This is a genomic window from Hydrogenophaga sp. RAC07, assembly GCF_001713375.1.
Classification (GTDB): domain Bacteria; phylum Pseudomonadota; class Gammaproteobacteria; order Burkholderiales; family Burkholderiaceae_C; genus Hydrogenophaga.
This window is the reverse complement of sequence record NZ_CP016449.1, coordinates 337,732-559,694: the sequence shown is the minus strand read 5'-3', so window position 1 is coordinate 559,694 and position 221,963 is coordinate 337,732. Positions and strand designations below refer to the sequence as shown.

Here is a 221,963-nt window from a genome sequence, read left to right as displayed (position 1 = left end):
GCACTCGGCCACCGCCACAACGACGCGCAGGGTGATCAGGTCAAACGGTTCGGACACGGGGTGGACGGTTGGCAGGTGTTGGGCGAGGAAGCCTTGCATGATGGCACGGGGTCTCAAGAAATTTCAATCCGCCCGATGCAGCTTTCACAAGCGCTCGGCGAAACACACCGCTAACATGCGTGCCACGGCCGCCGTGTGCACCGCCCGGCCACCCATTCGAACAACAACCCCTGGAGACTTCATGACCGTCATCACCACCGTCGAAGACCTGCGCGTGCTCGCCCAGAAGCGCGTGCCGCGGATGTTCTACGACTACGCCGACAGCGGCTCCTGGACCGAAGGCACCTACCGCGCCAACAGCGAGGACTTCCAGAAGATCAAGCTGCGCCAGCGCGTGGCGGTCAACATGGAAAACCGCAGCACCCGCAGCACCATGGTGGGCCAGGAGGTGGCGATGCCGGTGGCGATTGCGCCCACGGGCCTGACCGGCATGCAGCACGCCGACGGTGAAATCCTGGCCGCGCGCGCGGCGAAAAAGATGGGTATTCCGTTCACGCTCTCCACCATGAGCATCTGCTCCATCGAGGACGTGGCACAGCACGCCGGTGAAGGTTTCTGGTTCCAGCTGTATGTGATGAAAGACCGCGCGTTCATCGAGCGCCTGATCGACCGCGCCAAGGCCGCCAACTGCGCGGCACTGGTGCTCACGCTCGATCTGCAGATCCTGGGCCAGCGCCACAAGGATCTGAAAAACGGCCTGTCGGCCCCGCCCAAGCTGACCATCGCCAACATGATCAACATCGCCACCAAACCGCGCTGGGCGATGGGCATGCTGGGCACCAAACGCAAGCAGTTCGGCAACATCGTCGGCCATGTGAGCGGCGTGGAAAACATGGGCAGCCTCAGCGAATGGACCGCCAAGCAGTTCGACCCGGCGCTGAACTGGGGCGACGTGGAGTGGATCAAGAAGCGCTGGGGTGGCAAGCTGATCCTCAAAGGCATCCAGGACGTGGAAGACGCACGCTTGTCGGTGGCCTCGGGCGCGGACGCGCTGATCGTGAGCAACCACGGCGGGCGCCAGCTCGACGGGGCGCAGAGCAGCATCGAGGCGCTGCCGGCCATCGTGGATACCGTGGGCAGCCAGATCGAGGTGCACATGGACGGCGGCATCCGCAGCGGGCAGGACGTCTTGAAGGCGCGTGCCCTGGGCGCGCGCGGTGTTTACATCGGCCGCCCCATGCTCTACGGCCTGGGCGCCATGGGCGAAGCAGGCGTGTCCAAGTGCCTGCAGATCATCCACCGCGAACTCGACCTCACCATGGCCTTCTGCGGCCACACCAACATCGAGACGGTGGACAAGAGCATCCTGCTGCCCGGCACCTTTCCCACACCATGACCCCGCTTGAGCCGCCGGCACGGCCGCGCACCTCGAAGTTGTGGCTGGGCATCAGCGTGGTGCTGGCGCTGGTGCTGCTGCTGGGCGCAGCCACCACGGCCAGCATGGTTGAACAGCTCAAGGCGCAGATCGTGCACCTGCAGGAACGCCTGCTGGTCACCCCGCAGGTGCGTTACGTGTCGGTGCTGCTGGACGCCCAGGAACTGCCCGCCCTGCTGGTGACCATGGACCCGCAGGCCGGCGTGTTGCAGCTGCAGCGGCTCAACGAAGTGAAAGAGGGGCGCGAGGACAGCATGCAGCTGTGGGCGCTCTCCGCCAACCAACCGCCGCGCTCGCTGGGTGTGATCCAGAGCAAGTTCAAGACGCTGCAACTGCCCGCAAAAGAAGCCCACCTGACCGGTGCGACCAAGCTGGCGATCAGCGTGGAGAACAAGGGCGGCGTGCCCGAGGCCGTGGGGCCTCGCCTGCCCTATCTGTTCCAGGGCTGGTTGATCCAGAAGGCGATCTGACGCCAGCTCACTTCAGCTCGTATTCGAAGGTGCTCACCACCCGCAGCCGCTTCATGCGCGAGCTGCCGTCGTCGAAGTCGTTGCCGTCGTCACCAGTGATGCGGATCACCCCCTGGTTGGCGTTCTTCAACGGACCGAGTTCGGCGCCGGCTTCGGCGGCAAACTTGTCGGCTTGCTCGCGGGCGTTGCGCGTGGCTTCGGCCAGCAAGGGCGCCTTGATGTCGTTGAAGCCGCGCAGCTGAAAACGCGGGCCGCTGCGACCCCCTTCGTTTTCACCGCCCAACTGCACGCCCGCCTGGATCAGCGGGTCCACCGCACGGGCGGCGCCCTCCACCTCGGCCACGCGGGCCGACTTCACCAGCACCTGACCGGTGCCGTTGAAGCGGAACGGCTGGTTGCCCTGCGCGTACTCGCGGGTGAAGAGGTCCTGCACCTGCAGCGGCTTGGCCTCCACCTCGGCATCGGTGAAACCGCGCTGCCTCAGGAAGGCCGCCACCTTGTCGCGGTCGCCGGCCAGGGCCTGCTGCACACCACCGAAGTCGTTGCCGGCGCGGCGGAACGACAGCGTCCACACGGCGAAGTCACTCTCCACATCCTTCTCGGCCAGTCCCTTGACCGTGACCGAGCGGTCCGACATGCGAAAACGCTCCAGACCCTGGCTCACGGCGAAGCCGGCCACGGCGATGCCGACGGCGATCAACAGCGCGGTGACGAGACGGGCGATCGTGTTCATGAACAGTCCTCCAGAAGCGGTTTGCCGACCGGTGGCCAGCGTCTCGCGCCATGGTAATCCCGCTATGCTCAGGCGCGTGCAAGCACCATCCGATCCGACCCTGCCGCGGCGCATTGCGCACTTGGACATGGACGCGTTTTTTGCGTCGGTGGAGTTGCTGCGTTACCCGCAACTCAAGGGCCTGCCGGTGGTGATTGGTGGTGGCCGGCGGCGCGAAGACGACCTGCTGCAGCGCCTGCGGGAGACCTACCCCGACCGCGAATGGGCCACCGACAGCCTGGACCACATCCCGGTCGATTTCTTTCCACGCCTGGCCGGCTACACCGGGCGCGGCGTGGCCACCACCGCCACCTACGCGGCGCGCCAGTTCGGCGTGGGCTCGGCCATGGGCCTGATGAAGGCGGCCAAGCTGTGTCCGCAGGCGATCCTGCTGCCGGTGGACTTTGACGAGGTGCGCCGCATCTCGCGCCTGTTCAAAAGCACCATCCGCGAGATTGCACCGGTGGTGGAAGACCGCGGTGTGGATGAGGTGTACATCGACTTCACCCACGTGCCCGGTGGTCAGCGCGAAGGCGGGCGCGTGCTGGCGCGCCTGATCCAGAAGAGCATCTTCCAGGCCACCGGGCTCACCTGTTCCATCGGCGTGGCGCCCAACAAGCTGATTGCCAAGATGGCGAGCGAGTTCAAGAAGCCCAACGGCATCAGCGTCGTGCAGACCGATGACCTGCAAACACTGATCTGGCCGCTGCCCTGCCGCAAGATCAACGGCGTGGGCCCCAAGGCCGACGAAAAGCTGCAGGGCCACGGCATCCACACCATCGGCGACCTGGCGCAACGGGAGCGCGGGTGGTTGATCAACACCTTCGGCAAGAGCTACGGCGCGTGGCTGCACGAAGTGTCGTGGGGCCGGGACGAGCGCCCGGTGCAGACCGAGAGCGAGCCGGTGAGCATGAGCCGCGAGACCACCTTCGAGCGCGACCTGCACGCCGTGCGCGACCGTGTCGAACTCGGCGCCATCTTCACGCGGTTGTGCGAGCAGGTGGCCACCGACTTGAGCAACAAGGGCTACCTGGGCAAGACCATCGGCATCAAGCTGCGCTACGACAACTTCCAGAGCGTCACGCGCGACGTGACCCTGGACCACTTCACCGCCGACCCCGCCACCATCCGCCGCCAGGCCGGCCTGTGCCTCAAGCGGGTGGACCTCTCGCGGCGCATCCGGCTGCTGGGCGTGCGCGTGGGCAAACTCGTCAAGCCCGGGACAGACGGCAGCGTGCCGCAGGTCTACAGTGAATCCGCTTCACCCCCACCACGAGACAAGACCCGCCATGACCGCAACGACCTGCTTTTCCCTGAGCTCGACGGCTAACGTCGCCCACCTGGTGATGAGCCGCCCGGCCGAGCTCAACACCATGAACCCCACCTTCTGGCGCGAGCTCGACGAGGTGTTGACCCAGGTCCACGCCGAAGGCACGGCGCGCGCGCTCGTCATCAGCAGCACCGGCAAACACTTCAGCGCCGGCATGTCGCTGGAGACCTTCGCCGGCGCCATCAGCATGGACGACAACAGCCCCGAAGGCCGCGCCGCCATCTTCGACCTGCTCACCGACATGCAGGCCACCTTCACCAAGCTGGAGAACCTGCGCATGCCGGTGATCTGCGCCATCCAGGGCGGCTGCATCGGCGGCGCGGTCGACATGGTCACGGCCGCCTGCATGCGCTACGCAAGTGCCGACGCCTTCTTCTGCATCCAGGAAATCAACATCGGCATGGTGGCCGACGTGGGCACGCTGCAGCGCCTGCCCAAGCTGATCCCGCTGGCGGTGGTGAAAGAGCTGGCCTACACCGGCCGCCGCTTGCCAGCCAGCAAGGCCATGGGCTACGGCCTGGTCAACGAGGTGTTCGACACGCACGAGGCCACGGTGGCTGCCGCGCTGCAATGCGCCCGCGAGATTGCATCCAAACCGCCGGTGGCCATCTGGGGCACCAAACAGGCGGTGAACTACGCACGCGACCACTCGGTGGAAGACAGCCTGCGCCAGATGGGCTGGTTGCAGGGCGCGGTGTGGAGCAACGCGCATGTGCGCGAAGCGATCACCGCGATCAAGGAGAAGCGCGCGGGCGATTTCACGCCGCTGTCGGCGCTGCAGACGTTCAAGTCGCTGGGCTGAGCGCTCGCTTCAAACGCCAATCTGCAGGTCGGCGCTGGCCACCGCCAGCACGCGCGGCCCGAAGCTGGAGATGTTGGTCAGGGTGGCGTTGTGGTGCTCGATCACCAGGCGTGGCGTGAGCACCGCGTTGCCCGCCGAGGTGTGCGCATCCGCCACCAGCGTCACCGGGTACCCCTTGGCCAGTGCACGGCGGATCGTGGTGTCCACACAAAACTCCGTGTGCATGCCGCAAACAATCAGTTCACGGACGCCGCGCGCCTTGAGCAGGGCGTCGAGGTCGGTGCCCTGAAAGGCGTCCGGCGTGGTCTTGCGCACCCGCAGATCTTCCGCCGCCGCTTGCAAGCCATCGGCCAGCTGCCATTCGCGGCTGCCGTGCGCCAGGTACCCGGCTCTGGACTCGTGCTGGATGAACACCACTGGCCAGCCGGCGCCGCGAACCTGGGCGGACACGCCGTTGATGCGCGCGATCACCTCGTCGGACTCGAAGGCCCGGCCCTCGCCTTCACACAAGCCTTGTTGAACGTCGATGATGAGCAATGCGGTGGTCATGGGATGGGCGTGCAACGGTTGCGTTTCGGCGATCTGCACAGCGTATCAGGCGCGCATGTCGGCGGCGGTGAGCGCATGCACAGCCTCGTAGCCAGCGCTGACCACCTCGGTGGCGCCCTGCCGCTCCAGCGCCTCGGCGCTCAGCTCTGCTTGCGTCAACCCGGCAACGGCAGCGCGCTCATAGCCCGTCACCAGCATGGCCCAATCCACCCCGGTGTCGGCACCGCGGATGCGTTGCTCGGCCGTCATCTCGGGCGTGAGACCGCTGCGCAGCAGGTGAACGCTGCTCAGCCCCCGCTGCTCGGGCAACCCGGGCAACAGGTCCTGGCTCAGCCACGATTCCAGCGACGCCTCTTGGCCCGGCGCCGGCTTGAAGCGAAGCAACCCCGCAAAGTGCCCCATGCCATGCCCGTGGCTGCTGACCACCGAGCACAGACCCCGCGTCATGCCCCGGTAGTGCGGCATCATTTTTTGCGTCCACGGCGACGGGTTGTTGAGCCGCTCCAGATAGCCGGGCGAAGCCAGCGTTTCCAGACGTTCCACCTCGTAGAGCACCAGGTACCTCGGCGCCCCCGAGGTGGCGACCCAGCGTGTGCCCCGGAGAAAACCCGGGATCGACAGGCGCTCGGGCAGGTGCTCGTGGGTGTGCCAGTCGTCGTGTTCGGCGATGGCTTCTTCGACGATGTCGAAGGTGAGCAGCATGGCGGCCTGGCCTGGCAAGGTCATGGGTGTTCTTTCTGTTGAAACGGCGCCATGGGTTTTACGGTGCGTCGAAGGTGAAGAGTTGTTCGTTGACTTCCTTGCCCCACTGCGCTCCCCGTTGCGTGCGGGCCAGCACAAAGCCATGCTTCTCGTACAGGTGGCGTGCTGCGTGAAGCTCGTCGAACGTCCACAGGTACACCTTGCGGTAGCCGCGCGCACGGCAAAACGCCATGGCGGCCTCCAGCAATTGGGCGCCCACTCCCTGGCCGCGCGACGCATCCGAGGCGATGAACCACCGCAGATGGGCGCCAGCCTCCTCATGGTGCGAGCCATCGATCACCACCGAGCCTTGAATCCCGGTTGCGCCCTGCGCCAGCCACAGGCCGTCGCGTTCGGGTTCGAAGCGCAGGCAAAACGCGGACAACTCGGTCGCCACCTTGGCCTCGAACGCCGCACCGAACCCGACCGTGCGGGCATAGAAGCTTGCATGCATCTCCACCACACGACCAATGCAACCGGGGATGTAACCCGCGTGGATGTTCATGACAGTCACGGCGCGGACCGGACCACCAGCTCGCCGAAGCCGGTTGCTGCATCGTGCTCGCGCGTGAGCGTGCCCTTCGGCAGCAGCGCCAGCAAGACCTCGGCCGTGGTCCTGACTGTGCTGCCCTGACCCAGATGCCCACCGGACACACGGCCCGCCGCGTCGGACACCGACGCGTGCAGGTGGGCACCCGCCGTACTCAGACTCCCGGACAAACTCAACATCTCCAGCGGCCCGGCCAGCAGGGTGGTTTCGGTTGCGTCCGCGTACCGAAGGCTGACCTGCACCAGGCTGCCGATGCCGGCCACCACGAAGGCGGAGTCCGTGCCATGGCTGAGCGGGAGTGCTTCCAGGGCGCGCCGAAGGTCGGTGCCGGGGAGCAGGCGAATGGGAAGAAGGGTCATGTGTGCAATGAGGCAGGCAGATACTCAACCAGTGAGTCGGGTGGGGACACACTCCTGCATGGCGGACCCCGGATCATTCTGCATGCTGGTTTCCTTCTCGCCAACAACCACCGTTGGAGGGAGCTTTCTGTTCGACGGTACAAACGTGCACTCAGCTCATCCGAAGTTCCATCTCCTCCCATGAAAACCTTCCACAACCCCCACCACGCTGCCCACGCAGGCCAGCAAGAGATGTTCCGCGGCCGCATGGTGCCCTGCCACGAGGTGCCCGCGCGGCTGGACTTTGTGCTGGCCGAGTTGCAGCGCCGCCCGCTGGGGACGCTGCAGACGCCCGAGGTGGATGACACCCTGCTGGACGCCGCCATTGGCCGCGTGCACAGCGCCCGGTACCTGGACTTCCTGTGCGGCGCCTGGGCCGAGTGGGTGGCCATGGACCCGGGCAATGCCGAACGCGACGCCTTGCCGTCGGTGTGGCCGCTGCCCAACCGGCACGGTTTTCGCAACGATGTGCTGCCCACCAACTTTGCGGCGCGGCTGGGCCTGTTCAGCTTTGATTCGGGTTCACCGCTCACGGCGGGCACCTGGGCGGCAGCGCGCGGCGGTGCGGCTTGTGCGCTGGCGGCGGCGCTGGACGTGGCGGCGGGTGAGCGCAGCGCGTTTGCGCTCTCGCGCCCGCCGGGGCACCACGCAGGACCCGATTTTCTGGGGGGCTACTGTTTTTTGAACAACGCGGCCATTGCGGCCCAGGCGCTGCGCGATGCCGGTCACACGAAGGTGGCGGTGCTCGACGTGGACTACCACCACGGCAACGGCACGCAGACCATCTTTTACGAGCGGGCGGATGTGTTGACCGTCTCCATCCACGGCGATCCGGCCACCGAGTACCCGTTTTTCCTGGGCCATGCGGACGAGCGCGGCGCGGGCGCGGGTGAAGGCTTCAACCTGAACCTGCCGCTGCCGCGTGGCACCGGCTTCGGCACCTGGCGCGCGGCACTGGCCACCGCTGTGGAAGCGGTGCAGCGTTTTGGCGCGACGGCCTTGGTGGTGCCCATGGGGCTGGACACCTTCGAAGGCGACCCGATCTCGGGCTTCACCTTGAAGAGTGCCGACTACTTCACCGTGGGCGAGGCTCTGGCCAGCGCCAGGCTGCCCACGGTGTTCACGTTTGAAGGCGGCTACGCGGTGGACGCCGTGGGCACCAACGCAGTGAACCTGCTGGAAGGTTTCCAGCAGGCCGCTTGATCAGGCGCCGAACGACAAGGCACCAGGAGGCAGGGGACGACCCAGGGCGCTGGTGAGCACGGTGTAGTGCATGGTCTCGTCGGCCGCCAGGCGCGCGGCCACCTTGGCCAGCTCGCGGTCGCCCAGGGCCGGGATCACGCTCAGGTAGGCGTTGGTCGCACCCAGTTCCAGGCGGGCGGCGAGGTCCAGCACGTCGGCCTGGCTCTTGAGCGATGCGGCGTTGAGCGACTTGGCGTAGTCCTCCAGCTTCATCTCGGCAACCGGCTTGCCGCCGAGCTTCTGGATGGTGGCGATCAGCGCGTCGCGGTGGGTCTTGTGGTGGCCCTGGAACTGCACGGCGACATCAAGCACGGGCTTTTGCAGCAAACCGCTGCCGGCACCGAGCTGGTAGGCGTTGATGGCTTCGTGTTCCAGGCCGAGTGCCACGTTGAGGATGCCCACGTCCTTGGACATGTCCATCTTCTGCGCGTGGGCGGCGGCCATCACGTCGTTGCCGGCGAGCAGGGCCACGGCGGCGGCGGAGAGCACACCACCGCTGCGCATGAAGCCACGGCGGGAGGCGGGGGAGATCAGGGAATCGGGGGTCTGGATCTTGTTCATGAGGTGTCCTTGGTTGGGTGGGGCGATCGGTTGTCCACCGGCACGGGGCGTAGTGACAACCGTCACGTTGGATACGCAGCCCCCACCGCCGGTGGATTCAAAAAGCCCCTTCATCGCTGCGGGCCACTGCGGTTTGAGGTCGCTTGAATCCACTCCGCCGGCCATTGCGTATCCAGATGGTCCGACAACAACCCACGACCCGCTCACCATGTCCCTTCACAACGCCCTCCCCGTCCGATTCCTGCCCCTGGCTGCAGCCGCTGCGCTGCTGACCGCAGCGCCTGCCCACGCAGACACGGGCAAACTGCTGCTCACCGGTGGCGTCAGCAGCGTCGAAGGCGCAGCCGGCGGCGGCATTTCGCCCTGGGCCGTGATCGGCAGCCAGGCCACCGAAGGCGAAGTGGGCGTGTCGGCCTACGTCAGTCGAGCCAGGACGCGCGACTACGGTCTCAATGCGTATGGCGTGGCTGTGGGCATCCACGACCGCCTTGAGCTCTCGGTGGGCCGGCAAGATTTCAGCACCGGCGTCACCGGCACAGGCCTGGGGCTGCCGGGCCTGCACCTGAAGCAGGACATCGTGGGCGCCAAGCTGCGCGTGGCCGGCGACGCCGTGCTCGACAGCGACAGCCTGATGCCGCAGATCGCCGTGGGTGTCCAGTTCAAGCACCTGCAGTCCAGCGGCCTGGACGGCACGCTCGGCGCCCTGGGCGCCAAGCGCAACGGCGCCGACCTGTACGTGAGCGCCACCAAGCTGTTTCTCGCCCAGGGCATCCTGGTCAACGGCACGCTGCGCGCCACGAAAGCCAACCAGGGCGGCCTGCTCGGCTTCGGCGCCACGCTGGGCGGCGCGGACAACGGCTACGAACTGCAGCCGGAAATTTCGGTGGCGTACCTGATCAACAGCAAGCTCGCTGTGGGTGTTGAATACCGCGCCATGCCCAACAAGTTGCAGCGCGCCGGCCAGGCCGCCGGTCTGGGCGACGGCCTGCGCGCCGACGACTGGAAGGACATCTTCATCGCGTATGCGCCGAGCAAGAACGTGTCCATCACCGCCGCCTACGTGGACCTGGGCCGCATCGTGCCGGCCACCACCAGCGGGCGCAAACAGACCGGCGTGTACGTCTCGGCCCAGATCGCGTTCTGAACCCTTCACTTTCGAGTCTCACCATGAAACACCTCATCACCGCCACCGCCCTCACCCTGTTCGCCCTGGCCAGCGGCGCCACGCTCGCCCAGTCCATGAAACCCGCGCCGTCTGCCGCCAGTGCCTATCCGGTGGCACCCGCCGCTGGTCTGTACCAGGCCTTTGGCGAAGAAGCCGGCATCCGCAGCCTCATGGACGACTTCGTGGTTCGCCTCAAGGCCGATCCGCGCATTGGTGACCAGTTCACGGACACCAACCTGAACAACCTTGCCAAGTCGCTGAGCGACCAGCTCTGCCAGCTCTCCGGTGGCCCCTGCGTCTACAAGGGCCCCGACATGAAGACCGCACACGCCGACCGGGACACCACCCGCGCCCAGTTCAACGCGCTGGTGGAGGTGCTGCAGCAATCCATGGACGCGCGCGGCATTCCGTTCACCCGCCAGAACCAGATGCTGGCCCTGCTGGCCCCGATGCACCGCGACGTGATCACCGTTCGCTGAACCACCGACCGGTCCCGACCATGAAACACCCGAACACCACCGCCTGGCTGATCGCCGCCGCCACGCTGTTTCCGCTCGCCGCACAGGCCGCCACGGTGCAGGTGACCGTGCTCGGTCGCGACGGCAAGCCCCTGGCCGACGCGGTGGTGGTGATCGAACCCACCACGGGTCCCAAGCCTGCCGCGCCCACCCCGGTCTCTGCCACCATCCACCAGCAGAAGATGCAGTTCGTGCCCGGCACGAGCGTGTTGCCCGTGGGCTCCAAAGTCACGTTCACCAACCTCGACAGCTGGGAGCACCACGTGCGCGCCACCCCCGCCGGGCTGGCGTCGTTGAATGCCGGACCGGCGTCGGGCTTTGAACTGCGGCTCGACGGCAAGGGCGAAGGCAGGGAGCCGTCCCGTTCGGAAGTGACCTTGACCAAAGCGGGCGCCATGCAGCTCGGCTGCCACCTGCACGGCTCCATGCGGGGCTTCATCTTTGTGGCGGACTCCCCCTGGACGGTGCAGACCGACGCCAACGGCGTGGCCACCCTGCAAGGTGTTCCCGAAGGTGCGGCCCAGGTGCGTGTGGTGCACGCCGACCAGATTCTCGAGGCGCCGCCCGTGGCGGCCAACATCACGCCGGTGACGGCGCTGAGCCTGCCCACGCAGGTCCAACCCCGTCGGCGCCGGCCGTGAGCACCTTGCCCGCCTACTTCCAAGTCCCGCCACGGGCATGGGGCCAGCCGGTACCGCACAATGAATGCATGAGCGCACAACCCGATGACCTGCTGATGGACCTGATCGACCGCGTCGCCCGGCGCGACGAGGTCGCCCTCAAAGCCCTGTACGACCTGACCTCGTCCAAGCTGTATGGCCTGTCCATGCGTGTGGTGGGCAAGGCCGAATGGGCCGAAGACGTCTTGCAGGAAACCTTTTTGCAGATCTGGCGCAGCGCGGGCGACTACCGCGCCTCGCTCAGCCCGCCCATGGCCTGGCTGGGTTTGATCGTGCGCAGCCGCTCGCTCGACTACCTGCGCCGGCGCAGTGCCGAGCGCACCCACCTCACCGACGAGATCGACGACGCGATGTCCGACACCCTGGAAGGCGATTCGCCCAACCCGATGGACACCACCCTGGCCAGCCAGCAGGCCTGGGCGCTGCACCAGTGCCTGGCCAAGCTGGAGAACCGCCAACGCGAGGTGGTGAGCCTGGCGTACCTGCGCGACCTCAGCCACAGCGAACTGGCCGAGCAGCTCAGCCTCCCCCTGGGCACCGTCAAGACCTGGATCCGGCGCGGGCTGGACCAGTTGCGTACCTGCATGGCGCGCTTTGCGTGAAGAGACTGTCATGAACCTGATCCAACACCCCGAACTGCTCGACAGACTGGCCGCCGCCCACGCGCTGGGCACCCTGCGTGGTGGCGCCCGTCGCCGCTTTGAAGCCATGGCGCGCGAACAAGCGCCGGTGCGCGCCGCCGCCCTGGTGTGGCAAAGCCGCGTGGCCAGCATGAACGAACTGCAGACCGCACAACAACCCGCACCCGCCGTGTGGACCCGCATTGAAAACCTGGTGCAGGGCGAGAGCCAGCAGCAGGCCATGGCCGCAGCGCGCGCACAGGCCACGAAGCCACAAGCCAGCGGCTGGCTGCGCAGCCTGGCGCTGTGGCGCGGCGCCACCGCCGCCGGTGCACTCGCCACCGTGTTCGCGCTCGTCACCGCCGTGGGCTTGCGCGACAACCTGGGCGCGCAGATCAACGAACTGCAGGCCAAGCTCTCGGCCACACCGCAGATCGAATACGTGGCCGTGCTCAACGACGACCAGGCCAGCGCCTCCATGCTGGTGACCTTCGATCCGAAAAACGGCAAGCTCACGCTGCAACGCGTGGGCGGCTTTCAGGAAGCCAGCGACAAGTCGCTGCAGCTCTGGGCCCTGCCGCCTTCAGGCGGTCCGCGCTCCCTGGGTGTCTTGACGCAGGAGCGGCTGCTCCAACTCGCCGCGGGCGAAGCCGATGTGCGCGAAGTGCCCGCCCTGGCCGTCAGCCTGGAGCCCAAAGGCGGTGTGCCGAGCGAACGCGGCCCGACCGGACCGGTGCTGTTCAAGGGTGCGCTGATCCAGAAGATGATCTGAACGGCGCCGGCAGGCTCTACTGCCGCGCCGTGCGCACGTTCGCCGGTGGCGACTGCGGATGGCTGGTGCGCCAGGGGTTGATGTCCAGACCGCCGCGGCGCGTGTAGCGCGCGTACACCGCCAGCTTGGTGGGCTTGCAGCGCGCCAGCACGTCCATGTAGATGCGCTCCACGCACTGCTCGTGGAATTCGTTGTGGTTGCGAAAACTCACGATGTACTGCAACAGCCCCGCCTGGTCGATCTGCGGGCCGCTGTAGCTGATCTGCACGCTGCCCCAGTCGGGCTGGCCGGTCACCAGGCAGTTGCTCTTGAGAAGATGGCTCACCAGGATTTCGTCCACCGGCTTTTCATCGAACGCGGCGGTGAGCAGCTCCGGCGCGGGCTGGTAGCGCGTGCATTCCACGTCGAGCCGGTCGATCGACAGGCCGGCGAGCTCCTGCACCTTCTCGCGCTCCAGCTGCTCGGGCAGCAAGAGCTTCACGCCGGCGCTGGACTGCATCGGGCCGCCGTGCCAGATGGCGGTGCTCACATCGGCGCGGATGCGGTCGCGCACCGCGTCCGCGCTGGCAAACGCCGTGTTGTTGAAGCTGTTGAGGTAGAGCTTGAACGACTTGCTCTCGACGATGTGCGTGCTCTCGCAAGGCACGGTGATGTGGGCCAGGGCCACCTGCGGTTTGCCGCGCGGGTTGAGCCAGCTGAGCTCGAACGCGGTCCACAGGTCGGCACCCAGAAACGGCACGCTGCCGGTGATGCCGATCTCGCGCCGTTTGGTCTCGCGCGGCAGGGGAAACAGCAGGCCGGCATCGTACTGGTCCACGTAGGCCGAGGCCTGGCCGAGTTGCGATTGTTCGGGGGTGTTCTGGGTCATGTCGGGGCGGTGTTTGAGGCGCTGTTGGCGAAACTCTGTGCGGCCTGAATGTGGGGAACGATGTGGCTGGCCAGAAGCGCGGCCACGCCGGGTGGCCAGTCGTGGCCCATGCCCTCGATGGCTTCGAACCGCGAGCCGGCGATGCGCGCGGCGGTGTCCTGCCCACAGGCCAGCGGCACCAGCGGGTCGGCGGTGCCGTGCACCACGAGCGTGGGGCAGGCGATGCCTTTCAGCACGGCATGGCGTCCTGTGTCGGACGCCACAGCGAGCAACTGGCGCGCCACGCCATCGGGGTTGCGGCTGCGCACCGCGTCGGCCAGCACGCGCTGCTCGAAGGCAGGCATGTCTTGCGGGAAGGCGGGGCTGCCGATGAGGCGGAACATGTGGAGGGCGTGGGCGGCCACGTGTTCGGGGCGCTGGGTGCGCGGGCGCTTGAGCAGGGCGCGGCTCACCTGCGGACGTGGGCCGGGCAGGCCGGGCGCACCGCTGGAACTCATGACGCTGGTCAGGCTGAGCACGCGCTGCGGCACGGTGGCGGCCACGCGCTGCGAGATCATGCCGCCCATGGACACACCCACCAGATGGGCCCGCTGCACGCCCAGCGCGTCGAGCAGGCCGATGGTGTCCTGGGCCATGTCTTGCAGGCTGTAGGGCGAGCGGACGGCCAAGCCCAGGCGGGATCGCACGAGCTGCCAGCCGACGTTGGGCACGCCGAGGTGGTCCAGCTGGCTGGAGAGGCCGACGTCGCGGTTGTCGAAGCGGATCACGCGGTGGCCGGCCTGCACGAGGGCCTGCACCAGCGATGTGGGCCAGGCGGTGAGCTGCATGCCCAGGCCCATGGTGAGCACCACGGCGGGAGCATGTTCGTCGCCGTCGCTCTCGAACTCGATGCGCAGGCCGTTGTGGGTGATGTTCATGCCGGGTACGTCAGACGAACTCGCGTTCGCGCAGCCACTTGGTGGCAACCCATTTCTCGCCCTCGATCACCGGTGCACCGCCGTGCAGCGTGCGGGTGGACGGGTGGGGACGGTCGTAGTTGAAGAACACCGCGTTGCCGCGCACGGGCGCCACCTCCAGCCCCGCGTCGGGGAAGGTGGTGCCGCCGCCGCGCGCGGGCTCGCTCAGGTACATGACCAGCGTGGCCAGCCGTTGCCCGCCGCGCTTGAGGATGTTGGGCGTGCCGGGCTCGTCGGGGTCGAAGTAGTCGTAGTGCGGCTTGTACTCGGCGCCCGGGCGGTAGTGCAGCACCTGCAGGCCTTCGCCGTTTTCAATGGGCCAGTTCAGCAGGCGGGCAATGCGCGCCTCGATGCGCGTGACCTCGGGCGTCTGCCCGCGCGCGAAGAAGGTGCCACTGCTGGTGCGGTCGGGGTTGAGTTCCTCACCACCGGTTTTGGTGGCCACGGTGAGCGAACGCGCGAGTTGCGGGCGGGCCGATTCGATCAGTGCGTCGCACTCTTCGGCACTCAGCAGGTTGCCAAGCACCACCACGCGCGGCTGGTTGAGCGAGGCGATCACGTCGACCATGCGATCGCCCACGTCGATCTGGCGCGGTGACTGGCTCAGGTCCAGGTCGGGCAGGTGCTTCGCGCCTTCGCGGCGCACCACCGGTGTGGGCTGCGGCGCCACCGCCGCGGGCTCTTTCCAGGTGGCCTTCAGCGCCTTGAGCGCCACCGCTTCCTGCCATCCCGAGGCCACCATGGACGCCATCACCGCCTCGCGCGAAAACCCGGCCGCGGCCTGCTCCACGATCCACTGGCGCAACTCGATGGTGACGGACTGGTTCATGGCAGTGTCCTCAGAACTTGGCCTCGCGGCGGAACACGAGTCGGTCGGGTCCGGAGGCGGCGCTGTTGAAGCGGTAGCCCTCCAGGTCAAAGTGTTTGAGCTGCTCGGGCGTGCTGGCACGGTGCTGCACAGCGTAGCGCACCATGAGCCCGCGCGCGCGCTTGGCCATGAAACTGATCACCTTGTAGCCATCGGCCTTGCGCTCCTCAAACACGCAGGTGACCACGCGCGGCAGCAACACCTTGCGGTCGACCACCTTGAAATACTCTTCGCTGGCGAGGTTGATCACCACCGGGCTCACGTCGGCCTGGGCGCGTTCGTTCAGGTGGTCTGCGATCTGGCGGCCCCAGAACGCGTAGAGGTTCTTGCCCCGGCCGGTCGCCAGGCGCGTGCCCATCTCCAGCCGGTAAGGCTGCATCCGGTCGAGCGGGCGCAGCACGCCGTAGAGGCCGCTCAGGATGCACAGGTGCTGCTGCAGCCAGTCCAGATCGGGCTCGGCAAGCGTTTTCGCGTCCAGCCCGCCGTACACGTCGCCGTCAAAGGCCAGCACGGCCTGCTTGGAGTTTTTCGCGGTGAAGCGGGGTGCCCAGGCCTGGTAACGCGCCACGTTCAAACCCGAGAGCGTGTCCGACAGCTTCATGAGCTCTGCAATCTGCTGCGGCGACTGGTCGCGCAGCACACCAATGAGCTCGGCGGCCTGCTTCACAAAAAGCGGCTGGGTGTGGGTGGCCACATGGGGTGGGGTCTCGTAGTCGAGCGCCTTGGCGGGGGAGATGAGGAACAGCATGTGGCAAGCGGTGCGAGGCGGCGTCGCGGGTGGGCGGGCTGGGCAAGAAAAAGGCTTCCCGAGGGAAGCCTTGATTATCGCCACCGCACCGGGTTACTTCAGGTCGCCCGCGAGAGACGCCAGTGCTTCCGGGGACACCTGCACATGCGAGGGGTAGTGGGTGTGGTCGCAGCCGATCTTGACAGCAGCTCCCGCCTGGATCGCCGCGCGCATCGGCGGCGTGAATTCGAAACGCACGAAGTGCACGGCCGAGGTCTTGACCTCGTTCTCGCGGTCCAGGTCCTCATCGGCGATGGAGTACACGCGGGCATGACCTTCAACCTCGACGAAGAGGCGGTCCTCCACGCCGATCAGGCGCGCCAGTTCACGCTTGCGCTCGTTGACGTCGGGGTACTCGATCATCATCGTGGCCTTCCAGTTGTGGCCGTCGGGCACCAGCGGCGCATAGGCCTCGATCTCCTGCTGGATGCCCTCTTCCTCGAACACCTTCTCGATGCGCAGCATTTCCTGGATCTGGTAACGGATGGTGGTCTCGCTCTCGAACTGCAGGTTGATGTGCTCCCCCAGTCGCACGCTGCGCAACTTGCGGTGCGCAATGATCTCGGGCTTGTGCAGCTTGCGCCACTTGGTGTAGGCCTCAAGGCTCATGAGCGAATCGGCGGTGATGTGTCCGGTGAGTTGCATGTTGCCTCTTCATTTCAATCCGTACGCGCGAGCCACCAGGCTCAGCGGGTGCTGGAGTTCGGGTGCGCCGAGGCCATTCACTTCAAACCCCTGCGCGATGTGGTGACCGCCCAGCGGGCAGTCCGAGCTGATGACGTCGGGTGGGCTGCCGTCCTTCATGGTGGCCATGGCCTTGAACACCGGCTTGCCGATCTTCATGGCGGTCTGGTGGGTGGCCTTCTTCACGCCGAAGGTGCCGGCGTGGCCGGAGCAGCGTTCGATGGTGTTGAGCGTGGTGCCTGGAACCATCTTGAGCATCTCTTCGGTCTTGCGCCCGATGTTCTGCACCCGACCATGGCAGGGGATCTGGTAGCTCACCTTGCCCAGCGCCTGCGGGAATTCGGTCTTGAGCAGGCCGTCTCGCTTGCGCGCCATGAAGTATTCAAACGGGTCCCACAGGTGTTCCTTCACCAGCTGCGTGTCGGCGTCGCCGGGGAACATCAGCGGGATCTCCTGCTTGAACATCAACGAGCAGCTGGGCACCGCCGAGAGGATGGCGAAACCGTCTTTCGCGTACTTCGCCAGCACCGGGATGTTGGCCTCCTTGCTGGCTTGCACCGAATCGAGGTCACCCAGTTCCAGCTTGGGCATGCCGCAGCATTGCTCCTTCTCCACGATCACATAGGGAATCTCGTTGTGGTCCAGGATCCTGAGCAGGTCCAGGCCGATGCCGGGCTCGTTGTAGTTGATGTAGCAGGTGGAGAAGATGGCCACCTTGCCCGGCGTCTTCTCGCCATCTTTCACGGCCGTGTTTGTCGCTTCGGGCGCGGCGGAGCGAAATCGCTTCGTTGCGAGCTCGGGCAGCCACGCGTCCTTGTCGACACCGGCCACGCTTTCCATCACGCTGCGCGCCGCCTTCGTCTTGTTGATCGCGTTGACCGCCTGCACCACGATCGGAATGCCGGCGAACTGGCCGTGCACGTCGGTCGAGGCGAGGAATCTTTCGGCCAGGCCCACTTGGCCCTGCTTGAACTTGATGGCCTTGGCGCGCAGCATGGTGTGCGGGAAATCCAGGTTCCATTCGTGCGGCGGCGTGTACGGACACTTGGTCATGTAGCAGAGGTCGCACATGTAGCACTGGTCGACCACCTTCCAGTAGTCCTGCTTCGCAACCCCATCCACCTCCATCGTCTTGCTCTCGTCGACCAGATCGAACAGCGTGGGAAACGAGCCGCACAGGCTCACGCAGCGGCGGCAACCGTGGCAGATGTCGAAGATGCGCTCCAGCTCGTGGAAGCACTTCTCTTCGTCGTAAAAGTCGGGGTTCTTCCAGTCCAGCGGGTGCCGCGTGGGCGCCTGCAAATTGCCTTCGGTGGCCATGGGATCCTCGTCGAAAGAAATGACTTCACAAGGTTTCCGTCAGGGCTCGTTGAGCCCTGACGGAAACGCTGCGCTCAAGTGAGCGCAGCTTCCAGGACACGCGGAACTGGCTCCGCCAGGCCGCAGGTGTCGCCCCCTTGAGGGGGTCGCGCGAAGCGCGGCGGGGGTGGGTCAGTTCAGTCCACCAGTTCGTTCAGGGCCTTCTGGTAGCGGTTGGCGTGCGAACGCTCGGCCTTGGCCAGGGTCTCGAACCAGTCGGCCACTTCGTCAAAGCCTTCTTCGCGCGCGGTCTTGGCCATGCCGGGGTACATGTCGGTGTACTCGTGGGTTTCACCGGCCACGGCGGAAGCGAGGTTGTCGCGGGTGGAGCCGATGGGCATGCCGGTGGCGGGGTCACCGGACTGCTCCAGGAATTCGAGGTGGCCGTGCGCATGGCCGGTCTCGCCTTCGGCGGTGGAGCGGAACAGCGCCGCCACGTCGTTCTGGCCTTCCACATCGGCCTTGTTCGCGAAGTACAGGTAGCGGCGGTTGGCCTGGGATTCGCCGGCGAAGGCGTCCTTGAGGCATTGCTCGGTCTTCGAGCCTTTCAATGCGGGCATGTTCATCTCCTTGCGTGGGTTGAAGAAGCGCTCAGCCGTCGCAGAAAGTGGCCTGCAACCGCAGAGACCGCCAAACCATACCCCCGGCAGCAACACTCGGTCTAATAGTTCCGGCCTATGTGTCGAATCGATCCGGACTATCGGCCCAGACCCGGTGACAAGCCACGGGGAAAGCCACAAACTGAACTCATTTGCAGGGCATTTCATTACGATAAGGGAAATGCGTTGCATAATGTTGAATCTTAGCCGACTCAGAGGAGACATCCATGAACCCATCGAAGTTGCCCGCCCCGGCACCCATCCAGCAGTTGCACCACTACGCCTACCGCGCGAAAGATGCCGAAGAAACACGCCGTTTCTACGAGGACATCCTGGGCCTGCCGCTCTACCACATCATCCAGAGCGACCATGTGCCCAGCACGGGCGAATACTGCCCGTACACCCATTTCTTCTTCCGCCTGCAAGACGGCTCGTTCATTGCATTCTTTGATCTTGGCGACGACGAGGCGGCGTTGCCGAGCCCGAACACGCCGAAGTGGGTGAACCACATCAGCTTTCGTGTGAACACCGAGCAGGAGCTTGAGAACACCAAGGCGCGGCTGGAGGCCAGCGGCATCGAGGTGCTGGGCGTGACGGACCACCACATCTTCAAGAGCATCTACTTTTTCGATCCCAACGGCATTCGCCTGGAGCTCACGGCGCAGTTGGCCGACGAGTTCGAAATGCTGGAAGAAAGCAAGACGGCTCACGCGCGTCTGGCCGAGTGGAACGCACGCAAGGAACAGTGGCGCCGTGAACGCGCCGAGGGCAAATCGGCGGCGCCGCTGAAGCCGCAGCAGAACGATCGGCCTGAGGTGGTGGGGAAGGCTCAGGCCTGAGGTCCTTGGCACTGGCGTGGCGCCACTGGCGCAAGGGTGCATGGCGTTCTGCGCAGCGAACTGCAGGAGGCGGCGGCACCAGCCGCCGGGGACATTCGCGGAGCTGAGCGCCGCGCACCCATGCGCCCCGCGAGGTCTGCGCACACAACACGACGAAGACAAACCATAGGAGCGATGCATGTCGATCACCACGTACCGCGAAGCGGCACTCACCAACAACTATGAGTTCACCGGCGGCGGGGGCTACGAACTGCCCGAGTACCCGTTTGTCGAACCGCCCGAACTGCACGCCACCACCCCGGTGCGCCACTCCGTGGTCATCGTGGGAGGTGGCATCACCGGTCTCACCCTGGCCTGCTCGCTGGCCCGCCTGGGCGTGCGGGCGGTGTTGATCGACGAGGACAACACCGTCGGCGTGAAGGGTGCCTCATCGCGCGGCATCTGCTACACGCAGAAATCGCTGGAGATCTTCGAGCGGTTGGGCATTTTTGAACGCATCGCGGCCAAGGGCGTGCAGTGGAGCGTGGGCCGCACCTTCGCGGGCGACGACGAGGTGTACAGCTTTGATTTGCGCCAGCAGGGCAACTTCCATCTCTCCAGCCAGCCACCTTTCATCAACATCCAGCAGTTCTACATTGAAGGTTTCCTGGTCGAGCGCACGCAGGAACTCGGCGTGGTCGAACTGCGCTGGCAGAACCGCCTGACCGGGTTCGAGCAAAACGCCGACTTCGCCACCCTCACCGTCGAAACGCCCGCGGGCACCTACCGGCTGGAAGCCGAGCACGTGATCGACGCCACCGGCTCACACAGCCCGCTGCGCAAATGGCTCAACGTGCCGTTCGACAGCAAACGCGGCGACGACCGCTGGTGCATCGCCGACGTGCGCTTCACCACCCACCCGCCACAAGAGCGCCACACCTGGATCGAAGCGCCCTTCAACGAAAACCGCGCGGTCTGGCAGCACCTCATGGCCGACGACGTCTGGCGCATCGACTACCAGATGGCGCCCAACGCCGACCCCGAATACGTGAGCCGCGAAGACGTGGTGCGCGAACGCCTGGCGCGTCAGTTCGGGCCCGACGTTGAAGTGGAGATCGTCTGGGTCGGACCGTACGCGTACCGCAGCGAGTGTGTGCATGCCATGCGCCACGGCCGGGTGTACCTCATGGGTGACTCGGCCAAGGTGGTCAGCCCGTTTGGCGCGCGCGGTGGCAACACCGGCGTGGCCGATGCCGACAACCTGGCCTGGAAGTTGGCCGCCGTGCTCAGCGGCAAAGCCGACAGCGCGCTGCTGGACAGCTACAACGACGAACGCCTCGACGCCGCACAGCAAAACGTCTGCGTGACCAACCGCACCGCGCGTTTCCTGCGCCCGACCGACGGCACCGAACGCCTGTTCCGCCAGGCCGCCATCGGCTTGGCCAAACAACACCCGTTCGCGCGGGCCCTCATCAACACCGGCCGCATGGCCGTGGCCAACCCCTACGCCCGCTCGCGCGCCTGCACCTACGCGCCCGCCAGCGCTGCGGGCCAGTCGGTGCAGAACGTCGGATTTGAATGGGCCGACGGGACCCGAGGGGACGTGAACGACCTGCTCAACTGGGCTCATGGCGACCTGCTGGTGCTGGTGTTCGGCGACCTGCCTGCCGCAGCCCTGCAACGGCTGCGTCGCCTGTGCCTGGACTCGCCAGTGCGCAGCGTGCAGGTGCTCGGCGCGAGCGGCGCTGCGCAGGCGTTGGAACATGTGCGCGACCCCCAGGGCCATTTGAAGGGCGCTTGCCATGTGTTTGGCCACGCCTGGGCCCTGGTGCGCCCCGACGGCTACCTGGCCGCCACCGGAGAGACCATCAACACCCAGCTGGTGCGCGCCATCGAGCGCTCGCTGGGCCTGCGCGGAGAACCAGCATGAACACCAACCCCCACTTGCAGGACGCAGATGCGTTCTACGAACAACTGCTCGACGCCCACGCGGACCTCAGCCGCGATGAATCGGAACTGCTCAACGCGCGCCTGATCCTGCTGCTGGCCAACCAGATCGGGGACAGCGCCGTGCTCCAGGCGTGCGTGGCCGCCGCACGGGAACTACCGACCACCCCGGTCTGAGGGAGCTGTCGAATAAAATCGGCGGGCAATCCCATTTCCCCTGACGGCATCCTGCGGGATGCCGTTTCCATTTTTGGCTCGCCCCATGACCGATACCCTGAACCAACCCGGCCTGCAATCCCTGGCCAAATCGTTCGAACCCGCTCCCCTCGAAGCCCGCTGGGGCCCCGAATGGGAACAGCGCGGCTACGGCGTGGCGGGCTTTCGCGGCACGGGCGAGCCCCAGGCGGATGCGCCGTCGTTCGCGATCCAGCTGCCACCGCCCAACGTGACCGGCACCCTGCACATGGGCCACGCGTTCAACCAGACCATCATGGACTCGCTCACGCGCTACCACCGCATGTCCGGCTCCAACACGGTCTGGGTGCCGGGCACCGACCACGCCGGTATCGCCACGCAGATCGTGGTGGAGCGCCAACTGCAAGCCCAGGGCATCAGCCGCCACGACATGGGCCCCACGCCCGCCGAAGCGCGCAAGAACTTCGTGGCCAAGGTCTGGGAGTGGAAGGAAGAAAGCGGCAACACCATCACCACGCAGATGCGCCGCATGGGCGACAGCGTGGACTGGAGCCGCGAGTACTTCACCATGGACCCGAAGCTCTCGACCGTGGTCACCGAAACCTTTGTACAGCTCTACGAACAGGGTCTGATCTACCGTGGCAAGCGCCTGGTGAACTGGGACCCGGTGCTGATGTCGGCCGTGTCCGACCTGGAGGTGGAGAGCGAAGAGGAAGACGGCTTCCTCTGGCACATCGCCTACCCGCTGAGCGACGGCTCGGGCTCGCTCACCGTGGCCACCACCCGGCCCGAGACCCTGCTGGGCGACGTGGCGGTGATGGTGCACCCCGAAGACGAGCGCTACACGCACCTGATCGGCAAGACCGTGAAGCTGCCGCTGTGCGACCGCGACATCCCGGTGATCGCCGACGACTACGTGGACCGCGCGTTCGGTACCGGCGTGGTCAAGGTCACGCCCGCGCACGACACCAACGACTACGCCGTGGGCCAGCGCCACAGCCTGCCCATCATCGGCGTGCTCACACTGCAAGCCACCATCAACGAGAACGCGCCTGCCAGGTACCAGGGCCTGGACCGCTTCGTGGCGCGCAAGGCCGTGGTGGCCGATCTGGAAGCCGCCGGCCTGCTGGTGGAGACCAAGAAGCACAAGCTCATGGTGCCGCGCTGCGCGCGCACCGGCCAGGTGATCGAACCCATGCTCACCGACCAGTGGTTCGTGGCCATGCAGTCCAAAGGCAACGAGAAGAACACCAGCGGCACGTCGATCGCCGACAAGGCCATTGGGGCGGTGCAGTCGGGCGAAGTGAAGTTCGTGCCCGAGAACTGGGTCAACACCTACAACCAGTGGATGAACAACATCCAGGACTGGTGCATCAGCCGCCAGCTCTGGTGGGGCCACCAGATCCCCGCCTGGTACGACGAAGCGGGCAACGTGATCGTGGCGCGCAACGAAGCCGAAGCACAGGCGAAAGCCCCGGGCCAGACGCTCGTGCGCGACCCCGACGTGCTCGACACCTGGTACTCGTCGGCCCTGGTGCCGTTCAGCACCATGGGCTGGCCGAACCAGAAGGAAGGCGCGACCGAGGACTACAACCTCTACCTGCCCAGCACCGTGCTTGTCACCGGTTACGACATCATCTTCTTCTGGGTGGCCAGGATGATCATGATGACGACGCACTTCACCGGCCGTGTGCCGTTCAAACACGTCTACATCCACGGACTGGTGCGCGACGCCCAGGGCCACAAGATGAGCAAGAGCGAAGGCAACGTGCTCGACCCGGTGGACCTGATCGACGGCATCTCGCTGGCGCCCTTGCTGGAGAAACGCACCACCGGCCTGCGCAAGCCCGAGACCGCGCCCAAGGTGCGCAAGCAGACCGAAAAGGAATTCCCCGACGGCATTCCAGCCTACGGCGCGGACGCGCTGCGCTTCACCTTCGCCGCGCTGGCCTCGCTGGGCCGCAGCATCAACTTCGACAGCAAACGCTGCGAGGGCTACCGCAACTTCTGCAACAAACTCTGGAACGCCACGCGCTTCACGCTCATGAACTGCGAAGGCCAGGATTGCGGCCTGGAAGACCACACCAAGGCCGAGTGCGCGGTGGGCCAGCCCTTCCACGGTTACCTCAGCTTCAGCCAGGCCGACCGCTGGATCAGCTCGCTGCTGCAGAAGACCGAGGCCGAGGTGGCCAAGGGCTTCGCCGAGTACCGGCTGGACAACGTGGCGAACACCATCTACGACTTCGTCTGGAACGAGTTCTGCGACTGGTACCTGGAGATCGCCAAGGTGCAGATCCAGACCGGCGATGCATCACAGCAGCGCGCCACGCGCCGCACGCTGATCCGCACACTGGAGGCCATCCTGCGCCTGGCGCACCCGGTGATCCCCTTCATCACCGAAGAGCTGTGGCAGAAGGTCGCACCCGTGGCCGGCCTGCCGGGTGAGTCGGTCAGCATCGCGCGTTACCCGCAAGCCCAGTTGAACAAGATCGACGAAGCGTCGATTGCCCACGTCACCAAGCTCAAGGCGCTGGTGGACGCCTGCCGCAACCTGCGCGGCGAGATGAACGTGTCGCCCGCCACGCGCCTGCCGCTGTATGTGCTGGGCGACACCGCGTACATGCAGGCCATGGGCCCGGTGCTGCAGGGCCTGGCCAAGTTGAACGAAGTGAAGGTGTTCACCGACGAAGCCGCGTGGGCCGCAGCCGCGCAAGCCGCTCCCGTGGCCGTGGTTGGTGAAGCCCGCCTGTGCCTGTTCATGGAAATCGACCTGGCCGCCGAGAAGCTGCGTCTGGGCAAGGAAGCCACGCGCCTCGAAGGCGAGATCACCAAGGCCACCGCCAAGCTGTCCAACGAAGCCTTCGTGGCCAAGGCGCCGCCTGCGGTGATCGATCAGGAAAGAAAACGCGTGGCCGACTTCACGGCGACGCTGGAGAAGATGCGCGAGCAGCTGGCGCGCCTCGGCGCCTGAGAACGTAAGAGGGGGGGGAGAAATCCCGCCAACCCTCTACCCGGGGAGAGATGCCTTCACCAAGAATGCCGCGGGACTGGCTTTGCCAGACCGCAGGCATTGCCCCCCTTTCAAGGGGGGTCGCGCGCAGCGCGGCGGGGGGGGTGTTCCTGTCCTGCGCGGCGGGGGGTTACCCGCGATGCAAAGCGATCGAGCCCCACTGCGACGGCGTGACCGCCTGCGGGTCTTCGGGCTCGTGGTATTCGAGGCTGTCGAGCACGGTGAAGTCGCTCGCGCTGCCATCGTGCCCCACCGCGTGGGGCGACAGGGTTTCATGGATTCGGTGCGCCACGTACCAGCTTGCGCGCAGCTTGGCTTCGCGCGTGTGTGAACCCAGCCGCGGCGTGAGGTGCAGGTTGGGAATGCCGTGCAGGGGCGTGCCCTCGGCGGCAAACTGCGGGTTGGCACCGTCCATCAAACAGGCGTCGATGCGCCCGTCGCACAGCGCCAACGCCAGCGCGTCGGGATCGAACAAGGTGCTGCGGCTCACCCCCACCCACAACTGGCCGGGTTTGCAGTGGTTGAGCAGGCGCTCGTTGATCCAACCGCGAAAACGCGAGGCGTAAACCATTTGCAGCGAGATCGCGTCCGAGCGCGAGAGCATGTCCTGCAGCGTCACGGGCTCCACGCCCAGCTTGTTCCAGATGGCTGCGGCGTGGTGCACCGCCGGGTCGTAACCCAGCAGCCGCACACCCAGGCTCTTGAGCATGGGCGCAAGCGTGTGCGCCACCGGCGCCAGGCCCAGCAGACCCACGGTGCTGCCCGAGAGCTCACGGCCCATGCGCACCTGCGCGATCTTGCGGCCCAGCAGCGCGCTGATCATCCCGCGGCGGTAGAGCATCAGCAGGCCGTACAGGAGGTACTCGGCGTTCGAGCGCACCGTGGCACTGCGCGCCTGCAATACGCGCACATGGCGCCGGGCGCAGGCGTCCAGATCGGTGTTGTCGCTGGAGATCTGCATGCGCGCCACGATCTCGAGCTTGGGCGAAAAATTGAGAAACTCCTCCGAGACCACCACGTGGGGCGGCAGCACGATGGCGCGTGTCTTGTAGGTGGCCTTGCGCAACTCGACCGGGTCGTCCCCGAGCTCCGGGCGGTAGGTGACCTCATGCCGCTCCTGCAACCAGGACAGGGCCTCGGGCACGAGCGGATCAACGAGAAGGACTTCCATGATCGAACGCCCTGGAGCCGGCTTCAGCGGCGTTTGAGCAGCGTGATGTGGTCGTCGCCCACCGTCTGCTGTTCGACCAGCAGGTTCCCGGTTTGTTTGGCGAAGGCCTGGAAGTCGCGCACCGAACCCGCGTCGGTGGAAATCACTTTGAGGGTCTGGCCGCTGTGCATGTCGGCCAGCGCTTTTTTGGCTTTCAGGATGGGCAGCGGGCAGTTCAAACCGCGGGCATCGAGTTCTTTGTCGGCGTGCATGGGACTTTCCTTGGAATCAGCGCATTCTAAGCCGCACACCCTGGCCCCCGTACCGTGACGCAATGCGCGGTTGCTTCAGGAAACGGGGTCTGCAGGCCGCTGAACGTCTTCCATGAACACGGGCTCCAAGCCTTGGCTGCGCAACCAGTCGGCCAGCGCAAAGCCAGTGCCGGCGCGCCAGCAGCGGATGTGGGCAGGATCCATGAGCTTGTATTCGACCAGCTCGGGCGAGAGCTTCACCTCGCCGTGCGCGACCGCGTGGTAGGTCACGATCACCTGATTCATGCGCTGGAAATCATGGACCCCCACCAACGTGAGTTCCGTCACGTCCAGCGAGGTTTCTTCGGCTATTTCGCGACGGATGCCCTCTTCGGGCGACTCCCCCGCTTCCATGAAGCCGGTGATGAGGCCGAACATGCGGCCCGACCAGGCCGCGTTGCGCGCCAGCAGGACGCGACCGTCCACCTCCACGATGGCGGCCAGCACCGGCGTGGGGTTGTTCCAGTGGGTGAAGCCGCAGGCCGCGCAGCGCAGGCGCTGTTTGTCGCCGCCGTCCTCGGCCTGCGTGATGAGCGCCAGCGCCGTGGCGCACTGGGGGCAGTAGCGGAACGCGCTGGGGGCCATGGCGTGCGTCACGCGGGGAACACGCCGGTGGAGAGGTAACGGTCACCCCGATCGCAAACGATGAACACGACGGTGGCGTTTTCCACCCGGGCCGCGATCTGCTGCGCCACCCAGCAGGCGCCGGCCGCCGAGATGCCCGCAAAAATGCCTTCTTCACGCGCCAACTGCCGGCACATGGCCTCGGCATCGGACTGGCTCACGTAGACCAGTTCGTCGACCGTGCTCGGGTCGTAAATCTTGGGCAGGTATTCGGTGGGCCACTTGCGGATGCCGGGAATGCGCGAGCCTTCGCTGGGCTGGGCGCCGATGATGCGGATGGCCGGGTCTTTTTCCTTCAGAAAGCGCGAAACGCCGGTGATGGTGCCGGTGGTGCCCATGGCGCTCACAAAGTGCGTGATGCGACCCGCCGTCTGCTGCCAGATTTCGGGCCCGGTGGTCTCGTAATGCACGCGCGGGTTGTCGGCGTTGGCAAACTGGTCGAGCACGCGGCCCTTGCCTTCGGCCTGCATCTTGTCGGCCAGATCGCGGGCCGACTCCATGCCGCCGCTCTTGGAGGTGAGGATGAGCTCGGCACCAAACGCCTTCATGGTCTGCGCGCGTTCAATCGAGAGGTCCTCCGGCATGATCAGCACCATGCGGTAGCCCTTGATGGCCGCGGCCATGGCCAGTGCGATGCCGGTGTTCCCCGACGTGGCTTCGATGAGGGTGTCGCCGGGCTTGATCTCCCCACGCTCTTCCGCGCGCCGGATCATCGAAACGGCGGGCCGGTCTTTCACGGAACCGGCCGGGTTGTTGCCTTCAAGCTTGCCGAGCACCACATTGCCTCGTTGCGCGTTGCCCGCGGCACCGATGCGCTGCAGTGCCACCAGCGGGGTGTTGCCAATCGCGTCTTCAATGGTGGGGTAGTTCATCGATTGCACTGTGCCATAATTTGCAACCCCTTTCAGGACGCCCGGGTGGTGAAATTGGTAGACGCAGGGGACTCAAAATCCCCCGCCGCAAGGCGTGCCGGTTCGATTCCGGCCCCGGGCACCACATGTAAAGCCGCACAGCATTCGCTGTGCGGCTTTTTTGTGGCCGCTCGCTCCCTGGCGGATCGGCTGCACATGGACAATGCGGGCACGCTTGTTTGACCCCCCTCGGAGTGACACCCGCCATGCTGATGCCCATCCTCGCTGTTCTCGCCGGCCTGATCCTGCTGGTCTGGAGTGCCGACCGTTTTGTGGCAGGCGCGTCCACCACCGCAGGCCACTTCAGCGTGCCGCCGCTGCTGGTGGGCATGGTGATCGTGGGCTTCGGCACCTCGGCCCCCGAGATGGTGGTCTCCACGCTGGCGGCTTCACAAGGCAACCCGGGCCTGGCGCTGGGCAACGCCTGGGGCTCGAACATCGTCAACATCGCGCTCATCCTGGGCGTGACGGCGCTGGTCGCTCCCATCCTGGTGCAGTCGATGATCCTGCGCAAGGAACTGCCCATCCTGACCGCCGTGACGCTGCTGGCCGGTTACCTGGTGTGGGACGGCGGGCTCAGCCGGGCCGACGCCTGGGTGCTGCTGGGTGTGTTCGCGGTGCTGGTGGGGTGGTCGATCTTTGAGGGCATGCGCGGGGGCAGCGACGCGCTGGCCACCGAAACCGCCGCCGAACTGCAAGCCCACGCCATGCCGCTGTCGCGTTCGCTGATGTGGGTGGGCGTGGGCCTGGTGGTGCTGGTGGGCAGTTCCCAGTTGCTGGTGTGGGGCGCGGTGCAGATTGCGCAGTCGCTGGGTGTGAGCGACCTGGTCATCGGCCTGACCGTGGTGGCGGTGGGCACCTCGCTGCCGGAACTGGCTTCGTGTGTGGCTGCCGCTCGCAAGGGTGAGCACGACATCGCCCTGGGCAACGTGTTGGGCTCCAACCTGTTCAACTCGTTGGCGGTGGTGGGCATTGCGGGCGTCATTGCGCCCATGAAGGTGGATGCCGAGGTGTTGACACGCGACTACCCCGTGATGCTGGGCTTGACGGTCGTGCTCTTCTTGATGGGGTGGGGTTTTCGCAAGCGGCAGGGCCGCATCAACCGGCTGGAGGCCCTGGCGCTGCTGGCGGCGTACGCCGGCTACACAGGTTACCTGCTCACCACCATGGCGCCCGCAGCCTGACGCAACTGCTCAGCCCTTCAGGCCCTCGGCCACGGTGGGATAGCGCAGTCGCAGACCCAGCTCATGCTGCATGCGGCGGTTGTGCAAGCGGCGCGATTCGCTCATGAAACTCAGCAGCATCAAGGGCAGTTGATCACCAGCCGCGTCGCGCGCCACGCGCGGTGGGCGCGGCAAGCCGTACAGGTCGGCCGCGAGGTCGAAATAATCGCCCATCTTCAGCTCGCTGTCGTCCACCACGTTCACGTTGCGCTGCGGCCGTCCGCGCCACAAGGCCAGCACGCAAGCGCGCGCGAGATCGTCGGCGTGGATGTGGTTGGTGTACACGTCGTCCTGGGTACGCAAGACCGGCGTGCCACGCAACAGGCGTTCGCGCGGCGTGCCACCGTCGCGGTCGGGCGCGTAGATGCCGGGGATGCGCAGCACGGTGGTGCGCACACCGGTGGCGCGACCCAGCCAGTGCACGGCGGCTTCGGCGTCCACCCGCCGCCAGGCGCGCGGCGTGAGCGGCCGTGCCGGCGTGGCCTCGTCCACCCAGCGGCCCTGGCAGTCGCCGTACACGCCCGAGGTGGAGCCGTAGACCAGCGCAGAGGGCAACGAGCGCTGGACCAGCGCGCGGGTGAGCGCGCGCGTGCGTGGGTCGAGACGCCAGTCGGCCAGTTCACCTGATGGCGGTGGTGCGAGGTGCAGCACACGCGTGGCCAGGCCGGCCAGGCGGCGCAGGCTGTGGGGGTCGTCGAGGTTGCCCAACAAGGGCGTGATGCCCTGTGCACGCAGGGCGGGCTGGCGCGAGGGGCTGGACGTGAGCGCCATCAGGCGCACGCGCGACGATCCCCCCAGCACACCCGCAGCGCGCTGGCCCACATCCCCACAACCAATGATCAACACCCGTTCACGCCGGAAGCGTGCGGGCAAAGCGCCAAGCAGGCTCATGCAAGTTCCGAATTTGAGACAATGACCGGTTGCCGCACAGGCGCCATCGGTGCTGTCGGGCCTCTCCACTCATCCAGTGCCAGTATGACATTCACCATCACCGTCGAGCCCAGTGGGCGCCTCTTCACCGCCGAGCCCGACGAGGCCATGCTGGCCGCCGGCATCCGGCAAGGCATTGGTCTGCCGTACGGCTGCAAGGACGGGGCTTGCGGCTCCTGCAAATGCAAGCTGATCTCCGGCACGGTGGTGCACGGCCCGCACCAGCCCAAGGCCCTGAGCGCCGACGAGGAGGCGGCTGGTTATGTGTTGACGTGCTGCGGCGTGGCGCACAGCGACGTGGTGATCGAATCGCGCCAGGTCACCGAGGCGGGGGCTTTCCCGATCAAGAAGATGCCGGTGCGCGTGAGCGCCCTGGAGCGCGCCTCGCACGATGTGATGGTGCTGCGCCTGCAGCTGCCCGCGAGCGACACCTTCCAGTACCACGCGGGCCAGTACGTGGAATTTCTGCTGCGCGACGGCGACCGTCGCAGCTATTCGATGGCCAACGCGCCCCACACACAAACCGCTGCGCCTTCGCTCGAACTGCATGTGCGCCACATGCCGGGTGGCAAGTTCACCGACCACGTGTTCGGCCCCATGAAAGAGAAAGACATCCTGCGCATCGAAGGGCCGTACGGCAGCTTTTTCCTGCGCGAAGACAGCGACAAGCCCATGGTGCTGCTGGCCTCGGGCACGGGCTTCGCACCCATCAAGGCGGTCATCGAGCACATGCAGTTCAAGGGCATCACGCGCGAAGCCACGCTGTACTGGGGTGGCCGGCGTCCGGCCGACCTGTACCAGAGCGCCTGGATCGAAGCGCGGTTGGCCGAAATGCCGAACCTGCGTTATGTGCCGGTGGTGTCCAATGCCCTGCCCGACGACGAATGGACCGGCCGCACCGGCTTGGTGCACGAAGCGGTTTTGCAGGACCTGCCCGACCTCTCGGGTCATGAGGTCTATGCCTGCGGCGCGCCCATCGTGATCGAGTCGGCCAAGCGCGACTACGTGGGCAAAGCCGGTTTGCCGGAAGAAGCTTTCTTCGCCGATTCCTTCACCAGCGCTGCGGACAAAGTGGCCTGAGCTTTCTCAACAACGACAGGAGACCTCTCATGCTGAACCGCCGCCATCTGATCACCCACGCAGCGCTGGCCTCGGCCACCCTGGCCCTGCCTGGCTTTGCGCTGGCGCAGACGCCCACCACGCGCATCATCGTGCCCTTCGCAGCGGGTGGCCCGATCGATGTGACAGCGCGCGTGCTGGCCGAAGCGGTCAAGGGATCGCTGGGCACGGTGATCGTGGACAACCGGGCCGGCGCGGGCGGCAATATCGGTGTGAGCGCAGCGGCCAAGGCGGCGCCCGATGGCCTCACGCTGGGCATTGCCACCACGGCGTCGCACGGCATCAACCCCTGGCTGTTCAGCAAACTGCCCTACGACCCGGCGAAGGACTTCGCGCCCATCACCCAGATGCTGCGTGTGCCCAACGTGCTGGTGATGAACGCCGAAGCCGCCACGCGCCTGAACATCAACAGCCTGGCCGACCTCATCGCCTACGGCAAGGCCAACCCGGGCAAGCTCAACTACGGCTCGGGCGGCAACGGCAGCGCGGGCCACTTGGCGGGTGAGCTGTTCAAGAACCAGGCCGGCATCTTTGCGGTGCACATTCCCTACAACGGCGGCAACCCGGCCCAGATCGGCCTGCTCTCGGGGCAGGTCGACTTCAACTTTGACAACCTCGCCACCGCCGCACCCAACATCCGTTCGGGCCGCCTCAAGGCCCTGGCCGTGACCACCCTGCAGCGCAGCAACGTGCTGCCCGACGTGCCCACCGTGGCGGCCACCCTGCCCGGCTTCGAGATCGACACCTGGTGGGGCCTGGTGGCGCCGGCCGGCACGCCAGCCGAGACGGTGCGCAAGCTCAACACCGCCTTCACCGACGCCCTCAAGTCGCCCGAGGTGAAGACCCGCTTTGGTCTGCTGCTGGCCGAGCCCGCTCCCAACTCACCCGAGCAGTTCGGCGAGTTCATGAACCGCGAACGCGTCAAGTACGAACGCCTGGTCAAGCTCAGCGGCGCCAAGGTCGACTGAGCGCAACGGGCTCCAACAAAAACAGCGCCCTTGGGCGCTGTTTTTGTTGGAGCGAACGGACTGTCAACCGGCCAAGAGCTTCTTCAGATCGGCAGCCAGGGCAGGCGCGCCGCTGCCGTAACGGTGGTACAGCCGGATGCGGCCTTGCGGGTCGTACACGTAGCTGCCGGCCGAGTGGTCCATCGTGTAGCTGGTGGGGGTGGGGCCATCGACTTTCTTGTAGTACATCTTGTAGCTCTTGGCGAGCGCAGCCAGCTGATCGGGCGCGGCGTACAGCGCAAGAAAGCTGGGGTCAAAACTGGCCATGTACTGCTTCATGATCTCCGGCGTGTCGCGCTCGGGGTCGATGCTCACGAACAGGCCCTGCACCCGCTCACCATCGGCACCCAACAAGCGCCTGGCCTCGGCCAGTTCGGTCATGGTGGTCGGGCACACGTCGGGGCACTGCGTGAAGCCGAAGAACAGCACCACGGCCTTGCCCTTGAAGTCGGCCAGCGTGCGCGCCTGGCCGTTGTGGTCGGTCAACGAAAAGCCGGTGGCGTAGTCAGCGCCGGTGATGTCGATGCCGGAGAAACTGGCGGCCTGTTCGCTGCAACCGGCGATGAACAGGCCGGTGGCGCCGAGCGTGGCGCCCAAGAGATGACGGCGGGTGAGTGCGGTGCGGGAAGACATAGTGGTCACAGGTAGTGGTCGATCAACAGCGCGGCGAACAGCAGTGACAGGTGGATCAACGAGAAGCGGAAGGTCTTGCGCGCGAGCGCGTCGGAGTAGTTGCGCCACAGGGCCCACGCATAGCCGCAGAAGCCGATGCTCAGGGCGATGGCGCTGGCCAGGTAGAACCATCCGCTCATGCGCATCATGAAAGGCATGAGGCAGGCTGCGAACAGCACGAAGGTGTAGAGCAGGATCTGCAGGCGCGTGAACTCGGACCCGTGCGTGACCGGCAGCATGGGCAGGCCCGACTTGCGGTAGTCCTCCACACGGTAGAGCGCCAGCGCCCAGAAGTGCGGCGGGGTCCAGAGGAAGATGATGAGGAACAGGATCAGCGCTTCGGGCGAGACCACGCCGGTCATGGCGGCCCAGCCCAGCACCGGGGGCATGGCGCCCGACGCACCGCCGATCACGATGTTCTGCGGGGTGAGTGGCTTGAGGATCACGGTGTAGACCACCGCGTAGCCCACGAAGGTGGCGAAGGTCAGCCACATGGTCAGCGGGTTGACCGCGAAGTACAGCACCGCCGAACCGGCACCACAGAGCACGGCCGAAAACGACAGCGTCTTGCCGTTGGTGAGCTGCCCTTTGGCGGTGGGGCGCCAGGCGGTGCGTTTCATCTTGGCGTCGATGTGTTGCTCGACCACGCAGTTGAAGGCGGCGGCGGCACCGGCCACGAGCCAGATGCCGAAACACGCGATGGCCGCGAGCTGCACCTGCGCCCAGGTGGGCACTCCGGGCACCGCCAGCACCATGCCGATCAGCGCACAGAACACGATGAGCTGGATCACACGCGGCTTGGTCAGCGCGTGGTACTGGCGCCAGACCGAGGGCAAGGCCACGGCCACAGAAGGAGAGGATGCGGCGCTCATGGGATCGATCGGAACATGTTCAGGGCGCCAGCGCCAGGGACTTCGGCGCGGCGGGTTGCGGCACTGCGCGTGCCGCTGAGTGCGCCAGTGAAGACGATCACCAGCGCGGCGGCACCGGCCGTGTGGCCCACGGCGGCCAACAACGGCCAGTCGAGGACCACATTGGTCAGGCCGCTGACAAACTGCCAGAGGGCCAGCAGCAGCAAGGCACGCGCGGTGCGGCCCATGCCGGGCACACGCCACAGGCGCCAGCCCAGCCACACCATGGCGCCCAGCACCACAAAGGCCATGAGGCGGTGCACATAGTGGATGGCGGTGAGGGCCGGGAACGCAATGGCTTCGCCTGCACTGTTCAAGCCGAGGTGGCGCCACAAGGTGAAGCCCTCGCGAAAGTCCATGCTCGGCCACCAGCTGCCCTGGCAGGTGGGAAATTCGCTGCAGGCCAGCACGGCGTAGTTGGTGCTGACCCAGCCACCCAGCGCGATTTGCAGCCACAGCAACACAGTGACCGCCACCAGCGCGGTGCGCAGGCGCGCCGGCAACGGCAACGGCCCACGGTCACCGGGCCTGGCCAGCTGGTAGGCCACCGACTGGGCGCGCAGCAGCGCCAGGAGCCCCAGTCCACCCAGCAGGTGCAGGGTGACGATGGCCGGGAACAATTTCATGGTGACGGTGAGCGCGCCGAACGCGCCCTGCACGCAGACCCACACCAGCGTGACCAGCGGCCACACACACGACACCGACAGGCGCTTGCGCTCCAGCCAGCTCACCAGCGCGAGCACGAGGATCAACACGCCCACCGCGGTGGCGAGGTACCGGTGGATCATTTCGATCCAGGCCTTGGAGAAGGTCACCGGGCCGGTGGGCATGGCTTCCTGCGCAGCGGCAATGGCGGCACTCGCACCCACAGGGCTCACGCTGCCGTAACAGCCCGGCCAGTCGGGGCAACCCAGACCCGAATCGGTCAGGCGCGTGAAGGCGCCAAAGAGCACCAGATCGAAGGTGAGGAACAAGGTGACCAGCGTGAGCACCCGCAGGCGCTGCGCGGGCGGTGCATGGCGGTTGCGCACCCAAACCCAGGCCAGCGGGCCGAGCGCGATCACCACACCCAGCAACATGATGCGGGCAATGGGGGCGAGGTCGTAGAGGGGTTGGGTGTCCATGTCAGGTCCTCCGCCGAGCCGCCTCAAGGCGGGCCTGCGCCCCCTCGGGGGGCAGCGACGACACGAAGTGCGGAGCGTGGGGGTTCATCATGGCATCCGGCCGGCTTTGTCCCAGAAGGCGGAGGCTCGCAGCAGGCGATCCAGGTCTCCCTTGGCCTTTTTGGGATCGATGTTGGCGGGGAAACGCATCATCCAGTTGCCCAGCGGATCGACCACGTAGAGGTGGTCTTCGATCTTCTGGCCGGCCGCAGGTCGCAGCCACGCGGCCAGCGCCTGCGTTTCGATCTGCAACACCTGGGCGGCAGACGTTGCCTGCTTCAAGGGTTCGGTCAGGGGCGTGTCGCCGGTGCGCAGCCAGACCCAGTCCAGCCGATCCTTTTCACGACCCAGTGTTTCCCGCAACTGGCGCTGCAGCAGCAAGTGTTCCTGGCAAGCCTCGACGCAGGCGCTGTCGGCCACGCTGATCAGCAGCCACTGGTCCTTGAGCGTCGCCAGTGGCACCGTCTGGCCCTGGGCATTGACGGCGGTGATGGCAGGCAGCGGACGCTGCGGGTCGATCAACTCGCCGTAGTTGCGCCGGCCCTCGGGGCGGATCACGTAGTAAGTGAGGTAAGAGGCCACCACCGGCGCCACACACACCAGCGCAAGGCCCAACAGCTTCCAACGTCCGGAACGGGCATTCACCACGGCGCCGGCGCCCGCCTGGTCGAGCGGAGGCAGGCTGTGCACGGTGAGGGTCAGGGGTTCATCGGGCGTCTGTGCCATGGGAAATGCGCTTTCGGCGGGGGGAGATGATTTGAAACCAGAGATAGAGCAGGCCTGCCAGCGCGCACAAGCCAAACCACTGGAAGGCATAACCGTGGTGCTTGTCGACCCCGACCGCCGCGCGCGGCCACTCACGCAAAAGTCCTTCGGGGGAGGCGCCGGTCTGTTGCACGGACACGGCCAGCAAGATCAGACCCGTCTCCTGGGCAAAAGAGCCAAGGTCGATATTTTGCCGGATCGCACCCGTCCCCGCCTCGCCCAGCTCGTATAGCTTGCCCGGTGGCGGGGCCAAGCGCCCCTCCACCAGCACCTCGCCCGAGGGCGTGTCGATGGTGGGCACGCGGCTGCGGTCGGTGAAATCGCGCGGCACCCATCCGCGCTGCACCAGCACCGTTTGTGGACTGCCCGTGAGTCTGAGCGGCGTGACCAGAATGAAACCGTTGCGGGCGCTCATCTGCCGGTTGTCCAGAAACACGGAGGCGTCGCTCACCCACTGACCCCGCAGCTGCACCGGCCGGTGCACGCCTTGCATCGGGTCGGCGGCCCCCAGGAGATCCGCTATTTGCCACGCAGGGAGCTTCGCGCGCTGGTCGATCTGCGCTTGCAAGGCGATCTTCTGGCCGGCGCGGTCGAGTTGCCAGAAACCCAGCGATGCGGTGACCGCCATGGTGAACACGGTGGCCACAGTGACCACAGCGAAGCGGGCCCGGGCCGACATCATGACCCTGCTCCCGGCTTTGGAGCGAAACCCATCGCGACACCGGGCAGACCGGCTCCCCCGATAATTCGAGCCATGAAATACCTGGTCATCGCGGCATTCATTGCCATCCTCGGAAGCCTGGGAGCGGCATTGGTGTTCATGATGCGCGGCGGCCAGTCCGACGACAGCGGCGCCGAAGGCAGCCCGCCCCGCAGGAACCACATGGCCAGGGCGCTGGCGTTTCGTGTCGGCTTTTCCATTCTGCTGTTCGTGGTCGTGCTCATCAGCTACCTGATGGGCTGGATCCAGCCCACCGGCCTGCCACTGCAACGCTGATCAACCCACCACCCGTTTCTGCTGCAGCAACAAAAAAGCGCCCGATGGCGCTTTTTTGTTGAGCCACCCGGGGTTGCCGAGCAACCCGGAGAACGCTCACAGCCAATAGACCAGGATGTAGAGACCCAGCCACACCACGTCCACGAAGTGCCAGTACCAGGCCGCGCCTTCGAAGCCGAAGTGGCGGTCTTTGGTGAAGTGCCCCTTCTGCAGGCGCAGGGTGATGAACAGCAGCATCAGCATGCCCACGAACACGTGGAAGCCGTGGAAACCGGTCAGCATGAAGAAGGTGGAGCCGAAGATGCCGGAGCTGAGCTTGAGGTTCAGATCGGTGTAGGCGTGGTAGTACTCATAGCCCTGCACGATCAAGAACACGATGCCCAGCAGCACCGTCATCCACATGAAGGCGATGGTCTTGCCGCGGTTGCCCACCTGCAGCGCGTGGTGCGCGATGGTGAGCGTGACACCCGAAGTCAGCAGCAGCGCAGTGTTGATCGTGGGCAGCCAGAACGGGCCCATGGTCTGGAAGGGCTCGACAATGCCACCGGGCGACGCCGTGGCGCCAGCCTGAACGCTGGGCCACACGGCCGAGAAGTCGGGCCAGATCAGTGAGTTCTCGAAGCCACCCAAAGCCGGCACCGAGTGCACACGCGCCCACCAGAGAGCGGTGAAGAACGCACCGAAGAACATGACTTCCGAGAAGATGAACCAGCTCATGCTCCAGCGGAACGACAGGTCGATCTTGCGACCGTACATGCCGCTCTCACTCTCGCGCACCGATTCGCTGAACCACTGGAACAGCACGAACAGCCAGAAGGCCATGCCGAACGCGAGCGAGTACGCGCCCCAACCCGCACCGTTGATCCACTGGCCTGCGCCGAGGATGACGAAGAACAGACCGATCGACGCCATCACCGGGTGCCGCGAGGGGCCGGGAACGTAGTAGTAAGGCGTTGTGCCGTGGGATGCTGCTGACATGCTCACTCCAGTGTTGTCGCTTGTTTGAATGATGAAAAACGTTCGAGGTGAACGGCGGCTTCAGCCCGCCACCCAGTTCACCAACAGGATCAGGGCCAGCACGAACAGAAACGCCATGCCGATGCCCACCGCCACCAGGTGCAGCGGGTTGAGTTTGGCAATGTCGTTCTGGTAGTCGGCGTTGCGGCGCACACCCAGAAAACCCCAGAGCACGGCCTTGACCGTGCCGACAAAAGAACCTTTGCGCTTGTGCAGCGGTTCGTTCATACGGCACCCGCAGGCTTCACCGCAGTCGCGGGTTCAAAGGCCACATCGGCCGGAGCCGCAGGCACCTTGCCACCCACTTCAAAGAAGGTGTAGGACAAGGTGATCGTGGTCACGTCCCTGGGCAGGCGCGGGTCGATCACAAAGGCCACCGGCCATTCCTTTTTCTCACCCGCCTGCAGGGTGTACTGCGTGAAGCAGAAACACTCGAGCTTGTTGAAGTGGGCCATGGCCTGCTTGGGCGCATAGCTGGGAATGGCCTGGGCGGCCATCGTGCGGTTCTGGATGTTCTGGAACTCGTACATCACCGTGGTCAGCTCGCCCGGGTGCACCTGCAGCGACCGCACGGCCGGCTTGAAGTGCCAGGGCCCGCGGCTGTTCACGTCGAACTCCACCGTGATGGTGCGGCTGGTGTCGACCTGGGTGTTGGCCGCCGCCTTGGACGTGGCGCCCGGGATCTGCCGGTCGGACAGCGACAGGATGTTGATGCCGGTCGCTTCGCAGATCGCGTTGTAGATGGGCACCAGCGCATAGCCGAAGGCAAACATGCCCAGCGTGATCACGCCGAGCTTGCCCACCATCTTGAAGTTTTCGCGGCGCTTTCCCACGGTCTGGTTCCAGTGTTCGGTGGTGTCGGGCGTCAGCCGCCCAGAAACACCATCTTGCCGACAAAACCCATGAAGAACACCAGCGCGATCGAGCCCAGGATCAGGCCCAGGCGCTGGTTGTGCTTCTTCTGTTCGGGCGTCAAGTTGCGGGCCATGGTCGGATCAGCCGATCACCTTGGTGGCGGTGGCGTCGAGCTTGGGTGGGTTCTCGAAGGTGTGGAACGGTGCGGGCGATGGCACTTCCCACTCCAGACCTTCGGCGCCTTCCCAAGGCTTCTGCGAGGCTTTTTCACCCTTGCCGGCCATGGCGGGCAGGATCACGGCCACGAAGAAATACACCTGTGCGATGCCGAAACCGAAGGCGCCCACCGAAGCGATGGCGTTGAAGTCGGCGAACTGCATCGGATAGTCGGCATAGCGGCGGGGCATGCCGGCCAGACCCAGGAAGTGCATCGGGAAGAAGGTGATGTTGAAGGAGATCATCGACCACCAGAAATGGATCTTGCCGCGCGTCTCGCTGTACATCACGCCGGTCCACTTGGGCAGCCAGTAGTAGATGCCGGCGAACATGGCGAACAACGAACCGGCCACCAGCACGTAGTGGAAGTGGGCCACCACGTAGTAGGTGTCCTGCATCTGGATGTCGATCGGCGCGACCGACAGGATCAGACCGGTGAAGCCACCGATGGTGAACACGAAGATGAAGCCCACGGCCCACAGCATCGGGGTCTCGAAGGTCATCGAGCCCTTCCACATGGTCGCGATCCAGTTGAAGATCTTCACGCCCGTGGGCACGGCGATCAACATCGTGGAGTACATGAAGAACAGCTGACCCGTGACCGGCATGCCGGTGGTGAACATGTGGTGCGCCCACACGACGAAGGACAGGATGGCAATGGAGCCGGTGGCGTACACCATGGAAGCGTAGCCAAACAGCTTCTTGCGCGAGAACGCCGGCACGACCTGGCTCACGATGCCGAAAGCAGGCAGGATCATGATGTAGACCTCGGGGTGGCCGAAGAACCAGAAGATGTGCTGGTACATCACCGGGTCACCGCCGCCGGCGGGGTTGAAGAAGCTGGTGCCGAAGTGGCGGTCGGTCAGCGTCATGGTGATGGCACCGGCGAGCACGGGCATCACGGCGATCAGCAGGTAGGCGGTGATGAGCCAGGTCCAGCAGAACATGGGCATCTTCATCAGCGTCATGCCGGGCGCGCGCATGTTCAGGATGGTGACGATGATGTTGATCGAACCCATGATCGACGACGCACCCAGGATGTGCATGGCAAAGATACCGGCGTCCATCGAGGGGCCCATCTGCAGGGTCAACGGCGCGTACAGCGTCCAGCCGGCCGCCGGAGCACCACCGGGCATGAAGAACGAACCCACCAGCATCAGCGCGGCGGGAATCATCAGCCAGAAGCTGAAGTTGTTCATGCGGGCGAAGGCCATGTCGGACGCGCCGATCTGCAGCGGGATCATCCAGTTCGCGAAGCCCACGAAGGCCGGCATGATGGCGCCGAACACCATGATCAGACCGTGCATGGTGGTGAGTTGGTTGAACAGCCCGGGGTTCACCAGCTGCAGGCCGGGCTGGAACAGCTCGGCGCGGATCAGCAGGGCCAGCACGCCGCCCACCATGAGCATGGTGAAGGCGAACAGCAGGTACAACGTGCCGATGTCTTTGTGGTTGGTCGCGTAGACCCAGCGGCGCCAGCCCGTGGGGGCGTGGTGATCGTGGTCGTGGCCGTGGGCGTCGTGGTGGTCGAGAACAGCACTCATGGTCGGTTTCCTTGGAAGCTCAATGTTTGTTCGTCAACGCGATCACTGGCGGGCGGCTTGCACGTCGGCCGGCTGCACGATCTGCTGGGTCTGGTTCGACCAGGTGTTCTTGGCGTAGGTCATGACCGCGGCCAGCTCGGTGTCGCTGAGCTGTTTCCAAGCAGGCATGGCGCCGTTGTTCTGGCCATTGAGCAGCACGTTGATGATCTTGCCCTTGTCGGCATCGACCACCAAGGCCGAGCCATCCAGTGGCTTGATCGGACCGGCGCCTTTGCCGCTGGCCTGGTGGCAGGCGGCGCAGTTGGCGGCGTACACGGACTCGCCGCGCTTGACCAGATCGGCCAGCACCCAGACCTTGGAGGGATCGTCTGCGGCAGCGGCCATGGCCTTCTGCTTTTCACCGACCCACGCGCTGTATTCCTCGGCCGTCACCACCTTCACGTGGATGGGCATGTAAGCGTGCTCCTTGCCGCACAGCTCGGCGCACTGGCCATAGAAGTCGCCGGTCTTCTCGGCGCGGAACCACGTGTCGCGCACGAAGCCGGGGATCGCGTCCTGCTTGACGCCGAAGGCCGGCACCATCCACGCGTGGATCACGTCGTTGGCGGTGGTGATGATGCGCACCTTCTTGCCCACGGGCACCACCAGCGGGTTGTCGACCTTGAGCAGGTAGTTGTCGGTGGCTTCGGGCTTGCCGCTGTTGGACATCACACGGTGGTTGTTGTCCAGGGTGGAAAGGAATCCGATGCCCTCGCCTTCGCCCTTGATGTAGTCGTAACCCCACTTCCACTGCATGCCCGTGGCCTTGATGGTCAGGTCGCTGTTGGTGGTGTCTTTCTGGGCGACCAGCACCTTGGTGGCGGGCAGCGCCATGCCGATGACGATCAGCAGGGGAACAATGGTCCAGCCCAGTTCAACCCAGATGGGCTCGGCCAGCACTTGCGACTTGTGGCCAACCGACTTGCGGTGCTTCAGGATGGAATAGAACATCACGCCGAAGACAATCAGGAAGATGACGGCGCACAGGGCCATCATGAACCAGTGCAGCCAGTGCTGCTCTTCGGCGATGCGGGTGACCGGGGGCGCAAAGTTGAGCTGGTTGACGGCAGGGCCACCCGGCAGATCGTTCACCTTTTGGGCCGCGACCGTGGTCCAGGCGCCGAGACCGAGCGTCAGCGTGGTGGCGGCAGCGCAGAGCCTGGCCCAGGGGTTCCGTGGGGAATGCACCGTTTTCTTCGTCGTACTCACTTTTTGCGCCTCAAATATAAGTATTGATTTATATCAATGCAGATTAGAACAAATTTCCAGGGCGCCACCCAGCCACCCCACAACGATCCATCCCGTCCCGAACATCCGTCAGGCCCCACGCAGGGCCAGGCGAATTTCCCGGGCCAGCAGCGGCCGCTGGTCGGAGCGCAGAAACCGCCCCACCCGAACCGATCGACCACCGCCTCGAACCTCGATCAACTGACCGGCATCGGGCCGGGGTTCCACACGAACCCACTCGCGGGCGAACTCACAACGCGACGAGCGCCCTGCTGTTTCCCACTCCACCACCAACCGACCTTCCAGCAACCTGATGCGTTCGTTGTCGGTGGCGTGCCGCGCGTACACCAGGAACGCCACGCCCACCGCCACCAACTCCAACACCGCAAAGGGCAACACCAAAGTCGCACCTTGCGACCAGAAAAACCCCGCCACACCCATCGAAAGGATGCACATCGAAGCGTAGAGGTAGCCCAATTGAGCCGGGGTGACCGAACAGTTGCGTTTCAACGACCACTCCATGCCCTGTTCGGACACGGTCGCAAATCGGAAAGCGCTGTTTGCCTGGTTCACCACCCACCACCGGTACTGGTCGCGACCGTCTTGAAAGACGGTGCGTTGGCAAAGGGAAGATGCCCTTGAAAATTTGGCCAGCGCAGATTGTAGCGGCGCGAAACCAGGACTCCCCTGACAAAGGCGCCACTCCCGAGTGGGACATGGTGGCTTGCCGCCGGGCGCAGGCCTCTCAGCGACGGCCGGCGCGCAGCATCGCGCGCATGTCGTCCACCGCGAGCGTCGTGCTGGAGGCCAGTGGAACCCGGGGAACCGGCTTGAAAGCGTGGCCGTAAATGATCTCGAAAGTCAGCACCAGCCGGCCGTCGTCCGAGCGGGGAAATGCCGACTCGATGGCGGCGCACAGCCTGTCGTGCCAGGCGCGCGACCGGCAGGCGCTGAAGCGCTGATCGCTGAGGTTGCGGCCCAGGCCGCGCAGCTCGGCCAGCAGGGACGCCGCACTGCTGTACGACAAGGTGATGCGCTCCATGTCCATCACCGGTTCGGCGAAGCCAGCGTGCACCAGCATGTCGCCCCAGTCGTGCATGTCGGTGAAGGCGTGGGCCGGCAGCGGCCAGCCTTGCGCGGCGTGGAGAGCGCGCAACTCCTTCAGGCTGTCGGGCCCCAGGCAGGAAAACATGAGGAAACCGTCGGTTTCGATCTGCTGGTGCCAGCGGGCCAGCAAGGTCTGCGGCCGGGGCTCCATGTGCAGTGCCATGTTGGCCCACAGCATGCGTACGCGGGTCTCGGCCGTGGCGGCTGCCGGGCCCGTCGTGCGGCCCCATTGCAACGGGTTCCATGAGCGGGCGGTGGTTTCACGTGTGGCTTCAAGCGCCTCGGGCAGGCGCCGGGCCGTCACGTGGCACGCCGCATCGGGCAACATGCCGCGCAGCTTGCGGTGTACCTCCAGCCCGCCTTGCACCGGCTCCCAGTGCAGCCAGCTGGTCGGTTGTTCGCGGAACCACGGCAGGCGATCGGCCATGCGCGAGCCCACCTCCTCGTGCAGCCAGGGGCTGGTCGAGGTCGCGTGCTGCAGCCAGCGCTGCGCGGCCACGGGGTCCAGTCCGGGCACGGGATTCTCGGGAGCGGTGGGCGTGTTCAAGCTGCAAGGCGGACCAAGGGCCCATGGGGTATCGGCGGGAGCGGGCCAGTATATTGGCCCGATGCCCGCCGCCCGATACGCCTTGCTGGAGTCCCTGCCGGCCACCTGCCAGGTCTGCGCTGCGTGGCCCGCGCAACCGGTGTGCGAGGCCTGCGTCCAGCGTTTCGCGGCGCCGCGGTTCCGCTGCCGGGCCTGTGCCGCCGTGCTGCCGGGCGACCTGGACCTGTGCGGTACTTGCCAGACCTTGCCCGAGGCGCCGCCGCTGGCGCAGTGCCTCGCGGCGGTGGACTACGACTACCCCTGGGACCACCTGATCGCGCGCTTCAAGTTTCGTTCGGAGCCGGGTTGGGCCAAGCCGTTTGCGCAGCGGATGTTGCAGGTGCCGGGCGCCCTGCCCTTGCTGCAAAGCTGCGAACTGGTGGTGCCCGTGCCGCTGACCGCGCAGCGGTTGGGCGAGCGCGGCTACAACCAGGCATGGGAACTCATCAAGGGCCTGCGCCGCCTGGCCCCGTGCGCGACAGGCTGCGGGATGGCCACCGCCCTGGTGCGCCTGGGCGAAACGCCCGACCAGCACAGCCTGGGCCGCGAGGCGCGGCTGCGCAACCTGCGCGGCGTGTTCGCCGCCCACCCGCTGCACGCCCATGGGCTCGTGGGCCGGCACGTGCTGCTGGTGGACGACGTGACCACCACCGGCGCCACGCTGCACACCGCTGCGCAGGCCTTGCGGCAGGCGGGGGCCGCTCGGGTCAGCGCACTGGTGTTCGCGCGCACCGCGCCGAGCCGCTAAGCTCGGCGCCCATGTTCAACATCGTTCTCGTCAGTCCCGAAATTCCGCCCAACACCGGCAACGTGATCCGCCTGAGCGCCAACACGGGCTGCGCGCTGCACCTGATCGAGCCGCTGGGGTTTTCCATGGACGACAAACACATGAAGCGCGCCGGGCTCGACTACCACGAGTACTCCCCGCTGCGCCGGCACGCCGACTGGGCCACCTTCCTGCAGGCCGAACAGCCCGATCCCGCCCGCCTGTTCGCCTTCACCAAGCGCGGCAGCCACAGCGCGTTCTCCACCGCCTTTCTGCCCGGCGACTGGCTGGTGTTCGGGTCCGAAACCAGCGGCCTGCCGGAAGCGCTGCGCGAGTCCATCCCCACCGCTCAGCGCCTGCGCCTGCCCATGCTGGCGGGCCAGCGCAGCTTGAATCTGTCCAATTCGGTGGCGGTGACGGTGTTCGAAGCCTGGCGTCAGCAGGCCTTCGCCGGGGCGGTTTCGTGACGCAGATCACGCGCCGCGCCCCCCAGCTGTGTCAACTTGTTCGACACAAGCCCGATAATTTCCCATGCACACCCGCATCCCGACCCTCGCCGTGACGGCCCAGACCAGCACCCTGGCAGCGCCGTTCGCCTGGAGCACCGAATGATCACTTCCATTGCACGCTGGTTCGGCGTGGGCACCGCGCCCCGCAAGCGCAGTTCGCACAAGGCTTCCCTCAAAGACCTGGCGGGCATCCGCAACCACCTGCTGCAAGCGATTGAAGACTGTCTGGACCAGCAGGCCTTGCGCCTGCGCCAGAAGATCGAGTCGGCACGCACCCCGCAAGAACTGTGGATGCTGCGCAACGACGCCTTTCAGCTCATCTCGCAGCAGCACAACCAGTCGGTGGCGGCCGAGCGCATCAACGCGCTGATCCAGATCTTTGAAGGCTGGCTCGAGCCCAAGCAGCTCGTGCGCATCAAGTAGGACCCTGTTTCAGGGATAGCGCCGGACCAGCGATTCGGCGAAACACACCGGTTTGTCCGCGCCTTCGCGCTCCACCACCACGCCCCAGGTCATTTGTTGACCGCCGTGCTCGATGGACTCGCAAGCCTGCAGCGTCAGACGCGCGCGCACACGGCTGCCCACCGGCACGGGCGACGTGAAGCGCACGCGGTTCAGGCCGTAGTTCACCCCCATGCTGGAGCCCTTGATGTCCAGCGCCGATTCAAAAAACACCGGCAGCAGGGACAGTGTCAGAAAGCCGTGCGCGATCGGCGCACCGAACGGTCCCGCCTTGGCACGTTCCACGTCCACATGAATCCACTGGTGGTCGCCGGTGGCTTCGGCAAAGCGGTTGACCTGCTCCTGGGTGATCGTGATCCAATCGCTCACGGCCACTTCCTGGCCCACGCAGGCCGCTACCTCGGCCAAAGTTTGGAATGTTTTCATGCCGGCCACTGTACGACCGACCGGCACCGGGTGATGTCGGCACCGGGACAGCGAAGGCGCCTCAGGCGTCCAACCACCGGCAGATGGCCTGCCACTGCTGCAAGTCCTTTTCAACCCGGCCGGGCGCCACGTCGAACAGCGTGAGCCCGCGCGCCGCGAGGTGGATGTAGTTTTGCGTGTCGCGCAGCGTACCCAGCACCGGCAGGCCCAGGCTGGCCACAAATTCGTTGAGCTTGTCGGCCGAGATGGTGCGCGGGTCGACCCGCATGCCGACGATGCCGACCTGCAGCTTGTCGGCGCGGCGGGTTTCAGCGAGTTCGTCGAGAAATGCGCGGGTGGCGTAGATGTCGAAGATGCTGGGCTGCAGCGGCACCAGCACCTTGTCGGCAATCTTGAGCACGTCCTTGAAGCGCCAGCCGTGCAGGCCGGCGGGCGTGTCCAGCACCACATGGGTGGTGTCCTTGGGCGGTCGGGCGATCAGGTCGTGCGACACGGCCCAGTTCTGGATCGGCCTGGCGGCCGGCGGACGCAATTTGAGCCACAGGGCCGACGACTGCTGGCGGTCCACATCGCCCAGCATCACCGCATGGCCCTGGCTGGCAAAGTAGCCGGCGACGTTGGTCGACAGCGTGGACTTGCCCACGCCTCCTTTGGGATTGGCAACCACCACGATCGGCATCTGGAGCTCCTTGGCTGGGGAACGGCCCGCACGGCTGGGGCGCGGGGCGGGGCTGGAACGGCGAGCGCCTATGTTATGCGAGCGCGTCCCAGACGAGTTTGCAGCCGGTGAGGAACATGCCGGTGTAGACCAACCGGTAGAACAGCAGCGGCTTGATGCGGTGCGCGATGCGCACGCCCACCCACACGCCGATGGGCGCAAACGGCAGCAGCGCCAGCGAGGTCGTCATGTTGCGCACGTCGAGCAGGCCCAGCCAGGCGTAGGGAATCCACTTCGCCAGGTTGATGAAGAAAAAGAAGAACGCCAGCGTGCCGGTGAACAGCAGCGGCGACAGGCGCAGCGGGATCACATAGGCGTTGAGCGGTGGCCCACCCGCGTGCGCAATGAAGCTGGTGAAACCCGAGGTGACGCTGAGCAAGGCGCCCACCCATTTGGGCGGGGGTGCGCTGTCCGGCTTGGGCGGGAACACCAGGCGCTGGGCCAGAAACAGCAGCGTGAACACACCCACGATGCCGGCCACCACGCGTGCATCCAGCAGCTTGAAGAGCAGCGCGCCAATGACGATGCCGGCCAGCCCGAAGGGCAGCAGGAACATCAGCAGCCGCCGGTCCACGTTCTTGCGGAAAGCCGCCATGCCCAGCAGGTCCATGAGCAGCAGCACCGGCATGAGAATCGCCGCGGCCTGCGGCACCGTGACCGCCAGCGCCATCATGGGCACGGCCAGCGAGCCGAAGCCGGCGCCGAAACCGCTTTTGCTCACACCCAGCAACAGCACGGCGGGGATCGCCACGGCGTAAAAAAACGGATCGGTGATGAGGGACAGGGCCACGGGCAGCAGACAAAAGAAGAGCCCGCTTCACAGAGCGGGCTCGTTGGGGTGGACCGATTATCGGCCGGCGAATCAGGCGGCGTAGTCCACCTGGTGACGCGCCACGCGCAGGCCTTCAATGGCCTGGCGAACCCGCAGATGCTCGGGGTGCACCGCGTAGGCGTCGAGCGCGGCCTGCGATTCGAATTCGGAGTACAGGACCACGTCGCAGGCGTAGTCCACACCGCTGCGGTCCACGCCGATCTCGATGTGGAGCAGGCCGGGGATCTTGCCGCGCAAGGCCTCGAACCCAGCCTTGACGCGGTCGATCGCGACCGCTTTGGCCTCCTCAGGCCCGCCCTGGATGTTCCACATCACGATGTGTTTGACCATGGTGTTCAGGCGGTGGGTGGAAAGCCGGCCTTCTGGGGCCAGAGGTTGACAAACGCGTGCACCGAGACGCTGCCGTACAGCCCCGCCTTCGTGAACGGTTCGTCAGCGAGCCAGGCATGGGCCGCGTCGCGCGAGGGAAAGTCGATCACCAGCAGACTGCCCAGCATGGTGCTGCCGTCGTCGTGGACGAACGGGCCGGCAAACGCAATGCGATCGGACACCGCCGCCAGATACGCCTTGTGGGTCGATCGTATGGCGGTGCGCAGCGCCGCCGAATCGGGCTTGTCTATGAGGATGAAGGTGAACAGCATGGAAGAGGTCTCAGAGGTAGGCCAGCCAGGTGGACAGGCTGGGGAACGCGGCCAGGATGACGAGCACAACAACCATCATGAGCACGAAGGGAAAGCTGCCAGCGAAGATGTCGCGCACGGTGATGCGCGGATCGTTCAACGCCGACTTCACGGTGTAGACCGACACGCCGAAGGGCGGCGTGAGCAGGCCGATTTCCACCGCCACCACGGTGATGACACCGAACCACACGACGTCCATGCCGAAGGCACGCGCGATCGGCAGCACGATGGGCAACATGATCAGCATGATGGACACCGAATCGATGATGCAGCCCAGGGCGATCACGATGATCACGTACATGAACAGGAAGCCCCAGGGCCCCAGGCCCATGTTGGTGATGCCTTCGGTCACGGCCGAGGGCATGCCGGTGAGCGCGAGCATGCGGCTGTAAAGCATGGCGGCGATGATGAGGAAGAGCACCGAAACCGAGACAAAACCGGTCTCCACCAGCACCTGCCACAGCTTGCGCCAGGTGAGGCGACCGCGCACCAGCGCGATGACCAGCGCCCCCGCGGCGCCCACGGCGCCCGCTTCGGTGGGCGTGAAGAAGCCGGCGTACAGGCCACCCAGCACCAGAGTGATGAGCAGCAGGATGGGCACGAACTTGATGGCCGCCGACAGCGCTGTTTCCTCGATGCCCGCACCCACGCCGGCCAGTGCTTCTGGCGTGCCGACCTTGTGCGGCACCAGCCAGGCCATGCCCACGATCAGCACGCAAAAGCCCAGCGCCAGCAAGGCACCGGGAATGATGCCGGCGATGAACATGCGGCCGATGGATTCTTCGGCCAGCACGCCGTAGATGATCATCAGCAAGCTGGGCGGAATGAGCATGCCCAGCACCGAGGAGCCCGCCACCACGCCCACCGAAAACCGCGGCGTGTAGCCATGGCGGATCATCTCGGGCACCGCCACCTTGGTGAACACCGACGCCGACGCAATGGAGATGCCGGTGATGGCGGCGAACACCGCGTTGGCCGCCACCGTGGCCAGGCCCAGTCCGCCGCGGATGCGGCGCATGAGCCACTGGAACACGTCAAACGTATCCCGTCCGACGCCCGACACACTCACCAGCATGCCCATGAGCACAAAGAGCGGAATGACGCCGAACAGATAGTCGCGGATCGCGTCGTTGGCGGACGCCGCCACAAAACGTGCCGCCACTTCCGGACTCTTGATCAACCACACGCTCACGAACGAGGTGGCGATCAGCGCGATGCCGATGTGCATGCCGAAGTAGATGCCGGCCAGCATGCAGACGATGGCGGCGATGCCGATGTGCAGTTCGGTCATGCGTGCTCTCCGGCTTCGCGCAAGTCTTGTACCGCCAGCAAGGCGTATTGAATCGCGGCCAGCGCCGCACCGCCCAGCACCACCAGCCGCATGGGCCAGGTGGGGAAGGTGAAGATGCCCTCGATCCCGAGGAACTCGTCGTTGCCCCAGGCGCGGCTGAGCAGCGGCCAGGTGGCGTACGCGATGACGCCGCAGGCGAAGATGCCCACCACCGAGAACACCGCTCGCAGGCGCTTGCCTGCGCGCGGGCGTTTGAGGATGTAGGGATCGATGAACAGATCGGCCCGGCTCATGCGACCGTGGCGCAGCGTGGCCGGCAGCTGCAGGAACACGATCACCACGATGGACGTGGCCACCAGCTCGGCCACGCCGTCGATGGGGTGGTTGAGCAGGTTGCGCATCAGCACGTCCACCACCATCAGCACCATCACCAGGCCGATAACGACCGAGCCGAAGGCGTTGAGGCTGTCGATCAGTCGCCCGAACGCACTGGTGGGCGCGGCGGCTGGCGGCGGCCCGCCTTCCAGGTCGGTGTTGGCTTCATAGCTCATGTCAGAGCTCTTTGTCCCAGTCCCTGGCGGGCTTCACACCGCGCTTGCGCAGCGCATCCATGTAGGTCTTCACGATCTCTTTCGCCGGGCCCTTGGACGCGTTGGTCTTGGCCCACTCGGCCGCCAGGTTGGGCATGGTCTTGACCCACTTGTCGCGCTCGCCCGAGCTCATGTTGGTGATGCGCACCGAGGGTGTCTGCTTCGCGCCATTGGTCTCCATGGTCTTGAGTGCGGTTTCGTAGCGCTGCATCAGCGTGGCGCCCAGCGCTTTCGAATACTCCTTGCCCACGTCCTTCACGATCTGCTGCACCTCGGGCGGCAGGCCGGCGTAGCTGTCCTTGTTCATGGCCATGCCGCCGATGTAGAGCGCGCCGATGTTCACCGTGGTGATGTAGGGCGCCACCTCGTAGATCTTGTTGGGCAGGATGCCGGTGGCAATGGAGATCGTTCCTTCGCTCACCCCCGTCTGGATGTCGGTGTAGTAGCTCGTGAGCGAGCCGTCCACCGGCACCGCGCCAGAGCCCTTGAGCCACAGGCCGATGCTGCCCGGCGCGCTGATCTTGCGGCCCTTGAGGTCGGCGTAGGTCGCGATCGGGTTCTTGGTGAACAGGTGGTAGGTGTCCACACCGGTGGCGCCCAGGAACACCATGTTGTTCTTCTCCCATTCCTTCTGCAGCGCGGGCACCTTCTCGTTCATCTCGTTGGCCACGTCCAGGATGATGCGCACGTCGTCGGTGGTGAACGGGGTGACGGTGCCGAACTGCGAGAGCGGCATCTTGGCGGCTTCGAGGTTGTGGAAGACCCACCCGATGTCGGTGATTCCCTGCTCCACGCTGGTCAGCGTGGCATTCATCTTGTAGAGCTGGCCGCCGTAGGCTTCGCGCCACTCGATCTTGTAGCCCTTGTTGAGCGCGGCCACGCGTTTGTTGACCTCGGGCACGAACAGCGAACTCATCAGGCCGACCCAGGGCAGCGTGGTCGGGTGGCTCGACGCGATGGTGAGCTTGAAGGTCTGCTGCGCGTGGGCGGTGCCCAGTCCGGCGGCGGTGAGGGCGGCCACCAGCGTGGTGGTGAGGAAGGCGCGTTTCATCATGGTCTTGTCTCCTGGTTGTGGGGTGGTCGGGAATGCTTCAGCGGGCGGGATTGAGAACGAAATCAAACTCGACGAGGTAGCGGCCATCGGCCTGCGGCAGCCAGTCGGCAATGAGCGATTCGCGCACGCCGAACACCGCGTCGGAATCCAGGTACTGGTCACCGTTGCGGAACACGTGGGTGATCAGCGTCTGGTAACCCGGCGCCTTGATCAGGAAATGCAGGTGGGCCGGGCGCCACGGGTGGCGTTTGGTGGCCTTGAGCATGTCGCCCACCGGGCCGTCGTCGGGAATCGGGTAGGCCTCGGCCAGGATGGAACTGAAGTGGTAACGGCCCTGCGCGTCGGCCTGCAACACGCCACGCGCTTGCGCCGCGTCGCAGTCGGCGCGCTGCACGTCGTACTTGCCTTCGGCGTCGGCCTGCCAGACCTCGATGTGCGCATGGGGCACCGGTGCGCCATCCAGGCCGCGCACCGTGCCGCGCACCTCGCAAGGTTGGCCCTTCGCACCCTGCGCCACGTCGCCACCCAGTTCGATGTGCGGCGCCCCTTCCACATGGAACGGGCCGAACACCGTGGCCTCGGTGCAGCCCGCCGGCTTGTCGTTGTTCATGGCCACGGTGAGCATCGACAGGCCCAGCGTGTCGGACAGCAGGATGAACTCCTGGCGCTTGTCGTCGCACTTCTGGCCGGTCGCGGTGAGGAACTCGATGCCCTGCATCCATTCGGCCTCGGTCAGCTTCACCTCGCGCGCAAACGCGTGCAGGTGCTGCACCAGGCTGGTCATGATTTCCTTCAGGCGCGGATCGGGCGTCTGCGCGAAGCGCGCGATCACCGCCTGCGTGATGTTGTACTGGTCGAGGTTGCGCACGGCCTTGTCTCCTCTGGTTCTTCCTGCGGGGTTTTCTCTGTAGGTTGCACTGTAGAAGCTGCGCACAATGACTTCCAGTGCGGCGCTGCAAATGACTTTTCCGCGCGCTGCAAATACGGGGTGAACATGGATCGCTGGACCGAGATGGAGTTGTTTGTGCACGTGGCCGAGAGCGGCAGCCTGAGCCGTGCGGCGGAGTTGATGAACATGTCCAACGCCAGCGCCAGCCGCCAGCTGGCCGCGCTGGAAGAGCGCCTGGGCGTGCGCCTGGTGGAGCGCAACACGCGCCGCCTCTACCTCACCGACACGGGGCAGGAGTTCTTTCAGCGCGCCCGCAGCATCCTGGCCGACCTGCGCGACGCCGAGTCCACCGTGAACGCCGCCGCGCTCAACCCCACCGGCACGCTGCGCATCAGCGCCTCGCTGTCGTTTTCGCTGCACCACATCGCGCCGCTGCTGCGCGAGTACACCGAGCGCTACCCCAACGTGACCGTGCACGTGGAAGCCGCCAACCGCTACCTGGACATCATCGACAACAACATCGACGTGGCGATCCGCAACCGCGAGGTCGAGCCCGACAGCAACATCACCATCCGCCGCCTGGCCGAAACCCGCCGCGTGCTCACAGCCTCACCGCGCTACCTCGCCAAACACGGCTTCCCCAAGACGCTGGACGAGCTGCAGCGCCACCACCTGCTGATCTACGTGCACGCCAACAACCCGTATGAACTGCGCTTCACGCGCGGCGACGAGACCCAGACGGTGGCGGTGAAGGCCTTGCTGGAATCCAACGACGGCCAGATCCTGCGCGCCGCCGCACTCGACGGCCTGGGCATCCTGGTGCAACCGAGCTACATCGTCTACGACGACATCGTGGCCGGGCGTCTCGTGCCCGTGCTCGACGACTGGGACCTGCCCCGCATCACGGTGAACCTGGCTTACCCCAGCCGCAAACACCTCAGCGCCAAGGTGCGCACCTTCATCGACTTCATGGCCGAGCACTTCGAGAAGATGGGCTACGAGCGCAAGTGGACGGGGCGGTTCACGGTGTATTGAACCGGTTGACGGCTCAGTGCAGTTTCACCAGCGGCGTGGCCCGTTTGACCAGGAAACGCGCCAGCGCCAGCACCGCCGTGCGCAGGGTGCCGAGCACAGCCTGGTGGTGCATCAGGTGCAGGCTCACATACATCGTGCGAGCCAGCAGGCCCTGCACAAACCAGGTGGAGCGAAACAGGTTGCCCATGAGGTTGCCCACCGACGATTGCGTGCCCAGCGACACCAGCGAGCCGTGGTCTTTGTAGACGTAAGGTCGATCGGGCGCGGGTTGGCCCTGGGCGCGCCGCGTGAGTGCCGCCACCAGGTAGCTGGCCTGCTGGTGCGCAGCCTGGGCGCGTGGTGGCACCCAGCCGCCTTCGGCCGTGGGGCAGGCGGCACAGTCGCCCAGGGCGTAGATGTCGGACTGGCCCTGCACCAGCAGCCGGTCGCTCACCTGCAGCTGCCCTGAACGGCTGGTGGCCAGGCCCAGCGTGGCCAGCACATCGGGCGCCTTGATGCCGGCGGCCCACACCACCAGGTCGGAAGCGAACACCCGACCCGCAGCGTCTTCCACCTGTTGCGGCGTGATGCGCGCGACCTTGCAGTTCACTTCGATGTTCACGTGGCGCTCATTCAACAATTGCGCCGCGGCGACCGACACCTTCCCGGGCAAAGGCGCCAGGATGCGATCGGCACCCTCGAGCAAGGTGATCTGCACGTCGCGGCGCGGGTCGATCCGGCGAAAGCCGTAGCGCGAATGCACCACGCTGGCTTCGCGCAACTCGGCCGCCAGCTCCACGCCGGTGGCGCCACCGCCAATGATCACGATGCGCACCTGCCCCTCGCCACCTGCACTCTTGCGCAGATCGGCCGAGGTGAGCAGCTTGAGCATGCGCAGGCGAAAGTGCTCGGCATCGGCCGGGCGGTTGAGCGAGAGCGTGAACTCCGCCGCCCCGGGCACGTTGTAGTGGTTGGCCGTGCTGCCCACCGCAAACACCAGTTGGTCAAACGGCAACTGGCGCGCCGGCACCAGCTCCTCACCCTGTTCGTCCACCACGGGCGCCACGCCCAGCCACTTGCCCGCGAGGTCCAGCCCGGTCATGGCACCGAGGCAGAAGGTGAAGCCGTTGTCGTGCGCCAGCATTTCGTACGACAAACCCTCCTGGTGGATGTCGAGCGTGCCGGCGGCCACCTCGTGCAGCGACGGTTTCCAGATGTGAAAGAGCTGCTGGTCCACCAGCGTGACCTGCTCGGCGCCCATGCGGCGCCCCAGCTTGCAAGCCAGCTCCAGGCCGCCGGCGCCTCCGCCCACGATCACGATGCGATGCTGTGGCATGTGTGTCTTCCCTGTGTGATCAACAGGTCCGACTGTAGAGGAGCCCGGCTCCGGTCGCGTTCAACCGGGTCGGCGGCCCTCGAACGCATCCTGCAACAACCGCCGGATCGCCCCCGCCTCCAGTGGCCGCGGATTCGGGTACTGGTTGCTCATGGCGATCTCGCAGGCCCGGTCCAGGTCGGCTTCCTTCATGCCGATGTCCTTGAGCGCCACCGGCGCGCCGTTGTCCCGCGCCAGATCGAACACCGCTTGTGCCGCACTGGTGCCGCCGAGCGCAGTGACGATGCGGGCCATGGCCTCGGGCACGGCGGCGGCGTTGTAGGCCAGGGCGTGGGGCAGCACGATGGTGTGGGTTTCGGCGTGGGGCAGGTTGAAGCTGCCGCCCAGGGTGTGGCAGAGCTTGTGGTGCAGGGCCATGCCCACGGCGCCGAGCACGGTGCCGCAGAGCCAGGCGCCGTAGAGCGCGTCGGACCGCGCGGTCACGTCGCCGGGGTTGGCCTTGATCATGGGCAGCGCACGGCCCAGGGCCGCGATGCCTTCCTGCGCCATGAGGCTGATGACCGGGTTGGCGTCCACCGAATACAGACCTTCGGCCGCGTGCGCGATGGCGTTGATGCCGCTGGTCACGCTCAGGCCCACGGGCAGGCCCAGGCTGAGTTCGGGGTCGTAGATCACGGTGCGCGGCAGCACGCGGATGTCCTTGCCGGTTTTCTTCAGCCCCGCCTCGGTGATGCCGTAGATCGGCGTCATCTCCGAGCCGGCGTAGGTGGTGGGGACGGCGAGGATGGGCAGGCCGGAGTCGAGCGCAATGGCCTTGCCCAGGCCGGTGGTGGAGCCGCCGCCGATGGCCACGGCGCAGTCGGCACCCAGCTGGCGGGCCACCTCGCGGGCTTCGCGCGCGGTCTCGATGGGCACGTGCATCACGGCGCGGTCGAACACGCCGGCCGCCCGATCACCGAGCAGCGCCACCACGCGCTCGGCCAGGCCGCGCTGCTCAGGCGTGCACAGCACCAGCGCGCGGTGCGCGCCCATGGCTTCGATCTCCCGCGGCAACTCGGCGAGCGAACCGGGGCCAAACACGACCCGCGAAGGCAGGCTCTGGTAGGTGAAGCGTTTCATGTGGAGAGCCCTGCGCTGCGTTCGACCGCCTTGATGATGGCGGCGTAGTCGGCCTCCGCGTCGCCGTGCGCACGCGCCGCGTCCATGAGCTGGCGCGTCAGGGCGGTCTGGGGCAGCGGCACCTGGTGTTCGCTGGCCGCGCCTAGGATGAGGTCGAGGTCCTTGACCATCTGGTTCACGGTGAAGGTGGCGGAAAAATCGCGCTCCGAGAGCTGGGCCGATTTGGCCTTGACGATGGGTGAGGCCACGGCGCTCGCACCCATCACGCGCCACATGTCGTGCCAGTCGAGCCCGCCCTTGCGGCCCAGCGTGAGCGCCTCGCCCAGCATGGCGCTGGTCTGCGCGATCATGAGGTTGATCACCAGCTTCATCAGGCGCGCCTGCTCGGCCTCGCCCAGGTAAAACTGGTTCGGACCCCAGCAGCGCAGCAGCGGCAGCACCTGGTCGTAGGTGTTGCGTGGGCCCGAGGCCAGCACGGTGAGCTGCGCGGCTTCGGCCATCTTGTTGTTGCCCGAGACGGTGGTGCGCACGTGTTCGATGCCCGCTGCTGCGCACATGTGCGCGGCCGTGGCGGAGGCCGTGGGGGAGACGGTGCTGGTGTCGACCCAGAACGTGCCGGGCTTCGCATGGGCAGCGACCTGTTCGGCCACGGTCAGAAGAGCTGCATCGTGTGGCAAGGACGAGAACACGGCGTCGGCCTGTTGCAGTGCCAACGCGGTGTCGGCCGCGACGGTGAGGCCCTGGTCGGCGGCGAGCGCGAGGCGCACCGGGTCCCGGTCGCTCACGCTGAGTCCGGCGCTGCCGGCGCGAAGGTGCAGGGCCATGGGCAGGCCCATCTTGCCCACGCCGATGAAGTGCAGTCGCATGAAATATCTCCTGGTGGCCGGTGGCGTGCGACGGTGCACGCCCCGGCGTTCCAGGCAGTGTCGCGGGCCTGCCGCGCCACTTCAACCGGTGCCGCGCAAATCAGTTTTGCGCACGCCGGAAAACGCGCGTCAGACGCGTTCGATCACCAGCGCAATGCCCTGCCCCACGCCGATGCACATGGTGCACAGCGCGTAGCGCCCGCCGGTGGCGTGCAGGCGGTTCACCGCCGTGGTGGCCAGGCGCGCGCCGCTGGCGCCCAGCGGGTGGCCCAGCGCAATGGCGCCGCCCCAGGCGTTCACGCGCTCGTCGTCGTCCTGCAGGCCCAGCATGCGCAGCACGGCCAGGCCTTGCGCGGCAAAGGCCTCGTTGAGTTCGATCACGTCCATCTGCGCCAGCGACAGACCGGTGAGCGCCAGCACCTTCTGCGTGGCCGGTGCCGGGCCGATGCCCATGATGCGCGGGGCCACGCCCACCGTGGCCATGCCGACCACGCGGGCGCGTGCCGTGAGGCCATTTTTCTTCGCGCTCGCTTCATCGGCCAGCAGCAGGGCGCAGGCACCGTCGTTCACACCGCTGGCATTGCCGGCGGTCACACTGCCGTCGGGCCGCACCACGCCCTTGAGTCTGGCGAGCGACTCCATGGTGGTGGCGCGCGGGTGTTCGTCGTGCTCCACCACGACCGCGTCGCCCTTCTTCTGCGGGATCGTCACCGCCACGATTTCACGCGCCAGGTGCCCGGCCTTTTGCGCGGCCACGGCCTTGGTCTGGCTGGCCAGGGCCATGCGGTCCTGCGCCTCACGTTCGATCTTGAATTCGGTCGCCACGTTCTCGGCGGTCTCGGGCATGGAGTCCACGCCGTACTTTTCCTTCATCAACTTGTTGACGAAGCGCCAGCCGATGGTGGTGTCGTACACCGCGTTGTTGCGGCCAAAGGCGCTCTCGGCTTTGGGCATCACAAAGGGGGCTCGGCTCATGCTCTCCACGCCACCGGCGATCATGAGACCGGCCTCGCCCGCGCGGATGGCGCGCGCGGCGGTGCCCAGGGCGTCCAGGCCCGAGCCGCAGAGGCGGTTGATGGTGGCGCCGGGCACTTCCATCGGAAGGCCCGCCAGCAGGCTGGCCATGTGGGCCACGTTGCGGTTGTCTTCACCGGCCTGGTTGGCGCAGCCGAAGATCACGTCGGTGATGCTGGCCCAATCGACACCCGGGTTGCGCTGCATCAGCGCGCGCAGCGGGATGGCGCCCAGGTCGTCGGTGCGCACGCTGGAGAGCGCACCGCCGTAACGGCCGATCGGGGTGCGGATGGCGTCGCAGATGAAGGCTTGGGTCATGAAGGTCTCCGTTGTGGTGGGGTCAGGCGGCGATGGGCAAGCCCACCAGGCGTTCGAGTTCGGCGTGTTCCAGGCCATCGACCTTGTCGATGAGCTGCAGGCCCTGCAGCGTGCACGCGAGTGTGGCGAGATCGGTGTAGATGCGTTTCACGCAGGCGACACCGGTGAGCGGGTAGCTGCAGTTGGGCACCACCTTGCTGCGGCCTTGTTTGTCGAGCAGGTCCATCATGACCCAGGTCTGTTTGGCGCCCACGGCCAGGTCCATCGCGCCGCCCACGGCGGGAATGGCGCCGGGCTCGCCGGTGCTCCAGTTCGCCAGATCACCGGTGGCCGAGACCTGGAAGGCGCCGAGCACACAGATGTCGAGATGGCCGCCGCGCATCATGCCGAAGCTGTCGGCGTGGTGGAAGTACGCGCCACCGGGCAGCAGCGTCACCGGCTGTTTACCGGCGTTGATGAGGTCGTAGTCCTCTTCCCCCGCGGCCGGCGCCGGGCCCATGCCCAGGATGCCGTTTTCGCTGTGCAGCACCACCTCGATGCCTTGCGCGAGGTGGTTGGCCACCTGGGTGGGCATGCCGATGCCCAGGTTCACATATGCGCCGTCGTGGATGTCGCGCGCCACGCGCTGCGCGAGTTCGGCCTTGCTGCGCTTATGGTAGAGGCGATCCGGCGCCGGGCCGCCCCCAGCCGGATCAGCCCCCTCGGGGGGCAACGACCCGCGAAGCGGCGGAGTGTGGGGGCTCATGGTTTCTCCTTGAAACCGCCGGCTTGTGTGGCCACGCGGTCGATGCGAACGATTTTCCCGACGTGGATGCCGGGCGTGACGATGGTCTCGGGGTCGAGTTCACCGAGTTCGTCGATGTGGTGCACGGTGGCGATGGTGTGGCGCGCGGCCATGGCCATCACCGGGCCGAAGTTGCGCGCTGCCTTGCGGTAGGTGAGGTTGCCCCAGCGGTCGCCGCGCTCGGCCTTGATCAGGGCCACGTCGCCGGCCAGCGGCGACTCGAATACGTAGTGACGCCCGTCGATCTCGCGCGTTTCCTTGCCCTCGGCCAGCGCCGTGCCATAGCCGGTGGGCGTGAAGAAGCCGCCGATGCCGGCACCGGCGGCGCGCAGCCGCTCCGCCAGGTTGCCCTGGGGCACGAGTTCCAGTTCGATCTTGCCGGCGCGGTACAGGCCGTCGAAGACGTGGCTGTCGGCCTGGCGCGGAAAGCTGCAGATGATCTTGCGCACATGCCCGGCGGCCAGCAGCGCGGCCAGCCCGGTGTCGCCGTTGCCGGCGTTGTTGTTCACCACCGTGAGGTCGCGCGCGCCGTGTTCGATCAGGCCGTCGATCAGCTCGGCGGGAATGCCCGAGGTGCCGAAGCCACCGACGAGCACGGTGTGCCCGTCTTGCACCACCGACAGCGCGTCGGCGATCGACGGGGAAATCTTGTTGATCACGTTGTCTCCAATTCGGTTCAAATGCCGCGCCCTGAAAATTTGTTCGTCTAAAGAACAAATGTTCGTGGAATGAATTATAAACAGGCGTTCTCCAAGAGCATCCATGCCGCCCACACCATCCGCCCCACCCCGCCCCGGCGACAGCTATGTGCAGTCGTTCGCACGCGGGCTTGAAGTGATCCGCAGCTTCAGCGCCCAGGCGCCGCGCCAGACGCTGAGCGAAGTGGCCGCGCGCAGCGGCCTCACACGCGCCGGCGCACGCCGCATCCTGCTCACGCTGCAGGCGCTGGGCTATGTGGAAAACGATGGCCGCGACTTCCGCCTCACCGCGCGCATCCTCGACCTGGGCTTTGCCTACCTCTCGTCCATGCCGATCTGGAACCTGGCCGAGCCGGTGGTCGAGGCGCTGGTGGAAACGGTCAAGGAGTCGAGCTCGGCCGCCGTGCTCGACGGCACCGACATCGTCTACGTGATGCGTGTGCCCACCCACAAGATCATGAAGAACTCGCTGGGCATCGGCTCGCGCCTGCCGGCGCACTGCACCTCGCTGGGCCGCATGCTGCTGGCGGGCCTGAGCGACGCCGAGGTGCGCGCGCGGCTCGAAGCGTCCGATCTCAAACCGCTCACCCGCCACACCCTGACCGACCCCGCCACCGTGCTCACCCGCGTGCAGCAGGCGCGCAAACAGGGTTGGTGCCTGGTGAACCAGGAACTCGAAGAAGGCCTGATCTCGCTGGCCGCGCCACTGGTGGACGCCAGCGGCCGCACCGTAGCTGCGCTCAACCTGAGTGGGCAGGCCAACCGCACCAGCGCCAGGGTCGTGCAGGACACCCTGCTGCCCCCGCTGCTGGAAGCCAGCCGCCAGATTTCCGCCCTGCTCGCGGTGAAAGGCAGCGCATGAATCCGGCATTGAACAACGTGGCCCTCTGGGGCGAAGGCCTGCGCCTGCTGGTGGAGATCAGCGCCACGGCCGCGTTTGCGCTCTCGGGCGTGATGGCCGGCGCGCGAAAGAAGCTCGACGCCGTGGGCGTGTGCGTGGTGGGCTTCCTCGCGGCTTTTGGCGGCGGCACGCTGCGCGACCTGCTGCTGGACCAGCGGCCCTTCTTCTGGGTGCGCCACGTGGAGCTGCTGTGGGGCGTGTTCGCGCTGTGCGTGCTCGCCATGGTGTTCCTGCGCTCGCGCCACTTTGCACTCACCGAACGCGCCATGCAGTGGCCCGACGCCCTGGGCCTGGGCCTGTTTGCCGCTACCGGCGTTCACCAGGCGCTGCTGCTCGACATGCCCGCGCTGGTGGCCGTGCTGATGGGCCTGATCACCGGCGTGTTCGGCGGCGTGCTGCGCGATGTGGTGTGCAACGAGATCCCCACCGCCTTCCACGACCACCGGCCCTACGCCGTGTGCGCGTTCGCCGGCAGCTGGATCTATGTAGGCCTGTGGCAGCTGCAGGCGCCGGGCTGGCTGGCGCTGCTGGCCTGCGTGGGTGTGACCGCCGGGCTGCGCGGACTGGCCCTGTGGCGCAACTGGCAACTGCCCGTCTGGCGGCTCTGAAACCCGCGCTGCGGGACAATCGCCCCATGTTCAATCCGACCCAAGCCGACGTGCGCCGCTTCTTCTGCGCGGTGCACGCCAAGACCTTGCAGCAGCAGCCGATGGAGGCCATCGAAACACTGGCCAGCCAGTGGATCGCCGAGCACCCCGAGTACCACGCCGAGCTGAGCGATGTGGAGGCCGCGCTGGCGCGCATCGGCGAGCCCGACACCGACCGGGACAACCCGTTTCTGCATCTGTCCATGCACTTGTCGATCAGCGAACAATGCAGCATCGACCAGCCTCCCGGCATCCGGCAAGCGGTGGAGTTGCTCACCGCGCGCCGCGATGACCTGCACAGCGCGCACCACGAGGTGATGGAGTGCCTGGGCACCATGCTGTGGGAGAGCCAGCGCGCCGGGCGGCCACCGGACGGTCAGGCCTACATCGACCAGGTGCGCCGACGGGCGACGAAAGACTGACACCGAAAACAAAAAAGCCGCTCGATGAGCGGCTTTTTCGGAGCGGTCGGTGCTTACTTGAAGCGCGGCTGGGGCACGACGCTCATCTCGCCATCGAGCGAACCCAGGTATTTGGCAATCTCGCGCATCTCGTTGGTGGAGTACTGCTTGGCGATGCCGGCCATGATGCCGTTGGAGCGACCCACCACCGCGTTGCCCTCGACCGTGTAGGCCTTGAGCGCGAAGAAGAGGTAGTCGGGGTGCTGGCCGGCCAGCTTGGGGTAGCTGGGGTCGATCGGCTTGCTGAAGTTGGCACCGTGGCAGGAGGCGCAGGCGCCCTTTTCGATCAGGGCGGCAGCGGTGGTGCTGGCGGTGCGTGGTGCGTCCGGGGCGGCCTTGTCGGCGTGCGAGGCGTAGTAGGCGGCCAGATCGGCCATGTCCTGCTCGCTCAGCGAACCCGCGATGCCGCGCATGGTGGGGTGCTTGCGGTCGCCCTTTTTGTAGGCATTGAGGGCGGAAACGATGTACGCGCCCGACTGGCCCGAGATCATGGGCACCTTGTGGATTTCGGGGAAGCTGTTCTGGTATCCCTTGATGCCATGGCAGCCGATGCACATCTCGGCCTTCTTCTGACCGGCTGCCACATCACCGGTGACACCCTGGGCGTGAACCGAAAAAGCGGCTGCGGAAAGCGTCGCAGCGGCGACAAGGGTGCGGGTGATCGTGGACAACAGTGAGGTCATTTTGCAAGCACAATGAATGAGTCAGCGGGGGAAAATCAACCGCTGATTATATAGACCGGTCGAGGAGCCCCTCCCCTCAAAACCCCCGGCGGTGCGGGCCTTGTCAGGCCGCTGCCAGCAGCCAGGGTGCCGGATCGCCCAGGATTCCCCCACTTGTTCAACCCTTCCAGCAGAACAACCCATGAAATTCCAAGGCTCCGAGAACTACGTCGCCACGCAAGACCTGATGCTGGCTGTCAACGCCGCGATCACGCTCAAGCGTCCGCTGCTCGTGAAGGGCGAGCCGGGCACCGGCAAGACCATGCTGGCCGAAGAGGTGTCCACCGCACTCAAGCTGCCGCTGCTGCAGTGGCACATCAAGAGCACCACCAAGGCGCAGCAAGGCCTGTACGAGTACGACGCGGTGAGCCGCCTGCGCGACAGCCAGCTCGGTGAGGAAAAGGTCAAGGACATCCACAACTACATCCTCAAGGGCGTGCTGTGGCAGGCCTTCACGGCCGATGAGCCGGTGGCGCTGCTGATCGACGAGATCGACAAGGCCGACATTGAATTCCCGAACGACCTGCTGCGCGAACTCGACCGCATGGAGTTCTATTGCTACGAGACACGCGAGCTGGTGCGCGCCAAACACCGCCCGCTGGTGTTCATCACCTCCAACAACGAGAAAGAGCTGCCCGACGCGTTTTTGCGCCGCTGCTTTTTCCACTACATCAAGTTCCCCGACGCCGAGACCATGCAGCGCATCGTGGACGTGCACTTCCCCAGCCTCAAGAAAGAGCTGCTGGCTGCGGCCATGAAGACCTTCTACGACGTGCGCAACCTGCCCGGCCTGAAGAAGAAACCCAGCACCTCCGAGCTGCTCGACTGGCTCAAGCTGCTGATGGCCGAAGACATCCCGCTCGAAGCCCTGCAAAGCGCCGACAGCAAGGTCAGCATCCCGCCGCTGGTGGGCGCTTTGCTCAAGAACGAGCAGGACACGACTTTGTTTGAAAAACTGGTGTTCATGAACCAGCGCAACCGCTGAGCGCAACCGCCATGGCCTTCGTCGAACCCGTCACCCTGCGCAACAACGGCATTGCCCTGGTCCCGCTCTCGCTGGACCACGAACCAGGCCTCAGCGCGGCTGCCGCCGACGGCGAGTTGTGGAAGCTGCGCATCACCTCGGTGCCCGAGCCCCAGGAGACACGCAGCTACATCGAGACCGCGCTGAAGATGCGCGAAGAGGGCCACCGTTTCGCATTTGCCGTGACCGAAGAAGCCTCCGGCAAAGTGCTCGGCAGCACCAGCTTCCACGACATCCTGCCGGCGGTGAAACGCGTGGAGATCGGCTACACCTGGTACGCCAAAAGCGCGCAGCGCAGCCATGTGAACACCACCTGCAAGCTGCTCATGATGGGCCACGCCTTCGACACCCTGGGCTGCCATGTGGTGGGCTGGCGCACCGACAACTTCAACTTCGCGTCGCAACAAGCCATTGAGCGGCTCGGTGCGAAAAAAGACGGCGTCATCCGCGGCCACGCCCTGCGCCGCGACGGCACCATCCGCGACACGGTGATGTACAGCATGCGCGCGGGTGAGTGGCCGGAGGCGAAGGCGCAGTTGCAGTACCTGCTCGACCGACACGCATAGCTCCCTGTGTATATACTTTCAGGATATACAGCACTACACTGGAGGCTTGAATGAACAAACCCCTGAAAGCTGAGCAATTGGCCATGCCCAGCCAGTTCACGACCGTTTTCACCTCCGGCAACAGCCAGGCAGTGCGCCTGCCCAAGGCATTTCGCTTCAACGACAAGACGGTGGAAATCCTGCGTCGCGGAGACGAAGTGATTCTGCGCCCGCGCCGACCCACGCTGCGCGAGGTCATGGCCGACTTGCCGCCACTCAGCAAGGAAGAAGCAGCCCAGTGGGACGCCGTGATGGCCGAGGTTCGCGCCGATCAGGGCGAGCTCCGGGAGCTCGATTGGTCATGGCTGTCCAGCGACGAACCAACGCCAACACGCCCATCGTCTCGTCGCTCAGCGACGGCCAAAAAATCCCCAAGCACCAAAGTGGCCGGGAAGCGCCGGTCATGAAATACCTGTTGGACACCGACACCGTCAGCCACCTCATCCGGGGCTCAAGCGAGACCTTGATCAAGCGGGCGACCAAACTGGGTGCTGACGAAGCGGGGATTTCCGTGGTCACCCGCGGGGAATTGGCCTACGGGGCCGCCCTTAAACCGCTGAAGGCCCAGTTGCGCGACACGTTCGATCGCATCCTTGGCGCACTGAACGTGCTGCCGCTCGGTGCCGAGGTTGCGATCCACTACGGCGAGATCCGGGCGGCGCTGCGCGCAGCGGGGCAACCCATCGGCCCGAACGACCTGTGGATAGCGGCCCACGCGCGCGCGCTCAAGCTCACGCTCATCACCCACAACGTCCGGGAATTCCAGCGCGTGCCCGGCCTCAAGGTCGAGGACTGGCTCTGAGCAGAGCTGACAGGAAACCCCCATGCTGATCGACTTCTTCTACACCCTGCGTTCGGCCAAGCTGCCGGTCTCCGTCAAGGAGTACCTGATGCTGCTGGAAGCGTTGCAGGCCGACGTTGTCGGGCCGCGCAACCCCGATGCCTGCAGCATGGACGACTTCTACTTCCTGGCGCGCACGGCGCTGGTGAAGGACGAGAAGCACTACGACAAGTTCGACCGCGCTTTCGCCGCCTACTTCAAGGGCGTGGAGATGATCGCGGACTTCACCAAGCCCATCCCGGCCGACTGGTTGCGCCAGGAGATGGAGCGCATCCTGTCCGAGGAGCAGAAGGCCAACGCGCCCAAGATGGACTGGGACGAGCTCATGGAGACGCTGAAGAAGCGGCTCGAAGAGCAGAAGGAGCGCCACGAAGGTGGCAGCAAGTGGATCGGCACCGGTGGCACCTCGCCGTTCGGCAACAGCGGGCAGAACCCGCAAGGTGTGCGCATCGGCGGCAAGGGCGGCAACAAGAGCGGTGTGAAGGTCTGGGAGCAGCGCGCCTACCGCGACTACGACGACACACAGGAACTCGGCACACGCAACATCAAGGTGGCGCTGCGCCGCCTGCGCAAGTTCGCGCGCGAGGGCAACGAGTTCGAGCTGGACCTGCCCGACACCATCCGCGCCACGGCGGCGAACGCCGGCTACCTGGACATCAAGATGATCCCGGAGCGGCACAACAACGTGAAGGTGCTGCTGCTCATGGACGTGGGCGGCACCATGGACGAACACATCCAGCGGGTGGAGGAGCTGTTTTCGGCCGTCAAGGGCGAATTCAAGCACCTCGATTTTTATTACTTCCACAACTGCGTCTACGACTTCATGTGGAAGAACAACCGCCGCCGCTACGCCGAGAAGTTCCCCACCTGGGACATCATCCGCAAGTACAACAAGGACTACAAGCTGATCTTCGTGGGCGACGCGACCATGAGTCCTTACGAAATATTGCAACCTGGCGGCAGCGTGGAATACAACAACGAGGAGGCCGGCGCCGAGTGGTTGCAGCGCCTCACGCACGCATTTCCCAAATATGCATGGATCAATCCGGAACCTCAGGGCGTGTGGCAGTATCGACAGAGCATCAGCGTGGTCCAGCAACTCATGAGCCAGCGCATGTTCCCGCTGACCTTGAAGGGGCTGGAAGACACGATGAGATTGCTCTCCAAATAACTGCATGACCTGTTCTGTTCCGGACTCCGCCCCTTGGGCGGGGTCTCTTCTGCTTTGCGCCGCGCTGTGGTGCCCACCGCCTGCACGCGCACAAGCCGTGGAAGCGCCTGTGGCACCCGCGGCCAGCGCCTTGCAGGATGCGGTGGATGCGGCCGATGCCGATGCGCCTGCGGCACCCACCCCCCGCGACCGCACCACCCCCCGGACACCCCGTCCCCCAGCCGAGCCCCGCTTCGAAATCGACCTGCAGGCGCCCGACGAGGTGCGTGAGTTCTTGCTGCGCCACCTCGAACTGCAGCGCTTTCGCCTGCTGCGCAACCTCGACGCCAACGAACTCACCCGGTTGCTGGCCGCGGCCCCCGCCAACCTGCGCGAACTGCTGGCCACGCTGGGCTATTTTTCGCCGGTGGTGGACGTGATCGGGCCGCCTGCCCTGACCGTGGCTGCCGATGCCGCTGCCACCAATGGCACCAGCAACCGCCCCCTGGGCACGGTGACCATCCGCGTCTCGCCCGGCCCGATCACCCGGGTGGCCTCGGTGAACGTGTCCTTTGTGGGCGACATCGCCACCGCGCCCGAGGCCAGCGAGCAGCGCGACACGATCCAGCGCGAGGTGAGCGTGATGCAGGGCCTGCCGTTTTCGCAGAGCGACTGGGACCGCACCAAGGACGCAGCGCTGCGCGCGCTGATCGCACGGCGCTATCCCGCAGGCCGGGTGCAGAACAGCCTGGCCGACATCGACGCCGACAACCGCCAGGCCAACCTCTACATCGAACTCGACTCGGGCCGCGCCTTCCAGATGGGCGAGGTGGTGGTGGAAGGCGCGCAGCGCTACGACAAGGTCACGGTGGAACGGCTGGTGCGCCTGTCGGGCGTGGTGCCGGGCAGCGACTACGACCTGGCCCGCTTGCAGGCCGCGCAGCAGCGCCTGATCGAGAGCGGTTACTACGACTCGGCCTTCGTGTTCGTGGAGCCCAGCATGGACGGCGAGTCCCTCCCGGTGAAGGTGCAGCTGCGCGAGAGCCTGCGCCAGAAGCTGGTGCTCGGTGTGGGTGGCAGCACCGACAGCGGTGCGCGGCTGTCGATCGAGCACACGCACCACAGCGTGCCGGGCATCGGCTGGCGCGCGGTGAGTGCGCTCAAGGTCGAGCGCGTGGACCAGCTTGCCAGCACCGACTGGAGCTCTCCGCCCAGCAACGACGGCTGGCGCTGGATTGCCGGCGGTCGCTGGCTGCAGGAGCAGGATGACTTCAACATCACCACCAGCCAGCGGCTGCGCGCGGGCCAGTCGCAAATCGGCATCGAATACGACCGCAGTTTCTATTTGCAGTACGACCGCGCCAGTGTGTTCAACGAAGCCACGCAGACCCTGCGCACGGCCGAGGCGAACTCGTCGATCACCGCCAACTACGCCTGGACGCGCCGCCGCTTTGACGACCCGATTTCGCCCAACTCGGGCCACGGCCTGGCGGTGGAGCTGGGTGTGGGCTACACGCTGGGCACCACCCGCCTGCCCTTCACCCGCACGCAGGCGCGCTGGCTGGGTTACTGGCCGCTGGGCGACCGCTCGCCCCCACCCGAGGCCAAGCCGGGTGAAGCGCGCGAACTGAAGGTGTTGAACAACCGCACCAACCAGGGCCGCCTCGCGCTGCGCGTGGAAGGCGGCGCGGTGCTGGCCAAGCGCAGCGCCGCCATTCCCGACACCCAGCTGTTCCTCACCGGAGGAGACGCCACCGTGCGCGGCTACGGCCTGCGCGACATCGGCGTGCGCCAGCCGGACGGCAGCGTGCTGCCCGGGCGCTACAAGGGCGTGGTCAGCCTGGAGTGGCAGCGCCCGATCTTCAACGCCAACGGCCGCTCGCCGGTGGAAAGCGTGCTGTTCATCGACGGCGGCGCCGTGGCCGACCGCGCGGGCGACCTCAAACCCCTGTGGGGCGTGGGCACCGGCGTGCGCTACAACAGCCCGGTGGGTCCGCTGCAGCTGGACCTGGCCTACGGGCTGGAAACCAAACGCCTGCGCCTGCACCTGAACGTCGGCTTCACTTTCTGAGGTCTCGATGAACGCCGAGACCCCAGCCCCGCAACACCCGAAGCGCACACGCGGCGTCTGGCGCAGGGTCGCGCTCTGGTTGCCCGTCGGGCTGCTGGGGGTCTTGCTGTCGGTGGCCCTGGCGGCGTGGGTGTGGGCCGGCACGGCAGGGTCGCTGGCGCTGGCCATCGGCTGGGGCCAGGGCTACATGGCCAGGCAAGGCCAGAGCGCGGGCACGCTCAGCGTGGCCGAGGTGACTGGCAGCCTGCGCAACGGCGGCGAGATCGGGCGGCTGCAATGGCAACGCGACGAACTCATCGTGCAGGCCACCGGCGTGCGCATCGCGCTGGACAACCGCTTCTGGCTCGACGCCCTGCTCGCGCGCGGCCTGCGCCTGTCTCAGTTCGACATCGGCCGCCTGCAGATCACCGACCGCCGCCCGCCCACACCTGTGGAGCCGCTGCAACCCATCACCCTGCCCATGGCCATCACGCTGCCGTGGTCGGTGGGCGAACTGGTGCTCGACGGCAAACAGGAACTCTCGCTCAGCGGCCTGAAGGGCCAGTACCGCTACCGACCGGCCGACAGCCTGTGGAACCTGGGGGTGGCGGACGCGCACCAGCTCGATCTGGAGAACCTGCAGGTGGCCGGCGGGCTGTACCAGATCCAGGCGGTGCTGGGCGCGCAGGCGCCGATGCCGCTGCGGGTGGACGCGCAGGGGGACGTGAAAGCCACCGTGCCCGGCGGCGAGGACCTGGTGCTCAAGGCCATCGCCAAAGTCACGGGCCAGCTCGCCGAGTCCGACGCGGCACTGGACGCCACGGCCAGCATCACCACCAGCACATCCGACACGCCGGTGCTCGACGCCTCCGCGCGCATCCGCCCCTGGAAGACCCAGCCGATCGAGACGGTCAACGCGCGCATGAACCGGCTCAACCTCGCCGCGCTCTGGCCGCAAGCGCCGGTGACCGAACTCAGCGGCACGGTGGTGGCGCAACCCGATGGCGACGCCTGGCGCGCGCAGGTGCGGCTGACCAACGCTGTGCCCGGCCCCGCGGACAAGCAGCGCCTGCCGCTGCAAAGCCTGCAGGCCGATCTGGAGCAGCGCGGCGCGCGCTGGACGCTCTCCAACCTGGACGCCCAGCTCGGCGGTGGCCGCGTGCAAGGCCAGGGCTGGCGCCAGACCGCAGCCTCACCGCTTGGGAACTTTCAGGGGGAGCTCAAGGCCAGCCGCATCAACCCCGCCGCGCTCTGGAGCAGCATCGCGCCGGCCGCGCTCGACGGCACGTTCTCTGCCCGCGCGGTCAACGCCGAATCGGCCAACCCGGCGATCGACCTCTCCGCCGTGGTCAAGCCCTCGGGCACCCAACCCAAGGCCGGCCAGCTCGCCGGCCTGCGCCTGCGCGACCTGAACCTGCAGGGCCGCTGGACACCCTCGCCCGACAATGCCGCGCTCGGCGTGCTCGACCTGCGCACGCTCAGCGCCGGCATGGCGGACGCCACGCTGGACGGCCAGGGCCAACTCGATGTGGGCGCGCGCAGTTTTGACGGGCGCCTGGCGCTCAAGCTGCCGGGCGCCCAGGGCGACTGGCAAGGCCGCGCGGCCCACGCGCAAGGCAAGGGCGAACTCAACCTGGCGCTGGACGACGCCTCGCGCGTGCTCGCCTGGGTGAAGAGCCTGCAGACGCTGCCGGTGGTGGGCCCGCTGCTGCGCGCGCAGCTCGAGGCCCAGCCCGGCCTGCAACTGGAAGGCAGTGCCCGCCTCGGCGCCACCTGGGACGGCGGCCTGGGCGTGCTCGGCTACCCCGCGCCGTTGACCGGCGCCACCACCCCAGCTCCGCCACGTGTGCAAGCCCGTTTGCAGTCTCCACGCCTGACCGTCACCCGCGGCAGCCCAGCGCGCGCGGCCGACCCGGCCACCGGCACCGCCGCCGTGGTGGGCACGCTGCAGACGCTGAGTCTGGCCAACCTCAACCTGCAGGCCAGCGGCCAGCCGCACCTGCTCGACATCACCGCCACCGGCCAGGCCGAACAAGGCCCCTGGCGCGGCACGCTGGACACCCAGGGCCGTTTGCAGCTGGGCAGCGCGCAACGGCCCGACATCGACAGCGGACGGCTCGACCTCAGCCGCCTGCAGCTGCGCGCCACCGACAGCGCGCGCAAGGACCGCGTGGTCGACTGGACGCTGCAAAGCGTTGCCGCACTTGGACTGCGTTGGCAGGACGCGCGCAGCGCCATCAACCTGACGGCCGACGCCGGCCAGTTGCGCCTGCAACCCAGCTTCAGCAACCGCGTGGGTGGCGCACCCGCTGCCACGCCAGCCACCACCGCCCCCATGACCCTGGCCTGGGACCAGCTCAGCTGGCAAAAAGGCGCGCTGATGACACGCGGCCAGCTCACCGGCCTGCCACTCTCGTGGGTGGACGCCTTCACCACCGCCGAGGGCGCGAAGAGCGGCCCGCTGAGCCAGGCCGGCCTGGGCGGTGACGTGGTGTTCGACGGCAGCTGGAACTTGCTCCTGCCCGCCGACGCAGCCACGCCACCGCGTCTGAGCGCACAGCTGCAGCGGCGCAGCGGCGACCTCTCGGTGCAGACCGATGGCGCGTTCGACGAGAACACCACCTCCACCCAACGCCTGCAGACCGGCATCAAAGAAGCGCGCCTGAGCGTGACCACCCAGGGCGCCAACGTGCAGGCCAGCCTGCGCTGGGACACCGAGCGCCTGGGCCAGGCCACCGCCGAACTCGGCACCACGCTGAGCCCACCCGGCGGCGATCAGACCGCCTGGCACTGGGCGCCCGATGCACCGCTGCGCGGCACGATCACCGCCAACCTGCCGCAGGTGGGCGTGTGGTCGGCTCTCGCGCCACCGGGTTGGCGCGTGCGCGGCACGTTGACCGCCAGCGCCACGCTCAGTGGCACACGTGCCAATCCGCTGTGGAACGGCACGCTGCAGGCCGACCAGCTGGCGCTGCGCTCCATCGTCAACGGCATCTCGTTCTCGCGCGGTGAGCTGCGCGCCACACTGGCCGGCGAACGCATCACCATCGACCGCTTCTACCTGCAAGGGCGCGGCGGTGTGGAAAGCGGCGGCACGCTGCTGGCCAGCGGCACCACCGAGTTCCGCCGGGTCACGGTGGACGGCGTGAGCCAGCGCCAGCCCTACATCAACCTGCAGGCCACGGCCACCAAACTGCGTGTGTCCTCGCGCGCCGACCGGCGCCTCACGCTGTCGGGCCAGTTGCAGGCCGAGCTGGTGGGCACGGCACTGCAGATCCGAGGCGCGCTGCGGGCCGACTCCGCGCTGTTTGTATTGCCCGACGAGTCCACCCCCAGCCTGGGCGCGGACGTGGTGGTGCGCGGCACCGAAACCGCGCTGGAGACACCGGGCGCCTTCCGCGTGCGGCCCGACGTGTTGATCGACATCGACCTCGGTGACGATTTTCAGGTGAGCGGCCAGGGCCTGCAGACGCGGCTGGCCGGCAAGATCAATGTGCGCAGCACGCCCGAGCTGCCCACGCCACGCGTGCTGGGCGACGTGCGCACCGAGCGCGGCTCCTACCGCGCCTACGGCCAGCGACTCACCATTGAAAACGGTGTGCTGCGTTTCACCGGACCGTACGACAACCCCACGCTGGACATCACCGCGGTGCGACCCAACAGCAGCCAGCGTGTGGGGGTGCAGATCAGCGGCACCGCGCAGGTTCCGCGCGTGCGCCTGTTCTCCGACCCCGAATTGCCCGACAGCGAAAAACTCGCCTGGCTGGTGCTGGGCCGCCCGGCCAGCGGCGCGGGGGCCGAGGCCGCCGTGTTGCAGCAAGCGGCGCTGGCACTGCTGGCGGGGCGTGATGGCCGGCTCGACGGCGGCCTGGCCAGCGCGCTCGGCCTGGACGAACTCTCGATTACCGGCAGCGCCACCAACGCCGACGGCTCAGCCGCCTCGGCCGCGCTCACGCTGGGCAAGCGCCTGTCCAACAACCTCTACCTCAGCTACGAGCGCAGCCTGGCCGGAGCGCTGGGCACGGTCAGCATCTTCTACGACGTGACTCGACGGCTCACGGTGCGCGCGCGGGCCGGTGAAGAGAACGCACTCGACCTCATCTTCACCATTCAGTACGACTGAGGCTCAGGCCAGCGCGGCCTCGGCTGTGTGGCCGGCGATCTCGCCTTCGGCCGTGGCCAGCGCCTTCACCTTGGCGTCCGGGCCCATCGCCACGCCCTCGGCGCGAACAAAGCGCACGTCGGTGATGCCGAGGAACCCCAAAACCGTCTGCAGGTAGCTTTCCTGGTGTTCCATGGCGCGACCACCTTCGCTGGTGGAGTACACGCCGCCGCGGGTGATCGCCACGATCACCGTCTTGCCACCGGCCAGACCCTGAGGGCCCTTGTCGGTGTAGGTGAACGTGCGGCCGGCCTGGGCGATGCGGTCGATCCAGGCCTTGAGCTGGGTCGGGATGGTGAAGTTGTAGAGCGGCGCGCCGATCACGACCACGTCGGCCGCGAGGAACTGGCTCACCAGGGCTTCGGACAGTGCGTTTTCACGGCGCTGAGCTTCGGTGCTGGCGGCCTGGCCGGTGCGGAAACCCAAAGCATCGGCACTCAGGTGGGGCACCACGTCGGTGGCCAGATCGAGGTGTTGCACCTGCGTGCCCGGGTGGCTGGCCACCCAGGCGGCCACGGTTTGCGCGGTGAGCTGGCGGGAAACGGACTGGTCGCCGGTGATGGCGGAATCGATGTGCAGCAGTTGCATGAGGTGCTCCAAAAATCGGTGGGGCCACGGGTTGTGGCGATGGACGGAGTTTGAATCTGGATCGAATGCTTGATAAGCGGGCAAAATCGGGCCACACCGTTCCATAAACAGGACAATCAAGGGCAACCCCATGCAGGACCTCAACGACATGCTGTATTTCGCCGAAGTCGTCGAGCGCGGCGGCTTCGCGGCGGCGGGCCGCGCGCTGGGGCTGCCCAAGTCGCGCCTGTCGCGCCGCGTGGCCGGGTTGGAGGCCCAGCTCGGTGTGCGCCTGCTGCAGCGCACCACCCGCAAGCTCTCGCTCACCGCCGTGGGCGAAACCTACCTGCGGCACTGCCAGGCGCTGCGCGAGTCGGCCCAGGCCGCGGCCGACGCCGTGGCCCACGCCCAGACTGAGCCGCGCGGCACCATCCGCGTGGTCTGCCCGGTCACGCTCGCCCAGACGGTGCTGGCCGACGTGATGCCGATCTACCTGGCGCGGCACCCGCAGGTGCGCGTGGAGATGGAGGTGAACAACCGTGTGGTCGACCTGGTGAAGGACGGCGTGGACGTGGCGCTGCGCGTGCGCCTCACGCTGGAGGACAGCGGCAGTCTCGTCGTCAAACGGCTGGACGACGCGCGCTCGGTGCTGGTGGCCAGCCCGGCCTTGCTGGCGCGCCAGGGCACACCCGCCACGCTGGAAGAAGCGGGCCGGCTCGACAGCGTGGCCATGTCGGCGGTGGACGGCCTGGTCAGCGTGCGCCTGAGCAACGCGCAAGGCCGCGATGCCGTGCTGCAGTACCGGCCCCGCTTCATCGCCGACGACCTGCTCACCCTCAAGCTCGCGGTGCTCGGCGGCAGCGGCATGTGCTGGCTGCCCGACTACATGTGCGAAGACGAGTTGCGCGACGGCCGGCTGGTGCGCCTGTTGCCCGACTGGTCCACCCCGGTGGGCGTGGTGCACGCGGTGTTTCCCTCGCGCCGGGGCCTCACACCCGCGGTGCGCAGCTTTCTCGACTTTCTGGGCGAAACCGTGCCGGTCTGCGGCAGCCTGCTGCGCCTGCCCGCGGCGGCTCGCACAGAGTCGCCCCCGTACAATGCGCACTCGCTGCCGCGGCCATAGTTCAATGGATAGAACGGGCCCCTCCTAAGGGCCAGATAGGGGTTCGATTCCCTTTGGCCGCACCAGCCCTTGCCGACCGGCCACCGGTTTTCAGCGCAAGGCGCGACCCAGCAGCACACCCACCACGATGCCCGTGAACACCGCCAACAGCGGATGGGCACGGATCTCCCCCCGCAGGTTCTCGGCCGATTCCACGGCCACGTCACGCACCGCCAGCGCCTGGCGCTTCATCTGTGCACCGGGAACGGCCCAAGCGGCATCGGCACGCAGCTCCGCCTCGTGCGTCCCATGCTCCACGCGGTCGTTGGCGTCTTGCAGCAGGTGTTTGGTGATGTCGGTGCCGTGCTCGGCCATGCCGGTGTGGCCCGGCTCGCGCACGACTTCGGTGCTGGGAATGCCGGTGTAGGGAAAAGCGGTGGTGGTGGTGATGGACATGGGGGACTCCGGAGGGTCTGCAAAATGAGACCGGAACCCCACACTACGGATGGCGAGCGGCGGGGTCTGTTCGGTGACGCACGGCAGGCCGATGATGTCGAAAACCATCCACCCCGTTCGTCGTTGCATGGCCAGCCCGAGGTTCAACCACCCTTCAAGGAGACCCCATGTCCATCCAACTGTGCGCCTACCTCTCTTACAACGGCGACTGCGCTGAAGCCATGGCGTTCTACGCCAAAGTGCTCGGCGCCAGGCTCGAAGCGCTCATCACCTACGGTCAGATGCCCGGCGAGATGCCGGTGCCGGCCGAGCACGCCGACCGCGTGATGCACGCCTACCTGGTGCACCCCGACTTCGCCATCATGGCCGGCGACACGCCACCCGGCGTGCCCTACGCGGGCATCCAAGGCTGCATGCTGGCCATCACCTACCCCACGGTGGCGGAAGCCACACGCGTGTTCAACGCGCTGGCCGAGGGCGGCAAGGTCGGCATGCCGCTGGCGGAAACCTTCTGGGCCGACACCTTCGGCATGGTGACCGACCGTTTCGGCACGCCGTGGGGCATCAATGGAGGACCTCGGGAGATGGGCCAGTCCTGAACAATCCGGCGGACGTCAGAGCTGCCCTTCGCTCAGCGTGTCGAGCTGGAAGCGCCCACTGCGGTCCCACAGCCAGGTGTCCACGTACTGCACGCGCCCGAAGCCGGGCGGCGACGGGAACGGCGCGGCGGCGCGCACCAGGCGTTCGATCTCGGCCATGACCTCCGGCGCGTGGCTGGGGCCGCGCAGCCAGCGCGTGGAGCCCACGCGCCCGCCCTGGTTCAGTTCCACCTCAAGCACGCCGATGGCGTACAGCATGGGCGGCAGTTTTCCCCGGAAGATGCGGTCGGGGTACTTGCGGTAGAGGTGGATGGCGGCTTCACGGCGGTAGGCCGCGCTGGCGGGTGCCTGGCCAGGCAACGGTGCGCGGGTGCCGCAACCGGCCACAAAGGCTGCTGCGCCGGCGGCTGCAAGTGCCATGAACTGGCGACGTTCTTCCTGGGTTGTGTTGAGCATGTCATCAGGCAGCAGGTTGAAAGCGTGCATTGGACCAGCGTGCGCCCGGCGGCACAACCGGCCGCAACACCCGCTTACCGCTGTCGCAAGGTCCGGCTCAGCAGCATCACCGGCACCAGCCCCACCAACACCAGCGTGAGCGCGGGCAGCGCGGCTTCGCCCAGGCGTTCGTCGCGCGCGAGCTGGTAGGTCACCACGGCCAGGGTGTCGCTGTTGAAGGGGCGCAGGACCAGCGTGGCGGGCAGCTCCTTCATCACGTCCACAAACACCAGCAGCGCGGCGGCGGCGGTGGAGCGTTTGAGCAGCGGCCAGTGCACGCGCGCGGCCAGCCCGAACCCGGTGGTGCCGAGCATGCGGGCCGAATCGTCGAGGCTGGCGGGAATGCGGGCGTAGCCGCTCTGCATGGACTGCAGCGCCACGGCGGTGAAGCGCACCATGTACGCCCACACGATGCCCAGCGCCGTGGCGGTGACGAAGTAGCCCACGCTGGTGTCGGGCTTCACAGCTTGCAGCCAGCCCACCGGCAACAGCAGACCGACCACGATGACCGCACCGGGCACGGCGTATCCGAGGCTGGCGAGCTGCACCACGCCGCGCGTGACCTTGCCGGGTCGGACCCTCACGGCGAACGCGAGTGCCAGCGCGATGGCGGTGGCCAGCGCTGCCGACAGACCGGCAAGCCACACGCTGTTGCGCGACCACTGCACGAAGGCGGTCCAGGGCAGTTCTTCCCAGCCGCCAATGAGCGGGCGCAGCATGAACAGCACGGGCAGCACAAAACCGAAGGCGATGGGCAGGGCACACAACGCCACCGCCAGCGCCGCGCGACCACCCCGCAGCTGCGCGGGTTGCGCTTCGTTGCTGCCGGCGCGCAAGCCGCGCAGGGTGGAAAAGCGCATGCGGTGCTGCGCGCGGTGCTCCAGCCACAGCAACAACGCCACCACGGCCAGCAGCATGGTGGCGAGCTGCGCGGCGGCCAGGCGGTTGTCCATGGCCAGCCAGGCTTTGTAGATGCCGGCGGTGAAGGTCTGCACGCCGAAGTAACTCACCACGCCGAAGTCGGCCAGGGTTTCCATGAGCGCCAACGCCACACCCGCGGCCACGGCGGGGCGGGCCAGCGGCAGGGCCACTTCGCGGATGCGGCGCGCCAGCGGGGCGCCCAGCAGGCGCGCGGCCTCCATCAGCTGCGAAGCGCGTTCCGACAAGGCCGTGCGCGCCAGCAAGTACACATAGGGATAGAGCGAGAAGGTGAACACCCAGACCGCGCCCGGTGTGTTGCGGATCTCGGGGAACACGCGACCGGTGAGGCCGAAGCTCTCGCGCAGCCCCACCTGCAGCGGGCCGCTGAACTGCAAAAAGTCGGTATAGGCATAGGCCACCACATAGGCCGGCATGGCCAACGGCAGCAGCAGCGCCCATTCAAAGAAGCGCCGGCCAGGGAATTCAAACAGGGTCACGGCGCTGGCGGTCAGCATGCCCACCACCGCCACGCCCACCGCCACCGCCACGCACAGCACCACGGTGGTGAGCGCGTACTCCGGCAGCACGGTCTGCGCCATCTGGCTCAGCACGTCGCGCGCGGCCGCGTCGAACTGGAACCACGAACCGCCCAACGACAGCACCGGCAGCGTGAGCAGGCACGCGAGCAGGATCAACGGGGCGAGGGCCAACCAGCGCAGCATGAAGTGAGGGAGGTGGGGAGACAGAGAACTGGGCGCGATGATGGCATGCGGGCCCGCCGCGTTCCGCGAGGGGCCTTTGATGCGGATCAATGCAAATGAGAATTGTAGTTATCTACAATGACCCAACACCGATCCCCACCATGTTCCTCAACGTTTCCCAACTCAACGTGCGCTACCCCGGCCAGCCCCAGGCGGCGGTGGACGGTGTCACGCTCGGGTTGCGCGCGGGTGACATCGGCGTGCTGATCGGCCCCTCGGGCTGCGGGAAGACCACGCTGCTGCGCGCGGTGGCCGGCCTGGAACGGGCCAGCAGCGGCAGCATCACGCTCGAAGGCGAGAAGGTCAGCGATGGCACGCACCACATGCCGGCCGAGCAGCGCCGCATCGGCATGGTGTTCCAGGACTACGCCCTCTTCCCGCACCTCGACGTGGGCAGGAACATTGCCTTCGGCATCGACCGCCTGCCGCGCGCCGAGCGCGATGCGCGGGTGGCCGAGGTGCTCAAGCTCGTGGGCCTGGACGGCATGCAGAAGCGGTTTCCGCACGAGCTCTCGGGCGGGCAGCAGCAGCGCGTGGCGCTGGCCCGTGCGCTGGCTCCACGTCCGCGTTTGCTGTTGCTCGACGAACCGTTTTCCAACCTCGACGTGGACCTGCGCGAGCGTCTGGCCCACGAGGTGCGCGGCATCCTCAAGGCGGCGGGCGCCACGGCCCTGTTCGTCACGCACGACCAGCTCGAAGCCTTTGCCATCGGCGACGTGATCGGTGTGATGCACGAAGGCCACCTCCACCAGTGGGAAGACGCCTACGCGCTCTACCACCGCCCGGCCACGCGTTTCGTGGCCGAGTTCATCGGTCACGGCGTGTTCGCGCCGGCGCAGATCAGCCAGGTGGGCAACGAAGTCTCGGTGCAGACCCCGCTGGGCGCCTTGCAGGACGTGGACGAATGCCCGCTGCCCACGGCCTATGCCTCGGGCCTGTGCGATGTGCTGCTGCGCGCCGACGACATCGTGCACGACGACGATGCGCCGGTGAAGGCGCAGATTTTGCGCAAGGCCTTTCGCGGCTCTGAATTTCTCTACACGCTGCGCCTGGCCAGCGGCGAGGTGCTGATGACGCACGTGCCTTCGCACCACAACCACGCGGTGGGCGAGTGGATCGGCATCCGCGCCGAGGTGGACCACGTGGTCACCTTCGAGCGCGGATCGGGTGCATCAAGCCCGCCGGCGCCGGGCGTGGCGCGGGCGCACCCGGTCTGATCAGCTCAGGCGGATCTTGAGCGCGGGCAGGCGGGCCAGCACCAGCCAGTCCAGCAGCAACACTGCGAGCAACACCGCACCACTGAGCGGGAACACGAGCGCCACGAGACACATCACCAGCGCGCCACCTTTCCACAGCGGCAAGTCGCGCGGCACGGGCGGTGCCGCCAGGCGCCCGCTGTGCGCCGGCCGGCGCTTCCACCACATCACGATGCCGCTGACGCAGAGGAACACGGTGGCTGCGCAGAACAGCAGGTTGAGCGCGGCGTTCCACAAACCCATGTCGCCCTGGTGCAGGGCAATGCCCACTGCCATGCCTTTGGCCACCAGCGAATAGCCGTCAAAGGCGGCTTCGGCGATCACGCGGCCGCTGTGCTGGTCCACGTGCACCGTGCGGTCCTGCGTGGGATTCTTCAAGTCGCCGCTCATGGTGTCGGCCGAGATCGTGAACACACCCGTGTCGCCCTCGGGCAGGTGGATGTGGTGCTGACCACTGAAGCCCAACTGCTTCGCCAGCGCGGCCACGGTGTCCAGGTTCACCGGCTGGCCAGCGGGCACGCCCGCGACCCCGGCGCTGGAGCCCGAGACAGGCAGCGGCGTTTGCTCCAGCCCCCAGGGCACGTCCTTCTGACCGGCGCTGTTCAGCGTGGCATGCGCGGCATCGGAGAGCGGCACCGCGTCCCACTTCTCAGCCGGAAACGTGCCCCAGGGTTGCGCGAACTGCGCGCCCCACACGCCCGTCCACGACAGGCCGGTGAGCAAAAACAGGAACAGCAGCGCGCTGATCCAGAAGCCCACGCTGGCGTGCAGCGAACGCCACCACAGGCGGCCCTTCAGGCGCAGGTCGGGCACGAGCACCTGCGCCCAGCGCGTTCCGGCGCGCGGCCACCACAGATACAGGCCGGTGACGATCATCACGATGCCCAGCCCCGCCGCGATCTCGATCAGGCGGTCGCCCACATCGCCCATGAGCAGCGTGCCGTGGATGCGTTCGGCCCAGGCGAACACGGTGTCCTGCTTGTCGACCAGGTGCAGCACCTGCGCGGTGTGCGGATCCACCGCCACCGCCTCGGTGAGGCCGTCGCGCTCCACCACAAACCAGCTCGCCTCATCGGGCGCGCGCGGCGCAATGTACTCAATCAGCGTGGCCTGCGATCGCAGCGCCAGCACGGCGTCGGCCTGCGCGCTCACCGGCAGGGTCACGGGCTGCAGTGCGACCTGCACCGTGAAACCCAGACGCGTCTGGAAGCCGGTGAAGAACACCATGACGGCGCCTGTGAGCGCCAACATGGTCAAAAAGGGCACGACATAGAGACCGGCATAAAAATGCCAGCGCCATGCCAGGGCATGAAAGTCGGAAAGTCGGGACGGCCTTGTCCCCGCGTCCACCGGGGACGCGCGTTCAACGCTGCGGCTCATGGCCTCAGTGCTTGTGTTGACCGTGGGGTGCCGCGGCGGGCGCAGCGGCCGCAGCGTTGCCCAGCGGGCGCGCCGTGGCCTTCACCTCCAGCGTCGAGCGCAGGCCGTCCTTGCTCTCGAGCACCAGGGTCACGGGCACCACGTCGCCCGCCTTCACCGGTCCTTTGAGGTCCATCAACATCACGTGGTAGCTGCCGGGTTTGAGTTCCACCACCTTGCCCGCAGGCAAGGGCAGTGCGGTCACGGCGCGCATCTTCATCACGTCCTTGTCCATGGCCATTTTCGTGGATCTCGGCCACACCCGCCATCGGCGAGCTGACCTGCACCACACGGGTGTCGGCCTGGGCGGTGAGTTGCATGAAGGCGCCGGTGGTTTTCTGTTGCGCCACGGTGGCGCGCACCCAGGCGTCCTTGACTTCCACATTGGCGGGCACTTGGGCCCAGGCGCTGGCGGTGAGGGACAGCAGGGTGGCGATGATGATTTTTTTCATGAGGGAATCCAGTGAATTTGAAGCGGGTCCGACGCGCGGGCGGCGTGCAGCGCCATCGCGGGGTCGGACACAAAAACAAGCAACGCCCGCGCAGCGCGGGCAGGCACCGAGCAGGCTCAGACGGCCGGCGGGGCGCGCGATTGCGCCGGGGACCACACCGCAGCCGGGCGGGCCGAGGTGAACGCGGTGGTGGGCACAGAACCCTGGGCACCGACGGCTGTGGCCAGTGCTGTCTCGGGCGGCAGACCGGCCGCGCCTTGCATCGGGCACCAGGGGCAATGGGCCGAGCCGTCCGCCATGCTGCCAGGCTCGCCCGTGGGTGATGCAGCCCCGCCATCCACCCGCACCCAGAGCACGCCCGCTGGCGCTGCACACCTCCACCCAGCCCTGGCGGCTTGAGGCGGACACCGCGGCCTGCGCCAGCGTGGGCACCAGCGCGCCCCAGAGCATGGCCAGCAGGGCCAGCCAGGCGGCACAACGGTGGTGAAAAGGGCGCGCAGACATGGGGGGCGAGTTTATCAGCGGGGTCAACTGCGGGACCCATGCACAGCAGGTGGCCCCACTACCATCACGCCACCCCAATCCCACCCACACAGGAGACCGACATGCTCACACTCTGCGGCTTTGCAGCCAGCAACTACTACAACAAGGTCAAGCTCGCCCTGCTGGAAAAAGGCGTGACCTTTGAAGAAGAGCTGGCCTGGCTCGGCCAGACCGACAAGGCCGCCAGCCCGCTGGGCAAGGTGCCTTACCTCAAGACCGACGCGGGCCCGATCTCCGAGTCCACCGTGATCCTCGAATACATCGAAGACGCCCACCCTGCGCGTCCGCTGATGCCGGCCGATGCCTTCCAGAAAGCCAAAGTGCGCGAGATCGTGCGATACCTCGAACTGCACCTGGAGCTGGTGGCGCGCAACCTCTACGGCGAAGCGTTCTTCGGCGGCAAGGTCAGCGACGCAGCCAAGGAGAAAACCGCCGAGCAACTCGCCAAGAACGTGGCGGCCTTCAGCCAGCTGGTGAAGTTCTCACCCTTCATCGCCGGCGACACCTTCACCCTGGCCGACTGCGCCGCCGCCGTGCACCTGCCGCTGGTGAGCAGCGCCACCAAGATCATCTACGGCCGCGACTGCCTGGCCGATCTGCCGGTGCGCGATTACTTGAAACTGCTCGGCGAGCGCCCGGCCGTGCAGACGGTGAACGCCGATCGCAAGACCAACACCGAGCTGATGCTCAAGCGCGCCAAGGGTTGATCAGGCCAGCGCAACGTGCATGAAAAAGCCGGGCAGCTGCCCGGCTTTTTTGTGCCTCAACGCGCGTCAGTTCTTGGGTCGGATCGCGTCGGCCGTTCCTTGAATGAAGGCCTTGATTTTTTGCACGTCGTCCATGCTCAGCTTGCCCGTGAAGTCGGGCATGCCGCGCTCGGTGGCCGGGCCCTTGAACACGAACTTGTCCAGGTTCTCGATGTAGGACGCGTCCATGTAGCCCAGGTTGGGGATGTTGCCGCCACGGTCCACGCCGGGCACGCCGTGGCAGAACACGCAGTTGCTCACGTACAGCGCGGTGCCGGTGGGCACGTGCGCCGGGTCGTACTTCACCCCCGCCACCAGCTTGTCCATCTGGTACTTCACGAAGGCCGGCGCAGGCGCCTTGCCACCCACGGCGAAGGTGTAGACCGTGCCCGGGCCCTGGCGGTCGGTGGCGCGCTGCGCCAGGCCGTACACACCGCCCCAGCCCACGGCGATCGACACGTACTGCTTGCCATCCACCAGGTAGGTCGATGGCGCGGCGATCACGCCGGTGCCGGTGGGCGTTTCCCACAGCGGTTCGCCGGTGGTGGCGTTGTAGGCGATGAAGCGCCCGTCGGCCGTGCCCTGGAACACCAGGTTGCCCGCGGTGGTGAGCGTGCCTCCGTTCCACGGCGAGATCTGCTCCTTGGTCCAGGCGGCCTGCTGCTTCACCGGGTCCCAGGCCACCAGGCGGCCATAGGGCTTGCTGGTGGGCGGCTCCACGTTGGCGAAATTGGCCGTGTTCCAGCCCATGTTGGAGTGCGGCTCGCCGGGGCGCACGCCGTTGAACTTCCAGTCCTTGTTGTCCATCAACGTGAGCGGCACGCCCTGCACCGGCATGTAGACCAGACCGGTGGCCGGGTTGAACGACATCGAATGCCAGTTGCGCGCGCCGAAGGCGCTGGGGATGATCTCGCGCGGGCGGTCGCCGGTGCGCGCCGATGGCGGTTTCGATCGGGCGGCCGTTCTTGTCGTAGCCGCTGGCCCAGTTCACGTCGACGAAATTCTTCGCCGAGATGAACTGGCCGGTGACGCGGTCGATCACGAAGAAGAAACCGTTCTTGGGCGCGTGCAGGATCACCTTGCGCTTCTTGCCGTCCAGCGTGAGGTCCGCCAGGATCATCGGCTGCGTGGAGGTGTAGTCCCAGTTGTCGCCCGGGGTTTCCTGGTAGTGCCACACGTATTTGCCGGTGTCGGGGTTCAGCGCCACGATGGACGCCAGGTACAGGTTGTCACCACCGGCCGGGCTGCGCTTGTCGCGCTGCCACGGTGAGCCGTTGCCGGTGCCGACGTACATCAGGTTGAGTTCGGGATCGAATGCCATGGCGTCCCACGCTGTGCCGCCGCCACCGGCTTCCCACCACTTGCCGGCCGGGTCCCAGGTCTTGGCGGCCTTGGCCATGGACTCGTCTTCAAACGGTTTGCTCGGGTCGCCCGGCACGGTGAACCAGCGCCATTTCTGCGCACCACTCTTCGCGTCGTAAGCGGTGATGTAGCCGCGCACGCCGTACTCGGCGCCGCCGTTGCCGATGATCACGTTGCCCTTGAACACGCGCGGTGCACCGGTGATGGTGTAGCTGAACTTGCGGTCGATGATGGTGTCTTTTTCCCACGCGACCTTGCCGGTGGCCGCGTCCAGCGCGATCAGGCGGCCGTCGTAGGCGGCCACGAAGACCTTGCCTTCGTGCAACGCCACGCCACGGTTGACCACGTCGCAGCAGCCCTTGTAGCCGGCTTCGCGCGGCACCTGCGGGTCGTAGGTCCAGATGCGTTGGCCCGTGCGCACGTCCACCGCGTGCACCACGCTCCACGACGCGGTGACGTACATGATGCCGTCGACCACCAGCGGCGTGGACTCCACGCCCCGCTTGGATTCCAGGTTGTACGACCACACCAGGCCCAGATCTTTCACATTCGACGTGCTGATCTGGTTGAGCTTCGAATGGCGCGTCTCGGCGTAGTCCAGGCCGTAGCTCGGCCAGTCGGGGGTCTTGCTGGCGTTGTTCTTCATGAACGCGGCATTGACCTTGTTGACGGTGGCGGTGATGTGCGCTGCCGAACCCTTGGCCGGGGCCTGGGCAAACGCGGTTGCAGTCAGTGCCAGGGCAGCGAGCAGGCCGGCGGCCGCCCGCCACCCAGGACGGGCCAGGGGTGTGGTGTTCATCGTGTCTCCTGTGCAACCTGCTCGGGGCAGGGCTGTTGTGGGGCGCCCGCTCGGGCACGCGCAAGCAGCGCAAATCCTTTGTGGGCAACAACATGTTCCTCCTCTCGACCGCCACTTTCATCTTCGGGATTTCCCTGAACCGGAAGTGTTCCGGCCTGGAACACCGGGCTTACCCGCATCGGCGCGAAAGCGATGAACGGGATACTGGCGGACGCCCAGCCGTCCAGGAAAACGCCATGCCCACGCCTTTGTCCGGCCACCCGAACATGCCGCGCCAGCTCTTCTTTCAGACGCAGGAGCAGCGCACGTCACTGGCGCGCCAGCAGTTCTTTGACGAGGGCGCACGGCCCTCGGGGCTGGTGGGCGAAGCCGTGATCCAGTCGTGGATGCGTTGCCGTTCGTCGCAGCGAAACCCGCAGGAGCCGGTGAGCTTCGAGCAGGTCAGCCGCAGCCGCGCACATGCCAGCCTGAACCGCAACCGCCAGCTGCTGCAGGCCGGCAATCTCGAACTGCACCAGCTGGAGGCCGCGCTGCGCGGCACCGACTGCCGCGTGCTGCTGACCGATGCACAAGGCGTGATCATCCACGCCACCGAGCTGCCGTCGGCAGCACAGCAGCCGCTGCTCAAGACCGCGTGCCGCGTGGGCGTGAACATCGCCGAACAGCAGATCGGCACCACCGCGCCCGGCATCGTGGTGCGCACCGGCGAGGCCTGCACGGTGGCCGGCGCGGAGCACTACTTCCAGTGCCTGCAAACCATCCACTGCGCGGCCGCTCCCATCCGGGACATCCATGGCCAGCTCGCGGGTGTGCTCGACGTGTCGGTCGAGGCGGGTCGTTTCCATTTCGACCCCGCCTCGGTGGTCGGCATGTACGCCGCGACCATCGAAAATCGCTTGCTGCAGCTGCAGTCCACACAACATCTGGTGCTGCAGTTCCAGACCAGCCCAAGCCTGCTGGACACGCCACTGGAAGCCCTCGCCGGCATCGACGCCGACGGCCGCGTGCTCTGGCTCAACGGCGTGGCCCAGCGCCTCACGGGGTTCAGCGTGCAGGGGCGCCCGGGCGTGGACGAGGTGTTCGGCCTGGCACTGGACGGCCTGCTGGCGCTGCACCGACGGCAACAGGCCCTGGCCCTGCGCCTGCCCAGCGGCCTGGGGGTGTGGGTCAAGGGTCACCTGAACGCCAGCGACGGCACCGACTTCAACCACGCGGTGGCGTTGTCCGCCCCGGTGGCGCCGCTGGCTGCCGAACCCGTGGACACGCCGGCAGCATCCGAGCCGCCATCCCGGCTGGTGGACCACAGCCAGCGGTTGATCGAAACCACGCTGGCCGACTGCGACGGCAACATCGCCAAGGCGGCGCGGGCGCTGGGGGTGTCGCGCGGCATGTTGTACCGGCGGCTGCAGAAAAGTCCGCTGCGCGCGGCCGCGAGCACCGACTCGGCTCGTTCGACCCCTGCCCGCTAACCGCCCGAGGGAGGGCTGGTCACAACACCGTCCAGCAGGCGCTGCACCTCGACCCGCAAGTCCACCGCCCAGGTGCGCCGGTCACGCCCGCGCGGGGGTTGGGGTTCGCCGTAGCGCACCTGGGCCTGCACGCCGTCGGCGCACAGGGTGGACCAGATCGAGGCCACCAGCGTGGTGTCGCCAATGAACAGCGGACCGTCGTGCAGCCCGCCGCGAACGCTGTCGACAAAGCCCAGTGCCAGCGGCAGCACCGGTGCGTTGGCCGTGATCGCGGCCTGCAGCAGGTTGGCGTGAAACGGCAGCAGGGTGCGCCCGTCGCCGGTGGTGCCTTCGGGGAACACGGTGAGGATGTCGCCCGCGCGCAGGCGCTCGGCCATGTGGTGCACCACGCGCATCGCGTCGCGCCGGCTCTCGCGTTCGATGTAGAGCGTGCCCGCGCCGGTGATGAGCGAGCCCAGCAGCGGCCAGCCCTTCACGTCGGCCTTGGAGACAAAGCGGCTGGGGTGGGCGGCGTTGAGCACCAGGATGTCGAGCCACGAGATGTGGTTGGACACCATGAGCAACGGCCCGTGTGCAGGCGCCTCGCCCTGCACCACGAGTTCAACGCCCAGGATGGTCAGCATCTGGCGCGACCACTCGCGCACCACCAGCTGGGTTTGCGACGGCGTGAGACGGCCGAACTCGCTGCGGATGATCCACAGGCCGCGCAGCACGTGGCCGATGGCACGCAGGGCGCGCCAGGCGGCGCGCAGTTGTTTCACGCGAGAGCGTCCGACATCTGGTGCGCCACCTGGCCGCCCACCAGCGTGGCACGCACGCGCGCGGGCAGCTCGTGCCCACCAAACGGTGTGTGTTTGCCCTGGCTGCGCAGCGCGCTGGCCTGCACCGTCCAGCTGGCATTGGGGTCGAAGATGCAGAGGTCGGCCACGCCGCCCACCGCGATGCGGCCCACGCTGGCCTGCAGCGTGCCCAGGCTCGCACCCAGCACCGATTGCGGGCCGCAGGTGAGCACGGCCAGCGCCTGCATGAGGCCCAGGCCGTCCTGCTGCGCCCAGGTGCAGGCCAGGCCGAGCAGCAGCTCGACTGCCGTGGCGCCGGGTTCGGCTTCGGCAAACGGCAGCGTCTTGGCGTCGCTGTCCACCGGGTTGTGGTCGGACACCAGCGCGTCGATGGTGCCGTCGGCCAGGCCGGCGCGCAGCGCATCGCGGTCGCGCTGCTGGCGCACGGGCGGCTGCAGGCGCAGGCGGCTGTCGTAGTAGCCGATGTCGATGTCGGTCAGGTGCAGGTTGTGCACGCTCACGTCGCAGGTGACGGGCAGACCCTCCGCCTTGGCCTGGCGCACCAGCGCCAGACCCGCAGCGCTGCTGATGCGGCACAGGTGCACGCGCGCGTTGGCGCTGCCGGGCGTCTTGCCCTGCGTGGCGCGCATGAGTTCAAACAACGTGTGCAGCGCGATGGTTTCGGCCGCGGCCGGGATGCCGGCGAGGCCCAGGCGCGTGGCCAGCGGGCCGCTGGCGGCCACGCCCTTGCCGAGCCAGAAATCCTGCGGACGCAGCCACACGGTGTAGCCGAAGGTGGCGGCGTACTGCAGCGCGCGCTGCAGCACCTGCACGTTGACGATGGGCACCTCGGCCTGACCGAAGCCGATGCAGCCGGACTCGGTGAGTTCGGCCATTTCGGTGAGCACCTCGCCCTGCAGACCACGCGTGAGCGCGCCCAGCGGAAACACGCGCGCCAGGTGCAGTTTTTCGGCGCGGAACTTGAGCATGTCCACCAGGCCGGGTTCGTCGAGCACCGGGTCGGTGTCGGGCGGGCAGACCAGCGAGGTGACACCACCGGCCACGGCCGCGGCCATTTCGCTCTCGAGCATGCCGGCGTGTTCCTGGCCGGGTTCGCGCAGGCGCACCGCGAGGTCCACCAGACCGGGGGCCACCACACAGCCGGCGGCGTCGATGGTGCGCGCGGCGTGGAAGTCGGGCGCCACGTTGCCGATGGCGATGATGCGGCCCGCGGCGATGGCCACATCGGCGATCTCGTCGCGGCCGGTGGCCGGGTCCATGACGCGGCCGTTTTGAATCAATATCTTCATGACTGCCCTTGTAGTCGAATCTTGTCTGGCGAGCCCTCACCCCAACCCTCTCCCAAAGGGAGAGGGAGCAATACCGTCAAGCTTCATTCCCCGCGACGATGCCCATCACCGCCATGCGCACCGCGATGCCATAGGTGACCTGCGGCAGGATCACGCTCTGCGGACCATCCACCACCGCCGAATCGATCTCCACGCCCCGGTTGATCGGGCCCGGGTGCATCACGATCGCGTCCGGCTTGGCCCAGCGCAGGCGCTCGGGCGTCAGGCCGAAGCTCTTGAAGTATTCCTGGCTGGAAGGCAGCAGCGCGCCGCTCATGCGTTCGTTCTGCAGGCGCAGCGTGATCACCACGTCGCAGTCCCTGATGCCTTCTTCCAGCGTGTGGCACACGCGCACGCCCATCTGCGAGAGGTCGCTCGGCACGAGGGTGCGCGGGCCGACCACACGCACGTCGGGGCAGCCCAGCGTGGTCAGGGCGTGGATGTCGGAGCGCGCCACGCGCGAGTGCAGCACGTCGCCCACGATGGCCACCGAGAGCTTGGTGAAATCCTGCTTGTAGTGGCGGATCGTGTACATGTCGAGCAGCCCCTGCGTGGGGTGCGCGTGGCGTCCGTCGCCAGCGTTGATCACGTGCATATGCGGCGCCACGTGCTGCGCAATCAGGTAGGGCGCGCCGCTCTCGCTGTGGCGCACGACAAAGATGTCGGCCGCCATGGCGCTGAGGTTGGAGATGGTGTCGAGCAGCGACTCGCCCTTGGCGGTGGAGCTGCGCGCGATGTCGAGGTTGATCACGTCGGCGGAGAGGCGCGTGGCCGCGATCTCGAAGGTGGTGCGGGTGCGCGTGCTGTTCTCGAAGAACAGGTTGAACACGCTTTTTCCCCGCAACAGAGGCACCTTCTTCACCTCGCGGTTGCTCACGCTCACGAAGTTGGCCGCGGTGTCCAGGATCTGCGTGAGGATGTCGCGCGAGAGGCCCTCGGTGGAGAGCAGGTGGATGAGTTCACCGTTCTTGTTGAGTTGGGGATTGCGTCGCACGGTCAGGCTTTCTTGGGTTCGATCACAAAACTCAGGCGCCCCGCCCCGTCGCGCGCCAACTCCAGCAGCTGGTCGTCGGCCAGGGACACGCGCGCCGCGCACACATTGGCTTCGATCGGCAGTTCGCGCCCGCCGCGGTCCACCAGCACCGCCAGCCGCACGCTGGCCGGGCGGCCGTAGTCGAACAGTTCGTTGATCACGGCGCGCAGCGTGCGCCCGGTGTAGAGCACGTCGTCGACCAGCAGCACATGGGCGCCGTTCACGTCGAAGGGCAGGACGGTCTGCGCGCTGGACGCCAGGCCGCGCTGCGCGAAGTCGTCGCGGTGCATGCTCGACGAGATCACGCCGGCGTCGCCCGGCAGGCCCAGGTCGCGCTGCAGGCGCTCCGCCAGCCAGGCGCCGCCGGAGGTGATGCCGGCGAGCACCACTGGCGCAGGGGAGGCCTCGATGAGTGCCTTCACGGCGGGCAGGAGTTGCGCGTACAGCGCCTCCGCGTTCAGAGGCAAGGCCCCCACGCTTGTCGCTTCGCGTACTGCGCTGCCCCCCAGGGGGGCTCTCGCGCCTTGGGGCGGCCCGGCGTCGCTCGTGCTCTCGGTCAAGGCAAACTCCTCAAGAATTGTTCCAGGATGATGCAGGCCGACGCCGCGTCGGCGTCTTTCGCGCCCAGGCTGTGGGCTTCGGTGGTGCTGTAGCGCTCGTCCACTTCAAACACCGGCAGGCCGTGGCGGCCGCGCAGCTGGCGGGCGAACTTGAGGGCGCGCGCGGTGTTTTCGTGCGCCGCGCCGTCGGGGTGGTAGGGCACACCGACCACCAGCGCATCGGGCTGCCACTCTTTCAGGCGTTGCGCGATCAAGGCAAAGCGCGCATCGCCCTCGGCGTTGATGGTGGCCTGCGGTGTGGCGCTGCGCGTGATGCGGTTGCCGGTGGCCACCCCGGTGCGCTTCTGGCCGTAGTCGAACGCCAGAAACATCTGGCAATGCGCCGGGACTTCAAGGGTCGTGGGCGCAGCGGCAGGTGCACTCATGCGTGGCCTGCGTCCGGTGAAAGCATCCAGGGCTGCAGACCGAGCAAGGCCATCGCGCGCTCGTAGCGTTCGGCCACCGGCGCGTCAAAGATCAGACTGGGGTCGGCTTCGACCGTGAGCCAGCTGTTCTCGGTGATTTCCGATTCGAGCTGGCCCTGGCCCCACGAGGCGTAACCGAGCGACACGAACACACGGCGCGGGCCCGCGCCCGAGGCCATGGCCTCCAGCACGTCCTTGGAGGTGGTCATTTCCAGACCACCGGGAATCGAGAGCGTGGAGGCGTAGACCGATTCGCCCTCGCCCGACACCGCCTCGTGCAGCACAAAACCGCGCTCGGTCTGCACCGGGCCGCCCTGGAACACGGGCAGCTGCAGCAGATCATCTCGGCCCATGGGCAGGTCGACCTTCTCGAACAGGCGGGGCAACAGGATGTCGCTGGGCTTGTTGATCACCAGGCCGAGCGCCCCACGTTCGCTGTGCTCGCACATGAACACCACGCTGCGGCCAAATAGCTCATCGCTGAGGCCGGGCATCGCAATCAGGAAATGATTGGTCAGGTTGATGGGGGCAAAATCAGCTGGCATCGGCCGATTTTAAGCCGCTTGTCCGCCCCCACAGAGGTGGCCACCACCATCCCCCCAGCCCCACCCGCCCGGACGCATGAACACCTACGACAAAGGCCTGATGTGGTTCCGCCGCGACCTGCGCGCCGAAGACAACGCCGCGCTGTACCACGCGCTCAAGGTGTGCCGGCAGGTCTGGTGCGTGTTCGTCTTCGACACCGACATCCTCGACGCCCTGCCACGGGCGGACCGGCGTGTGGAGTTCATACGCGAATCGCTGGTGGAACTCGACAGCGCGTTGCGCACCCTGGGTCGCGAGAACGGCGCGGACGGCGTGGGCCTGATCGTGATGCACGGCCAGTCGGTCAAGGCGGTGCCGGCGCTGGCCCAAGAGCTTGCGGTGCAGGCGGTGTTTGCCAACCACGACGACGAGCCTGCGGCCAAGGAGCGCGACGCCCATGTGTTCGGCGACCTGGCGCACGCCGGCATCCTGCTGCACAGCCACAAGGACCACGTGATCTTCGAGCGGCGCGAGGTGCTCACGCAGATGGGCAACGCGTTCGGTGTGTTCACGCCCTACAAGAACGCCTGGCTCAAGGCGCTCACATCCTTCCACCTCAAGGCCTACCCGGTGGCGCAGTACGCGCGCACCCTGGCGCCGGTGCCTGCGGCGTGGGCCAAGCCGGTGCCCACATTGGCCGACATCGGCTTCGAGCCCACCAACCTGTCGCAACTGCCGCTGCCCACGGGCGCCAGTGGCGCACACCGCCTGTTTGAAGACTTCGTGGAGCGCATCGACCGCTACGACGAGACGCGCAACTTCCCCGCCGTGAAAGGCCCGAGCTACCTCAGCGTGCACCTGCGCTTCGGCACCATCTCGATCCGCCACCTGGCCTCGGTGGCGTACCAGATGCACCTGCAGGGGATGGTGGGCGCGAGCACCTGGCTCTCGGAACTGATCTGGCGCGACTTCTACCACCAGGTGATGGCCAACTTCCCGCACGTGGTGGACAAGGCCTTCAAGCCCGAGTACGACCACATCAAGTTCGAGCACGGCAAACACGCCAAGGAGCTGTTCGCCGCCTGGTGCGAGGGCCGCACGGGCTACCCGCTGGTGGACGCGGCCATGCACCAGATCAACCAGACCGGCTACATGCACAACCGCCTGCGCATGGTGGTGGCGAGTTTTCTGGTGAAGGACCTCGGCATCCACTGGCAGTGGGGAGAGCGGTACTTTGCCGAGAAGCTGATCGACTTCGACTTGGCGGCCAACAACGGCGGCTGGCAGTGGGCCAGCTCCAGCGGTTGCGATGCGCAGCCCTACTTCCGCATCTTCAACCCGGTGAGCCAGAGCGAGAAGTTCGACCCGCAGGCCAGGTTCATCCGGCGCTACCTGCCCGAGATCGCGGGCCTGCCGGATGCCGCGATCCACGCGCCGTGGCTGGCGCGCGAGATGGAACTGCTGGGTGCTGGCGTTGAGCTGGGCAAGACCTACCCAAGGCCGGTGGTCGACCACGCCGTGGCCCGAGAGCAAACCTTGCTCCGATACGCAGTCGTGAAAAAGCCGGGAAAAACGCCCTCGTCGTCCCCGGCTTGACGTTCAGCGCAGAAAGATCAGGCGGTGCCGCCGACCGTCAAACCATCGATGCGCAAGGTGGGCTGGCCCACGCCCACCGGCACGCTCTGGCCTTCCTTGCCGCAGGTGCCCACGCCACTGTCGAGCTTCATGTCGTTGCCGATCATGCTCACGCGGGTCAGCGAATCGGGGCCGTTGCCGACCAGCGTGGCGCCCTTCACCGGGTACTGGATCTGGCCGTTTTCCACCCAGTAGGCCTGGCTCGCGGAAAACACGAACTTGCCCGACGTGATGTCGACCTGGCCGCCACCGAAGTTGGTCGCGTACAGGCCCTTCTTGATGCTGGCCACGATTTCCTCGGGCGCCTTGTCGCCACCGAGCATGTAAGTGTTGGTCATGCGCGGCATGGGCACGTGGGCGTAGCTCTCGCGCCGGCCGTTGCCGGTGGGCTTCACGCCCATCAGGCGCGCGTTCATCGAATCCTGGATGTAGCCGCGCAGGATGCCGTCTTCGATCAGCACGTTCTTCTGTGAGGTGTGGCCTTCGTCGTCCACGTTGAGCGAGCCGCGGCGGTCGGCGATGGTGCCGTCGTCGAGCACGGTCACGCCCTTGGCCGCCACGCGCTGGCCAATGCGCCCGGCGAAGGCGCTGGAGCCCTTGCGGTTGAAGTCGCCTTCAAGCCCATGGCCCACGGCTTCGTGCAGCAGGATGCCCGGCCAGCCCGAGCCCAGCACCACCACCATCTCCCCAGCCGGCGCAGGCCGGGCGTCGAGGTTGGTCAGCGCCGACGACACGGCTTCGTCCACGTAGGTCTGCACCATGGCCTCGTCAAAGTAGGCCAGGCCAAACCGGCCACCGCCACCCGACGAGCCCACCTCGCGGCGGCCAGCCTGCTCGGCGATCACGGTGACCGACAGGCGGATCAGCGGGCGCACGTCGGCGGCCAGCGTGCCGTCGGCGCGCGCCACCAGCACCACGTCGTGTTCGGCGGCCAGACCGGCCATCACCTGCACCACGCGCGGGTCCTTGGCCTTGGCCATTTTTTCCACCTTCTCCAGCAGCGCCACCTTGGCCGTGCTGTCGAGCGTGCCGATCGGGTCCACGCCGCCGTAGAGCGAGCGCGACTTGGCCACCTTGGAAGCCGGCGTCTTGACCTTTTTCGACTGGCCCTGGCCGGAAATGCTGCGCACGGTGTGCGCGGCGTCCAGCAGCGAGTCCCAGGAGAGGTCGTCGGAATACGCAAACGCGGTTTTCTCGCCGCTGACCGCACGCACGCCCACGCCCTGGTCGATGCTGAAGCTGCCGGTCTTGACGATGCCCTCTTCCAAGCTCCAGCCTTCGCTGCGCGTGGTCTGGAAATACAGGTCGGCATCGTCCACGCCGTGCGACATGATCTCGCCGAGCGCTCGCTGCAAATGCGCGGGCGTGAGGCCAAACGGTTCGAGGAGCAGGCTTTGGGCGGTGGCCAGACGGGCCAGGGTGGGTTCGCGTGAAATCATGGGGTCATTGTAAGAACGACCCGCCCCGCGCGCTGGTGTCAGGGTCTTGGGGCCGTCTGGCGCAGGAACGCGAGCAGCGCGGCGTCGTCCAGATCGGCCATGCCCGCCGCATGGGCCGCCTTGAACACCCCGGCCGCGCTCGCGCCCAGCGGGCCTTCAAACCCGACGCTGCGCGCCGCCGCCACCGCCAGCCGGGTGTCTTTTTCCAGCAGGGTCACGTGGGCGCGCGGGGCCAGGTCGCCGCCGATTGCGCGGCGCATGCGGTCCGAGCCGATCCAGCTCTGGCCACTCGACCGTTCGATCACGTCCAGCGTGGTGCCGAGGTCCAGCCCCAAACGTTCGGCCAGGGCCAGCACCTCGGCCGCACCCACCAGGTTGATGCCGGCCAGCAGGTTGTTGACCAGCTTGGTGCGAGCGCCATCGCCCACACGGTCGCTGATGCGCATCACGTTGAGCGACAGGGCGGCCAGCAGATCGGCGTGGCGATCCAGCACCGCCGCTGGCGCGGCCACCATCAGGCTCATGCGGCCATCGCGAGCGCGTTGTGGGCCGCCCGACATGGGCGCGTCGATGCAATCGATGCCCTGCGCGGCAAGCCGCTGGGCGATGGACACGGTGTCTTCGGGTGCGATGGTGGGGCACAGCACGACAGCCTGGCCGGGCCGCATGCCGACGGAGGCGCCCTCCTCGCCCCACAGCACCTCGCGGCACTGGTCGGCGTCCACCACCACGATCACCAGGGCGTCCCGGGGCCCGAGCTGCGCCACCGCCGAGAACGGTGAGTCGGCCAGGCTGGCACCGGCGGCCAGGGCCTGCTGCTGGCGCAGCGGGTCGGTGTCGCACACCGTCACGGGCCAGCCGGCTTCGCACAGCCGCTCCACCAGCGCGCCGCCCATGTTGCCCGCGCCGACAACAGCGACCGTCATGACTGCATGAAGCGCCGGGACTTGGCGATGGACATCAGCATGCCCAGGCCCACGCCCATGGTGACCATGGCGGTGCCGCCGTAGCTCACGAACGGCAGGGGCACGCCCACCACCGGCAGGATGCCGCTGACCATGCCCATGTTGACGAAGGCGTAGACAAAGATGTTGAGCGTGAGCGCACCGGCCAGCAGGCGCGAAAACAGGGTGGGCGCCTCCATGGCGATGACCAGGCCGCGCACGATGAGGAAGATGAAGCCGGCCATGAGGCACAGCGTGCCGACCAGGCCGAACTCTTCGGAGAAGGCGGCGTAGATGAAGTCGGTGGTGCGCTCGGGGATGAATTCCAGGTGGGTCTGCGTGCCCTGCATGAAGCCCTTGCCCCACACCCCCCCCGAGCCGATGGCGATCATGCCCTGGATGATGTGGAAGCCCTTGCCCAGCGGGTCCTTGGACGGATCGAGCAGCGTGCAAACGCGCTGGCGCTGGTACTCGCGCAGCACATGCCAGTCCACGTCGGGCGCGCACAGCTGACCCTCAAAGGAGATCAGCAGCACGATGGCCACCGCGCCGATCAGCACCGGCGGCAGGATGAGCTTCCAGCTCAGGCCGGCGAAGAAGATGACGAACAGGCCGGAGGAGAGCACCAACAACGAGGTGCCCAGGTCGGGCTGCATGAGCACGAGTGCCACCGGCAGCACCAGCAGCAGGCCGGCGGCCACGAAGTCCAGCGGCTTGAGCTGGCCTTCGCGGCGGTGGAACCACCAGGCCAGCATGAGGGGCATGGCAATCTTCATCAACTCGCTGGGCTGGATCACCATGCCGACGTTCAACCAGCGCTGCGATCCCTTGCGTTCGATGCCGAAAAACTCCACGCCCAGCAGCAGGATCACGCCCAACGCGTAGGCCGGCAAGGCCAGGCTCATGAGGCGGTGCGGCGGAATCTGCGCCACGAGGAACAACACACCCGCGGCGATCAACATGTTGCGTCCGTGGGATTCGAACCGCGTGCCGTGGTCGAAGCCGACCGAGTACATGGTCAACAGACCCGCACCCGCCATGATCAGGATGGCCAGCAGCAGCGGCAGATCGAATCCCAGAAAGACCGGGGCAATGCGCTGCAGCAGGGAGGGTTTGTCGAACACGGCGGACATGGAGCGCGATTATCCTTCGCCGATGCGCCCAGCCACCACCCACCTGCTCTATCTCCACGGCTTTCGGTCGTCGCCACAGTCCATGAAAGCGCAGAAGGTGGCCGCCCGTGTGCAGGCCAGGCACCCGGGCGTGACCTGGTGGTGCCCGCAGCTGCCGCCCTCGCCCGCCGAGGCGATGGCCCGGGTGATGCAGGGCACGGCCGGCTGGCCGCGCGAGACCACGGCGGTGGTGGGCTCCTCGCTGGGCGGCTTCTACGCCCGGTGGTTCTCGCTGCAGACCGGCTGCCCCGCGGTGTTGCTCAACCCCGCCCCGTTCCCGGCGCGCGATCTTTCGGCTTACATCGGCGAGCAGACGGCATGGCACGACCCGCAGGAACGTTTCTTTTTCCAGCCCGGCTTTGTGGACGAGCTCACAGCCCAGCAGGCCGACATCGAGCGGCTGGCGGCCCTCCATCCCACCCGGCCCGAGGGCCTGTTCGCCATCGTTTCCAAGGGCGACGAGGTGCTGGACTGGCGGGAAATGCAGGCTTTTTGCGCGGGGGGCACGGTGCGCCTGCTCGAAGGCAGCGACCACGCCATCAGCGACTTCGACGCACATATCAATGATGTCTTTGCGTTCTTAGGTCTGTAGCGCCCCCATGGGACAATCCGGCCCATGCACATCCTGTTTGATGAAGCCGGCAAGTTGTTGACCGGCCGCCTCCTGTCCGAGGCTGAAAGTTCCCTGCAAGTCGAGCTCGATTCCGGCAAGCGCGTCAAGGTCAAGGCGGTCAACGCGCTGCTGCGGTTTGAAAAACCCGCCCCCGCCGCCTTGATGGCCTCGGCCACCGAGCTGTCCACCGACATGGATCTGGCCCTGGCCTACGAATTCGCCCCCGAAGACGAGTTCGGCTTTGCCGACCTGGCGCGCGAGTACTTCAACAGCAGCGCCAGCACCGCCGAGCAGGTGGCCGCGCTCTTGTGTCTGCAGGGTGCGCCGCACTACTTTCGCCGCGCCGGCAAGGGCCGCTACAAAAAGGCGCCGGCCGACATCCTGGCCCAGGCGCTGGCCGGCATCGAGAAGAAAAAGCAGCAGCAGGCGCAGATCGAAGCCTGGGCGGCCGAACTCGCCGGTGGCACCTGCCCCGAGCCGGTGCGCCAGCAGCTCTACAAGATCCTCTTCAAGCCCGACAAGAATGCGCCCGAGTACAAGGCCGTGGTCGAGGCCGCGCGCAGCAGCCACACCGCGCCACTGACCCTGTTGCAGAACGCCGGCGCCATCAGCAGCGCCTACCAGTTCCACTGGCAGCGTTTCCTGTTCGACCAGTTCCCCAAGGGCACCGGCTTCCCGGCGCTGCAGGCTCCGGTGATCACCGACGAGCTGCCGCTGGCCACCGTGCAGGCCTTCTCCATCGACGACTCGCACACCACCGAGATCGACGACGCGCTCTCGCTGCAAGGCCTGGGCAGTGGTTCGGTCACGCTGGGCATCCACATCGCAGCGCCCGGTCTGGCCATCGTGCCCGAGAGCGCCATCGACCAGGTGGCGCGCCACCGCCTGTCCACCGTCTACATGCCGGGCCACAAGATCACCATGCTGCCCGACGAGGTGGTGCAGGCCTACACGCTGATGGCCGGGCGGGACTGCCCGGCGGTCTCGCTCTACGTCACGTTTGACGAAGCCACGCTGGCCATCACCGACACGCGCACCGTGCTCGAACGGGTGCCGATCGCGCAGAACCTGCGCCACGACCAGCTCGACACCGTGATCACCGAGGCCTGGCTCTCGGGGGAAGCCCCGGCCGACAACGCCGTGCCCGAGATCGCCGCGCTGCAGCCCACGCTGGCCTTCATCTTCACGCTGGCCCGCCACCTCAAGGCGCAACGCGAGGTGGTGCGCGGCAAGCCCGAAAACTTCACGCGACCCGACTACACCTTCCGCCTGGAAGGCAAGACCGGCGACGAGCCGGTGGGCGACGAGACGGTGGTGATCGGCACGCGCCAGCGCGGTGCGCCGCTGGACCTGATGGTGGCCGAGGCCATGATCCTGGCCAACAGCACCTGGGGCAACTGGCTCAACGACTGCGGCGTGCCCGGCATCTACCGCAGCCAGGCCAGCATGGCGCCGGGCGTGAAGGTGCGCATGGGCACCAAGGCGCAGCCGCACGCCGGCATCGGTGTGAAGAGCTACGCCTGGAGCACCTCGCCTCTGCGCCGTTATGTGGACATGGTCAACCAGTGGCAGATCATTGCCTGCGCGCGTCACGGCAAGACCGCCGCACTCGCAGCACCGTTCAAGCCGAAAGACGCGAACCTGTTTTCGATCATCAGCGCGTTCGACGCCGCCTACACCGCCTACAACGGTTTCCAGAACGGCATGGAGCGTTACTGGACGCTCAAGCACCTGCAGCAAAGCGGCACCACCGAACTCACCGCGACGCTGGTGAAAGACAACCTCGTGCGTGCGGATTCGCTGCCCCTGGTGCTGCCGGTGATGGGCGCCGACGGCCTGCCGCGCGGTGCGCATGTGCGCGTCAGGCTCGGCGAGATCGACGACATCACGCTCGATGTGCACGGCACCGTGATCGAGCGCCTGGACCTGCCGGTGGACGACACGGCGGACGACAGCGCGGGCGAGGATGGGGAAGACGAGGAACTCTCGTCGCCGCTGGCCCTGGCCATCGACGTGAACGAAGGCGAGGGCAGCGAGCCCGCCGCCCAGCCGACCGGGGCCACCGACCCGGCGGGCCATTCGGCCTGAACGCGCGGGCCACACGGATAATCGCCGCGTGAAGACAAGCACCCTCGCATTCCTGAAAGGCCTGAGCACGCTGCAGCTGGCGCTGGGCATTTCCATCGCGGTGCACGCCGCCGTGCTCACAGTGCGCTTCGTGAACCCCGAGGGCTTCAACCGCGCTTTTCAGGACACGCCGCTGGAGGTGATCCTGGTCAACGCGCGCAGCAACGAGCGGCCCGAAAAGGCGACCGCCATTGCACAGGCCTCGCTGGCCGGTGGCGGCGACGCGGTGCGCGGGCGCTCCACCTCACCCCTGCCGCCCACCACGGTGGCGCGCGTGGGCGACACGCCCGAAGAAGACGAACGCAAGATCGAAGCGCTGCGCGAACAACAAAACCAGCTGCTCGCCCAGGTGCGGCGCGAGCTCGCCAGGATGCCGGCGCCCGACACCCAGGCCGTGAACCCCAGCCGCGAGGTGGTGGAGCGTGAAGAGAAGCGCAAGGCGCTGGTGAAGATCCTGGCCGAGATCGAGCGGCGCATCAACGAAGAGAGCGCCCGGCCGAAAAAGCGCTACATCAGTCCGGCCACCCGCGAGGCGGTTTACGCCATCTACTACGACGAGCTGCGCCGCAAGATCGAAGACCGCGGCACCACCAACTTTCCCGAAGCCGCCGGCCGCAAGCTCTATGGCGAGCTCACCATGATCATCACGGTCAACCACACCGGGGGGGTGCTCGACACCGAGATCGTGCAGACCTCCGGCAACAACCTGCTCGACCGCCGCGCCCAGGCCATCGTGCGCAGCCTGGCGTTTGGCCAGTTCAACGACGGCATGCGCCGCCAGGCCGACCAGATCGTGGTGGTCTCTCGCTTCCGCTTCACGCGCGACGAGACACTGCAGACCCAGCTCTCTGGCCAATAGATGCGCTCACTCGGTCGCTGGCTGCTGTGGATGGTGCTCGCCGGTGTGGCGCTGCAGATGTTTTTTGCGCTGCGCATCGCAGCCATGGTGGTGATCGATCCCGCCAGCACCGCCTTCATGCGCTCCGAGGCTTGGCGTGTAGGCCAGGAGAGCATGACCACCGACAAGACCTGGCGCTGGTCGCACCAGTGGGTGGCCGGCGACCAGATCAGCTCCAACCTCAAGCGCGCGGTGATCGCGTCGGAAGACGCGGGTTTCCTGGAGCACGGCGGGGTCGACTGGGAAGCCATCGAAACCGCGTGGCAGAAGAACGAAAAACGCCAGCAACAGGCCGAAAAACGCGCCGCCGCTCGGCCCGACAAACCGGTGCGCGAACCCAAGGTGGTGGGCGGCTCCACGATCACGCAACAACTGGCCAAGAACCTGATGCTGTCGGGCGAGCGCCAGTTCCTGCGCAAAGGCCAGGAACTCGTGCTCGCGGTGGCGCTGGAGGCGCTGCTGAGCAAGGAACGCATCCTGGAGATCTACCTCAACAGCGTGGAGTGGGGCGAAGGTGTGTTCGGTGCCGAGGCCGCCGCGCAGCGCTACTTCAAGAAGCCGGCCAGCAAGCTCAGCGCGTCGGAGGCCGCGCGGCTGGCGGTGATGCTGCCCTCGCCCAAGTTCTTTGAAACACGTCAAGGCTCGGCCTACCTCGCTCGCCGCACCGGCACCATCGTCGCCCGCATGGGTGATGTTCAGTTGCCATGAACATGCGCGCCACCGCCATGAGCGTGTTCCTGCTCGGCCTGGTGCGCTTGCTCACGGGTGCGCAGGCACGCTGGCACGGTTGCCCGCCCAAGGCCGAGCAGCGCATCTACTTTGCGAACCACCAGAGCCACGCCGACCTGGTGCTGATCTGGGCCGCGCTGCCGCACGAGCTGCGCAGCATCACCCGCCCCATCGCCGCCAAGGACTACTGGACCGCGTCGAACTTCAAACGCTGGATCACCACCGAGGTGTTCAACGCGGTGTACGTGGAGCGCGAACGCAAGGGCGACGAAGACCCGCTGCAGCCGCTGATCAACGCGCTGGACAGTGGGGACTCGTTGATCCTGTTTCCCGAAGGCACACGCGGCCATGAGGAAGACCCGCAACCCTTCAAGTCGGGTCTGTACAACCTGGCCCTGCGCTTCCCCGGCGTGGTGCTGGTGCCGGCCTGGATCCACAACGTGCAGCGCGTGATGCCCAAGGGAGAGGTCGTGCCGGTGCCGGTGTTGTGCTCGGTGACGTTTGGCGAGCCACTCGCGCTGGGGGTTGACGAGCCACGTGCCGATTTTCTGAAGCGTGCGCGCGAGGCGGTGATCGCCTTGAGGGAAGTCTGACTCCATGGGCTCCTTTCTGCGCAGCCTCACCCCCGAACAACAGGTCAGCCTGTTGTTCGTGCTGCTGTTCGGCCTGCTGTTCATTGCCAGTGGCGTGAGCGTGTTGCTCTCGGTGCGTGAACGGCGCGCCGGTGAAGATGATTCCGGCGAACGCGAACTGCGCCTGCGCGACAACCAGGCGCTGCTGCGCAGCTCGTGGGGCATGGCGCTGGTGTTCTGGATCGGCTGGGCAGCGGGCGAAGGTGTGGCCATCGTGCTGTTCGGCCTGGTGTCCTTCTTCATCCTGCGCGAGTTCATCAGCCTCTCGCCCACGCGGCGCGGCGACCACCGCAGCCTGGTGCTGGCCTTCTTCATCGTGCTGCCCTTGCAGTACGCGCTGGTGTGGAACGAGCGCTTCAACCTCTTCACCGTGTTCATCCCGGTCTATGTGTTCCTCGCCATTCCCGTGGTGAGCGCGCTGGGCAACGATCCCCAGCGTTTCCTGGAGCGCAACGCCAAGCTGCAGTGGGGCATCATGGTTTGCGTCTACGGCATGAGCCATGTGCCCGCGCTGCTGCTGCTCAACTTCCCCGGCTTCGTGGGCCGCACCGCCTTCCTCGTGTTCTTCCTGGTGCTGGTGGTGCAGACCTGCATGCTGGTGCAACACGTCGCGTCGCGCCGCATGGGCACGCCGGTCGCGCCTGCCATCAGCGAAAGTTTTCACTGGCGCAGCTGGGCCATGGGTCTCGTGGCGGGCGGTTTGCTCGGTGCCCTGCTGGCCGGCCTCACGCCGTTCAAGCCACTGCCTGCGCTGGCCATGGCGCTGGTGGCCTGCGTGGCCGGGTCGATGGGCCATCTGGTCATGAAGGCCATCAAGCGCGACCGCGGGGTGACCCACTGGGGCCTGGCCGGCCGATCCACCACCGGCGCCAGCGGCCTGCTCGACCGGGTGGACGCGCTGTGTTTTGCCGCCCCGGTGTTCTTCCATTCGGTGCGCTGGACCTTCGACCTATGAGAATCCTCGGCATCGACCCCGGCCTGCAGTGCACCGGTTTCGGCGTGATCGACACCGACGGCCCGAACCTGCACTACGTGGCCAGCGGCACCATCCAGACCAGCCCGAAAGACGGCGCGCTGCTGCCCGCCCGGCTCAAGATCCTGTTCGACGGCATCACCGAGGTGGTGGCGCGCTACCAGCCCGAGGTCTCGGCCTGCGAGATCGTGTTCGTCAACGTCAACCCGCAGGCCACGCTGCTGCTGGGCCAGGCGCGTGGCGCCTGCCTGACCGCGCTGGTGGCCAACCACCTGCCGGTGGCCGAGTACACCGCGCTGCAGCTCAAGAAGGCGGTGGTGGGCTACGGCAAGGCGGCCAAGCCGCAGGTGCAGGAGATGGTCAAACGCCTGCTGAAGCTGCCCGGCCTGCCCGGCAAGGACGCGGCCGATGCGCTGGGCCTGGCGATCACGCACGCGCAGGTCAGCCGCACGCTGCAGGCGATCAACCAGGTGTCGACATTGCAGGCGCGGTCGAGCGCGGCCTACAAGGCCGGCCGGATCTACTGATCATGTTCCAGCTCGCACAACGCCGCTTCAGCCTGGGTGCCTGGCTCGCCCTGGCGTTCACCTCGCTGTCGTTGCTGCTCACGGTGCTGCTCACCGTCTTCAGCGACCGCACCGCCAGCACCCAGGTGCGCCGCAGCATCGGCACCAACCTCGCCGAACTGGCCAACCAGACCACCAGCCGCCTGGACCAGTCCATGTTCGAGCGCTACCGCGAGGTGCGCCTGATCGCCAACCGACTGAACGGTCCGCTGGACCTGGCCGTGGTGAAGCGCGAGATCGACGCACTGCAACAGAGTTATCCCACCTACGCCTGGATCGGCGTCACCGACCCGTCGGGCAAGGTGCTGGCCGCCACGCGCAACATGCTCGAAGGCGCCGACGTGTCGCAGCGCCCGTGGTTTCAGAACGCGCTCAAGGGCCAGGCCATGGGCGACGTGCACGAAGCCCTGCTGCTGGCCCAGCTCATGGGCAGCCCGGGCGGTGAGCCCATGCGGTTTGTCGACATCGCGTTCCCGCTCAAGAACAACGACGGCCAGATCACCGGTGTGCTGGGTGTGCACCTCTCGTGGAAGTGGGCACGGGACATCGAACAGGCGATCTTTGTGCCCGTGGGCCGCAACCGCACCATTGACCCGTTGATCATCTCCAGCACAGGCGCGGTGTTGCTCGGCCCGCCCGAGGTGGAAGGCACGGTGCTCCAGCTGCGCAGCGTCGATGAAGCCTTGCAGGGCAAACAGGGGTTTGTGCGCGAGACCTGGCCCGATGGTCAGGACTACCTCGTGGGCTTCAGCAGCGACCAGGGATTTGGGGACTACCCCGGGCTGGGCTGGCGCGTGATGGTGCGCCAGGACCTGCGGGAAGCCTACGGCCCGGTGGACCAGCTGCACCGGCGCATGTTGATGGGCGGTTTGCTGGCGGCGCTGCTGTTCTCTCTGCTGGGCTGGGGTCTGGCGCGCTGGATCACGCGCCCGCTGCTCGACCTGGCCGACGTGGCGCGCGGGCTGGAAGCGGGTTATGCGGTGAAGGCCCCCGCGTCCAACGCCTACGAGGAGGTGGCCATTCTGGGCACGGCCTTCAATGGCATGGTGAAGACGCTGCAACACAACGAAGAGGAGCTGCGCCAGCTCAACGTGTCGCTGGAGCGCCGCGTGATGGAGCGCACCGCCGAACTGCAGAGCAGCTTCGAGCGCATGGACGACAGCGAGGCCCGCACCCGTGCGGTGATCGAGACCGCGCAGGAGCCCTTCATCGGCATGGACTTCGAAGGGTGCATCACCGACTGGAACCCCCAGGCGGAAAAGCTGTTTGGCTGGCGCGCCGACGAAGCGCTGGGGGAATCGCTGGCGCACCTCGTGGTGCCCGTGCGTTACCAGGTGGCGTTCATCGAGGCTTTGGCAGCGTTCCACCAGACGGGCAGCGCGCCTTTCGTGGGTCAGCGCATGCGCCGACTGCTGGTGGACCGCGAGGGCAACGAGCTGCCGGTGGAGTTGAAGATCGGTCTGATCAACACCGAGCGCCTCAAACTCTTCAGCGCCTTCATCAGGGACCTGCGCGAGCAGGCGTGAAGCGGCCGCGATGGCGGCTCACAAGAGCCGCTCGAGCACCAGCACCGCGAAAAAACCCAACGCGGCGATCACTGTCCACTTGAGGATGATCACGCCCCAGGTGCGGAAGCGGGCCTGGCCGGTGCCCACGTAAAACGCAAAGCACACGCCCGCTGCGATCAGCAGCAGAAGAACGGTCCAGCGAAACAGCAGCATGGGCCTGTTTACCAGGCCGGCGCCAGCTGCGCGAAGCCTTGCGGCGCTTCACGGTCCTGCTCGAAGCTCACGATCTCCCAGGCGTCGGTGCGCGCCAGCAAGGCGCGCAGCAGCTGGTTGTTCATGGCATGGCCGCTGCGAAACGCGCTGTACGCAGCCAGTAGGGGTTTGCCCACGATGTAGAGGTCGCCCATGGCGTCGAGGATCTTGTGTTTGACGAACTCGTCCTGGTAGCGCAGGCCATCGGCGTTGAGCACCTTCACGTCGTCCATCACGATGGCGTTGTCCAGCCCGCCACCGAGTGCAAGACCGTGCGAGCGCATGGCCTCCACATCCTTGGTGAAGCCGAAGGTGCGGGCGCGCGCGATTTCGCGGGCGTACTGGCCGCTGCCAAAGTCGAACTCCACGCGTTGACCGGTGGAGTTGACGGCGGGGTGGTCGAACTCGATTTCGAAAGCGAGCTTGTAGCCATGGAACGGATCGAGCCGCGCCCACTTCACGTTCCGGCCCTCGCCTTCGCGCACTTCCACCGGCTTGGTGACGCGGATGAAGCGCTTGGGCGCCTTCTGCATCACGATGCCGGCGCTCTGCAGCAAGTAGACGAATGATGCGGAAGAGCCATCGAGGATGGGCACTTCTTCGGCGGTGATGTCCACATACACGTTGTCCAGCCCCAGGCCGGCGCAAGCGCTCATGAGGTGCTCGATGGTGTGCACCTTCACGTTGCCGTTGGAGATGGTGGAGGCCAGGCGCGTGTCGGTCACGGCGGTGGCATTGACCACGATTTCCACCGGGTCGGGCAAGTCCACGCGGCGGAAGACGACGCCGGTGTCGGGCGGGGCCGGGCGCAGGGTGAGCTCCACGCGCTGACCGCTGTGCAGGCCGACGCCCACCGCTTTGGTCAGGGATTTGAGAGTACGTTGCGCGAGCATGGGGTGGATTTTAAGTTTTGCGACGTTTTGGCGCTTTTGGGAATCGTGATGGCCGCGATAGTGAAGGCGCTCTTCCTGCCTTCCTGTTTTCTCCGGTGGGTCCGGTCATCGGCGCCCACGGGGCACGGCTCCGCGAATGTCCCCCGGGGCCTTTGGCCCCTCCTCCTTTACTTCGCTGCGCCGTGCCCCATGGCCGCCGATGACCTCGTTGGCACTCGTGAGGGCTTGTTCCAACACTTCAGGCGCGTGGGCGCATGGCGCTCTGCGCAGCGAAATAAAGGAGGAGGCGGCTCCAGCCGCCGGGGGACATTAGCGGAGCAGAGCGCCATGCGCTCACGTGCCCGCGAGGGTGCAGGCGCGAAATGCCCCCGCACCCGCACCCGAATCCCCAATCAATCCGCCTGTTTGCGCAGGAAAGCAGGAATCTCGAAATCGTCCATGCCACCCGAAGCCAACGCGTCCACCTTGGCCGCGGCCTGGGTGCGGTTGGTGCGCCACACGCTGGGCACGGCCATGGAGTTGTAGTCCGGCTGGGTTGCGCCCGGGCCACCCACGGCGGTGTTCACGGTCGGCACATTGAACGGCACGTTGTCGGTGCCGGTGCGCAGCACCTGCAGCGGAGGCGCTGTGCGGCGCATGCCCTGACGCGACAGACCTGTGGCCACCACGGTCACACGCATCTCGTCGCCCAGGCTGTCGTCGTAGGCCGCGCCGTAGATCACGTGCGCTTCCGACGATGCGTAGGCACGGATCGTGTTCATCGCCAGCTTCGACTCCGACAGCTTGAGCGAACCCTTGGCCGCGGTGACCAGCACCAGCACGCCCTTGGCGCCCGAGAGGTCGATGCCTTCCAGCAGCGGGCAGGCCACGGCCTGCTCGGCGGCGATGCGCGCGCGGTCCGGGCCGGCGGCCACGGCCGTACCCATCATGGCCTTGCCGGGCTCACCCATCACCGTGCGCACGTCTTCAAAGTCGACGTTCACGTTGCCGTACTCGTTGATGATCTCGGCGATGCCACCCACGGCGTTTTTCAGCACGTCGTTGGCGTGGGCAAAGGCCTCGTCCTGCGTCACGTCGTCGCCCAGCACTTCGAGCAGCTTCTCGTTCAGCACCACGATCAAAGAGTCCACATTGGCCTCGAGTTCGGCCAGACCGTGGTCGGCGTTGGTCATGCGGCGGCCACCTTCCCAGTCGAACGGCTTGGTGACCACGCCCACGGTCAGGATGCCCATTTCCTTGGCCACGCGGGCGATCACGGGTGCAGCACCCGTGCCGGTGCCGCCGCCCATGCCGGCGGTGATGAAGAGCATGTGCGCACCGGCGATGGCTTCGCGGATCGAGTCCACGGCCACTTCGGCGGCGTCGCGACCCTTGTCGGGCTTGCTGCCGGCGCCCAGGCCGGTGGTACCGAGCTGGATGGTCTTGTGCGCGGCGCTGCGCGAGAGCGACTGCGCATCGGTGTTGGCGCAGATGAACTCCACGCCCTGCACGCTGCGCGCGATCATGTGCTCGACCGCGTTGCCGCCGCCGCCGCCCACGCCGATGACCTTGATCTGGGTGCCCAGGTTGAATTCTTCGACTTCAATCATTTCGATGCTCATGGTGTGCTCCTTGTGTGCCTGTGGATGGGCGCTGGTGATTCAAAAAAACGTTTCGGATTCGGATCAAGGTCGGGGTTATCCAGGCGGTCCGGTGTGTTCGGCACACCGTCCTCGTCGTCGCCTTCGAACGCCAGGGTCCAGTCCAGAGGCACCGAGGAACCGGCTTTGCCGGGCCTCAGATGCCGCCCCCTTCAGGGGGTCACGCGCAGCGTGGCGGAGGTGTTTCATCAAAAAGTCCCCACAAACCAGTTTTTCATGCGCTCCAGCGCGCCTTGAACCGAGCCCGCCTTTTGCGACACCTTGTGCCCGCGCACGCGCGCCAGGCGCGCTTCTTCGAGCAGGCCCATCACCGTGGATGCGCGCGTCTGCGCCACCATGTCGGACAGGGCACTCGCGTAGTTGGGAACGCCCCGGCGCACGGGTTTCAGAAAGATGTCTTCCCCGAGTTCGACCATGCCGGGCATCACTGCGCTGCCGCCGGTGAGCACGATGCCCGAGGACAACATTTCTTCGTGACCCGAATCGCGCAGCACCTGCTGAACCAGCGAAAAGATCTCTTCCACGCGCGGCTCGATCACGCCGGCCAGCGCCTGGCGGCTGAGCATGCGCGGGGCGCGGTCGCCCAGGCCGGGCACTTCCACCTGCGTGTCCGGGTCGGCCAGCAGCTGCTTGGCGCAGCCACTTTCCACTTTGATGTCTTCGGCGTCTTTCGTGGGTGTGCGCAGCGCCATGGCGATGTCGCTGGTGATCAGGTCGCCCGCGATCGGGATCACCGCGGTGTGGCGGATCGCGCCGCCCGAGAAGATCGCCACGTCGGTGGTGCCGGCGCCGATGTCGACCAGCGCCACGCCGAGTTCCTTCTCGTCGTCGGTCAGCACCGCCTGGCTGCTGGCCAGCGGGTTGAGCATGAGCTGGTCCACTTCGAGCCCGCAGCGGCGCACACACTTGATGATGTTTTCCGCCGCGCTCTGGGCGCCGGTGACGATGTGCACCTTGGCTTCCAGGCGGATGCCGCTCATGCCGATCGGCTCCTTCACTTCCTGGCCGTCGATCACGAATTCCTGCGGCTCCACCAGCAGCAGACGCTGGTCGGTCGAGATGTTGATCGCCTTGGCGGTTTCGATCACGCGCGCCACGTCGGTGGCGGTGACTTCGCGGTCCTTGATGGCCACCATGCCGCTGCTGTTGATGCCGCGGATGTGGCTGCCGGTGATGCCGGTGTAGACCCGTGCGATCCGGCAGTCGGCCATCAGCTCGGCCTCTTTCAGTGCCTGCTGGATGCTCTGCACCGTGGCGTCGATGTTGACCACCACGCCGCGCTTCAGGCCGTGGCTGGCGGCCACGCCCAGGCCCGCGAGCTTGAGTTCGCCATTGGGCTGGACCTCGGCGACCACCACCATGATCTTGGCGGTGCCGATGTCAAGTCCGACCACCAAATCCTTGTATTCCTTGGCCATGATTGCTTCTTGATTACCGTGTGGGTTGCGTTGCGTTGGGAGCGATGTCGGTGACGGTGGTCACGCCGCGCAGGCGCAGGGCGTAACCATTGGGGTAGCGCAGGTCCACCGACTGCAGCGCACCGGTGTAGCGTTCGGTGAGCTGGGACAGCGTGGCGCTGAAGCGGCGCGTGCGCGCCAGCAGCTCGTCGGGCGTGCCGCGGCCGAGTTCCACCTGCGCTCCGTTGTCCAGCTGCGCGCGCCAGCCGCCGCGTTCGGTGAGTTCCAGGCGCTCCAGGCCGAGCTCGAGCGGGGCCAGTTCGGCTTGCAGGCGCTGGTACAGCGCCCACACCTGGGCCGACTGCTCGGGCGGGCCGGCGAGTTCGGGCAGGTTGTCGCTGTCGTCGGGGCTGGCTTCAAAAACTTCACCGAGTTCGTTCACCAGCCGGCCCGAGCCGGACTCACCCCACCACGCCACGGCCTGGTGCTCCTGCAGCGTCACGCGCAGCCGGTTGGGGAATTCACGCTGCACCACGGCTTGGCGCACCCAAGGCACGGCCTCGAACAAATCGCGCACCTGCTGCAGGTCGATGGTGAGGAAACTGCTGGAGAGGCGCGTCTTCATCTGCGTGGCCAACTGCGCGCGAAAACTCACCGCGTTCTGGTGCACCACATCGCCCTGCACCGTGATGGCCTTGACCGTCCACACCGGGTGGCGCACCAGCCAGGTGCCCAAAGCGCCCAGGCACAGCACGGCAAACAACACGACCAGCGCTTGCGTGAGCGCGGTCATGAGCTTGACGTCCAGGGGCATGGGGGTGGTGGCCATGGTGGTGTGTGCAATCAGGCCGGGTTGTCGAGGGCTGCGGTCGCGAGCACGGACACGCACAGGTCTTCGTACGACAGGCCGGTGGCGCGGGCCGACATGGGCACCAGCGAATGGCCGGTCATGCCGGGCGAGGTGTTGATTTCCAGCAGATACGGCTTGCGCGTGGCGGCGTCGATCATCACGTCGGCGCGCGCCCAACCGCGGCAATCCAGCGTCTTGAAGGCCCGCAGCACCAACGCCTGGATCACCGCCTCTTCGCCTTCGGGCAGGCCACAGGGCACGAGGTACTTCGTGTCGTCGGTGAAGTACTTGTTCTGGTAGTCGTAGTTGCCGTCGGGCGCGACGATGCGGATCACCGGCAGCGCGCAGGCGCCTTCGCCCGTGCCAAGCACCGGGCAAGTGACTTCGTCGCCGGCGATGAACTGCTCGCACATGACCAATGGGTCCTGCTTCGCGGCCAGTTCGTAGGCGGCGGCACACTGCGCTTCGCTGGTGACCTTGGTCAGGCCGATGGTCGAGCCCTCGCGAACCGGCTTGACGATCATGGGCGTGCCCAGCGCGCGGTACGCCGCCACGGTCTGCTCGGCGCTGTGCACCTGGCGCCAGGCCGGCGTGGCCAGCCCTTCGGCCATCCAGATGCGCTTGGTCATGAGCTTGTCCATGGCCACGCTGGATGCCATGACGCCAGGGCCGGTGTAGGGAATGCCCAGCAACTCCAGCGCGCCCTGCACCGTGCCGTCTTCACCAAAGCGGCCATGCAGCGCGATGAAGCAACGGTCAAAGCCTTCGCGCTTCAATTCGTCCAGGCTGCGCTCGGCCGGGTCGAAGGCGTGGGCGTCCACGCCTTTGGACTTGAGCGCGGCCAGCACGCCGGTGCCCGACATCATCGAGACCTCGCGCTCGGCCGAACGCCCACCCATCAAGACCGCCACCTTGCCCAGTGCCTTCGGATCGATCACTGCGTTGTCCTTTGTTTTCACGATGTGGTTTCCTGCGCCAGTTCCATCACGCGACCGGCCACCGCGCCCACGGTGCCCGCGCCCATGCACAGGATCACGTCGCCGTCCTGCGCGTTGTCCAGCACGGCCTGCGGCATGGCGTTGATGTCGTCCACGAACACCGGCTCCAGCTTGCCGGCCACGCGCAGCGCACGCGCCAGCGAACGGCCATCGGCCGCCACGATGGGGCTCTCGCCCGCGGCGTACACCTCGGCCAGCAACACCGCGTCGGCGTGGTTGATCACCTTCACGAAGTCCTCGAAGCAGTCACGCGTGCGGGAATAGCGGTGCGGCTGGAAGGCCAGCACCAGGCGGCGGCCCGGGTAGGCACCACGTGCGGCGGCCAGCGTGGCCGCCATCTCCACAGGGTGGTGGCCATAGTCGTCCACCACGGTGCAGTGGCCACCGTGGGGCAGCGCGGCATCGCCGTAGCGCTGGAAGCGCCGACCCACGCCCTTGAAGTCGGCCAGCGCCTGCACCACGGCGGCGTCGTCCACGCCCAGCTCCACCGCGATGCCGATGGCGGCCAGCGCGTTGAGCACGTTGTGGTCGCCCGGCAGGTTGAGCACCACGTCGAGGTCGGGCAGCTCCACGCCGTTGCGGCGCTGCACGGTGAAATGCATCTGCGTGCCCACCGCGCGCACGTTGACGGCGCGCACCTGCGCGTCTTCGGAAAAGCCGTAGCTGGTGATGGGCCGCGCAATCTGCGGCAGGATCTCGCGGATGGCCGCGTCGTCCACACAGACCACGGCCGCGCCGTAGAACGGCATGCGGTGCAGGAACTCCACGAAGGCCGCCTTGAGCTTGCCGAAGTCGTGGCCGTAGGTGTCCATGTGGTCGGCGTCGATGTTGGTCACGACCGAAAGCACCGGCAGCAGGTTCAGGAACGAGGCGTCGGACTCGTCGGCTTCCACCACGATGTACTCGCCCGAGCCGAGTGCGGCGTTCACCCCGGCGCTGTTGAGGCGGCCACCGATCACGTAGGTCGGGTCCAGCTCGGCTGCAGCGAGCACGCTGGCCACCAGGCTGGTGGTGGTGGTCTTGCCGTGCGTGCCGGCAATGGCCACGCCCTTCTTCATGCGCATGAGCTCGGCCAGCATCACCGCGCGCGGCACCACCGGCACCAGCTTGGCATGGGCGGCCACCACCTCGGGGTTGTCTTCCTTCACCGCAGTCGACGTGACGATGGCGTCAGCGCCTTCGATGTGGGCAGCGTCGTGGCCGATGAAGACCTCGGCACCCAGCGCCACCAGCCGGCGCGTGACCGTGCTCTCGCCCAGGTCGCTGCCGGAGATGCGGTAACCCTGGTTGAGCAGCACCTCGGCGATGCCGTTCATGCCGGCGCCTCCGATGCCAACAAAATGAATATGGCGAATGGCGTGTTTCATGTGTTCGGGACTTTCGCGAGTTGCTCGCAGGCGGACACCACGGCCGCCACGGCTTCAGTTTTCTGCAGTTGTTTGGCCTTCTCGGCCATGGCCACCAACTGTTCGCGCTGCAGGCTTTGCAAACGCAGCGCGAGCTGCTGGGGGCTGAGTTCTTTTTGCGGCACCAGCCAGGCCGCGCCCGCGTCCACCAGGAAGCGTGCGTTGGTGGTCTGGTGGTCGTCCACCGCTGCGGGGAAGGGCACGAACAGCGCGGCTGCACCCACAGCGGCGATCTCGGTCACGGTGCTGGCGCCGCTGCGGCAGACGATGAGGTCGGCGTCGGCAAAGGCCTGGGCCGTGTCGTCGATGAAGGGCGTGAGTTCGGCGTGCACGCCGGCGGCGATGTAGTTGGCGCGCAGGGCGTCGATCTGTTTTTCACCGCTCTGGTGAACCACCGTGGGGCGCTGCGGCTCGGGAATCAGGGCGAGTGCCTGCGGCACCACGTCGTTGAGCGCCTTCGCACCCAGGCTGCCGCCCACCACCAGCAGGCGCAGCACGCCGCTGCGACCGGCAAAACGCTCGGTGGGCGCGGGTTGTTGCAGGAACGGCGCGCGCAGCGGGTTGCCCACCCACTGGGCCTTCTTGAACACGTTGGGGAAGGCGGTGAAGACCCGGTCGGCCACACCGGCCAGCACCTTGTTGGCCATGCCGGCCACCGAGTTCTGCTCGTGCAGCACCAGCGGCTTGCCGGCAAGCACGCCCATCATGCCGCCGGGAAAACTGATGTAGCCGCCCAGGCCCACGACCACGTCGGGCTTCACACGGCGCACCACCTGCAGGGCTTGCCAGAAGGCACGCAGCAGGCGCAGCGGCAGCAGCGCCAGCGTGACCACGCCCTTGCCGCGCACACCGCCGAAATCGATGGTTTCCAGCGCAAAACCGCGCGGGGGCACGAGCCGGCTTTCCATGCTGGCGGGCGCGCCCAGCCAGTGCACGCGCCAGCCGCGCTCGCGCAGGGCTTCGGCCACGGCCAGCCCGGGGAAGATGTGGCCGCCCGTGCCGCCCGCCATGATCAACGCGCAAGGTGAGGTCATGAGCGGCCTCCCTTCATCATCTGGCGGTTCTCGTAGTCGACCCTGAGAACGATGGCAATGGCCACCAGGTTCAACAAGATGGCCGAGCCGCCGTAACTCATCAGCGGCAAGGTGAGGCCCTTGGTGGGCAAGGCACCGAGGTTCACACCGATGTTGATGAAGGCCTGAAAGCCCATCCACAGACCCACGCCCTGCGCCACCAGGCCGGCAAACACCTGGTCAAGCGCGATGGCCTGGCGACCGATGTGCATGATGCGGCGCGTGAGCCACATGAAGAGGCCGATGAGCACCAGCACGCCGACGAGACCGAACTCCTCACCGATCACGGCGAGCAGGAAGTCGGTGTGGGCTTCGGGCAGCCAGTGCAGTTTTTCCACGCTGCCGCCCAGCCCCACACCAAAGATCTCGCCGCGGCCAAACGCGATCAGCGAGTGCGAGAGCTGGTAACCCTTGCCCAGCGCGTGCTCCACGCTCCAGGGGTCGAGGTAGGCAAAGATGCGCTCGCGGCGCCATTCGCTGGCCATGATCATCAGCGCAAAGGCCGACACCACCACCGCCGCGATCAGGAAGAACATGCGCGCGTTCACGCCGCCCAGGAACAGGATGCCCATGGCGATCACCACGATCACCATGAACGCGCCCATGTCGGGCTCGGCCAGCAACAGCATGCCCACCACCGCCACCGCCACCGCCATGGGTGTCACGGCCTGGAAGAAGCGCTGCTTCACGTCCATCTTGCGCACCATGTAGTCGGCGGCGTAGAGCAGCACGGCCAGCTTGGCGAGTTCGGACGGCTGGAAATTCATGATGCCCAGCGAGATCCAGCGGCGCGCACCGTTCACACCTTTGCCGATGAAGGGGAACAGCACCAGCACCAGCAGCACCAACGCCACGGCGAACATCCAGGGCGCCATCTTTTCCCAGCTGCGCATGGGGAACTGGAACGCCACCATGGCCGCCACCAGGCCAATGGCCATGGAGATCGCGTGGCGCATCACGAAGTGGGTGTGCGCGTAGTTGGCAAAACGCGGGTTGTCGGGCAGCGCGATCGACGCGGAATACACCATCACCAGGCCCCAGGCCAGCAACGCCACCACCACCCACAGCAGGGGCTGGTCAAAGCCGAGCTCGCGCACCGCCACGTTGCGCGTGCCGGCGTAGGTGCGGTTGGACAGGCGCACCGGCAGTCCGTCGCGCGACGAGCCGCCCGCGAGTGCGCCGGCCAGGTCGCGGCCCAGCAGGCGTGGGTTGAGCGCGGCCAGGCCTTCGCGCAGGCGCTGCGACCAGGTCAGGGTGGGCACGGATTTTTTCTTCACAGGCCACTCTCCAGGCTCATGCCGCGCTCGGTGGCAAGGTCCGACACCGCGCTCACGAACACGCGGGCGCGGTGTTCGTAGTTGTCGAACATGTCCAGGCTGGCGCACGCGGGCGACATCAGCACCGCGTCACCCGAGCGGGCTTGCTGCGCCGCCAAGGTCACCGCCTCGGGCAGCGTGGCGGCATCGAGCTGGGGGATGTGTTCGTCGGTCAGGGCTTCGCCGACCGCTTCGCGGATGCGCGCGGCATCGCGGCCGATGTAGACCACGGCGCGCGCGAAGCGCGCCAGCGGTTCGGCCAGCGGTGCGAAGTCCTGCCCCTTGCCGTCGCCACCCAGGATCACCACCAGCCGGCGCTCGGCACCCAGGCCGTTGACCGCAGCCAGCGTGGCGCCCACGTTGGTGCCCTTGCTGTCGTCGAAGTACTCGACCTCGTCGATGATGGCCACCGGCTCCACGCGGTGCGGCTCGCCGCGGTATTCGCGCAGGCCGTGCAGCATGGGGCCGAGCGCGGCGCCGGTGGACGTGGCGAGCGCCAGCGCAGCGAGCGCGTTGGCGGCGTTGTGGCGGCCGCGGATGCGCAAGGCATCCACAGGCATCAAGCGTTGGAAATACACCTCCTCGGCCTCGTCGGCTGCACGACCGCGCTTGCGCGTCTCGTCCAGGGCCAATGCGCGCACCAGCCAGGCCATGCCGTTGAGCGTCTCAATGCCCCAGTCGCCGGCACGCGTGGGCGCGTCCAGGCCGAAGCTGGCCCAGGGCCGTGCGCTCTGCTGGCGGTTGCGGTTGCCCACCTTCACGGTGACCAGGCCAGGTTGCAACGCCATGACCTGCGGGTCGTCGCGGTTGAGCAGCATCAGCGCCTGCGTGCCGAACACCGCCGCCTTGGCCTGCGTGTACGCTGCCATGCTGCCGTGCCAGTCAAGGTGGTCTTCGGTGATGTTGAGCACGCTGGCGGCCGTGGGCAAGGGGTCCCAGTCGCTGCCGGCGGCGCCGTCCAGCTGGAAGCTGGAGAGTTCGAGCACCCACACCCGGGGCAGGTGCAACGGCTGGGGGGGCTCGATGGGGGGCGGCACGAGCATGGCCATGCCTTCTTCGTCGGCTTCGGCTGCGGGCACGGGTGCTTCGTCTTCGGCAGGTTCGACTTCGTCGAGCGTCTCGCTCTCTGTGCCCACTGGCTCGGTCACCACCGGTGCTTCGGTCAGGGCCTCGGCGGCCGCACGTTCGTCGTCGGCCTGCTGGGCCACGGCCTCGGCATCGAGCGCGGCGGACAACACGTCCAGCAAGGCTGGGCCGATGTTGCCGGCCATGGCCACCGGCACCCCCGCGCGCTGCAGCAGCAAGGTGGTGAGTGACGTGACGGTGGTCTTGCCGTTGGTGCCGGTGATGGCCAGCACCTTGGGGCGGTACGGCAGGCGCTCGCGTTCGGCCAGGGTCTTCAAGGCGCGGGCGAACAGGCCCAGTTCACCGAGCACGGGCACGTTGTGCGACCGGGCCCAGGTGAACATCGTTTGCAGCGAGGCGGGGGCCAGCCCCGGGCTGCGCGCGATCAGCGTCCATTCGCCGCTCGCCATCAAAGCATCGTCAAAGGCACCGCTCACAAACGTGGCCTGCGGGCATTCAGCGCGCAGAACGGCCAGTTGCGGCGGCTGCTCGCGCGTGTCGGCCACGGTCACGTGCGCACCCTGGCGCACGCACCAGCGTGCCATGGCCAGGCCGGAGGCGCCCAGGCCGAGGATGAGAACGTGCTGGTCGTGCATGGTCAGCGCAGCTTCAGCGTGGACAGGCCCACGAGGCACAACAGCATGGTGATGATCCAGAAGCGCACGACGACCTGCGTCTCCTTCCAGCCCTTTTTCTCGAAGTGGTGGTGCAGCGGCGCCATCTGGAACAGGCGGCGGCCCGTGCCGAAGCGGCGCTTGGTGTACTTGAACCAGGTCACCTGCAGCATCACCGACAGCGCCTCGACCACGAAGATGCCGCCCATGATGGCCAGCACGATCTCCTGGCGCACGATGACGGCGATGGTGCCCAGCGCGCCCCCGAGCGCGAGCGCGCCCACGTCGCCCATGAACACCTGGGCCGGGTGGGTGTTGAACCACAGAAAGGCCAGGCCGGCGCCGGCCATGGCCGCGCAGAAGATCAGCAGCTCACCCGCGCCCGGGATGTGCGGCAGCAGCAGGTATTTCGCGAACACCACGTTGCCGGTGACATAGGCGAACACGCCCAGGGCCGAACCCACCATCACCACCGGCATGATGGCCAGGCCGTCGAGTCCGTCGGTGAGGTTGACCGCATTGCTCGATCCGACGATGACCAGATACGTCATGACCACAAAGCCGAACACGCCCAGCGGGTAGCTGATCTCCTTGAAGAAGGGCACGAGCAGGCCGGCCTGGGGCGGCAGGTCCAGCGTGAAGCCCGACGACACCCAGGCAAAGAACAGCTGCAGCACCCGCAGGTTGCTGGTCTCGGACACGCTGAACACCAGGTAGAACGCGGCCACCAGACCGATGAGCGATTGCCACAGGTACTTCTCGCGCGAGCGCATGCCCTCGGGGTCCTTGTTCACCACCTTGCGCCAGTCGTCCACCCAGCCGATGGCGCCAAAGCCCAAGGTGACCAGCAGCACGATCCACACGAAGCGGTTGGTCAGGTCGAACCAGAGGATGGTGGAAACCGCGATGGAGAACAGGATCAGCACACCACCCATGGTGGGTGTGCCGCCCTTGCTGATGTGGGTCTGCATCGCGTATTCGCGAATGGGTTGTCCAATCTTCAGCGCGGCCAGGCGGCGGATGAAATACGGACCGGCGGCCAGGCCCATGAGCAGCGCGGTGAGCGCGGCCATGACGGCGCGAAACGTCAGGTACTGGAACACCCGCAGGAAACCGAAATCGGGCGACAGGCCTTGCAGCCAGAGGGCCAGGCTAGGCAGCATGGGCGTTGTCCTTCTTGTTGTTGTCGTGTGCGGGGTCCAGCGCCAGCAAGGCGTTCACCACACGCTCGGTGCGCATGAAGCGCGAGCCCTTGACCAGCACGCTGTGGAACACCGGGCGGTCGTCGCTCACCGCCGCGCACACGGCACCGGCCATGGCAGGCACTTCGTTCCAGTGCGTCACGGCGGGCCAGATCGGCGCGGCCTGGCGCATCCAGTCGCCGGCCACGTGCACGGCTTCAATGCCACGATCACGTGCGTGGCGCAGCACCTCTTCGTGGAAGGCCAGGCCTTGTTCGCCCACCTCGCCCATGTCGCCCAGCACCAGCAGGCGCGGACCCGGCAGCTCGGCCAGCACGTCGATGGCAGCGCGCACCGAGTCCGGGTTGGCGTTGTAGGTGTCGTCGATCAGCGTGATCGTGCGGCCATCCAGGCGCAGCGCCAGCGCACGCGAACGGCCACCCACCGGAGCAAATGCATCAAGCCCGCGCACCACGGCGTCCAGCTTCACACCCGCGGCGAGCGCACAAGCCGTGGCCGCGAGCGCGTTGCGCACGTTGTGCCGGCCGGCGATCTTCAGATGCACCGTGCCTTTGCCGGCGGGTGAGGTAACGCACAGCGTCCAGGCGCCGTCCTGCCAGTCGGCCTTGACGGCCGCCACATCGGCGGCCGGGTCGGTGTCGCTGAAGGTCATGACGCGGCGGCCAGCGGCCAGACCGCGCCACAGCGGTGTGTACGTGTCGTCCGACGGGAACACGGCCACACCGTCGTCCGCCAGCGCCTGGATGACCTGGCCGTTTTCCAGCGCCACCGCCTCCACCGTGGCCATGAACTCCTGGTGCTCGCGCTGCGCGTTGTTCACGAGGGCCACCGTGGGCCGGGTGAGTGCGGCGAGTTCGGCGATTTCACCCGGGTGGTTCATGCCGAGTTCAACCACCGAGAGCTTGTGTGCCGAGGCAAGACGCAGCAGCGTGAGCGGCACACCGATGTCGTTGTTGAAGTTGCCCTGCGTGGCGTGGGCCGCATCGCCCGCCGCAGCGCGCAGGATGGACGCGATCATCTGCGTGACCGTGGTCTTGCCGTTGCTGCCGGTCACGGCGATCAGCGGCAGATGGAACTGCTGGCGCCACAGGAGCGCGAGTTCGCCCAGCGCGCGGCGCGTGTCGGGCACTTCCACACCGGGCAGGCCCGCTTCGGCCAGGCCACTGTGGGCGATGGCGGCCACTGCGCCCTGCGCGGCCGCTTGCGGCAGGAAGTCGTGCGCGTCAAAACGTTCGCCCTTCAAGGCCACGAACAGGTCGCCGGGTTGCAGGCTGCGCGTGTCGGTGTGCACGCGGTTGATCGCCACGTCGGCATGACCGACCACGCGGGCGCCGCTGAGCTGAGGGAGCAGCTGGCCGATCGTCTTCATGCGGGGGCTCCCTGCGCTGCGCGGGCCGCCAGCGCCAGCCGCGCGTGAACCCGATCGGAGAACGGCGTCTTCACACCATGGATGTCCTGGTAGTCCTCATGGCCCTTGCCGGCGATGAGCACCACGTCGGCGGCTTGCGCGCGCGCCACCGCCATGGCAATCGCGGCAGCGCGGTCGGGCTCGACCAGCGCCGCGCCGGGCTGTGAAAGGCCCACGATCATCTGGCCCAGGATGTGGATCGGGTCCTCGCTGCGCGGGTTGTCGCTGGTGAGCACCACGTGCGCAGCTTCGCGCTCGGCCACGGCCGCCATGAGCGGGCGTTTGCCGGCATCGCGGTCGCCGCCGCAGCCCACCACCACCCAGAGGGCGCCACCACGTTGGGACACCAGCGGCTGCAGAGCCTGCAACGCCTTGTCGAGCGCGTCGGGCGTGTGGGCGTAGTCCACCAGCACCAGAGGTTGATCGGCGGCCGCGGCTTCGGCCTGCTCCATGCGACCGGGCACCGGGGTGAGTGCGCCGCAGGCCTTGACGGCCTGCTGCAGCGACACGCCCAGCGCGCGCGCCGAGGCGAGCACACACAGCAGGTTGGACACGTTGTAGCGGCCCACCAGCGGCACCTGCAGGCTGTGGCGGTCCAGCTCGGCGCCTTGTGCATCCCGCTCGACCACGTCGAAGGCCATGCCAGCGTGGGTGAAACTGACGTTCACGGCGTTCAGGCGCGCGGGCGATTCGATGCCCACGGTCCACAGGTCCAGCGCGCGACCGGCCAACGGATCTGCCAGTCGAGCGCCGCGCGCATCGTCGATGTTGATCACCGCAGCGGCCAGACCCGGCCAGTCGAACAACGCGGCCTTGGCGTCCCAGTAGGCGTCCATGCTGCCGTGGAAATCGAGGTGGTCCTGCGTGAAATTGGTGAACACCGCCACGCGCACCTGCGTGGCGTTCAGACGGCCTTCAACCAGCCCGATGGACGAGGCTTCGATGGCGCAGGCCTTCAGACCTTCGTCCACAAATGCGCGCAGTTGCTGCTGCAACATCACCGGGTCGGGCGTGGTGAGCCCCGTGGGCACCAGTGCCGAGCCCGGTTGGCCCATGCCCAGGGTGCCGACCACGGCACAGGAACGCGCGCACACCGAGAGCAGTTGTGCGGTCCACCAGGCACACGACGTTTTGCCGTTGGTGCCGGTGATGGCGAGCACATCGAGCGCAGCGCTCGGTCGGCCATGAAACTCATTGGCGATGGCGCCGGCCTGGGCCTTGAGGCCGGGCACGGCGAGCACGCGGGCGTCTTCCAGACCGAAGGCCTCCACACCATCCAGTTCGACCAGCGCGGCCACGGCGCCCGCGGCCAGCGCGGCGTTCACATAGCGACGACCGTCGGTGGCGGCACCCGGCCAGGCCACAAAACCATCGCCCGGCTGAAGGCGGCGGCTGTCGCAGTGCAGCGCACCGGTCACGGTGGTGCGCAACCACGCGGCCACGTCCCGGGCCTGGTCCATCGTCTGCATCAGAACGACTCCTCGACCACGTCGGTGACGATCTGCGGCTTCACGCTCATGTCGGGCTGCACGCCGAGGATGCGCAGGGTCTGCTGCACGGTTTCGCTGAACACGGGCGCGGCCACCAGGCCGCCGTAGTAGGCGCCGTTGCCAGGCTCATCCACCATCACGGCGACCACGATGCGCGGCGACTCCACCGGCGCCAGGCCCACGAAAAAGCTGCGGTACTTCTTGTCGGCGTAGCCCTTGCCTTCCTGCTTGCGCGCGGTGCCCGACTTGCCGCCGACCGAGTAGCCCATGGTCTGTGCGCGCGAACCGGTGCCGCCAGGACCTGCGGCCATTTGCAGCATGGTGCGCACCGCGACCGCGTTCTTCTCGCTGAACACGCGCACGCCGCTGACCGGCTCGTCCGATTTCTGCAGCGTCACCGGGATCAGCTCGCCGTCCCGTGCAAACACGGTGTAGGCCTGTGCGAGCTGGAACAGCGAAGCCGAAAGGCCGTAGCCGTAGCTCATGGTGGCCTGTTCGATCGGGCGCCAGGTCTTGTAGGGGCGCAGGCGACCGGTCACGGCGCCGGGAAACGGCACCTGCGGTTTTTGGCCGAAACCAGCCTGTGCGTAGGTTTCCCACATCTCGCGCGGGCTCATCTGCATGGCGAGCTTGACCGTGCCCACGTTGCTCGACTTCTGGATCACCTGCGCGACCGTGAGCACCTCGTTCGGGTGCGAGTCGCTGATGGTGGAGCCGCCGATGGTGATGCGGCCCGGCGCGGTGTTGATCGGCGTGTTGGGCGTGACCATGCCCTTGTCCAGCGCCAGCGCGGTGATGAAGGGTTTCATGGTCGAGCCGGGCTCGAAACTGTCGGTGAGCACACGGTTGCGCAGCTGCTCGCCGCTGAGGTTCACACGGCGGTTGGGGTTGTAGCTCGGGTAGTTGGCCAGGGCCAGCACTTCGCCGGTCTGGGTGTCGAGCACCACCACGCTGCCGGCGCGCGCCTTGTGGGTCTGCACCGCTTCCTTGAGCTTCTGGTAGGCGAAGTACTGCACCTTGCTGTCGATGGAGAGCTGCAGATCGGGACCGTCCACCGGCGGCACCACATCGCGCACGTCTTCCACCACGCGGCCCAGCCGGTCCTTGATGACGCGGCGCGATCCGTTCTTGCCCGAGAGCTGCTGGTTGAAGGCCAGTTCCACGCCCTCCTGCCCACGGTCTTCCACGTTGGTGAAACCGACCACATGCGCGGCCGCTTCACCCTCGGGGTACTGGCGCTTGTACTCGCGGCGCTGGTGAAAGCCCTTGATGCCCAGCGCGGCGATTTCCTTGGCCACGGGCTCGTCGACCTGGCGCTTGATCCACACAAAGGTCTTGTCCTCCACCGCGAGGCGCTTGCGCAGGTCGGCCAGTGGCATCTCCAGCAGTTTGGCCAGCTGGCGCAGCTTGGGATCGGCGCGGTCCACGTCTTCGGGAATCGCCCAGATGCTTTGTGCCACCACGCTGGAGGCCAGGATGAGGCCGTTGCGGTCGAGCACGCGGCCGCGGTTGGCGGGCAGCTCCAGCGTGCGGGCAAAACGCACCTCGCCCTGGCGCTGGAAGAAGTCGTTGCCGAACACCTGCACGTAAGCGGCCCGCCCGGCGAGTCCCGCAAACGCCACCGCCAGCGCCGCAACAATGAACTTGCTGCGCCACACCGGCGTCTTGCTGGCCAGCAGCGGACTGGCGCTGTAGTTGATGCTGCGGCTCATTTGGCGGCGGCCTCCGCAGGCACCGAAGGCTCGAACACCGTCACGTACTGCGTCACACCCGGCGTGACCGGGCGCATCTGCAACTGGCGCGTGGCCAGCTGCTGCACACGCGCGGGTGTGGCCTGCGCGCGTTTTTGCACCTGCAGCTGCTCGTGTTCGGCATCGAGCTTGCGTGTCTGCGCCTGCGAGCGGTCGAGCGCGGCATAGAGACGACGCGACTCGTACTGCGTGTGCACCAGGTAGAAGGCGCTGGCGATCACGGCGAGCAGCAACACAAGATTGAGTCTGATCACGGCGCAGCCTCGGTTCTCTCAGCCACGCGCATCACCGCGCTGCGCGAACGCGGATTGCCCTTGACCTCGTCGTCCGATGGCATCACGCGCTTCAAGCCCCGCAACGCCATGGGTGCAGGCTCGGCAAACGGCACGCGGCGGTCCACCACGGCGCGCGAATGGCGGGCCATGAACTGCTTGACCATGCGGTCTTCGAGCGAGTGGAAGCTGATCACCACCAGGTGTCCTGTGGGGCGCAAGACGTGCAGGCTGGCTTCTAGCGCTTGTTGCAGCTCTTCAAGCTCGGCGTTGATGAAAATCCGAAAAGCCTGAAATGTGCGCGTTGCAGGGTCCTTGCCCGGCTCGCGGGTTTTGACCGCGCCAGCCACGACTTCGGCCAACTCACGGGTGGTTCGAAAAGGGCCCCGTTCCTGTCGGCGACGATCAATCGCCTTTGCAATCGGTTGAGCAAACCGTTCTTCGCCATAGTCACGGATGACCTCCGACAGGGTTGAAACTTCGGCCGTTTCCAGCCACTGAGCAACGCTCTGGCCGCGCGTGGTGTCCATGCGCATGTCCAGGGGGCCATCGTTGCGAAAAGAAAAACCCCTCTCGGGGTCGTCGATCTGCGGCGAACTCACGCCGAGGTCCATGAGAACCCCGTCCACACTGGCCGCCCCCAGTTCGCCCAGGTGGGCAAAGCCCTCGTGGCGGATGGCGATGCGTGCATCGTTGGCGGCCAACGCCTGAGCGGCTTCCACCGCCTGCGGATCTTTGTCGAAGACGGTCAGCCGCCCTTGACGGGACAGCTGCTCGAGGATGAGGCGCGAATGACCGCCGCGCCCGAACGTGGCGTCGACGTAATGACCGTCCGGGTTGATCGCCAGTGCTTGCACGGCTTCGTTCAACAGGACGGTTTGATGAATCCATGTGCCTTGCACCATCGCCCTTAGAAAGAGAAGTCCTTGAAGACATCGGGCATGTCGGCCTTCATCGCTTCGGCTTCCTGGGCAGCGTACACCTGCGCGTCCCACAGTTCGAAATAGGCGCCCATGCCGAGCAGCACCACGTCTTTGGTGATGCCGGCGCCAGCGCGCAACTCGGGCGAAACCAGCACGCGGCCGGTGCCGTCCATCTCCACGTCCATGGCATTGCCCAGAAAAATGCGCTTCCACCACTGCGCCTGCATGGGCAGCGAGGCGATGCGATCGCGGAACTGCTCCCACGCGCTGCGGGGGAAAATCATCAGGCAGCCGTGGGGGTGTTTGGTGATGGTGAGCTGGCTCGCAGCCGCGCTCAGGGCGTCGCGGTGCCGGGTTGGCACCGAGAGCCGACCCTTGGCGTCGAGACTGAGAGAAGAAGCACCCTGAAACACCGCGATCAATCCTTGGAAAACACTTTTCACCACTTAAATGCACTTTTTTCCACTTTATCAGGAAAACCAAGGCATGCAACTCAGCGGCGACAAATTTTTTCCAATGAAATCAACCACTTAGGATACATTTTGAAGCCGTTTTTTGGATCAAAAATGCATTAAAAGCAAGCACTTACAACCACCTCTGCAAGTGATGCTTCAAAACCCTGCGGGGTCCGGGGTCGTCCAGCCGGGTGCCGGCTGCGAGAGCGGCCGACCAACGGCTTGCGTTGGTGGCCTTGGGGTTGTCGAACCCGGCGGGGGTCCGACACGCGCTCAAAGGATGTAGCGCGAGAGGTCTTCGTTGCGGCTGAGCGCGGCCAGGCGCCCGTTCACATAGTCCGCATCGATGGTGATGGTCTGGCCCTGCAACTTGGTGGCGTCAAAGCTCACCTCGTCGAGCAGATGCTCCATCACCGTGGCCAGGCGGCGCGCGCCGATGTTTTCGGTGCGCTCGTTCACGTCACAGGCGATCTGCGCGAGCTGGCGAATACCTTCGGGCGAAAACTCGAGCGTCACACCTTCGGTGGCCAGCAGTGCCTGGTATTGGCGCACCAGCGAGGCGTGGGTCTGGGTGAGGATGGCCTCGAAGTCATCGACCGAGAGCGACTGCAACTCCACCCGGATCGGAAAGCGACCCTGCAGCTCGGGGATGAGATCGCTCGGCTTGGCCAGGTGGAAGGCGCCGCTGGCGATGAAGAGGATGTGGTCGGTCTTGATCACACCGTACTTGGTGGTCACGGTCGTGCCTTCCACCAGCGGCAACAGGTCGCGCTGCACGCCCTGGCGCGAGACCTCGGCGCTGCCGGAATCGCTGCGCGAGGTCACCTTGTCGATCTCGTCGATGAAGACGATGCCGTTCTGCTCTGCGTTGTGCAGGGCGCGGGTCTTGATGTCGTCTTCATTGACCAGTTTGCCCGCCTCTTCGTCGATCAGCAGTTTCATGGCTTCACCGATCTTGAGCTTGCGGGTCTGCCGCTTGCCGGCGCCAATCTGGCTGAACATGCCGCGCAGTTGCTCGGCCATCTCTTCCATGCCGGCCGGGCCCATGATCTCCATGGCAGGGCGCGCTTCCAGCAGGTCGATCTCGATCTCGCGCTCGTTCAGGTCGCCTTCGCGCAGCTTCTTGCGGAAGTTCTGCCGCGCGGTGCTCTCGGGCAGCGGCACCACGTTGGTCGTTGGTTCCGCGCTGCGGGCCGGTGGAATGAGGATGTCCAGGATGCGGTCTTCGGCCGCATCTTCGGCGCGCACGCGTTGTTTGCGCATCTCCACTTCGCGCGTTTGTTTGATCGCGATCTCGGCCAGGTCGCGGATGATGCTGTCCACATCCTTGCCCACGTAACCCACTTCGGTGAACTTGGTGGCCTCGACCTTGATGAAGGGCGCGTCCGCCAACCGTGCCAGGCGGCGCGCGATCTCGGTCTTTCCCACCCCGGTGGGGCCGATCATGAGGATGTTCTTGGGCGTGATCTCGGGCCGCAGCTTGTCGTCGACCTGCTGGCGCCGCCAGCGGTTGCGCAACGCAATGGCCACGGCGCGTTTGGCGCCCTTCTGTCCGATGATGAAACGGTCGAGTTCGGAAACGATCTCTTGCGGCGTCATGGATGACATGTCAGAGCACCTCCACCGTGTGATTCATGTTGGTGTAGATGCAAAGCTCGCCCGCAATACCAAGGGAGCGACGAACGATGTCCTCGGCGCTGAGCTCGGTATGGTCCAGCAGTGCTTTCGCCGCGGCCTGCGCGTAGGCCCCACCCGATCCGATGGCCACAATGCCGTGTTCGGGCTCCAGCACATCACCGTTGCCGGTGATGATCAGTGAGGCACTCTGATCGGCCACGGCGAGCATGGCCTCCAGGCGGCGCAGCACGCGGTCGGTGCGCCAGTCGCGCGTGAGCTCGATGGCGGCGCGCACCAGGTGCCCCTGGTGTTTTTCCAGCTTGGCTTCAAAGCGCTCGAACAATGTGAAGGCGTCGGCCGTGGCGCCGGCAAATCCGGCCAGCACCTTGTCGTGGTGCAGCTTGCGTACCTTGCGGGCTGTGCCCTTGACGATGATGTGGCCCAGGGTGACCTGGCCGTCGCCACCGATGGCGACCTGAATGCCTTCAGGCGTCTGTCGACGCACGCAGACGATCGTGGTTCCGTGAAATGATTCCATGGCTTTCAGTTGGGGTTGATCCGGGGGCCTGCAACTGTCCCCGGCGACGTTGTTTGAAACAACGTGTGTGAACCGCGCGATGCGGATCAGTCGTTGCGGACCACAACCTTGGCGTACTCGGTGATGCCGATGACGTGGAAGAAGGCCGACACCAGGCGGTGCGCGTCCACAAACTGCACCAGACGCCGCTCGGCGTGGTGCTGCGACACCCAGTTGAGCAAGGTGCCCGCGGCAGAGAAGTCCACCCGGATCAGGTTGCGGCACGAAATGATCAGCACGTCGGCGCCCATGAGCCGGCGCTCCAGCATGTCCAGCGTGGCCTGTGGGTCGCCCCGGATCTCGCCCGAGAGCTCCACCAGGCCGAGATGGTTGAATTCAGAAGGCTGCTCGCTCGGAGATTCGCTCGGGTAGGCCGAAGGCACAGCCTCCAGCACGGCTTCGCTCAACACGGACTGGCCCGCATCGTCCGAGCGGTCTGCGGTGATGGACGTGACGTGGCATCGCGGCTTTTCCCAGCCCGGCGGAGACACCTCGTAGGTCACACAAAAGTCCAGCGCGGTCAGCTCGAACTCGTCGGGCCGGTTCATCACGCGAAGCACCGCCATGCGCAGTTCCCACCAGAGCTGCTCCACATCGCGGCGGCCCGAGGGGGTGTAGTGCTTCAGGAGGTCACGGAACACGGCCGAGCCCAGGAACCGCAGCTCCACGTCCTGGTCGCCCCAGAGCGTGAAGATGCCCAGCAAGGCGCGCGCGGCCTTGAGGTCCATGGATTCCATGGGCGTCCAGTCGAGCACCCAGGGCTGTTTGGCTCGCAGCAAGACGTTCTGCAATGTGCCGACCGCGTGGGCGTCCAGCTCGGCTTCGCTCACCCAGACCGCGCGGTTGTTGCTGGCGGTGGGCGTGAAGGTCTTCCCGGTCATCGACGACACCGTCTCCGGCATGTCGTACCACTGGGGAGCGGAACGGCTGAAGCGGTTGACAAAATCGACCGCGCGACTCTCGAAGGGCGCCAGCTGGCCGGTGGCACGGTAGAGGTCGAACAAAGCCAGCCAGTCGTCGATTTCGTCGACTTTCGCACCGCCCTCGCCCAGCACTTCCATCAACCCTTGTTCGGCGCCCGCGTCATCGCCATTGGCGAAACGGATGGCGGCTTCTTCGACGTCGGGATCCTGAACGATCTCCTGCACGTCGAGCGAATAGAAATGCGACGCGGAAAACGCACCGCCGACGGAATGGGAGCTGCCGAGCTCGCTGGGCTGGGTGGGCGCCATCAGGCCGGTGCGGCTTGGACCCTGAGGGGTCTTGGCGGCTGCGCTGGGGTGCGTTTGCTCGACCGGGGTGGGGTTGCGGGTGTCAGCGGCGCCGAACTGCGCCTTCCCGGTGGCCACAGGCAGCGGAGCGGGTTCGGTCTCGTCGTACTGCGCCTGGCGTTTGCGCGCCTGGAGGTCTGGCGTGGCAGCCGGAACCTCTTCCTTGGCCTTGAGCGGCGAGCCACCCGAATTGTTGACCGCCGCAGGGTTGAGGCTGGAACCGGTGCTCACCAGCGAATCGGGGCCCTTGGTCTTCCACCACTGCATCGACATCTGGGCTTCGATCTCGTCGATCTTCTTCAGCGTCTCGGCACGGTCGTCGGGCTTGGAGGGCAGGCTGCTCTGGAAGAACGAAGGCCGCATGCCTGGACCCTCGGGGCTCGTACCCTCGCGGCTGCGGATCTTGCGCAGCATGTCGAATTCACGCTTGCGCACGAAGTCGTTGCGCCGCTTGCGCTCGATCATCTCCTTCAGCGCCGCCTTGCTGTACTCGCTCTCGCGGTCGGCCTGGCGCGTGTCCAGGTCGGCCCAGCTCGTGGTCGGATGACGCACGAACTTCACCACCTTCGAGAGAAAGCCGCCGTTGGAATCGTCCTTGGACATGGGTGGTTGGGTGCCGGAAAGGGGTCGGAGTCGGAATCGAAGTGGAAGGATCAGTCCCCGAACATCTTCTGCTTGAGTTCGCGCCGCTGCTGGGCTTCAAGCGACAGACTGGCGGTCGGGCGGGCCATCAGCCGGCCCACACCGATGGGCTCACCGGTCTCTTCGCAGTAACCGTAGTCGCCCGAATCGATACGGACAATGGCCTGTTCGATCTTCTTGAGCAGCTTGCGCTCGCGGTCACGGGTGCGCAGCTCCAGGGCATGCTCTTCTTCGATGGTGGCGCGATCGGCTGGATCGGGCACCACAACCGTGTCTTCGCGCAAGTGCTCGGTGGTCTCGCCCGCGTTGGCCAGCATGTCGGCCTTCAGCTGTGACAGCTTGCGGCGGAAATAGGCCAGCTGCAGATCGCTCATGTATTCGCTGTCGGGCATGGCCTGCACGTCCTGATCGGTCAATTGATCGGCGGGCAGGGTCTTCCAGTTGTTGGCCCGCTTGGGGTCTTTCTGGATCGAGGAAGGGACGGGAGGGGTCATGACGGCACGTTCGTTCGTGTGGGAAAAAGTCGCCTTGGCAGCATCGGGCGCGTGGGTGGGGACCACCGCAGCCTGGGTCATCTGCTCCATCATGACTTTTTTGGCCGCGCGTTTGCCCAATGGGCGTGGCGTGGGCTCAACAACCACGGGGGCTGGAGCCGGTGCCTTCTTTGCGCTGGCAACTTTGGAGACGGGGGCGGCGGCGGCCGCCCGGGGAGCAGAAGTGGTCACGGTGGGAACAGCCGCCTTGGCGGCGGGCTGTACCTTGGATTTGGCGGAACTCGCCGGAGTGGGCTTGACCGCGGGTGGGCGGGAAGGCGTGGGCTTGACCGGTGCAGCGGCCTTCTTGGCAACGGCAACGGGCTTGCTCGCAGCAGTGGTTTTGGCCACTGCCTTGGGGGAGGCTTTCGCAACAGGCGAAGCGGTTTTCTGGGTCGGTGCGCTTGCTTTCGATTTGACAGGGCCTTTGGCGGCGGCTTTGGCCACGGGCTTGGAGGCTTTGGGCGCCACCTTGGTGGCCGCTTTGGCAACAGGCTTCACGGCCACCTTGGCCGGGGCTTTCGCCGCGGGCTTGGCAACCGACTTGGAGACCGGCTTCACCGCAACCTTGGCGGCGCTCTTGGCCGCGGGCTTGCGCGCTGCAGGCACAGCCGCCTTGGCCGCCGACGATCGCCCTTTGGCGCTCGCGGCTGCGGACTTGGCTGGTTTCGCTGACTTGGTAGCCGGGGCTTTCACAACGGGTCTCCTCTCAGTGCCTGACGGTGCTTGATCCGGGTCCGGTGTGCGGGGTTGGGCCGCATCAACCTGTGTCGGCATGGCCGACGGTTGGAAGGTTATACCCCTCCCTGAACCGGGACTCGGCCGTTGGCGAGCACCTGCACTGGAAGACCGCCGGGCCACCGGCATGGGGCGCGATTGTAACGAGGTGGCGGCGACGCTCCCGGAATCCGGTCGTGAGGGGAAACCCAGACGTTGGAGAAGCGAGACAAACAGCACGGCGGCTCGGTGCTCAGACCAGACTCTGGTCCAGGCCCTGCACCAGGATGTCGCGCGGCAGGTCGATGCCGATGAACACCATCTTGCTCATGCGCTGCTCGCCTTCGGCCCACGGTGGGCCCAGATCGCTGCCCATGAGCTGGTGAACGCCCTGGAAGATCACCTTGCGGTCGGTGCCGTCCATGTCGAGCACGCCCTTGTAGCGCAGCATGCGCGGGCCATACACCTGCACGATGGCACCCAGGAAGTCTTCCAGCTTGGCCGGGTTGAACGCCCGGGTGGCGCGGTAAACGAAGCTTTTCACGTCATCGTCGTGGTGATGGTGGTGGCCCTGCCCTTGATGGCCATGGTCATGCCCGTGGTCGTGACCATGCTCCTGCTTGTGCGACGGGTGGTCGCAGTGCTCACCATGTTCGTGATCGTGGTCGGCATGGTCGTGATCGTCGACCTTGAGGAAGTCCGGGTCGATGTCGAGCTTGGCGTTCAGGTTGAAGCCGCGAAGGTCGAACACCTCCTTGAGCGACACCTCACCGAAATGCGTGGCCCGCATGGGCGCGCGCGGGTTCATGTGCTTGAGGCGGTGGGTCAGCGCGTCCAGGTCCTCGGCGCTCACCAGGTCGGCCTTGCTGATGAAGATCTGGTCGGCAAAGCCCACCTGGCGGCGCGCTTCCTGACGGTCGTTGAGCTGCTGCGCGGCGTGTTTGGCGTCCACCAGCGTGAGGATGGAGTCCAGCAGGTACTGCTCGGCCACCTCGTCGTCCATGAAAAACGTCTGTGCGACCGGGCCGGGATCGGCCAGGCCGGTGGTTTCGATCACCACGCGGTCGAAATCGAGTTCACCCTTGCGCTTCTTTTCGGCCAGATCGCGCAGCGTGGCGCGTAGGTCGTCGCGGATGCTGCAGCAGATGCAGCCGTTGCTCATCTGGATGATGTTCTCGGTGGTGTCGGCCACCAGGATCTCGTTGTCGATGTTCTCTTCACCGAATTCGTTCTCGATCACCGCGATCTTCTGGCCGTGCGCCTCGGTGAGCACGCGTTTGAGCAGTGTGGTTTTTCCCGAGCCCAGGAAACCGGTGAGGATGGTGGCGGGGATGAGTGACATGGCGGTGCGACGGTGTCGAAGGTGGGCGGTCGAAAGAAGCGCGCAAGTGTATGCGAGCACCCCAAGGCCTGCGCGCCCTATTGTTTTTTCATGACCACCAGTCCCTTGAGGTACTCACCCTCGGGGAAATTCACGGTCATGGGGTGATCGCTGGCACCGCCCAGGCGCTGGAGGATCGCGCCATCCACCCCGGCATCAAGGCCGGCCGAGGCCACGATCTTGTGGAACAGCTCCACCCCGATGCCGCCCGAGCAGGAGAACGTGAACAGCACGCCGCCCGGGGTGAGCAGCTTGAAAGCCAGGCGGTTGATGTCCTTGTAGGCACGGGCCGCGCGCTCGGCGTGCGCCACGGTGGGTGCGAGTTTGGGCGGGTCGAGCACGATGGCATCGAACTGGCGGCCCTCGGCCACGAACTGGCGCAGCGAGGCGTTCACGTCGGCGTCCATGAAGCTGGCGCGCGCGGCGTCAAAGCCGTTGAGCGCCACGTTGGCCGCCGCCTGCTGCAAGGCGGGAGCCGACGAATCGATGGAGGTGACGTGCCCTGCTCCACCGGCCAGCGCGGCCACGGTGAAGCCGCCGGTGTAGCTGTAGCAGTTGAGCATCTGCTTGAACTGCAAGCGCAGCGCGTACTGGCTGCAGACCAGCCGGCTGTCGCGCTGGTCCAGGTAGAACCCGGTCTTGTGGCCCTGGGCGATGTCCAGGCCGAGCTGCCAGCTGTGTTCGCGCAGCACCAGCGCGGTGGGGCCGCTGCCGCGCAGCCAGCCCGTGACTTCGGGCAGGCCTTCGAGCTTGCGGCTGCTGGTGTCGGAGCGCTCGTACAGACGCGCGCACCCGGTGAGCTCGATCAGCGCGTCGGCGATCAGCGCCTTGTGCCGCTCCACACCGCAGGCGGTGAACTGGGCCACCAGCGTGTCACCGTAGCGGTCCACGATGAGGCCGGGCACACCGTCGGACTCGCCATGCACCAGCCGCATGCCGTCGCTCTCGATGCCCAGCCTTGTGCGCAATGCAATGGCGCGCGCCAGCGTGGCGCGCAGGAAGTCGGCGTCGATGCGCTGGGCTTCGTCAAAGCTCCAGGCGCGCACGCGGATGCTCGACGCGGGCGAAAACGCGCCCCAGGCGAGGAACTGCCCTTCGGCGCTTTCCACGCGCACGGTTTCGCCCGCATCGCCGCCGCCTTTGGCGATGGCGCCGTCGAACACCCAGGGGTGGCGGCGCAGGAGGGATCGGTCTTTGCCGGGCTTGAGGCGGATGAGTTTCATGCGGGTATTGTCGGGCCCACCCGCAGCCGCCTCAGCCCTTGCTCAGCCTTTCGGCGGTTTGTCCTTGGCGTGGGCCCGGGGATGCGCCGCGTCGTACACCTTGGCCAGGTGCTGGAAGTCCAGCCGGGTGTAAACCTGCGTGGTGCTGATGCTGGCGTGGCCCAGCAGCTCCTGCACCGCGCGCAGGTCGCCGCTGGACTGCAGCACGTGGCTGGCGAACGAGTGACGCAGCATGTGCGGGTGCACCGGCGTGGCCAACCCGGCCAGGCGCGAGCGGCGCTTGAGGCGCACGCGGATGTGTTGCGGCGTGAGGCGCTGGCCGCGCGAGCCAATGAACAGGGCAGCGTCATCGCCCGCCCAGGGGGCGCGCTGCTCCAACCAGCGCGCCAGCGCCGCCAGCGCGGCCTGGCCCACCGGCACGCTGCGCCGCTTGGAGCCCTTGCCCAGCACGTGTGCCTCGCCGTCCTGCGCGTCGATCCAGCCGCGTGCGGTGCCGCTGGCCGTCACGTCCAACCCGACCAGCTCACCGATGCGCAGGCCGCAGCCGTAGAGCAGCTCGGTGATGCAGGCGTCGCGTGCTTCCAGCGCCGGGTGGTCGGCTTCCTCCACGTGAGAGGCGAGTTGCACAGACTCGTCCACACCCAGCGCCTTGGGCAGCGGTTTGCCGGCCTTGGGCGCGCGCACGTCCTGCACCGGGTTGTGCCCCATCAGGCCTTGCCGCCCGAGCCACACATAAAACCCGCGCCAGCCCGAGAGGATGAGCGCGATGCCCCGCGCGCTGCGCCCGGCGCTGTGCATCTGCGCGATCCAGCGGCGGATGTGCGTGTTTTGAACGTCCTTCAGACCGACCCGGGCCTCGGCCGCGTGGGCCGTGAGGCGCTCAAGATCCAGCGTGTAGAGCACCACCGTGCGATCGGCCAGGCGCTTCTCCACCCTCACGTGGCCAAGGTAGGCCTGCACCAGCGCGGCATCGTCACCTGTGGGGGCTTCGGAGGCGGCGTGCACCGGCGGGTTCATGGGACGTTATTCGGGGCGCAGGCGGGACAAGGCCGCGCTGGTGATCTCGCCGATGCGTTCCAGGAAGTCGGTGCCCATGTCGCTGGCAAACCGCTGTGGATCGGCCGAGGCAAGCACCAGCAAGCCGAAGGCTTGCGGTGCAATGCCGGCGCGCAGCGGAATGAGCGCGAGCGAGGTCGCGCTCGACGGATCGTCCAGCCAGCCGGCGGCTTCCAGTCCCGGGTTGGCGCCGCAGTAGGGCCGTGAGAGCGAGGAGGCGAAGGCCTTCACGTCGTCGCTGGCGCCCTGCGCAAACAGCTGGTCTTCAAACTCGGGCGCCACACCCCATACCTTGATGGCCACCTGCGGCACCATGAACTGGTTGGCGATTTCACGCACCGCCACCACCGGCAGCTCGGCAGGCTCGCGCGTGAGCAGCAGCGCGCGGGTCCACAGCTGCAGTTTGTCGGCAATGGTGGTGTTCTCGTGGCCATTGCGGATCATCTCGGCCGCCTTGAGCTCCAGCCCCTTGATCTTTTCGCGCAGCATCTCGGCCTGGCGCTCCTGCAGGCTCACCGCGCGGTGACCGTGCGGACTGGTGAGCTGCACGGCTGCCAGCAGGCTGGCGTGGCGCTCGAAGAAATCGGGCGTGTTGGCCAGGTAATTGGCGATGTCGTCTTCGGTGATGGGCGGGATGTTGTTGGTGTTCATGGGTCGGTGGGGTCGGGGCTGGGTTCAGCCGATGTCGGGAAGGGTGATCTCGCCGTCGAACACGGTGGTGGCCGGACCGGTCATGAGCACAGCGTTGTCGTGGCCACGGTTGTCCTGCCATTCGATGGTGAGCATGCCTCCATGGGTGTGCACGTCCACGCGCGCATCCAGCAAGCCCAGCCGGATGCCGGCCACCACCGCGGCGCAGGCCCCGGTGCCACAGGCCAGTGTCTCGCCCGAGCCGCGCTCGAACACCCGCAGCTTGACCTCGGACCGACCAACCACCTGCATGAAGCCGGCGTTCACGCGCTGCGGAAACCGTTCGTGCCGTTCGATCATCGGGCCCCAGGCCTGCACCGGCGCGGTCTTCACATCGTCGACCAGCAGAACCGCGTGCGGATTGCCCATGGACAGCACGGCCACCGGCACGTCACCGGCGTACGGAAGGGCCAGCGGCCAGCGCTCGAAGTTGCCCATGGGCTCGGGCTGCAGGTCCTGGGCCTTGAAAGGCACACGGTCCAGCGCAAACACGGGCGGCCCCATGTCCACCGTCACACGCCCGTCGGCGTGGGCATGCAGTTCCAGCTCACCGTTGGCGACCTTCACGCGCAGGGGGTTGCGCTGGCTCAGGTCCTTGTCGTGCACGAAACGCACGAAGCAGCGCGCGCCATTGCCGCAGTGCTCCACCTCGCCACCGTCGGCGTTGTGGATCGCATACTCAAAATCGAGGCCGGGCTCCAGCGTGGAACGCACGCTCAGGATCTGGTCGGCGCCCACGCCGAAGTGGCGGTCGGCCAGAAAACGGTACTGGGCTGCGGAGAGACCGAGCCGACCGCGGGTCTCGTCCAGCACGACGAAGTCGTTGCCCGCGCCCTGCATCTTGGTGAATCGGATGTGCATGGGGCAATTATCGGCGCTCACTCGCGCACGGGGCCAGAAGGGCGCGCGCTTCCCGCAAAATGCCGCGATGGTCAGACCCACCCAACTCCTGCATCCCCAGCGCGCACCCGCGCCGCTGCGTCCCGCCGCCACCGTGCTGCTGCTGCGCGACAGCGCCGACCCGGCACGCCCCGGTATCGAAGTGTTGATGACACGCCGCTCCATGACGGCGAGCTTTGCGCCAGGCGCCTACGTGTTCCCCGGCGGGGGTATCGACGCAGCCGACGCGCAATCGCACGGCATCGCCACCCGCCGTGCCACGCAGAGCGACCTGCATCTCACGCAGGCCATTGCGGCGATCCGCGAGAGTTACGAGGAACTTGGGGTGTTGCTGGCACACAGGGCCGACGGTTTGCCGGTGGACGACAGCGACATTGCCCAACTGGACCGCGAGGCGCCGTTTGCCGCACAGTGCCGGGCCAGGGGCCTCACCCTGGACGGCGCAGGCGTGTTCGTGCTGGCCCACTGGATCACCGACCGCGACCTGCCGCGCCGCTTCGACGTCCCTTTCCTGGTGGCGCGCATGCCCGAAGACCAGTCCCCGGTGGCCGATGAAGCCGAACAGTTCGAACCGTTGTGGATCCGCCCGGCCGACGCGCTGGCGCGCCATGCAGCGGGCGACTTTTTCATCATCTTCCCGACCATCCGCACGCTGGAACGTCTGCGAGACCACGCAACGGTGCAGGAGGTGCTGGACGCTTGCGCAGTGAATGATCAACCCCTGTGGACAAGCTGCCCCCGCGCCGGCCTCATGCGCGGTGCCGAATCGCGCCACATGGAACACGAGCCGCCGTTCGGCGAACTGGCCCTGGTCTGCCCCGACGGCCAGATCGCGCACAGCCTGGACTGGCAGCACGAACGGCCGGTGCCACTGCTGAAAAACGTGCAACGCCTGACGGCACCCAACCCCGGCTTCATGACCGGCCCGGGCACCAACAGCTACGTGGTGGGCGATCCAGCCACCGGCCACATCGTGATCGACCCGGGTCCGGACGATGCGCCCCACATCGAGCGTCTGTGGCGCGCCGCCGGTGGCCGCATCCAGGCCATCGTCTGCACCCATTCGCACCCCGACCACTCGCCCGGCGCGCCGCGTCTGCAGGCCATGTGTGTGACGGCCGGACTGGAAAAGCCGCCGATCCTCGGCCTCCCCAGCGCGCCCACTTCAAGGGAAAACAGCCGCTTCACCCCCGAACGATCTTTGTCCGATAGCGAACACATCGTGCTGACGGGGCGATCGGGCGACGGGACCGTCACACACACGCTGGAAGTGGTGCACACCCCCGGCCATGCCGCCAACCACTTGTGCCTGGTCTTGATCGAGGATGGCCTGCTTTTCACAGGCGATCACATCCTCAATGGCAGCACCACCGTGATCGACCCGCCTGACGGAAGCATGGGCGCCTATCTCGACTCGCTGGACAAGCTCGCCGACCGCTGTCGGCAGCACCAGGTCGAGTTCATCCTGCCCGCGCACGGCTACGTGTTAGGAGATTGGCGGGCCAGCGAAGACAATGTTTCCGCGCCCCTGGAAGGTGGTGCCTTGCGGGCCATTGCGCACCTCAAGGCGCACCGTCTGCAGCGCGAAGCCAAGGTCGCACGCGCCATGCAGGCGTCGCCCGAGGGCTCGTTGGACGACTGGGTCCGACTGGCCTACGACGATGTGCCCGAACGGCTGTGGCCGGTGGCCAAACGATCCCTGCTGGCCCACGTGGAGCGGCTGCAAAGCCTCGGGGGCTTCAATCTCTGAGGGAGCATTCATGAAGATCGCGGTCATGTCCGATGTCCATGGCAACTTCTCGGCCCTCCAGGCCGTGGTCGCCGACATCGCGCGGCGCGGTGGTGTGGATGAGGTGGTCAACCTGGGCAACATGGTCAGCGGGCCCTTGATGCCTCTGCAAACCGCTCACTTCCTGATGCGCCAGGACTGGCTGCAGATCGCGGGCAACCACGATCCTCAGGTGCTGCAGGTCGCCACCGGTGAGCGCAGCACCTCGGACGCCTTTGCCGCGGGAGAACTCGACGATCCCTCCCGGTGGTGGCTGGCGGCTTTGCAGGATTCGCTGGATGAGCGCCTGCACACCGGCGAACTGTGGAAAGAGCGTCTGGGCACCGAAGTGGCCCTGTGCCATGGCACTCCACGAAGCACCGTGGAATACCTCCTGGAGACGGCTGAAGGTGAGGGGATCCGCACCGCGCTGGCGCCCGAGATTGCGGAACGTCTGGGCGACCGGGTGCCGCCCCACGTGCGCCTCCTGGCCTGTGGTCACTCCCACATTCCGCGGGTCGTGCGCCTCACCACCAGCCTGCTGATCGTCAACCCGGGCGCGGTCGGCATGCCGGCCTACGACGTCAGCCGCGCCCACCCGCTTTCCAGCTACCACCGGGTGGAGAACGGGAGTCCCGATGCCCACTATGCGATCGCAGAGCGGGTCGATGGTCAATGGCACGCCGCCCTGATCTCGGTCCCGTACGACGCTGAAGCCGCCGCGCACCTGGCGGCCCGGAACGGGCGACACGATTGGGCCCACGCCCTGCGCACCGGCTACATGCCCCGGCTGCTCTGAGCAGCGGACCGCTCAAACCGGCGGCAACCGCGACTTGTTGACGGCGCCCTGGTCAGGGGCATGGCAACCGCAAGAGCGTGCCACCAGCGCGGCGCGGCTCGGCACAACAAGCCGCTGCGGCTCGCACACCAGTGCGCCGGCGCCCACCAGTTGCGTCACCGCGCCGGCCAGGGCATCGGCAGGCACATTCAGCGCATCGGCCAGCGTGCCATGGTCGATCGCCACCTCATGGCCGGGCAGGCGGTCCAAGGCGGTGAGCAGCCAGCGTGTAAGGCGCTGTTCCACGCTGTGGTGCTGCTGGCAGAGAGCCGTCTGCGAGATCTGGGATGTGAGCGACAGCAAATAGCCCACCACGGCTTTGACCACGGACGCAGCGGCTTGTCCGTCGAAGGGCACCGCATTGGTGGGCAGGCGCCAGGCCAGTCCGGGGTGCAGGACCACCGCACGGTGGGTCTCGGTGCCTGTGCCCATGAACGCCGCCACCCCCACCATGCCGTCGTTGCCCACCAGCGCCGCGGGCGTGTCGCCCCCGTCCGAACGGTGGTTCATCGCCACCAGGGCGCTGGTCGGAAAGTGGATGTGTGTTGCCACCATGCCTTGTTGGTGCAACTCGAAGCGGGCAGACAGTTCGACTTGTTCCAGCTGCTCGGTCCAGGACGGGCGATCGCCTCGGGTCAGGGCGGCCAGCAGGTGGTTGGAACGGAAATCGGCTGGCAATGTGTGCTCCCGCCCGCAGGCGTGATGGGGTGCGGGGCCGACATGACCGGGCGGCTGACAGTGTAGGGGCAAAGCCTCCTCAATGTGTTCGCTATCGAACACAAGAAACGCAAGCGGTGGGTTGAGCTTCCCCATGGATGTTCACGCGGCGCGTCCGGCGGCTTGGGCGTTCGGTGGAATTTGCAGCATCCAGCGCACTCGCCACTTACACTTCCTGCGCGCATGCTTACACTTGGACCGGCCATTCGGCCATGGCACTCCCGTTGAAGCGTTGACCTTGAATCCAGAACGGGAGCCCCATTGACCCTGACAAACAATGGCCTCGTGGCCCAACTGGCCACCGACGATCAGCGGCGGATCGAGCGCCACTGCAAGCCCGTCGATCTGAAGACGGGCGACATCCTGTCAGCGCCTCACACACCCCACGCACATGTGCACTTTCTGACCACCGCCAGCGTGGCGCTGGTCGTTCGCCACTCCGATGGCAGTGGTCTGGCGGTGGGGCTGACTGGCCAGGAAGGGGCCGTGGGGCTTCAGCACGCGCTCGGTCTGGGCGCCGGCAATCTCACATTGCAGGTGCAGCGTGGTGGCAAAGCCTTTCGCGCCGACGGCGAAGCCATGCAGCGGCTGGTTGCACGCAGAGCGCACCTGCTCCGCGCCTTCGCCGTCTACCTGTGGGGTTTTTCGCAGGAGGTTGCCTCGCTCGCCGCAGCCTCCCAGACGCACGACATCAAGTCCCGTCTGGCGAACTGGATCCTGCTGAGTCATGCCCGCAACGGGCACGACGATCTGCTGCTCACCCACGCCCACCTGGCCGACATGCTGGGCGTGCGCCGCGCGGGCGTGACGCTGGCGGCGGTCGAACTCAAGGAGTTGGGGTTGGTGGACTACCAGCGCGGACGCATCCACATCCTCGATCTGGACGGTTTGCGCGCCGTCGCGAAGCGGCCCGCATTGAACAACGGGCTGCCGCAGGCATAAGTGTGAAGCGCGCCGTTACGCCGGATTCTGTGCATCCAGGTTGCCCCGGATGTGACCGCCATTCATCTGGGCCGGGGGTTGCCCACCCGGCTCGGTGCTACCTACCCGCCAACTCTCCTCGCGGAACCACAAGGATCCTCAACACGGCGAACCGTGTCTCGTCAGGCTGGCCTATTTGGTATTGCTGCGCGTAGAGATTGCCCGTTTCACCCGCACTGAAGCGGCTCGTCTCTGTTGCTCTGATCCTCACCTTAGGGCCTTGCGGCTTGTCGGTGGAGAGGTGTTACCTCCTACGCTGTCCTGTGCAGTCCGGACGTTCCTCCAGCACCCCCTTTCGGGTCCTCTTGCGAGGCAGTGCCAGCGACGGCCTGGCGCGCTTCACACCCGCATTATCCCGCCTGCCCGCATACCCCCGGCCGTGGTGCCTCGCAGGCCCCGGTAGGATTCTTACTTTCAGGAGGTAAGAATCGTGAAAATCACCAGCAAAGGACAGGTCACCATCCCCCTGGCGGTGCGCGAGCAGGCCCGGCTTTACCCGCATGGCGAGGTGAGCTTCGAGGTGCTGCCCAACGGCGACGTGCTCATGCGGGCCACGGTCGCCACGGTCTCGCCGGCGCGCCGCGCTTTCGAGCGGGCCCGTGGCAGCGCCAACGCCAGTGCTTTCAAGCACATGGGCACCGACGAATTCATGAAATACCTGCGCGGCTGATGGCACACCACAAGAACACCGCGAGCGCACTCGCCCGCGAGCCGGATGCGCGCTACCTCCAGCCTGCCCCGATCGCAGGCACCCTGGTCGACAGCAGCGTGCTGATCGACGTGCTGGCCGACGACTCCTTGTGGGCCGACTGGTCGATTGCGCAGCTGGAACGCTGCGCCCAACAAGGCCCTCTCTTCATCAACCCGCTCATCCTGGCCGAGGTCAGCCCGCGTTTCGAGACCGCCGCCGACCTGGAAGCCACCCTGGCCCACCTGCCGCTGCAACGCCAGGCCCTGCCCTGGGACGCAGCCTTTCTCGCCGGCCAGGCCTTCAAGCTCTACCGCCAGCACAGCGGCACCGAGCCTTCGCCCATGCCGCACTTCTACATCGGCGCCCACGCCTGGGTGAACCAGCTTCAGCTGCTCACCCGCGACGCCGTGCGTTACCGGCGCTACTTTCCCAAGCTCACGCTGGTCGTGCCCTGAAGCTGTCGGACAATGGCGGCTTTGCCCTGGATTGCTTGATCGCCACAAGCCCCCCGCCGCCATGATCCGACTCTCCGAACTCAAGCTGCCCCTGGCCGAGGTGCCGACCGAGCACCGCCGCGCCGCCGACGCCCCCACCGAGACCGACCTCGACCGCGAACCGCCGCCGCACCCGGTGGAGGCCCTGACCCGGTTGGCAGCCGCGGCGCTTGCCGTGCCCGCTTCCGACATTGCGCACCTGCACGTCTTCAAACGCAGCTTCGACGCGCGCAAGGCCGATCTGCTTGCGGTCTACATCGTCGACGTGACACTGGCCGATCCCGCCCAGGAAGCCGTTTTGCTGGTGCAACACGCCGGCAAGCCCCACATCCAGCCCACGCCCGACATGGCCTGGCACCCACCTGGCCATGCGCCTGCTGATTGGCCGGCTGATGAAAGCGAGCGCCCGGTCGTGGTGGGCCTGGGGCCCTGCGGCCTGTTCACCGCGCTGGCCCTGGCGCAAATGGGCTTCAGGCCCATCGTGCTGGAGCGCGGCAAACCGGTGCGTGAACGCACCAAGGACACCTGGGGCCTGTGGCGCAAACACGTGCTCAACCCCGAGAGCAACGTGCAGTACGGCGAAGGCGGCGCGGGCCTGTTTTCCGACGGCAAGCTCTACAGCCAGATCAAGGACCCGCGCTTCCTCGGCCGCAAGGTCATGCAGGAGTTTGTGGACGCAGGTGCGCCGAGCGAAATTCTGTACACCGCCCACCCGCACATCGGCACCTTCAAGCTGGTGCGCGTGGTCGAGGCCATGCGCGAAAAGATCATTGCGCTGGGCGGCGAGATCCGCTTTCAGCACCAGGTGCGCGGCCTCACCCTCGCCCAGGACGGCGGCGAGCAACGCATTGCGTCGCTGCGGGTGCGGTGTCTGGCCACCGGCGACACCGCCGACATGCCGGTGCAGCGCGTGGTGTTCGCCCTCGGCCACAGTTCGCGCGACACGTTTGCGCACCTGTGGGACGCCGGTGTGTTCATGGAAGCCAAGCCGTTCTCGGTGGGCTTTCGCATCGAGCACCCGCAGGGTGTGATCGACCGCGCGCGCTGGGGTCGCCACAGTGGCCACCCGCTGCTGGGCGCGGCCGACTACAAGCTGGTGCACCACGCGAAAAACGGCCGGGCGGTCTACAGCTTCTGCATGTGCCCCGGCGGCATGGTGGTGGCGGCCACCTCGGAGCCCGGGCGCGTGGTCACCAATGGCATGAGCCAGTACTCGCGCAACGAGCGCAACGCCAACGCCGGCCTGGTGGTGGGCATCGAACCGGCTGATTTCCCGCAAGCCTTTCCCCATGACGCACCGCTGTGGTCCGCCGCCTTCGGCGACATCGACGGACCACGCTACGCCGCGCAGGCCACCGCGCTTGCCACTGACGGCAAAACCCACCCGCTGGCCGGCATCGTGCTGCAACGCGAACTCGAAGCGCGCGCCTACCAGCTCGGTGGCTGCACCTACGAGGCCCCGGGCCAGCTGGTGGGTGACTTTGTGGCGCAGCGCCCGTCCAGCGCACTGGGCGAGGTCGTGCCGTCGTACCAGCCGGGCGTGAAACTGGGCGATCTGGCACCCGCCCTGCCCGCATACGCCATCGAGGCCATGCGCGAAGCGCTGCCGGTGTTCGGCCGCAAGATCCAGGGCTATGACATGGCCGATGCGGTGCTCACCGGCGTGGAAACCCGCACCTCGGCGCCGCTGCGCATCACCCGCGGCGACGACTTCCAGAGCCTGAACACGCGCGGCCTGTACCCGGCGGGCGAAGGGGCGGGCTATGCCGGCGGCATTCTCTCGGCCGGGGTGGACGGCCTCAAGGTGGCCGAGGCCCTGGCGTTCGACCTCCTGAACACCCACAGAACCGGGGCGGCGGTGTGAAATCACCCGCAGAGTGACGAATCTTTACAAGCCACGCATCATGGCTTGGCCGCCCTGGCGCACACTCTTGCCGTTGTTATCAGGAGTGCGCCATGAAATTTCCCGTTTTGATCCCCGTGATGGGCCTGCTGGCACTGGGCAGCTCCGTGTCTGCACATGCACAAGAGGAACAGGGGCGCGTGCTCAGCAGCACGCCGGTGGTGCAGCAGGTGGCCGTGCCACGTGAGGTGTGCAGCGACGAGCGCGTGACCTACCAGGGCCAACCGTCGGGCGCCGGCGCCCTGCTCGGCGGCATTGCCGGGGGTGCCGCAGGCAACGCCATCGGCAACGGCAGCGGCCGCGCAGCCGCCACGGTGATCGGCCTCATTGGCGGCGCCATCATCGGCAACCGCGTTGAAGGCCCCGGCCAGCCCTACACCGAAAGCTACCGCCAGTGCGGCTCGCAGACCTTCTACGAGAACCGCACGGTCGCCTACAACGTGGTCTACGAGTACGCCGGGCGCCAGTACAGCGTGCAGATGCCGCAGGACCCGGGTCCGACCATCCGCCTCACCGTGTCGCCCGCGGACGCCCTGCCCCCTCCGGGCTACGCCCCGCCGGTCTACAACAACGCCCCGATCTACCGCCCGCAGACCGAGTACTACCCCTCCAACACCCGCATCACCATCGGCACGCAGTACTACCCTCGTTACCAGGTGTCGCCGGGCGTGATCTTCATCAACGGCCACCGTTCGTTCCACCCAGGGCACCGGCACGACGGCTTCAGGCACCGCGACAACCACCGGTGGGATCGCCACCGCTGATGCGTCCGAACCCGACAAAAAAAGCGACCCGAGGGTCGCTTTTTTGTTGGGCGGAAGCCATCAACTGTTGTTCTGCAATGCAGCGATCCGCTCTTCAATCGGCGGGTGCGTCGAGAACAGCTTGCCCAGACCGCCGGTGATGCCCAGGGCCTGCATGGTCTTGGGCAGCTCGCCCGGGGTGAGGCCACCCAGGCGGGCCAGCGCGTTGATCATGGGCTGTTTGCGGCCCATGAGGCCGGCAGCACCTGCGTCGGCGCGGAACTCGCGCTGGCGGCTGAACCAGGCCACGATGATGGCGGCCAGGAAACCCAGCACGATGTCCATCACGATGGTGGTGATCATGTACCCGATGCCGGGGCCCGACGAATTGCTGTCGCCCTTGCGCAGGAAGCTGTCCACCGCGTAACCGATCACGCGGCTGAGGAACACCACGAACGTGTTCATCACGCCCTGGATCAGCGTCATGGTGACCATGTCGCCATTGGCCACGTGCGCGACCTCGTGCCCGATCACCGCCTCCACCTCTTCCTTGGTCATGTTCTGCAACAGGCCGGTGGACACAGCCACCAGCGCCGAGTTCTTGAACGCACCCGTGGCGAACGCATTGGGTGCGCCTTCGAAGATGGCGACTTCGGGCATGCCGATGCCGGCCTTCTCGGCAAAGCGGCGCACGGTCTCCACGATCCAGGCTTCGTCGGCCGTTTGCGGCTGGCTGATCACGCGCGCGCCGGTGCTGAACTTGGCCATGGGCTTGCTGATCAGCAGCGAGATGATGGCGCCGCCAAAGCCGATGACGAGCGAGAACCCGGCCAGCGCCGTCATGTTCAGGCCGTTGGCCGTGAGGAAGCGGTCCACACCCAGGATGCGGGTGGTGATCAACAAAACCGCCATCACGGCAAAGTTGGTCAGAACGAACAGCAAGATGCGTTTCATGTTTACTCCAGTGTTGCAGCGGTGCCAAAGGGCAACCGGACTGCGCTTGTGACCCGGGTGGACCTGGCGGGTTCCCGCCTTCGCGGTGGCACCACACGCCGGCACCACCCTGAAGGCCGGCGGATGATACCGAGAATCCAGTATGGGGCTGGCGGGCGCGAAATCAAGGCGCGCCGGCGGTGCATCAGGCTGGTGCGTTGCCCTCACCCGGCTGCCGCGGCGCGCGGAACACGCTGGCGTCGACATAGAACCCGGCGGCCTCGTTCGCGGGCCACCAGCCCGGCACACCCAGCACCGGCAGCGGCGTGAAGGGCTTGGCGGCGAGCACCGGTGCGCTCAGTGCCTGCGCCAGCCAGGCGTCCCATGCGGTGATGTCGTCGCCAAGTGCCATGGGAACGGGCTCGCGCAGCACGTGGGCGGTGATCGACTTGTAGGGCGTGACCAGTTTTTCCAGCAGCGCATGGCCAAACAACACCAGCCGCGCCTGCGCCCAGAGCGGGCGCAGCGTGACGAACAGGCGGTGCCAGTCGCGCCCGATCAGTGCGTTCCACAGCGGTTCCGGCGCCTGCAGGAGCGCGGCGTTTTCGTCGAACAGCGTGAGCGCATCGCGCACCGGTCCACGCACCTCGCGCACTCCGGCCGCGGCAATCTCGGCGGCTTGCAGTTGGTTCAAACGCTGTTTGGTTTGCGGGAAGCGCAGCCAGCACAGGCCGTTGAAAAAGTCGTGCAGGTTCTCGCGCGTGGGCACGCGGCCGCTGTCGAAGATGAATTGTTCGTACGCGGTGCCGGCAGGCAGATCGGTCTGCGGCACAAAACGCACCGGGCAAGCCGGCAGCGCGCTCAGGGCTTGTGGCAGGGGATGGCCGGCGTTCAGGTGAACCTGGACCGCGCGACCATTGGCAGCGACCGGCGCGAACCAGGGTTTGCACCAATCGGGCGATTCGCCAGGAAACATCAGGCCTGCAGGCGCCAGGGCAGCACTTCCCCACCGCGCAGCGGCTTGAGATCGGCCTCGCCGAAGCGGAAGCTCTCGGGGCTGGTCCAGTTTTCGCGCTTGAGGGTGACGCTGCCGCTGTTGCGCGGCAGGCCATAGAACGCCGGACCGTTGAAGCTGGCAAAGGCTTCAAGTTTGTCGAGCGCGCCGACCGAATCAAAGGCCTCGGCGTACATCTCGATGGCGGCGTGCGCGGTGTAGCAGCCGGCGCAGCCGGTGGCGTGTTCTTTCAGGTGCGCCGGGTGTGGCGCGCTGTCGGTGCCGAGGAAGAAGCGATGGTTGCCGCCGGTGGCGGCGGCCAGCAAGGCCTGGCGATGGGTTTCGCGCTTGAGCACCGGCAGGCAGTAGTAGTGCGGGCGGATGCCGCCCGTGAAGATCGCGTTGCGGTTGTAGAGCAGGTGGTGCGCGGTGAGCGTGGCGGCGGTGAAGGGGCTGGCGTCGGCCACGTACTGCGCGGCTTCTTTCGTGGTGATGTGTTCGAACACCACCTTGAGTTCGGGGAAGTCGCGGCGCAGCGGAATCATCTGCTGGTCGATGAACACCGCCTCGCGATCGAACAGGTCGATGTCGGGCGAAGTCACCTCGCCGTGCACCAGCAGCAGCATGCCGGCGCGCTGCATGGCTTCCAGCGTCTTGTGGGTCTTGCGGATGTCGGTCACGCCCGCGTCGCTGTTGGTGGTGGCGCCTGCCGGGTAGAGCTTGGCCGCCACCACACCGGCATCCTTGGCGCGCGCGATCTCGTCGGCGGGCAGGTTGTCGGTGAGGTAGAGCGTCATCAGCGGCTCGAAACTCATGCCTTCGGGCACGGCGGCGAGGATGCGGTCGCGGTAGGCCACGGCCTGCGCCGCGGTGGTCACCGGCGGCTTGAGGTTGGGCATGATGATCGCGCGGCCGAACTGGGCGGCGGTGTGCGGCACCACGGTGCGCAGGGCGTCGCCATCGCGCACGTGCAGGTGCCAGTCGTCGGGTCGTGTGATCGTGAGGGTGTCGAAGGGGCTGTTCATGCCGTGATTGTCCCATCAGCCAGCACGCAGCCGGCGCGAGATGCCCCACCCAGGGCTCCCAAGGGTCTGGCTCCGCCGGCCCAAGGGAGCGCCCCTTGAGGGGGTAGCGCGAAGCGCTGCGGGGGTGTTTTCTAGTGCGCCAGAATCTTGTTGAGGAAGTCCTTGGTGCGCGGCTGGCGGTCTTCGGGTTTGCCGAAGAAGTCGTCCTTGGAGCAGTCTTCTAGGATCTTGCCGCCCACGTCCATGAAGATCACGCGGTTGCTGACCTTGCGCGCAAAGCCCATCTCGTGCGTCACGCACATCATGGTCATGCCCTCGTTGGCCAGACCGACCATCACGTCGAGCACCTCGCCGACCATCTCGGGATCGAGCGCCGACGTGGGTTCGTCGAACAGCATCACGATCGGGTCCATGGACAGCGCGCGCGCGATCGCCACACGCTGCTGCTGGCCGCCCGAGAGCTGGCCCGGGAACTTGTCCTTGTGCAGCGACAGGCCCACGCGGTCGAGCATCTTGAGACCACGCGTCTTCGCTTCGTCGGGGTTGCGGCCCAGCACCTTGATCTGCGCGATCGTGAGGTTCTCCGTCACCGACAGATGCGGGAACAGCTCGAAGTGCTGAAACACCATGCCCACGCGGCTGCGCAGCTTGGGCAGATCGGTCTTGGGGTCGTGCACCGGCACGCCATCCACGGTGATCTCGCCCTTCTGGAAGGGCTCGAGCGCGTTGATGGTCTTGATGAGGGTCGACTTGCCCGAGCCCGAGGGGCCGCAGACCACCACCACTTCACCCTTCTGGATGTTGGTGGAGCAATCGGTCAGCACCTGGACGCTGCCGTACCACTTGGAGACGTTCTTGAGTTCAATCATGGCAATTCCTGAATAGCGGTTGCATCAACGGATGATGGCGATCTTCTTGTGCAGCTGTTTGACGGCCCACGACAGTGCGTAGCACATGACGAAATACATCACGGCGGCGGCGAGGTAGGCCTCGATCGGGCGACCGAAGTTCTTGCCCGCGACCTCAAAGCCTTTGAGCATGTCGTAAGCGCCGATGGCGTAGACCAGCGAGGTGTCCTGGAACAGGATGATGGTCTGCGTGAGCAGCACCGGCAGCATGTTGCGAAACGCCTGCGGCAGCACCACCAGCTTCATGTTCTGGCCGTAGGTCATGCCCAGCGCCTGGCCTGCATGCACCTGGCCGCGCGGGATCGACTGGATACCCGCTCGCATGATTTCACTGAAGTAGGCCGCCTCGAAAGCGATGAAGGTGATCACCGCCGACACCTCGGCGCCGATGGGCCGCCCGATCAGCAGCGGCACCAGCAGGAAGAACCACAGGATCACCATCACCAGCGGGATGCTGCGCATGCCGTTGACATAAATGGTGGCCGGCGTGTCGAGCCACTTCTTGCCCGACAGGCGCATGAGCGCGAGCACGGTGCCGAAGATGATGCCGCCGATGGTGGCCACGATGGTCAACATCAGACTGAAGTACAGGCCCTTCAGCACGAAGTTGGTGATCAGGTCCCAGTTGTAGAAGGAAAAGTCGAGATTCAGATTCATCTCAATGACCTCCCGATCCACCGGCCACGACAAAGCCCGGTATGCGCGCGCGCTTTTCGATGAAGGCCATGATGCGGTTGATGGCGAAGGCCGAGACGATGTAGAGGCCGGTCACGGCCAGGTAGACCTCGACGCCGCGCGAGGTCTCTTCCTGCGCCTGCATCGCGAACATGGTGAGTTCGGAGACCGACACCGCGAACGCCACCGAGGAGTTCTTGAAGATGTTCATGGTCTCGCTGGTGAGCGGCGGAATGATGATGCGAAACGCCATGGGCAGCAGCACATAGCGGTAGTACTGGAAGGTGGTGAAGCCCATCGCCATGCCGGCATAACGCTGGCCACGCGGCAGGGCCTGGATGCCCGAGCGCACCTGCTCGGCGATGCGCGCCGAGGTGAAGAAGCCCAGGGCAAAGACCACGAGCACGAAGCCCGGCACGCCCTGCAGCACGTTGAACATCGAGGGCAGAACGTGGTACCAGAGGAAGATCTGCACCAGCAAAGGGATGTTGCGAAACAGCTCCACCCAGGCATTGCCCAGCCGCACCACCATGGGTCGATCGGGCAGCGTGCGCAGTGTGCCGATCAGGATGCCCAGCACCAGCGCCAGCAGCAACGCCAGCAGCGCGACCGACACCGTCCAGCCCCAGGCCGACAGCATCCAGTCGAGGTAGGTGATGTCGCCCCCCTTGCCAAAGCAGCCCTGCACCGGCTGCCGCTCGATGGTGTCTTCGCAGAACACCTGCCAATCCCAGCTCATAGGAGCCCTTTCTTTTTATCGTCCACGCAGCGCCCCGGAAAAAGGAGGCGCCTACGAAAACGCCCCTTCAAATGATCCACTTGAAGGGGCGTGCCAGAAGCTTGCGCGCTTACTTCTTGGCGTAGTCTTCCATCGGCTTGTCGTTCGGTGCCGCCCAGGCCGCCTTGGTGGCGTCGGAGAGCGGCAGGCCGATCTTCACGTTGGCAGGCGGGATCTGCTGCATGAACCACTTGTCGTAGAGCTTGGCGAGCGAGCCGTCGGCGATCTGGCGCTTGATGCTGTCGTCCACGGCCTTCTTGAACGCCGGATCGTCCTTGCGCAGCATGCAGGCGATCGGCTCGACCGACAGCACTTCACCCACGATCTTGAAGTCGGCGGGGTTCTTGGCCTTGGAGATGTTGGCCGCCAGGATGGAGCCGTCCATCACGAAGGCATCGGCGCGGCCCGACTCGAGCAGCAGGAAGCTGTCGGCGTGGTCCTTGCCGTAGACCTCCTTGAAGTCGATGCCACCGGCGCGCTCGTTCTTGCGCAGGGTCTGCACCGAGGTGGTGCCGGTGGTCGTGGCCACGCTCTTGCCGGCCAGGTCCTTGATGCCGTTGATGCCGGAGTTGGCCTTCACCGCGATGCGCACTTCTTCCACGTAGGTGGTCACGGCGAACGACACGTCTTTCTGGCGCGTGGCGTTGTTGGTGGTGGAGCCGCACTCCAGATCCACCGTGCCGTTTTGCACCAGGGGAATGCGGTTTTGCGAGGTGACCGGCTGGTACTTCACTTCCATCGCCGTCATGCCCAGCTGCTTGCGGATGTCGGAAAGGACGATTTCGCCCATTTCGGTGTGGAAACCGACGTACTTGCCGTTGCCCAAGGTGTAGCCCAGGCCGGACGACTCACGCACACCGAGGGACACACTGCCGGACGCCTTGATCTTGGCCAGCGTGTCGCCGGTTTGAGCCAGGGCGCTGCTGGCGGCCAGTGCGGTCACGGCCCATGCGAGCAGGTGTTTCTTCATATCTATCTCCTTGCTTGTGAAAAAAACGAAAGGTCGACGGTTTTCATCGGGATGTGAGGCCCGTCCAGAAAACAGGGACCCCCGAATGATGCTCTGCATGCAACCTCCGTACCACCCGGGAAACCCCACGTGAGAAACGGACAGCCCGCCAATGTAGCCAGCGCCGGTTGTGAACGCCAATGCTGTTTGCAGCGCCGGTCATGCAAAGCGTTCATGTCCGAATTTACCCCAATGGCCGCGCCCGGCTTTCCGCGTTAAAGCTTCGAACGCGCAGGCCTCAAACGGCGCCCAGCCGATGTTGAAGGTCGTTCCAGAATTTTTCGACCGGCCCTTTGCCTTTTCGCGCAGCGAGTCGCTCGCGGTAGATGCGGATGTCCAGCGACGTCTCCAGCGCACCGCCGGCCGACACCAGTTTGCGGGCGGCCACCTCGTTGCGCACGGCACTGGCGGGCAGGAACGCAATCCCGTGCCCCTCCAGCGCCATCGCCTTGAGCCCTTCAGCCATGTCGGTCTCGTAGATGCGGTCCAGGTGCACCGGGACGCTGCTTTGTTTGAGCATCTGGTCGACCGCTCGGCCCAGGTAAGCGCCGGGCGCATAGGCCAGGTAGGGCTGCGGTTGGCCGGCAAGACCGGGCAGCAGGAAAGAAGGTGCACCGGTGGCGGAGGGTTTCACATACGGAGCCAGCAACTCGCGGCCCAACGGCAGCATTTCGTAGCGGTTGGCGTCGAGCTGGATCGGCTGCGACTCGTGGTGGTAGGCGATCAGCAGGTCGCAGCTGCCTTCGACCAGCCGCAGCACGGCATCGTGCACGTTCAGCGCGATCAGGCGGCTCTTGATCGGTCCGCAGGTGTCTCGCAGCCCCGAGAGCCAGGAGGGGAAAAACGTGAAGGCCAGCGTGTGCGGCACGGCGAACTCGATCACGTCCTGCGCAGCGGCCGTGTGGGCTCTGAGCATGGCGCGCGTGCTTTGCAGGGCGTGCAGCATCTCGAGCGCCTGGTCGTACAGGGTCTGCCCGGCGGGCGTGAGCCGTGTGGGGTACGAAGACCGGTCTACCAGATCGGTACCGGCCCAGGCTTCCAGCGACTGGATGCGCCGCGAAAAGGCCGGCTGCGTCACATGGCGCAACTGCGCGGAGCGGCTGAAGCTCCGGGTTTCAGCCAGACTGACGAAATCTTCGAGCCACTTGGTTTCCATGGGGCGCGATTATGGCGCTGCCCTAACCTTCCAGCACCAACCGTACGGAGGCAACGTACAGCTGCTCCATCGCATCGAGCGGCTGCACCGCGGCGGCGCGGTCCTGCAGGTGGCGCGCTTCGTCCATGCGTTTGTGGCCGTCCAGCATGATCAGGCCGTTGGCGTACTCGGACATGGTGACGGCCGAGTCGGGGTTGAGCGCCAGCGCCTTCTGGTACAGCGCCAGCCCGGCGTCCTTGCTGGCGCCGTGCGTCATGCCGCCCACCAGCGCGCCCACCTTGTCGATCACCTCGGCGTGGTACCCAGCCAGCGCCAAGTGGGCATCGGCATGGCGCGGTGCCAGCGCGATGGTGGTTTCCAGCGCCTGCCGGATCTTCACGCCCAGGCCCTGCGTGAGGGCTTTCGCCACGCTGATGCACTGGCTGTAGCGCGCCAGTGCGTAGGCTTGCCAGTACCACGCACCGGCGTTGGTCGGCTCGCGCTTTTGCAGCGCTTCGGCGCGGCCGGCCGCCTCCAGCAGCAGTTGCTGGCGGGCGTGTTCACGCGGCTCCAGGTAGTTGGCGTAGATGCAGGTGGCCTTGTTGGCCACGTTCATGCCGGCGTCACCCAGGGCCAGGCCCTCGAGAGTGGCGCGTTGAAACTCGCCGTTGTGAAACAGCACCCAGACCGCCTGCACATCGGCGCGCTCGGGCCAGGGCTCGGCATCGCCCATGTGCAGACGGCTCCACTGGCGCTGCAGGTGGGTGGCGTCGAACCGGGGGTTCACGGTCCAGGGGAAAGGTGTCCAGTTGTCCATCGTTGTCTCCTCTTGCGTCAGGCGCTGGGGCTGTAGGCCGCTGTGAGATGGATCAGGTGCTGCCGCTGCGAGCTCTCCAGGTAGGGCGCCAGCAGGTTGAGCACATGGTAGGCGCCACGCATCAGGGCCTGTTGGGCGTTGTCGGGCTCCAGCGCGTGGCGCGGATCGCGCACGTACTCGAAGCTCAGCCAGTAGGTGAGCACCACCACCATGCTGTCGGCGGTGGGCTCCATTTCGCGCGCGTCCATCGTCACCGCACTGTGGCTGCTGAGGGCAGCGAGCAGGTTGCGGATGGCGCGCGTCTTGTCTTTCAGCACGGTCTGGAAATGGGTTTCCAGCATGCGGTTCTTCGAGAGCAGGTCGTTGAGGTCGCGGTAGAGAAACCGGTATTCCCAGATGATCTCGAACAGCGAGTGCAGGAAGAACCAGGCGTCTTCCACATTGCGCACACCTTCGCTGGCACCCAGCAACTCCCCCAGCGCCTTTTCATAACGCTCGAACAGCGAGTTGATCAGCTCGTCCTTGGCCGGGTAGTGGTAGTACAGGTTGCCCGGGCTGATGCCCAGCTCGGCCGAGATCAGTGTCGTGGACACGTTGGGCTCGCCGAAACGGTTGAACAGCTCGAGCGTGACCTCAAGGATGCGCTCGGCGGTGCGGCGCGGGGCTTTTTTCGCCATGGCGCTCAGCGGCCCAGGGCCGGTGTGCCGAGGTGGCGCTGCAGGTCGTCCAGGGTGGCGTGCAGCTGGCGACCCAACGCGGTTTGAGCGGGCACCGACGGCTCGTTCACCAGGCGCAGGTCGGGGCTGCGCAGCGAAGCCAGGTTCAGCGTCACGCCGTGGCGCGCCAGCTTGGGCGCGAGCTCGGGCTGGCGCTCGCGCAGCATCTTGCGCGTCTGCTGGAACGCATGTTCGGCGAGCTCGCGCCGCTGGCGGTAGCTGAAGGTGTTCGCCGTGAACAGCTTGGCGTCGCGTTGGTCGGGCTCGATCAGCACGATGTCGCTGCCCGGGTAGAGACGCTCGTAGTTCTTCATGCCCAGCTCCAGCCTGGAATGGATCATGGAGCGGAAGGTCTGGCTCATCACCGCCGGGAAACCACCGTCGACCAGTGCAGGGATGTGATCGGCGTGTTCACCCACCGCGTGCGCCCGGAACGGCACCAGCGGGTTCAGGCACAACAACAGGCCGACGCCCTCGTCGAGCGCCACGGTGGCGTGCAAGGTCTTCTTGAGCGCGCCATCCACGTAGTGCTCACCATCGATCTCCACCGGTGGAAACAGCCCCGGCAAGGCCGCGCTGGCCTGGATCGCGCGCGAGATGGGCACATGGTCCCACCCGGCCTTGCCGAACGGTGCGGCCTCGCCGGTGTCGAGCTGCGTGGCCACCAGCGTCAGGCGGGCGCGCAGCTGGCGAAAGTCGTTGGTGCGTCCGGGCCGGCTGAAGAGCCGCTCGATCTGGTGGTGGATGCCCTCGTTGTCCAGCACGCCCGTGGGCAGGGCCGCACCCAGACGCTCGAAGGCGTTGGTGAAGGTCTTGCCCTGCACGCCCCAGGCCCACAGCGCGCTGCCCAGGAGGCCGGGCACACGTTGCAGCCGACTGGCCAGTTCGCCCCAGGCGGGTTTGAGCAGCCACGCCGGATCGAAGTTGTCCCGACCACTGCGGTCTTCAATGAAAGCCTCGCAGAGTTCACGGGGCGTGATGCCGTTGGCCAGACCGGCGGCAATGAAGCCACCCGCGGACACACCGACGTAGTGATCGCAGCGGTTGAGGTCGAGGCCATTCAGGCTGTCGGCCAGTGCGCAGAGCGCACCGATTTCGTAGATCGCACCGAGCGGTCCACCACCGGCCAGTGCCAGTGCGATACGGGGACCCGTTGCCTTGCCCGAACGGCTTTTCGCTGGCCTTGAAGCAGGCAAGGAAGATGGCACGGGATGGGCTGCGCGCGGAGTCGTCATGCGTTTGAGTGTAGACCGCGGGTGCTGCCGAAAGTGCTGCGTTGCAGCATGGCGCACAGACGCAAAAAAGGGGCGCGAACGCCCCTTTTTGAAGTGATGCCGTCAGGCCTCACAGCCCTCACGCCGTGGCGGCCTTGCGGGTGGTTTTGCGGGCGGCGGGTTTTGCAGCAGCCTTCTTCGCGACAGGCTTGGCAGCCGCCTTTTTCGCGGGGGTGGCCTTGCGCACTGCGGTCTTGGCCGGGGCCTTGCCGGCGAGTTGCTGCACGTGCTGGTTGAGTGCGTCGATGCGCTTGATCAGCGCATCCACGTCGCGGGCCGAGGGCACACCCAGCTTGTTCAGGGCCTTGGCCACGCGCTCTTCAAAGATCGACTCGAGCTTGTCCCACTGGCCCGACGCCTTGGAGGAAATGTCGGTCGCCATGCTGCTGACCTTGTTGGTGGCTTCCGAAATGCGCTCTTCGGCCACCGCCTGGGTCTTGCGCTGGATCGACAGACCTTCCTTGACCAGGGACTCGAAGGCCTTGCCGCCCTCTTCCTGTGCTTTGGCAAAAGCGCCGAGGCCGGCCAGCCAGATCTGCTGGGCCGAGTCCTTGATGGCACCGGACAGCGGGGAGTTGAACGCCTGGGCGGACGCCTTCTTGTCGCTGCCGTTTTTCTGGATCTTCTTGACCATGGTGTGCTCCTGTGGATTGAAATGGATGGACAGGCCAGGGGCCCGAGTGCAACCACTGTACGTGCTGGCCCTGCGCGCTGTGTAGGGGCGCAAGACTAATGCCGGTGCGGCGTACGCGGGTTTTTGCGGAATGGGCGGGGCAGTTTCGTGGACAAGAATGGCAGGCGTTTCGCCTCGCTCACACACCAACTGTTCCAGGAGACCTTCATGCATTACTTCGTCACCGGTGCCACCGGCTTCATCGGCAAGCGCCTGGTGGGCAAGCTGCTCCAGCGCAAAGGTGCGGTGGTGCACTTCCTCATCCGCCAGGAAAGCGAAGGCAAGGTGGCGGGGCTGCGCGAGTACTGGGGCGTGGGTGCGGCGCGTGCAGTGCCGGTGTTTGGCGACCTCACATCGAAGAAGCTGGGGGTCTCGGCCGACGAGACCAAAGCGCTCAAGGGCCAGATCGACCACTTCTACCACCTGGCTGCGGTGTACGACCTGGAGGCCGATGCCGAGAGCCAGATCGCGGTCAACGTGGACGGCACGCGCAACACGGTGGAGTTCGCCAAGGCGATCGGCGCCGGCCACTTCCACCATGTGTCCTCCATCGCTGCGGCCGGTCTCTACGAAGGCGTGTTCCGCGAAGACATGTTCGACGAGGCCGAAGGCCTTGACCACCCTTACTTCATGACCAAGCACGAGAGCGAAAAGATCGTGCGCCAGGAATGCAAGGTGCCGTGGAGCGTGTACCGCCCCGCCGCCGTGGTGGGCGACAGCCAGACCGGCGAGATGGACAAGATCGACGGGCCCTACTACTTCTTCAAGCTCATCCAGCGCCTGCGCCAGATCCTGCCGCCGTGGATGCCCAGCGTCGGCCTGGAAGGCGGCCGCATCAACATCGTGCCGGTGGACTTCGTGGTGGACGCGCTCGACCACATCAGCCACCTCAAACGCAGCAGTGGCGCGTGCTTCCACCTGGTGGACCCCATGGGCTACCGCGTCGGCGACGTGCTCGACATCCTGAGCAAGGCGGCCCATGCGCCCAAGATGAACCTGTTCATCAACGCCGCGCTGATGGGCTTCATTCCCAAGAGCGTGAAGAAGGGATTGATGGCGCTGGCACCGGTGCGCCGCGTCTACAAGGCCATCATGCAGGACCTCGGGCTGCCCGAGGAGATGATGACCTTCGTCAACTACCCGACGCGCTTCGACTGCCGCGAGACGCTGGCCGCGCTCAAGGGCAGCGGCATTGCGTGCCCCAACTTCAAGGACTACGCCTGGCGCCTGTGGGACTACTGGGAACGCCACCTCGACCCCGATCTGCACATCGACCGCAGCCTCAAGGGCACCGTGGCGGGCAAGGTGGTGCTGGTCACCGGCGGCAGCTCGGGCATTGGTCTGGCCGCGGCGCACAAGTTCGCCGAGGCAGGTGCGGTGACGATCATCTGCGGGCGCGACCAGGACAAGCTTGATGAAGCCTGCAAGGAGGCGAAAGACAAGGGGTACGGGTTCATCGCCTACCCGGCCGACATCGCCGACATGGCGGACGCCGACCGCTTCGTGCAGCTGCTGGTGGCCAACCACGGTGGCGTGGACTTCCTCATCAACAACGCCGGCCGCTCGATCCGCCGCGCCATCGAAGGCAGCTACGACCGCTTCCACGACTTCGAGCGCACCATGCAGCTCAACTACTTCGGTTGCCTGCGCGTGACCATGGGCCTGCTGCCCGGCATGGTGGCCAAACGCAAGGGCCATGTGGTCAACATCAGCTCCATCGGCGTGCTGACCAACGCACCGCGCTTCTCCGCCTACGTGGCCAGCAAGGCTGCGCTGGACGCGTGGACGCGCTGCGCTTCCAGCGAGTTCGCCGACCAGGGCATCAGCTTCACCACCATCAACATGCCGCTGGTTCGCACGCCCATGATCGCGCCGACCCAGATCTACAAGAACGTGCCGACGCTCTCACCCGAGGAAGCGGCCGACATGATCGCGCAGGCCTGCATCTTCAAGCCGGTTCGGATCGCGACGCGCCTGGGCATCACCGGCCAGGTGATGCACGCCATGGTGCCGCGGGTGGCGCAGATCGTGATGAACACGAGCTTTCGCATGTTCCCGGATTCGTCGGCGGCGAAGGGGGACAAGGGAGGGAAGTCGCAGTTGTCGGCTGAGGCGGTGGCCATGCAGCAGATGATGCGGGGGATTCACTTCTGAACTCTTCCGTTGACTTTTGAAGTGATGGGTTTGATGTCGTTGCGCGCCGGTTCTCGGCCCGGCCCGCAACGACAGAAAAAAGCAAACCGACGAAGAATTCAGTCCGCCCCGCTCTGCTGCAAAGCCCACATCCCCGCATAGACGCCACCCCGCGACACGAGGTCGGCATGCGTTCCCCGCTCAACGATCTCCCCGTTCACCAACACCAGGATCTCGTGTGCGTCCACAACCGTGGACAAGCGGTGCGCAATCACCAGCGTGGTCTTGTTGCGCGCGGCGGTCTTCAGCTCCGCCTGAATCGCCCGCTCGTTCGCCGAGTCCAGCGCCGAGGTTGCTTCGTCGAAGATCACGATCGGTGGGTTTTTCAGCAAGGTGCGCGCGATCGCCACGCGCTGCTTTTCACCACCCGACAGTTTGAGACCGCGCTCGCCCACCATGGTGCGGTAACCCAGCGGCAGCCGCTCGATGAAGCTGTGGATGTGCGCGGCCTGTGCGGCCTGCACCGCGGCGTCGTGCCCGGCCTCGGGGCGGCCGTAGAGGATGTTGTATTCGATGGTGTCGTTGAACAGCACCGTGTCCTGCGGCACGATGCCGATGCTCTGGCGCACGCTGGATTGCGTGACACCTTTGATGTCCTGCCCGTTGATGGTGATGCGGCCAAAGCCATGCGGGCCCGGCTCGATACCGGAAGCCGCATTGGTCACGTCGTAGAAGCGGTACAGCAGCCTGGCCAAGGTGCTCTTGCCCGAACCCGACGGCCCCACCACCGCCACCGTCTTGCCCGGCGGAATCTCGAAGCTGATGCCGTGCAGGATCTCGCGCGCCGGCTCGTAGGAGAAACGCACGTTCTCGAACCGCACCGCCGGCGGGCCGTCCAGCGCCAAAGCCTGGGCACCGGGCTGGTCGGCAATCTCGCGCTCTTTCTCCAGCAGCACGAACATCTTGTCCAGGTCGGTCAGGCTCTGTTTGATCTCCCGGTAGAGCACGCCCAGGAATCCCAGCGGTATGTAGAGCTGGATCATGAAGGCGTTGACCATCACCAGGTCGCCCAGCGTCATCTCGCCGCTCACCACGCCTTGCGTGGCGCGGTAGAGCATGAGCACCAGCGCCACCGCAATCACCAGCTGTTGTCCGGCGTTGAGCAGGGACAGCGTGGTCTGGCTCTTGATGCGGGCGCGGCGCAGCTTCTCCAGCGCTTCGTCGTAGCGGCGGCCTTCGAAGGCTTCGTTGTTGAAGTACTTCACCGTCTCGTAGTTCAGCAGCGAGTCGATGGCGCGCGTCTGGCTGGTGGACTCCAGCTCGTTCATCTCGCGGCGGAACTTGGTGCGCCACTCGGTCACCACCACGGTGAACGTGATGTACAGCACCAGCGCCACCAGCGTGATCCACACGTAGCCCATGTCGAACTGGGTGCCCAGCAGCGCCAGCACCATGGTCACCTCGATCAGTGTGGGGATGATGCTGTAGAGCGAGTACGAGATGAGCGACTGCACGCCGCGCGTGCCGCGCTCGATGTCGCGCGTCATGCCACCGGTCTGTCGCTCCAGGTGAAAACGCAGGCTCAGCGCATGCAGGTGGCCGAACACCTGCAGCGCGATGCTGCGCGTGGCGCCCTCGGTGGCCTTGGCAAACACCAGTTCGCGCAGCTCGGTGAAGAGGCTGGTGCACAGGCGCAGGCCGCCGTAGGCCAGCAGCAGCCCCAGCGGCACCACCAGCAGGGCTTCCACGCTGCCGGGCTTGATGCTCATGGCGTCCACCAGCTGTTTCAGCAGCAGCGGCACGCTCACGTTGGCCATCTTGGCCGCCACCATGAACGCCAGCGCCAGCACCACGCGCACCTTGTATTGCCACAGATAGGGCAACAGGCGTTTGAGCGTGGCCCAGTCGGAACGCTGGGGCTTGTTGCCCGGGACGCCCGGGGTGGCGGGCAGGGCGACGGTGGCTTGGGAGGGGTTGTCTGGGCGCATGCGTGAGAATCGTGAGCAACTGGAGATTGTGACCATGACCGACAAAACAAGCCCGAACCCCGAAACCACCCTGCCCCGCGACAGGGAACTCGTGTTGAAGGTCATTCCCATGCCGGCGGACTGCAACGCCAACGGCGACATCTTCGGCGGCTGGGTCATGGCCCAGGTCGACCTGGCCGGTGCCGTGCTGCCGGCGCGCTACGTGCGCGGTCGCATGGCCACGGTGGCGGTGAACCAGTTCATCTTCAAACAGCCGGTGCGCGTGGGCGACATCCTGAGCTTCTTCGCACATGTCACCCGCGTGGGCAACACGTCCATCACCGTGCAGGTGGAGGTGTTCGCCGAACGTTTCTCCGCCCAGGGCCAGTACGTGAAAGTGACCGAAGCCAGCCTGACCTACGTGGCGATCGACATGGAAGGCCGGCCGCGGCCGATCCCGAAAGAAGGCCTGGACCTGCCGGGCGTGACGGGCTGAGCCACGCTCAGCCGGGCCAGCGCGAGCGCCACGCCCGGTAAATGCGGTCGGCCATGGCCTCGCTGCCGGTCAAGTGACGCCGTGTGGCGGCGTGCATCGCGGCGGGGTCCTGCACGCTGCCCCGGTGCAGCAGCACGTTCACCGGGTACGCATGGCCGGGCTCTTCCATCCAGTCCTGGATCTTGGCCGGCGTGATCTCGATGTGGAACTGCATGGCCAGGTGCTGGCGCAGGGCAAAGGCCTGGTGGGCACAGGTGGCGGACGAGGCCAGCAGCTCGGCGCCGGGCGGCAGCTCGGTGAAGCTGTCCTGGTGCCACTGGTACACCGTGGGTTGTTCGGCATCGCCCAGCCACTCGCGCGCGGCGCCGCTGTCCGTTCGGGCGATGGGCCACCAGCCCACCTCGGGCTGGGGCAAGGGCTCGACACGGCCGCCAAACGCACGGGCCATGAGCTGGCCGCCCAGGCAGTGGCCAATCACCGGGATGCCCAGCGCATCGGCCTCGATGATCAGCGCCTCGGCCTGGCGCAGCGTGGGTCGCTCGTCGTTCGCACTCCAGGCGCCGCCCAGCACCGCCAGCCCCCGGTAGCCGCGCACCGAGGTCGGGTAGTCCTCGCCGGCTTCGGCGCAGCGCAGGTGCCAGGGGATGCCTTGCGCATCAAGCCATTCGCCGAGAAAGCCCGGGCCGTCTTCGAACAGGTGTTGCAGCACCAGCACGTCGGCCGGAGCGGAAAAATCGGTTGCGGTCATGCCGCCATCATAGGAAACCCGACCCGGCGCCGGGCCGCCCCAGGCCGGGTCAGCCCCCTCGGGGGGCAGCGACCCGCGCAGCGGCGGAGCGTGGGGGCAGGATCAGTAAGTGCTCCCACGCACAAACCGTGCGATGCCCGTCGCCACCTCCGCCTCCTGCTCCAGAAAGCCGTGTGGCGTGCGACCCTCGCAGGCGTCCAGCCCCGTTCGCGCCGGCGCGCCAGGGCCGCCGCTGACGGTCACCACCTGCTGCCGCGGGCTGCGCGTGCGTTCGACGAGTTGCGCCATGAGTCCGGGGGGCGAACGCACGCAGGTGTCGGCCGCGTGGCCCACCACCAGCAAGGGCAGGTGGATGTTCTCCAGCGGCAGGTCGAACACGGACTGTGCGACCCAGGGTTTGCGGGCGCCCGCCTGGCCGGCCATCAGGGCCGAGGTCAACACCACACCATCGGGTGCGGCCGCGCCTGAGAGCCGCGACGCGGCGTTGGCCGCCGAGATGGCGCCACGGCTCGTGCCCACCACCCACACCGCACCCTGCGTGCGTGTGCGCAGAAGGGCAATCACCTCGCCGAGGTCGTGCGCATGGCGCGGGTCGGTGCGAAATCCACGCAGTCCGTCTTCTCCCTGGAAGCCGGAAGGCGCGTCCACCAGCGCGGTGGAAAAACCGGCTGCGTTGAACAGCGGGACGGAGCGCACGAGCGAGTTGCCGGCCAGCTTGCGCGCGCAGCCTTGGGCATCCAGGTCCAGGTGCCCGCCACCCCCGGCCAGCAACAGCAGCGTGACGGGGCTGGCCGCCACACCGCCCGACGAAAGCGCGAAAGACAGACGCAGCGTGTTGCCGGATCGGGTGTCCAGCGTCAGCACCTCGCCACATCGCTCGATGCGCGGCGCCTGGGCATGGCAGGCCGCGGCAACGAACACACCGCAGGCAAGTGCGCAACGCAGAAACCGATGCGACACGCGACCCAACCCGCTCATGAGGCCTCGGCCAGCGCAGCCAGTGCGTTCAGCGGCGCGGGCACGGCCGAAGAATGGTGGTCCACGATGCGCCATGCGCCAGCCACGCGCCGGAAAGTGAAGCTGAAGCGGGCCGGTACCTCGCGCAGCGACGGCGCCGCGGACATCGTCAGCGTGTAGCGACCGGTGTTCACCGCCATCTCGCCGAACACGCGGGGCAACACCTCACCCAGCGCCATGTGCGGCACCGGCTGCAACGCGAACACGGCGGCGAAATACGCAGCGATGCCCTGCGGCGTGGTGATGAGCTCGGCCGCGGTGGTGCCCCAGAGCACGGCCTGTGGGTCGTAGAGCGCGCAGATGGCCGCCGTGTCGCCGCGGTTGAACGCGGCGATCCAGGCTTCGGTGGCGGCGCGCACCGAGGCTTCGTCGATGTCAGAACTTTCCATGGCGCCCCTGTCCCGCAGCGAAGCGCGTGGCGCCTGCAAGTGCATCGGGAATGCGCGCCTTGCCGCGCTGCCATTCCTGCAACAGCGCTTCGCCCAGCGGCAGGTCCCACTGGGCCAGCGCGCTCTCGCGGTCGGCGCGCATCGTGGCTTGCGGGAAGGCGGCCAGTTGGCGCGCCAGGGTGACGGCGGCTTCGCGCGCTTGCCCTGTGGGCACCACCCGGTTGGCCAGGCCCATCTGCAGCGCCTCGGCCGCCTCCACCTGGCGGCCGGTGAGGATCAGGTCCATCGCGTGGCCCATGCCGATCAGGCGCGGCAGGCGCACCGTGCCGCCGTCGATGAGCGGCACGCCGAAGCGGCGGCAGTAGACGCCGAAGTACGCGTCTTCTTCCATCACACGCATGTCGCACCACAGCGCAAGCTCCATGCCGCCGGCCACGGCCGCGCCGCTCACCGCGGCGATCACCGGCTTGCTGAGCTGCAGGCGCGACGGGCCCATGGGGCCGAGGGCGTGCGGGTCGTCGGCGTTGAAGTCGAGGTCAAGGCCGCTGGTGTCGCCCTGAGCGGCGAGGCGTGCGCCGTATTGCAGGTCCCAGCCAGCGCAGAAGTGGCCGTTGGCGCCATGGAACACCGCGACCCTGGCCGTGGCGTCGGCTTCGAATTCGAGAAAGGCGGCATGCAGGGCGCGTGCGGTCGGGCTGTCCACCGCGTTGCGCACATCGGGGCGGTCGAGCGTGACGATCCAGATGTCGTCGTGTCTTTCGGTGGTGACAGCGCTCATGGCCACCAACCCACGCGTGGCGTGTTCAAGGCAGCGTCCAGTTCGTCCTGCGTCACCTCGATCTCCATGCGCAGCAACGCCCCCGCCATCGCCTTGCCCAGGTTGTCCAGCCGCAGGTTGCGTGCGCCACCACCCTGCAGGGCGCCACGCAACACGAACTTGAGCGCCAGGATGTTGGGCAGCGTCCAGGCGTCCACCTCGCCGGGCAACCAGGGTGCAAAGTGCGCCTGCACGCGTGCTGCCGTGACCTCACGCTCCAGCAGCCGGTAGCCCGCTGCGTTCCACGCGAACAGGCCGAAGTCCACCCAGTCGGCCTTGTCGCCGCTGCGGGCGTGGGCGATGCGCACGAGGGGGATGGTGATCTTCGTCATGACAGCAGCTCCACACGAACGCCCTGCTCCACCTCGGCACGCGGGATCAGCGTCGGCCAGATGCCCAACAACTCGCTGGTGTTGTGCAGCCCCGTGAAGCCGCAGGTGTAGGCCGGGCCGCTCAGGCCGATCCAGGGGAACAGACGGCCAAAGCCGTCGGCGGCGGCCTTGTCCTGCGTGCGCAGCACCAGGCGTGTCCAGATCTCGTTGCTCTGGTTGAGCGCATCGGCCTTCGGCAGCGGCGCCAGCGCACCGTGCGCCGAGTTGAGTCCCGGGTATTCCACAAACAGTTCGTCGTGTGGAATGCGTTTCTCCTTGAGCAGGGTGCGGATGGTCGCTTGCGCGGCCTGCGCCTTGTCCCAGGCGTCGGGCCACGAGAAGCCCCAGGTCACCTCGGCCTTGTAACCGTCGCGGAAACCCGCCACCACCTTGAGCGTGTCGGTGGGCGGCGTGCCGCGCGCTCCGGTGAGGCGCACGCGATCAAAGCCTTCGTCGTGCAGGGTGATGTGGCCCATGTCCAGCACCACGTCGGGCGAAAAATAGGCGTGCGGGTTGTGCACCTCGTAGAGCAGCTGCTGGCGCACGGTGTCGAAGTTGATGCGCCCGCCCGTGTCGGGTGCCTTGGTGATGAGCGCCGTGCCGTCCTCGTACACCTCGGCGACGGGGTAGCCGATGTGCGCCAGATCGGGGATGGCCTGCCACGCGCCCTGGCTGCCGAAGTTGCCACCGCTGCCCTGGCCCGAACATTCGAGCAAATGCCCCACGGTGAGGCCTTGCGCCAGGCGGTTCAGCTCTTGCTCGCTGGAGGCGCCCGCAAGCGTCCAGCCCAGGCCATGCGCCAGCGGCCCGAGAAAGAGCGCAGCGTCCGCCACGCGCCCGGTGATCACGATGTCGGCCCCCGCGTCCAGCGCGTCCACGATGGGCTGTGCGCCCACGTAGGCGTTGGCAAACACGAGCCGCTCGCGCACGCCGGCCACGGGCTCGTGGGTGAAGAGGTGGTCGAACCCGGCTTCGGCGCTTTGCAGGCGCGACAACACATCGTCGCCCGTGACCACCGCCACCTTGGCCTGCCAGCCCTTGGCCTTGAACGCCGCCAGCACCGCCTGCGCCGCACCACGCGGGTTGAGCCCACCGGCGTTGCACACAAAACGCACACCGCGTTCGCGCATCAGCGGCCAGAGCTTCAACAGCATGGGCACCACGTCGCGCGCATAGCCCAGCGCCGGGTCGCGCTGGCGGTCTTTTTGCAGGATGGCCAGCGTGAGTTCGGCCAGGTGGTCGCTGGCGATGAACTGCACACCACCACGTTCGATGCTCGCAGCCACAGGCTCCCAGTTGTCGCCGTAAAACCCCAGGCCGGCGCCGATGCGTATGGACTTCATGCGGTGCATCTTCATGGCGCGTCGGCGACTCTGGATGGGGGACAACCCCTAGCGGCAGTCCCGGGCAAGACAGCTATAAATCTTTCACACCGCAGGGACAGGCTGCCACACAGTTTGCAGCACGCAACCCCGACAAGGCGGCGCCAGAACAACAGGAGACATGCGTGCAATTGCTGCAACTGCTCATCAGCGGTGCGGCCCAGGGCTGTATCTACGGACTCATCGCCCTGGGTTTCGTGCTGATCTACAAGGCGACCGAAACCGTGAGTTTTGCGCAGGGCGACCTGATGATGGTCGGCGCTTTCGCCGCCCTCGCGGCCATGACGGTGCTCGGTCTGCCCTTCTGGCTCGCGGTGCCCGCCGCCATCATCGCCATGGGCCTCTTTGGTGTGGTGCTCGAACGCGCGGTGGTGCGCCCCATCCTGGGGCAGCCCGCGTTCTCCATCGTCATGCTGACCATCGGTGTGGGTTACGTGCTGCGCGGGCTCATCACCATGATCCCCAACATCGGCACCGACACCCACACCCTGCCCGTGCCCTACGCCGGCCAGGTGTTGCGCATGGGTGGACTGGTGGTCTCGGCCGAGCAGATCGTGGTGATCGGCGTCACCGGTCTGCTGTGTCTGGGGCTGTTCGCCATGTTCCGCTACAGCAAGCTCGGCATCGCCATGCAGGCTTCGTCGCAAAACCAGCTCGCGGCCTACTACATGGGCATTCCGGTGAAACGACTCAACGGCCTGGTGTGGGGCCTGGCCGCGGCGGTGGCGGCCATTGCCGGCCTGCTGCTCGCCCCCATCACCTTCGTGCACGCCAACATGGGCTTCATCGGTCTCAAGGCTTTTCCGGCTGCGGTGGTGGGTGGCTTCACCAGCCTGCCCGGCGCCATCGTGGGCGGCTTGATCATCGGCATCGTCGAAGCGTTCTCGGGCTTTTATCTGCCTGAAGGCTTCAAGGACGTGGCGCCCTACATCGTGGTGCTGATCATGCTGGTGCTCAAACCGAACGGCCTCTTTGGCGAAAAACTGCGCAAGAAAGTGTGATGACTTGGGGGTCAGACCACTCGCGCAGCGACGTGCTCTGACCCCAACTGATCGAGAACCATGAGATTCCTTTTCAAGACCGACTACAACCAGGACATCAAACTCGCCAAGCATGGCGGGCAGACCTTCTGGTACAGCCTGCTGGGCCTCTTCCTCGTGGCCGCGCCGTGGGTGATCCAGGAGTACTGGCTTGCCCAGCTCACCTTTGTGCTGATCTATTCCATCGTCGGCCTCGGGCTGATGTTGCTGGCGGGTTTCACCGGCCTGTTCTCGCTCGGCCACGCCGCGTTTCTGGGCGTGGGCGCTTACACGCAGGCCATCATGGTCAACGCCGGGTTGCCTTTCCCGCTGGCGCTGGCCTGCGCCGGCTTGCTCTCGGCCGCGGTGGGCATGGTGGTGGGCTTGCCGGCGCTGCGGGTGAAGGGCATCTACCTCGGCATGGCCACGCTGGCGTTCGGTTTCATCGTTGAAGAAATCATGGCGCGCTGGGAACACGTGACCGGCGGCAACTCGGGCCTGGTGGTCAATGCGCCCGCGCTCTTCGGCTGGGAGCTGGAGTCCACCAACGAGTTCTACTTTTTGTGCCTGGTGGTCACGGTGCTGGCCACGCTGGCCATTGCCAACCTCATGCGCTCATCCACCGGGCGCGCGTTTGTCGCCATCCGCGATTCGGAGATTTCGGCGCAGAGCATGGGCATTCACCTGGCGCGCTACAAGACCATGAGCTTCGCGCTCTCGGCCGCACTCGCCGGCATTGGCGGCGCGCTGTACGCGCACAAGATCCAGTTCCTCTCGCCCGAGCAGTTCAGCATCATCCAGTCGATCGATCTGCTGCTCATGGTGGTGATCGGCGGGCTGGGCTCGATCCACGGCGCGTTCCTCGGCGCCATCTTCCTGATCGTGATGCCGCAGCTCATTGCCTTGGGCAAGGACTTCCTGCCCGCGGCCATTGGCCAGGCGGCCGGTTTGCAAGGCACGGTGTACGGCCTGGTGCTGATCGCGTTTGTGCTGTTCGAGCCCATGGGCCTGTATGGCCGCTGGCTCAAGATCCGCGCCTATTTCCAGCTGTTCCCGTTCTATCGCAAGGGCATGTTCAAGCGGCAGAAGAGCTTCCAGAAGTCGGACCGTCTCAAATGATGCCCCCACGCTTGTCACTTCGTGTACTGCGCTGCCCCCCGAGGGGGCTGGCCGGCCTTGGGGCGGCCCGGCGGCCGTCCGTATTTCTCTCCGAGCAGGTCCTATGAGCGACATCCTTCTATCGGCGAAAAGTTTGAGCGTGCGCTTCGGCGGCGTGCTCGCGGTCAACAACGTAAGCTTTGACGTCAAGCGCGGCGAGGTGTTCACCCTGATCGGCCCCAACGGTGCCGGCAAGACGACGGTGTTTAACCTGATCAGCCGCATCTACACGCCCACCACCGGCACCATCGACTACGCCGGGCCCGACGGCATGCTGCGCCTGACCGACCAGGCGCCGCACCAGATTGCCAGCCTCGGCATCGCGCGCACGTTCCAGAACATCGAGCTGTTCGAACACGCCACCGTGCTGCAGAACCTGCTGATCGGCCGCCACACGCACCGCAAGACCGGGCTGTGGAGCGAGATCTTCTTCACAAGCAAGACGCGCGCGGCCGAGATCGAGGCGCGCGAGAAGGTGGAGCAAGTGATTGACCTGCTGGACCTGCAGCACCACCGCGAAAGCATGGTGGCCGGCCTGCCTTACGGTGTGCGCAAGGTGGTGGAGCTCGCGCGCGCGCTGTGCACCGAGCCCAAGCTGCTGCTGCTGGACGAGCCTTCCTCGGGCCTGAACGTGGAGGAGACCGAAGACATGGCGTTCTGGATCACCGACATCAAGAACGAACTCGGCATCACCGTGCTGATGGTGGAACACGACATGACCCTGGTCTCCAAGGTGTCCGACCGCGTGCTGGCCATGAGCATGGGCACCGAGCTGGCGTCGGGCACGCCGGCGCAGGTGCAGAGCGACCCGGGCGTGATCGAGGCCTACCTGGGCTCGATGGACGACGTATCGGGCCTGCGCCGCGAAAACCACAAGCCTGCTGCAGTGGGAGCAAGGTCATGAGCGTTGCCACCTCCGACGCCCCCGTGTTGAAGCTGCTCAACGTCGAGAGCGCTTACGGCCCCATCAAGGCGATCCGCGGCGTGAGCCTGCAGGTGCGCCGCAGCGAGATCGCCACCGTGCTCGGCTCCAACGGCGCGGGCAAAACCACCATCCTGAAGACCATCAGCGGCATCATCGATCCGCGCAAGGGCTCCATCGAGTTCAAGGGTGAAGACATCACCGCCAAGGACCCGGCCTTCGTGGTGCAGCAGGGCCTGAGCCACGTGCCCGAAGGGCGCGAGGTGTTCGCCCTGCTCTCGGTGCGCGACAACCTGCTGATGGGCGCCTACACCCGCAAGGACCGCGACGGCGTGGCGCGCGACATGGAGCTGGTGTTCAACTACTTCCCCATCCTGCGCGAGCGCGCCGCACAAGACGCGGGCCTGCTCTCGGGCGGGCAGCAGCAGATGCTGGCCATCAGCCGCGCGCTCATGGCCAACCCTGATCTGATCCTGCTCGACGAACCCAGCCTGGGCCTGAGCCCGAAGCTCACGAAAGAGATCTTCGAGATCGTGGTGCGCATCAACCGCGAGCGCGGCACCACCATCCTGCTGGTGGAACAAAACGCCAACATGGCACTCAATGCGTCGGACTACGGCTACGTGCTGGAGAACGGCCGCATCGTGATGGAAGACACCTGCGCCAACTTGCGCGAGAAGGACGACATCAAGGAGTTCTACCTCGGCATGAAGGAAGAAGGCGTGCGGGCCGATCGGCGCTGGAAGAAGAAGAAAAACTGGAGATGACATGAGCAACTTGTGGGACCTCTCCGGCATCCAGCCGCAAAACAAGATCGTGCTCGAAGGCGAGACCATTCCGGCGCTGTTCTGGAACGGGGTGAAAGCGCGCGGGCCCAACGTGTGGATGCGGCAGAAGGAGTTCGGCATCTGGCGCAGCTGGAGCTGGACGCAGACCGGTGATGCGGTGCGCGAGATTGCGCACGGCCTCATGGCCATCGGCTTCGAGCCGCGCGAGACCGCGTCCATCTTGTCCAACACCACCATCGAATGGGTGCTCTGCGACCTGGCCGTGCTCAGCGCGGGCGGTGTGTCCAACGGCATCTACCCCACCGACGCGGCCGAGCAGGTGCAGTACCTCTGCGCCGACTCGGGCACCACGGTGCTGTTTGTGGAGAACGACGAACAGCTGGACAAGGCACTGGAAGTGCGCGACCAGCTGCCCAAGCTGCGCAGAATAGTCGTGGAGGACATGGAAGGCCTGCGCGAGCTCAACGACCCGCAGGTCATCAGCCTGGTGCAGCTGCGCGAGCTGGGCCGCGCCCACCTGCAGCAGCACCCCGGCATGCTGGAAGCCCGCGTGGCCGGCTGCAAGCCCGACGAACTGGCCATATTGGTCTACACCTCGGGCACCACCGGCCGGCCCAAGGGCGCGATGCATTCGCACAAGGCGCTGGTCTACACCGTGCGCGGCTACAACACGCTGATTGCCCGCAGCGAGCAGGACGAGTGCATGTGTTTTCTGCCGCTGTGCCACATCGCCGAGCGCATGGGCGGCGAGTATTTTTCGCTCTACACCGGAGCCAAGCTCAATTTTGTGGAGAACCCCGAGACGGTGCCCGAGAACGTGCGCGAGATCGCGCCCACGGTGTTCACCGCCGTGCCGCGCGTGTGGGAAAAGTTCTATTCGGGCGTGATGATCACGCTGAAGGAAGCCGGCAAGATCCAGCAGGCCGCCTACGCCTGGGCGATTGGCGTGGGCCAGCGCGTGGCCGACCTGGTGATGGCCGGCAAGCCGGTGCCCGGTGGTCTGCGCCTGCAGTTTCATGTGGCGCGCACGCTGGTGCTCAACAACGTGCGCAAGCTCATCGGCATCCACAAGGCGCGTTTTCTCGTCACGGGTGCGGCGCCCATTTCGCCCGAGCTGGTGCGCTGGTACCTGGCGCTGGGCGTGCCCATGCTCGAGGTGTGGGGCATGACGGAAACCTGCGGTGCGTCCACCGGCATCCCGGCCGAGCGCATCAAGCCCGGCAGCATCGGCCCCGCCGCCAGCTACAACGAGGTGAAGCTCGATCCGGTGACCAGCGAAATTTTGGTGCGCGGTCCCAACGTGTTCATGGGCTACCTGAACCTGCCCGAGAAGACCGCCGAGACCATCGACAGCGAGGGCTGGCTGCACACGGGTGATGTGGGCGTGGTGGATGAGGAAGGGTTTTTCCGCATCACCGACCGCATGAAAGACATCATCATCACCGCAGGGGGCAAGAACATCACGCCGAGCGAACTGGAGAACGAACTCAAGTTTTCGCCGTACGTGACGGACGCCGTGGTGATCGGCGACAAGAAGCCCTACCTCACCGTGATCATCATGATCGACCAGGAGAACGTGGAGAAGTATGCGCAGGACAACGACGTGCCGTTTTCCAACTACGCCAGCCTCACCCGCGCGCCCGAGGTGCAGGCGCTGATCCAGACCGAGATCGATCGCGTGAACAAAAAGTTTGCCCGGGTGGAACAGATCAAGAAGTTCTTTTTGCTCGACACCCAGCTGAGCGCCGAAGACGAAGAACTCACCCCCACCATGAAGCTCAAACGCAAGCTGGTGCAGACCAAATACGAGCCGCAGATCAACGCCATGTACAGCTGACCCCTCACCTCAACCGCCACCATCTGACCACCACCCCAGGAGACACAAGAGATGAAAACCCGACTGACACTGGTTGCCGCCCTGCTCGCCGCGGGCAGCAGCGCGGCCTTCGCGCAAACGCAAGGCGTGAGCAAAGACGAAATCGTGCTCGGCTCCATTCAAGACCTCTCGGGCCCCATTGCCGGCTTTGGCAAGCAGGTGCGCCTGGGCATGATGCTGCGGGTGGACGAGGTGAACGAGCAAGGCGGCATCAACGGCCGCAAGATCAAGCTGGTGGTGGAAGACTCGGCCTACGACCCGCGCCGCGCCGTGCTGGCCGCGCAGAAGCTGGTGAACCAGGACAAGATCTTTGCGATGGTGGGCCACATCGGCACCGCGCAAAACATGGCCGCCATGCCGGTGCAGTTCCAGAAGAACGTGATCAACTTCTTTCCGGTGACCGCAGCGCGCGAAATGTACGAGCCCTTCCACAAGCTCAAGTACAGCTTTGCCGCCACCTACTACGACCAGATGAAGATCGCCGTGCCCAAGCTGGCGAAGGAAAAAGGCGCCAAGAAGGTGTGCGCCATGTACCAGGACGACGAGTTCGGCCTGGAGGTGAAGCGCGGCGCTGAAGACGGCCTGAAAGCCGCCGGCATGACGCTCGCCGTGGAAACCAGCTACAAGCGCGGCGCCACCGACTTCTCGTCGCAGATGCAGAAGCTGGCCTCCGAGCAGTGCGACATGGTCGTGATGGGCACCATCATCCGCGAGACCATCGGCGGCATTGCCACGGCCAAGCGCCTGGGCTTCAACCCCACCTTCATCGGCTCCAGCGCCGCCTACACCGACCTGATCCACAAGCTCGGCGGCCCCGCCATGAACGGCTTCTACGCCACCATGACGGTGCAGAACCCCTACACCGACGAAGCCTCGCAGCCGATCCGGTTCTGGGCCAACAAGTACAAGACCAAGTTCAACGAAGACCCGACCGTGTTCTCGGTCTATGGCTATTCGCTGGTGGACACCTTCTTGCGCGCCGCAGGCAAGGCCGGCAACAACCTGACCACCGAGAGCTTCATCAAGGCGATGGACACCATGGTCATTCCGCCCGATATCTTCGGCAGCGCCGAAATGACCTTCAGCCCCACCAAGCGCCTGGGCAGCAATTCAACCCGCCTCTCGCAGCTGCAGGACAACCGCTGGAAAGTGGTGTCCGAGTACATGAAGATCGACGCCGCCAAGTGAGCGCTGTGTGATCAACGAATGACACGTTGCCTGCCTCGGCAGGCCATGCGTGAAACCGCCAACACCTTGTGTGCTGGCGGTTTTTTTTCGCCGGTGGGTTTCCGGGCTTCCAACCCATGAAGCAGCTGGTTATACTGACTTTTATTTTTTTCAGTATAACGAGCATGCTCTACACACCACTCTCGACCGCAGCCCAGACCGCGTACGCCGCGGTGAGAAGCGCGAGCATGCTGGACAGCGTTCGTTCGGTGGCATCACTGCCGGGCAGCTTCTCCCGCAAATCCGTCAAGGGCCACCACTACTGGTACTACCAGACCGCCGACCTGACGGGCAAACAAAAGCAGATCTTCCTGGGCACGGACAGCGACGAGCTCACAGCCATGATCGAGCTGCACCGCCAAGGTGATGAATCCAAAACGCACCTGCGGCAGCTGACGCGCCAGGCCATTGCAGCGGGCTGCCCGGCCATCGTTCCCTCTCACGCCAAGATCATCGAGCGGTTGGCCGATGCCGGCTTCTTCATGGCGGGCGGCATCCTGGTGGGCACACATGTGTACATGGCGTACCAGAACTACCTGGGTGTGCGCTGGCATGCTGGTGCACAAACCGTCGACCTTGACTTCGCACACGCGGGGCGCAACGTGTCGGTGGCCATTCCGTCGGACGTGACCATGGACATGGGCAGCGAAATCGAAGCACTCAAGATGGGCTTTGTGCCGGTAAGCAGCCTCACCACTTACATCAAGTCCGACGAGCAGGATTTGCAGATCGACTTTGTGACCTCAACCCACCGGGGCGGCGACACACCCGTGTTGATCAAGGCCTTGAACGCCACGATGCAGCCCTTGAAGTTCATGGAGTTTTCCATGGAGGCGCCCATTCAGGTGACGTTGCTCGCGCAACGCGGCGCCATCACCGTGAACGCGCCGCCCCCCGAAAAGTATGCCCTGCACAAGCTGCTGGTGTACGGCGAGCGCCCACAAGACATGCGGGTGAAGGCCACCAAAGACCTCGACCAGGCCGCGTCGCTCATTGAATACCTGGCCGAGAACGACGCCGACCTTTTGAACGAGACCTGGCTCGACCTGATCAACCGCGGCCCGGGCTGGCAACGCCGCGCGCTGGAAGGCCTGAAAGCCCTCCGCAAACGGCACCCCGACATCGACACCAATGCGCTGGGCTGAACCATGACACCCACCCAAGCCCTGTGGCTCGCCGACGCCATCCTGGCGCTGCACATGGGCATCGTGCTCTTCGTGGTCGGCCTGCTGCCCCTCGTCTTGCTCGGCGGTGCCCTGGGCTGGCGCTGGGTGCGCCACTTCGGCCTGCGCCTCACCCACCTGGCCCTGATGGTCTTCATCGCCGCCCAGGCCTGGCTCGGCCAGCTCTGCCCCCTGACCGTGTGGGAACAAGACCTGCGCCGCCTCGCCGGCCAAAGCGGCTACCGCGAAAGCTTCATCGAGCACTGGCTGTCACGCCTGCTGTACTGGGAGGCGCCCTGGTGGGTGTTTGTGGCGGGGTACACGGGGTTTGCGGTGGCGGTGGGGGTGGCTTGGTGGGGGGTGAGGCCACTTAAACCCGGGGAACCTGCCCGGAGTTCACTGTTCGATGCACAACATGACCGAACAGACCATTGATACCCAAAAGACAAAGGTAGAGACCAACGAGACCAACAGCAAGGTCGGCTGCGGTGCCGAAAATCTCAGAGAAAGTCCGTCGCCATCCAGCTCAATGATCAGCAGTGATCTGCCTCCAGGAACGACCTCAGCTTCCGGGTCAGCTGAGGCAGATCGCAAACCTCGCACTCCCAAACGATCAGAAACTGCCATCCCAGGGCAACCAGCGCTGCCAAAGCCAATGCATCGCGCCGCGTGTTGCCCTCCAACTTATTCAGCCAGAACTGCGCATTCGACTTCGGGGTGTAGGCAAACCTGCAACCAGGATGCCGATGCCAGAAACAGCCATGCACGAAAGTCACCTTCTTCATTCGCGGAAAAACAAGATCCGGCGAACCTGGCAAATCCTTTCGGTGCAAGCGATACCTGAAGCCCATTCCGTGCACAAGCTTGTTGAGTTCCACTGATCTCTGACCCGAGATTTCCATCGAATGCTGACCCACCCGCTTGTGTGAGCAAAGCAGCTCACGTTGTGGATAAGTGCTTCGTTTTCTCCTTTTCAGACTTGGGGCCTGCTGAACTGTTTTTGAACCGATAGCTGTCGTTTCCGGTCTCCAGAATATGGCATCGGTGCGTCAGCCGATCCAAAAGCGCCGTCTGTGTGGAGCTGCAGCAAAGTGCGCCGCTGTTTCCGCGACTTTGTTGCCTCGATCAAGAGCCAGGTCGAAAGCTTGTCAGCGTATGGATCGAGCTTGCTGGTGCTCGTCCGCTTGGCATAGCGGGGCTCTTCGTCGCCCGCCCGCAGGTACTTCTTAACGGTATTGCGAGCCAGGCCTGTGCGCCTGGAGATCTCGCGGATGGACATCTGCTCGCGCAATGCCCAGCGTCTTATGACACTTAAAGTCGCCACGTCTATCACTCCTGAAATCTCCTGCTACTAAAAGCAGCAGGATAGGGTTCTTACGTGGGTCAGCTTTAAATGGAAATTGCAGCTCTAAGTGGGTCAGTTTTCAACGGAAGCCAACAGGCCCGCTGGTACGGTTTTCGGGCTGGCTATGAAGATCTGATTCGCATCTGGACCACTGAAGGCATCGCGCAATGGTTTGTGGAGCTGGCATTGGTCGAAGAGTCCCTGCGTGAATCCATCACTGCACTGAACAAGGCCGGCCGCAAACCCGATCAGATGGCCATAAGGATGCGCGCCCACTCTAAGCTGCTGCTTACAAGCAAGAACAAGAGCAGGATGCAGACGGATGACGCGCGGTCATGGTCTGGGGAGAATCCCCAGACCATCCTATTACCCCTGTACGACCGCGAATTGCTTGAGCGGAATTTAGACCTTGCGTCCGCGCTACTGCGACAGCACCCCCCAACTCAGGATGTTCACGGCGGCGCTATCGCACACGATGTACCAGCCGAGGATATTGCGCTGTTTCTGCAGCGCTATGAAGGACACCCGAATAGCATTGCATTTTTAGGGGCTGAGATTGCCGACTGGATCCTGGAGCGCGCGGAAGCGGGAGAGTTGGTGAACTGGAAAGTGTTCGTAGCCAACCCGCAGCGTGACCGGCAGGTACTCCTCGGAGGAAGGCCGTTCGGACTTGTGCGGCGTTCGCTGCAAGCCAACGAGTCGATCGGCATCCTGATCGATCCTCGCCACGAAGGTGTTGATCTCCATGGCGGACCGGACAACTACCGGGCGGAATACGGCTTCAACGCTAGGGCTATGCGCGAGGACCGGCCTGCTCAGCAAGGACTGCTGCTCCTGTACCCACTCGATCCGGAACCGCTGCGCGCGCCGACACAGGCCGTGCTTGGCCTCGCGCTATCACTACCCTGGACCACTGACGGCAAAGAACGGTTTGTCGTGAACCGTGGGGTCCGCCATGGGTGAGATCACGCAAGAGCGATGGACAAGCCTGCGCGAACAGCGCCTTCCACATGAGGACGTCTACGAACAAGTAGCCGAAGATTTGGAACTTGCACTGATCGGCGTCTCAGACGACGGACGACTGCACCTGCTTCTTGCCATCGATGTCGCTCCACAAAATCTGCCTCCGGACCTGCAGAGCCTTCAAGTACGTATCCTGGAAGGCGGACAGATGTGGCTTGATGTCTCCGCCCGCAGCCACCACGAAGAGCTGCTGACGCTCGTCGCAAACAAAGTCCTGCATGCCATTCGCATTGAAGGCCGTGATCCTGCGGTCTCGGTCGAACGGATCATCGACGAAATGCGCGCGGCACTGCGCCCGCTCGCGCCCGACCTCGGCGCAACGGAGCAGATCGGCTTGTTCGGAGAACTCTGGGTGTTGTCGAATGTGCTGTTGCCGACGCTAGGCCCGCGGATCTGCCACCTCTGGAGCGGCCCGGAAAGTGAACGCCACGATTTAATCGGACAGGGAGTCCATGTCGAGGTAAAGACAACTACGCGGTCTGAGCCGAAACATGAGATCTCCCGCCTCGATCAGCTGAAAGCTCCCGTCAGCAAACGCCTCCTGTTCGTCAGCGTCATGCTGGAAAGAAGCTTGGGTGGCGACGAAACCCTCGCAGACCGCGTCGATGAAATTCGAGAGAAGCTCGGATCGGATGGACATGCGCTCGACGTCTTTGATATGCGCTTGGCACAGCTCGGCTGGCACGAAAGCCTGCGGCAGACCGGTGTCCTGCTACGGTTTACATTCCGCAATGTCCACGTGTTCGAGGTTGCCGGCACATTCCCCCGGCTCCCCGACGACTATGTTCCGCCACTCGGTGTGACCGGCGTCAAGTACAGCATCAACGTCGGAAGCCTGCCTTCGCTCGACGTCTCCGAAGTTCAGGAAGTTCTACTGACCGCCTGACCCGCCACCGCAGGACCTGCGCTGCCGCACGCACCCGCTCCAGTGGACAACAGCTTCCCGTCCGACCCCAAAAACTCCAGGCGAGTGCTGGCCACGCGCGAGCCCCGTTGCATGACTTCGGCACGCAGTTCAAAGTGTTCGCTGATGTCGGGGCGCAGGTCGATAGTGCTGAGTCTTCTAAAGCGACTCAGGCGCTTCCAAAGCGCCTCGTCCATGGACCAACGGTGGTCACCTTGATCAGCTAACCCGCCACTACCCAACCACCACCTCACTGATCTGCATCACCGGTGCGATGTCCGTGTAGTTCGGCACGTCGGCCATGATGTCTTTGGCGTGGGGTCCGAATCCGGCCTGGAAGGTTTCCACCGAATCGCAGAACAAGTGGCACATGGCCACGTAGGTGGCGGGTGCGCCGGGGGCACCGCCGGCCATGCCTTTGTCCACGGTGTAGGACTTGAGCGCCGCGCCCAGCTTGGCCTTGACCATGGGCATGTGTTGGTCGCGGTAGTAGTCGTGGTTGAACTTCGCGCCAGGGGTGTTGGGGTACATCACGCTGACTTTGATCATGGCTAGTCTCCTGGTTGTTGGTTGGGAAAGGTCACGAAACGATGTAAGCCCCCGCCCCGGTCGACATCAACTTCCCATCCGCCCCCAGAAACTCCATGCGTGTGCTCGCCACGCGCGAGCCCAGGCGCATGACTTCGGCGCGCAGTTCAAAGTGGTCGCTGATGCCGGGGCGCAGGTAGTCGATGCGCAGGTCGATGGTGCCGAGTTTGCTGAAGCGGTGCAGGCGTTGCATGGGGGGCTCAATCATGTGGCGCGCGCCGATGGCGGCCATGCAGGCCAGGCCGCCCATGGCGTCGAGGCAGGCGCTGATGACGCCGCCGTGGATGCGGTTGTGGCTGTAGTGGCCGACCAGCTGGGGCTTCATGTCGATGCGGCCGACGACCTTGTCGGGCGTGATGCTCACGATCTTCAAACCCAGCACCTGGTTGAACACGATCTTTTCTTCAAACAGGTGTTTGAGCGCGTCGATGAATTCGGGCTCGAATTCGACGGGTGCGTAGGGGGTCGTTGTTGTTTTGGTCATAGGGCCCATTGTCGTGCGGCGAGTTCTTTCATGATCTCTTCGGCACCGCCGCCGATCATCATGACCTTCACCTCGCGGTACACACGCTCGCTCACGGTGCCGCGCATGTAGCCCATGGCGCCGAGGATCTGCACGGCAGCGTCGGCGCAGTGCTGCATGGTCTGGGTGGCGTGGTTTTTCAGGAGGCAGACCTGTGCCACCCAGTCGGTTCCACTGTCTCCCGCGTCCACCCGCGCGCCCAGCGCGTCCACCCAGGCCTGGGTGGACTGGATGCGCATCTGCATGTCCATGAGCTTGTGGCGGATCACCTGGCGTTCGATGAGGGGTGCGCCGAAGGTGCTGCGCTGGCGGGCCCAGGCCAGGGCTTCGTCGTAGCAGGCCTGCGAAAAACCGAGCGCCATGGCCGACATGGCGAGGCGCTCGCCATTGAAGTTGCCCATGATCATGCGAAAGCCTGCGCCCTCGGCGCCCAACCGGTAGCGGGCGGGCACACGCACACCGTCAAAGCGCAGCTGCGCGGTGTCGCTGCAGTGCCAGCCCATCTTGTGCAGCTTGCTGCGCGAGATGCCGGGGGTGTGGCAAGGCACGACGATCATGCTGATGCCGCTGGCGCCCTTGCTGTTCAGGTCGGTGCGCACCGCCAGCGTGATCCAGTCGCAGCGCATGCCGGAGGTGATGAACACCTTCTCGCCGTCGATCACGTACTCGTCGCCCTCCAACCGCGCGGTGGTGCGCAGCGCGGCCACGTCCGAGCCGCCGCCGGGCTCGGTGATGCCCAGGGCTGCAATCTGCTCGCCACGCAACACCGGCGGGATCACCTCGGCCTGCAGCTCGGGTGTGCCGTGCGCCAGCACCGGCGGCAGGCCGATGTTGTGCGTGAACAGGCTGGCCATCACTCCGCCGCTGCCGCCATGGCGCGCCAGCGTTTGAGACATGCCGTTGCGCACGCTCCAGGGCGCGGGCGTGCCGCCCAGGTGCTCGGGGTAGCCCAGGCCGAGCAGGCCGAGTTCGGCGGCTTGGTGGTACAGGCCGCGCGGGAACTCGCCGGCCTCGTCCCACGCGTTCACATGCGGCGCGATGGCCTGGGTGGCGAAGCGTTGCACGGTGTCGAGCAGCGCGGTGCGGTCTTCGGGGGTGAAGTCGTGCGTCGTGTTCATGCGGCAAAGGTGATGAGCAGTTGTCCGGGCGCGACCTGCTGGCCAGCGGCCACCGACACGTTGTCCACGGTCACGTCGCGCGGCGCGGCCAGGGTGTGTTCGAGCTTCATGGATTCGATGACCAGCAGCGGCTCGCCTTTGGCAACGGTGGCGCCAGCTTGGGCGTGCACGGCGATGAGCTTGCCGTTGAACGGGGCGCGCAACTCGCGCGCGGCCGACACACCGCCTGCGCGCTCGCGCGGCACGAGGCTGAGGTCAAGCAGCTCGATGGTGTGGGCACCGGCTTGCACCTGCCAGCGGCCCGCGCCGAGCGACACAGCCGCCACAGGCCAGCCGATGCCGTCCACAACCACGCGGCCCGGGCTCACGCGCGCCTGCGCTGTGCGCTCGCCCCAGGCCACGCTCAGCGCGCCCTGCCCGAGCTCTCGCGCGGCCAGGTCCAGCACCTGCTCGCCGTGTTGCCAGCGCAGGGGGCGGGCAAAGGGGCAGGCCAGCGCGGTGGCCGGGGCCTGCGCGCTGAAGGCCGCGCCGAGCACGCTGGCCAGCACCGCGTCGGGCGGGGGCAGCAGCATGGCGCGAACGGTGTCGCCCTCCTCGGCCAGAAAGGGAATGAGCGCACCGCCCTCGTGAAACACCGGGTGGCGCAGGCAGGCCGCAAGGAACGCGCGGTTGGTCGGCAGGCCAAGCACACGCGTCTGGTCCAGCGCGTGGGCGAGGCGGTCGATGGCATCCCTGCGGGTGGGCGCGTGCACGATCAGCTTGCCGAGCATGGCGTCAAAGTGCGGGCTGACTTCGCTGCCGGTTTCCAGCGCGTGGTCAAAGCGCAGGCCGGGCACCATCGGCGGTTCGGCGAACCGCAGCACGCGGCCCGTGTGCGGTGTGTGGTGCTCGTCTTCGGCGCACAGGCGCACTTCGATGGCGTGGCCGTTGAAGGTGATCTGTGCCTGCGTGAGGGGCAGCGGTTCGCCGCGCGCGACGCGGAGTTGCCATTCAACGAGGTCAAGACCGGTGAGTGCCTCGGTGACGGGATGCTCCACCTGCAGGCGCGTGTTCATCTCCATGAGGTGGAAAGCGCTGCCCTCCAACAAAAACTCCACCGTCCCCGCCCCCACATACCCCGCCGCCTGCGCCAGCGCCACGGCGCAGCGCCCCAATTCGCCCCGCAGCTCGGGCGACACCGCAGGGCTCGGCGCTTCTTCAATGATCTTCTGGTGCCGACGCTGCACCGAACAGTCGCGCTCGCCCAGGTGCACGCAGTGGCCGTGCGCATCCGCAAACACCTGCACCTCCACATGCCTGGGGCGCAGCAGCGCGCGCTCGATCAGCAGGTCGCCATTGCCGAAACCGCTCAGGGCTTCCGAGCGTGCGCCCCTGAGCGCAGGCAACAACTGGTCGGCGCTGTGCACCAGGCGCATGCCGCGCCCGCCGCCACCGGCCACGGCCTTCACCATCAGCGGAAACCCCACGCGCTGCGCCTCGGCCTCAAACGTGGATTCGCTCTGGTCGTCGCCAAAGTAGCCGGGCAGACAAGGCACACCGTGCGCCACGGCCAGTGCCTTCGCGGCCGACTTGCTGCCCAGCGCGCGGATGGCCGCTGGCGGTGGACCGACCCAGGTGAGGCCGGCGTCGATCACGGCCTGCGCGAAGTCGGCGTTCTCGCTGAGAAAGCCATAGCCGGGGTGCACCGCGTCGGCGTTGGTGGCCAGCGCCGCGTCCAGCAGGCGGTCCACGCGCAGGTACGACTCGGCCGAGGTGGTGCCGCCCAGCGCAAACGCGCTGGTGGCCTCGCGCACATGCAACGCGTGGGCGTCGGACTCGGAAAACACGGCCACGGTCTCGATGCCCATGGCGTGCGCGGTGCGGATGACGCGGCGGGTGATTTCGCCGCGGTTGGCAATCAGGAGGCGTTTCATGAATCAACTCCGGCGCCGGGCCGCCCCAAGCCGGATTCGCCCCCTTGGGGGGCAGCGACCCGCGCAGCGGTGGAGCGTGGGGGCACGTTTCCAGCCCAGGGGGCCGGCTGCTTCTTGGCAAACGCGGACAGTCCCGCTGAGGCTTCGGGGCTGCGCAGCGCCGCAGCAAATGCACGGGCCGCCTCCTCGCGCAAATCGGGCACGTCACCGCGCAGGCGCTGCAGCAGCCGTTTGGTGCTGGCCACCGCGCCGGGTGCGGCGCGTCTCAAGCGGGCCAGCCGGTCCTGCAAACCTTGCTCCAGTTCGCCGTCGTCGGCCACCTCGTCCACCAGGCCCAGCTGCATGGCGGCTTCGGCCTTGAAGCTGAGGCCCTGCAGCAAACACTGGCGCGCTTTCGCCTCGCCCAGCCGCATCCACACAAAGGGCGCAATCTGCGCCGGCGGCAGGCCGAGCGTGACCTCGGGTGTGCCGAACACCGAACGCTCGGTGGCGATCACATGGTCGGCACAACACACCAGGCCAAAGCCCCCGCCCATGGCCGCGCCGTCCACCGCGCACACCAGCAGCTGCGGCAGCGCACACAGCGCGTGCAACACATCGCCAAAGCCCCGGTTCATGGCGATCAGCGGATCGTCTTCGCCGGGTTTGAGCGGCTGGCCGATGGCGCTGGCGAAGTTGCCCAGGCTGCCACCGGCGGTGAAGGCACCCGGCGCGCCGGTGAGCACGATGATGCGCAGGCTGTCGTCTTGTTGTGCACGCAGGGTGGCTTCAAACAGGCCGAGCACCATGGCGTCGCTCAGGGCGTTGCGCGTGGCGGGGTCGTTGAGGGTCCAGCGTTCGGTGTCGCCTTGGCGTTGTGTGTGGAAGGGGGTCATCGTGGGGTGTCCTGCAATGTGTCGGCGGGCGAGCCCCCACCCCTGCCCTCCCCCAGAGGGGGAGGGGGAACGAGGGGGAGCTCTGCCTTCGCTCCCTCCCCCAGAGGGGGAGGGGGAACCAGGAGGAGTTCTGCCTTCGCTCCCTCCCCCTCTGGGGGAGGGCAGGGGTGGGGGCCCGCGCGAAACAACCTCACTTCACCGCCCTCTTCGCAATCCCCATCGTCTTCGCCAGGATCCCCAGCATCACCTCGTCCGCCCCACCGCCAATCGACGCGAGCCGGCCATCGCGGTACATGCGCGAGACCTTGTTTTCCCAGGTGAAGCCCATGCCGCCCCAGAACTGCAGACAGGTGTCGGGCACGGTGCGGTTCAGGCGCCCGGCCTTGAGCTTGGCCATGGTGGCCCACTCGGTCACGTCTTCGCCGGCGATGTAGCGTTCACACGCCAGGTAGGTCAGTGCGCGCAGGCTTTCCACCTCGGTTTTCAGCTCGGCCAGCTTGAACTGCACCCACTGCTGGTCGGCCAGGCTGGCGCCAAACAGCTTGCGTTCCTGCGCCCACTCCACCGTCCAGCCAATGCAGTTGGTCAGGCTCTCCAGCGTGCTGGCCGCGCACCACAGGCGCTCTTCCTGAAACTGCTGCATCTGGTAGATGAAGCCCGCGCCCTCCTGGCCGATGCGGTTGCTTTGCGGCACGCGCACCTCGTCAAAGTAGATGAGGCCGGTGTCGCTGCTGTTCATGCCGATCTTCCTGATCTTCTGCGCCACCTCGATGCCTTTGACGAGCTTGCCGTTCTCGCGCATGCGCACCATCACCAGGCTCTTGTTCTTGTGCGCCGGGCCGTCGCTGGTGTTGACCAGCATGCACATCCAGTCGGCCTGCAGGCTGTTGGTGATCCACATCTTCTGGCCGCTGATCACGTAGTCGTCGCCGTCCTTGCGCGCCACGCTCTTGATGGCCGCCACGTCGCTGCCGGCACCGGGTTCGCTCACGCCGATGCAGCCCACCATGTCGCCCGCAATGGCGGGCGCAAGAAACTCGCGCTTGAGTTCTTCGCTGCCGAAGCGCGCGAGCGCGGGCGTGGCCATGTCGGTCTGCACGCCGATGGCCATGGGCACGCCGCCGCAGTGGATGTGGCCCAGCGTCTCGGCCATGGCCATGCCGTAGGAGTAGTCGAGCCCCGCGCCGCCAAACGCTTCGGGCTTGGTCAGGCCGAGCAGACCCAGATCACCCAGCCCCTTGAACACCTCGTGCGCCGGAAAGATCTCGGCCTTCTCCCATTCGTCCACCTGCGGGTTGATGTGTTCGTCGATGTAGCGCTTGAGCGTCTTCTGGATCTCGCGGTGCTCGTGGGTGAACTGCATGTCTTGTCTCCTGTTGTTTTGAATGGGTGCCTACATGCGCGCCACGCCGAACTGCATGGGCCGGGGTTCGCGCGCGGCGGCCTCGGCGCAGGTGTCCAGGCAGAAGGCGAGCGTGGCGCGGGTGTCGCGCGGGTCGATCACGCCGTCGTCGAGCACCAGACCGCTGGTGTAGAAGGCGTCGGCCTGGCTCTCGAACACGTTCACGATCTGGTCGAACTGCGCCTGCATCTGCACCGCGTCGGGCGTGATGCCTTTGCGCGCCATGCCGGCCTCGGCCACTATTCTCATGGTGCGCGCGGCCTGCTCGCCGCCCATCACCGCGGTCTTGGCCTGCGGCCAGCTGAAGAGAAAACGCGGCTCGTAGCCGCGCCCGCACATGCCGTAGTTCCCCGCACCGAACGACGCCCCGCACTGGATGGTGATCTGCGGCACGGTGGCATTCGTCACGGCCTGGATCATCTTGCTGCCGTGCTTGATCATCCCGCCCTGCTCGCTGTCCTTGCCCACCATGTAGCCGGTGGTGTTCTGCAGATAAACGATGGGGTGGCCGAGCTGGCACATCCACTGGATGAAGTGCGTGGCCTTGTTGGCACCGGCCACGTCGATCGGGCCGTTGTTGCTGACGATGCCCACCGCGTGGCCGTGGATGCGGGCCTGCACGCAGAGCGTGGCGGCGCCGTAGAGCGCCTTGAATTCGAGCAGCTCGGAGCCATCGACGATGCGGGCCATGACCTCGCGCATGTCCACCGGCTCGCGGTGGTGGGCGGGCATGAGGGCCAGGAGTTCGTCGGGAGGTAGAAGGGGTTGGCGCTCGTGGCCCCCACCCCAACCCTCCCCCAGAGGGGGAGGGAGTTCAAGCTCCCTCCCCCTCTGGGGGAGGGTTGGGGTGGGGGCGCGCCCAACCAACTGCCCCACCACCCGCCGCGCCACCCCCAGCGCCTCCCGGTCATCCTCAGCCAGGTACTCCCCCAGGCCCGACACACCGGTGTGCATCTCCGCCCCGCCCAGCTCCTCTTCGGTGGCCACCTCGCCGGTCGCTGCCATCAGCAACGGCGGCCCGGCCAGAAATGCCCGCGAGCGACCCCGCACCATGATCACGATGTCGGAGAGACCAGGCATGTAAGCCCCACCGGCCGTTCCCGAGCCGTGCTGCACCGTGATCACCGGCAGGCCGGCGGCCGAATGGCGCGCGAGGTTGCGGAACAGCGCGCCGCCGTGCACAAAGCCCTCGACCTGGTACTTCATGAGGTTGGCGCCGGCACTTTCCACCAGGTGCACAAACGGCAGCTTGTTCTGCAGCGCGATGTCCTGCACGCGCAGGATCTTCTCCAGCCCACGCGGCTGGATGGCACCGGCCTCGATGCCCGAGTCGCTCGCCACCACCATGCAGCGCACACCGGCAATGAAGCCGATGCCCGCCACCATGCCGCCGCCGGGCACCGACTTCGCCGGGTCCTTGGTGTCCTGCAGAAAACCGGCGAGCGAACACAGCGGCAGATACGGTGCGCCCGGGTCGAGCAGCAGGGCCACGCGCTCGCGCGGCAGCAACTGGCCCCGTTTGTCAAACACGGGTTTGGATTTGGCCGAGGCCTGGGCGGCGCGGTCTTCAAGCGCGCGCAGCTGCGTGATGCGCGCAAGCATCGCGTCGCGCCGCTCGTGCGCCTGCGGGCTCTGCGGATTGAAAGACGATTCAAACATCCTGAAAAACCTTCGGCGTCACGTAGCGGTGGAAACCATCGAAGGGTTTCACCGCGTCGCGGTCCTGCACCTCCACGGGTGCCGCCACCTGCCCCCAGCCCATGCGCACCTGCGGGCGCGCGCCATCCACGCGCAACACGCTGCCGCTGATGAAACTCGCCGCGGGTGAGAGCAGAAACACAATGGCGGCCGAGGTTTCGGCCTCGTTGCCGAAGCGCCCGGCCGGCACGGTCTCGCGCATCTCGCGCAACATGGGGCCGGCCTCCGGGGGGTAGTGGTCCATGCCGCTGGAGGCGATGTAGCCCGGCGCCACCGCGTTCACGCGCACGCCGCTGCGTGCCCATTCCAGTGCTGCGGTCTCGGTGAAGTTCACCATGCCCGCGCGCGCCGCACCGCTGTGGCCCATGCCGGGCATGGAGCCCCACATGTCGGCCACAATGTTGACGATCGAACCACCCTGGGTCTGCATGCTCTGCACATAACACTCACGCGCCATGAGAAAGCCGCCGGTGAGGTTGGTGTCGATCACCGCCTGCCAGCCCTTGGCGCTGATGTTCTCCAGCGGGGTGATGTACTGGCCACCCGCGTTGTTCACCAGGCCGTCGATGCGGCCGTGCGCGCCGACGATGGCGGTGACCACGGTGCGCACGACGTCCTCGTCGCGGATGTCGCAGGCGTGAAAACTCGCTCGCCCGCCGTCGGCCACGATCTCGCCGGCCGTGTCTTGCAGCTTCTCCAGCTTGCGGCCGATCAGCACCACATGGGCGCCCAGGCTGGCGAGTTCGTGCGCGGTGCAGCGGCCAATGCCCGAGCCGCCGCCGGTGACCACGATCACGCGGCCGTGCAGCAGGCCAGGGGCAAACGCAGACCGGTAATGGGTGTGTTCGTTGCTCATGTCGGCTCCTTCAGAAAAAGTTGCAAGGCCGAAGTGGTGAGGTCGTCGAGCGAGGCGCGCGCGCGGGCCTTGGCGCTGCGGCCCGAGGGCGGTGCGTACCACTGCACCGACCAGTTGAGCGCGCCAAAGATCATGAGACGCGCCAGCACCGGATCGCCGGCGAGTTGGCGGGTGGCGTGCAGTGCCTCGAACACCGGTACCCACGCCGCTTCGTAGTCGTCCTTGAGACCGTTCACCTCGCTGCGCTGCGTGGCGTCGAGCGATCGCCATTCGTAGAGCATCACGGGAATGAAATCGCTGTCGGGCCCCAGCAGCACGTCGAAGTGGTTGCGCACCAGCACCCGCAAACGCTCGCGCACATCGGCACCCGGCGGCAGGCCGGCCAGTGCAGCGTTCTGCCGCTGCAGCGCGCCCTGCATGCCCTCGAGCATCACCGCGGCCAGCAGGGCTTCCTTGCTCTCGAAATGGTAGAAGGGCGAGCCCGAACGCATGCCCACGGCGGTGGCGATGTCGCGCGTGCTGGTGCCGGCAAAACCCTGCGCCCTGAACAGCTTCGCCGCACCAGTGACCAGCTCGCGCCGCCGGTTGCCATCGTCGCGCTCGTCGGCCGTCTTGCGCGGGCGCCCACGCGAGCGGCGCGGCGCTTCGGCACCCACCTCGGCGGCCAGGGATTCGGGAATGTCCAGGTTCATGGCGGCCACCATAGCAGCGCCGTTGAATTTCAACAAGCACTTGCTTTGTGAAAATGTGAGCAGCTGTCTCCGGCTCGACATTCGGTCTCCGTGGATACCCTGAGGCCGACCGTGCAAGCCCCCGTTTCTGAGACCATGCCGCATGGACAAAGCCTTCGACATCATCCTCTTCGGCGCCACCGGCTTCACCGGTCGGCTGGTGGCCGAGTACCTGCACAAGACGTACGGTGTCGACGGCGGCGTGGCCTGGGCCATGGCCGGGCGCAGCCTGGAAAAGCTGACCCGGGTGCGCGATGAACTCGGCATCGGCCCCGCCCTGCCCCTGCTGGTGGCCGACGCGACCGATGCCGCCGCGCTGGCACGGCTGGTGACTCAGGCCCGCGTGGTCATCACCACCGTGGGGCCGTACCAGACGCATGGCCAGCCGCTGGTGGACGCCTGCGCGCAGGCCGGCACCGACTACGTGGACCTGTGCGGCGAGCCCGGCTGGATGGCGCAGATGATCCCGCGCCTGCAAGGCCCGGCGGCGGCCAGCGGCGCGCGCATCGTGTTTTCGTGCGGGTTCGATTCCATCCCGTTCGACCTCGGCGTGGTCTACCTGCAGCAGGAGGCGATGCAGCGCCTGGGCGCGCCGCTGGTGCGGGTGCACGGCCGGGTGAAGGTGATGAAGGGCGGCTTCTCGGGCGGCACCGCGGCCAGCCTGCTGGCCACGCTGGAGGCCGCCGGGCGCGACCCGGGTCTGGCCCGCACGCTGTCCGATCCGTTTGCGCTCACCCCGGGCTTTCGCGGTCCCCGGCAGCCCGACGACAGCACCGCCGCTTTCGACGAACTCGCGCAGTCGTGGAGCGGGCCGTTTGTCATGGCGCCGATCAACACCAAGAACGTGCACCGCACCCACGCGCTGCGCGGCCACCCGTGGGGCACCAACTTCGTCTACAGCGAACGTTTGCTCACCGGCAGCGGCAGGGGCGGAGAAAAGCGCGCCAAAGCGCTGGCGCGCAACACCCGGCTGCAAAACGCACTGCTGGCCTTTGGCCCCACGCGCGCGCTCATCCGCCGTTTTGCGCTGCCGCAGCCGGGTCAAGGTCCGACGAAAGAACAACGCGAGAAGGGCCGCTACGAGGTGCTGTTCATCGGCCAGACCGCCGACGGGCGCACCCTGCGGGCCAGCGTGAAGGGCGATCGCGACCCGGGCTACGGCTCCACCTGCAAACTCATCAGCGAAACGGCGCTGTGCCTGGCGCGCGAAACCGGCCACGACTCGACCCCCGGCGGCGTGTGGACGCCCGGTGCGGCCATGGGGCTCACGCTCGTGCGCCGGCTGCAGGAACATGCGGGCCTGACGTTTCAGATCCTTGACGAGTCGCAGGCAAACTGACCCATGCCCGAACAACGCGTATCCATTGGCCACGCCAGCGAGATCCCGCCCGCCTGGGGCGCGCCGCGCACGGCCTCCCGCCGCTTCACGGTGGCGATTCGTGAGCCGCGCGGCCGGGAGACCTTTTCGGTGGCCTGGGGCGATCTCACCGCGGACCCGGGCGTGGACTGGGTGGTGGTGCAGGACGATGGCACGGCCTGGCCGATCAAGAAAGATCTCTTCGCGCGCACTTACGAAACGGCCGGGCCCGGGCGCTACCGCAAGGTCGAGCGCAGCCGGCTGGTGCAGGTGCCGCCCGACACGGTGGCGTTGCTGGCCACGCTGGAAGGCCCGCTCGAAGTGCGGCACCCCGACTACGTGGCCGTGGGCTCGCAAGGCGAGGTCTATGCCAATGCGGCCGACTGGGTGCGCGACCACCTGAGCTTCGACCCCGTGGGCAGCGCCTGAGCCCGCCCTTCAACCGTTCCCTCCGTTTCAAGGACCTCCCGTGAGCCATCTGTTTTCGCCTTTTCATCTCGGTCCGTTGCACCTGAAAAACCGCATCGTGATCGCCCCCATGTGCCAGTACTCGGCGGACCACGGCAACGCCACCGACTGGCACCTGATCCACCTCGGCCACCTCGCGCTCTCGGGCGCGGGCCTGCTGATCCTGGAAGCCACGGCCGTCACGCCCGAAGGCCGCATCTCGCCGACCGACCTGGGCCTGTGGAACGAGGCGAACGAGCACGCGCTGGGCGAGGTGCTCACCAAGGTGCGCAAGCACTCGGCCATGCCGATCGCCATCCAGCTCTCGCACGCGGGGCGCAAGGCGTCAAGCCGCACGCCGTGGGAAGGCGGGCAGCTCATCGCGCCCGACGACGGCGGCTGGGAAACGCTGGCGCCCTCGGCCATCCCACACCTCGCGCACGAACCGCCACCGCATGCGCTCGATGCCTCGGGCCTGGACCGCATCAAGCAGGCGTTTGTGGACGCGGCCCTGCGCGCCCAGCGCATCGGCATCGACGCCATCGAACTGCACGCGGCGCACGGCTACCTGCTGCACCAGTTCCTCTCGCCGATTTCCAACCAGCGCACCGACGCCTACGGCGGCTCGCTGGAGAACCGCATGCGTTTCCCACTGGCGGTGTTCGACGCGGTGGCCGCCGTGCTGCCGGCCACCATGGCACTCGGCATGCGCCTGTCGGGCACCGACTGGGTGGACGGCGGCTGGGACGCAGCGCAAAGCGTGGTGTTCGGCCACGAGCTCAAAAAGCGCGGCTGCCATTTCATGCACATCTCCAGCGCGGGCATTTCGCCGCTGCAGCAGATCCCGCTCGGCCCCAACTACCAGGTGCCGCTGGCCGAACAGGTCAAGCGCGAGGTAGGCCTGCCCACCATTGCGGTGGGCCTGGTGACCGAGCCCGAGCAGGCCGAAGACATCATCGCCAGCGGCCGCGCCGATCTCGTGGCCATGGCGCGCGCCATGCTGTACGACCCACGCTGGCCCTGGCACGCCGCCGCCCAGCTCGGCGCGCAGGTGGACGCTCCGCCGCAGTACTGGCGCAGCCAGCCACGCGGCATGAGCCAGCTGTTTGGGGACGTGAAGATCGGCCAGCGCTGAGACTGACAGGACCCAACCGTCGAAATTGCTGCGGAAAGAGACCCCTCTGCAGCCGCCCAGGCGGGGAAACTTGCCAATGCAGTCAGCGCCGAGAAGCCTTTTGGGAGGTGGCCTTCTTCGGCAGATCGAGGGCTTCCAGGTTGGCCTTGGCCCGTTCGGCCAGACGCTGAACCAGTCCGTCGAGTTGGGCGATCTCTCCGGGCTCCAATACAAGCAGCAACTGCCGGTTGAGCTCAATCACCACTGGCAGAAACTCGCCGTACAGCGTGCGGCCTGCTTCCGTGAGTGACACCCGCGCCTGGCGGCGGTCGCTGGGGATCACTTCTCGCGAGATCAATTTTTTGTCAACGAGCGCGGAGACAAAACGTGAGGTGCGCGCTCGGTCAAGTTGCGCAAGATCCGCCAGTTCAGACGACAGCACAGGCCCGTGTCGGGCGAGCACGACAATGAGGCGCCATTCGCGGCGGGAAACGCCATAGCGTGCATGGCACAAGCGCCCCACGGGGGCGACGGCCACGGCCTGCAGTCGCGCGAGACGGTAGAGGAACAGTTCACTGGCCTCGTCGGATTGGCCAGGCCGGGATTCAGACATGTCGCCTCCTCTGGGTGAATACCCTGAGCTTAGTTGTATTGGTCAATCAAATGGTCCGGGCATAGATTCGACGTTCACCACCGAACAGCCCAGGAGACACCATGCGCACCACTCCCTTTTTCCCAAAGACCTCGCGTCTGGCAGGCACCAGCTTGCTGGCCCTGATGGCTGTCTGCGCCGCGCCGCAAGCGATGGCCCAAACCTGGCCGAGCAAGACCGTCACGCTGGTGGTAGGCACACCACCGGGCGGCTCGGTGGACGTCTATGGTCGAGCGTTGGCGGACCAGCTCGCCAGGCAGACCGGTGGCACGTTCATTGTGGAAAACAAGGCTGGTGCCAATGGCAACCTCAGTGCAGACTTTGTGCACGCAGCGCCACCCGATGGCCATACGTTGTGGGTGAGCACGCAGGCCATGTTCACCATCAACCCGTCCGTGTATCCCAACCTGCGCTGGAAACAGACGGACTTCAAGCCTATCGCCAAAGGCATCGAGAGTCCGCTTGTGCTGGTCACGCACCCATCGGTGCCCGCCAAAACGCTTGCCGACCTGGCAAGTTGGGCGGCAGCCAACCCCAAAAAGGCGGCATACGCCTCGTTCAGCCCAGGCACACCTTCGCATTTCCTGGGCTTTCAACTCAACGAACGCATGAAACTCAACATGGTGCACATCCCCTACAAGGGCAGCGCGCCACAGATCGCGGACCTGTTGGGCGGCCAGGTGTTGCTGGGGTTCACGCAACTGCAGGCGGCGCTGCCGCAGGTGCAGGCCGGCAAGCTCAACGCCATCGCCGTCACCTCAAAAGAGCGCTCGAAGTTCCTCCCCAATGTGCCGACCCTGGGCGAGCTCGGCCACCCGGACTTGAGCTCCACCGTCTGGTTCGGCCTGGTGGCGCCCTCGGCCGCACCCAAGGTGGTTCTCGACCAGATCGCAGCGGCCACAGTGAAAGCCCAAGCCAGCCCGGACTTCAAGGCCAGGCTCGAGGCACAGGGGTTCGACGTGCCGCAGGAGCATGGCGACGCATTCGCAGCCACCATCGCCTCAGAGACCGAACGCTGGGCTCAGGTCGTCAAGGCCACGGGCTTCCGCGCGAATGAGTGACACCATCCACCCGCTGATGACGCCGCCACCCGCACCCTCGCTGGCATTCTTCGCTTCGCTTTCTGTGCAGGTGGCGCCCGCACACGAAGTCGGCCAGACGCCCGCGGGCAACCGGCGAATCATTCCCATCCTCGGCGGACAGGTGCAGGGCCAGGGCTGGACGGCGCGCGTATTGCCCGGAGGTGCGGATTTCCAGGCCATCGTGACGCCCACGCTGGCGCAACTCGACGCGCGATACCTGCTGGAGACCGATGCCGGCGAGCTGATCTATGTGTGCAACAAGGCTGTGCGCGCTGCGCCACCCGAGGTCACGGCTCGCCTGATCCGGGGCGAGCCAGTGGACCCCGCTCAGGTGTACTTCCGCTGCGTGCCCACTTTCGAGACCGCCGCGCCCTCGCTCGCCTGGATCAATGAGCGCCTGTTCGTGGGCACCGGCGTGCGGCGTCCAGATCGGGTCGAAATCACCTGCTTCACCGTGCTGTAGCGTGGTGCGGAATCAGCCGCCATTGGCCTGGGCAATGTGGGCCGCCACCTGTTGCGCCTGCGCTGCAATGGCGCGCAGCAATCCACCGGGCTGGCGCACGTCAAAACCGACGAAGTACACCCCGGCCAGCGCGCCCTGCCCCACCACCTCGGCCGGCATGCCGCGCGCGTCCAGCGGCAGGGGCGTGTCCGGAAACAGCTCGTTCAAGGCAGCGTCGTAGCCGGTGGCCAGCAGCACCGTGTCAAACGGATGCTCGGTGCCATCGGTGAAGCGCACACCGCCGTGCAGCAGGGTCTGGATGCCGGGGTAGACCTGGAGGTCGCCGCGCTTGATGCGCGCCACCGTGCCCACGTCGATCACCGGTGTCTTGCCTTCTTCGCGCAGCTGGCGCAGCGGTGACATGTCGGCCGTGTGCAGGCCGTAGCGGCCGAGGTCGCCCACGCTCAGGTTGCGCAGCAGCGTGGCGGCCGCATCGCCCAACGCCGGCGGGAGGCGGCTGAGCATGATGCTGGAGAGCTGGGTGGGCCGGCCCAGCACGTCGCGGTGCACGATGTTGATCGGCGAGCGCACCGAGAGCGCGGCGCGCACGCCGTGTTCCACCAGGTCCAACGCGATCTCGGCGCCGGTGTTGCCCATGCCCACCACCAGCACACGCTGGTTGGCAAAGGGCGCGGCGTTGCGGTATTCGCGGCTGTGCAACACACGCCCGCCAAAGTGGCCCTGGCCCGGCAGGGCGGGTGCGCGCGGACGGCGGTTGGCGCCGGTGGCCACCACCACCTGGCGCGAGGCAATGACCCGGCCGCTCGCGGTGCGGGTGATCCAGCCCGCGCCGCGCGCTGCAGGTTCGATGCCCACCACGGATTCACCCAGCTCGGGCTCGATGCCGTGGCGATCGGCGTAACGCGTGAGGTAGTCCACCACGCCCTGGCGGGGCACGTAGCGCGGCGCGCTGTCGGGAAACGGCAGGCCGGGTAACGCGGAATGCGTCTTGACGGTGTGCAGGTGCAGGCGTTCGTAGTGGTGGCGCCAGCTCGACGCCACTTCGCGCGCCTGATCGATCACCAGCGAGCGCTCGCCCTGCTGGGCCAGGCAGGCGGCTGTGGCCAGGCCGGCGGGGCCGGCGCCGATGACGAGCGTATCGACCTCGCTGCGCGTGGTGGTTGTGGGATCCATGAACACCTGTTGTTTTGAACGAGTGTGGGGGGCGCGTGGGCGCCACGCCATGGGGGCTTGTACCCGAACAAAAGGACCACAGATCAGCGCAAACTCCTGGCCCGTTCCAGCAGGAAAGTTCGCTCCCGCTCATTGCCGGCCAGGGCGGCAGCGCGTTCGAACTCGGCCCGGGCCTCGGCGTCGCGGCCCAGCCGGGCGAGCAGATCACCGCGCACGCTGGGCAGCCAGTGATACCCCTGCATGGCCTTGTGGTGCACCAGGGCGTCCACGATCAGCAGGCCGGCGGCCGGCCCGGCGTGCATGGCCACGGCCACCGCCCGGTTGAGTTCCACCACCGGTGACGGCGCCACCCGAGCCAGATCGCCATAGAGCGCGGCAATGCGCGCCCAGTCGGTGTCCTGCGCGCGCACCGCACGCGCATGGCACGCGGCAATCGCGGCCTGCAGCTGGTAAGGGCCCGCCGTTGGCGCCAGCGTTTCGGCTCGCGACAGTGCCGCCAGCCCGCGGTGGATGAGCAAGGGGTCCCAGCGGCTGCGGTCCTGCACCGCCAGCAGCACCGGGCGACCCTGGGCATCGGTGCGCGCGGCGGCGCGCGAGGCCTGGATCTCCATCAGCGCGAGCAGCCCGTGCACCTCGGCGTGCTGCGGTGCAATGCCGGCCAGCATGCGGCCCAGGCGCAGGGCTTCGTCACACAGGGCCGGGCGCATCCAGTCGTCGCCGCTGGTGGCGGTGTAACCCTCGTTGAACACGAGGTACACCACCTCCAGAACGGAGGCCAGCCGCTCGGCCAAGGCCTCGCCCCGCGGCACTTCAAACGGAACCCCGGCCTCGCCCAGCGTTTTTTTGGCGCGTACGATGCGCTGGGCAATGGTGGCCTCGGGCACCAGGAAAGCGCGGGCGATCTCGTGGGTGGTGAGGCCACCGAGCAGCTTGAGGGTGAGCGCCACGCGCGCCTCGGTCGAAAGCACGGGGTGGCAGGCGGTGAACACCAGGCGCAGCAGATCGTCGCCAATGTCGTCCTGCCGGGCCGCGTCGAGCGCGTCCACAAAGTCGGGCACGTGGGTGGTGCCGAGCGCCTCCATGTCGGCCGCGATGCCCTCGTGCCGCGCCTCGGCCATCTGGCGGTGGCGCAGGTGGTCGAGCGCGCGGCGCTTGGCGGTGGTCATGAGCCAGGCGGCGGGGTTGTCGGGCACACCGTCTTTCGGCCAGTGCTCCAGCGCGGCCACCAGCGCGTCCTGGGCCAGCTCTTCGGCCACGCCCACGTCGCGCGCCACGCGCGCCACGTGCGCGGTGATGCGCGCGGATTCCAGGCGCCACACGGTGGCAATGGCCTGGTGGACGCCGGAATGCATGGGCTGCGTCTACATCTGGGCGGGCGCTTGGGCCATGTCCATCCAGAACACCTCCCACTGGTGTCCGTCCAGGTCGGCAAACCCGTGCTGGACCATGAAGCCGTGGTCCACGGGCGCGTTGGGTGTGGTGGCGCCGGCGGCCACCGCCTTGGCCACGAGCTCGTCCACCTCGGCGCGGCTGTCGCACGACAGCGCAATCAGGACCTCGGTGGCTTTCCGGGCATCCGAAATCGGCAGCTTGGTGAAGCCTTGAAAGGAGGGCTCCACGAGCAACATGGCGAAGATGTCGGGCGCAATTTCAAGACACGCGCCCTGCTCGTTGGTGAACTGCTGGTTGAAGCTCAGGCCCAGGGCCTGGAAAAAGGCCTTGGACTTGTTCAAGTCCTTGACGGGCAGGTTGACGAAGATCTGGCGCAGCATGGGGGTTCTCCTGTCGGGGTGTCAGTTCGTGCCTTCGCACAGGCGCTTGAGCTTGTCCAAGGCTGGCGGCCAGAGTCGGGCCATCATGTCCTCGTAGCCACCGAACGCATCCAGGTCGATGCGCAGGCGGGTGCCGCCACCTTCGTCGGTGAAGGTGTAGTTTTCGAAGCAGGGTGCCCAGGCGCGCACCGCGTCGCTGGTCGTGTCCTCCCGTCCGTTCTCGATGAAGCCGAGGTGGCGGATGGACACGAACTCGGCGGGGCGGTGCTCGGCGATCTCGGACACCATGCCGTTGCCGCCCGGGTCCAGGAAGCGGATCGCATCGCCGGCCTTCCACGAGCCTTCGAACTGCGAGCCTTCGCAAAAGGCGCTGGTCCACTGTTCGTAGGTGGGCGACTGCAGCATGGTGGTCCACACGCGTTCGCGCGGCGCCTGGATGAGGATGTCGAAGTGTTGGGTGGGCATGGTGGTGCTCCTCAGCGCTGCTGGCCTTGCATGGCATCGAGCTTCTTGAAGTCTTCCAGCGGCTGGCTGGGCGGGAAGTCCTCCAGCTCGTAAAGCTGGCGCAGTTCGATCACGCCCTCCTTGCCGCGGCCGGCCGGGTTGGGGAAACGCCGGCTCCATTCCAGCGCTTCTTCGCGCGAGCGCACCTGGATCAGGGTGTAGCCGGCGATGAGTTCCTTGGCCTCGGCGAACGGGCCATCGACGATGTGCTTGCCGCCGTCGGCGCTGTGGTGCACACGCCAACCCTTGCGGCTGGGGTGCAGGCCCGAGCCGTCGAGCAACACGCCGGCCTGGGCCATTTCTTCGTGGAAGCGCACCATCTCGGCCATGAGCGCCTCGTCGGGCGCAGGGGTGGTTTCGGCTTCGAATTCGTCACAAGACTTCACGATGATCATGAATCGCATGGGCTTCTCCTGATGGAATGGGTCGGTGGTGGGGTTTCAACCGGTACGACGATGCAGTGATGGCGTTTTCGACACGCTCATTCGTAACAAGGCGCCAGCGCCCGCACCTCCACCGTGGCCCACTCGGCAGCCGGGCATTCGTGGGCAATGGCCACCGCTTCGTCCAGGCTGTCGCAATCCAGCAGAAAGAAGCCACCCACCATTTCCTTGGCCTCGGCAAACGGGCCGTCCACCACGGTGGCCCGCCCGGCGATGTTGGACACGCGCACCGCGCTGGTCTGGGACGCCAGGGACTCGGACGCCTTGAGCTTGCCCTGCGCTTGCAGGCGTTCGCCAAAACGCTGCATGCGGCCATACACCTCGCGGCCTTCGGCTTCGGTGCGCGTGGCGCGCTGCGTGGTGGGTTCGATGATCAACAGCATGTAGGACATGGGGGTCTCCAGACAGGGTGGGCAGCAGGCTGAACATCCTACACAGCGCGGGGTTTCTTTCACACCTTCGCTGGGGTCTTGGCGCGCGGCGCTGCAGCAGCGCGCCGGCGTCGATACGATCATGCGCATGAGCGACATCACCCCCGCCCAGAGCTGCATGACCGTGCTGTACGACGGCGACTGCCCGCTGTGCCGGCGCGAGATCGCCGTTTACCAGGGGCTCGCAGCGCGCGAGCCGGTGCGCTGGGTCGACGTGAGCACCCCCGGCACCGCGCTGCCCAATGAGCGCAGCACCTTGCTGGCGCGCTTTCATGTGCAGCAAGAAGACGGCAGCCTGCTCAGTGGCGCCGAGGCTTTTCTGGCGCTGTGGGCGCGCCTGCCGGGCTGGCGCTGGCTGGCGTTCCTGGGCCGTGTGCCGGGTGCGTCCTGGCTGATGGAGCGCACCTACGTGGGCTTTCTGCGCGTGCGCCCGGCCATGCAGCGCTTGGCGCGCGGGCTTGACGCGCCGGCCGTGCCCGACGACATGCTGGCCGAGTTGCGGTCGGACCACGCGGGCGAAACCGGTGCGGTGTGGATCTACCGCGGCATCGCGCTGGTGACGCGCGATGCCGAACTCAAGGCCTTTGCGCAGCGCCACGGCGCCACCGAACAGGACCACCTGCGGCGCGTGTGCGAGGTGCTGCCCTGGGCGCGGCGCAGCTGGTTGCTGCCGGCCTGGCGCGTGGCGGGTTTCCTCACCGGCGCCCTGCCCGCGCTGGTGGGACCGCGCGCGGTGCACGCCACCATCGCGTCCGTGGAGACCTTCGTGGACCACCACTACCAGCAGCAGATCGACCGCATCGAAGGACGTCCCGGTGTGGAGCACCTGCGCGCCCTGCTGGTGGAGTGCCAGGCCGACGAGGTGGCGCACCGCGACGAAGCGTTGGCCCTGCAGAGCCGCCCGCCTGGGGCCTTGCTGCGCGCCTGGTGCGCGCTGGTGGGCAGCGGATCGGCCACGGCGGTCAAGCTGGCCCGGCTGGTCTGACGCGGCGGGGTCGCCGATTCGCTTGACCCGGATCTCTGCGTGCGGAGAATCCCGCCCATGAACACCACCTTCGACACCTTCCGCCAGCAACGCCTCGCCGAGGGCTTTGACGAGGTGCTGGAGCGCGAATGGGCGCCGCTCACCGTGCTCGACACCCACACGCATCCGTTCGCCGCCAACGCCCTGGTCGCGCGCGGCGAGATGTGGCTCACGGTGGGCGAGCACACGCGCCACCTGCGGGCGGGCGACACCTTCGAGCTGGACGCGCACGTGCCGCACGCCGAGCGCTACGGCGCCGAGGGCGCGGCCTACTGGGTGGCGCGGCGCAGCGCCTGAGCCGCCCGGCGCCTTCCCTCATCGGGGGGGTGGCATTGTCACGCGGCAGGCGCACAGTGGTGGCCTCAACCAGCAGGAGGTGTCACCATGAACCTGAAGCAGCTCAGCATCGGCTCGTTCAACCTCTACAACCTGAACGAGCCCGGCCTGCCGATGTACACCGACAAGACGGGTTGGACCCAGGCCGAGTACGACCGCAAGATCGGCTGGACCGCGCACCAGTTGCAGTCGCTGGACGCCGACGTGTTCGGCCTGCAGGAAATGTGGAACCCGGTGTCGGTGCAGCGCGCGCTGACCTCGGCCGGTGTGGCCGACAGCTACGACCTGCTGGCCCCGCCCAACGCCAACGGCAAACGCATCGACTGCGGCGCCCTGGTGCGCAAGGGACTGCTCACCGGCCAGCCCGAATGGATCACGAAGTTCCCGCCTGGTTTCGTGTTGCGCTCCACCGGTGACGATCCGCAGACGCCCAGCATCAGCGTGAACATCCAGGGCTACTCGCGGCCCGTGCTGCACTTCACCATCCAGCCGCGCAGCCCGGGGCCCGAGGTGCATGTGTACGTGTGCCATTTCAAGTCCAAAGGGCCGACGCAGGTGTTCAACGAGAAGTGGTTCAAGGCCGACAGCGCGCTCTACGGCAAACACGCCACCGGCCTGGGCGCGGCCATCTCCACCATCCGGCGCACGGCAGAGGCCACGGCGCTTCGGTTTCTGCTCTCGGAACAGATGAAGGGCAGCGACACGCCGGTGATCGTGCTGGGCGACATCAACGACGGGCAACACAGCAACACCGCCAACATCCTCACCGAGCAGCCGCGGTATCTGGTGGGCGAGAGCAAGGGCGGTGGCGACACCTCGCTCTACACCGCGCAGACCCTGCAGGAGTACCGCGACACGCGCGACGTGTACTACACCCACGTGCACCAGGACATCCGCGAGTCGCTCGACCACATCCTGGTCAGCCAGGAGTTCTACGACAACAGCAAGAAGCGACTCTGGATGTTTGACGGCCTGGTGATCAACAACGACCACCTGAACTTCGAAGACCACAAAACCCTGGGCACCGGCGACCACGGCGTGATACGGGCGACGTTCAGGTACAGCCCGGCGAAGGTGGTTTGAACGTCAGGCGCTGGCCACCGGCTCCAGCAGCACATACAAACCCATCACCGGCTTTTTCTGGTCTTCGCGCAGCGGGGCTTGCCAGCTCTGACGCACGCGAAAGCCATTGAGCGTGGCGAGCCGGTCGATGTAGGCCGGTGAGTGGGCGTAGCGCAGGCTCGGCAGCAGTTTGAGTTCGCTGCCGTCGCTGGCGAGTTCGACCGAAAAGGCAAAACATGCGCCGGGCTGCAGCCGCTCGCGCACCGCTTCGAACACCGCGTCGAGCGCGCCCACATAGATGAAGACATCGGCCGCCATCACCAGATCCACGGGCTCGGAGCTCTCACGCAAGAACGCCAACAGATCGCCGTGGACCACATGGCGGTAAGCGCCGCTGGCCCGAGCCTGCGCGACCATGGCGGACGAGAGATCCACACCATCCACCGCGCCCGCCTGCGCCTGGATGAGGCGGCCACACAGGCCGGTGCCGCAACCCAGATCGAGCACCCGCTCGAAGCGCTGGCCGCTGGCACGCAGCGGCGCCAGCAGGGTGCTGTGCGCCTGGTAGTTCAACTGTTCGACCAGATGCGACTGGAACTCGTCGGCGTACTCGTCGAACAGCGCCTCCACATACAGAGACGGCGGATGGGCCGGCGCGGCCCCACCCTGCACCGACGACAAGTAGAAGCGGTTGAGCGTTTCATCGCCGCCGTTCGCGAGTGCTTGTTCGTAAGAGCGTGCCGCTTCCGCAAGGCGCCCGGTGTCGCGCATCAGGCTGCCGCGCTGGCTCCAGGCTTCGGCGAGGGTGGGTTCGGTGGCAACGGCCTGGTCGAGTGCGTGCAAGGCCTCGTCGGGCTGCTGCAGGCGCATGCGGCACATGGCCAGCGACAACCAGAGCTGCCCGGTGTTCGCGCCCAGGCGAATGCCTTGGTGCAGGGCGTGCGCCGCCTCGTTCCAGTGGGACAGCGCTTCGTGTGACAGCCCGAGCGCCACCCAGGCGTCGCGGTGTGTGGGGTCGGCCTGGGTGGCCTGCGCGAGGGTGTCCACAGCGTCCAGCCACCGGCCCAGGCGGCACTGCGTCACACCCAGGTTGGCCAGCACGGAGGGGCGCCCGGGCACCAGGGCCAGCGCGGCCTGATATCGGGCGGCGGCGTCTTCGAGACGGCCCGTTTCAAAGAGCGCGTTGCCTTCAAAGAAGTGGGACTTGGCTTGTTCGGTGGGGTCGGTCATGGCGGCGTACCTTACACCAGCGCCTTGCGGTGCTGAAGTTCAAAACCTGTTGCCATGGCCGGTCGAGGGCGGCACGCCCATGCCGCACCACAGGATTGGATTTTGAAGCGCCCTGCGATAGAGTGGCGCGGTTTTGCAGCGAGGCGGGAATACAGCAAGGCGGAGGACACGATGTTCAAAGCAAGCAAGTACCGGCGCTACGGTCATCCGTTGCACCGGCTGCGTCGGCGGGTGGACTCATGACGGTGTTGGCGGCAGCACTGCTCCTCATTGGCGGGGCACTGCTTGCCCTGCAGGGTCTGATGTCGGTCGCTCTTTCGCTCCACAGTTTCCGGGCGACCGGCCAGTACCACGGTCGAGCGGCGCCACCGTTCCGGACCGAATCCCTTCGGTTGCTGTGTGGCGTTGCTGTGGCCCTGGTGGGCGCCATCCTGCTGTATGTGGATTTCAAGGGCACCACATTTCAAGTGGATGTCGTGAACCTGCCGGCTTTCTCCCCATGGTGGTGGTTGCTCGGCGCACTGCTGTTCATGGTGATGAGCGTCGTGTTGGCCGGGGCGGCGGCAGGGAGCGCTTCCGCGACCGGCAACGGGTGGGCTTCCTGGCTGGCGCTGCTGACGGCCGTGGCCGCCCTCGTGTCGGCAGTCGCCGCCAGCCTTGCGGAGATGCGCGAACGCGGACAGACGCCCTCCGCCTGCACTTGTTGTGCGTGTTCTGTGCCACCCGCACCACCGCCACCGCCACCGCCACCGCCACCGCCACCGCCACCTGCGCCACCTCCACCTGCGCCACCTGCACCACCACCTGCACCACCTCCGCCGCCGGGTACGGAACCACCGTCGACCAGCCTGCCTCCCATTCTTCGGGTGAGCATCGCCGGATTCGCACCCGGCAGCGCCGACATCCCCAGCTCGGCATCGGCGTGCCTGTGCCAGCTCCAACTGGATGAAGCAGGCAGCAGAGCGCCGGCCTTTGTGGTGGGATCGCACGACCCCACCTCACTGACCGAAAAAACGCGCCGGACTTTCGGGAGCAACGAGTCGCTGGCGTGGGCGCGGGCAACCGCAGTGGCCAATGCGTTGCGGTCAACAGAACGCCTGTGCAGCAGGGTGGTTTTCCGCCACGCACCCGTGATCCTCACCAGCCCGCCGACTCAGCCTTCATGGAGCGAGGCCCCAGAGCAACGGTCCTTCGATCGCCGGGTGGACGTCTACGCCCACTTTCCGCAGGTGCCGTCGTCCTGTGCACCTGAAAAAAGGGGCGGTTGAACCGCCCCGACGTTTCACACCTTCGAGAAATCCGGCTTGCGGCGTTCCATGAACGCGCCAAACGCTTCCTTGGCCGCCGGTTCGCCCAACATACGCCCGAAGCTCACGCCTTCTTCGGCCATCACGGCCATCACCTGCTTGAGCTGACCCTGCTTCATCAGGCGCTTGGTCTCGATCAGCGAGGTGATGGGCTTGGCGGCCATCTTGCGGGCCACGGTCTGGGCATAGCCGGCCACTTCCAGCGGCGGCAACACGCGGTTGACCAGGCCGACTTCGAGTGCGGCTTCGGCCATGAACGGCTCACCCAGCAGCAAGGCTTCGGCGGCACGGTGGTAGCCCAGCATCTGCGGCACCAGCAGGCTGCTGGCGGCTTCGGGGCACAGGCCGAGGTTGACGAAGGGCATGGAGAAGGCGGCGTTGTCGCCGGCGTACACCAGGTCGCAATGAAACAGCATGGTGGTGCCCACGCCCACGGCCGGGCCGCACACGGCTGCGATCAGCGGCTTGGGAAACTGCGCGATGCCGCGCAGGAAACGGAACACCGGCGATTCGGTGGTGGCGGGCGGGTTGTTGAGGAAGTCGGCGATGTCGTTGCCCGCACTGAAGATGGCCTCGTTGCCCTGGAACACGACGCAGCGCACCTGCGCATCGTCCTGCGCGGCCTGCAGTGCGTCGGCCATGGCGCCGTACATGGCGGCGGTGATGGAGTTCTTCTTGTCGGGGCGGTTGAACGTGAGGGTGCAGACGCCGGCTTCGGTGTGGACGAGGATGTCGCTCATGGGGTGTCTCTCGGTGGGCAGGTGGGGGCAGCGCAGGGCTGACAGGGAAGCCGCAAATTACCACGAACGGGCGTGCTTTTCCGGGTTGTGCTCCCCAGCGCTGACGGCTGCGTGACAGGGTGTATCGGGACCGGTTTTGAATGGGTGCCCGCCTACACTTGGCCGCATCCCGGCGCCCGTGCGCCGCCCTTGCTCACAGGTGTCGCATGCGTTCCCGTCTCTTTCCCCTCATCTTCGCCGCGCTGGCGACCTTGCTCGGTCCGCTGCCAGCGGCGGCACAGGGCACGGTGGCCGGCGAGCGCCCGCGCGTGGCCCTGGTGCTCTCGGGCGGCGGGGCGCGGGGCTTTGCGCATGTGGGCGTGCTCAAGGCGCTGGAAGCTGCGCAGGTGCCGGTGGACATGATCGTGGGCACCTCGATGGGCGCGATCATCGGCGGCTTGTACGCCAGCGGCATGAAGGCCGACGAGCTGGAGCGCGAGATCCTGGCGGTGGACTGGGGCGGCCTGTTCAACAGCCGCGAGCCGCGCCAGCTGCTCTCGCAACGCCGCAAGGAAGAAGACTTCGAGCTCTCGCCGGTGTTGCAGCTCGGGTTTCGCAACGGCGAGTTCCGCCTGCCCACGGGCGCGGTGTCCAGCCGCTCGCTGGAGGTGCTGCTGCGCCGCTACACGCTGTCCACCCGGCACCTCGAATCGTTCGACCAGCTGCCCACGCCGTTTCGCGCGGTGGCCACCGACATGGAGACCGGCCGGGCGGTGGTGATGGACCGGGGCGACCTGGCCGCGGCGCTGCGCGCGAGCATGTCGGTGCCTGGTGTGTTCTCGCCGCTGGCCATCAACGACCGCATCCTGGGTGATGGCGGGCTGGTGAACAACCTGCCGGTGGACGTGGCGCGCACCATGGGGGCCGAGGTGATCATCGCGGTGAACATCGGCACCCCCCTGGCCGGGCGCGACACGCTGGGCACGGTGCTGGGCGTGACCACACAGATGGTCAACATCCTGACCGAACAGAACGTGCAGGCCAGCATCGCCACCCTCACCCCGAAGGACCTGCTGCTGGCGCCGCCGCTGGGCAAGCTCACGTCGAGCGATTTCGACAAGGCCGAGGAGTTGGTGACGGCAGGCAACGAATACGCCGGCACGGTGCGCGAGGCGCTCGCGCGCTTTGCAGTGAACGAGGCGCGCTACGCGGGCTGGGTGAAGTCGCGCAGCACCCAGTCGCTGGCCAACGCCGACCGGGTGGGCCGCATCGGCGCCATCCACTTCGAGGGGGTGAGCGATGAGCGCGCGGCACTGCTGGCCCGGGCGCTGGAGGTCGAACCCGGCCAGCGGGTGGATGTGCCGAGGATCGAGGGGGATTTGCAGAAGCTCTCGGCCGCGGGCGACTACGAGCGCATCGACTACACGCTGACCCGGCGCGAAGACAACGGCACGGAAGACCTCACCATCAACCTGCGCGAGAACGCGTGGGGGCCGAACTACCTGCGCGTGGGACTGGACCTGCGCACCGACTTTCAAGGCGAAGGTGCGTTCAACCTGCGCATCAGCCACAACCGCCACTGGCTCAACGAGAGCGGCGCCGAGTGGCGCAACCGCGTGCAGCTGGGCGAGACGGTGGGGCTGTACTCGGAGATCTACCAACCGCTGGGGATGAACAACGAACGCTTTGTGGCGGCGTATGTGGACGGCAACATCAACAAGGTGGAGCTGTTCAACGACCAGGGCGACGCCCTCGCGCTGGTACAGCGCCAGGGCGTCAAGGTGGGTGCCGACATGGGCTGGCCGATCGGTCTGCGCGGCACCCTCGGAGAGGCGCGGCTGGGCGTGGTGGCCAGTGCGCGACGCGCCAAGCCGGAACTGCTGTCGGCAGCGATTCCCGCCGGGGTGAGCACCGTGCGATGGACCGAACGCGGCCTGCGCGCAGCCGTGATGGCCGATCAGCTCGACTTCGCCAACTTCCCCTCGCGCGGCTACCGGGGTCAGGCCGAGCTGTCGTGGGGCCGGCGCGATCTGGACGGTGGCACCACCACCGACTTCACCCGCCTGGACAGCAGCTTCACCGCCGTGAAGACCTGGGGTGTGCACACCTTCAACCTGGGTGGCCGCATGGCCTACACCAACCAGATCCCGCTGGCTGCCATCGACGAATACTCGCTCGGCGGTTTCCAGAACCTCTCGGGCTACCGCACGGCACAGGTGGCGGGCAACTACCTGCTGTTCGGCCGGCTCACCTACTACCAGCGCCTGGCTTCTTCGGTGGGTGTGGCGCGCGCCTTGTTTGTGGGCGGCTCGCTGGAAGCGGGCAACGCCTGGACCGAGCGCAGCGACATCACACTGCGGCAGTTGCGCGGCGCGGGCAGCCTGTTTGTGGGTGCAGACACCGGCATTGGCCCGCTGTACCTGAGCATCGTGAGTGCGCCCAAGGGTTACACCGGGCTCTACCTGTTCCTCGGCCGCCCCTGAGCGCCCCGCCGGCCGCTCAGGGCCTGCTCCACGGGCGATGGAGACCATCCGGTGGCTCCACCAGACTCATGAGCCCAGCGTTGGCGGTGGATGGTGAGTTGCGCTCTGGTGGCGGATAAAGGGCAGACATCCCAACGGAGTCCGCCATGCCTGCAGCCACCGCCACCACCCCGACCACCGACGACGACAACGTGTCCAGCGCAGAAGCGCTGTGGCGAGCGTTTTTTTCCCTCCACAAGATCACCGATGGCAAGACCGACGGCGCGGGCGCGTGCGCACTTCGGCTGAACGGGCTGCGCACCGTCGGCCAGTGCCTGCCCGACGACGGTCTGCTGATCGTGCAGCTGCACATCGCCGCCCTGCCCAAGGTGGCTGCCTTGCGCGGGCCATTCTGCGAAGCGCTGCTGGTACAGGCCACCGACGTGATCGAGGGTGACCTGCTGGGCATTGACCCGGTGGAGGACGCTGCGGTGTACCAACGCACGCTGAGCCTGGCCCGCCTGAGCGCACAGGCCCTCACCGACGAACTCTGGGACATGGCCGATGCGGTGGCCGAGCTGAAGCCGCTGCTGCCCAAGACCGCATGAACAACCGCACCAACCAACGCCCGACATCGGTGTGAGGAGCCAGCCATGAAGCGACGCCAGAACGATCTCACGGACCAGCAGGTCAACGAACGCGAGCGGCGGGAAAAAGACGAGCGGCTGCGACGGGACAACCGAAGTGAGAACACATCGGCACCACGCCACCTGGCGTCGGATACCCAACTGCCGCCCTCCCCGCCGGCCGACATCTCGCGCCCGCGCAGCGTCTCCACCGGGTCTGCACCGCAGGCCAGACTGCCGTCCTCCACCCACACGGTGACAGCAGACCCCCAGTTGCCCAACGCCGTCAAAAATCTTTTCAGCCATGTGCAGAGGTGCGAGCAGATGTGGACGATCCACAGCGGCGGCGACTGGCAAGCCAGCGACCGGCTCACGCGCTCGCTCTCGCCCTACTGCAGGAACAAGGCGGGGCTCCAGGCGCTGGCCGCGATGTCCCCCAGGCCCGCCGAGGTGGACAACCTGGTGTACGGCTTCCTGTTCGACCGCGTGTTGGCGGCGGCGAGGCAGCGCTACCTGCCCCAGCCACGCAGCGACAAAACCCGGAAGCCACAACTGGGGGAAGCTGCTGTCATCGCCACGGTGCTGAAGTCGGTGGTCTCCACCAGGTACGCGCAAGCGGGTGACGTGCGACTGCAGGGTGCTTACCGACTGCTGTTCGGGTTGATGGAACAGGTGGTTCTGCCCACCGGCCCCACCATCGCGCAGGTCGAGCAGACCCAGGCGACCTTGCAGGAGGTCAAGACTTTGGTGGACACCACGTTCGCCGACGTGAGGGCGCCAGGTGCAAAGGCTCAAGCACCGGTCAGCGAGCAGCCCCCAACGGTGCCCGTTCCCTGCCAGGACATCATCAAGTGGCTCGACTGCTCACCACCACCCCAGACCCTGCCCGACGGGATGCGGACCGCTTTTGACCGCTTGCAACCTGCAGCCACTGCTGCGGGCGACCGGGCTCACGCGAACAACGTCCTGCGGCGGCTGGTCGAACGCCATGAAGCGTGGATCCAGCGCGAGCGCGCCAGGCTCCACGAAACCGCGATGCACATTGCCTTGGTCTCCAACGGCCTGAAGGCCGCGCTGGAGGCACATCCCACGGTGTGGCCCGGCAACGATCCGGGCCAGCAACAGGCTTTCCGACAGCTTTTTGCGTGGGTGAATGCCGATGGACTGGCCGGTGGCGACAGCCAGGCCCTCGCCAACACCTTCAACGGCCTCAAAGCCGCGCTGGAGAGCCATCCGCCGGTGCTGCCCGGCAACGACCCGGACATGCAGCGGGCTTACCGCCAACTCGTCGCCCGGGTGAACGCCGGCCAACTGGACGGCGGCGAAGTCCAGCACATCACCAACTCCTTCAACGCGCTCAAAGCCGCGCTGGAAAGCCATCCGCCGGTGCTGCCCGGCAACGACCCGGGCATGCAGCAGGCCTTCGGGCTGCTGCTGGGGTGGGTGAGCCTCGGTCGCCTGGACGGCGGCGACAGCCAAACCATTGCCAACGCCTTCAACGCCCTCAAAGCCACCCTGGAGAGCGAGCCACCGACCTTTTCCGGCAGCGACCCGGCGCTGCAAAAGGCCCTTCGCCACCTCATTGCCCGGGTGAGCGCCGGTCAGCTGGACGGCAACGACAGCCAGGCCATCGCCAACACCTTCAACGCGCTCAAATCCGCCCTGGAAAGCGAGCCACCGGACTTCCTCGGGAACGACCCGGACCTTCAACAGGCCTTCCGCCACCTCGTCGCCCGGGTGAACGCCGGCCAGCTGGACGCTGGCGATGCCCAGCACATCACCAACACCTTCAACGGCTTCAAAGCCGCCCTGGACAGTCAGCCCCAGGTGTTGCCCGGCAACGACCCAGGCTTGCAACAGGCCTTTCATCGCCTCCTGGGATGGGTGAGCGCTGGCCGGCTGGACAGCACCGACAGCCAAGGCATCGCCAACACCTTCAACGGCCTGAAGGCAGCGCTGGCGTGCCGGCCCCCGGTCATGTCCAGCAACGACCCGGACCTGCAAAAAGCCTTCCGCCACCTCATCGCACGGGTGAACGCAGGCCAGCTGGACAAGGGCACCGCGCAGCACATCACCAACGCCCTGAACTGCCTCAAAGCTGCTCTGGACTGCCAACCACCGGTGCTGCCCAGCAACAACCCAGACCTGCAACTGGCGTTCCGGCGTCTCATCGGGCATGTGAACGCCGGCCAGCTGAAAGAAGGCAGCAGCCAGGCCATCGCCAACGGCTTCAACGGCCTGAAGACCGCTCTGGACAGCCACGTGGTGCCCGCCAACGACCCCGGCCTTCAACAGGCCTTTCGCCAACTCATCGCCCAGGTGATCGCCGGTGATCTGGACTCGGGCAAGTCACGGCACATCGCCAGCGCGTTCAATGGCTTGAAGGCAGCCCTGGAGAACCGGTTGCTGCCTGGCGACGATCCCGAGTTGCAGAAGGCCTTCCACCACCTTGTCGGTCAGGTCGGCGCTGGCCGGCTGGACGACAGCGACAGCCAAACCTTGGCCAACACCTTCAACGGCCTCAGGGCCGCCCTGGACGGCCAGGTGCTTCCGATCGACGACAGCGGTTTGCGCGCTGCGTTCACCCGCCTCACGAAGTGTGTGAACGCCGGCGCAATGCATGCCGGCAAGCCCCAGGAAATCGCCAGCGTCTTCAACGATCTGCGGGCGGCCCTGGACCACCGGTTGCAGCCCGGCGACGACCCGGACCTGCAACAGGCCCTCCATGGCCTCATCGAGCAGACCAACACGGGCCGGCTGGACCACGGCGACAGCCAGAGCATCTCCAACACCTTCAACAGCCTGAAGACCGCTCTGGACGTCTCCCCCGCTGCACTGGACGCCGACACCCCGGGTCTGCGCGATGCGTGCACGCGGCTGCTGAAGCTGATCGCCGGTGGTGCGCTCCAGGGGGGTACGTTGGAGGACCATGCCCAGGCGCAAGCCGGCCTGGGCGCCGCGCTGCGCCACGAGGTGCTCCTGCCCGACGACGATGGCGTGGCCGACGCCGTGGCAGCCATGTGGTCCACCCAGCGAGAAGCCCGGCTGGCCAAGCGGTACACCATCAGCGAGATCTGGGATCTGAGCCATGCCATGAGCTCCACGGCCAGGCTGCTCACCCTGGGGGCCGGCGACCGTGCCGCAGGCGTGACCGAGTGGGCGGGCGGCATGGCGCAGATGTGCCGGTTGCCGGTGGGCCGGCCGGACCAGAGCCTTCTGGTGAATTTGCCCAGGAACCTCGCACGCTTGCACCGGTCCCTCAACCAACGCCGCTCTCCCCCGAAGCCAGCGGTCGGCACGGCACCGGGCGGTCAAGCGGTCCAACCGGGCGCGCAACGCCCGGACCGCACGGGCGACGACCAGATGAACGCCATGCGCCTGCAACTGAGGGAAACGCTGGAGGGCTGGACGGCGTGGCTGGATGGTCTGCCACGCATCCCCCAGCCTGATGAACCCTGGATGCGCCACCTCACCGTCGCGGTCGCGGCCGTGGAAGACATCCTGAAGCTCGAAAGGCGCGTGAAGACACAGGACAAGGCGCGCCTGAAGTTCCGCGAGTTGCTGGAGCAGCGCGCCAGAGGCTGGGTCGACCTCTTGGTCAAGCGGAAGCAACGCGCCATGGCCCCGACCCTCGATCCCACCCTGCCGACCCCCCAGCCGCAGCCTGCCAAGCCGGCTCCTTCGACCGACGCTCCGCTGGTCTCCACCACGCCGTTGGAGCAGCGCCTGTTCCAGCGCTACCGCCCGGAACTGGACATCACCCCGACCTACGCCCGGATGACCCTGCCCCAGCAGCAAGCCCTCATGAAAGCCGCTCACCAGCGCTTGGCCCTGCCCAAGCCCGTGCCCATCGCCACCGATTGGATCCGCGCCATCGACTTCCCCGTGGTCAACCCGCGCGGACGCCTCATCGGCCTCGAGAAGCGCGACGCCAGCATCTACCAGGAACTCTTCGGCACCGATGCGAGATTGCCCCCGCCGGTCCTCATGAAACTCAACATGGGCATCAGGCCCGAGGAGCTGCCGTCCATCGCTCGCGTGCAGGGCCACTGGTACCGCTTCGACGTCTTCGGCGGCAGCCGGCTCAAACCCGATCAGGCCGAGCGAGACCCCGGCGTGCTCATCGGCATTCCCATCGAAGCCAGCGACTTTTTCGCCCAGCAGTGGCTCACGTCGGTGGAGGCCTACTGCTACGCACAACGCGCCTTCCTGCCAGAAGACGCCACCTACCTGCCACGGCCCGAACCCGACCCCTTTGATGGCCAGCCCGCGCCTCAGGTGCTGCCCCCCCACAACACCACCCGCGGCCTCAAAGGTGCGTTTTCCATGGCACTGATGCCCGACCACGATCCCGCGCAGCCGCAACAACTCTTCGATCCCGGGAGCCCCTGGGCGTCGCTGCGCACGCAGGATGGCCTGGGCTTCATCCGCAGCGACCTGGCCGAAGGCCTGGGCTTGACGCCGCTGGGACCGGCCACCCGCCAACCCGTCACCTGCACTGCGCGGCTGAGCTACCAAGCTTTGCAGTACTACCCCGAACCAAGCACCTTGAGCCCACCCCAGACCAGGCTGGCGGAGCAGGTCATGGACCAGGCACTCACACAGGCCGGCCTGAAGTTGCAGACCCTCATCAACCAATGGGACGTGCCCACCCTCAAGGCGGAGGCATCGGACGCGCGCTACTACACCCTGGTGCACGGCGCTCCTCCCGCTTACGCACCCACCGCGGTGCCGTCGAACACCCACACCCTGCTGCTGCCCGACACCCCCGAGTGGCGCGCGGTGGGCAAGGACGGCCTGATCGTCGGACGCAACCCCTACGACACCACCAACCTGCGTGTGGTGCCTGCGGGTGAGATCGGCTACAGCCCGGTGCTGGCAGGACACTCAGCGCTGCAATACACGCTCAGCGGCTACGCCGCCGATGACACCGGGGTGGTCCGCGCCCACTTCTTCAAGGGGCTGCTGATGGTGGTGCCCCGGGACCAATGGCCCAAGGCCTGCGCAACGCAATCGATCCTGCTGTCGAGCAAGGACCAGAAGATGTGTTCGACCTGGGCCACCGCCGAGGCCAAGAAATCCGCCCAGACCTCGCCCGCCACGCTGGCGCTGCACGGCTGCCTGGTGGTCAAGGACGAGAGGCGCCAACTGGTGGGCGCGCACTATGGGCGACTGATGGAAAGCCTGGCCGGTGACTACGACGGCGACCGGCTGGACCTGATCCCCTGCGGGCCGGTGAGCGCGCTGGCGCAGCTGGTGCAGACCACGCCCAAACTGGACAACCCCAAGATGCCCAAGGCCTTCACGCCGCGGCTGAAACCTGGCAACGCCCAGAAGATGATGGAGCTGCGCCTGGAGCTGCTGCAGGACTGGGTGAGCATCAGCAGCCTGTACTGCGCAGCGCCGTTCGCCGTGCGCCAGCAGATCGACGAAGCGCTGGCGCCCGATCACGTGCTCGACCAGGTGCTGGGCGAGAGCGGCTGGTGGCGCGACCTGGAACTGCCCGACCCCACGCCGGTATTCGATGCCGCGAAGGGCACCAACGACGAAGACCAGCCCATGGCAGCCTACGTGCTGTCCCTGCTGCCCGCGCAACGCGGCAAGATCATGCGCGCCGAGATCGCCATCGGCATCAAGGCCGGCACCGACGCAGAGAAGACCACCGTGCCGGTGGTGGCCCTGAAGGAGCGCGCGACCGAAGTGAAGAAATTGCTGCGCGAACAGTTCGGCATGGTCTCGGTGCCTTACGGCAAAGGCCTGCGCCGCCAGTTGCGCAACGTGTACGCGGCAGACGATCCGCTGGACGCGCTCGTTCAACTGCTGGAAAAACGCATGGAAATCACCAGTCCGGCACTGCCCCAGCTGAGCCTGCCTCGCACGCTGATGCGGGGCATCATGAAAGCCTTTATCGAGAAGTCGGCGAGACACCTGGCCGGCGTCGATCTGGCCCACACCTGCCGCATCCTGGGGCGTCTGCCGACGTTCCGCGATCCGGGATACGCCAACTGGAAGCTCGGTCTGATCGGCGCGGCGCTCAAGGTCCCGGAACGTCTGGACAGTGCCAGCCTGCACTGGACCGACATCCCGCCCGTGGTGGCCTGGATGATCTCGCCCTCCGGCATGACACAGGAGGCGGTGCAGGTGCAGCAAGCGCTGCTGATACGGCTCGCGCGCGTGCCACTGGCCCAGGGCATGGACAACGGCCCCTTGCGCCGAGCCATCGCCGACATCGTTGCGCTGACCTTCGACAACCTGGCCGCGCCAGCGAAGATGCCGACCACGCTGGTGGCCTTGTTCAAGCTGATGAACGCTGACGGCGCTTGCCAGGCGCAGTGCGCAGCCATCAAAGACGTTGCCCACGGCAACGCCCAGACCTGGTCAACCGCGCTGCTGGACCTGATGGCCCGGGAACAGATCACCCCCTTCGCGCTGAAGGAGGCACCCAACACCTTCGGTTGGACCCTGGTGTCGTGCAGCCCGGCGCTGACCAGGCAACTGGTGCTCAGCCTGGCGCGCACCGGACGCAAGGGCACCTACCGCATCGGCGTGGCTGCCGGCCTGCGCAGACCTGTCAACGCGATGATCGATCCGCTGCGCCTTGAATGGCAGAAGGCCGGCCTGAGCATCGAGATCAGAACCGGCACCATCCGGCCGGACTGAAGCCGGTGCGCGCGCCCGGTGGCGCGACCTGACCCGACCGGGTTCTGATCAGCCCTTGAAGTACACCACCTGGTGCGTGGTGGCCAGCAAGTGGCCGGCTTCGTTCCAGACCTGCGCGGTCTGGTCGAAAAAGCCGTTGCGAAATGCCTGGGCCTGCGCCTGCCCTTTCAGCCAGCCCGCGCCGGCAGCGGCCAACTGCGCGGAGCCGGCGTGGAAATACACCGTCATCGACACCGTGCCCGCCGGCACCCGCGTGGCGCGGCGCAGCCACACGCGTGGGTAGAACACGTCGGCCATGGCGGCGAGGCTGCAGAAGTCCAGTGGGCGCGCGGGTTCGTCGCGCATCCACAGCGTGGTGCGGCTGGCGTCACCACCGCCGTCCCACGCGGTGGGAATCGCGCCTTCGGTGATGCGGATGTCATAGCGTTTGACCCATTCCACCGGCGCCGCCATGTTGGGCTTGCCCACCGCATCGGGCGTGGGCATGTCGGGCGCGGCCAGTTCGTCCACGCTCCACGTGTCGCGACGCGCAGCGGTGAGCGCCGTGCCGGTGAGCACGGTCTCGCCAGACTGCACGATCTCCACCACCCAGTGCTGGGTGGATCGGTTGCTGCGGGCGGCTCGGGCGATCACTTCAAACGGGCCGTCGGCCAGCGCCGCGGCGTAGTTCACCGTGAGCGCCACCGGCTCGCCCAACAGGTCCGGGTGTTGCAGCACGGCGCTCAGCGCGGTGGCGGCCGTGACACCGCCGAACGGGCCAACCATGTTGGCGTAGGCGGGTGAGGTGTTGCCGGTGAAGCGCCCGTCGCCGAGCGGTTGCAGGGCGATGGCTTGATCAAAAACATGAAGCGTCATGGCGACGTGTCTCCTTCCAGTGGCGCCGCGGAACCGGCTTTGCCGGGCCGCTGGCGCCGCCCCTGGGGGTGACGCGAAGCGGCGCGGAGGAGGCGTGTTTACACGCGCTCGATGATCCCGGCGGCCCCTTGGCCCATGCCCACGCACATCGTGACCATGCCGTAGCGCTTGTTGTGGCGCTTGAGCGCGTGCACCACGGTGGCTGCGCGGATGGCACCGGTGGCGCCCAGTGGATGGCCCAATGCGATGGCACCGCCCATGGGATTCACCTTGCTCGGGTCCAGGCCCAGCGTGTTCATGACGGCGAGCGACTGCGCGGCGAAGGCCTCGTTGAGCTCGAACCAGTCGATGTCGTCCTGCTTCAGACCGGCGTATTTCAGCGCGGCGGGTATGGCTTCGATCGGGCCCACACCCATGATGTGCGGCGGCACGCCACGGCTGGCGTAGCTCACGAAACGCGCCAGCGGTGTGAGGTTGTAGCGCTTCAGGGCGGCTTCGCTCACCAGGATGAGCGCGCCCGCGCCATCGCTGGTCTGCGAGCTGTTGCCGGCGGTGACCGAGCCGCGCGCGGCAAACACGGTGCGCAGCTTGGCCAGGCCTTCGAGCGAGGTGTCGGGCCGTGCACCTTCGTCCAGGCTCACGGTGCGGGTGGTGGTGGTGACGTCGGCGCTCTCCAGATCGACGCTGCGTTCGGTCACTTCCACCGGCGTGATCTCGTCGGTGAACTCGCCGTTCTTCATGGCGAGCACGGCGCGCTGGTGCGACTGCACGGCGAACGCGTCCTGCGCGTCGCGCGAGACCTTCCACTGCTGCGCCACCTTCTCGGCCGTGAGGCCCATGCCGTAGGCGATGCCGTAGCTCTCCACGTCGTCGGTGTTGGTGAAGATGGTGGGCGAGAGGCTGGGCGAATTGCCCATCATGGGCACCATGCTCATGCTCTCGGTGCCGGCCGCGATCATCACGTCGGCCTCACCCACGCGGATGCGGTCGGCCGCCATCTGCAGGGCCGACAGGCCCGAGGCGCAGAAACGGTTGACGGTGATGCCGCCCACGCTGTGCGGCAGCCCGGCCAGGATGGCACCGATGCGCGCCACGTTCAGGCCCTGCTGCGCTTCGGGAATCGCGCAGCCGCAGATGATGTCTTCAATGGCCTTGGGGTCCAGCGTGGGCACCTGGCTGAGTGCGGAGCGCAGCGCAAGCGCCAGCAGGTCGTCGGGCCGAAGGTGCTTGAAGGAGCCCTTGTGCGAACGGCCGATGGGGGTGCGGGTGGCGGCGACGATGTAGGCGTCTTGGATCTGTTTGCTCATGGGTTCGCTCCTTGTGCGGTGTCTGGCCCTTTCCCCCTCTGGGGGAAGGCCGGGATGGGGGCAACGCCCGCCAACATGTTGAGTTGATGAAGGATGGCGCACAGCACGCCATCGAGGTTCTGAAACGGTGCGTTCGACGGGAAGCGCATCACGGCAAAGCCCTGGGCCTTGAAGAACGTGTCCCGTGCAAGGTCGTAAGTCTGGTTGTCGGCATGCTGCGAGCCATCGAGCTCGATGATGAGCTTCGGTTCAAGGCAGGCAAAGTCGGCGATGTAGTTGCCCAGTGGATGTTGGCGCCGGAGCTTGAAACCCAGTTGTTCACCCCGAAGCCCCGACCACAGCTTGCGCTCGGCGTCGGTCATGTCCCGGCGCAAGGCGCGGGCGTTGACTCTGGCTTTGGGGGTGGCTTGGTTCTGCATGGTTGCTTGCTGGCGAAGAGCCCCCATCCCTACCTTCCCCCAGAGGGGGAAGGGGTCAACCGGGATCCGCTCCTTCCCCCTCTGGGGGAAGGCCGGGATGGGGGCACGCACACCGAAGACATCACCTCAATTCCGCACCGGCTTGCCCGTGTTCAACATCCCCAGAATCCGCTCCTGCGTCTTGGGGTGCACGATCAGCGAGCAGAAGGCCCGGCGCTCCAACGTCATCAGGTAGTCCTCGTTCACCAGCGTGCCGGGCTCCACGTCGCCACCGGTCACCACGTTCGCGATCAGCGACGCAATGTGGAAGTCGTGCTGGCTGATGAAACCGCCGTCGCGCATGTTGACCAGGCTGCCCAGGATGGTGGCCTTGCCGTCGCGGCCGGCCACCGGGAACAGGCGTTTGTGCGGTGCGCGGTAGCCCCCGTTGAACAAGGCCTTCGCTTCGTTGATGGCAACAAACAGCAGTTCGTCCTTGTGCGGCACGATCACGTCCGAGTGCAGCACGAAGCCGAGCTTGCGGGACTCCAGCGCGCTGGTGCCGACCTTGGCCATCGCCGCGGCGGTGAAGCCTTCGGTGAGGAAGGGCAGCAGGTCTTTGCCGGTGGACGTTTCCGCGTTCTCGGCCGCGCGGCGGGCGATGTAAGTGAGACCACCGGCGCCGGGCACGAGACCCACGCCCACTTCCACCAGGCCGATGTAGCTCTCCATGTGCACCACGCGGCGCGCGCTGTACACGGCCAGTTCACAACCGCCGCCCAGCGCCAGACCGCGCACGGCACTGACCACCGGCACGTTGGCGTAGCGCAGGCGCAGCATGGTCTGCTGCATGAAGCCTTCGGCGTCTTCGATCGCACTCACACCCACGGCCATGAAAGCCGGCAGCATGGCTTGCAGGTCGGCGCCGGCGCTGAAGGGCTCGTCGCCCGACCAGACCACCAGGCCCTGGTATTCCTTCTCCGCCAGGTCCACGGCGGCCATCAGGCCTTCGCAAACCTCGGGGCTGATGGCGTGCATCTTGGTCTTGATGCTGGCGATCAACACCTGCTCGTCCAGGGTCCAGATGCGGATGGCATCGTTCTCTTCGATCGTTGTGCCAGCGGTCTCGAACTTCGGGCCGGCTTCGCCGAGCAGCAGCTCGGGGAAATGCTGGCGCTGGTAGACCGGCAACTGCAGGCGGCCCTGGAACTCGCCGGTGGTGGGGTTCCACGAACCCTGCGCGGTGTGCACGCCACCCGCTTCGGCCACCGGGCCCTTGAACACCCACTCGGGCAGCGGCGCGCTGCTCAGCGCCTTGCCCGCGTCGATGTCTTCCTGAACCATCTTCGCCACGTCCAGCCAGCCGGCTTCCTGCCAGAGCTCGAACGGACCCTGCTTCATGCCGAAGCCCCAGCGCATGGCCTGGTCCACGTCCCGCGCGGTGTCGGCGATGGTGGCCAGATGCACGGCGGCGTAGTGGAAGCTGTTGCGCAGAATCGCCCACAAGAACTGGCCCTGCGGCCCTTCGGCGTTGCGCAGCAGCTTCAGGCGTTCGGCGGCCGGGCGCTTGAGCATGCGGCCGTACACCTCGTCGGCCTTCTCGCCGGCGGGCACGTAGTCTTCACTCTCGAGATCGAAACGCAGGATGTCGCGGCCGACCTTCTTGAAGAAACCAGCCTTGGTCTTCTGGCCCAGGTTCTTGAGCTCCAGCAGCTTGGCCAGCACCGGCGGCGTGCCGAAGCTGCCGTAGAACGGATCGGTGTCGATGCTCAGGTTGTCCTGCAGCGTCTTGACCACATGGGCCATGGTGTCCAGGCCCACCACGTCGGCGGTGCGGAAGGTGCCGCTGCTGGCGCGGCCCAGGCGTTTGCCGGTGAGGTCGTCGACCACATCAAACGAGAGGCCGAAGTTCTCCACCTCTTTCATCGTGGCCAGCATGCCGGCGATGCCGATGCGGTTGGCGATGAAGTTGGGCGTGTCCTTGGCGCGCACGACACCCTTGCCCAGACCGCTGGTGACGAACGTCTCCAGGTCGTTGAGGATCTGTGGCTCGGTGGTTGGCGTGGCGATCAGCTCCACCAGCGTCATGTAGCGCGGCGGGTTGAAGAAGTGGATGCCGCAGAAGCGCGGCTTGATCGCCTCGGGCAGCACCTCGGACAGTTTCGTGATCGACAGGCCCGAGGTGTTGGACGCGACGATGGCGTGCGGTGCGATGAAGGGCGCGATCCTGGTGTAGAGGTCGAGCTTCCAGTCCATGCGCTCGGCGATGGCCTCGATGATCAGGTCGCAGTCCTTCAACTGCTCCATATGCTCTTCGTAGTTGGCCTGGACTATCAGGTCGGCATCAGACGCCACGCCCAGCGGCGAAGGCTTGAGCTTCTTGAGGTTGTCGATGGCGCGGGTGACGATGCCGTTCTTCGGGCCTTCTTTCGCAGGCAGGTCGAACAGCACCACCGGCACCTTGACGTTGACCAGGTGCGCAGCGATCTGCGCGCCCATCACGCCCGCGCCGAGCACGGCGACTTTTTTCACTTGAAATCGGTTCATTGTTTTTCCATGTTGACTGGACGAGGTGCGCTCACTCCACCCGGAGCCACACCTGTGTGCGGTAGAACGGGCCGATGTAGCCGCGCATCTCCAGCTTCTTGCCGTCTTCCACCGGCTTGAGGCGCGTGCGGTAGACCTTGCCGTTGTTGGGGTCGACGATGGTGCCGCCCTCGAACACCGTGGCATCGCCTTCGCTGGCCTTCAGGCCGCGAAGGATGGTCATGCCCAGCACCGGCTTGTCCTTGCGGTCGTCGGTGCACTTGTCGCACACCGCGTCCTGCTTGCTGTCGGGATCCAGGAGCTTCTCGATGGTGCCGCTGAAGACCCCGTTGGTCTCCTTGATGCGCACCAGGGACTTCTCTTTTTTTGTGTCGTCGTCGATGGTCTTCCACAGGCCCACCGGCGACATCTGCGCGAACGCGGACAGCGAGGCCAGCAGCAGGGTGGTGCTCAGAACGGTCTTGATCATGGAAGTCTCCTGGTGGTGGTCGGCCAGCAATGGTTTACGCCAGCGCTGCGTCCGTGTCCATCAGCACCTTGCTGCCCGAACGCGCGGTGCGCATCAGCGTCGCGGTCTCGGGGAACAGCTTGGCGAAGTAGAAGCGTGCGGTCTGCAGTTTGGCCACGTAGAACGGGTCGGTGTTGCCTGCCGCGATTTCGCGCAACGCTACCTGCGCCATGCGGGCCCAGAAATAGCCGAACACCAGGTGGCCGGCGACGCGCAAGTAGTCCACCGCGGCAGCGCCCACTTCGTCGGCGTTCTGCAGGCCCTTGAAGCCGATTTCGGTGGTGAACTTCGTGATCTGCTCACCCAGGATGGCCAACGGGTTGATGAACTCGGCCATCTTCTCGTTGACGCCCTCTTCTATCACCAGCGCGCCCACCAGCTTGCCGAACTTCTTGAGCGTGGCGCCGTTGTTGCCCAGCACCTTGCGGCCCAGCAAATCCAGGCTCTGGATCGTGTTGGTCCCCTCGTAGATCATGTTGATGCGGGCGTCGCGCACGAACTGCTCCATGCCCCATTCCTTGATGTAGCCGTGGCCACCGAACACCTGCTGGCATTGCGTGGCGGCATTAAAGCCGTTGTCGGTCAGGAAGGCCTTGGTGATGGGCGTGAGCAGCGAGAGCATGTCGTCGCTGTCCTTGCGCACCTTCTCGTCGGGGTGGTTGTGCACCTTCTCCAGCAGCACCGAACAGAAGATGGCCAGTGCGCGGCCGCCTTCGGCGTAGGCCTTGGCGGTGAGCAGCATGCGGCGCACGTCGGGGTGCACGATGATCGGATCGGCTGGTTTGTCCTTGGCCTTGGGGCCCGTCAGGCTGCGCATCTGGATGCGGTCCTTCGCGTAAGCCAGTGCGTTCTGGTAAGCCACTTCGGTCAGGCCCAGCGACTGGTTGCCCACGCCCAGGCGCGCGGCGTTCATCATCACGAACATGCCCTGCATGCCCTTGTTGGGCTGGCCCACCATCGTGCCGATGGCGCCATCGATGACGATCTGCGCCGTGGCGTTGCCGTGGATGCCCATCTTGTGCTCCAGGCCGCCGCAATAGATGCCGTTGCGCTCGCCCAGCGTGCCGTCCTTGTTCACGTTGAACTTGGGCACGATGAACAGGCTCACGCCCTTGATGCCCGGAGGCGCGTCGGGCAGGCGTGCGAGCACCAGGTGGATGATGTTCTCGGCCATGTCGTGTTCACCGGCGCTGATGAAGATCTTGTTGCCGGTGAGCTTGTAGGTGCCGTCGGGTTGTGGCTCGGCCTTGGTGCGCATGAGGCCCAGGTCGGTGCCGCAATGCGGCTCGGTCAGGCACATGGTGCCGGTCCACTCGCCGCTGGTCATCTTGTGCAGGTAGGTCGCTTTCTGCTCGTCGGTGCCGAAGGTGTGCAGCGAAGCGTAGGCGCCGTGCGTCAAACCCGGGTACATGGTCCAGGCCTGGTTGGCCGAGTTCATCATTTCGTACATGCACTGGTTCACCACCAACGGCAGACCCTGGCCGCCGAACGCGGGGTCGCACGAGAGCGCCGCCCAGCCACCGTCCACATAGGTCTTGTAGGCTTCCTTGAAGCCCTTGGGCGTGGTGACTTCGTGCGTCTTCTGGTCGAGCTTGCAGCCTTCGGTGTCGCCGCTGATGTTCAGCGGGAAGATCACCTGGGAGGCGAACTTGCCGCCCTCTTCCAGCACCGCGTTGATGGTGTCGGCGTCGATGTCGGCATGGGCCGGGATGGCCTTGAGGTCGTCGGTGACCTTGAGCACTTCGTGCATCACAAACTGCATGTCTCGCAGGGGCGGGTTGTAAACGGGCATGGGGAAACTCCTGTGCTGGGTTTGCGAAAAAACGAAAGGGAGATCAGCCCTGCGTGCGTGCAGCGGCTGGCGATCTGGTGGCGGTCTTGCGGGGCGCAGGTGCCTGCGTGTTGCCGAAGCGGGTAACGATGTTCTCGAACGCGCGCACGGCGCGGCTGGCCGAGTCGGGGCTGCGCAGAAAGCGCGCCTCGTAGTGCAGCGCCAGGATCAGCGCGTGGATTTCGAAGGCCATCTGCGCGGCGTCGGTGTCGGGCGCCAGATGCCCCTCTTCAATCGCGATGTCGACCGCGCGGCGCATGGCCGAGAGCCAGGTGTTGACCGAACTCGCGAGCGCATCGCGCACCGGGCCGGGCCGGTCGTCGAACTCGACCGCGCCGCTGATGTAGATGCAGCCCGAATCGATCTCGACCGAGGTGCGCTTCATCCAGTTGTCGAACAGCATGCGCAGGCGCGGCAGGCCGCGCGGCGCATTGATCGCGGGGTAGAACACCTCTTCTTCAAAGCGCGTGTGGTACTCGCGCACCACCGAAATCTGCAGTTCCTCGCGCGAACCAAAGTGCGCGAACACGCCCGACTTGCTCATCTGCATGACCTCGGCCAGCGCCCCGATCGACAGGCCTTCCAGCCCGATCTGCGTGGCCAGACCCAGCGCGGCATCGACGATGGCGGCTTTGGTCTGCTGGCCTTTTTGCAGCGGCTTGTGGGCCGAGGAGTCGGCGCGGGGACGGCGGGCGGAGGGGGTGGTGCTCATGCGGGGCGGGTGGGTTTTCCGAATAATCGAACGGTCGTTCTATTTTTACCGCAAAACCCGGCCCGTGCGCACCTCCAGCGCTTTTTGTGGGGACTTTGTTTAGGCCTGAGGCCCTAAAAACTCAGCGCAGGTTCTCGGGCACTTCACGCACCGCCTCGTCCGCCACCGCCCACACCCGGTCACCCGGGCGCTGCTGGATGGGGTGCATGCCGGTGAAGTCGCCGAAGGCGGGCAGCACAACGACCGCGTGGTGCGCCGGGTCGCCGAACCAGAAACAGGGCAGGCGCAGGCGCTCGCGCGCGCCGCCTCTCAAACCGATGCAGGGATGCCAGTGACCAGCCAGGGTGTAGGCGCCAGCCACGGGCTGCGGTTCGTGGCTCAGGGCCCAGGGCCCCATCACCCAGGGTTCTGTTTGCAGTTCGATGCCCCATTCGGGCGGCGGATCGCCTGCGGCGCGGTCGTGGTTGCCGCGCACCAGGTGCACACGCAGACCGGGGCACCTGCCACGCCACCCGGTCAATGCCTGCCCGACCACGGCATTGAGCTCCGGGCTTCGCCCGCGAGCGGCGTGCAGCAGGTCGCCCAGGCACACGAGGTGTTGCACCGGTGTGTCGCCGAGTGAAGTGAGTGCGTCACCCAGGGCTTGCAGCGTGGTGGCGGTGGAACCGGCGGGCACCGGCACACCGAGGCGGCGAAAGCTCGCGGCCTTGCCCAGGTGCACGTCGGCCACCAGCAAGGCGGCGTGGTCGGGGAGGAAGGCTGCGCCTGAAGGGTGCAAGCCGATCGACAAACCAGCGCCCACATGCGCTGGCACCCAGGGCGCAGGGAGTGGCTTGCGTTCGGTCAGAGCCGCGTCACCGGCAGCAGCAGCGCCAGGCTGTGTTCGAGGTTTTCGCTGGGCGGGCGTTTGAAGCCGCTGCGCGCGAACCGCTGCAATCGGCCGACACAGAAAGCTGTGATCACCGAAGCGTCGGCCTGCGCATCCACCGTGGGGGTGGCCACGCCGGCCACCACGGCCGCTTCGCGCAGGTTCTGCTTCAGCACCGATTCGATCTTGTCGAAAAACAAATTCATGCGTTGTTGCAGGCGCTCGTTCTCGAACACCAGCGCATCGCCCACCATCACGCGCGTCATGCCCGGGTTTTTTTCGCCGAACTGCAGCAGCAGCGTGACGAGCTTGCGGCTGCGCGCATTGGCATCGGGTTCACGTTCACCGAGCTGGTTGACGAGACCGAAGACCGATTGTTCGATGAACTCGATCAGGCCTTCGAACATCTGGGCCTTGCTGGCGAAGTGGCGGTACAGCGCGGCCTCGCTCACATCAAGCCGCGCCGCGAGACCGGCGGTGGTGATGCGCTCGGCACCGGGCTGCTCCAGCATGGTGGCCAGCGCTTCCAGGATCTGCACGCGGCGCTCGCCCGGCTTGGGCCGTTTGCGCGCGCCGTGGTCGGCCTGGGCCGCAGCTTCGATCACGCTGGCGGCTTCAAGGGCGGCGGCGTCTTCCGGCGAAGGAGACTCGGGAGCGTTGGTGGTCATGGGCAGGCGGTCCGATCGGTGTGAGCTGATGGGTGCTGGTGGCCGCAGTGCCGGCCCGAGTTGCATGTTCTGTTACGAATTTTCGCACACCGACGCTGTGGCACACACCCAACGGGGGCGGGGTACCCGATGTCAGTGGGTGATCGCATCCAGCGTCACGCGAACGCGCAGTCCGCGGCCCTCGGCGCCGTTGTCCAGCTGCAGGTGGGTGGCGTGCACGCGCGCGATCTCGTCGGCGATGGCCAGGCCCAGCCCGTTGCCCTCGCCTGCGGTGCCGGGCACGCGGTAAAAGCGCTGCAACACGCGCAGGCGCTCGCCAGCCGGAATGCCGGGTCCGTCGTCTTCGACCTCGATCCACACCCGCTTGCCCTGAAGCGTGGGACCGGTGCCGCAGCGCAACGTGATGCGTCCGCCCGGCGGGGTGTACTTCACCGCGTTGTCCACCAGGTTGATCAGCAATTCGCGCAGCAGCCAGGCGTGGCCGAGCGTCTGGGCGGGTTCGATCTCCAGGCCCAGGTCCATCTGCTTGCTGCTGGCGGCGTCCAGGTAAAGGCCGAGGATGTTCTCGCACAGCTCGGCCAGGTCCACCTGTTGCAAGGCTTGGGCATCACCGCCCATGGCATCGACCCTTGAGAGCGCCAGCAGCTGGTTGGCCAGCTGCGAGGTGCGGCGCGTGGCATCGCGCAAGCGCAGCACCTGGTCGGCACGCAGGCTGAGCATGTCGCCCCCGCCCAGGCTGCGCGCGGCCTGCGCCCAGGCCTCCACCTGCGATTGCAGGCCCGCCAGCGGCGTGCGCAGCTGGTGCGCAGCGTCGGCCACAAAACGCCGCTGCGCTTCGGTCTGCGCATTGACCAGAGCGAACAAGCGGTTGAGCGAGTCCACCAAAGGCTGCACCTCCACCGGCGCCGTCTCGGCACTGATCGGGCTGAGGTCGCGCGGTGATCGGCGCTCCACCGCCTGCTTCAGATCGATCAGGGGACGCAGCGCGCGCGCCACGCCCCAGGTGACGACACCCGCCGCCACCAGAAAGAGCACCAGGTTGGGCAGCATGACCCGCATGAGCACCGAACTGGCCCAGTGCTGCTGCGCGTCGGACCCGTCCGCCAGCAGCACGATGAGGTCACCCGCGGACGATCGCGTGCGCTGCGCCACCACCCGGTAGGTCACGCCACCTTCCACCACGCTCAGGAATTCGGCGCCGTCGGTGGCGGGCAGCACGGTGGGCAGCCAGCGCTCACCCAACAGCAGGATGCCTTGCGCGTCGAACACCCCAAAGGCCGCGAAGCCCTGACGCTCACGCAAGAACTCATCCACCGGAGGCGCCAGCAGCAGGGCCAGCGCGGGGGCGTCCAGCACATCGCTGGCGCTGAGCAGCGGTTCATCGAGCGAGGCCGGTCCACGCGCGGCGATGTCCATCACCACCACCGAATCGGCCAGCAGCGGCACCAGCCGCAGCAGGCGCTGGTCCTGCTGCAGGGCGGCGGTGCCGGCGCTCTGGAAATGGAACACCACACTGACCGCGCCGATGAGCGCAATGGTGATGAGCAGCAGCACCAGCAGGCGCCGCTGCAGCCCCCAGATCATGCCGGGGGCGGGTGCGCCCTCAGGTCGGGGCCACATCGCCGGTGGCCACGGTCATCTCCAGCCGGTACCCGAACCCCCGGATGGAGCGAAGGCACACGCCGGCCGGCTCCAGCCGGGCGCGCAGGCGCGAGATGTAGACCTCGATGGTGTTGGGCGTGATCTCCTTGTCCCACCCGGTGAGCGCCTGCAGCAGCTTGTCCTTGGCGGCGGGCTTGGGTGCCAGCAGCAGCAGGTACTCGAGCACGGTCCACTCGCGCGGGCCCAGCTCCAGCGGCTCGCCCGCGAGCGTGATGCGGCGCAACGCCGTGTCCATCTCCAGCGGACCAAAGCCCAGCACGGCTGAGGTCGCGGCCTGCGATCGGCGCAGCAAGGCGCGCAGCCTCGCCAGCAACTCGGGCAGCTCGAAGGGTTTGACCATGTAGTCGTCGGCCCCGAGGTCCAGACCCTGCACACGGTCGTGCAGCGCGTCGCGCGCAGTGAGGATGAGCACCGGCATCTGCAAGCCCGAGGTGCGCAGACGCCGCGTGAGCTCCAGGCCGTCGATGCCGGGCAGGCCGATGTCGACGATGGCAAGGTCGAAGCTGTCGCTCTCCAGCGCACGCTCGGCGCGCTCGGCGCTGGGAACCCAGTCCACGGTGTAGCCGGCGTTGCACAAGCCCAGCTTGACACCGCTGGCCACCATCACGTCGTCTTCGACCAAAAGCAAACGCACGGTCAGTGGCTTTTGATCATGGTGCCGAAGGGCTCGTTGCCCAAAACCTCCAGCAGCAGCGCATGCGGCACGCGGCCATCGATGATGTGCACCGCGTTCACGCCACTCTTGGCCGCGTCCAGCGCGCCGGCGATCTTGGGGATCATGCCGCCGGAGATGGTGCCGTCTTCCACCAGCTCGTCGATCTGCCGGGGCGTGAGTTCGGTGAGCAGCTGGCCATCCTTGTCGAGCACGCCACGGATGTTGGTGAGCATGAGCAGCTTCTCGGCCTGCAGCACGGTGGCGAGCTTGGCGGCCACCACGTCGGCATTGATGTTGTAGCTCTCGTTCTGTTCACCAAAGCCGATCGGGCTGACCACGGGGATGAATTGGTCGTCCTGCAAGGCCTTCACGACGCTGGGGTCGATGCTCACGATGTTGCCCACCTGGCCCACGTCGTGTTCGAGGCTGGGGTCCTTCTGGTCGGTCATGCGCAGCTTCTGCGCGCGGATCATGGCGCCATCACGCCCGGTCAAACCAACCGCTTTGCCGCCAGCCTGGTTGATGAGGCCCACGATGTCCTGCTGCACCTCCCCGGCCAGCACCCACTCCACCACCTCCATGGTCTCGGCGTCGGTCACGCGCATGCCCTGGATGAACTGCCCTTGTTTGCCCAGGCGCTTGAGCAGCGTCTCGATCTGCGGTCCACCCCCGTGCACCACCACCGGGTTGATGCCGACCAGCTTGAGCAGCACCACGTCTTCCGCAAAGTCCTGCTGCAGGGCCGGGTCGGTCATGGCATTGCCGCCGTATTTGATGACCATGGTCTTGCCGTGGTACTTGCGGATGTAGGGCAATGCCTGGGCCAGGATTTCGGCCTTGTCGCGGGGGGGGATGGTGGTGACGTCGGGGGGGGTGGTCATGGGCTTGGGCTTTCGTTGTTCCGAAATTGTAGGCTTCACACGATGTGTCTTGTCCCCGAGGCTGGCCGGGTTTCGGCCCGGCTCACCACGTCAGCGAACACATCACGCAGAAGAAGAAAGTCCGTCCACAGCCTGAAACAAAGCCTGCCGCGCCTGCACAACGATGCGCGCCTTCCACTCATCCGTGTCCACATGGAACGCCGCCAGCAACCGCGCCTTGATCGCGGCACGCAATGCCTCGGGCGCATCCGGATGCAGGAGCAGCCAATGGTCTCCCCGCAGGGCGTCGATGACCTCTTCGATCGGCACCGTGCCGTACTCCATGGCGATGCCCGTGTACTGCGCCCGCGGACATTCCTCGTAGGCCACGTTCCACATCAGACCGGTCAACAGGGCCGAGGTGGAGGAGCCGTCGTAGATCGACGTGACCGGGGTCTGGCCACCGCCACCCCACCAGCTGCGCGCGCGCTTGAGCGCGACCACGTCGTCGCGGCAGGCACAGATGCGTTCGCCCAGACCACTTTCGCCCAGGCCGGTGTGCAGGTCGATCCACGCCAGGTGGCGGGCTTGCTGGCCGTGATGGCGCAGCACCTGGCGCAGCGTCTGGTTGCTCCAGGTGGCTTCAACACCGCCGAAAAACAAACCGTCTGCAAACGCGTGCTGACCTTGCGACACCGCGGCCTGAAAGCGGGTGAGACCATGAGACTGGATGTAGGCGCCGATGGCTGCGGCGTTCTCCGCACCAGGGGGCCATTGCGCGGGCAAGAGCAGTTCGTGCAGCTCGGCATAGGCTTCGTTGACGGGCAACGGCTGGCTGAAATCCTGGAAGTTGCGGTTGAGGTCGACGTTCTCGTGCGTCACGCGCCGCACCCACGAGAAACCGTGGGGGTTGAGCGCATGGATATAGAGCACGGCCACCCCGGCCGTGCGCGCGTGTTCGCGCCATTCGGCGTCTTGCGCGGCGAACACCTGCACGCCCGAACCGCAGTAGCCCTCCACGCCATGGCAGGCGCTGCTGACGATGAGCAGGCGTTCGGCGGCGGGGTCGCCGTCGAGCGCCACGTCCATCGCGAGCACCTCACCATCGCGACCGGGCAGCGGGTGCTGGTGGCTGCTGATGGCCATGCCGGCGGTGGCGGCCGCTTCCAGGAACTGCACCCGGGCCCGGGCGTACGACGGGGAGAAAGCGTCGCTGGGTGCGATCAAGCCGCCACCCCGGGGCGTGGGCGGCTCAGCCACTTTTCGGCCAGTTGCACCCAGTAGGTGGCGCCCAGCGGGATCAGGTCGTCGTTGAAGTCGTAGCTGGGGTTGTGCAGCATGCAGGGGCCGCCACCATGGCCCATTTCGCGGTGCGCGCCGTCGCCGTTGGCGATGAAGGCGTAGCAGCCCGGGCGCGCCTGCAGCATGTAGGCGAAATCTTCCGCGCCCATGGTGGGCTCCTGCTCCACCACCCGGTCGGCACCCACGATGTCGGCCATGACCTCGCGCGCAAACGCGGTCTCGGCGGCGTGGTTGATGGTGGGCGGGTAGTTGCGCTTGAACTTGAACTCCACCGTGGCACCAAAGGCCGCGCTGGTGTGCTCTGCCACTTCCTGCATGCGACGTTCGATCATGTCGAGCACCTCATACGTGAAGGTGCGCACCGTGCCCTGGATCTCGCAGCTGTCGGGCACCACGTTGGTGGCCTCGCCGGTGTGGATCATGGTGACCGAGATCACGCCGGCGTCCACCGGCTTCTTGTTGCGCGAGATGATGGTCTGGAAGGCCATGACCATCTGGCAGGCCACCGGCACCGGGTCGATGCCGTTGTGGGGCAGTGCGGCGTGTGAACCCTTGCCGCGGATGACGATGTGGAACTCGTTGCTCGACGCCATGACCGGGCCGGCGCTGGCAGCGAACGTGCCCACCGCCATGCCGGGCCAGTTGTGCATGCCGAACACCGACTCCACCGGGAACTGCTCGAACAGGCCGTCCTTGATCATTTCGCGCGCGCCGCCGCCGCCCTCTTCGGCCGGCTGGAAGATCAGGTAGACCGTGCCGTCGAAGTTGCGGTGCTTGGCGAAATGTTGGGCCGCGCCGAGCAGCATGGCGGTGTGGCCGTCGTGGCCGCAGGCGTGCATCTTGCCGGCGTGCTGGCTGGCGTGGGCAAAGGTGTTGTGCTCCTGCATGGGCAGGGCGTCGATGTCGGCGCGCAGGCCGATGGCGCGACCGCAGGCACCGCCATCACGGCCGTGCACGATGCCCACCACACCGGTGGTGCCCATGCCGCGGTGCACCGGAATGCCCCACTCAGCGAGTTTGGCCGCCACCACGTCGGCGGTGCGCACCTCCTTGAAACAGAGTTCCGGGTGGGCGTGGATGTCGCGTCGCACGGCGGCGATGCCCGCAGCCTGCGTGAGGATCGAGTCGATGAGTTTCATGGCGGTCTTTGTGTGCCGTGGCAACGGCGAAAACGACAAAGGTCCATGGTAGCCACGATCCGCTCGGCGGCGGGGCCACGCGCGCGACAGCCCCAGGGTCCAATGGGTCGATCGGAGCCCTGGGCCGCTCACTCCTTGCGTCGAATCACGCTCGCGCGGGCCGCATCGTCCTTGTAGACATAGGCGCGCTCGCCGCCCTGCCAGGTGCCCAGCCACAGCATGTTGGCCGAGATGGCGTCGTGATCGGTGTTGCTGAACGGGCGGTCGTAGGTCGTGACCACGCCGCGGTAAGGCTGCTGCAGGTTCTCCAGCGACTGCTTCAGGCCCTTGCCGGTGATGTTCCCCTTGGTGAGGAACATGGCACGCAGCAGCAGGTGCACCGAGTCGTAGGTCTGTGCGGCCGACATCATGGAGCCGATGGGGCGTTCCTTGGAAATCTTGGCGTAGCCGCGCAGGAAGGTGCTGTTGCGTTCCATGAAGGTGTTGGGCAACACGGTCTGCACCACGAACGTCCCCTCGACCGCGCCCTTGGACGCTTCAAAGGCCGACGCGTGCGACAAGCCCCAGGGGCCGTACTGCGGCACGTTCCAGCCCGCCGCGGCGCGGCTGGCGGAGATCACGCCCTGCTCGGGGCCCACGGTCCAGCCGATCAGTGCGTCAGCACCGGAGTCCTTGAGCTGCTTCATCTCATCAGTCAGGGTT

219 protein-coding genes, 2 tRNA genes, 1 other RNA gene and 6 pseudogenes (2 of these 228 only partly in view) are annotated in these 221,963 nt (G+C 66.5%); 79 read left to right on the top strand and 149 right to left on the bottom strand.

The genetic code is table 11. The annotated features are described in order from the left end of the window. Positions 1 to 57, bottom strand: partial view of a LysR substrate-binding domain-containing protein gene (locus BSY239_RS02625; protein WP_172823061.1) — the beginning only. The gene continues 843 nt to the left of window position 1, outside the view; 57 of the gene's 900 nt are visible here — the first part of the coding sequence; the start codon lies at positions 55 to 57; the stop codon falls past the left edge of the window. A gap of 184 nt (positions 58 to 241) precedes the next feature. Between BSY239_RS02625 and BSY239_RS02620 the strand changes: the two genes are divergently transcribed. After that, positions 242 to 1,396 carry an alpha-hydroxy acid oxidase gene (locus BSY239_RS02620; RefSeq protein ID WP_069045463.1) on the top strand — a complete coding sequence of 385 codons (1,155 nt, stop codon included), beginning with the start codon at positions 242 to 244 and terminating at the stop codon, positions 1,394 to 1,396. Continuing rightward, positions 1,393 to 1,905 carry an anti-sigma factor domain-containing protein gene (locus BSY239_RS02615; RefSeq protein WP_083239770.1) on the top strand — a complete coding sequence of 171 codons (513 nt, stop codon included), beginning with the start codon at positions 1,393 to 1,395 and terminating at the stop codon, positions 1,903 to 1,905. The genes BSY239_RS02620 and BSY239_RS02615 overlap by 4 nt, the downstream gene beginning before the upstream one ends. Before the next feature lie 7 nt (positions 1,906 to 1,912). Here BSY239_RS02615 and BSY239_RS02610 read toward each other — a convergent pair whose 3' ends face one another. After that, positions 1,913 to 2,638 carry an SIMPL domain-containing protein gene (locus BSY239_RS02610; RefSeq protein WP_069045461.1) on the bottom strand — a complete coding sequence of 242 codons (726 nt, stop codon included), beginning with the start codon at positions 2,636 to 2,638 and terminating at the stop codon, positions 1,913 to 1,915. Between the two features lie 64 nt (positions 2,639 to 2,702). Between BSY239_RS02610 and BSY239_RS02605 the strand changes: the two genes are divergently transcribed. Continuing rightward, positions 2,703 to 4,007, top strand: a complete 1,305-nt coding sequence (locus BSY239_RS02605) for a Y-family DNA polymerase (RefSeq protein WP_083239769.1) — start codon at positions 2,703 to 2,705, stop codon at positions 4,005 to 4,007. After that, the gene (locus BSY239_RS02600) at positions 3,967 to 4,809 is read left to right on the top strand and encodes an enoyl-CoA hydratase-related protein (protein ID WP_069045460.1); all 843 of its coding nucleotides are present in this window, start codon (positions 3,967 to 3,969) and stop codon (positions 4,807 to 4,809) included. The genes BSY239_RS02605 and BSY239_RS02600 overlap by 41 nt, the downstream gene beginning before the upstream one ends. 9 nt (positions 4,810 to 4,818) lie before the next feature. Here BSY239_RS02600 and BSY239_RS02595 read toward each other — a convergent pair whose 3' ends face one another. From BSY239_RS02595 to BSY239_RS02580, 4 genes are read right to left on the bottom strand one after another with little or no spacing between them, the layout of a single operon-like run. Next, the gene (locus BSY239_RS02595; protein ID WP_069048732.1) at positions 4,819 to 5,358 is read right to left on the bottom strand and encodes a cysteine hydrolase family protein; all 540 of its coding nucleotides are present in this window, start codon (positions 5,356 to 5,358) and stop codon (positions 4,819 to 4,821) included. 45 nt (positions 5,359 to 5,403) lie between these two features. After that, positions 5,404 to 6,084, bottom strand: coding sequence for a DUF4286 family protein (locus BSY239_RS02590; RefSeq protein ID WP_069045459.1), 681 nt, complete (start codon positions 6,082 to 6,084; stop codon positions 5,404 to 5,406). Positions 6,085 to 6,118: 34 nt separating this feature from the next. Then, positions 6,119 to 6,604: a GNAT family N-acetyltransferase gene (locus BSY239_RS02585; RefSeq protein WP_069045458.1), complete on the bottom strand. Its 486-nt coding sequence runs from the start codon at positions 6,602 to 6,604 to the stop codon at positions 6,119 to 6,121. 5 nt (positions 6,605 to 6,609) lie between these two features. Continuing rightward, complete coding sequence (locus tag BSY239_RS02580) at positions 6,610 to 7,008, bottom strand: PPC domain-containing DNA-binding protein (RefSeq protein WP_069045457.1); 399 nt, start codon at positions 7,006 to 7,008, stop codon at positions 6,610 to 6,612. A 180-nt stretch (positions 7,009 to 7,188) separates the two neighbouring features. Between BSY239_RS02580 and BSY239_RS02575 the strand changes: the two genes are divergently transcribed. Further along, entirely contained in the window at positions 7,189 to 8,250 is a 1,062-nt protein-coding gene (locus BSY239_RS02575; protein WP_069045456.1) for a histone deacetylase family protein, read from the top strand. Here the strand turns inward: BSY239_RS02575 and BSY239_RS02570 are convergent, their stop codons facing one another. Continuing rightward, positions 8,251 to 8,850 carry a ferritin-like domain-containing protein gene (locus tag BSY239_RS02570; RefSeq protein WP_069045455.1) on the bottom strand — a complete coding sequence of 200 codons (600 nt, stop codon included), beginning with the start codon at positions 8,848 to 8,850 and terminating at the stop codon, positions 8,251 to 8,253. A gap of 208 nt (positions 8,851 to 9,058) precedes the next feature. Between BSY239_RS02570 and BSY239_RS02565 the strand changes: the two genes are divergently transcribed. From BSY239_RS02565 to BSY239_RS02545, 5 genes are all read left to right on the top strand, one after another. Next, complete coding sequence (locus tag BSY239_RS02565) at positions 9,059 to 9,994, top strand: DUF3034 family protein (RefSeq protein WP_069045454.1); 936 nt, start codon at positions 9,059 to 9,061, stop codon at positions 9,992 to 9,994. 23 nt (positions 9,995 to 10,017) lie between these two features. Next, on the top strand, positions 10,018 to 10,494 hold the full coding sequence (locus tag BSY239_RS02560; RefSeq protein ID WP_069045453.1) for a group I truncated hemoglobin: 477 nt from the start codon (positions 10,018 to 10,020) through the stop codon (positions 10,492 to 10,494). 20 nt (positions 10,495 to 10,514) lie between these two features. Next, on the top strand, positions 10,515 to 11,174 hold the full coding sequence (locus tag BSY239_RS02555; protein ID WP_069045452.1) for a cupredoxin domain-containing protein: 660 nt from the start codon (positions 10,515 to 10,517) through the stop codon (positions 11,172 to 11,174). A gap of 68 nt (positions 11,175 to 11,242) precedes the next feature. Beyond that, positions 11,243 to 11,815, top strand: coding sequence for an RNA polymerase sigma factor (locus BSY239_RS02550; protein ID WP_069045451.1), 573 nt, complete (start codon positions 11,243 to 11,245; stop codon positions 11,813 to 11,815). 10 nt (positions 11,816 to 11,825) lie between these two features. Next, the gene (locus BSY239_RS02545) at positions 11,826 to 12,605 is read left to right on the top strand and encodes an anti-sigma factor (RefSeq protein ID WP_069045450.1); all 780 of its coding nucleotides are present in this window, start codon (positions 11,826 to 11,828) and stop codon (positions 12,603 to 12,605) included. 16 nt (positions 12,606 to 12,621) lie between these two features. Here BSY239_RS02545 and queF read toward each other — a convergent pair whose 3' ends face one another. The 7 genes from queF to BSY239_RS02510 all read right to left on the bottom strand — a co-directional run bounded on the left by queF (position 12,622) and on the right by BSY239_RS02510 (position 18,687). Further along, entirely contained in the window at positions 12,622 to 13,473 is an 852-nt protein-coding gene (queF, locus tag BSY239_RS02540) for an NADPH-dependent 7-cyano-7-deazaguanine reductase QueF (RefSeq protein WP_069045449.1), read from the bottom strand. After that, positions 13,470 to 14,390: an alpha/beta fold hydrolase gene (locus BSY239_RS02535; protein WP_069045448.1), complete on the bottom strand. Its 921-nt coding sequence runs from the start codon at positions 14,388 to 14,390 to the stop codon at positions 13,470 to 13,472. Before BSY239_RS02535 ends, queF begins: the two co-directional genes overlap by 4 nt. Positions 14,391 to 14,400: 10 nt before the next feature. After that, positions 14,401 to 15,258, bottom strand: a complete 858-nt coding sequence (locus BSY239_RS02530; RefSeq protein ID WP_069045447.1) for a 2OG-Fe(II) oxygenase — start codon at positions 15,256 to 15,258, stop codon at positions 14,401 to 14,403. A 10-nt stretch (positions 15,259 to 15,268) separates the two neighbouring features. Beyond that, positions 15,269 to 16,045 carry a peroxide stress protein YaaA gene (gene yaaA / locus BSY239_RS02525; protein ID WP_069045446.1) on the bottom strand — a complete coding sequence of 259 codons (777 nt, stop codon included), beginning with the start codon at positions 16,043 to 16,045 and terminating at the stop codon, positions 15,269 to 15,271. 93 nt (positions 16,046 to 16,138) lie between these two features. Further along, entirely contained in the window at positions 16,139 to 16,729 is a 591-nt protein-coding gene (locus BSY239_RS02520) for a DUF3501 family protein (protein ID WP_069045445.1), read from the bottom strand. Positions 16,730 to 16,738: 9 nt separating this feature from the next. Continuing rightward, the gene (locus BSY239_RS02515) at positions 16,739 to 18,088 is read right to left on the bottom strand and encodes a (Fe-S)-binding protein (protein WP_069045444.1); all 1,350 of its coding nucleotides are present in this window, start codon (positions 18,086 to 18,088) and stop codon (positions 16,739 to 16,741) included. Between the two features lie 176 nt (positions 18,089 to 18,264). Then, entirely contained in the window at positions 18,265 to 18,687 is a 423-nt protein-coding gene (locus BSY239_RS02510; RefSeq protein WP_069048731.1) for a rubrerythrin family protein, read from the bottom strand. A 266-nt stretch (positions 18,688 to 18,953) separates the two neighbouring features. Between BSY239_RS02510 and BSY239_RS02505 the strand changes: the two genes are divergently transcribed. From BSY239_RS02505 to BSY239_RS02490, 4 genes are all read left to right on the top strand, one after another. Then, positions 18,954 to 19,565, top strand: coding sequence for a VOC family protein (locus BSY239_RS02505; protein ID WP_069045443.1), 612 nt, complete (start codon positions 18,954 to 18,956; stop codon positions 19,563 to 19,565). Positions 19,566 to 19,743: 178 nt separating this feature from the next. Then, the gene (locus tag BSY239_RS02500) at positions 19,744 to 21,474 is read left to right on the top strand and encodes an FAD-dependent oxidoreductase (protein WP_069045442.1); all 1,731 of its coding nucleotides are present in this window, start codon (positions 19,744 to 19,746) and stop codon (positions 21,472 to 21,474) included. After that, a complete protein-coding gene (locus tag BSY239_RS02495; protein WP_069045441.1) occupies positions 21,471 to 21,668 on the top strand; it encodes a DUF2783 domain-containing protein in 198 nt (65 codons plus the stop codon). The genes BSY239_RS02500 and BSY239_RS02495 overlap by 4 nt, the downstream gene beginning before the upstream one ends. Before the next feature lie 85 nt (positions 21,669 to 21,753). Further along, positions 21,754 to 24,657 (top strand): valine--tRNA ligase, encoded by a 2,904-nt coding sequence (locus tag BSY239_RS02490; RefSeq protein ID WP_069045440.1) that lies wholly within the window; start codon positions 21,754 to 21,756, stop codon positions 24,655 to 24,657. 169 nt (positions 24,658 to 24,826) lie between these two features. On the opposite strand, the gene BSY239_RS02485 is transcribed toward BSY239_RS02490, so the two are convergent. From BSY239_RS02485 to cysM, 4 genes are all read right to left on the bottom strand, one after another. Further along, entirely contained in the window at positions 24,827 to 25,867 is a 1,041-nt protein-coding gene (locus BSY239_RS02485) for an NAD(P)-dependent oxidoreductase (protein ID WP_069045439.1), read from the bottom strand. A gap of 23 nt (positions 25,868 to 25,890) precedes the next feature. Beyond that, positions 25,891 to 26,118 (bottom strand): sulfurtransferase TusA family protein, encoded by a 228-nt coding sequence (locus tag BSY239_RS02480; protein WP_069045438.1) that lies wholly within the window; start codon positions 26,116 to 26,118, stop codon positions 25,891 to 25,893. 75 nt (positions 26,119 to 26,193) lie between these two features. Continuing rightward, positions 26,194 to 26,742: an NUDIX domain-containing protein gene (locus BSY239_RS02475; RefSeq protein WP_069048730.1), complete on the bottom strand. Its 549-nt coding sequence runs from the start codon at positions 26,740 to 26,742 to the stop codon at positions 26,194 to 26,196. An 8-nt stretch (positions 26,743 to 26,750) separates the two neighbouring features. Beyond that, positions 26,751 to 27,653, bottom strand: a complete 903-nt coding sequence (gene cysM / locus BSY239_RS02470; RefSeq protein ID WP_069045437.1) for a cysteine synthase CysM — start codon at positions 27,651 to 27,653, stop codon at positions 26,751 to 26,753. Positions 27,654 to 27,692: 39 nt separating this feature from the next. Here cysM and BSY239_RS02465 point away from each other — a divergent pair. Continuing rightward, positions 27,693 to 27,777 (top strand) — tRNA-Leu (locus tag BSY239_RS02465). A 121-nt stretch (positions 27,778 to 27,898) separates the two neighbouring features. Next, the gene (locus BSY239_RS02460) at positions 27,899 to 28,876 is read left to right on the top strand and encodes a calcium/sodium antiporter (protein ID WP_069045436.1); all 978 of its coding nucleotides are present in this window, start codon (positions 27,899 to 27,901) and stop codon (positions 28,874 to 28,876) included. Between the two features lie 9 nt (positions 28,877 to 28,885). Here the strand turns inward: BSY239_RS02460 and BSY239_RS02455 are convergent, their stop codons facing one another. Beyond that, positions 28,886 to 29,806: an SDR family oxidoreductase gene (locus BSY239_RS02455; RefSeq protein WP_069045435.1), complete on the bottom strand. Its 921-nt coding sequence runs from the start codon at positions 29,804 to 29,806 to the stop codon at positions 28,886 to 28,888. An 84-nt stretch (positions 29,807 to 29,890) separates the two neighbouring features. Between BSY239_RS02455 and BSY239_RS02450 the strand changes: the two genes are divergently transcribed. Both BSY239_RS02450 and BSY239_RS02445 read left to right on the top strand, forming a co-directional pair. Further along, the gene (locus BSY239_RS02450; protein ID WP_069045434.1) at positions 29,891 to 30,925 is read left to right on the top strand and encodes a CDP-6-deoxy-delta-3,4-glucoseen reductase; all 1,035 of its coding nucleotides are present in this window, start codon (positions 29,891 to 29,893) and stop codon (positions 30,923 to 30,925) included. A 29-nt stretch (positions 30,926 to 30,954) separates the two neighbouring features. Beyond that, positions 30,955 to 31,932 carry a Bug family tripartite tricarboxylate transporter substrate binding protein gene (locus tag BSY239_RS02445; protein WP_083239768.1) on the top strand — a complete coding sequence of 326 codons (978 nt, stop codon included), beginning with the start codon at positions 30,955 to 30,957 and terminating at the stop codon, positions 31,930 to 31,932. A 63-nt stretch (positions 31,933 to 31,995) separates the two neighbouring features. Here BSY239_RS02445 and BSY239_RS02440 read toward each other — a convergent pair whose 3' ends face one another. The 5 genes from BSY239_RS02440 to BSY239_RS02420 all read right to left on the bottom strand — a co-directional run bounded on the left by BSY239_RS02440 (position 31,996) and on the right by BSY239_RS02420 (position 36,128). After that, entirely contained in the window at positions 31,996 to 32,604 is a 609-nt protein-coding gene (locus tag BSY239_RS02440) for an SCO family protein (RefSeq protein ID WP_069045433.1), read from the bottom strand. 5 nt (positions 32,605 to 32,609) lie between these two features. Next, entirely contained in the window at positions 32,610 to 33,515 is a 906-nt protein-coding gene (gene cyoE / locus BSY239_RS02435; RefSeq protein ID WP_069045432.1) for a heme o synthase, read from the bottom strand. Further along, positions 33,512 to 34,678, bottom strand: a complete 1,167-nt coding sequence (locus BSY239_RS02430; protein WP_069045431.1) for a COX15/CtaA family protein — start codon at positions 34,676 to 34,678, stop codon at positions 33,512 to 33,514. The genes cyoE and BSY239_RS02430 overlap by 4 nt, the downstream gene beginning before the upstream one ends. 87 nt (positions 34,679 to 34,765) lie before the next feature. Continuing rightward, a complete protein-coding gene (locus BSY239_RS02425; protein ID WP_069045430.1) occupies positions 34,766 to 35,443 on the bottom strand; it encodes an SCO family protein in 678 nt (225 codons plus the stop codon). Next, entirely contained in the window at positions 35,424 to 36,128 is a 705-nt protein-coding gene (locus BSY239_RS02420; protein WP_335583417.1) for an SURF1 family protein, read from the bottom strand. Before BSY239_RS02420 ends, BSY239_RS02425 begins: the two co-directional genes overlap by 20 nt. A 108-nt stretch (positions 36,129 to 36,236) precedes the next feature. Between BSY239_RS02420 and BSY239_RS02415 the strand changes: the two genes are divergently transcribed. After that, positions 36,237 to 36,479: a twin transmembrane helix small protein gene (locus BSY239_RS02415; RefSeq protein ID WP_069045428.1), complete on the top strand. Its 243-nt coding sequence runs from the start codon at positions 36,237 to 36,239 to the stop codon at positions 36,477 to 36,479. A 96-nt stretch (positions 36,480 to 36,575) separates the two neighbouring features. Here the strand turns inward: BSY239_RS02415 and BSY239_RS02410 are convergent, their stop codons facing one another. The 8 genes from BSY239_RS02410 to BSY239_RS02380 form a co-directional block, all read right to left on the bottom strand. Beyond that, the gene (locus tag BSY239_RS02410; RefSeq protein ID WP_069045427.1) at positions 36,576 to 37,457 is read right to left on the bottom strand and encodes a cytochrome c oxidase subunit 3; all 882 of its coding nucleotides are present in this window, start codon (positions 37,455 to 37,457) and stop codon (positions 36,576 to 36,578) included. 60 nt (positions 37,458 to 37,517) lie between these two features. After that, entirely contained in the window at positions 37,518 to 37,724 is a 207-nt protein-coding gene (locus tag BSY239_RS02405) for a DUF2970 domain-containing protein (RefSeq protein ID WP_069045426.1), read from the bottom strand. After that, the gene (locus BSY239_RS02400; RefSeq protein WP_083239767.1) at positions 37,721 to 38,329 is read right to left on the bottom strand and encodes a cytochrome c oxidase assembly protein; all 609 of its coding nucleotides are present in this window, start codon (positions 38,327 to 38,329) and stop codon (positions 37,721 to 37,723) included. Before BSY239_RS02400 ends, BSY239_RS02405 begins: the two co-directional genes overlap by 4 nt. Positions 38,330 to 38,361: 32 nt before the next feature. Continuing rightward, complete coding sequence (locus BSY239_RS22685; RefSeq protein WP_236944126.1) at positions 38,362 to 38,484, bottom strand: cytochrome oxidase small assembly protein; 123 nt, start codon at positions 38,482 to 38,484, stop codon at positions 38,362 to 38,364. 7 nt (positions 38,485 to 38,491) lie between these two features. Continuing rightward, positions 38,492 to 40,111, bottom strand: a complete 1,620-nt coding sequence (gene ctaD, locus BSY239_RS02395) for a cytochrome c oxidase subunit I (protein ID WP_069045425.1) — start codon at positions 40,109 to 40,111, stop codon at positions 38,492 to 38,494. Positions 40,112 to 40,153: 42 nt separating this feature from the next. After that, positions 40,154 to 41,338, bottom strand: coding sequence for a cytochrome c oxidase subunit II (gene coxB / locus BSY239_RS02390; protein WP_172823060.1), 1,185 nt, complete (start codon positions 41,336 to 41,338; stop codon positions 40,154 to 40,156). Positions 41,339 to 41,467: 129 nt separating this feature from the next. Continuing rightward, positions 41,468 to 41,899, bottom strand: coding sequence for a DUF2244 domain-containing protein (locus tag BSY239_RS02385; protein ID WP_069048726.1), 432 nt, complete (start codon positions 41,897 to 41,899; stop codon positions 41,468 to 41,470). 223 nt (positions 41,900 to 42,122) lie between these two features. Next, the gene (locus BSY239_RS02380) at positions 42,123 to 43,001 is read right to left on the bottom strand and encodes a biotin synthase (RefSeq protein ID WP_236944125.1); all 879 of its coding nucleotides are present in this window, start codon (positions 42,999 to 43,001) and stop codon (positions 42,123 to 42,125) included. 91 nt (positions 43,002 to 43,092) lie between these two features. Here BSY239_RS02380 and BSY239_RS02375 point away from each other — a divergent pair, with 91 nt between their 5' ends. The 3 genes from BSY239_RS02375 (at position 43,093) to BSY239_RS02365 (ending at position 44,768) form a co-directional block, all read left to right on the top strand. Further along, complete coding sequence (locus BSY239_RS02375; RefSeq protein WP_069045423.1) at positions 43,093 to 43,818, top strand: ComF family protein; 726 nt, start codon at positions 43,093 to 43,095, stop codon at positions 43,816 to 43,818. An 11-nt stretch (positions 43,819 to 43,829) separates the two neighbouring features. After that, complete coding sequence (gene trmL, locus BSY239_RS02370; RefSeq protein WP_069045422.1) at positions 43,830 to 44,303, top strand: tRNA (uridine(34)/cytosine(34)/5-carboxymethylaminomethyluridine(34)-2'-O)-methyltransferase TrmL; 474 nt, start codon at positions 43,830 to 43,832, stop codon at positions 44,301 to 44,303. Positions 44,304 to 44,444: 141 nt separating this feature from the next. Continuing rightward, positions 44,445 to 44,768 carry a hypothetical protein gene (locus BSY239_RS02365; protein WP_069045421.1) on the top strand — a complete coding sequence of 108 codons (324 nt, stop codon included), beginning with the start codon at positions 44,445 to 44,447 and terminating at the stop codon, positions 44,766 to 44,768. Between the two features lie 9 nt (positions 44,769 to 44,777). On the opposite strand, the gene BSY239_RS02360 is transcribed toward BSY239_RS02365, so the two are convergent. The 9 genes from BSY239_RS02360 to BSY239_RS02320 all read right to left on the bottom strand — a co-directional run bounded on the left by BSY239_RS02360 (position 44,778) and on the right by BSY239_RS02320 (position 51,266). Then, positions 44,778 to 45,233, bottom strand: a complete 456-nt coding sequence (locus BSY239_RS02360; protein WP_069045420.1) for a MaoC family dehydratase — start codon at positions 45,231 to 45,233, stop codon at positions 44,778 to 44,780. Between the two features lie 61 nt (positions 45,234 to 45,294). Next, positions 45,295 to 45,912 carry a ParA family protein gene (locus BSY239_RS02355; RefSeq protein ID WP_069045419.1) on the bottom strand — a complete coding sequence of 206 codons (618 nt, stop codon included), beginning with the start codon at positions 45,910 to 45,912 and terminating at the stop codon, positions 45,295 to 45,297. Between the two features lie 73 nt (positions 45,913 to 45,985). Next, entirely contained in the window at positions 45,986 to 46,741 is a 756-nt protein-coding gene (locus tag BSY239_RS02350) for a sulfite exporter TauE/SafE family protein (RefSeq protein WP_069045418.1), read from the bottom strand. Between the two features lie 72 nt (positions 46,742 to 46,813). After that, positions 46,814 to 47,113: a Dabb family protein gene (locus BSY239_RS02345; RefSeq protein ID WP_069045417.1), complete on the bottom strand. Its 300-nt coding sequence runs from the start codon at positions 47,111 to 47,113 to the stop codon at positions 46,814 to 46,816. Between the two features lie 5 nt (positions 47,114 to 47,118). Next, on the bottom strand, positions 47,119 to 47,424 hold the full coding sequence (locus BSY239_RS02340) for a YciI family protein (protein ID WP_069045416.1): 306 nt from the start codon (positions 47,422 to 47,424) through the stop codon (positions 47,119 to 47,121). A gap of 10 nt (positions 47,425 to 47,434) precedes the next feature. Beyond that, positions 47,435 to 48,754 (bottom strand): TRAP transporter large permease, encoded by a 1,320-nt coding sequence (locus BSY239_RS02335; RefSeq protein ID WP_069045415.1) that lies wholly within the window; start codon positions 48,752 to 48,754, stop codon positions 47,435 to 47,437. Beyond that, positions 48,751 to 49,305, bottom strand: a complete 555-nt coding sequence (locus BSY239_RS02330) for a TRAP transporter small permease subunit (RefSeq protein ID WP_069045414.1) — start codon at positions 49,303 to 49,305, stop codon at positions 48,751 to 48,753. The genes BSY239_RS02335 and BSY239_RS02330 overlap by 4 nt, the downstream gene beginning before the upstream one ends. Before the next feature lies 1 nt (position 49,306). Then, positions 49,307 to 50,398: a C4-dicarboxylate TRAP transporter substrate-binding protein gene (locus BSY239_RS02325; RefSeq protein WP_069045413.1), complete on the bottom strand. Its 1,092-nt coding sequence runs from the start codon at positions 50,396 to 50,398 to the stop codon at positions 49,307 to 49,309. A gap of 37 nt (positions 50,399 to 50,435) precedes the next feature. After that, the gene (locus BSY239_RS02320) at positions 50,436 to 51,266 is read right to left on the bottom strand and encodes an intradiol ring-cleavage dioxygenase (RefSeq protein WP_069045412.1); all 831 of its coding nucleotides are present in this window, start codon (positions 51,264 to 51,266) and stop codon (positions 50,436 to 50,438) included. Between the two features lie 126 nt (positions 51,267 to 51,392). Between BSY239_RS02320 and BSY239_RS02315 the strand changes: the two genes are divergently transcribed. Continuing rightward, positions 51,393 to 52,322 (top strand): LysR family transcriptional regulator, encoded by a 930-nt coding sequence (locus BSY239_RS02315; protein ID WP_069045411.1) that lies wholly within the window; start codon positions 51,393 to 51,395, stop codon positions 52,320 to 52,322. 13 nt (positions 52,323 to 52,335) lie between these two features. Here BSY239_RS02315 and BSY239_RS02310 read toward each other — a convergent pair whose 3' ends face one another. From BSY239_RS02310 to BSY239_RS02285, 6 genes are all read right to left on the bottom strand, one after another. Further along, on the bottom strand, positions 52,336 to 53,637 hold the full coding sequence (locus tag BSY239_RS02310) for an NAD(P)/FAD-dependent oxidoreductase (RefSeq protein ID WP_069045410.1): 1,302 nt from the start codon (positions 53,635 to 53,637) through the stop codon (positions 52,336 to 52,338). 60 nt (positions 53,638 to 53,697) lie between these two features. Further along, entirely contained in the window at positions 53,698 to 54,756 is a 1,059-nt protein-coding gene (locus BSY239_RS02305) for a maleylacetate reductase (RefSeq protein WP_069045409.1), read from the bottom strand. After that, a complete protein-coding gene (locus tag BSY239_RS02300) occupies positions 54,753 to 55,622 on the bottom strand; it encodes an NAD(P)-dependent oxidoreductase (protein ID WP_069045408.1) in 870 nt (289 codons plus the stop codon). Before BSY239_RS02300 ends, BSY239_RS02305 begins: the two co-directional genes overlap by 4 nt. A gap of 129 nt (positions 55,623 to 55,751) precedes the next feature. Then, positions 55,752 to 56,954, bottom strand: a complete 1,203-nt coding sequence (gene pcaF / locus BSY239_RS02295) for a 3-oxoadipyl-CoA thiolase (protein WP_069045407.1) — start codon at positions 56,952 to 56,954, stop codon at positions 55,752 to 55,754. Positions 56,955 to 56,976: 22 nt separating this feature from the next. Further along, positions 56,977 to 57,699 (bottom strand): 3-oxoacid CoA-transferase subunit B, encoded by a 723-nt coding sequence (locus tag BSY239_RS02290; RefSeq protein WP_083239766.1) that lies wholly within the window; start codon positions 57,697 to 57,699, stop codon positions 56,977 to 56,979. Then, entirely contained in the window at positions 57,696 to 58,397 is a 702-nt protein-coding gene (locus tag BSY239_RS02285) for a 3-oxoacid CoA-transferase subunit A (protein ID WP_069045405.1), read from the bottom strand. The genes BSY239_RS02290 and BSY239_RS02285 overlap by 4 nt, the downstream gene beginning before the upstream one ends. Before the next feature lie 103 nt (positions 58,398 to 58,500). Here BSY239_RS02285 and BSY239_RS02280 point away from each other — a divergent pair, with 103 nt between their 5' ends. Genes BSY239_RS02280 through BSY239_RS02270 form a run of 3 tightly spaced genes read left to right on the top strand, consistent with a single transcriptional unit; the run spans position 58,501 to position 60,406 of the window. After that, a complete protein-coding gene (locus BSY239_RS02280) occupies positions 58,501 to 59,298 on the top strand; it encodes an IclR family transcriptional regulator domain-containing protein (RefSeq protein ID WP_069045404.1) in 798 nt (265 codons plus the stop codon). Next, positions 59,295 to 59,945 (top strand): trimeric intracellular cation channel family protein, encoded by a 651-nt coding sequence (locus tag BSY239_RS02275; protein WP_069045403.1) that lies wholly within the window; start codon positions 59,295 to 59,297, stop codon positions 59,943 to 59,945. Before BSY239_RS02280 ends, BSY239_RS02275 begins: the two co-directional genes overlap by 4 nt. A gap of 26 nt (positions 59,946 to 59,971) precedes the next feature. After that, on the top strand, positions 59,972 to 60,406 hold the full coding sequence (locus BSY239_RS02270; RefSeq protein WP_069045402.1) for a DUF1841 family protein: 435 nt from the start codon (positions 59,972 to 59,974) through the stop codon (positions 60,404 to 60,406). 53 nt (positions 60,407 to 60,459) lie between these two features. Here BSY239_RS02270 and BSY239_RS02265 read toward each other — a convergent pair whose 3' ends face one another. Then, positions 60,460 to 61,128 (bottom strand): c-type cytochrome, encoded by a 669-nt coding sequence (locus BSY239_RS02265; protein ID WP_069045401.1) that lies wholly within the window; start codon positions 61,126 to 61,128, stop codon positions 60,460 to 60,462. 181 nt (positions 61,129 to 61,309) lie between these two features. On the opposite strand from BSY239_RS02265, the gene BSY239_RS02260 reads away from it, so the two are divergent. From BSY239_RS02260 to BSY239_RS02230, 7 genes are all read left to right on the top strand, one after another. Then, a complete protein-coding gene (locus BSY239_RS02260; RefSeq protein ID WP_069045400.1) occupies positions 61,310 to 62,152 on the top strand; it encodes an AAA family ATPase in 843 nt (280 codons plus the stop codon). 11 nt (positions 62,153 to 62,163) lie between these two features. Continuing rightward, positions 62,164 to 62,757, top strand: a complete 594-nt coding sequence (locus tag BSY239_RS02255) for a GNAT family N-acetyltransferase (RefSeq protein WP_069045399.1) — start codon at positions 62,164 to 62,166, stop codon at positions 62,755 to 62,757. A 50-nt stretch (positions 62,758 to 62,807) separates the two neighbouring features. Beyond that, a complete protein-coding gene (locus tag BSY239_RS02250) occupies positions 62,808 to 63,203 on the top strand; it encodes an antitoxin (protein ID WP_069045398.1) in 396 nt (131 codons plus the stop codon). Continuing rightward, on the top strand, positions 63,200 to 63,598 hold the full coding sequence (locus tag BSY239_RS02245; RefSeq protein WP_069045397.1) for a type II toxin-antitoxin system VapC family toxin: 399 nt from the start codon (positions 63,200 to 63,202) through the stop codon (positions 63,596 to 63,598). The genes BSY239_RS02250 and BSY239_RS02245 overlap by 4 nt, the downstream gene beginning before the upstream one ends. A 22-nt stretch (positions 63,599 to 63,620) precedes the next feature. Further along, on the top strand, positions 63,621 to 64,808 hold the full coding sequence (locus tag BSY239_RS02240) for a vWA domain-containing protein (RefSeq protein ID WP_069045396.1): 1,188 nt from the start codon (positions 63,621 to 63,623) through the stop codon (positions 64,806 to 64,808). Positions 64,809 to 64,905: 97 nt separating this feature from the next. Beyond that, positions 64,906 to 66,858: an autotransporter assembly complex protein TamA gene (locus BSY239_RS02235; protein WP_172823059.1), complete on the top strand. Its 1,953-nt coding sequence runs from the start codon at positions 64,906 to 64,908 to the stop codon at positions 66,856 to 66,858. A 7-nt stretch (positions 66,859 to 66,865) separates the two neighbouring features. After that, a complete protein-coding gene (locus BSY239_RS02230) occupies positions 66,866 to 70,960 on the top strand; it encodes a translocation/assembly module TamB domain-containing protein (RefSeq protein WP_069045394.1) in 4,095 nt (1,364 codons plus the stop codon). Positions 70,961 to 70,963: 3 nt separating this feature from the next. Here the strand turns inward: BSY239_RS02230 and BSY239_RS02225 are convergent, their stop codons facing one another. Continuing rightward, on the bottom strand, positions 70,964 to 71,587 hold the full coding sequence (locus BSY239_RS02225; protein WP_069045393.1) for an FMN-dependent NADH-azoreductase: 624 nt from the start codon (positions 71,585 to 71,587) through the stop codon (positions 70,964 to 70,966). Positions 71,588 to 71,717: 130 nt separating this feature from the next. On the opposite strand from BSY239_RS02225, the gene BSY239_RS02220 reads away from it, so the two are divergent. Continuing rightward, positions 71,718 to 72,689, top strand: a complete 972-nt coding sequence (locus BSY239_RS02220; RefSeq protein ID WP_083239765.1) for a LysR family transcriptional regulator — start codon at positions 71,718 to 71,720, stop codon at positions 72,687 to 72,689. Then, positions 72,680 to 72,754: transfer RNA gene (locus BSY239_RS02215), tRNA-Arg, on the top strand. Before BSY239_RS02220 ends, BSY239_RS02215 begins: the two co-directional genes overlap by 10 nt. 25 nt (positions 72,755 to 72,779) lie before the next feature. Here BSY239_RS02215 and BSY239_RS02210 read toward each other — a convergent pair. Continuing rightward, on the bottom strand, positions 72,780 to 73,124 hold the full coding sequence (locus BSY239_RS02210) for a hypothetical protein (RefSeq protein ID WP_069045392.1): 345 nt from the start codon (positions 73,122 to 73,124) through the stop codon (positions 72,780 to 72,782). Positions 73,125 to 73,291: 167 nt separating this feature from the next. On the opposite strand from BSY239_RS02210, the gene BSY239_RS02205 reads away from it, so the two are divergent. Beyond that, positions 73,292 to 73,723: a VOC family protein gene (locus BSY239_RS02205; RefSeq protein WP_069045391.1), complete on the top strand. Its 432-nt coding sequence runs from the start codon at positions 73,292 to 73,294 to the stop codon at positions 73,721 to 73,723. Between the two features lie 15 nt (positions 73,724 to 73,738). Here the strand turns inward: BSY239_RS02205 and BSY239_RS02200 are convergent, their stop codons facing one another. Both BSY239_RS02200 and BSY239_RS02195 read right to left on the bottom strand, forming a co-directional pair. Further along, positions 73,739 to 74,179 carry a twin-arginine translocation signal domain-containing protein gene (locus tag BSY239_RS02200; RefSeq protein WP_156775394.1) on the bottom strand — a complete coding sequence of 147 codons (441 nt, stop codon included), beginning with the start codon at positions 74,177 to 74,179 and terminating at the stop codon, positions 73,739 to 73,741. A gap of 74 nt (positions 74,180 to 74,253) precedes the next feature. Then, positions 74,254 to 75,861, bottom strand: a complete 1,608-nt coding sequence (locus BSY239_RS02195; protein ID WP_069048724.1) for an ABC transporter permease — start codon at positions 75,859 to 75,861, stop codon at positions 74,254 to 74,256. A 140-nt stretch (positions 75,862 to 76,001) separates the two neighbouring features. Between BSY239_RS02195 and BSY239_RS02190 the strand changes: the two genes are divergently transcribed. Beyond that, positions 76,002 to 77,117, top strand: a complete 1,116-nt coding sequence (locus BSY239_RS02190) for an ABC transporter ATP-binding protein (RefSeq protein ID WP_069045390.1) — start codon at positions 76,002 to 76,004, stop codon at positions 77,115 to 77,117. On the opposite strand, the gene BSY239_RS02185 is transcribed toward BSY239_RS02190, so the two are convergent. The 3 genes and pseudogenes from BSY239_RS02185 to BSY239_RS23045 all read right to left on the bottom strand — a co-directional run. After that, positions 77,118 to 78,536 carry a PepSY-associated TM helix domain-containing protein gene (locus tag BSY239_RS02185; protein ID WP_083239764.1) on the bottom strand — a complete coding sequence of 473 codons (1,419 nt, stop codon included), beginning with the start codon at positions 78,534 to 78,536 and terminating at the stop codon, positions 77,118 to 77,120. 4 nt (positions 78,537 to 78,540) lie between these two features. Further along, positions 78,541 to 79,027 (bottom strand): annotated as a pseudogene (locus BSY239_RS02180) (copper chaperone PCu(A)C). Between the two features lie 186 nt (positions 79,028 to 79,213). Beyond that, a pseudogene (locus BSY239_RS23045) lies at positions 79,214 to 79,477 on the bottom strand (hypothetical protein); the annotation flags it as partial. Positions 79,478 to 79,632: 155 nt separating this feature from the next. Here BSY239_RS23045 and BSY239_RS02175 point away from each other — a divergent pair. Further along, positions 79,633 to 80,277 carry a glutathione S-transferase family protein gene (locus BSY239_RS02175; protein WP_069045388.1) on the top strand — a complete coding sequence of 215 codons (645 nt, stop codon included), beginning with the start codon at positions 79,633 to 79,635 and terminating at the stop codon, positions 80,275 to 80,277. A gap of 66 nt (positions 80,278 to 80,343) precedes the next feature. On the opposite strand, the pseudogene BSY239_RS02170 reads toward BSY239_RS02175, so the two are convergent. Further along, positions 80,344 to 82,477: pseudogene (locus BSY239_RS02170) on the bottom strand (PQQ-dependent dehydrogenase, methanol/ethanol family). Positions 82,478 to 82,713: 236 nt separating this feature from the next. On the opposite strand from BSY239_RS02170, the gene BSY239_RS02165 reads away from it, so the two are divergent. Further along, on the top strand, positions 82,714 to 83,946 hold the full coding sequence (locus BSY239_RS02165; protein WP_069048723.1) for a helix-turn-helix domain-containing protein: 1,233 nt from the start codon (positions 82,714 to 82,716) through the stop codon (positions 83,944 to 83,946). Here BSY239_RS02165 and BSY239_RS02160 read toward each other — a convergent pair. From BSY239_RS02160 to BSY239_RS02135, 6 genes are all read right to left on the bottom strand, one after another. After that, a complete protein-coding gene (locus BSY239_RS02160) occupies positions 83,943 to 84,707 on the bottom strand; it encodes a lysophospholipid acyltransferase family protein (RefSeq protein ID WP_069045387.1) in 765 nt (254 codons plus the stop codon). The two genes, BSY239_RS02165 and BSY239_RS02160, sit on opposite strands and share 4 nt — an antisense overlap. Further along, a complete protein-coding gene (locus tag BSY239_RS02155; protein WP_069045386.1) occupies positions 84,704 to 86,035 on the bottom strand; it encodes a dihydroorotase in 1,332 nt (443 codons plus the stop codon). The genes BSY239_RS02160 and BSY239_RS02155 overlap by 4 nt, the downstream gene beginning before the upstream one ends. A 76-nt stretch (positions 86,036 to 86,111) precedes the next feature. Further along, entirely contained in the window at positions 86,112 to 87,074 is a 963-nt protein-coding gene (locus BSY239_RS02150) for an aspartate carbamoyltransferase catalytic subunit (RefSeq protein ID WP_069048721.1), read from the bottom strand. Continuing rightward, positions 87,071 to 87,583 carry a bifunctional pyr operon transcriptional regulator/uracil phosphoribosyltransferase PyrR gene (gene pyrR / locus BSY239_RS02145; RefSeq protein WP_083239763.1) on the bottom strand — a complete coding sequence of 171 codons (513 nt, stop codon included), beginning with the start codon at positions 87,581 to 87,583 and terminating at the stop codon, positions 87,071 to 87,073. The genes BSY239_RS02150 and pyrR overlap by 4 nt, the downstream gene beginning before the upstream one ends. Before the next feature lie 80 nt (positions 87,584 to 87,663). Continuing rightward, positions 87,664 to 88,092 carry a Holliday junction resolvase RuvX gene (ruvX, locus tag BSY239_RS02140; protein ID WP_069045385.1) on the bottom strand — a complete coding sequence of 143 codons (429 nt, stop codon included), beginning with the start codon at positions 88,090 to 88,092 and terminating at the stop codon, positions 87,664 to 87,666. Beyond that, the gene (locus BSY239_RS02135; RefSeq protein ID WP_069045384.1) at positions 88,089 to 88,676 is read right to left on the bottom strand and encodes a YqgE/AlgH family protein; all 588 of its coding nucleotides are present in this window, start codon (positions 88,674 to 88,676) and stop codon (positions 88,089 to 88,091) included. The genes ruvX and BSY239_RS02135 overlap by 4 nt, the downstream gene beginning before the upstream one ends. Before the next feature lie 76 nt (positions 88,677 to 88,752). Here BSY239_RS02135 and BSY239_RS02130 point away from each other — a divergent pair, with 76 nt between their 5' ends. After that, the gene (locus BSY239_RS02130) at positions 88,753 to 90,252 is read left to right on the top strand and encodes a cryptochrome/photolyase family protein (protein ID WP_069045383.1); all 1,500 of its coding nucleotides are present in this window, start codon (positions 88,753 to 88,755) and stop codon (positions 90,250 to 90,252) included. Positions 90,253 to 90,269: 17 nt separating this feature from the next. Here the strand turns inward: BSY239_RS02130 and tldD are convergent, their stop codons facing one another. From tldD to rodA, 3 genes are read right to left on the bottom strand one after another with little or no spacing between them, the layout of a single operon-like run. Then, a complete protein-coding gene (gene tldD, locus BSY239_RS02125) occupies positions 90,270 to 91,730 on the bottom strand; it encodes a metalloprotease TldD (RefSeq protein WP_069045382.1) in 1,461 nt (486 codons plus the stop codon). 38 nt (positions 91,731 to 91,768) lie between these two features. After that, on the bottom strand, positions 91,769 to 92,656 hold the full coding sequence (locus BSY239_RS02120) for an NAD(P)-dependent oxidoreductase (protein ID WP_069045381.1): 888 nt from the start codon (positions 92,654 to 92,656) through the stop codon (positions 91,769 to 91,771). Continuing rightward, on the bottom strand, positions 92,653 to 93,807 hold the full coding sequence (gene rodA / locus BSY239_RS02115) for a rod shape-determining protein RodA (RefSeq protein ID WP_069045380.1): 1,155 nt from the start codon (positions 93,805 to 93,807) through the stop codon (positions 92,653 to 92,655). The genes BSY239_RS02120 and rodA overlap by 4 nt, the downstream gene beginning before the upstream one ends. Before the next feature lie 22 nt (positions 93,808 to 93,829). Here rodA and BSY239_RS02110 point away from each other — a divergent pair, with 22 nt between their 5' ends. The 8 genes from BSY239_RS02110 to BSY239_RS02075 are packed head-to-tail and all read left to right on the top strand — an operon-like array spanning position 93,830 to position 101,910. Then, complete coding sequence (locus BSY239_RS02110) at positions 93,830 to 94,438, top strand: YqiA/YcfP family alpha/beta fold hydrolase (RefSeq protein ID WP_069048720.1); 609 nt, start codon at positions 93,830 to 93,832, stop codon at positions 94,436 to 94,438. Positions 94,439 to 94,462: 24 nt separating this feature from the next. Continuing rightward, on the top strand, positions 94,463 to 96,547 hold the full coding sequence (locus BSY239_RS02105) for a ribonuclease catalytic domain-containing protein (RefSeq protein ID WP_069045379.1): 2,085 nt from the start codon (positions 94,463 to 94,465) through the stop codon (positions 96,545 to 96,547). Between the two features lie 28 nt (positions 96,548 to 96,575). Then, on the top strand, positions 96,576 to 97,445 hold the full coding sequence (locus BSY239_RS02100; protein ID WP_236944124.1) for an energy transducer TonB: 870 nt from the start codon (positions 96,576 to 96,578) through the stop codon (positions 97,443 to 97,445). Then, entirely contained in the window at positions 97,446 to 98,192 is a 747-nt protein-coding gene (gene mtgA, locus BSY239_RS02095; RefSeq protein WP_069045378.1) for a monofunctional biosynthetic peptidoglycan transglycosylase, read from the top strand. Positions 98,193 to 98,194: 2 nt separating this feature from the next. After that, a complete protein-coding gene (locus BSY239_RS02090; RefSeq protein WP_069048718.1) occupies positions 98,195 to 98,806 on the top strand; it encodes a lysophospholipid acyltransferase family protein in 612 nt (203 codons plus the stop codon). A 4-nt stretch (positions 98,807 to 98,810) separates the two neighbouring features. Further along, positions 98,811 to 99,800, top strand: a complete 990-nt coding sequence (locus tag BSY239_RS02085; protein ID WP_069045377.1) for a phosphatidate cytidylyltransferase — start codon at positions 98,811 to 98,813, stop codon at positions 99,798 to 99,800. Further along, positions 99,797 to 100,345: a crossover junction endodeoxyribonuclease RuvC gene (gene ruvC, locus BSY239_RS02080; RefSeq protein ID WP_069045376.1), complete on the top strand. Its 549-nt coding sequence runs from the start codon at positions 99,797 to 99,799 to the stop codon at positions 100,343 to 100,345. The genes BSY239_RS02085 and ruvC overlap by 4 nt, the downstream gene beginning before the upstream one ends. A 2-nt stretch (positions 100,346 to 100,347) precedes the next feature. After that, entirely contained in the window at positions 100,348 to 101,910 is a 1,563-nt protein-coding gene (locus tag BSY239_RS02075; protein WP_069045375.1) for a cache domain-containing protein, read from the top strand. A gap of 18 nt (positions 101,911 to 101,928) precedes the next feature. Here BSY239_RS02075 and BSY239_RS22580 read toward each other — a convergent pair whose 3' ends face one another. The 26 genes from BSY239_RS22580 to dapF form a co-directional block, all read right to left on the bottom strand. Continuing rightward, complete coding sequence (locus tag BSY239_RS22580) at positions 101,929 to 102,105, bottom strand: hypothetical protein (protein WP_172823058.1); 177 nt, start codon at positions 102,103 to 102,105, stop codon at positions 101,929 to 101,931. 8 nt (positions 102,106 to 102,113) lie between these two features. Continuing rightward, positions 102,114 to 103,037: a UDP-3-O-acyl-N-acetylglucosamine deacetylase gene (gene lpxC, locus BSY239_RS02070; protein WP_069045374.1), complete on the bottom strand. Its 924-nt coding sequence runs from the start codon at positions 103,035 to 103,037 to the stop codon at positions 102,114 to 102,116. 392 nt (positions 103,038 to 103,429) lie between these two features. Beyond that, positions 103,430 to 104,638 carry a cell division protein FtsZ gene (ftsZ, locus tag BSY239_RS02065; protein ID WP_069045373.1) on the bottom strand — a complete coding sequence of 403 codons (1,209 nt, stop codon included), beginning with the start codon at positions 104,636 to 104,638 and terminating at the stop codon, positions 103,430 to 103,432. A 227-nt stretch (positions 104,639 to 104,865) separates the two neighbouring features. Then, entirely contained in the window at positions 104,866 to 106,095 is a 1,230-nt protein-coding gene (gene ftsA, locus BSY239_RS02060) for a cell division protein FtsA (RefSeq protein ID WP_069045372.1), read from the bottom strand. A gap of 13 nt (positions 106,096 to 106,108) precedes the next feature. Continuing rightward, a complete protein-coding gene (locus BSY239_RS02055; RefSeq protein ID WP_069045371.1) occupies positions 106,109 to 106,903 on the bottom strand; it encodes a cell division protein FtsQ/DivIB in 795 nt (264 codons plus the stop codon). Between the two features lie 14 nt (positions 106,904 to 106,917). Continuing rightward, positions 106,918 to 107,883, bottom strand: coding sequence for a D-alanine--D-alanine ligase (locus BSY239_RS02050; RefSeq protein WP_257784869.1), 966 nt, complete (start codon positions 107,881 to 107,883; stop codon positions 106,918 to 106,920). Beyond that, positions 107,880 to 109,289, bottom strand: coding sequence for a UDP-N-acetylmuramate--L-alanine ligase (murC, locus tag BSY239_RS02045; protein ID WP_069045370.1), 1,410 nt, complete (start codon positions 109,287 to 109,289; stop codon positions 107,880 to 107,882). Before murC ends, BSY239_RS02050 begins: the two co-directional genes overlap by 4 nt. Beyond that, positions 109,286 to 110,362 carry an undecaprenyldiphospho-muramoylpentapeptide beta-N-acetylglucosaminyltransferase gene (murG, locus tag BSY239_RS02040; protein WP_069045369.1) on the bottom strand — a complete coding sequence of 359 codons (1,077 nt, stop codon included), beginning with the start codon at positions 110,360 to 110,362 and terminating at the stop codon, positions 109,286 to 109,288. Before murG ends, murC begins: the two co-directional genes overlap by 4 nt. After that, positions 110,359 to 111,603: a putative lipid II flippase FtsW gene (gene ftsW / locus BSY239_RS02035; RefSeq protein ID WP_442905795.1), complete on the bottom strand. Its 1,245-nt coding sequence runs from the start codon at positions 111,601 to 111,603 to the stop codon at positions 110,359 to 110,361. Before ftsW ends, murG begins: the two co-directional genes overlap by 4 nt. 71 nt (positions 111,604 to 111,674) lie before the next feature. Beyond that, positions 111,675 to 113,438 carry a UDP-N-acetylmuramoyl-L-alanine--D-glutamate ligase gene (gene murD / locus BSY239_RS02030; protein WP_069045368.1) on the bottom strand — a complete coding sequence of 588 codons (1,764 nt, stop codon included), beginning with the start codon at positions 113,436 to 113,438 and terminating at the stop codon, positions 111,675 to 111,677. A gap of 2 nt (positions 113,439 to 113,440) precedes the next feature. Beyond that, the gene (mraY, locus tag BSY239_RS02025; protein ID WP_069045367.1) at positions 113,441 to 114,619 is read right to left on the bottom strand and encodes a phospho-N-acetylmuramoyl-pentapeptide-transferase; all 1,179 of its coding nucleotides are present in this window, start codon (positions 114,617 to 114,619) and stop codon (positions 113,441 to 113,443) included. Continuing rightward, complete coding sequence (locus BSY239_RS02020) at positions 114,609 to 116,027, bottom strand: UDP-N-acetylmuramoyl-tripeptide--D-alanyl-D-alanine ligase (RefSeq protein ID WP_069045366.1); 1,419 nt, start codon at positions 116,025 to 116,027, stop codon at positions 114,609 to 114,611. The genes mraY and BSY239_RS02020 overlap by 11 nt, the downstream gene beginning before the upstream one ends. Further along, positions 116,024 to 117,535, bottom strand: a complete 1,512-nt coding sequence (locus BSY239_RS02015; RefSeq protein ID WP_069045365.1) for a UDP-N-acetylmuramoyl-L-alanyl-D-glutamate--2,6-diaminopimelate ligase — start codon at positions 117,533 to 117,535, stop codon at positions 116,024 to 116,026. The genes BSY239_RS02020 and BSY239_RS02015 overlap by 4 nt, the downstream gene beginning before the upstream one ends. Further along, positions 117,535 to 119,268 (bottom strand): peptidoglycan D,D-transpeptidase FtsI family protein, encoded by a 1,734-nt coding sequence (locus BSY239_RS02010; protein WP_069045364.1) that lies wholly within the window; start codon positions 119,266 to 119,268, stop codon positions 117,535 to 117,537. The genes BSY239_RS02015 and BSY239_RS02010 overlap by 1 nt, the downstream gene beginning before the upstream one ends. After that, complete coding sequence (ftsL, locus tag BSY239_RS02005) at positions 119,265 to 119,561, bottom strand: cell division protein FtsL (protein ID WP_069045363.1); 297 nt, start codon at positions 119,559 to 119,561, stop codon at positions 119,265 to 119,267. The genes BSY239_RS02010 and ftsL overlap by 4 nt, the downstream gene beginning before the upstream one ends. Beyond that, positions 119,558 to 120,484 (bottom strand): 16S rRNA (cytosine(1402)-N(4))-methyltransferase RsmH, encoded by a 927-nt coding sequence (gene rsmH, locus BSY239_RS02000; protein WP_069045362.1) that lies wholly within the window; start codon positions 120,482 to 120,484, stop codon positions 119,558 to 119,560. Before rsmH ends, ftsL begins: the two co-directional genes overlap by 4 nt. 5 nt (positions 120,485 to 120,489) lie before the next feature. Then, positions 120,490 to 120,915 carry a division/cell wall cluster transcriptional repressor MraZ gene (gene mraZ, locus BSY239_RS01995; RefSeq protein ID WP_069048715.1) on the bottom strand — a complete coding sequence of 142 codons (426 nt, stop codon included), beginning with the start codon at positions 120,913 to 120,915 and terminating at the stop codon, positions 120,490 to 120,492. A 315-nt stretch (positions 120,916 to 121,230) separates the two neighbouring features. Continuing rightward, entirely contained in the window at positions 121,231 to 122,565 is a 1,335-nt protein-coding gene (gene hslU, locus BSY239_RS01990; RefSeq protein ID WP_069045361.1) for an ATP-dependent protease ATPase subunit HslU, read from the bottom strand. Between the two features lies 1 nt (position 122,566). Further along, positions 122,567 to 123,112: an ATP-dependent protease subunit HslV gene (gene hslV, locus BSY239_RS01985; RefSeq protein ID WP_069045360.1), complete on the bottom strand. Its 546-nt coding sequence runs from the start codon at positions 123,110 to 123,112 to the stop codon at positions 122,567 to 122,569. Positions 123,113 to 123,198: 86 nt separating this feature from the next. Continuing rightward, complete coding sequence (locus tag BSY239_RS01980; protein WP_069045359.1) at positions 123,199 to 125,025, bottom strand: STAS domain-containing protein; 1,827 nt, start codon at positions 125,023 to 125,025, stop codon at positions 123,199 to 123,201. Positions 125,026 to 125,075: 50 nt separating this feature from the next. Next, positions 125,076 to 126,464 (bottom strand): RNA polymerase-binding protein DksA, encoded by a 1,389-nt coding sequence (dksA, locus tag BSY239_RS23025; RefSeq protein WP_083239761.1) that lies wholly within the window; start codon positions 126,462 to 126,464, stop codon positions 125,076 to 125,078. 103 nt (positions 126,465 to 126,567) lie between these two features. Further along, positions 126,568 to 127,656 (bottom strand): CobW family GTP-binding protein, encoded by a 1,089-nt coding sequence (locus tag BSY239_RS01965; protein WP_069045356.1) that lies wholly within the window; start codon positions 127,654 to 127,656, stop codon positions 126,568 to 126,570. Positions 127,657 to 127,733: 77 nt separating this feature from the next. Further along, positions 127,734 to 128,918, bottom strand: a complete 1,185-nt coding sequence (locus tag BSY239_RS01960) for a class I SAM-dependent rRNA methyltransferase (protein WP_069045355.1) — start codon at positions 128,916 to 128,918, stop codon at positions 127,734 to 127,736. 42 nt (positions 128,919 to 128,960) lie between these two features. Then, the gene (locus tag BSY239_RS01955; protein ID WP_069045354.1) at positions 128,961 to 129,935 is read right to left on the bottom strand and encodes a tyrosine recombinase XerC; all 975 of its coding nucleotides are present in this window, start codon (positions 129,933 to 129,935) and stop codon (positions 128,961 to 128,963) included. A gap of 6 nt (positions 129,936 to 129,941) precedes the next feature. Then, positions 129,942 to 130,625 carry a DUF484 family protein gene (locus tag BSY239_RS01950; protein ID WP_069045353.1) on the bottom strand — a complete coding sequence of 228 codons (684 nt, stop codon included), beginning with the start codon at positions 130,623 to 130,625 and terminating at the stop codon, positions 129,942 to 129,944. 24 nt (positions 130,626 to 130,649) lie between these two features. Next, positions 130,650 to 131,525 carry a diaminopimelate epimerase gene (dapF, locus tag BSY239_RS01945; RefSeq protein WP_069045352.1) on the bottom strand — a complete coding sequence of 292 codons (876 nt, stop codon included), beginning with the start codon at positions 131,523 to 131,525 and terminating at the stop codon, positions 130,650 to 130,652. A 67-nt stretch (positions 131,526 to 131,592) separates the two neighbouring features. Here dapF and BSY239_RS01940 point away from each other — a divergent pair, with 67 nt between their 5' ends. Both BSY239_RS01940 and BSY239_RS01935 read left to right on the top strand, forming a co-directional pair. Continuing rightward, positions 131,593 to 133,314: an MBL fold metallo-hydrolase gene (locus BSY239_RS01940; protein ID WP_069045351.1), complete on the top strand. Its 1,722-nt coding sequence runs from the start codon at positions 131,593 to 131,595 to the stop codon at positions 133,312 to 133,314. Between the two features lie 10 nt (positions 133,315 to 133,324). Further along, positions 133,325 to 134,131, top strand: a complete 807-nt coding sequence (locus BSY239_RS01935) for a metallophosphoesterase family protein (protein ID WP_069045350.1) — start codon at positions 133,325 to 133,327, stop codon at positions 134,129 to 134,131. Positions 134,132 to 134,143: 12 nt separating this feature from the next. Here BSY239_RS01935 and BSY239_RS01930 read toward each other — a convergent pair whose 3' ends face one another. Beyond that, entirely contained in the window at positions 134,144 to 134,848 is a 705-nt protein-coding gene (locus BSY239_RS01930; RefSeq protein WP_069045349.1) for a Crp/Fnr family transcriptional regulator, read from the bottom strand. Positions 134,849 to 135,148: 300 nt separating this feature from the next. Here BSY239_RS01930 and BSY239_RS01925 point away from each other — a divergent pair, with 300 nt between their 5' ends. Beyond that, a complete protein-coding gene (locus tag BSY239_RS01925; protein WP_069045348.1) occupies positions 135,149 to 135,829 on the top strand; it encodes a Crp/Fnr family transcriptional regulator in 681 nt (226 codons plus the stop codon). On the opposite strand, the gene rnpB is transcribed toward BSY239_RS01925, so the two are convergent. Continuing rightward, positions 135,830 to 136,209, bottom strand: an RNA gene (rnpB, locus tag BSY239_RS01920) — RNase P RNA component class A. An 89-nt stretch (positions 136,210 to 136,298) separates the two neighbouring features. Here rnpB and BSY239_RS22680 point away from each other — a divergent pair. The 4 genes from BSY239_RS22680 to BSY239_RS01900 all read left to right on the top strand — a co-directional run bounded on the left by BSY239_RS22680 (position 136,299) and on the right by BSY239_RS01900 (position 139,720). Next, a complete protein-coding gene (locus BSY239_RS22680) occupies positions 136,299 to 136,538 on the top strand; it encodes a hypothetical protein (RefSeq protein ID WP_069045347.1) in 240 nt (79 codons plus the stop codon). Beyond that, positions 136,538 to 137,014: a type II toxin-antitoxin system VapC family toxin gene (locus BSY239_RS01910; RefSeq protein WP_216637494.1), complete on the top strand. Its 477-nt coding sequence runs from the start codon at positions 136,538 to 136,540 to the stop codon at positions 137,012 to 137,014. The genes BSY239_RS22680 and BSY239_RS01910 overlap by 1 nt, the downstream gene beginning before the upstream one ends. A gap of 61 nt (positions 137,015 to 137,075) precedes the next feature. Continuing rightward, on the top strand, positions 137,076 to 138,917 hold the full coding sequence (locus BSY239_RS01905) for an NAD(P)/FAD-dependent oxidoreductase (RefSeq protein ID WP_069045346.1): 1,842 nt from the start codon (positions 137,076 to 137,078) through the stop codon (positions 138,915 to 138,917). Positions 138,918 to 139,009: 92 nt separating this feature from the next. Further along, positions 139,010 to 139,720, top strand: coding sequence for a glycine zipper 2TM domain-containing protein (locus BSY239_RS01900; protein ID WP_069045345.1), 711 nt, complete (start codon positions 139,010 to 139,012; stop codon positions 139,718 to 139,720). Positions 139,721 to 139,780: 60 nt separating this feature from the next. Here the strand turns inward: BSY239_RS01900 and htpX are convergent, their stop codons facing one another. The 12 genes from htpX to BSY239_RS01840 all read right to left on the bottom strand — a co-directional run bounded on the left by htpX (position 139,781) and on the right by BSY239_RS01840 (position 150,597). Further along, positions 139,781 to 140,653: a protease HtpX gene (htpX, locus tag BSY239_RS01895; RefSeq protein ID WP_069045344.1), complete on the bottom strand. Its 873-nt coding sequence runs from the start codon at positions 140,651 to 140,653 to the stop codon at positions 139,781 to 139,783. Positions 140,654 to 140,837: 184 nt separating this feature from the next. Beyond that, positions 140,838 to 141,608, bottom strand: coding sequence for a DUF3025 domain-containing protein (locus BSY239_RS01890; protein ID WP_069045343.1), 771 nt, complete (start codon positions 141,606 to 141,608; stop codon positions 140,838 to 140,840). Further along, on the bottom strand, positions 141,608 to 142,651 hold the full coding sequence (pyrC, locus tag BSY239_RS01885; protein ID WP_069045342.1) for a dihydroorotase: 1,044 nt from the start codon (positions 142,649 to 142,651) through the stop codon (positions 141,608 to 141,610). Before pyrC ends, BSY239_RS01890 begins: the two co-directional genes overlap by 1 nt. Before the next feature lie 131 nt (positions 142,652 to 142,782). Further along, positions 142,783 to 143,520 carry an amino acid ABC transporter ATP-binding protein gene (locus BSY239_RS01880; RefSeq protein ID WP_069045341.1) on the bottom strand — a complete coding sequence of 246 codons (738 nt, stop codon included), beginning with the start codon at positions 143,518 to 143,520 and terminating at the stop codon, positions 142,783 to 142,785. Positions 143,521 to 143,544: 24 nt separating this feature from the next. Next, the gene (locus tag BSY239_RS01875; protein ID WP_069045340.1) at positions 143,545 to 144,216 is read right to left on the bottom strand and encodes an amino acid ABC transporter permease; all 672 of its coding nucleotides are present in this window, start codon (positions 144,214 to 144,216) and stop codon (positions 143,545 to 143,547) included. A gap of 1 nt (position 144,217) precedes the next feature. Beyond that, positions 144,218 to 144,973: an amino acid ABC transporter permease gene (locus BSY239_RS01870; protein WP_069045339.1), complete on the bottom strand. Its 756-nt coding sequence runs from the start codon at positions 144,971 to 144,973 to the stop codon at positions 144,218 to 144,220. A gap of 109 nt (positions 144,974 to 145,082) precedes the next feature. Further along, positions 145,083 to 145,982, bottom strand: a complete 900-nt coding sequence (locus BSY239_RS01865) for an amino acid ABC transporter substrate-binding protein (RefSeq protein ID WP_069045338.1) — start codon at positions 145,980 to 145,982, stop codon at positions 145,083 to 145,085. Between the two features lie 277 nt (positions 145,983 to 146,259). Next, complete coding sequence (locus BSY239_RS01860) at positions 146,260 to 147,177, bottom strand: LysR substrate-binding domain-containing protein (protein WP_069045337.1); 918 nt, start codon at positions 147,175 to 147,177, stop codon at positions 146,260 to 146,262. A 22-nt stretch (positions 147,178 to 147,199) separates the two neighbouring features. Continuing rightward, entirely contained in the window at positions 147,200 to 147,973 is a 774-nt protein-coding gene (locus tag BSY239_RS01855) for a hypothetical protein (protein ID WP_069045336.1), read from the bottom strand. 17 nt (positions 147,974 to 147,990) lie between these two features. Next, positions 147,991 to 148,650 (bottom strand): TetR/AcrR family transcriptional regulator, encoded by a 660-nt coding sequence (locus BSY239_RS01850; RefSeq protein WP_069045335.1) that lies wholly within the window; start codon positions 148,648 to 148,650, stop codon positions 147,991 to 147,993. A 5-nt stretch (positions 148,651 to 148,655) separates the two neighbouring features. Further along, positions 148,656 to 149,924, bottom strand: a complete 1,269-nt coding sequence (locus BSY239_RS01845) for a patatin-like phospholipase family protein (RefSeq protein ID WP_083239760.1) — start codon at positions 149,922 to 149,924, stop codon at positions 148,656 to 148,658. Between the two features lie 118 nt (positions 149,925 to 150,042). Continuing rightward, positions 150,043 to 150,597 (bottom strand): phasin family protein, encoded by a 555-nt coding sequence (locus BSY239_RS01840; RefSeq protein WP_069045333.1) that lies wholly within the window; start codon positions 150,595 to 150,597, stop codon positions 150,043 to 150,045. Between the two features lie 207 nt (positions 150,598 to 150,804). Here BSY239_RS01840 and BSY239_RS01835 point away from each other — a divergent pair, with 207 nt between their 5' ends. Continuing rightward, a complete protein-coding gene (locus tag BSY239_RS01835) occupies positions 150,805 to 152,790 on the top strand; it encodes an SDR family oxidoreductase (protein ID WP_069048713.1) in 1,986 nt (661 codons plus the stop codon). A gap of 98 nt (positions 152,791 to 152,888) precedes the next feature. On the opposite strand, the gene BSY239_RS01830 is transcribed toward BSY239_RS01835, so the two are convergent. Beyond that, complete coding sequence (locus BSY239_RS01830; RefSeq protein ID WP_069045332.1) at positions 152,889 to 154,757, bottom strand: ABCB family ABC transporter ATP-binding protein/permease; 1,869 nt, start codon at positions 154,755 to 154,757, stop codon at positions 152,889 to 152,891. 34 nt (positions 154,758 to 154,791) lie between these two features. Here BSY239_RS01830 and BSY239_RS01825 point away from each other — a divergent pair, with 34 nt between their 5' ends. Then, positions 154,792 to 155,232, top strand: a complete 441-nt coding sequence (locus BSY239_RS01825) for an acyl-CoA thioesterase (RefSeq protein WP_069048712.1) — start codon at positions 154,792 to 154,794, stop codon at positions 155,230 to 155,232. A 7-nt stretch (positions 155,233 to 155,239) separates the two neighbouring features. On the opposite strand, the gene BSY239_RS01820 is transcribed toward BSY239_RS01825, so the two are convergent. The 6 genes from BSY239_RS01820 to BSY239_RS01795 form a co-directional block, all read right to left on the bottom strand. After that, positions 155,240 to 155,980 (bottom strand): type 1 glutamine amidotransferase, encoded by a 741-nt coding sequence (locus BSY239_RS01820; RefSeq protein WP_069045331.1) that lies wholly within the window; start codon positions 155,978 to 155,980, stop codon positions 155,240 to 155,242. Between the two features lie 102 nt (positions 155,981 to 156,082). After that, positions 156,083 to 156,958, bottom strand: a complete 876-nt coding sequence (locus BSY239_RS01815) for an alpha/beta hydrolase (protein WP_069045330.1) — start codon at positions 156,956 to 156,958, stop codon at positions 156,083 to 156,085. Further along, entirely contained in the window at positions 156,955 to 157,386 is a 432-nt protein-coding gene (locus BSY239_RS01810; RefSeq protein ID WP_172823057.1) for a nuclear transport factor 2 family protein, read from the bottom strand. Before BSY239_RS01810 ends, BSY239_RS01815 begins: the two co-directional genes overlap by 4 nt. Next, the gene (locus BSY239_RS01805) at positions 157,373 to 158,164 is read right to left on the bottom strand and encodes a crotonase/enoyl-CoA hydratase family protein (protein ID WP_069048710.1); all 792 of its coding nucleotides are present in this window, start codon (positions 158,162 to 158,164) and stop codon (positions 157,373 to 157,375) included. The genes BSY239_RS01810 and BSY239_RS01805 overlap by 14 nt, the downstream gene beginning before the upstream one ends. Then, positions 158,161 to 158,535 carry an AtuA-related protein gene (locus tag BSY239_RS01800; protein ID WP_069045328.1) on the bottom strand — a complete coding sequence of 125 codons (375 nt, stop codon included), beginning with the start codon at positions 158,533 to 158,535 and terminating at the stop codon, positions 158,161 to 158,163. Before BSY239_RS01800 ends, BSY239_RS01805 begins: the two co-directional genes overlap by 4 nt. Then, complete coding sequence (locus BSY239_RS01795; protein ID WP_069048711.1) at positions 158,532 to 159,917, bottom strand: acyclic terpene utilization AtuA family protein; 1,386 nt, start codon at positions 159,915 to 159,917, stop codon at positions 158,532 to 158,534. The genes BSY239_RS01800 and BSY239_RS01795 overlap by 4 nt, the downstream gene beginning before the upstream one ends. 164 nt (positions 159,918 to 160,081) lie before the next feature. Between BSY239_RS01795 and BSY239_RS01790 the strand changes: the two genes are divergently transcribed. The 8 genes from BSY239_RS01790 (at position 160,082) to BSY239_RS01755 (ending at position 168,544) form a co-directional block, all read left to right on the top strand. Further along, complete coding sequence (locus tag BSY239_RS01790) at positions 160,082 to 160,957, top strand: branched-chain amino acid ABC transporter permease (protein WP_069045327.1); 876 nt, start codon at positions 160,082 to 160,084, stop codon at positions 160,955 to 160,957. A gap of 60 nt (positions 160,958 to 161,017) precedes the next feature. Next, positions 161,018 to 162,094, top strand: coding sequence for a branched-chain amino acid ABC transporter permease (locus tag BSY239_RS01785; RefSeq protein ID WP_069045326.1), 1,077 nt, complete (start codon positions 161,018 to 161,020; stop codon positions 162,092 to 162,094). Positions 162,095 to 162,197: 103 nt separating this feature from the next. Then, positions 162,198 to 163,037: an ABC transporter ATP-binding protein gene (locus tag BSY239_RS01780; protein WP_069045325.1), complete on the top strand. Its 840-nt coding sequence runs from the start codon at positions 162,198 to 162,200 to the stop codon at positions 163,035 to 163,037. Next, positions 163,034 to 163,822 carry an ABC transporter ATP-binding protein gene (locus BSY239_RS01775; RefSeq protein ID WP_069045324.1) on the top strand — a complete coding sequence of 263 codons (789 nt, stop codon included), beginning with the start codon at positions 163,034 to 163,036 and terminating at the stop codon, positions 163,820 to 163,822. The genes BSY239_RS01780 and BSY239_RS01775 overlap by 4 nt, the downstream gene beginning before the upstream one ends. 1 nt (position 163,823) lies before the next feature. Continuing rightward, positions 163,824 to 165,680: an AMP-dependent synthetase/ligase gene (locus BSY239_RS01770; protein ID WP_069045323.1), complete on the top strand. Its 1,857-nt coding sequence runs from the start codon at positions 163,824 to 163,826 to the stop codon at positions 165,678 to 165,680. 51 nt (positions 165,681 to 165,731) lie between these two features. Further along, positions 165,732 to 166,907: an ABC transporter substrate-binding protein gene (locus BSY239_RS01765; RefSeq protein ID WP_069045322.1), complete on the top strand. Its 1,176-nt coding sequence runs from the start codon at positions 165,732 to 165,734 to the stop codon at positions 166,905 to 166,907. Positions 166,908 to 167,071: 164 nt separating this feature from the next. Continuing rightward, positions 167,072 to 168,091, top strand: a complete 1,020-nt coding sequence (locus BSY239_RS01760; RefSeq protein ID WP_069045321.1) for a GSU2403 family nucleotidyltransferase fold protein — start codon at positions 167,072 to 167,074, stop codon at positions 168,089 to 168,091. A 3-nt stretch (positions 168,092 to 168,094) separates the two neighbouring features. After that, positions 168,095 to 168,544 (top strand): DUF2784 domain-containing protein, encoded by a 450-nt coding sequence (locus tag BSY239_RS01755; RefSeq protein ID WP_069045320.1) that lies wholly within the window; start codon positions 168,095 to 168,097, stop codon positions 168,542 to 168,544. Positions 168,545 to 168,642: 98 nt separating this feature from the next. On the opposite strand, the gene BSY239_RS01750 is transcribed toward BSY239_RS01755, so the two are convergent. From BSY239_RS01750 to BSY239_RS01745, 3 genes and pseudogenes are all read right to left on the bottom strand, one after another. Next, a complete protein-coding gene (locus BSY239_RS01750; RefSeq protein WP_236944123.1) occupies positions 168,643 to 168,987 on the bottom strand; it encodes a very short patch repair endonuclease in 345 nt (114 codons plus the stop codon). 61 nt (positions 168,988 to 169,048) lie between these two features. Then, positions 169,049 to 169,180 (bottom strand): annotated as a pseudogene (locus tag BSY239_RS21895) (ATP-binding protein); the annotation flags it as partial. Next, positions 169,179 to 169,442, bottom strand: a pseudogene (locus BSY239_RS01745) (IS21 family transposase); the annotation flags it as partial. The pseudogenes BSY239_RS21895 and BSY239_RS01745, both read right to left, overlap by 2 nt. A 60-nt stretch (positions 169,443 to 169,502) precedes the next feature. Between BSY239_RS01745 and BSY239_RS01740 the strand changes: the two are divergent. Beyond that, the gene (locus BSY239_RS01740) at positions 169,503 to 170,417 is read left to right on the top strand and encodes a Z1 domain-containing protein (protein WP_216637493.1); all 915 of its coding nucleotides are present in this window, start codon (positions 169,503 to 169,505) and stop codon (positions 170,415 to 170,417) included. Then, positions 170,410 to 171,363 (top strand): PD-(D/E)XK motif protein, encoded by a 954-nt coding sequence (locus BSY239_RS01735; protein ID WP_069045318.1) that lies wholly within the window; start codon positions 170,410 to 170,412, stop codon positions 171,361 to 171,363. The genes BSY239_RS01740 and BSY239_RS01735 overlap by 8 nt, the downstream gene beginning before the upstream one ends. Here BSY239_RS01735 and BSY239_RS22760 read toward each other — a convergent pair. The 10 genes and pseudogenes from BSY239_RS22760 to BSY239_RS01690 all read right to left on the bottom strand — a co-directional run. Beyond that, a pseudogene (locus tag BSY239_RS22760) lies at positions 171,339 to 171,578 on the bottom strand (hypothetical protein); the annotation flags it as partial. The gene BSY239_RS01735 and the pseudogene BSY239_RS22760 sit on opposite strands and share 25 nt — an antisense overlap. A 37-nt stretch (positions 171,579 to 171,615) precedes the next feature. Then, positions 171,616 to 171,930: an EthD family reductase gene (locus tag BSY239_RS01730; RefSeq protein WP_069045317.1), complete on the bottom strand. Its 315-nt coding sequence runs from the start codon at positions 171,928 to 171,930 to the stop codon at positions 171,616 to 171,618. 31 nt (positions 171,931 to 171,961) lie between these two features. After that, entirely contained in the window at positions 171,962 to 172,462 is a 501-nt protein-coding gene (locus tag BSY239_RS01725) for a thioesterase family protein (RefSeq protein WP_442905757.1), read from the bottom strand. Next, positions 172,450 to 173,610 (bottom strand): acyl-CoA dehydrogenase family protein, encoded by a 1,161-nt coding sequence (locus BSY239_RS01720; protein ID WP_069045315.1) that lies wholly within the window; start codon positions 173,608 to 173,610, stop codon positions 172,450 to 172,452. The genes BSY239_RS01725 and BSY239_RS01720 overlap by 13 nt, the downstream gene beginning before the upstream one ends. Then, a complete protein-coding gene (locus BSY239_RS01715; RefSeq protein WP_069045314.1) occupies positions 173,607 to 175,523 on the bottom strand; it encodes an acetyl/propionyl/methylcrotonyl-CoA carboxylase subunit alpha in 1,917 nt (638 codons plus the stop codon). Before BSY239_RS01715 ends, BSY239_RS01720 begins: the two co-directional genes overlap by 4 nt. Further along, on the bottom strand, positions 175,520 to 176,398 hold the full coding sequence (locus tag BSY239_RS01710) for an enoyl-CoA hydratase/isomerase family protein (protein ID WP_083239758.1): 879 nt from the start codon (positions 176,396 to 176,398) through the stop codon (positions 175,520 to 175,522). Before BSY239_RS01710 ends, BSY239_RS01715 begins: the two co-directional genes overlap by 4 nt. Positions 176,399 to 176,588: 190 nt before the next feature. Beyond that, complete coding sequence (locus BSY239_RS01705) at positions 176,589 to 177,761, bottom strand: acyl-CoA dehydrogenase family protein (RefSeq protein WP_069045313.1); 1,173 nt, start codon at positions 177,759 to 177,761, stop codon at positions 176,589 to 176,591. Positions 177,762 to 177,791: 30 nt separating this feature from the next. Next, entirely contained in the window at positions 177,792 to 179,459 is a 1,668-nt protein-coding gene (locus BSY239_RS01700; RefSeq protein ID WP_069045312.1) for an acyl-CoA carboxylase subunit beta, read from the bottom strand. Further along, positions 179,452 to 180,354, bottom strand: a complete 903-nt coding sequence (locus BSY239_RS01695) for an SDR family oxidoreductase (protein ID WP_069045311.1) — start codon at positions 180,352 to 180,354, stop codon at positions 179,452 to 179,454. The genes BSY239_RS01700 and BSY239_RS01695 overlap by 8 nt, the downstream gene beginning before the upstream one ends. Then, the gene (locus BSY239_RS01690) at positions 180,351 to 181,046 is read right to left on the bottom strand and encodes a TetR/AcrR family transcriptional regulator (protein WP_069048709.1); all 696 of its coding nucleotides are present in this window, start codon (positions 181,044 to 181,046) and stop codon (positions 180,351 to 180,353) included. Before BSY239_RS01690 ends, BSY239_RS01695 begins: the two co-directional genes overlap by 4 nt. Positions 181,047 to 181,188: 142 nt before the next feature. On the opposite strand from BSY239_RS01690, the gene BSY239_RS01685 reads away from it, so the two are divergent. Genes BSY239_RS01685 through BSY239_RS01675 form a run of 3 tightly spaced genes read left to right on the top strand, consistent with a single transcriptional unit; the run spans position 181,189 to position 184,024 of the window. Further along, positions 181,189 to 182,424 carry a saccharopine dehydrogenase family protein gene (locus BSY239_RS01685; RefSeq protein ID WP_069045310.1) on the top strand — a complete coding sequence of 412 codons (1,236 nt, stop codon included), beginning with the start codon at positions 181,189 to 181,191 and terminating at the stop codon, positions 182,422 to 182,424. A gap of 3 nt (positions 182,425 to 182,427) precedes the next feature. Beyond that, positions 182,428 to 182,871 carry a hypothetical protein gene (locus tag BSY239_RS01680; protein ID WP_069045309.1) on the top strand — a complete coding sequence of 148 codons (444 nt, stop codon included), beginning with the start codon at positions 182,428 to 182,430 and terminating at the stop codon, positions 182,869 to 182,871. 40 nt (positions 182,872 to 182,911) lie between these two features. Continuing rightward, positions 182,912 to 184,024 carry an NADH:flavin oxidoreductase/NADH oxidase gene (locus tag BSY239_RS01675; RefSeq protein WP_069045308.1) on the top strand — a complete coding sequence of 371 codons (1,113 nt, stop codon included), beginning with the start codon at positions 182,912 to 182,914 and terminating at the stop codon, positions 184,022 to 184,024. Between the two features lie 82 nt (positions 184,025 to 184,106). Here the strand turns inward: BSY239_RS01675 and BSY239_RS01670 are convergent, their stop codons facing one another. Beyond that, complete coding sequence (locus BSY239_RS01670) at positions 184,107 to 184,616, bottom strand: MarR family winged helix-turn-helix transcriptional regulator (RefSeq protein ID WP_069045307.1); 510 nt, start codon at positions 184,614 to 184,616, stop codon at positions 184,107 to 184,109. Positions 184,617 to 184,717: 101 nt separating this feature from the next. Here BSY239_RS01670 and BSY239_RS01665 point away from each other — a divergent pair, with 101 nt between their 5' ends. Both BSY239_RS01665 and BSY239_RS01660 read left to right on the top strand, forming a co-directional pair. Next, positions 184,718 to 185,716 (top strand): Bug family tripartite tricarboxylate transporter substrate binding protein, encoded by a 999-nt coding sequence (locus tag BSY239_RS01665; RefSeq protein ID WP_069045306.1) that lies wholly within the window; start codon positions 184,718 to 184,720, stop codon positions 185,714 to 185,716. Beyond that, positions 185,709 to 186,200, top strand: coding sequence for a DUF3237 domain-containing protein (locus BSY239_RS01660; RefSeq protein WP_069045305.1), 492 nt, complete (start codon positions 185,709 to 185,711; stop codon positions 186,198 to 186,200). The genes BSY239_RS01665 and BSY239_RS01660 overlap by 8 nt, the downstream gene beginning before the upstream one ends. A gap of 12 nt (positions 186,201 to 186,212) precedes the next feature. Here BSY239_RS01660 and BSY239_RS01655 read toward each other — a convergent pair whose 3' ends face one another. The 6 genes from BSY239_RS01655 to BSY239_RS01630 all read right to left on the bottom strand — a co-directional run bounded on the left by BSY239_RS01655 (position 186,213) and on the right by BSY239_RS01630 (position 190,484). After that, entirely contained in the window at positions 186,213 to 187,373 is a 1,161-nt protein-coding gene (locus BSY239_RS01655) for a flavin-containing monooxygenase (protein ID WP_069048708.1), read from the bottom strand. A gap of 83 nt (positions 187,374 to 187,456) precedes the next feature. Beyond that, a complete protein-coding gene (locus tag BSY239_RS01650) occupies positions 187,457 to 188,725 on the bottom strand; it encodes an RNA polymerase sigma factor (RefSeq protein ID WP_069045304.1) in 1,269 nt (422 codons plus the stop codon). 9 nt (positions 188,726 to 188,734) lie between these two features. Then, a complete protein-coding gene (locus BSY239_RS01645; RefSeq protein ID WP_069045303.1) occupies positions 188,735 to 189,145 on the bottom strand; it encodes a VOC family protein in 411 nt (136 codons plus the stop codon). 21 nt (positions 189,146 to 189,166) lie between these two features. Further along, positions 189,167 to 189,610 (bottom strand): SRPBCC family protein, encoded by a 444-nt coding sequence (locus tag BSY239_RS01640; protein ID WP_069045302.1) that lies wholly within the window; start codon positions 189,608 to 189,610, stop codon positions 189,167 to 189,169. A gap of 11 nt (positions 189,611 to 189,621) precedes the next feature. Further along, a complete protein-coding gene (locus BSY239_RS01635; protein WP_069045301.1) occupies positions 189,622 to 190,053 on the bottom strand; it encodes a YciI family protein in 432 nt (143 codons plus the stop codon). Positions 190,054 to 190,130: 77 nt separating this feature from the next. Next, positions 190,131 to 190,484, bottom strand: coding sequence for a YciI family protein (locus BSY239_RS01630; RefSeq protein WP_069045300.1), 354 nt, complete (start codon positions 190,482 to 190,484; stop codon positions 190,131 to 190,133). 127 nt (positions 190,485 to 190,611) lie between these two features. Here BSY239_RS01630 and BSY239_RS22755 point away from each other — a divergent pair, with 127 nt between their 5' ends. The 3 genes from BSY239_RS22755 to BSY239_RS01615 all read left to right on the top strand — a co-directional run bounded on the left by BSY239_RS22755 (position 190,612) and on the right by BSY239_RS01615 (position 192,966). Next, positions 190,612 to 191,508 (top strand): demethoxyubiquinone hydroxylase family protein, encoded by an 897-nt coding sequence (locus tag BSY239_RS22755; protein ID WP_069048707.1) that lies wholly within the window; start codon positions 190,612 to 190,614, stop codon positions 191,506 to 191,508. A 57-nt stretch (positions 191,509 to 191,565) separates the two neighbouring features. Further along, positions 191,566 to 191,844, top strand: a complete 279-nt coding sequence (locus BSY239_RS01620) for a cupin domain-containing protein (protein WP_069045299.1) — start codon at positions 191,566 to 191,568, stop codon at positions 191,842 to 191,844. Between the two features lie 87 nt (positions 191,845 to 191,931). Further along, positions 191,932 to 192,966 (top strand): endonuclease/exonuclease/phosphatase family protein, encoded by a 1,035-nt coding sequence (locus BSY239_RS01615; protein ID WP_069045298.1) that lies wholly within the window; start codon positions 191,932 to 191,934, stop codon positions 192,964 to 192,966. A 3-nt stretch (positions 192,967 to 192,969) separates the two neighbouring features. On the opposite strand, the gene BSY239_RS01610 is transcribed toward BSY239_RS01615, so the two are convergent. After that, positions 192,970 to 194,175: a tetratricopeptide repeat protein gene (locus tag BSY239_RS01610; RefSeq protein WP_069045297.1), complete on the bottom strand. Its 1,206-nt coding sequence runs from the start codon at positions 194,173 to 194,175 to the stop codon at positions 192,970 to 192,972. Positions 194,176 to 194,414: 239 nt separating this feature from the next. Between BSY239_RS01610 and BSY239_RS22575 the strand changes: the two genes are divergently transcribed. Next, complete coding sequence (locus BSY239_RS22575; RefSeq protein ID WP_083239755.1) at positions 194,415 to 195,443, top strand: hypothetical protein; 1,029 nt, start codon at positions 194,415 to 194,417, stop codon at positions 195,441 to 195,443. Between the two features lie 14 nt (positions 195,444 to 195,457). On the opposite strand, the gene BSY239_RS01595 is transcribed toward BSY239_RS22575, so the two are convergent. After that, positions 195,458 to 196,222, bottom strand: a complete 765-nt coding sequence (locus tag BSY239_RS01595; RefSeq protein ID WP_069045294.1) for an enoyl-CoA hydratase — start codon at positions 196,220 to 196,222, stop codon at positions 195,458 to 195,460. 206 nt (positions 196,223 to 196,428) lie between these two features. Between BSY239_RS01595 and BSY239_RS01590 the strand changes: the two genes are divergently transcribed. The 3 genes from BSY239_RS01590 to BSY239_RS01580 all read left to right on the top strand — a co-directional run bounded on the left by BSY239_RS01590 (position 196,429) and on the right by BSY239_RS01580 (position 205,949). Further along, complete coding sequence (locus BSY239_RS01590) at positions 196,429 to 198,684, top strand: patatin-like phospholipase family protein (protein WP_069045293.1); 2,256 nt, start codon at positions 196,429 to 196,431, stop codon at positions 198,682 to 198,684. 146 nt (positions 198,685 to 198,830) lie between these two features. Continuing rightward, a complete protein-coding gene (locus BSY239_RS01585) occupies positions 198,831 to 199,271 on the top strand; it encodes a type III secretion system chaperone (RefSeq protein WP_069045292.1) in 441 nt (146 codons plus the stop codon). Between the two features lie 45 nt (positions 199,272 to 199,316). Continuing rightward, positions 199,317 to 205,949, top strand: coding sequence for a hypothetical protein (locus BSY239_RS01580; RefSeq protein ID WP_069045291.1), 6,633 nt, complete (start codon positions 199,317 to 199,319; stop codon positions 205,947 to 205,949). A 48-nt stretch (positions 205,950 to 205,997) separates the two neighbouring features. Here the strand turns inward: BSY239_RS01580 and BSY239_RS01575 are convergent, their stop codons facing one another. From BSY239_RS01575 to BSY239_RS01505, 15 genes are all read right to left on the bottom strand, one after another. Beyond that, a complete protein-coding gene (locus BSY239_RS01575) occupies positions 205,998 to 206,804 on the bottom strand; it encodes an acyl-CoA thioesterase (RefSeq protein ID WP_069045290.1) in 807 nt (268 codons plus the stop codon). Between the two features lie 98 nt (positions 206,805 to 206,902). Then, positions 206,903 to 208,111, bottom strand: coding sequence for an acetyl-CoA C-acyltransferase (locus tag BSY239_RS01570; protein ID WP_069045289.1), 1,209 nt, complete (start codon positions 208,109 to 208,111; stop codon positions 206,903 to 206,905). Beyond that, positions 208,108 to 208,530 (bottom strand): endonuclease domain-containing protein, encoded by a 423-nt coding sequence (locus BSY239_RS01565; protein ID WP_069048706.1) that lies wholly within the window; start codon positions 208,528 to 208,530, stop codon positions 208,108 to 208,110. The genes BSY239_RS01570 and BSY239_RS01565 overlap by 4 nt, the downstream gene beginning before the upstream one ends. Positions 208,531 to 208,656: 126 nt before the next feature. After that, entirely contained in the window at positions 208,657 to 211,056 is a 2,400-nt protein-coding gene (locus tag BSY239_RS01560) for a 3-hydroxyacyl-CoA dehydrogenase/enoyl-CoA hydratase family protein (RefSeq protein WP_069045288.1), read from the bottom strand. 31 nt (positions 211,057 to 211,087) lie between these two features. Continuing rightward, positions 211,088 to 211,525 (bottom strand): DUF2147 domain-containing protein, encoded by a 438-nt coding sequence (locus tag BSY239_RS01555; protein WP_069048705.1) that lies wholly within the window; start codon positions 211,523 to 211,525, stop codon positions 211,088 to 211,090. Between the two features lie 34 nt (positions 211,526 to 211,559). After that, positions 211,560 to 213,356 carry an acyl-CoA dehydrogenase C-terminal domain-containing protein gene (locus BSY239_RS01550; protein WP_069045287.1) on the bottom strand — a complete coding sequence of 599 codons (1,797 nt, stop codon included), beginning with the start codon at positions 213,354 to 213,356 and terminating at the stop codon, positions 211,560 to 211,562. A 43-nt stretch (positions 213,357 to 213,399) separates the two neighbouring features. Continuing rightward, on the bottom strand, positions 213,400 to 214,107 hold the full coding sequence (locus BSY239_RS01545; RefSeq protein WP_069045286.1) for a TetR/AcrR family transcriptional regulator: 708 nt from the start codon (positions 214,105 to 214,107) through the stop codon (positions 213,400 to 213,402). 121 nt (positions 214,108 to 214,228) lie between these two features. Further along, positions 214,229 to 214,921 (bottom strand): ligase-associated DNA damage response endonuclease PdeM, encoded by a 693-nt coding sequence (pdeM, locus tag BSY239_RS01540; protein WP_069045285.1) that lies wholly within the window; start codon positions 214,919 to 214,921, stop codon positions 214,229 to 214,231. Between the two features lie 29 nt (positions 214,922 to 214,950). Next, positions 214,951 to 215,643 carry a nucleoid occlusion factor SlmA gene (gene slmA / locus BSY239_RS01535; protein WP_083239754.1) on the bottom strand — a complete coding sequence of 231 codons (693 nt, stop codon included), beginning with the start codon at positions 215,641 to 215,643 and terminating at the stop codon, positions 214,951 to 214,953. 132 nt (positions 215,644 to 215,775) lie between these two features. Further along, complete coding sequence (locus BSY239_RS01530; protein WP_069045284.1) at positions 215,776 to 217,227, bottom strand: ATP-binding protein; 1,452 nt, start codon at positions 217,225 to 217,227, stop codon at positions 215,776 to 215,778. Positions 217,228 to 217,246: 19 nt separating this feature from the next. Next, the gene (locus tag BSY239_RS01525; protein ID WP_069045283.1) at positions 217,247 to 217,939 is read right to left on the bottom strand and encodes a response regulator; all 693 of its coding nucleotides are present in this window, start codon (positions 217,937 to 217,939) and stop codon (positions 217,247 to 217,249) included. A 2-nt stretch (positions 217,940 to 217,941) separates the two neighbouring features. After that, positions 217,942 to 218,841: an acetylglutamate kinase gene (gene argB, locus BSY239_RS01520; protein WP_069045282.1), complete on the bottom strand. Its 900-nt coding sequence runs from the start codon at positions 218,839 to 218,841 to the stop codon at positions 217,942 to 217,944. A 102-nt stretch (positions 218,842 to 218,943) separates the two neighbouring features. Beyond that, a complete protein-coding gene (locus BSY239_RS01515; protein ID WP_069048703.1) occupies positions 218,944 to 220,047 on the bottom strand; it encodes a M14 family metallopeptidase in 1,104 nt (367 codons plus the stop codon). Next, positions 220,044 to 221,261 carry a M20 aminoacylase family protein gene (locus tag BSY239_RS01510; RefSeq protein ID WP_069045281.1) on the bottom strand — a complete coding sequence of 406 codons (1,218 nt, stop codon included), beginning with the start codon at positions 221,259 to 221,261 and terminating at the stop codon, positions 220,044 to 220,046. Before BSY239_RS01510 ends, BSY239_RS01515 begins: the two co-directional genes overlap by 4 nt. A 128-nt stretch (positions 221,262 to 221,389) precedes the next feature. Beyond that, a protein-coding gene (locus BSY239_RS01505; protein ID WP_069045280.1) for an ABC transporter substrate-binding protein crosses the window boundary here: on the bottom strand, positions 221,390 to 221,963 show its final stretch. Its footprint extends 659 nt past the window's final position; 574 of the gene's 1,233 nt are visible here — the last part of the coding sequence; its start codon lies off the right edge, out of view — the gene reads right to left on this strand; it ends in the stop codon at positions 221,390 to 221,392.

Bases quoted from the DNA above. Each gene is read 5' to 3' on its own strand.
- BSY239_RS02550 (WP_069045451.1), top strand. From the start codon at position 11,243: ATGAGCGCACAACCCGATGACCTGCTGATGGACCTGATCGACCGCGTC.
- BSY239_RS01965 (WP_069045356.1), bottom strand. From the start codon at position 127,656: ATGTCACTCATCCCCGCCACCATCCTCACCGGTTTCCTGGGCTCGGGA.
- ctaD (WP_069045425.1), bottom strand. From the start codon at position 40,111: ATGAGTGCTGTTCTCGACCACCACGACGCCCACGGCCACGACCACGAT.
- BSY239_RS01855 (WP_069045336.1), bottom strand. From the start codon at position 147,973: ATGGACAACTGGACACCTTTCCCCTGGACCGTGAACCCCCGGTTCGAC.
- BSY239_RS01615 (WP_069045298.1), top strand. From the start codon at position 191,932: ATGAACCTGAAGCAGCTCAGCATCGGCTCGTTCAACCTCTACAACCTG.
- BSY239_RS01825 (WP_069048712.1), top strand. From the start codon at position 154,792: ATGACCGACAAAACAAGCCCGAACCCCGAAACCACCCTGCCCCGCGAC.
- BSY239_RS01715 (WP_069045314.1), bottom strand. From the start codon at position 175,523: ATGAAACGCCTCCTGATTGCCAACCGCGGCGAAATCACCCGCCGCGTC.
- BSY239_RS02545 (WP_069045450.1), top strand. From the start codon at position 11,826: ATGAACCTGATCCAACACCCCGAACTGCTCGACAGACTGGCCGCCGCC.
- BSY239_RS02455 (WP_069045435.1), bottom strand. From the start codon at position 29,806: ATGAGCCTGCTTGGCGCTTTGCCCGCACGCTTCCGGCGTGAACGGGTG.
- BSY239_RS02535 (WP_069045448.1), bottom strand. From the start codon at position 14,390: ATGAACATCACCCACAACGGCCTGCGCATCGAGTTCGAGAGCGACGGC.
- BSY239_RS02110 (WP_069048720.1), top strand. From the start codon at position 93,830: ATGCGCCCAGCCACCACCCACCTGCTCTATCTCCACGGCTTTCGGTCG.
- BSY239_RS01960 (WP_069045355.1), bottom strand. From the start codon at position 128,918: ATGAAACTCATCCGCCTCAAGCCCGGCAAAGACCGATCCCTCCTGCGC.
- BSY239_RS01655 (WP_069048708.1), bottom strand. From the start codon at position 187,373: ATGGATCCCACAACCACCACGCGCAGCGAGGTCGATACGCTCGTCATC.
- BSY239_RS01980 (WP_069045359.1), bottom strand. From the start codon at position 125,025: ATGTCCAAGGACGATTCCAACGGCGGCTTTCTCTCGAAGGTGGTGAAG.
- slmA (WP_083239754.1), bottom strand. From the start codon at position 215,643: ATGACCACCAACGCTCCCGAGTCTCCTTCGCCGGAAGACGCCGCCGCC.
- BSY239_RS02085 (WP_069045377.1), top strand. From the start codon at position 98,811: ATGGGCTCCTTTCTGCGCAGCCTCACCCCCGAACAACAGGTCAGCCTG.
- BSY239_RS01805 (WP_069048710.1), bottom strand. From the start codon at position 158,164: ATGAGCGCTGTCACCACCGAAAGACACGACGACATCTGGATCGTCACG.
- BSY239_RS01820 (WP_069045331.1), bottom strand. From the start codon at position 155,980: ATGACCGCAACCGATTTTTCCGCTCCGGCCGACGTGCTGGTGCTGCAA.
- BSY239_RS02335 (WP_069045415.1), bottom strand. From the start codon at position 48,754: ATGACCGAACTGCACATCGGCATCGCCGCCATCGTCTGCATGCTGGCC.
- BSY239_RS02225 (WP_069045393.1), bottom strand. From the start codon at position 71,587: ATGCAACTGCTGCACATCGATTCCGCCATCACCGGCGACCAGTCCGTT.
- BSY239_RS01840 (WP_069045333.1), bottom strand. From the start codon at position 150,597: ATGGTCAAGAAGATCCAGAAAAACGGCAGCGACAAGAAGGCGTCCGCC.
- BSY239_RS01890 (WP_069045343.1), bottom strand. From the start codon at position 141,608: ATGTTTCCTGGCGAATCGCCCGATTGGTGCAAACCCTGGTTCGCGCCG.
- BSY239_RS02195 (WP_069048724.1), bottom strand. From the start codon at position 75,861: ATGCTGCGCTGGTTGGCCCTCGCCCCGTTGATCCTGCTCGCGTGCCTG.
- ruvC (WP_069045376.1), top strand. From the start codon at position 99,797: ATGAGAATCCTCGGCATCGACCCCGGCCTGCAGTGCACCGGTTTCGGC.
- BSY239_RS01935 (WP_069045350.1), top strand. From the start codon at position 133,325: ATGAAGATCGCGGTCATGTCCGATGTCCATGGCAACTTCTCGGCCCTC.
- BSY239_RS01880 (WP_069045341.1), bottom strand. From the start codon at position 143,520: ATGATTGAACTCAAGAACGTCTCCAAGTGGTACGGCAGCGTCCAGGTG.
- rodA (WP_069045380.1), bottom strand. From the start codon at position 93,807: ATGTCCGCCGTGTTCGACAAACCCTCCCTGCTGCAGCGCATTGCCCCG.
- BSY239_RS01650 (WP_069045304.1), bottom strand. From the start codon at position 188,725: ATGCATTCCGGCGTCCACCAGGCCATTGCCACCGTGTGGCGCCTGGAA.
- BSY239_RS02325 (WP_069045413.1), bottom strand. From the start codon at position 50,398: ATGATGAAACGCGCCTTCCTCACCACCACGCTGGTGGCCGCCCTCACC.
- BSY239_RS01685 (WP_069045310.1), top strand. From the start codon at position 181,189: ATGGACAAAGCCTTCGACATCATCCTCTTCGGCGCCACCGGCTTCACC.
- BSY239_RS02015 (WP_069045365.1), bottom strand. From the start codon at position 117,535: ATGCAGACGATGGACCAGGCCCGGGACGTGGCCGCGTGGTTGCGCACC.
- BSY239_RS02570 (WP_069045455.1), bottom strand. From the start codon at position 8,850: ATGAACAAGATCCAGACCCCCGATTCCCTGATCTCCCCCGCCTCCCGC.
- BSY239_RS01630 (WP_069045300.1), bottom strand. From the start codon at position 190,484: ATGTCCTACATGCTGTTGATCATCGAACCCACCACGCAGCGCGCCACG.
- BSY239_RS01620 (WP_069045299.1), top strand. From the start codon at position 191,566: ATGAACACCACCTTCGACACCTTCCGCCAGCAACGCCTCGCCGAGGGC.
- BSY239_RS02265 (WP_069045401.1), bottom strand. From the start codon at position 61,128: ATGACCTCACTGTTGTCCACGATCACCCGCACCCTTGTCGCCGCTGCG.
- BSY239_RS02595 (WP_069048732.1), bottom strand. From the start codon at position 5,358: ATGACCACCGCATTGCTCATCATCGACGTTCAACAAGGCTTGTGTGAA.
- BSY239_RS02345 (WP_069045417.1), bottom strand. From the start codon at position 47,113: ATGGTCAAACACATCGTGATGTGGAACATCCAGGGCGGGCCTGAGGAG.
- BSY239_RS02440 (WP_069045433.1), bottom strand. From the start codon at position 32,604: ATGTCTTCCCGCACCGCACTCACCCGCCGTCATCTCTTGGGCGCCACG.
- BSY239_RS02410 (WP_069045427.1), bottom strand. From the start codon at position 37,457: ATGTCAGCAGCATCCCACGGCACAACGCCTTACTACTACGTTCCCGGC.
- BSY239_RS02460 (WP_069045436.1), top strand. From the start codon at position 27,899: ATGCTGATGCCCATCCTCGCTGTTCTCGCCGGCCTGATCCTGCTGGTC.
- BSY239_RS02290 (WP_083239766.1), bottom strand. From the start codon at position 57,699: ATGAGCCCCCACACTCCGCCGCTTCGCGGGTCGTTGCCCCCCGAGGGG.
- htpX (WP_069045344.1), bottom strand. From the start codon at position 140,653: ATGAAACGCATCTTGCTGTTCGTTCTGACCAACTTTGCCGTGATGGCG.
- BSY239_RS02425 (WP_069045430.1), bottom strand. From the start codon at position 35,443: ATGGCACAGACGCCCGATGAACCCCTGACCCTCACCGTGCACAGCCTG.
- queF (WP_069045449.1), bottom strand. From the start codon at position 13,473: ATGACCCAGAACACCCCCGAACAATCGCAACTCGGCCAGGCCTCGGCC.
- BSY239_RS02270 (WP_069045402.1), top strand. From the start codon at position 59,972: ATGTTCAATCCGACCCAAGCCGACGTGCGCCGCTTCTTCTGCGCGGTG.
- BSY239_RS02055 (WP_069045371.1), bottom strand. From the start codon at position 106,903: ATGGCCACCACCCCCATGCCCCTGGACGTCAAGCTCATGACCGCGCTC.
- BSY239_RS01665 (WP_069045306.1), top strand. From the start codon at position 184,718: ATGCGCACCACTCCCTTTTTCCCAAAGACCTCGCGTCTGGCAGGCACC.
- BSY239_RS02365 (WP_069045421.1), top strand. From the start codon at position 44,445: ATGATCACTTCCATTGCACGCTGGTTCGGCGTGGGCACCGCGCCCCGC.
- rsmH (WP_069045362.1), bottom strand. From the start codon at position 120,484: ATGGTGCAAGGCACATGGATTCATCAAACCGTCCTGTTGAACGAAGCC.
- BSY239_RS01755 (WP_069045320.1), top strand. From the start codon at position 168,095: ATGACACCCACCCAAGCCCTGTGGCTCGCCGACGCCATCCTGGCGCTG.
- BSY239_RS01595 (WP_069045294.1), bottom strand. From the start codon at position 196,222: ATGAGCGACATCCTCGTCCACACCGAAGCCGGCGTCTGCACCCTCACG.
- BSY239_RS01845 (WP_083239760.1), bottom strand. From the start codon at position 149,924: ATGACGACTCCGCGCGCAGCCCATCCCGTGCCATCTTCCTTGCCTGCT.
- mraY (WP_069045367.1), bottom strand. From the start codon at position 114,619: ATGCTGCCTAGCCTGGCCCTCTGGCTGCAAGGCCTGTCGCCCGATTTC.
- BSY239_RS02165 (WP_069048723.1), top strand. From the start codon at position 82,714: ATGCCCACGCCTTTGTCCGGCCACCCGAACATGCCGCGCCAGCTCTTC.
- trmL (WP_069045422.1), top strand. From the start codon at position 43,830: ATGTTCAACATCGTTCTCGTCAGTCCCGAAATTCCGCCCAACACCGGC.
- BSY239_RS02275 (WP_069045403.1), top strand. From the start codon at position 59,295: ATGAATCCGGCATTGAACAACGTGGCCCTCTGGGGCGAAGGCCTGCGC.
- BSY239_RS01785 (WP_069045326.1), top strand. From the start codon at position 161,018: ATGAGATTCCTTTTCAAGACCGACTACAACCAGGACATCAAACTCGCC.
- BSY239_RS02315 (WP_069045411.1), top strand. From the start codon at position 51,393: ATGGATCGCTGGACCGAGATGGAGTTGTTTGTGCACGTGGCCGAGAGC.
- BSY239_RS01850 (WP_069045335.1), bottom strand. From the start codon at position 148,650: ATGGCGAAAAAAGCCCCGCGCCGCACCGCCGAGCGCATCCTTGAGGTC.
- BSY239_RS01550 (WP_069045287.1), bottom strand. From the start codon at position 213,356: ATGCCCGTTTACAACCCGCCCCTGCGAGACATGCAGTTTGTGATGCAC.
- BSY239_RS01640 (WP_069045302.1), bottom strand. From the start codon at position 189,610: ATGCCCACCCAACACTTCGACATCCTCATCCAGGCGCCGCGCGAACGC.
- pyrC (WP_069045342.1), bottom strand. From the start codon at position 142,651: ATGAACAGCCCCTTCGACACCCTCACGATCACACGACCCGACGACTGG.
- BSY239_RS02505 (WP_069045443.1), top strand. From the start codon at position 18,954: ATGAACCCATCGAAGTTGCCCGCCCCGGCACCCATCCAGCAGTTGCAC.
- murG (WP_069045369.1), bottom strand. From the start codon at position 110,362: ATGACCTCACCTTGCGCGTTGATCATGGCGGGCGGCACGGGCGGCCAC.
- BSY239_RS22580 (WP_172823058.1), bottom strand. From the start codon at position 102,105: ATGCTGCTGTTTCGCTGGACCGTTCTTCTGCTGCTGATCGCAGCGGGC.
- BSY239_RS22685 (WP_236944126.1), bottom strand. From the start codon at position 38,484: ATGGCCCGCAACTTGACGCCCGAACAGAAGAAGCACAACCAGCGCCTG.
- cysM (WP_069045437.1), bottom strand. From the start codon at position 27,653: ATGAACTACCCCACCATTGAAGACGCGATTGGCAACACCCCGCTGGTG.
- BSY239_RS02605 (WP_083239769.1), top strand. From the start codon at position 2,703: ATGCTCAGGCGCGTGCAAGCACCATCCGATCCGACCCTGCCGCGGCGC.
- BSY239_RS22755 (WP_069048707.1), top strand. From the start codon at position 190,612: ATGAGCGACATCACCCCCGCCCAGAGCTGCATGACCGTGCTGTACGAC.
- BSY239_RS22575 (WP_083239755.1), top strand. From the start codon at position 194,415: ATGACGGTGTTGGCGGCAGCACTGCTCCTCATTGGCGGGGCACTGCTT.
- BSY239_RS02515 (WP_069045444.1), bottom strand. From the start codon at position 18,088: ATGGCCACCGAAGGCAATTTGCAGGCGCCCACGCGGCACCCGCTGGAC.
- BSY239_RS01580 (WP_069045291.1), top strand. From the start codon at position 199,317: ATGAAGCGACGCCAGAACGATCTCACGGACCAGCAGGTCAACGAACGC.
- hslU (WP_069045361.1), bottom strand. From the start codon at position 122,565: ATGTCATCCATGACGCCGCAAGAGATCGTTTCCGAACTCGACCGTTTC.
- BSY239_RS01780 (WP_069045325.1), top strand. From the start codon at position 162,198: ATGAGCGACATCCTTCTATCGGCGAAAAGTTTGAGCGTGCGCTTCGGC.
- BSY239_RS01810 (WP_172823057.1), bottom strand. From the start codon at position 157,386: ATGGAAAGTTCTGACATCGACGAAGCCTCGGTGCGCGCCGCCACCGAA.
- BSY239_RS01955 (WP_069045354.1), bottom strand. From the start codon at position 129,935: ATGAACCCGCCGGTGCACGCCGCCTCCGAAGCCCCCACAGGTGACGAT.
- BSY239_RS02240 (WP_069045396.1), top strand. From the start codon at position 63,621: ATGCTGATCGACTTCTTCTACACCCTGCGTTCGGCCAAGCTGCCGGTC.
- BSY239_RS02355 (WP_069045419.1), bottom strand. From the start codon at position 45,912: ATGCCGATCGTGGTGGTTGCCAATCCCAAAGGAGGCGTGGGCAAGTCC.
- BSY239_RS02185 (WP_083239764.1), bottom strand. From the start codon at position 78,536: ATGAGCCGCAGCGTTGAACGCGCGTCCCCGGTGGACGCGGGGACAAGG.
- BSY239_RS02415 (WP_069045428.1), top strand. From the start codon at position 36,237: ATGAAATACCTGGTCATCGCGGCATTCATTGCCATCCTCGGAAGCCTG.
- BSY239_RS02555 (WP_069045452.1), top strand. From the start codon at position 10,515: ATGAAACACCCGAACACCACCGCCTGGCTGATCGCCGCCGCCACGCTG.
- BSY239_RS02560 (WP_069045453.1), top strand. From the start codon at position 10,018: ATGAAACACCTCATCACCGCCACCGCCCTCACCCTGTTCGCCCTGGCC.
- BSY239_RS01815 (WP_069045330.1), bottom strand. From the start codon at position 156,958: ATGAGCGGGTTGGGTCGCGTGTCGCATCGGTTTCTGCGTTGCGCACTT.
- BSY239_RS02620 (WP_069045463.1), top strand. From the start codon at position 242: ATGACCGTCATCACCACCGTCGAAGACCTGCGCGTGCTCGCCCAGAAG.
- yaaA (WP_069045446.1), bottom strand. From the start codon at position 16,045: ATGCTGTTCCTCATCTCCCCCGCCAAGGCGCTCGACTACGAGACCCCA.
- BSY239_RS02590 (WP_069045459.1), bottom strand. From the start codon at position 6,084: ATGACCTTGCCAGGCCAGGCCGCCATGCTGCTCACCTTCGACATCGTC.
- BSY239_RS02155 (WP_069045386.1), bottom strand. From the start codon at position 86,035: ATGAAGATATTGATTCAAAACGGCCGCGTCATGGACCCGGCCACCGGC.
- pcaF (WP_069045407.1), bottom strand. From the start codon at position 56,954: ATGACCCAAGCCTTCATCTGCGACGCCATCCGCACCCCGATCGGCCGT.
- BSY239_RS01735 (WP_069045318.1), top strand. From the start codon at position 170,410: ATGGGTGAGATCACGCAAGAGCGATGGACAAGCCTGCGCGAACAGCGC.
- mtgA (WP_069045378.1), top strand. From the start codon at position 97,446: ATGCGCTCACTCGGTCGCTGGCTGCTGTGGATGGTGCTCGCCGGTGTG.
- BSY239_RS01940 (WP_069045351.1), top strand. From the start codon at position 131,593: ATGGTCAGACCCACCCAACTCCTGCATCCCCAGCGCGCACCCGCGCCG.
- BSY239_RS01765 (WP_069045322.1), top strand. From the start codon at position 165,732: ATGAAAACCCGACTGACACTGGTTGCCGCCCTGCTCGCCGCGGGCAGC.
- BSY239_RS01690 (WP_069048709.1), bottom strand. From the start codon at position 181,046: ATGAACCTGGACATTCCCGAATCCCTGGCCGCCGAGGTGGGTGCCGAA.
- BSY239_RS01680 (WP_069045309.1), top strand. From the start codon at position 182,428: ATGCCCGAACAACGCGTATCCATTGGCCACGCCAGCGAGATCCCGCCC.
- BSY239_RS02485 (WP_069045439.1), bottom strand. From the start codon at position 25,867: ATGGAAGTCCTTCTCGTTGATCCGCTCGTGCCCGAGGCCCTGTCCTGG.
- BSY239_RS02120 (WP_069045381.1), bottom strand. From the start codon at position 92,656: ATGACGGTCGCTGTTGTCGGCGCGGGCAACATGGGCGGCGCGCTGGTG.
- BSY239_RS01730 (WP_069045317.1), bottom strand. From the start codon at position 171,930: ATGATCAAAGTCAGCGTGATGTACCCCAACACCCCTGGCGCGAAGTTC.
- BSY239_RS02245 (WP_069045397.1), top strand. From the start codon at position 63,200: ATGAAATACCTGTTGGACACCGACACCGTCAGCCACCTCATCCGGGGC.
- BSY239_RS02300 (WP_069045408.1), bottom strand. From the start codon at position 55,622: ATGCGACTGCACTTCATCGGCGTGGGCAAGATGGGCCTGCCCATGGCC.
- BSY239_RS01670 (WP_069045307.1), bottom strand. From the start codon at position 184,616: ATGTCTGAATCCCGGCCTGGCCAATCCGACGAGGCCAGTGAACTGTTC.
- BSY239_RS02135 (WP_069045384.1), bottom strand. From the start codon at position 88,676: ATGCCAGCTGATTTTGCCCCCATCAACCTGACCAATCATTTCCTGATT.
- BSY239_RS01565 (WP_069048706.1), bottom strand. From the start codon at position 208,530: ATGCAGAACCAAGCCACCCCCAAAGCCAGAGTCAACGCCCGCGCCTTG.
- BSY239_RS01510 (WP_069045281.1), bottom strand. From the start codon at position 221,261: ATGAAACTCATCGACTCGATCCTCACGCAGGCTGCGGGCATCGCCGCC.
- BSY239_RS01695 (WP_069045311.1), bottom strand. From the start codon at position 180,354: ATGAGCAACGAACACACCCATTACCGGTCTGCGTTTGCCCCTGGCCTG.
- BSY239_RS02200 (WP_156775394.1), bottom strand. From the start codon at position 74,179: ATGCTCAACACAACCCAGGAAGAACGTCGCCAGTTCATGGCACTTGCA.
- argB (WP_069045282.1), bottom strand. From the start codon at position 218,841: ATGACCACCCCCCCCGACGTCACCACCATCCCCCCCCGCGACAAGGCC.
- BSY239_RS02260 (WP_069045400.1), top strand. From the start codon at position 61,310: ATGAAATTCCAAGGCTCCGAGAACTACGTCGCCACGCAAGACCTGATG.
- BSY239_RS02330 (WP_069045414.1), bottom strand. From the start codon at position 49,305: ATGAGCTATGAAGCCAACACCGACCTGGAAGGCGGGCCGCCGCCAGCC.
- BSY239_RS02305 (WP_069045409.1), bottom strand. From the start codon at position 54,756: ATGAAACGCTTCACCTACCAGAGCCTGCCTTCGCGGGTCGTGTTTGGC.
- BSY239_RS02405 (WP_069045426.1), bottom strand. From the start codon at position 37,724: ATGAACGAACCGCTGCACAAGCGCAAAGGTTCTTTTGTCGGCACGGTC.
- BSY239_RS02230 (WP_069045394.1), top strand. From the start codon at position 66,866: ATGAACGCCGAGACCCCAGCCCCGCAACACCCGAAGCGCACACGCGGC.
- BSY239_RS01570 (WP_069045289.1), bottom strand. From the start codon at position 208,111: ATGAGCAAACAGATCCAAGACGCCTACATCGTCGCCGCCACCCGCACC.
- BSY239_RS02490 (WP_069045440.1), top strand. From the start codon at position 21,754: ATGACCGATACCCTGAACCAACCCGGCCTGCAATCCCTGGCCAAATCG.
- BSY239_RS02280 (WP_069045404.1), top strand. From the start codon at position 58,501: ATGCCGCCCACACCATCCGCCCCACCCCGCCCCGGCGACAGCTATGTG.
- ruvX (WP_069045385.1), bottom strand. From the start codon at position 88,092: ATGAGTGCACCTGCCGCTGCGCCCACGACCCTTGAAGTCCCGGCGCAT.
- BSY239_RS01635 (WP_069045301.1), bottom strand. From the start codon at position 190,053: ATGCGATTCATGATCATCGTGAAGTCTTGTGACGAATTCGAAGCCGAA.
- BSY239_RS02010 (WP_069045364.1), bottom strand. From the start codon at position 119,268: ATGAGCCGCAGCATCAACTACAGCGCCAGTCCGCTGCTGGCCAGCAAG.
- BSY239_RS01610 (WP_069045297.1), bottom strand. From the start codon at position 194,175: ATGACCGACCCCACCGAACAAGCCAAGTCCCACTTCTTTGAAGGCAAC.
- BSY239_RS02585 (WP_069045458.1), bottom strand. From the start codon at position 6,604: ATGAACATCCACGCGGGTTACATCCCCGGTTGCATTGGTCGTGTGGTG.
- BSY239_RS01725 (WP_442905757.1), bottom strand. From the start codon at position 172,462: ATGGGCCCTATGACCAAAACAACAACGACCCCCTACGCACCCGTCGAA.
- BSY239_RS02210 (WP_069045392.1), bottom strand. From the start codon at position 73,124: ATGTCCATCACCACCACCACCGCTTTTCCCTACACCGGCATTCCCAGC.
- BSY239_RS02360 (WP_069045420.1), bottom strand. From the start codon at position 45,233: ATGAAAACATTCCAAACTTTGGCCGAGGTAGCGGCCTGCGTGGGCCAG.
- BSY239_RS01905 (WP_069045346.1), top strand. From the start codon at position 137,076: ATGATCCGACTCTCCGAACTCAAGCTGCCCCTGGCCGAGGTGCCGACC.
- BSY239_RS01585 (WP_069045292.1), top strand. From the start codon at position 198,831: ATGCCTGCAGCCACCGCCACCACCCCGACCACCGACGACGACAACGTG.
- murD (WP_069045368.1), bottom strand. From the start codon at position 113,438: ATGCACGACCAGCACGTTCTCATCCTCGGCCTGGGCGCCTCCGGCCTG.
- ftsZ (WP_069045373.1), bottom strand. From the start codon at position 104,638: ATGAGCATCGAAATGATTGAAGTCGAAGAATTCAACCTGGGCACCCAG.
- BSY239_RS01555 (WP_069048705.1), bottom strand. From the start codon at position 211,525: ATGATCAAGACCGTTCTGAGCACCACCCTGCTGCTGGCCTCGCTGTCC.
- BSY239_RS01530 (WP_069045284.1), bottom strand. From the start codon at position 217,227: ATGATCTGGGGGCTGCAGCGGCGCCTGCTGGTGCTGCTGCTCATCACC.
- tldD (WP_069045382.1), bottom strand. From the start codon at position 91,730: ATGATTTCACGCGAACCCACCCTGGCCCGTCTGGCCACCGCCCAAAGC.
- BSY239_RS01950 (WP_069045353.1), bottom strand. From the start codon at position 130,625: ATGAACACCAACAACATCCCGCCCATCACCGAAGACGACATCGCCAAT.
- BSY239_RS01835 (WP_069048713.1), top strand. From the start codon at position 150,805: ATGCATTACTTCGTCACCGGTGCCACCGGCTTCATCGGCAAGCGCCTG.
- BSY239_RS01660 (WP_069045305.1), top strand. From the start codon at position 185,709: ATGAGTGACACCATCCACCCGCTGATGACGCCGCCACCCGCACCCTCG.
- BSY239_RS01865 (WP_069045338.1), bottom strand. From the start codon at position 145,982: ATGAAGAAACACCTGCTCGCATGGGCCGTGACCGCACTGGCCGCCAGC.
- BSY239_RS02020 (WP_069045366.1), bottom strand. From the start codon at position 116,027: ATGAAGACGATCGGCCAGCTGCTCCCTCAGCTCAGCGGCGCCCGCGTG.
- BSY239_RS01800 (WP_069045328.1), bottom strand. From the start codon at position 158,535: ATGACGAAGATCACCATCCCCCTCGTGCGCATCGCCCACGCCCGCAGC.
- BSY239_RS01770 (WP_069045323.1), top strand. From the start codon at position 163,824: ATGAGCAACTTGTGGGACCTCTCCGGCATCCAGCCGCAAAACAAGATC.
- BSY239_RS01860 (WP_069045337.1), bottom strand. From the start codon at position 147,177: ATGGAAACCAAGTGGCTCGAAGATTTCGTCAGTCTGGCTGAAACCCGG.
- BSY239_RS02205 (WP_069045391.1), top strand. From the start codon at position 73,292: ATGTCCATCCAACTGTGCGCCTACCTCTCTTACAACGGCGACTGCGCT.
- BSY239_RS01590 (WP_069045293.1), top strand. From the start codon at position 196,429: ATGCGTTCCCGTCTCTTTCCCCTCATCTTCGCCGCGCTGGCGACCTTG.
- BSY239_RS02250 (WP_069045398.1), top strand. From the start codon at position 62,808: ATGAACAAACCCCTGAAAGCTGAGCAATTGGCCATGCCCAGCCAGTTC.
- BSY239_RS02130 (WP_069045383.1), top strand. From the start codon at position 88,753: ATGAACACCTACGACAAAGGCCTGATGTGGTTCCGCCGCGACCTGCGC.
- BSY239_RS02565 (WP_069045454.1), top strand. From the start codon at position 9,059: ATGTCCCTTCACAACGCCCTCCCCGTCCGATTCCTGCCCCTGGCTGCA.
- BSY239_RS02580 (WP_069045457.1), bottom strand. From the start codon at position 7,008: ATGACCCTTCTTCCCATTCGCCTGCTCCCCGGCACCGACCTTCGGCGC.
- BSY239_RS01870 (WP_069045339.1), bottom strand. From the start codon at position 144,973: ATGAGCTGGGATTGGCAGGTGTTCTGCGAAGACACCATCGAGCGGCAG.
- BSY239_RS02255 (WP_069045399.1), top strand. From the start codon at position 62,164: ATGGCCTTCGTCGAACCCGTCACCCTGCGCAACAACGGCATTGCCCTG.
- BSY239_RS01700 (WP_069045312.1), bottom strand. From the start codon at position 179,459: ATGTTTGAATCGTCTTTCAATCCGCAGAGCCCGCAGGCGCACGAGCGG.
- BSY239_RS01545 (WP_069045286.1), bottom strand. From the start codon at position 214,107: ATGAGCACCACCCCCTCCGCCCGCCGTCCCCGCGCCGACTCCTCGGCC.
- BSY239_RS01740 (WP_216637493.1), top strand. From the start codon at position 169,503: ATGGAAATTGCAGCTCTAAGTGGGTCAGTTTTCAACGGAAGCCAACAG.
- BSY239_RS02340 (WP_069045416.1), bottom strand. From the start codon at position 47,424: ATGCTGTTCACCTTCATCCTCATAGACAAGCCCGATTCGGCGGCGCTG.
- dksA (WP_083239761.1), bottom strand. From the start codon at position 126,464: ATGCCGGTGGCCCGGCGGTCTTCCAGTGCAGGTGCTCGCCAACGGCCG.
- BSY239_RS01875 (WP_069045340.1), bottom strand. From the start codon at position 144,216: ATGAATCTGAATCTCGACTTTTCCTTCTACAACTGGGACCTGATCACC.
- BSY239_RS02445 (WP_083239768.1), top strand. From the start codon at position 30,955: ATGCTGAACCGCCGCCATCTGATCACCCACGCAGCGCTGGCCTCGGCC.
- BSY239_RS02520 (WP_069045445.1), bottom strand. From the start codon at position 16,729: ATGCAACTCACCGGACACATCACCGCCGATTCGCTCATGAGCCTTGAG.
- BSY239_RS01900 (WP_069045345.1), top strand. From the start codon at position 139,010: ATGAAATTTCCCGTTTTGATCCCCGTGATGGGCCTGCTGGCACTGGGC.
- lpxC (WP_069045374.1), bottom strand. From the start codon at position 103,037: ATGCTCGCGCAACGTACTCTCAAATCCCTGACCAAAGCGGTGGGCGTC.
- BSY239_RS01795 (WP_069048711.1), bottom strand. From the start codon at position 159,917: ATGAAGTCCATACGCATCGGCGCCGGCCTGGGGTTTTACGGCGACAAC.
- dapF (WP_069045352.1), bottom strand. From the start codon at position 131,525: ATGCACATCCGATTCACCAAGATGCAGGGCGCGGGCAACGACTTCGTC.
- BSY239_RS01720 (WP_069045315.1), bottom strand. From the start codon at position 173,610: ATGAACACGACGCACGACTTCACCCCCGAAGACCGCACCGCGCTGCTC.
- murC (WP_069045370.1), bottom strand. From the start codon at position 109,289: ATGAAACACGCCATTCGCCATATTCATTTTGTTGGCATCGGAGGCGCC.
- BSY239_RS02500 (WP_069045442.1), top strand. From the start codon at position 19,744: ATGTCGATCACCACGTACCGCGAAGCGGCACTCACCAACAACTATGAG.
- BSY239_RS01830 (WP_069045332.1), bottom strand. From the start codon at position 154,757: ATGCGCCCAGACAACCCCTCCCAAGCCACCGTCGCCCTGCCCGCCACC.
- BSY239_RS02450 (WP_069045434.1), top strand. From the start codon at position 29,891: ATGACATTCACCATCACCGTCGAGCCCAGTGGGCGCCTCTTCACCGCC.
- BSY239_RS02530 (WP_069045447.1), bottom strand. From the start codon at position 15,258: ATGAACCAGTCCGTCACCATCGAGTTGCGCCAGTGGATCGTGGAGCAG.
- BSY239_RS02310 (WP_069045410.1), bottom strand. From the start codon at position 53,637: ATGCCACAGCATCGCATCGTGATCGTGGGCGGAGGCGCCGGCGGCCTG.
- BSY239_RS02600 (WP_069045460.1), top strand. From the start codon at position 3,967: ATGACCGCAACGACCTGCTTTTCCCTGAGCTCGACGGCTAACGTCGCC.
- BSY239_RS01775 (WP_069045324.1), top strand. From the start codon at position 163,034: ATGAGCGTTGCCACCTCCGACGCCCCCGTGTTGAAGCTGCTCAACGTC.
- BSY239_RS01575 (WP_069045290.1), bottom strand. From the start codon at position 206,804: ATGACGCTTCATGTTTTTGATCAAGCCATCGCCCTGCAACCGCTCGGC.
- BSY239_RS02480 (WP_069045438.1), bottom strand. From the start codon at position 26,118: ATGCACGCCGACAAAGAACTCGATGCCCGCGGTTTGAACTGCCCGCTG.
- BSY239_RS02510 (WP_069048731.1), bottom strand. From the start codon at position 18,687: ATGCCCGCATTGAAAGGCTCGAAGACCGAGCAATGCCTCAAGGACGCC.
- cyoE (WP_069045432.1), bottom strand. From the start codon at position 33,515: ATGAGCGCCGCATCCTCTCCTTCTGTGGCCGTGGCCTTGCCCTCGGTC.
- ftsA (WP_069045372.1), bottom strand. From the start codon at position 106,095: ATGGCCAAGGAATACAAGGATTTGGTGGTCGGACTTGACATCGGCACC.
- BSY239_RS02375 (WP_069045423.1), top strand. From the start codon at position 43,093: ATGCCCGCCGCCCGATACGCCTTGCTGGAGTCCCTGCCGGCCACCTGC.
- hslV (WP_069045360.1), bottom strand. From the start codon at position 123,112: ATGGAATCATTTCACGGAACCACGATCGTCTGCGTGCGTCGACAGACG.
- BSY239_RS02615 (WP_083239770.1), top strand. From the start codon at position 1,393: ATGACCCCGCTTGAGCCGCCGGCACGGCCGCGCACCTCGAAGTTGTGG.
- BSY239_RS02190 (WP_069045390.1), top strand. From the start codon at position 76,002: ATGTTCCTCAACGTTTCCCAACTCAACGTGCGCTACCCCGGCCAGCCC.
- BSY239_RS02090 (WP_069048718.1), top strand. From the start codon at position 98,195: ATGCGCGCCACCGCCATGAGCGTGTTCCTGCTCGGCCTGGTGCGCTTG.
- BSY239_RS02430 (WP_069045431.1), bottom strand. From the start codon at position 34,678: ATGGACACCCAACCCCTCTACGACCTCGCCCCCATTGCCCGCATCATG.
- BSY239_RS01705 (WP_069045313.1), bottom strand. From the start codon at position 177,761: ATGCAGTTCACCCACGAGCACCGCGAGATCCAGAAGACGCTCAAGCGC.
- BSY239_RS01760 (WP_069045321.1), top strand. From the start codon at position 167,072: ATGCTCTACACACCACTCTCGACCGCAGCCCAGACCGCGTACGCCGCG.
- BSY239_RS01560 (WP_069045288.1), bottom strand. From the start codon at position 211,056: ATGAACCGATTTCAAGTGAAAAAAGTCGCCGTGCTCGGCGCGGGCGTG.
- BSY239_RS01910 (WP_216637494.1), top strand. From the start codon at position 136,538: ATGGCACACCACAAGAACACCGCGAGCGCACTCGCCCGCGAGCCGGAT.
- BSY239_RS02575 (WP_069045456.1), top strand. From the start codon at position 7,189: ATGAAAACCTTCCACAACCCCCACCACGCTGCCCACGCAGGCCAGCAA.
- BSY239_RS02385 (WP_069048726.1), bottom strand. From the start codon at position 41,899: ATGGAGTGGTCGTTGAAACGCAACTGTTCGGTCACCCCGGCTCAATTG.
- BSY239_RS02610 (WP_069045461.1), bottom strand. From the start codon at position 2,638: ATGAACACGATCGCCCGTCTCGTCACCGCGCTGTTGATCGCCGTCGGC.
- BSY239_RS02175 (WP_069045388.1), top strand. From the start codon at position 79,633: ATGCTCACACTCTGCGGCTTTGCAGCCAGCAACTACTACAACAAGGTC.
- BSY239_RS02075 (WP_069045375.1), top strand. From the start codon at position 100,348: ATGTTCCAGCTCGCACAACGCCGCTTCAGCCTGGGTGCCTGGCTCGCC.
- BSY239_RS01645 (WP_069045303.1), bottom strand. From the start codon at position 189,145: ATGCTGCGCCAGATCTTCGTCAACCTGCCCGTCAAGGACTTGAACAAG.
- BSY239_RS02475 (WP_069048730.1), bottom strand. From the start codon at position 26,742: ATGGCCCCCAGCGCGTTCCGCTACTGCCCCCAGTGCGCCACGGCGCTG.
- BSY239_RS02495 (WP_069045441.1), top strand. From the start codon at position 21,471: ATGAACACCAACCCCCACTTGCAGGACGCAGATGCGTTCTACGAACAA.
- BSY239_RS02220 (WP_083239765.1), top strand. From the start codon at position 71,718: ATGCAGGACCTCAACGACATGCTGTATTTCGCCGAAGTCGTCGAGCGC.
- BSY239_RS02105 (WP_069045379.1), top strand. From the start codon at position 94,463: ATGCACATCCTGTTTGATGAAGCCGGCAAGTTGTTGACCGGCCGCCTC.
- BSY239_RS01710 (WP_083239758.1), bottom strand. From the start codon at position 176,398: ATGACCCCCTTCCACACACAACGCCAAGGCGACACCGAACGCTGGACC.